This window comes from Streptomyces sp. NBC_00988 (assembly GCF_045162645.1).
GTDB lineage: Bacteria > Actinomycetota > Actinomycetes > Streptomycetales > Streptomycetaceae > Streptomyces.
Genome location: NZ_CP108730.1, coordinates 9,717,805 through 9,948,490 on the forward strand (window position 1 = coordinate 9,717,805; position 230,686 = coordinate 9,948,490).

The window sequence follows — 230,686 nt, forward strand, 5'->3', positions numbered from 1 at the left end:
TCGGCCCCCGGGCAGGGTGCGGACACCCGCGTGTCGTCGTTCCGGACACTCGGGGTCGTCCAGGATGCCCCGTACCTACGACCTGTGGAGTTCCCATTGCCCCGAACCCCGAAGAAGCCGGTCCTCGCTCGTGCGCGCAGCCCGAAGAGCGCAGTGGAGGCCGTTCTTGACGCCGCAGCAGCGTTGGGCCCCGCACCTGGGTACGTGAATGGCACGGACTACGCGGAATGGTCCGTCGAGGCGACACCGGATCTGCTGCGTGCGCTGGCAGACCTGGCTCATCACCACAAGGAGAACGAACTCGCCGACAACCTGCGCCGGTTCAGCGGTCCGATGTGCCTGGAGCCGCTGTACGAAGACCTGTCTGAGAACCGTTCTCCCCGTAGGTTCTGCGCGGAGATCGTCGAGCGTGAGGGGGAACCTTGTTCGGAACACAGCCCGGAGAACGCGGATGCTCTGGGCCGCTGCGTCTACCCCGACAGGACCAGGTTGTGCCGGGAGCCCCGTGTGGCTGGCAGGGACCGGTGCGCCGATCACTTGGAGGTGTGCCTCGTGGTCAAGCGCGACGGCGCGGTATGCGGGATGCGGCACTGCGGGGTGCCGAAGCACAAGCAGGTCACCGCGGCAGCGGCTGAGGGCCCGGCGGTGCTGTCGTCGTAGCGCTATGCAGGTGGAATCGCCGTCAAGCCGGGTTACGGGGCGCCCGCAGAAGGCGCCCCGTCAAGGCGTCGGTCTTGTACACACGTCCGGGTAGTTCACGACGCTGTCGCGTCGGGGTGACCACTCAGAGTGCACACGAACTGTAACCATCGGCTACTGCTTGTGATCGCCTCTCCGCTCTGGTGAGGTCCTGTGCTCTTGTGAAGGTTCGTCATGGCGACTCTCCCCTCCGCTCAGTCGGCCCGGGTGCCGCGCCCCTCGTCCGTCGCTCGGGTAGACCTCAGCTCCCTTGAGCCTTCGGTGGTCTCCCGGCTTCTTGAGAAGGCGCACGAGGCTCGGCACCTCCCTCCTGAACTGGCCGCCGAGGCGGCCGTCCGGGCCGGAAACGGCCGGCTGGGCGTGAAGGAGTTGCGTCTGCTCCTTCTGCGGTTCAAGGGATCTCGCCTCGCCGAGCAGGCGACGGCGTCGGCCTGGGCGGTGGTGAGGGCGAGGCCCGAGCTTGCGACGTCGGTGCTGCACTCCCATGCCCAGGACTGTGGTGTCCCGACCGCGCTGGTGGTCCGGGATCTGGGTACGGGTGGTCCTGGGCTGTTCGTCGTGCAGGCCGGTTGGCGTGGTCAGGTCCGGCAGTTCCACGGCGCCGCCGTCACCCGTGGGACGAAGAAGGCTGCGTTGCAAGGCGCAGTGGTGAGCCTTCTCGGCCACATGTCCGGCTGTGAACTGGTGGATCAGATCGGCTTCGCTGAGAAGGGCTGGCTGCCGGCGGCCCGGTTTTCGGGCGGTTCGGTCGTTACTGCCGCTGACCCGACTTTCGCGTCGCGATTGCTGCGCGCTCTCGCGCAGCCGGTCGTGGCCCCGGCCGTGGTGGCTGAGGTGGCCACCCGGATCGCTGCGGGTGCGCTGATCCCGCGCGATCTTCATGCCGTGCTCTTCGATGCCGCGTCGTCCTCCTGGAAGCCGGCCCGCAAGGCGGCGCTGTGCGCGGCTGCCGAGACGCCTGGGGCCGCGGTCGCTGTGCTGACGCTGTACCACTCCGTTCGGAATCAGCCTGTCCCGGAGTTCGAAGAGGAACAGAAGCCCGGAGGCGTGATTCTTTTCCGGTCTCGTGTCACGTACGTGACCGACGGTGAGAGGGCTACCGTGACCGGTCCGTGGCGCACCAACAAGCGCGACGCACGGGGCGTGGTCGCCCTGCGCGTGCTGGCCGATCTCGCCGACCTACCCGTCGAGGTACCTCCGCTGCGGCAGGCGCAGCCCCCCGCTGCGGCGACGAAGACGGCCTCTCCCGGCCCGCAGGACCGTCTCCTTGTGATGCAGGAGGGAGGTGTGATCAGCGAGCTGACCTTCAAGGAGCAACCGAGCATCACGGGGCTGGATCCTCTGTTCGTGTGCGTGGCCGCCTGTGTCAGCAATGGTCAGGTGCTCTCGGGTACCGGCCGTAGCGTGGGAAGGTCCGGCGCCCGCCTCGAAGCGGCGAAGCATCTGCTGAGCGAGTGGAAGCGGTCGATGGCGCCCGCGCTCCCTGTCTGGCGAGGGAAGGAAAACGTACCGGCCCTCAACGAGATGACCGCCCTCCAGGTGCTGAACCAGCTTAAGCAGAAGGGCCGGATTGCCAAGCTGGTCCTCGGCGAGCCCAGGCTCGAACCGGGGGCCGGGTATCTCGCGGCAATCACCTGCCAGGTCGCCGGGCAACAGCTGAGGGCGGAGGCGGCCGGGGCGGCGAAGCGGCCGGCTCAGCGCAACGCGGCGAAAGCCATGCTGGAGCTACTGGCCGCACCGCCTGGCACGGCACCCCAGGCCGCTCCGGCGGAGCCGGCGCCGGACATCCACGACGACCGTGTGCGGCACGGACCCGCCGGACCGGTCGCCACAACCGACGACATCACCGTGGCGGAAGCCTCTCTGGCAGCGCTGCTACGACAAGGCGCTGAACTCACCATCGACATCCACGGCGGGACCGCCCGGTTCCTGCTCTACAGCCCCGACGGGCTGCCGGTGCAGGGGACGCCCCATCGCCCGATCCGAGCCTGCACGGCCGCGCTGATCCTGCCGAGTATGGGAAGTGCGATCCAGCTGCAGCTTGTGGAGTGCTGGCACGTCCCGCTGCGGCTGCTGGCCAACGTGCTCGCTGCTGCGGACGAACAGGGGAAGGAGGCCCATTCGGTCCGCGTGTGGCGTCAGGCAATCCGTCTCGGGCTGGCTGTCGTGGCCGCCGGCCGCGTCTTCCCGCAGCTGGCAGACGACGGGACGGACGTGTGGCGGGCCGGTCCGCTGAGCGGCGAAGAGGAGGAATGGGTCGGGCGACTCGCCGATGCCCTGGTGCCGCCGGGGAACTGCGGCATGGTCGCGGACACGAAACCGCACCGGCTGTGGGCCCCACGGGTCGCGATTCTCGCCGGACTCGACGCAGTGGCCGAGGCGATGCTCCGCGGCCCGGGCACGCCGACCGTGCTCGGGCACGGGCCGTTCACCGGGGCGGTGCCCAGACAGCAACACACGCCCGCCCTCGTGCAGTGGGGCGACGACCTGCGGGATGCCACGACCGCCGAAGCGTTGGACCTGGTCCTGTCGGTCCGCGCTCCACAGAAGGGCAGCCCGGACGACACCGAACTGCTCTGGGCAGACCTCCGGCTGCGCATGCCGGATGCCACGACAGTCCATGAACGGAACTGGCGCCCTGCTGCGGACATCGCGTCCGACCCCAAGCTCGTGGCCCTCCTGCGCCGTCGGCTGCGTCACATCGCGGCCGAGTGGACACCCGCCGAACGGCTCCTGGAGCGCCCCGTCCCCGACACCTTCACTCTGCGGGCTGCCGAGGCCGTCCTGCTGAGAGGACGGACGGCTCAGCAGCTGGAGCGGGCAGGGCTGCGCGTGGAGTGGCACCACGGGTGGACGGACCGGCTGCGGACCCGCGCGATCCTGGAGCGCCGCCCGGCAGGGCCAGCCTCGGCAGCCCGCCCCCGCTTCGCCCTGGACGACGTCCTCGACGGACGCTGGCAGCTGTCGGTGGCCGGCACCGACCTGTCCGACAGCGAGATGGACGACCTCGCGAAGACCCCTGTGCCGCTGGCGAAGATCCGCGACCACTGGGTGCTCGTCGACGGGGAGGCAGCCCAGCGTGCAGGAGGCCGCGTGATGCCGCCCGTAGCCGCCGACCAGGCGCTGCGGGCCTCCCTGACCGGGCAGATCAGCATCGAGGGCAACACCTTCGACTGCGAGCCGGCCGGAGACCTCGCCGAACTCGTGCAGTTCCTGCGCGACGGCTCCCGCAGCACCCCGGTGAACTCACCCCACGCGCTGTCGGCCACCATGCGCGACTACCAGAAGCTCGGCCTCACGTGGCTGGCGAACACCACCGACGCCGGCTTCGGAGCCCTCCTCGCCGACGACATGGGACTCGGCAAGTCCCTGACCGCCCTCGCCCTCCACCTGCACCGCCGCGAGGGCACGCGTCGCCCCGCCGGCCCCTCCCTCATCGTCTGCCCCGCTTCCATGCTGATCAGCTGGGAACGCGAGGTACAGCGGTTCGCCCCCACGGTACCCACCGCCCGCTACCACGGCCCCGACCGCACCCTGGACGGAACGACGGCCCATACCGTGGTGATCACGACCTACGAGACCGTCCGCCGCGACATCGACATCCTGGCCGCGCACCCCTTCGACCTCGTCATCGCCGACGAAGCACAGCTGATCAAGAACCACCGGACAGCCACGGCCACCGCCATGCGCCGCATCCAGTCCCAGATCCGCATCGCCCTGACCGGGACCCCCGTCGAGAACAGCCTCACCGATGCCTGGTCCCTGATGGACTGGCTCAACCCCGGGCTGTTCGGAGCCCTGAGGACCTTCCGGGACCAGTTCGGCAGGCCGATCGAGGAGAACATCACCGACACCGAGCTGACCAACCGACTGTCCAGCCTCCTCAAAGCCTTCATGCTCCGCCGGCGCAAGAGCGACCCTGGAGTCCTGCCCGAGCTCCCGCCCAAGGTCCACAGCCCCAGGATCGTCGCGCTCACGCCCGAGCAGGCCGCCCTCTACCAGCACGTCGCCGACGAAACCCTCCGAGAGATCCGCTCCGCCGAAGGCATTGCGCGCAAGGGCCTCCTGCTCAAGCTCTTCGACCAGTTGCAGAAGATCTGCAACTCGCCCGAGCACTTCCTGAACGAACCACTCGACGACTCCTACGACCCCGAACGGGCCGCCGCCCGCTCAGGCAAGCTGGCCGCCCTCGACGACCTCCTACCCGTGCTCCGCGACCCAGACGAATCGTGCCTGATCTTCACCCGCTACCGGGCGATGGCCCACCGACTCGTCCATCACCTCCAGAGCCACAACATCAGCCCGCTCTACCTCAGCGGTGACATCTCCGCAGGCCGCGACCGGCAGCGCATCATCGACACTTTCCAGAACCACCCCGGACAGACCATGGTCATCACCGTCAAGGCCGGCGGAACCGGCCTCACACTCACCCAGGCCAGCCACGTCATCCTCTTCGACCGCCCCTGGAACCCGGCCAAGGAGAGCCAGGCCATCGACCGCGCACACCGCCTCGGCCAGACCCGAACCGTCACCGTCCGCCAGCTCACCACCGAGAACACCCTGGAAGACCGGGTCGACGAACTCCTCCGCCACAAACGCGCCCTGGCCGACACCATCCTCACCAGCGACAGCTCCGCCCTCAGCGAACTCACCGACGATGAAATCTGCGAGCTGATCGCCCTAGGAGCCCGACGATGAACCACGCCAGCCCGTGGGCCGACAGCTTCGGCGCCGCCGCCCGCTTGGCCATCGCCGACCAGGAAACCCTCGTCGCCGGCCGCGCAGACCTGGACGACCGAATCATCGAACGTCTCTGGATCTCACCAGGACGCATCTCCGGCATCGTGACCGCACGCAACAGCGGCGCGGAACTCCGCACAGCCATCACACTGCCGGTCCTCACCGCCGATCAGGTGGCCGCCGTCCGCACCGCATCGCCCCAGTGCGAGCACCATGAAGCTGACGACAATGCACTGCCCGAGTGCCTTGCCGACCCCGCACACGTCGGCGGCGTGACCGTGCTCCCCGACCCCGGCGAACTCCGTTTCATCTGCACCTGCCCGACGACATCACCCTGCCGGCATGCAGCCGCCCTGGCCTACGCACTCACCGACCGCCTCCATAACCACCCGGAAGACTTCGCTGTTCTGCGCGGTCTGCGCCAGCCCAAGCACCCAGCACAAGACCTCCCCACGGCGGGCGCGCACACTCACACAGGCCCGAAGAACCGGCTCTCGGCACACCACACGTGGGCCTGGTACAGGGAATGCCCCGACCTGCCTCCTATCCCCCACTACTCGCCCTCCCTGTCCGAGGAACCACCCGGCCCCCCGGCCTGGGCCCCGCCGCCCCTTCCCGCACCCACGACCGAGCACCTGCACGCTCTCGTCAACGATGCCGCGGCCCAGGCCAGGGATTTCCTCCGCATCGGAGTTCCGCTCGAATGCGCCTGGGATGAGGACGCCGTCCGTCTCTCCTCCCGCATTCCACACACCTGTATCCCGGACATCGCAGACCGCCTCGGTCTCGACATCGCGGACCTCCGCAACCGAATCGCCGCAGGCCGCACCTCGGCATAGCGGCAGAACATGATCTGAACCGGGGCTCGGGATGGAGGCCAGCACTCGTCCACCTGCTTCAGGATTCTCCATCGACGAGCGCCTGCCAGATCTGAGGCGGAAGTGAGACGGGGGTTCTGCGGACAGGGTCAGATCTTGATCACGGTGGCCCGTTCGCCGCACAGCACCGTCAGGTCCTCGGGATCCGAGGTGAGGATCGTGACAGGTCCGGGTGCAGCGAGGGCGGTGGCGCTGAGCATGGCGTCGATGGCGTACTTGTGGCCGTGCAGGCCAGCGTCGGCGAGAAGGGCGGCGGCGTGGCGGGCGAGAGGCTCGGTCACCGGTTCTACGACGAGGCGGGAGAGGGTCCACTCCAGCGCGGAGCGGTTGATCCGCGGGTGGACGACTTCCACCAGGGTGGCCGCGGAGGTGATCACCCGTAGATCGTCGGCGCGCGCGAGGGCGAGCCAAGCGGTGACGGTGCGGTCGCGGAGAACGGCCTTGGCCAGTCCCTCGCTGTCCAGCACCAGGGTGCCGCCGGGGACGGCGGGGGAGCGGCTCACGCGGCGTTCGCTCCGCCCGCCGCCTGGTTGTCGCGGGCCTGGTGGAGTTGGTCACGCAGGGCCTGGATCTCGTCGTCCGTGACGGGACCGTGCTCGGCCTCGGCGACCTGGATGAGCTCGTTGAGGTTGTCGCGCTCGATCTGGCGGGCCACGGCCGCGGCGACGTAGGCGGACAGGCCGGAGGGGCCGCTGCGGGCCTTGGCGGCCTCGGCGATGTCGCGCGGCATGGTGATCGAGTACTTGCCGGTAGGCTCACTCATGCTACCTATCCTACCGCTCATCCTCCCGGTTGGCGTGTGCGGAACTCGGGCCGCTCAGACGCGGCTGGGCGGGTACTGACCGGTGGTGCCCCGTCCTCGCAGGGGTCCCTGGATGAACCGGTGCAACGGCCGGGCCCAGCCGCATTCGCTGCCGCGCGCAGAGCAGCCGCCGAGGCACGGGGACCCGCGACACATGGACTACGCCGCGTCCAAGGCCGGCAGTCGGCCGCTGGCCCAGGGATAGGAGGCCCACCCCTGGACGAGTACCGGGTTGAGGGAGTGCTCGTGCCCGGTCAGGCATTCGTTGAGTGCCCAGGTGGAGCGTTGAGGGTCGGCCGCCCGCTCCAGGAGCAGCGAGCTGGGTGTGGTGTCGGACAGGGTCACCAGGCGTTCGACTTCGTGGGCTGCGACGACCGCGGTCGGGATATCGGCGGTGGGCAGGTCGAGGTGGGGCAGGTTGGCGTTGGCGACGGGGAACGGTTCAAGGGTGACGATCAGTGCCTGGCGTGGACGGTCGGTCGGAATGCCGGCGAATGCCGGATGGCGCTGGTCGATCTGAGCCGAGGTGGCGTTGACCTGGCGGTAGGCGCGGGCCAGTTTGTTGTCGGTCTCGGCGACTCCGAGTTCCAGACCGAGCCGGGCGTTCTCGGTCGGCATCATGGACTTGACCTCCACGAGCAGCACGAGGTCGTCGAAGACAACGATCCAGTCGACGCTCTGCAGTTCGTTCCGCTTCACCCGGTACGTGATCTCCGAGATGACATCGGCGTCCGGTATCAGGCGGAGTTGTCGGCCGACGTACTCCTCGAAGAGGTAGCCGGTCTCCTGCAGGAAGTCGGGACCGAAGTGCTCGCGTCCTGTGTGGTAGATGCCGGACGGGGTCGCTTTGCGCCAGACCAACTGGGGGGAAGGGCACAGCAGGCCGGGCCCGAAGCCGGTGACCGCGGGCCGGCCGAGCAGCGGACTATATGTGAAGCGCCGCAACTGGGCCGCGTTGCCGCCGACCACCCTCGCCAGGTTCTGCGTGGTCTGCTTCTCGATCGCTTTGACGGAGGCCACGTCGGTGGCGAAGTGCCGTTCGACGACCCGCAGTACCGTGTCCCGGCTGACCGTGCGGCTGAACTTCTCGCCGTCCGGGCTGTCGAAGATTGCGGGATCGAAACGCCCGGCGTTGAACAGCGCACATCCCCACAGCAGCTGAGCGGTGCCCACGTAGTCGGGCAGCGAGCAGCCGAATACCTCGGTGTCCCAGCCGGGGACCATGCAGCGGGGTTGCCGGCGTGCGGGAAACGGTGTGTGCAGATACAGCGCCGCGGTACGGGCGAGAGCGGCGAACTCCGGGGCCTGGAAGGCCATCTGCTCGCCGCCCAGGCGCATCATGAAGTCCCTCAGGCGGACCGGGTCCTCGTCGGTGCCGTGCAGGGTCGGTTCCTTCAGGCTGGAGTACGCGGCCAAGATCTCCAGCAGGTCGCGTTCGGTGGCGTCGGAGCGCAGATGCTCGGTGCCGTAGGCCAGGCTGACGCGGGCCGCGTCAGCCAGCGCCCAGGGTGTGTACTTCAGTGAGGGGCTTTTCAGCCACGGGTGTGGCCGCTCGGGCGTGCTGTAGCGTGCCGCCGACGCAGCGATCAGAGGCAGCAGCGAGCTGGGACGGTGCCGCCGAATGCGCTGGCGGTACTCGGCCTCCGCCACCAGCCGGTCATACAGGTACGCAGCCATCCCGCCATGATCCTCGCCACGAAGACATTGTTCGAGGGGTTTCTCCTGAGCCGGTGCGGAACGTGTTTTGCGGTACTCCGGCCGTGTCTGCGCGGTTGGGCGCGGGCGCGGCCGAAGTAGCCCAGCGCGCGGGCAACAACGTGGAGGTCCACTTGTCCCGGCACGCAAGGTGTCGCTATGCCTGGCGCGGTGTCGTGTTCAGTATTGCTCGGTCTCCACGAAGCCCGCGTCCACGTCGTCGGCGCCGAAACTGTCGGCGGCGGCGGTCGGGTTGAATCCGGGCGGGGCGTCCTTGAGGCCGAGGCCCATGCCGGCCAGCTTCTCCTTGACCTCGTCGATGGACTTCGCACCGAAGTTGCGGATGTCCATCAGGTCGGCCTCGGAACGCGCCAGGAGCTCGCCCACGGAGTGGATGCCCTCGCGCTTGAGGCAGTTGTACGACCGGACGGTGAGCTCGAGCTCCTCGATCGGCAGGGCGAGATCAGCGGCGAGGGCGGCGTCCGTCGGGGACGGGCCCATGTCGATGCCCTCGGCGTCGATGTTCAGCTCCCGGGCGAGACCGAACAGCTCGACCAGGGTCTTGCCCGCGGACGCCATGGCGTCGCGCGGCCGCATGGCCTGCTTCGTCTCGACGTCGACGATGAGCTTGTCGAAGTCGGTCCGCTGCTCGACACGCGTGGCCTCGACCTTGTACGTGACCTTCAGCACCGGGCTGTAGATGGAGTCGACCGGGATACGGCCGATCTCCTGGCCCACCTGCTTGTTCTGCACGGCGGAGACGTAACCGCGGCCACGCTCGACCGTGAGCTCCATCTCCAGCTTGCCCTTGCCGTTGAGCGTGGCGAGGACGAGGTCGGGGTTGTGCACCTCGACACCGGCCGGGGGCGCGATGTCGGCGGCGGTGACCAGACCCGGACCCTGCTTGCGCAGGTACATCACGACCGGCTCGTCCTGCTCACTGCTGACGACGAGCTGCTTGATGTTGAGGATCAGGTCGGTGACGTCCTCCTTGACGCCCGGCACGGTGGTGAACTCGTGCAGCACTCCGTCGATACGGATGGACGTGACGGCCGCACCCGGGATCGAGGAGAGGAGCGTACGGCGCAGGGAGTTGCCAAGGGTGTAGCCGAAGCCCGGCTCCAGCGGCTCGATGACGAACCGGGAACGGAACTCGTCGACGACCTCTTCGGTCAGGGACGGACGCTGAGCGATCAGCACGGGGTGTTGCCTCCAGTGGTTTGGCGCCCGCTATATGGCGCCGTAGACACCACGAAGGGTACGGGCGCATCGGCCTCAGAAGAGGCCCAGCCGCCGACTCCAACCCAGCGAGGAGACTTCGGGCCTCCCATCCGCCCGCCGCCCCCACGCGTTTCTGCTTTGCCCGCGTCCAGCTTTCGGGTACGCAGGACGACCGGGCGGGCACGCATGCCCGGTCATGGCCGCGTCGTGTTGCACGCGGCCAACAGCGTCCCTTCCACACTCGTGCTCTCCGGGCCAGGCCGTTGCCACCCGATACGCCCACCGCATGTCGCAACGTCTTTACCGCCCGGCGCATGCACATCGAACTCGACCGGGACATCGACCGGGAGACGGTTCCGGCCCGCTTCGTCGCCCGGCTGCTCCACGAGTCCTGCACCCCGTCTCAGATCGAAGTACGCCTGCTTCTCTCCTCAACGGACGTCCCCGCAGTGGCCGTATCCGTACGCTGGATGATGGGATCGTCCGAGGCGCGGGGCCGGATACGCTGGCGAGGTGATCGAGAATCTTCCTCCCTGTCCGAAGTGCTTGTGTGAGTACACCTACGAGATGAACGCCTTGGTGGTGTGCCCGGAGTGCGGCCATGAGTGGGTGCCCACCGAGGGCGGCTCGGACTCCGGTGCTCCTGCGGAGCGGGTGGTGAAAGATGCCGTCGGTAATGTGTTGCAGGACGGCGACTCCGTGGTCGTGGTGAAGGCACTCAAGGTCAAGGGGAGTCCCTCGGGAATCAAGGCCGGCACGAAGGTGCGCGGTATCCGGCTGGTCGACGGGGTCGACGGCCATGACATCGACTGCAAGATCGACGGTTTCGGGGCGATGCAGCTCAAGTCGAGTGTGGTCAAGAAGGGCTGACCCGCTCACCCCCCCCAGTTGCCGGGGATGATCCGGTAGTAGTCGAATGCTGAATTGCAAAATTTCGCAATTGGCTAGATGCTGTGTTGGTTGTGTCTGCAGGTAGCCGCTGGCGCAGCCTTCACTTGCCTCCCGGGTGGGGCGCTGTCGGGGAAGCCGAGGAGTCGTGTCCGTTCCGCTGTATCAGGCCAAGGCCGAGTTCTTCCGGATGCTGGGGCATCCCGTACGGATCCGGGTGCTGGAGTTGCTGCAGGACGGGCCACTGCCGGTACGAGACCTGCTGGCCGCGATCGAGGTGGAGCCCTCCAGCCTCTCCCAGCAGCTGGCCGTGCTGCGCCGCTCCGGGATCGTCACCTCGACGCGGGAGGGGGCCACGGTCGTCTACGAGCTGGCCGGCGGCGACGTGGCTGACCTGATGGGAGCCGCGCGCCGGATCCTGACCGAGATGCTCTCCGGCCGGAACGAACTGCTCGCCGAACTGCGGGAAGCCCAGGTCGCCACGCGATGACGTCCGCTCTCACCCGGATCCGAGGCCGGATCGTCGAACTGCTGCCCGGCCGGAGGGACTGGGCCGAGGTGCGCCGTGACCCGCGCCGGGATCTCCTGGCCGGCCTCACGGTGGCGGTCGTCGCGTTGCCGCTCGCGCTCGGTTTCGGTGTTTCCTCCGGGCTGGGCGCGGAGGCGGGGCTGGCGACCGCGGTTATCGCCGGTGCCCTCGCCGCGGTGTTCGGCGGTTCGAATCTTCAGGTCTCCGGGCCGACGGGTGCGATGACGGTGGTGCTGGTGCCGATCGTCGCCGCGCACGGGCCGTCCGGGGTACTCACGGTGGGGCTGATGGCGGGCGTGATGCTCGTCGCGCTCGCCCTGCTAAGGGCCGGGAAGTACATGCAGTACGTGCCCGCGCCCGTCGTCGAGGGGTTCACCCTGGGCATCGCCTGCGTGATCGGTCTGCAGCAGGTCCCCAACGCCCTGGGGGTGCCCAAGCCGGAGGGCGATCGCGTACTTGTCGTGACCTGGCGCGCGCTGGAGGCGTTCGCGGAGGATCCGAACTGGACCGCCGTCGCCTTCGCGGTGGCGGTCGCCGGCATGATGCTGATCGGCGCCCGCCTGCGACCCACCGTCCCGTTCTCCATCCTCGCGGTGATCGCGGCCACTGTCGTGGCGCAGGCCGCGGGCCTGGACGCTGCTACGCCGATCGGCGATCTGCCGTATGGGCTCCCGGCTCCTTCACTGTCCTTCCTCGACCTCGGGTCGCTGGGTTCCCTGCTGGCTCCGGCGGTGGCGGTCGCGGCGCTGGCGGCTTTGGAGTCGCTGCTGTCGGCGTCGGTCGCCGACGGCATGACGGTAGGTCAGAAATACGATCCGGACCGGGAGTTGTTCGGCCAGGGGCTGGCCAACATCGCCGCCCCGCTGTTCGGCGGGGTGCCGGCGACCGGCGCGATCGCGCGCACGGCCGTCAACGTCCGTACCGGCGCCGGGTCCCGGCTGGCGGCCCTCACCCACGCCGCGGTCCTCGCGGTGATCGTGTTCGCGGCTGCGCCCCTGGTCTCGAAGATCCCGCTCGCCGCGCTGGCCGGTGTGCTGCTCGCCACCGCGATCCGCATGGTCGAGGTCGGCTCGCTGCGGGCGATGGCGAAGGCCACCCGCTCCGATGCGCTGATCCTGGTGCTGACCGCTGTCGCGACCCTCGCTCTGGATCTTGTGTACGCCGTGGTGCTCGGCCTGGTGGTCGCGGGCGCGCTCGCCCTGCGCGCGGTGGCCAAGCAGGCCCGACTGGATCAGGTGCCGCTCGATCGGGGCGACCACAGCGCCGAGGAGCATGCGCTGCTGGCCGAGCACATCGTCGCCTACCGCATCGACGGCCCGCTGTTCTTCGCCGGCGCCCACCGCTTCCTGCTGGAGCTGGCCGAGGTCGCCGATGTACGGGTCGTCATCCTGCGCATGTCCCGGGTGACCACCATCGACGCCACCGGTGCCCTGGTCCTCAAGGACGCGGTCGCCAAGCTGAACCGTCGCGGCATCGTCGTCATGACGTCTGGGATACGCCCCGGCCAGCGCCAGGTCCTGGACTCGGTCGGCGCGCTGGAGCTGCTGCGCCTGGAGGGGCGCGAGTACGTCACCACGCCCGAGGCGATCCAGGGCGCGCGCACCTATCTGGAGTGCGCCGGTGTCATGCCGCCGCTGCCCGCCCAGACGTCCCGGCCGATCAGCGAGGGAACAGAGGAAACCGTCGGATGAGCACTGAGCCCGCATCGCTGCGCATGGTCGAGGTCTCCGGCACCGAGGCCCTGTGGCTGCTGGAGGGCAGTGAGCTGGGGCGGTTGGTGTATCCGCAGCGGGAGGTGACCGTCATCCGGCCTGGCCGGCACATCTGGGAGTACGGCCGCCTGGTGGTGCGCGCTCCGGTGCAGGCGGCAGCCATCCCGCTGACGGCGACGTATCACGTGGACGAGGTCCGGGCGGCGAGTGCCACCGGCTGGACGGTGACGGTGGCCGGGCCCGCCGAGGTGATCATCGATCCGAACGAGGCCGGCCACTACCGCCGTACGCTCACCGGCTGGAAGTACGGCCCCCACGACACGATCGTCCGTATCCATCCCCAGAGGGTCTGCGGCTTCCGGCTGGTCCGCGGGACGGCGAGTTGATGTCCACGCGGCTCGAAGCCCTGCCCCACCGGCACGTGCTCACCCTGCCCACCGAGCCGTCCGCCGTCCGGCTGTCGCGGCAGACCGCCGAGCGGGCGCTGACCGAGTGGGGGATCAGCCTGCGCCACCCCGCGGTCGACCCGGCCCTGCTGATACTCGGCGAGCTGGTCACCAACAGTGTCCGGCACGCCGCCAAGCTGTCCCCGCAGGTGACGGTGATCTACGCGGCGGGTACGGACTGTCTGGCCTTCGCCGTGCACGACCGCCACCCCTACCAGCCGCCGCTGTACGCGTCGCTCACCGACGCCGGGACGGGAGGTCTGGCCACCGTCATGGAACTCACCCTCGGCCTGTCCGGCACGGCGGTCGTGCGGGGCGATGCCGACGGCAGGGGCAAGAGCATCTGGATCACCCTCCCCCTCTGATCTCTCCCCTTCTGAGCTCTCCCGCTCTGACTCAACAGGCCGACTGCACAAGGAAGTTGACGACCATGACCATCGAGTGGCGCTACACCGTCGAGCAGGACCTCGGCATCCTGTCCGTGTCCGGATACCTGGGCCCGGACGCCGTTCGCCGCTTCGAGGGTGCCGTCGGCTGGGCGGTGGGACGCGGGAGCGGCCCGGTCGTCGTCGACCTGACGGAGCTGCGTGCCTGGTCGGCCGAGGGGCAACTGGCGATCACCGAGGCCGCGCGCCGTCTCGCCGCAGCGGGCCGCAGCCTGGAACTGGCCGCGATCCCCGCCGACGGCTCCCTTGCCCCCGACGGGGACTGCCCGCCCATCCCCGTGCACGCCGACCTGGCCGACGCGCTCGCCGCGCACAGCGCACGGCACGGCGAGCCGCCCACGGGCCGCCACGAGTGGCGGACGACGGGCTGGGCGAACGGAGACGACGCCGGCGAGTGAACCGCCGGGTTCACCGGGTTCAGCCGGGGGCGAAGGCGCCGTCGCTGTCCCGTACGGGGACGACGGTGCAGGTGTCCTCCTCCGTGGCGATGGCCACGTCCTCGACGAAGCCCGTCGCGGCCAGCTCGCGGCCGGAGGCACAGGATGCGACTGCGCGAGTGAGATCGGCGGTGCCCTCGTAGGCCGCTTTCGCGGCGGCAGCTTCCGTGGACAGCGATCCCGCGCCCTGGGCCTGCAGGTCGCAGATGAGGGCACCGGCACCGAGCAGGTCCTCCAGAGCGGGGCGCATGCTTCCGTCCGGCCATCGCTCGCCGGCGGCGATCACGGCGACCGGATGCCGGGGCGTGCCGTGGCCGTGGGCGGTGAGCCAGCTGCCGACCGCGGTGATGTTGCGCAGGCAGGCCGCGACCACCCGCACCTGCGGCCGTGCCGCCGCGGCGATGGCCGCGCCGTTGGGGGACGGCAGCACCAGGCGCGCGACGAACGGGGCGCGGCGCAGGTGAGCAGGGGAGAGGGACCAGGGACTGTCGGGGGTGTGACGGCATGGCGGGCGACGGCCAGCCGCGCGCCCGACTGTCGGGCATAGACGGTGGCGGCCTCCTCTGCCGCAGCCCGCTCGACCGGGGCGGCATGGCCGTCCGGCAGCCAGAACGGCAGCACCTGGATGCCCGCCTCGACAGCGACGCTCACCGCCGTGGTGAAGGACAGCACGTCGACGATGACCACACAGGCGGCCTCCCCGGCGAGGCGGCCCGCTCCGGCCGGCCCCCACTCGAAGCGGATCCCATTTCCAGACTGGCCGGCCCAGTCACCCATGCCCCACTCCCTTGTGGTCCGCTTGCCGTGCGCGGGTCAGCTCCGGTCGTCGCCGCCCGGCGTGGAGGAGGTGGGCCGACCGCCGAAGGACAGCCGCATCATGTGGGCGTGCCCGCACCGGGGGCAGGCGCCATCTACGCCGACGGCCCTGGGGCGGCACTTCAGGCGGCAGGCCGGGCACTTGTACCAGGAGACCCCGGGGCCGCGCAGCGGAATGATTCTCACGCAAGCCTCCCTCACATGACCTATGGAGTTGCTAATCTTAGCAATTGTTGAGGTCGGCACTGCTGTTTTCGGGTGGCCCGGTTTCTGGTGTGCGGATTCGGTGTGGCCACTGCCGCAGGCGAGGATGGGCCGCATGTGTGTGACGAGTGGGTGGATGCGATGGGCCGAGGACGGTCCGGTCCGGCCGTGCTGCTGCGCGCGGGAGGCGACGGGACGATGAGTACGCCGCTGTACCAACTGAAGGCCGAGTTCTTCAAGACGCTCGGCCATCCGGCCCGCATCCGGGTGCTGGAACTGCTGAGCGAGCGCGAGCACGCGGTGGCCGAGATGCTGCCCGAGGTGGGCATCGAGGCCGCCCACCTGTCCCAGCAGCTCGCGGTGCTACGGCGGGCGAACCTGGTGGTGACCCGCAAGGAGGGCTCCACCGTGTACTACTCACTGACCAGCCCGGACATCGCCGAGCTGCTCAGGGTCGCCCGCACCATCCTGTCCGGCGTGCTCGCCGGGCAGGCCGAACTCCTCGCCGACCTGCAGGCCGCCCAGGCGCAGGCGAAGCCGCCGTCGTAGCGACGGCCCCCCAAACGGCGGCCGCCTCCCGAGAGTTGACAGTGCTCTCTGGTACCGGGAGGCGGTCGCTTCACCTCCGAGCGACGTCACTCCATCCGCGGGCATCCTGTTGGACACCCGCCAACCAGTCCTCACCGTGTCAGGGAGGGTTCATGGGCCTGCTGCGCAAGATCCGCGACACCGGGCGGGTGGCCGAGCCCGCCCCGCCCAGGCCGGAGGGCGAACCGCTCCCCGCGGCCAGGGAGTTCGGCGGCTCGGTGCAGGTGCGGTGCGTGGACGCGGGCTCGTGCAACGGCTGCGAGATCGAGATCGCGGGCGCCTTCAACCCGGTCTACGACGCCGAGCGCTACGGCGCCCGCCTGGTGGCCTCGCCCCGGCACGCCGACGTGGCCCTGGTGACCGGACCGGTGACCCGGAACATGGCCGAGCCGCTGCGCCGCACGGTCGCCGCGATGCCAGAGCCGCGCTTGGTGGTCGCGGTCGGCGACTGCGCGATCAACTGCGGTGAGTTCGCGGGCGGTTACGGCGTCGAGGGCGCGGTCTCCGATGTCGTACCGGTGGATCTTCAGGTTCCCGGCTGCCCTCCGGAGCCGGGTGAGATCGTGGCGGCGCTGCGGAGAGTGACCGGGCGGTGAGTGTGATTCCGGCCGCCCTTGTGACGGCCACCGGACTGGGCGGCGCGGGCGCGCTGGCCGGAGTTGTGCTGCCGTATCGGCTGCGCGTTCCTGTCGTTGGAGCCCTGACGGCTGGTGTGGGGGTGGGCGGTTGTGCGGCGGGTGTGGCTGCACTGGGCGGAAGCAGCTGGGCAGCCACGTTCCCGGAGGTGTTGCCGCTGGCCGGGATGCATCTGGCGGTGGATGCGCTGGCGGGTCTGTTCATGGCGGTGGCCGGGGCGGTCGTAGTGGCGGTCGCGGTGTACAGCATTGGGTACGCGGCGGGGCACGGCGCGTACGGGCTGGGCTCGCGTACCGCGCAGGCGGTGCTGCCGCTGTTCGCGCTCACTCTGGTGCTGGTGCCCGTGGCGGCTTCGGTGTCCACGTTCCTGGTGCTGTGGGAGCTGATGGCGCTCGCGTCGCTGCTGCTGGTGCTGGCCGAGCACCGGGAGCGGGCCTCGGTGCGGCCGGCGGGCGTCTGGTACGCGGTGATGACCCACCTCGGCCTCGTGCTGCTGCTGGCCGGATTCGCCCTCTTCGCCGCGCAGGTGGGCGGTGAGTCCTTCACCGCGCTGCGGGCGGGTGCGGGTGCCGTGTCACCGACGGTGCGTGGGCTGGTGTTCGTGCTGACCGCCCTGGCGTTCACGTCGAAGGCGGGTGCGGTGCCGTTGCACGCCTGGCTGCCGCGCGCGCATCCCGAAGCGCCCAGCCCCGTCTCGGCGTTGATGAGCGCCGCCATGGTCAACCTCGGCGTCTACGGCCTGGTTCGCACCGGCCTCGATCTGCTGGGCGGCGGCCCAGCGTGGTGGTGGCTGGGGCTGATGGCGATGGGCGGCGTCAGCGCGGTGTACGGGATCCTGCAGGCGGCGATGGCCTCCGATCTGAAGCGGCTGCTGGCCTATTCGACGAGTGAGAACATGGGTCTGGTCCTGATCGGGGTCGGGGCGTCCGGGCTGTTCGCCGCCTACGGCGACCGCCCGCTGGCCGCACTGGCGCTCGCTGCCGCCCTTCTGCACATGGTCAACCATGCTGCGTTCAAGGCCCTGTTGTTCTGCGCGGCCGGATCGGTCCTGCGGGCCACCGGCCTGCGGGACCTGGACCGGCTGGGCGGGCTGCGGGCACGCATGCCGGCCACCGCCGGACTGTTCGCGCTCGCCGCGCTCGGCGCCGTGGCGCTGCCGCCGGGCAACGGGTTCATCAGTGAGTGGCTGCTGCTGCAGTCCCTCATCCACGGGCTCCGGGTGCCGGGCGTCGCCGTGGCCGTCGTGCTGCCGCTGTCCGTCGCGCTGATCGCGCTGTCGGCCGGGATCGCCGCGGCTGCCTTCGTCAAGGCGCTGGGCGTGGGCTTCTTCGCCCGCCCCCGGAGCGAAGAAGCCGCGGGGGCGAGGGAGGCGCCGACACTCATGCTCGTCGGGATGGCTCTGCTCGCCATCGCGTGCGCGGCGCTGGCGCTGGTGCCGGGGCTGCTGGGCGACGGCCTGGACCGGGCGGTGGGCGCGGTCGGGCTGCCGGGCGGTGGAGCCGTGTCGGGCGGCGGACTGAAGGTGCGGATCGTCGGCGTGTCCGCGTCGCTGGCGCCGCTGTGGGTGGTCGCCGCCCTGACCGCCGCATTCATGCTGGCCGTCGGGTTGCCTAGGCTGTACGGGCGCCGTCGGCGGCGTACGAACGCCCGGCTGTGGGACTGCGGTGGCGGGGCGCCGACCCCGCGCATGGCCTATACGGCGACCTCGTTCGCCGAACCCTTGCAGCGGGTCTTCGACGACGTCCTCGCACCCGAGCAGGACGTCGACGTCACGCCGGTGCGCGAGTCGGCGTACCTGGTGGAGCGGGTGCGCTTCCAGCGCCGGGTGCCCGACCGGATCGAACACCGGCTGTACGAGCCGCTGTTGCGCTCTCTCGCCGGTACCGGGCAGGCGGCGCGGCGGCTGGCTGGCGGCAGCGTGCACCTCTATCTCGGCTACGGCTTCGTCGGCCTGGTCGTGCTGCTGTTGATTCTGGCGGTGGGCTGGTGAGAGCGAGCAAATGAGCGCTGTCGGATACGTGGCCGTGGCCGGCCAGATTGTCGTGGTCGGCGCGGGGGCTCCGCTGCTGACCGGGTGGATGCGGCAGGTGCGCGCCCGCCTGGAAGGTCGCGCCGGGGCCGGCGTGCTGCAGCCCTGGCGGGACGTGCGCAAGTTGCTGCGCAAGGAACCGATCACCCCCGTCGGGACCGGGCCCGCCTTCCGCGCGGCGCCTGCCCTGCTGGTCGCCACCACGGTGGTGGCTGCCGCGCTCGTTCCGCTGCTGTCCACCGACACCCCGGTGAGCGGGCACGCGGACCTGATCCTGGTGGTGGCGCTGATCGCGCTGGGCACCCTGGCCCTCGCACTGGCCGGGCTGGACACCGGCACCGCGTTCGGCGGGATGGGCGCCTCCCGGGAGATGACGGTGGCCGCGCTGGTGGAGCCGACCATCCTGCTCTCGGTGTTCGCGCTGTCGATACCGGCGGGGACGACCAACATCCCGGCCATCGTCTCCGGCGCCGTCCACGAACCGGCCCGGCTCACCTCCCCGGCGGGCCTGCTGGCCACGGCCGCCCTCGCGGTCGCGGTGCTCGCCGAGACCGGCCGGATCCCGGTCGACAACCCCTCCACCCACCTCGAACTCACCATGATCCACGAGGCGATGGTGCTGGAGTACGCGGGCCCGGACCTGGCGCTGGTCGAACTCGGTGCCCAGATGCGGCTCACCCTGCTGCTCGGCCTGCTGTCCTCCCTGTTCGTGCCCTGGGGCATCGCCACCAGCGCGTCGTGGACGGCCCTCGCGGTGGCGATGGTGGGGTTCGCGGCGAAGGTCTGCCTGCTGGGCGCGGTACTGGCGGCGGCCGAGGTGTTCTGGGCCAAGATCCGGCTGTTCCGGGTGCCCGAACTGCTCGCCGGTTCCTTCCTGCTGGCGCTGCTCGCGGTGACCGCCTCGTACTTCCTGAACGGAGCGTCATGAGCGACGGCCTCTACACCCAGCTCCTCGACCTGGCCTGCGGCGCCTTCCTGCTGGCGGCGGTGTTGGTGCTGTGGCGACGCGAACTCGCCGCGATCGTCCGGGTGTTCGCCCTGCAGGGCGTTGCGCTGGCCGCGATCGCCGTGCTGCTCGGCGCGCACGAGAAACGGTGGGACCTGGTTGCCGTAGGGATCGGTATCGGCGTGCTCAGGGCGGGCGTCCTTCCGCATCTGGTGCGCCGGGTCCTGGCCGCACTCACCGAGGACCAGCGGGGCTACGGCGACGCCGGAGCGGAGAGCCGGGAGACCCAGCCCCTGGTCAACGTCGCCGCCTCACTGATGGCCGCGGCCCTGCTGACCCTGCTCGCCTACGCGGTCGCCCGCCCCCTGACCGAGCTGAACCCGACCCCGGCCACCCGCGCCCTGCCCATGGGCCTGGCCGTCGTGCTGATCGGCTTCTTCGTCCTGGTGACCCGCCGGCGGGCGCTGGCCCAAGTGGTCGGCTTCCTGCTGCTGGACAACGGCATCACCGCCACCGCGTTCCTGACCACCTCCGGGGTGCCACTGATCGTCGAACTCGGCGTCTCCTTCGACGTACTGCTGGTGGTGCTGGTGCTGCAGATCCTCACCACCCGCGTGCGGGAGGCGTTCGGTAGCACCGACATCGACGACCTGCGGGAGCTGCACGACTGATGAGCCCCACTGCTTCCGCGCTGCTCCTCACCGCGCCCGCCGCCGTGCCGCTGGCGGTCGCCGGCGCGTACGCCCTGGCCGGACTGCGTACCCGCCGGCCGACCGCCGCCGTACTGCCCCGAGCCCGCCGGCCGGAGACAGCCGCGAGGGTGCCCGTCCTGGTGACTGAGAGGCCCGAGCCCGACAAAACGCCGACGAGGCATTGGACGGCCTGGGCCGGTCTTGTCTCGCCTGCCGTGATCCTCATGTGCGGAAGCCTGCTCGCGGCGGCCGTCGTCGACGGCGGCCCGCGGACGGCGTACTCCGGCCTCCTGCGCGCGGACGGGCTGACCGCCTGGATGTTGCTGGTGGTCGGCGCCGTCGCGTTGATCGCCTGCGGCTCGGCCTCCTCCTACCTGGCGGGCGAGCGGGCCGCCGGGCGGGCGAACGGCAGGACTGCCTGGCGCTACCACGTCCTCGTCCAGGCGTTCCTCGCCGCCATGTGCCTGGCCGTGGTGACCGCCAACCTCGGCGTGCTCTGGGTGGCGGTCGAAGCCACCACCATCGTCACCGCCTTCCTCGTCGGCCACCGCCGCACCCGCACCTCGGTGGAGGCGGCCTGGAAGTACGTGGTGATCTGCTCGACCGGGATCGCGCTCGCCTTCCTGGGCACCGTGCTGATCTACTACGCGGCCCGCCAGGCCGGCATCCCGGAGGCGTGGGCGCTGGACTGGCCCACCCTCGTCGCCCACGCCCACCGCCTCGACCCGGCCGTCACCCGGCTCGGCATCACACTGATCGTCCTCGGCTTCGGCGCCAAGGCCGGCCTGATCCCCCTGCACTCCTGGCTCCCCGACGCCCACAGCCAGGCCCCGGCGCCGGTCTCCGCGCTCATGTCCGGGGTGCTGCTGTCGGTGGCCTTCGCCGCGATCCTGCGCTACCGGGTCATCGCCGACGCCGCCCTGGGCCCGGACTTCACCCGCGTCCTGCTCGCCTCGATCGCCCTGCTCACCCTCGCTCTCGCGGCCGGCCTGCTGCTCGCACAGCGCGACTACAAACGCATGCTGGCCTACTCCAGCATGGAACACATGAGCCTGATCGCCCTGGCCACGGCGATCGGCAGCCCGCTCGCCCTGTCCGCCGCACTGCTGCACATCGCCGGACACGGGCTCGCCAAGTCCGTCGCCTTCTGCGCCTCCGGCCGCATCCTGCAGCTGACCGGCACCACGCGGATCGGCCGGGTCCGCGGCCTGCTCGCCCAAGTCCCCTCCACAGCAGGGGCGTTCGGGCTCGCTGTGGTGGCGCTGACGGGCTTCCCACCTTTCAGCCTCTTCGCCTCCGAACTGGGCATCGCCAGGGCCGGCTTCGCCGCAGGGGCAGGACTGGGCTGGGCCACGGCCACCGCCCTGCTGCTCGTGCTCCTCGCCTTCGCCGCGCTCGCCCTCCGGACCGCCCGGATGCTGCTGGGGCCGGGAACACCGGCCGAGGAAAGCCCTTCCGCTCTGTGGCCCCTGGCCCTGGGCCTCGGCGCCTGCGCGGCGCTGGGCATCGCCACCGGCCCGCTCACCGACCTGCTGCACACCGCGGCCCAGGCGATCGGAGGCCACTGAGCGATGCGCACCACGCACGAGATCGACGTCGCCCAACTGCCCGGGCGGGCAGAGCAGTTGCTGGACGGCGGCCACCGGCTCGCCCTGGTCGCCGCCCACCACGACGACAGCGGACCGCGCGTGGTGTACCTGTTCGTCGCAGGTCCGCCCGACACCCGCGTCGAACTCCACGTCCGCCTCGACCCCGACCGGCCCGAGGTGCCGACACTGGCCCATCTCTCCTTCCCCGCAGGCCGGTTCGAGCGCGAGATGCACGACCTGTTCGGCATCGTCCCCCTCGACCACCCGCTCCCGCGCCGCCTCGTACGCCACTTCCACTGGCCACGCGGCTGGTACCCGATGCGCCCCGACGCCGGACCGCCCCCGGCCTTCGGCGAGCAGGAGGGCCCCTACCCCTTCCTGGAAGTGGAGGGCGACGGCGTCTACGAGATCCCGGTCGGCCCGGTGCACGCCGGCCTGATCGAGCCCGGCCACTTCCGCTTCTCCGTCGTCGGCGAGACCATCCTCAAGCTCAAGGTCCGCCTCTGGTTCGTCCACAAGGGCATCGAGAAGCTTTTCCAGGGCCGCAGCATCGCCGCCGGGCTGCCGCTGGCCGAACGCATCAGCGGCGATACGGCGGTCGGCCATGCCCTGGCCTACTGCCTGGCAGTAGAGGAGGCCACCGGCACCGAGGTGCCGCCCGAGGCGCAGCGGGCCCGCGCGATGCTCCTGGAGCTGGAGCGCATCCACAACCACGTCGCCGACCTCGGCATGCTCTGCAACGACGTCGGCCACGGCATCCTCAACGCCCACGCCCAGCGCGTCCGCGAGCAACTCCTGCGCCTCAACCACCAGATCACCGGTCACCGGCTGCTGCGCGGCGGCGTCGTACCCGGCGGCTCGGTCTTGCGGTCACTGCCCCATCCCGCCCGCCTGAAGGCCATCGGTGAGGATATCCGGGAGATCGCCGGCCTGGCCCTCGGCCACTCGACCGTCCGCGACCGCTTCACCGGGACCGCCATCCTCCCCAGGGATGCCGCCCGGGAGATCGGCTGCCTCGGCTATGTCGCCCGGGCCAGCGGTCTCTACGACGACGCACGCGTCAGTCATCCCTTCACGGCATACGGCACCGGGCTCGACGTCCCCGTCCAGGACAGCGGCGACGTTCTGGCCCGCTTCCTGGTGCGTGCCGAGGAAATCGAGACGTCTGTCGCCCTGATCGAGCATCTCGCCGAAGGGCTGGACGCCTCCCGAGCGGTACTGGCACCGCAGCACGCGCCAGGCGCGGGTCCGGGCAGCGGCGTCGGCCTGGTCGAGGGGTGGCGCGGCACCATCGCCACCCGTCTCGAACTCGCCCCCGACGGCACCCTGGCCCGCGTCAAGCCGGTCGATCCGTCCTTCTTCAACTGGCCCGCCCTGCCGGTCGCGCTCGCGGACACGATCGTCCCCGACTTCCCGCTGACCAACAAAAGCTTCAACCTCTCCTACGCGGGCAACGACCTGTGACGTCTGGTCAGGCATGTGGCATCGAGGCCGCCCGCAGGGGAGCGCGGCCCACGCAATGACGAGACATTTCGCGCTGCTTGCACTACCTCACGCCGTTGATGCGCAACATGCGCCTATGGAGCAGTTCGCGAATAGTCGGCGTATTTACATGCATTCAGGGAGCGGTGTGTACTGAAGCCTTCTCGCGAACCAGTTGGGGGTCTGGGTGTTCGCATCCCACGCCAGGGCACGTCACGCCAAGCGCCGTCGTGCTCTGCCGCTCCTGTTCCTGATCGCGGCCTGCCTGGCCGTGACATTCGCGTTCTTTCCGTCGGCGAGGCACGCGTCCGCCGACTCCTATCCGAACTGCCCGACGCTCTCGTCCGGCAGCACCGGAGGCTGTGTCACCAGGCTGCAGCAGGACCTCGATCGCCTCAACGGCGCGAATCTCGCGGCCGACGGGAAGTTCGGCCCGAAGACGCGTCAGGCCGTCATCGACTTCCAGCGAAACTACGGACTCACCCGAGATGGCGCAGTCGGTGAGAAGACCGCGCAGACGCTGTCCAACCTGGCCGGTCACGGCCTGCCGTTCGGGCAGCCGAGCCCCGCGAACTACCCGCCGACGTTCGATCCGGCGAAGGCGGGAACCTGGGCTCGCGACAACGCCCAGTCGTACAAGTCGTCCTACACCAAGGACCCGTGCACGGAGTTCGCCTCCCGCGCGCTCGCCGTCGGCGGCATGCCACAGAACGACGCATGGTGGGACCCCGCCGACCCGGTGAACCGCTACATGAACCCGACCGGGACGTCGGGGCCTTGGGTGAATGTAGAGAAGGCCGCCCAGTACTGGGTGGGACGTGGCTGGGCGAGGGAGATTCCCCTTGACGCCGCCAACCCCAACGCCGCGGTCATGGCTCGGCCCGGCGACCTCCTCTTCTTCAAGTGGGGAGGGTCTGACAAGACGCACATGGCCATGGTCACGGGCGTGAACGGCGCAGTCGCGTTGAAGTCGGAGCAGAACGGCGGAGCGACGCCTCCCTTCAGCAGGGACGGTCAGTGGAACCTGTCGTACTCACACGGCCAGAAGCCCGTGGCGCAGGTGTACAAGGGCATTCAGGCCACACTGCTCCACTGGAACGAGCAACCGCAATAGACGCCCCCATGCCGGGCCCGCCCTTCAAGGGGGTCCGTCCGACCCGACCCGGCCCGGTGCAGTACCCCTTCACCTCGACCTGACGTCGAGTCCGAGTTCCGCCACCTTCTCCTTCAGACCTGTGATGATTTTGGTGACGTCCTCGCTCGGCTGAGGGCGAGTCGTGACGAATACCTGTTGGGTTAGCTCATTGCCGTCCCGATCACGCAGCGGCACCCACTTGAAGCGCTCGCTTATCGGTCCGCCGAGCCGGTTGCCCTTGGCGAAGGGGTAGGCGACGTCGGACGGAACGATGACAGTGCCGTGTCCGTCCTCGCCGAGCGTGACCAGGACCTTGGTGCCGTACGCCTCGACAACCGGAACGGGGTGGGGGGTCCCGGTCTCCTTGAGTCCTTCGGCGAGCGCCTTTTCAAGGAGCTCGCGGGAGCGCGCGGCGCTGGGGGGCAGCAGCAGGTCGTGCTGTGCCACCTCATCCAGGGTCAGGTGGTCGGGCGACTCGTCGCCGAGGTCGCGGATCATCGCCTCCAGCCGCGAGGTGTACAGGGGGATTTTCTCCAGCTTCGCCATGGACTTCGGCGGCAGTCCGACCACCAGATCGGACACCCCGTCGGCGACCCGGCCGACCACTGCTTCTTCGAAGCGGCTGCGGTCCCGGTCGTGCTCACTGAGCGGCGCCAGCTTGATCTCCATGCGATCGCGCAGCTGAGCGGCGACCGGGGAGACGAAGTACGCGTGCTGCGGCAGGAACTCGACTACCACGGTGGTGCTGCCGATGCGGGTGATCTGTGCCCACTGGTGCACGGCCCGCTGGGCCGCCGGCAGGACCTTCCTGCCGAACTCGGTGACTTCCCAGCTTCCCCCCTCCGCCTTCTGCAGTAGGGGGCGGCCGTACACGTCGTCGAGAGTCGAGAGGTGCTGGCGGATGGCCGAGGCGGTCATCTTCATGGCATCCGCGGCTTCCTTGGGCGAGCGCTTTTCGGCAGTCAGCACGAAGGCATGCAGCCTTTGGAGCGTCACGCGGGGATCCAGATTGGCGGGGAGGTCCTCCATGCACCCACCGTACCGCCGGGTAGCTGCACTGCCCTAGAGCGGCGAAGAACTTTCCCGCCGATCGCCACGAGTTCTACTTGCGAAGGAGTTAGAACTTTTTCTTTTGATCAAGAAAGCGCATCTTGCTCTGCGTGGGTGAGGGCCACTACCGTTGCTCCACAACTCACAGGAAAGGGCCGCCGTTGCACCGGCAGCCCTGTTCCGTATCGGCACCCACGGTTTGGAGTCCACTGATGCCGATCTACAAGAAGTCTACGTCCGGGAGCAGCGGCCCGCCTAGGGGTCGCTTTCGGCCTCCCACCCTGCAGATGTGGGTCGCGCTCCAGCCTTCCTGGCTGGTCGCGGGCATGCTCACCCCGCACAGCCGACTGGCCGTCTACGCGTGCGTGCCGGTCAGCGGCGGCATCGCCTGGCTGGCGGGCAGGCTGGGCCTTGAGCGGACCCCGACTTGGCTCGGACTGCTCACGGCCTGCCTGGGCTACATCTGCACCGGCCTCCTCGGAATCCACGCGGTGGCGTCGATCGCCCTGGGCCAGGCCGGCGACAAGCTGACCGTGACGGCCACGATCCTGTCGGGCTACATGGTCATGGAGTTCGCGGCCCGCGCGCCACAGTGGTGGAACGCCTTCATCGAGAGCGTCGCAGCGAAGCTCTCGATGGCAATGGGGAGCGACCCACCCACCGGAGGGATCGATCTGGCCGAGTAGGAACGACCCACGCCGGATGGGCCGGAGAGATCATCCTCTCCGGCCCATCCCGCGTTCCCGACGTTGTTTCGGTGCGCACAAAGAACCCCGGGCGGCCTGCGGGCCGACCCCGATATGCACCTCCCGCGCGGAGCCGCGTCCACGCGCACGGTGCGCAGGCACCGTCGCCGATCACATGTCGAGGTTTCCCCGGGGATCAGGAACGCCCGACGCGCGTCAGTCGAACTCCGCTGACGATCTCAGGCTGGATGCGCACCACCTGGCCCATCGCCGCGTCGAACCACGCCACCAGCGGCCTTTGGTACCGAGCCAGTTCACCGGCATCAGCGACCCGCGTCGCCGTGCCGGTGACCACGACACTCCAGCTGGTCCGCGTGATCGGGCCGATCTCGTCGGCTTCGTACGCCACCACCTCGGACGCCGGCGCACGGCCCAGCAGAGCCGACCCGCCGTGTGTGCGGACGATGATCTCGCCCGCGTCCATCAGGCGGTTGACCGGCCGGATCGCGGGCAGCGCCCGGTCGGTGAAGGCCACACGCCCCAACGGCACGGTGCCCACCAGCCTCAGGGCCTCGTTGCAGCGCAACACGGCCATGCGCCCGGCAGGACCGGGCTTGGAGGCGGCCGGCATCATGACACCTCCTCCAGTGCCATGCGGCTTGCACCGTCGGGCCAGAGGACCTCGACACCGATGCCACTGCCGCGGGCGAAAGCGACCAGATGGGCCGTCGCGTCACGACCGCTGGACGGCGAGCCGTCCCACACCGCCAGCAAACGGGCGCACGAGCTCAGCAGGCTCTCGTCCGCGACCACACAGGCACCGCGGTCAGACGGGTCGTACTCCAGCAGCCGCACCTGCTCCGAGAGCAGGAGCAACTCCCCGGCCGCCCGGCGGTCACCAGCGTCCATCACCTCAGGCACACCGTTCTTTGACGGCACCACGGTCACCAGCGTCAGTCCCGCGGCACGAGCAGCCCTGCCGAAGACGACCGGAAGCCCCTGCCCGGCACGCACGAGTCCGGCCCTGCCCACCCGCGCGAACCCTGCCAGACGCCGCCGCAGCTCGTCCTCCACCATCGCCAGCGTGGGCGCGGTGAGGTCCGGGTGTCCCACAACAACGATCACTTCAGACAGTCCCTTCCCCGCGCCGAACCCGTCCCGGCGCGGTGTTGCTGACCTCGGTCGGCCCTTGTCGCCGCAGGCGCCATCACGCCAGGTCACTTGTGCCCGTGCTCGCCCAGATAGAAGAGCAGCCACACGAACCCGGCGAACAGATGGGTGCCGAAGATATAGAAACCCGCCCGGATCGCGACGCCGCGCTCAATCTGCCACTCGCGGTCCTTGCGCTTCTCTTCGCCCTGCGCGATCTCTGGCGCCTTGTCCGCCTCAGGTCCGTCACTCACGATGCCGTCTCCCTGCTTCCCATGGTCTCCATGCTTTTTGTTGGCTACGACGGCATCCGGAACCGGACGAGGACGACCTTGCCGTCATGGTCGACGGCCGGTTCCGCGCTGACGTCGCCGTTGTACTCGGCCACCAGCTGCAGTCCCGATCCCGTGGCGCCCGGTTCGAGGTCGGGCAGGCATGGCTCGGCGTCGGCGACGCTGACCACCAAATGCCCCGCGCCGACCGTCATCCCCACGTCCGCGACCCGGGACCGCGGCGCGTGACGCAGCACGTTCACCACGAGCTCGCTGACCACCAGCAGCACCGCGTCAGCGAACGCCGAGCCCGGCGCGACGCCAACCTCGCCGAAGCGTCCGGCCACCGCCTCACGGGCCCGCCGCACTGCCTCCGGCCCGACCGGAACCGAGACGACGTGACCCCGCACCGGCGACGGCACACACTCCATCGCTGTCGCAGGCCGGTTTCGACGCCACGGCCGGAACCGGCATCCGCCCATCACCGCGCAGGCTCCGCGCCACGCAGCTCGTCCAGCAGCTCCTGACGGCCCGCCAGCAGAACGGACAGGATCCGGCGCGCCGCGCCCAGCAGCTCGGCCACGTCCCCGCCCGCCAGCTCGTACACCACGGTCGAACCGGTACGGGTGGCGTTAACGATCCCGGAGCGGCGCAGCACCGCCAGTTGCTGCGACAGATTCGACGGCTCCACCTCGATCGCAGCCAGCAGATCGCGCACCGGCAGCGGCCCGTCCTGCAGTAACTCCAGCACCCTGATCCGCACCGGATGCCCGAGCATCCGGAAGAACTCCGCCTTCGCCTCGTACAACGGAACTGGCATGCCACTCACTCCTCGTCCGCCCCTGCCACCTCGACGTCGAGTCCGTGCCGACGGGCGAAGCGCACCGCGTCATCCAACTCGTCCCGCGCCACGGCCACGGCGTACGGGTCGTCGGCCGCCACAGCGACCGCCAGCCCGGCCCGGGCCGCCTTCACCCGTGCCAGCAGCGCCTCGACGACCTCGCCCACCCCAACCTCCACACCCTGGATCATCTGTCGACCAACGCAACTAACCAATTGAAGAACTCTTCAATTGTAGGCTGGCAAAAGCTGAAGTCTCGCCCTCACGTGGCAGCGTTCCGGGGTCTTGCGGCTACACGAGTACGTCCAGGACCGCCTGGCCGGAGAGATCCGCGGCCCGGACGGCACGCCGAGCGGAACTGGCAGCACCGCGGCGGAAAGGGCGGAACAGGCCCAGATGTCAAGATCGCCGCTGGGTGACCTCGTCGAGCCCGCAGCAGATCTCCCACCGGTATGAAGCTCGACTTCCCCCATGATGAGTCCACGTGGATCTCGCACGAGGCGATCTACCGAGCCCTCTACGTCCAGGGCCGCGGAGCGCTGACACGCGAGCTCGTCGCCTGTCTGCGCGCCGGCGCCGCACCGCGAGTTCCCCGGTCCCGCACCGCCCGCCGGGCAAGGATTTCATCACCGGCGAGGTCAGGATCAGCCAGAGGCCCGCCGAGGCCCAGGACCGAGCGGTCCCCGGGGCACGGGGAGGGCGACCTCATCATCGGCCTGAACAGTTCCGCGATCGGCATCCTGGTCGAACGCACCAGCAGGTTCACGATGCTGCTGCCCCTGCCCGGCCGCAGTGGTACACGGACGAAGGGCGGCCCCGCCCTGGAGTTCGGCGAGGATCTGGTTCTGTCCGGTGAGGAGTTCGGTGAGGATACGGCGCGCGGCGCGCAGGAGTTCGGCGACGTCGCCGCCGGCGAGCGCGTAGCGGACGGTGGAGCCCTCCCGCATGGACACGACGATGCCGGAGCGTCGCAGGACGGCCAGTTGCTGCGACAGGCTGGAGGGCTCGATCTCGATGTCGGCGAGCAGGTCCCGCACGGACACCGGCCCGTGCTGGAGGAGTTCCAGCACCCTGATGCGCACGGGGTGCCCGAGCATACGGAAGAACTCTGCCTTGACCTGGTAGAGGGGGGCCTGCATGGATGCTCGCTCCTTGCCGGGTGGGTGGGAATGCGGCTGCCGGGATGTGGCGGCATCCAAGGGCGGCGCCACACCACAGGCCGCCCTCGGATGCCGATCCTCCACGCCCCTGGCCCGGCACGACCGCACCTTGTGACCATGCTGATGTGATGAGTTGAAGAAGTCTTCACATCATGGGCAGGGGTAGTTCCTGCCTGCCGGCCGAGCTAAATCTCGATCGCCCCCTCCACGCGTTTGAGTTGGTGGCGGGCCATGGCCAGGTTCGAGCGGGCCTTGTCGAGCACGAGGTACAGGAACAGGCCGTTGCCGTTGCGGCCGGTGATCAGACGGATCAGGTGGTACTGGCTGTCCAGCGTGATCAGGATGTCCTCGATCTGGCCCTTGAGGCCCAGCGCTTCCATGGTGCGCACCTTGGCCCGGATGACGTCCGTGTTGCCGGCGGCGGCGACGGTCAGGTCCAGGCTTTTGCTGCCGCCCAGCGTGCCCAGCGCCATCCCGCTGGTGTAGTCGACGACGGCGGCCCCCAACGCCCCCTCGACCCCGGCCATCATCTCCTTCAGCGACACTTCCACATTCGCCACAGCGCCTCCCCTTGTGTTGCGTTGACTGCGGCGGACCGGTGCTGCCGATCCGCCTCGATGCCCGGACCGTACGCACGCGCCCCTCACCCGCGAAGAATCTCTTCGGGACTGACCCGCGACGATCGAACAACGGCCCGACGGGACCTGTTGATGGGCCATAACTGCCCTGACTGGTACGGAAGGTGACGCCTGGTCCGGCGCGGGCCGCAAACCGGGATCATGCGGCCCGGGAGCGCGGATGGACCTCAACCTGCTGCGAGCCAGCCCTGAAACTCCGGGACGCGGTGGGCGCGTTGCCACGCGGCGGCCGCAATGTCCTACGGTCCGGGGTTGCTTCGACGCTGCTCGTCCCAGGGCCTGGCCGGCGTCGTCCGCAGCGGTCGTCTCCCTCTTCGCCCGGCTGATCGGTGCCCATCGTGTCGCGGCAGCCGACCACATCGGCGCCCCCCCAGCACGGCATGCGTCTCGGGCCTATCGACCGCGCGTTCGCGGAACTGACGCCGGCCGCTCCCGGATGGGTGCGGCTTTCCTCATGCACCTTGCCGGTGACCAGGCCGGGGTCCGAGCGGAGGGCTCCGTTCCCGCCGACAAGGTCAACCCGGCGATGGCCGGGGCCATGGCGGAGGTGGGGATCGATGTCTCCGCCGAGACGCCGAAAATGCTCACCAGCGGCGACGAGCGGCACGAACCCGCCTGCCGGCCTGGGCCGGTCCTCTACCTCCAGCAGCGCGCCCTGGGCTCCACCGGCTGCACCCGCACCGAACTGACCGCGATGATCATCCTGTCGGAGGTCACCGAGGTGTCCTCCCGGCGATCGACCGGACGCTTCCACTCACGGACACCCACAAGGGCTTCCACCTCATGATCGACGGCACCCTCACCGGTGAAGCCCTATCGCAAGGCCCTGCGCCGGCACTGCAAGCCGCTGGAGGCGAGGAGCTTCAGCGAGCGGAAGGCCCCGCGACCAGAATACTGAGCTCCACACGGTCGGACGGCCGGCGGTGCGTGGCCAACCTCTCCGGTACGGCGCCGGAGCTGCCGCCCGGAGAGGTCCTGACCAGCAGCGCGCCGGGGAGGACGGCGGGAGGCTCGGGCCGGACACGACGGCCTGGCCGGCGCAGGCAGGCGGCTGGGCCCGCATCCTCACCCCACAGACGGACTCGGCGAGACCGTACTGTTCGTCGGCGGGATGAGGACGACCTGCGGCTGTGTCGCGACGGGGGGCGGCGGGGTCAGATCCTGGGCCGGGAGCCTGGGCGGGGTGGTTTCCTGGGGGAGGACCTGGCCGAAGTCGACCAGACCGGTCTTCTCCAGGACCGCGAGGTGGTCCAGGACGATGTCGTTGGCCCGGTCGGCCAGGGCACGGACCAGCGAGTTCCTCGTGGTGGTGCGGACGCTCGCGATCGTGGAGAGGAACTGGCCGTCCGTCGCGCGCAGGAGGGTGGCCATGTCGGTGTCGAACTGCTTGCCCCTGTCCGCCTTCAATCCGGCCACGAAGCCCTGCTGTTGTGGCGACGGCTGGTTGGGCAGGGGGATGCCCAACTGGCCGCCGGCCGCGCGGCAGGCGGCGTCCAGGGAGGCGTTCCCGTCGATCAGGTGCTCCCCTGCGGTCTTGACGGCCTTCGTCGTGGCCTTCTTCAACGCCAGCTGACCGACGGGGTACTCCCATAATCCGGCCGAGCGCACCTTGACCACGAAATCCCGGTCGGCCTCCGTCAACGGTCCGGTCGCCGGGGTGGCGATGACCCGCTCGGGCGCACTGCCGACCTTCTGGACTCCGAGCATGACGGGGTACAGGAGCGACCCGAGGGTGACGCTGAGCGCACCACCCACGAAGAGAGTTCCCGCCGTTCTCCGCAAAACGAGCACCGTGTCTCCTGTCCGGTTCGCAACCGCACGTACAGGAGTACGGATGCGGGGTCCCTCGGAACCTTTTGGGCTCGCAACGGGTTCGTAAAGCCGATCGGTGTCCGGCGCCCCGGCCGCGGCGGTCACCCGTCTGCCCGAGGAAGGGCGGAACGGAGCAGCGGGCATACAGGCGGATACGGCAACGACCCACCAGACCGTGTGCGCTTCTGTGTGTCGTCGGCCACGTTTAGGCAGGTCGCGCGCTGTTCTCGGGGCTGAAACCTTGCCAACTGCCAAGTCGGCGCATGAATCGGTATCTTGCCCTGTGTAGGGCCACCGAGATTCGCGCGAGGTTGCCTTGACCTGCGGAAATCTGCCAACAGGCCAGCTTTTCCGCATTGTTGTGGGCGGAAAACAGTAACGGTCAAAAGACCGTGTGCGTTTTGACGTGAACGCAAAAACTCCCGACCTGTATTTATGCAGGTCAGGAGCTTTTTCCGGAGTGCCCCCGGCAGGATTCGAACCTGCGCACACGGCTCCGGAGGTATGTCGCGCCGTGTGAGGGTGTATCAGCGTCCTTTGTGGGCGGGTCAAAAGACCCTCCTAGCCTAACTGAACTCTCCTCAGGAAGCACCTCGCTTTGTTCTGTCGGGAAACCGATGCGTGCCCCGCCCTTCTGGAGGCAGTTCGCTGACGGCAGACCAATTCGAGGTGGAACGGACTGGAAGTATCTGCCAGTGCCATGTCAACCTTGATCATGTCGGGGGTTGTTGTGTCATGGGAGACGGCGATCCGATACCCCCCGCGCGGCCGTCCTTGCAGGCTTGCGGCATGCCGGGCCGACTACGCCTCTCGACGCGCCTGGTGGTGGCTTCGCGACTGGTTCCTGAAGGGTAGACCGGACTTCGCCTCCGGCTTATAACACGCAATCGCCGGTTACCCAAACCGGCGATTGTCCGGAGTATTGCAGGTGTTCGTTGGCCTGATGCCGAGAACGCCTTGCTCTGCAGCAAGTACATCCCCGAGTGTGAGGAGTTGCCCCTGTGGGTGCTGCCGTTGTTGATGAGAAGTCTCTGCTGTCGGATCGGCAGCGTGACGATCTGCTGGACTGGCTCGGACAACGTCCGCTGAACGGACGCCCGTTGCGCGCCTTCCTGTCAACCATCGCCTTTGCTGCGCTGAGGCCGCAGGAGGCACTTGCGCTGCGTGTTCGTGATGCGCGTCTGCCCGACGAAGGCCCGGGCGCTTTGGTGATTCACTCCCGCCGGCTCGCCTATGGCCATGAGGAAGCGGATGGAGCGGGTGAACCGCGGGTCGTTCCGGCGTGCCGGGCACTCGTAGAGGTCTTGAGGGCGGAAGTAGCCCGGCGCGGCCTTCGCCCCGATGACAGGCTGTTCACCCGCGATGACGGCAGGCCCTTGTCCGGCGCGGACTATCGCAGGGCGTGGGACGACGCGCGCAAGGCGGTCCTTGAGGCGCATGAGATCGACTCACCACTCGGAAAGCGTGTCTCCGACCTCCGAGACGCCCGCATCGCAACCTGGCTGAGCGGGCACCGCACCGCTTTGGGGGTCTTCAAGGTCGCCGAACGCATCGGCGTCAGCGCCCCCTCACTCGCCCGACGCTTCCCGCACTGCTTCCAGGCGTCGGGTGAGGGCTCCAACGGCCTCATCGAAGCCTCCTTCGCCATGGCCGATCTGCACTGCGAGGCGAAGCGCGACGCCCTGAATCCCTAGCGCTGCGTCGATCTCGGCGTGACCGCGGATCCCACCGCGCTTCCAACACAGGCCGCGGGTGGAGGAGCCTCGCACTTCGCCCGCCCGCGGCCCCCACCTCTCTCACACAGGACGTTCCATGCCCGCACGCCCGCTACCCGCTCCCTCCACGGCGCCTGGCGCGCCCGGCGCCGTCGGCAAAGCCTTCCTGAACGTCAGGGATGCAGCCGAGTACCTCGGCCTCTCACCCCAGACCCTGTACGTGTGGCGGCACCGGCGCCAAGGACCTCCGAGCTTCCGTATGGGCCAACGCGGACGCGTCATGTACCGGCTGGAAACGCTCGAAGCCTGGATCCGGGAACAGGAACAGGCCGACTCGCGCTGCAACCCCGTCCTGAGTCCTTTGGCTGTCGCACCCCAGCATCGATCCGGCTATACGGCAAGCGCTTGAAACCCGGCACCTCTCCGGCGTAACGGCAGCAGGGGGCGCCAAGCCTCTGGTAGCACCCCCGCGTTCGCGGCATGTAGCGGCGGGAAGCCCTCAACACCCGAATCTGTAACGACGGTGAGGCCACGTCTGCTCCACAACGGCCCGCAATCCGGTGCCTCGTGAGCCGCAGGCCAGGCGTCGCCAAGGCAAGGCCACTGACTCTCGCGGCAGTTGCGTGGCAATGCCTGTGACCTTCTGTATGTCGGCCATGAATCAAGGGAGATGAACGTTTGGCAGGGTATATCGAAGATAGATGGGTCAAGAAGAAGAAGGATCCCATCACTGGGAAACGAGAGCGCACCGATCGCTACGGAAAGGGTAAGAGATACCGGGTATCCGGGATACCCGGAATCCGGGACAGATCCTTCGATACGCTCGAGGATGCGAAGGCGTGGCTCCGGCGGTCAAGTACCGACCAGGAGCGTGGGGAGTTTGTCGATCCACGCGACGGCTCAATGACGCTCGCTGAGTACGTCGAGCAGTACTGGATGCCGGGTGTGCGTGGCGAAGCCAAGACCCGCAAGAGCATCGATGAGCGGATACGTCTACACGTGATGCCGTACCTGGGCGATACTTCGCTGAACCAGGTGTCTGCAGCCGAGCTTCGTGCCTACATTGTCAAACTCGAATCGTCGTGCTCGCCCCAATACGCCCGCAGCATCCTCTCAACGTTGTCGAGCGTCCTGGAGACAGCGGTCGATGACAAGCGCCTCGCACGGAACCCAATGAGGTCCAAGTCGGTGCGGTGGCCGAAGCTGCCTGACGAGCGTCGTGAGGCGTGGCCCGAGACAGTAGCTCGAAAGGTACGCGATGGGATCAGCCAGAGGCACCGTATAGCGGTGGTTCTGGGGGTGGGATGCGGTCTGCGCCAAGGTGAGGTTTTCGGTCTCAGCCTGGAGGACATTGACCATCGGCGCGGGGTGCTTCACGTCCGACGGCAGGTGCAAATACTGAATGGCCGCAAGTACTTCACGCTTCCAAAGGGCGGGAAAACGCGCGTCGTAGACATGCCGCGTTCCGTGGCTGATGAGCTGGTGAGGCACACCAGGGCCTACCCGGGGAACAAGGTTGAGCTTCCGTGGGGCGGTCCTGAACCTGAGCGGGAGCGAAAGAAGTTCGGCCTCGTGCTGACGACGAAGTACGGGAACGCGATCGCGGCCAACACGTGGAACACGGAGATCTGGAAGCCTGCGCTGGCCAAGGCGGGCATCATCCCGCAGCGTGCGAAGGGGGCGAAACCGTGGCAATGGCAAGCGGCCCCGAAGGACGGGTTCCATGTGCTGAGGCACACGTACGCGTCCCTCGTGCTGGAGGCAGGAGAGTCGGTCGTAACCCTCGCCAAATGGCTGGGGCATTCGTCGCCGACCATCACCCTCGACCACTACGCCCACTTCATGCCGGAGGCGGGGAAGAAGGGGCGCAGGGCGATCGATAGCCTGCTCGGGGAACGGACCGAGGAGGACTCTGGCCCGAACTCCCCAGATTCTCCCCAGGACCGATCCTGAGCGCCGACCGATCCGGCTGATGCGCGGAAACACCGAGGTGAGAGCCCGTATGTTCACCACCCGACCCACGCTCCAGGGCACCTTCGGCATGGTGTCCTCCACCCACTGGCTGGCCTCGCAGTCGGCGATGGCCGTCCTGGAGGACGGCGGCAACGCGTACGACGCCGCCGTCGCCGGGGCGTTCGTGCTGCACGTCGTGGAACCGCACCTCAACGGACCCGCCGGTGAGGTGCCCATCCTCCTCGCCCCGGCGGGCGGGGAGGTGCGGGTGCTGTGCGGACAGGGCGTCGCCCTGGCCGGAGCGACGATCGAGCACTACAGGGGACTCGGTCTGGATCTCGTACCCGGTACCGGACCCCTCGCGGCGGCCGTCCCCGGTGCCTTCGACGCCTGGATGCTCCTCCTCCGGGACTACGGCACGAAGTCCCTGGCCGACGTCCTGAAGTACGCCATCGGGTACGCCGAGGACGGCCACGCGTGCGTGGAGAACGTCGGGGCGACCGTCGAGGCCGTACGGGCGCTGTTCGAGACGGAGTGGACCTCGTCGGCGGACGTGTACCTGCCGGGCGGGAAGGCACCCCGGCCCGGCGAGCTGTTCCGCAACCCCGCCCTCGCCGCCACCTGGAAGCGGTTGCTCTCCGAGGTCGCCGGGGCGGGGGACCGGGAGGCCCAGATCGAGGCGGCGCGGGAGGTGTGGCGGTCCGGGTTCATCGCCGAGGCCCTCGTCCGGCAGTCCGCGCGGCCCACCATGGACACCAGCGGCGAGCGCCACACCGGCACCCTCACGGCCGCCGACCTGGCCTCCTGGTCCGCGTCCTACGAGGTCCCGGCGACGTACGACTGGAACGGCTGGACGCTCTGCAAGGTCGGCCCCTGGAGCCAGGGCCCGGCCTTCCTCCAGCAACTTGCGCTGCTCCCGCCCGAGTTGCCCGCCTACGAGTCCGCCGACTACGTCCATCTGCTCATCGAGGGCTGCAAGCTCGCGATGGCCGACCGGGAGGCCTGGTACGGGGACGCGGGCGAGGACGCCGTACCGCTGGGGGAGCTGCTGTCGGCGGACTACAACGCTGCACGGCGGGAGCTGATCGGCGAGAAGGCGTCGTACGAGCTGCGGCCGGGCAGCCCTGGAGGGCGTGCGCCGCGGCTGTGCGGGCACGCGCGCGTGGTGGCGCCCGCGGAGTCCGGCTTCGACCCGTTGGGGGCGGGGGAGCCGACCGTCGCGCGGGTGAGCGCCGACGGCGGTACCCGTGGCGACACCTGCCACCTCGACGTCGTCGACCGCTGGGGCAACATGATCGCGGCCACGCCGAGCGGCGGCTGGCTGCAGTCCAACCCGGTGGTGCCCGAGCTGGGCTTCCCCCTCGGCACCCGGCTCCAGATGGCCTGGCTTGAGCCCGGCCTGCCCAACTCTCTAGCCCCGGGCCGCCGTCCACGCACCACGCTCACCCCGTCGATCGCCCTGCGCGACGGAGTGCCGGTCCTGGCGTTCGGCACGCCCGGCGGGGACCAGCAGGACCAGTGGCAGCTGCACTTCTTCCTGGCGGTCGCCACGCGCGCGAAGGCACGCGGCGGCCTCGACCTCCAGGGCGCGATCGACGCCCCGAACTGGCACAACGACAGCTTCCCCGGCTCCTTCTACCCGCGCGGCATGCGGCCCGGAAGCGTCACCGTCGAGGCCCGCATGGACGCGGCGGTCGTGGAGGACCTGCGGCGACGCGGACATGACGTGACCATCGGTGACGCCTGGTCCGAGGGGCGGCTGTGCGCCGTTGCCCGGGACCCCGAGGCGGGGATCCTGTCGGCGGCGGCGAACCCGCGCGGCATGCAGGGGTACGCCGTGGGGCGCTGAGCCGCCGGGGGAGGGACCGGCTCCCCGTGATCTCCGGAGCCGGGTGTTCATGGTGATTCCACCCGGTGTGCACCGGGCGGGTGGGGATTGTCAGTGACGCGTGCTCTCATGGAGGCATGATCGAAGACACCGAAACCATCGACGAGTTTCTCGTACAGCACACGGCCGACATCGAAGAAGCCATCCGCCAGGCGGCGGCGACCGAGATCATGCCCCGCTTCCGGCAGCTCGCCGCGCACGAGATAGACCAGAAGAGCGGCCCGCACGACCTGGTCACGGACGCCGACCGCAACGCCGAGCGGTATCTGACGAAGGTGCTCGGCTCCCTCCTGCCCGGCTCCGTCGTCGTCGGCGAGGAAGCGGTGCACGCCGACCCGGAGACGTACGAGGCGATACAGGGCGACGCCCCGGTCTGGATCGTCGACCCGGTCGACGGCACACGGCAGTTCGTGCGCGGCGAGACCGGCTTCTGCACCCTGGTCGCGCTCGCCCGGCACGGGGAGCTGCTCGCCTCCTGGACCTACGCGGCCGCCCGCGACCAGATGGCCACGGCCGTCAGGGGCGGCGGTGCCTTCCTCGACGGCGTACGGCTGCGCTCCGGCGCCCCGGACCCCGCCCGGGACCTGCAAGTGGCCACCTCCCACCCGGACTACACGACGGACGCCCAGAAGCGCGCCCTGCTCGGCCTGTGGGCGGACGGTGTGCACACGCGCCCGTGCGGCTCGGCCGGACTGGAGTATCTCGCCATCGCCCGGGGCGAGTTGGACGCCACGGCCTTCTCCTGGGAGGCCGCCTGGGACCACGCGGCGGGCCTGCTCCTCGTCGAGGAGGCGGGCGGCGCCCACCTCACGCTCACGGGGGAACCGTTCCGCATCACCGGTGGCAACGCGCTGCCGTTCACGGCGGCCCGGGACGCGGCGACCGCACAGCGCGTGATGGAGCTGCTGAGGGCGTCGTAGGGTCACGGGTTCCGCACACTGGACGGGCTGGCCCCGGGGTTGTCAGTCCCGCGGCATATCCTGACCCTGAGTTGCCACCGGCTGACGAAGGGGTCCCAAGGTGCCGTCGATGCTCGATGCGGTCGTGGTGGGTGCGGGGCCGAACGGACTGACGGCCGCCGTGGAGCTGGCCCGGCGCGGCTTCTCCGTGGCCGTGTTCGAGGCCCGGGACACCGTGGGCGGGGGCGCCCGCACCGAGGAGCTGACCCTCCCCGGGTTCCGGCACGACCCCTGCTCGGCGGCGCACCCGCTCGGCATCAACTCCCCGGCGTTCCGCGCCCTGCCGCTTGAGCGCTACGGCCTCGAGTGGCTGCATCCCGAGCTGCCCATGGCACATCCCTTCACCGACGGCAGCGCGGCCGTGCTGTCGCGGTCGGTCGCGGAGACGGCGGCGTCGTTCGGGCCGCGCGACGCGGGCGCGTACCGCAGGCTGGTCGAGCCCTTCCTCCCCAAGTGGGACACCCTGGTCCGCGACTTCATGTCCCTGCCGCGCACCGCGCTGCCCCGCGACCCGGTCACCCTCGCCCGCTTCGGCCTGGCAGGCCTGCCCCCGTCGACCTGGCTCACCAGCCGCTTCCAGGACGAGCGCGCCAAGACCCTGTTCGCCGGACTGGTCGGCCATGTGATGGCCCCGCTCAGCGGCTTCGCCACCGGCGCGATCGGCCTGGTCTTCGCCCTGGCGGCACACGCGCGTGGCTGGCCGGTGGCCCGCGGCGGCTCCCAGTCGATCTCGGACGCCCTGGCCGCCTACCTGAGGGACCTCGGCGGAGAGATCCACACCGACTACGAGGTCAAGCGCCTCGACGACCTCCCGCCGGCCCGCGCCTACGTCTTCGACACCTCGCCCACCGCCCTGGCGAAGATCGCGGGCTTCGGCGACTACTACGCCAACTACCGTTACGGCGCAGGCGTGTTCAAGGTCGACTACGCCCTGGACGGCCCGGTGCCCTGGACCGCCAAGGAGGCGCGCACCGCCGGCACGGTCCAGATCGGCGCCGACAGCACGGAGATCGGCGCCGCCCTGCGCGCCGCGTCCCGCGAGAACCGCGCCCCCGACAAGCCGTTCATGATCACCGTTCAGCCCAGCATCGTCGACCCCACCCGCGCCCCGGCCGGCAAACAGGTCTTCTGGGCCTACGGCCACGTCCCCAGCGGCTGGACCGGCGACCTCACGGACGCCCTGGAACGCCAACTGGAGCGCTTCGCCCCGGGGTTCCGCGACCGCGTCCTGGCCCGGGCGACCGCGGGCCCGCCCGAACTCGCCGCCCGCAACGCCAACTACGTAGGCGGCGACATCGGCACCGGCGCGGTCTCCGGACTCCAGATCCTGCTGCGCCCCAAGCTCTCCCTCTCCCCGTACGGCACCCCGCACCCGGCCGTCTTCATCTGCTCCTCGGCGACCCCGCCTGGCCCCGGAGTGCACGGCATGTCGGGACACAACGCGGCGAAGGCCGTCTGGCGGAGGCTGAGGCAGTCATGACCAACGTGACAATCACCCTCGTCCGGGGTGACATCACCCGCCAGAGCGCCGACGCGATCGTCAACGCGGCCAACTCCTCACTCCTGGGCGGCGGAGGAGTCGACGGCGCGATCCACCGCCGCGGCGGCCCCGCGATCCTGGCGGACTGCCGAAGGCTCCGCGCCTCCCACTACGGCAAGGGCCTGGCCACAGGCAAGGCGGTAGCGACGACGGCGGGCGAACTGGACGCGCGGTGGGTGATCCACACGGTGGGCCCGGTGTACTCCCGCGAGGAGGACCGCTCCGAACTGCTGACCTCCTGCTACCGCGAGTCCCTCCGCGTCGCCGACGAACTCGGCGCCCGTACGGTCGCGTTCCCCGCCGTCTCGGCCGGGATTTTCGGCTGGCCGATGGACGACGCGGCGCGGATCGCCGTAGAGACGGTGCGGGCGGCGGAGACGTCGGTCGAGGAGGTCACGTTCGTGCTCTTCGACGAGGCGGCGTACGAGGCGTTCGGCCGGCAGGTGCGCTGACCGACGGTCGTGGCCCGTCGGCCCAACTGGCCTGAGGAACCTGGGTAGTTGTGACGGTCCTCACGCGTCGATCACGACGTCCTCCAGCGGTTTCGAGCAGCACAGCAGGATCTTGTTCTGGGTGATCTCGCGTGGCCGGATGCCCCCGTTGTGCTGCATGTCGACGGAGCCGGAGAGCAGGGTCGCCTTGCACGTGCCGCACATGCCCTGGGCGCACGAGGCCGGCAGGCTGAGGCCGGCCCGGGACGCGGCGGCAAGGAGCGAGGTGTCGGGGTCGCAGTCGAGGGTACGGCCGCTGCGCGTGAACTCGACCTTGAAACCGGCACCGGTGGCGGCGGCCCGTGAGGTGTCGTCCTGCGCGGCCGGTGTCTCGAAGGTGAAGCTCTCCTCGTGGTAGCGGTCCATGTCGAGGCCCGCGTCCGCCAGCATGTGCCGTACGGCGGCCATGTAGGGGGCGGGACCACAGGTGAAGACCTCCCGTTCCCGGAAGTCCGGCGCGACCTGCCGGAGCGTCTCGATCGTGAGGCGGCCGCGGTAGCCCCCCCAAGGGGCGTACGGGCGGTCCTCCTCGCAGATGTGGACCACCCGGATGTTGGGCGCGGTCGCGGCGATGAGGTCGAGTTCGTGGCGGAAGACGATGTCCGCGGGAGTGCGCGCGCTGTGTACGAACACCACGTCGGCGGGGTCGGCCAGGTCGTACAGCGTCCTGGTCATTGACATCGACGGCGTCACCCCGACGCCCCCGGACAGGAACAGGTACTTGGGCGCCGGATGCCGGGCCGTGCTGAACTCGCCGAGCGGTCCGTGCGCCCGCACGGTGTCGCCGGGGCGCAGCTGGTCGTGCAGCCAGTTCGACACGAGTCCGCCCGGGATGCGCTTCACCGTGATCGAGAGCAGGAAGGGGCGGGTGGGTGACGAGGAGATGGTGTAGCAGCGCTGGACCGGCCGTCCGTCGATGTCCAGGGTCAGTGTCAGGAACTGGCCCGGGTCGTGCCGGAACAGCCGGGGTTCGGCGTACTCGAACACGAACGTGGTGACGTCGTGCGTGAGCGGGTGCACCTGACGGCAGACCAGAAGCTCTTCGGTCTCGCTCATGGCTGGAGCTCCAGGTGTGCCTTGAGCCGGGTCACGTACCAGTTGACGAACGCCTCGACCTGTTCCTCCGTCGGGCCGTACGGGCCCGGCAGGTAGGCCGGGCTGCTGATGCCCTGGTGGGCGCGGGCCACGAGCACCGCGTCCTGGTCGTTCGTCGCCTTCCACACCTTGGTCATCGTGTCGAGGTCGTAGTCGACCCCCTCCACGGCGTCGGCGTGCACGAGCCAGGTGGTGCGGACGAGGGTGCGGTCCGGGCCGAGCGGGATCGTGCAGAACGTGATCGCGTGGTCGGCCATGAAGTGGAACCAGGAGTTGGGCTGGATGTGCATCGACAGCCGGCCCAGGCGGGCCGTGGGGAAGTCCGCCAGCAGCCGCTTGCACGCGGCCGTGCCGTCCGGGGTGTAGGACTCCCCGGCCAGGTCGAGGGGTTCGCGCTGGATGCGGAATCCGGTGGGCCGGGTGTCCAGTTCCTCGATCTCGGCGTAGGGCAGGCCCAGCGAGTCGTAGGTTTTCCGGGCCACGGCGTCGGCCCGCTGGAAGCGCTCGTAGGCGGGGCGCAGCGCGGGCGGGATGTCCTGCTCCTGGTAGCCGTAGATGGGGAAGTAGCAGGCCTGGAGTTCGGGGTGGCCCACGCAGTGGTAGCACTCCCGGTTGTTCTCCATGGTCAGCTTCCAGTTGCCGTTCTCGATCAGGTCGATCTGCGTGGCGACCTTCGCTTTGGCCAGGTTGTGGGGTGCGAGGTACGGCTCGATGCGGGCGGCGACCTCGTCGAAGTCGGCGGGCGGTTCGTCGGCCAGGCAGATGAAGACCAGCCCGGCCACCGTGCGCGCGTGCACGGTGCGCAGCCCGAAGCAGGACGGGTCGAAGCCGGGCGCCTGGGACTCGGCGTGCAGCAGTCTGCCGTCCACGCCGTACGTCCAACGGTGGTACCCGCAGACGATGTTGCCCACCGAGCCGCGCTCCTCGTTGAGGATGCGCGCGCCGCGGTGACGGCAGACGTTGTGGAAGGCCCGTACGTCCTCGTCGTCGTCGCGCACGACGATGACCGAGTACGACCCGATGGTGACCGTCACGTAGTCGCCGGGCTCGGGAAGCTCGGCCTCGGCGGCGACGAACAGCCAACTCCGGGCGAAGACGGCCTCGATGTCGAGGTCGAAGAACTCCTGGCCGACGTAGAACGGGGCTTCGAGGCTCTGACCGGCGGGTCGGCGGGCGATGAGGTCGGCGGGGGAGCACACCTCGGCTGCGGCTGTCACTGGGTTCATCTCGTCTCTCCGACAGGGCTCGGAAGTCGGCGTGGGAGCAAGGGAGTTCAGACCGGCAGACACAGCCGCAGCCCGTCGTAGACCGCGGCGTGGACGGTGCGGGCGGCCACGGCGTCGCCGATGCGGAACAGCTGGTAGCGGCCCGCCTCGTTGCGGACCACCGACTGCTCCTCGTACGCCAGCAGCGCGCGGTGGTCGACCTCGCCGAGGTTGGTCGAGCCGGGGAGGAGTTCGACGTACAACTCGTCGTTCGGGAGGGTCCCGTGCTCCACGATCACGTGGTCCACGGTCCGCTTGGTCTCGGTTTCCGTGTACTCGCTGTAGAGGGTCGCGGTGAGCCGCCCGTCCCCGGACCGGCGTACGGAGCGCAGCCGTCGGGCGAGCGTGGTGGTGACGTCGTGTTTCGCGAACGCCCGTAGGTAGGCAGGGGAGTTCATGCTGCCGACGTCGGGGGCGAGGGTGCGCTCCGGGGTGACGTACTCGATCCGGACGCCCGGCAACGAGGTGAGGACCTCCACGGCGTCCATCGCCGGGTAGCCGCCGTGGTCGTCGTAGACCAGGATCTCGCCGCGCGGTCGGCGCAGCGAGCCCGTCATCACGTCCCAGGTGTCGGAGACCAGGTCCTCGCCGGCGGTGAGGAAGCTGCGGTCGGGGAGGCCGCCGGTGGCGACGATCACGAGGTCGGGGCGTTCGGCGAGGACGTCGGCTGCCTCGGCGTACGTGCCCAGGCGCAGGTCGACGCCGAGGTGTTTGCACTCGGCGAGGCGCCAGTCGACGATCTGGATCAGGTCGGCCCGGCGCGGGTTCGACGCGGCGAGCCTGATCTGACCGCCGGGCCGGTCGCCCGCCTCGAACAGGACGACGTCATGGCCGCGTTCGCCGAGCACGCGTGCCGCTTCCAGTCCGGCCGGGCCCCCGCCGACGACAACTGCCCTCCTGCGGCGGCCGATTGTGGCGGAGATGAGGTGCGGTACCTGGAGTTCACGGCCGACGGCGGGGTTGTGGATGCACTTGGTGTCGCCGGAGTCGTAGATCGCGTCGAGGCAGTAACTCGCCCCGACGCAGGGCCGGATGCGGTCCTCCTGGCCGGCCGTCACCTTGGCGACCAGGTGCGGATCGGCGATCTGCGCGCGGGTCATGCCGACCAGGTCGAGCAGTCCTTCGCGCAGGGCGTGCCGCGCGGTGGCGACGTCGGCGATGCGGGCCGCGTGCATCACGGGGATGGAGAGGCGTCGTTTTATCTCGCCGGTGAAGTCCAGGTACGGCCCGAGGGGGGTGCCGATGGACGGGATGGCCTTCGCCAGGGAGGCGTCGCTCTCGATGGAGCCGTGGATGACGCTGAGGAAGTCGATGCCGTCGGCGGCGTACCGCTCGGCGGCGGTGAGTGCCTCGTCGGAAGTGAGGCCGCCGGGGCGTGCCTCGTCGAGCGACATCCGGATGCCGACGACGAAGTCCGGGCCGACGGCCTCGCGGACGGCGCGGATCACCCGGCGCGGGAACGCCATACGGTTCTCCAGGCCGCCGCCCCACTCGTCGTCGCGGTGGTTGGTCGCGGGGGACAGGAAACTGTCCAACAGGTGGCCGTACGCCTCCAGTTCGATGCCGTCGAGGCCGCCCTCCTTGCAACGGACCGCCGCGGCCGCGTAGTCGGCGACGATCCGGTCCAGGTCCCAGGACTCGGCGGCCTTCGGGAAGGCGCGGTGCGCGGGTTCGCGCAGCGGCGAGGCGGACACCACCGGGAGCCAGTCGCCGGTGAAGTTGCTTGTGCGGCGGCCCAGATGGGTGACCTGGCACATCACCGCGGCCCCGGCCTCGTGCACGTCGTCGGCGAGCCGGCGCAGCCACGGCACGATGTCGTCGCGGTACAGGAGCAGGTTGCCGAACGCGGGCGGGCTGTCGGGCGAGACCACCGCCGAGCCGCCGATCATCGTGAGGCCGACCCCGCCCCGCGCCTTCTCCACGTGGTAGGCCCGGTAGCGGTCCTTGGGCAGGCCGTCCTCGCCGAACGCCGGTTCGTGGGAGGTGCTGACCACGCGGTTGCGCAGGGTGAGGTGCTTGAGCCGGAAGGGCTGGAGCAGGGGATCCAGGACGCGTGCGGGCACAGCGGCGGGTGAGGGCACAGCAGCTCCTCAGGAGAGCTCCGAGCGGACGGTTTCGCTATGCGAAACAGCTCCGCGATACGAAACAAATGGTGGAGCTGGGAATCCCCACCCGTCAAGAGCCCGCCGTGTTAACTCGCCGTGCGCGCGGCGCTCATCCGCGTTTCACGTACCCCCGGCGCCAGGAGATCCTCGCGGCGGCCGCCAGCACCTGTTCCGCGAGACCGGGAACGGTGTCCTCGTTGATGCGGTAGGTCGGTCCGGACAGGGTCACGGCCGCGATGACCTCGCCGTCCAGGGCGCGGACCGGGGCGGCGATCACGGCCAGCCCGATCTCGTGCTCCTCGCTGGTGGTGGCGTAGCCCCGCTCGCGGATCGTCTTCAGCGCCGCCGCAAGGGGCGCCGGGTCGACGATGGTGTACGGGGTGTACTTCTCCACCCCGCGCGCGAGGATCTCCGCGACCTGGCCGGGGGACATGTGCGCCATGAACAGCTTGCCCGCCCCGGTGGCGTGCATCGGGGTGCGCCTGCCGACCCAGTCGATGCTCGTGATCGCCGCCGCGCCGATCGCCTGGTCGATGCTGATCACGTCGTGCCCGTCGTGGATCGCCACGTTCACGGTGTCACCGACGGCCGCGGCCAGTTCCTGGCAGACGGCGCGGCTCAGCAGGGACAGGTCGTTCACCTTGCTCGCCCCGGCCGCGAGTTCGACCATCGTGTACCCGATGCGGTAGCGCCCGCGCTCGGTGTCCTGCTCCACCAGACCCCGTGACTCCAGCGTCGCCAGCAGCCGGAACACGGTCGACTTGTGGACCCCCAGCTCCTCGGCGATCTCGGTCACGCCGCTGGGCCCCCGCCTGGCCAGCACCTGCAGGATCGACACCGCCCGGTCGACGGACTGCACCGAGTGATCGCGCGGGCGGCTTCCGTTGCTGGTCATGGCGGAAGGGTAATCGAGCGGGAGGCGCCGCCCGCGAGCCCGGTGAACCGCTGCCCGAAGCGACGGTGGGGCCGTCTTCCGGCTCGACGGTCAGGCCGTCTTCCAGAGTGTCAGCTCGGTGACGTAGTCGCGGGCCTCGATGCCGGACGCGTCATTCTGGACGACGACATCCTTGATCTTGAGCATCGCCAGGTTCTTCTCGTCGGTGACGGTGCACAGCAGCGTGCCCTTGGTCAGCTCCTTGCCCTGGTCGGCATCGGCGAGTTGGGAGGGCAGCGCGTTCGCCGCCGCGCCCTTGGCGCACTGCTCGGGGGTGGGACCCGCGCTCTTTCCCGTGGTCGTCACGAGGTTCAGCGTGTGGGCGGTGCCCCACTCCGCGTACTGCAGCTCGGCCCCGGTCGTCGAGCTGGAGGCGTGGGGGTCGATCCGCGGTGCGTCCAGATCGACGTTGGTGTACGAGCTGCGGCCCGTCGTGAACTGGGCGCGCAGGGTGAGCGGCTTGTCCTTGAAGACCGCGGTGTAGCCGCCGGCCGTCGAACTCGTGGAGGGGGACGCGGTGGTGCCGGTGGGCGCCGACGAGGCTCTCTGCCCGGTGCCGCCCTTCGCGCCTGTGTCCTTGTCGTCGTCACGGGTGAAGACCCAGGCCGCCGCTGCTACGACCACCACGGCCAGCGCGGCGGCGCCGACCGCCAGCGGGGTCCGACTGCGGGCCGGTGCCGTGGACGAGGGCGGCGAGGAAGGCGCCGGGCCGGAGGCAGGCTGCGGCGGCCGAGGTGAGGCGTGCTGCGTCGGCTGGTCGGACCCCGGCGTCTGGGTGGGCGTATATCCGCCGGGCATCGAGGAGTTGGGCGGCACGGCGCCGCGAGACCCGCCGCCGGGAGGCACGGTGGTCGCGCCCGCCGCTCCCGCGGAGTCGCCCGAACCCGCAGCCACGCCGGCCTCCGCGGAGGTACCCGCGAGATCCCCTCCATCCTCCAACGCCACCTGCTCGCCCGCGAGTTGCTCCTGCCGGGCGATGTCCGCCGCGACGGGCGCAGGCAGCCAGCCGGTGAAGTCCCGCAACGGACGCTCGGCCAACTCCTCGCACAGGGCGGCCAGTTCGGAAGGTGAGGGCCGGGCGGCCGGATCGGCTGCCAGGGTGCGTTCCAGAACCGCGCGCAGCGGCTCGGGATACGACGTCAGGTCCGGCGGCCGGAACTCGGTGTTGGCGATCTTCGTGGCCAGCGTGATGGCCCCGGAGTCGCCGTACGGATGGCGGCCGGTCGCGGCCACGGCGGCGATCAGGCCGAGGGAGAAGACGTCGGCGGCCGGGGTCTGCTCCTGGCCGTTGGCGTGCTCCGGCGACATGAACTGCGGGGTGCCGATCAGCCCGCCGCTGCGCGTGAGCTGGGTGGCGTCGGCGGCCCGCGCGATACCGAAGTCGATGATCCAGGGACCGTCGGAACCGATGAGGATATTGCTCGGCTTCATGTCCCGGTGGATCACACCGGCCTTGTGCACGGCGTGCAGTGCCTCCGCCGCGCAGCCGGTCAGCTGGAGCACCGTGGGCAGCGGGAGCGTCCCGTGCAGGGCGAGGACCCGGTCCAGGGCGAGGCCGGGGACGTAGACGGTGGCGAGCCAGGGCTGTGGCCCGCTGGTGTCGTGGTCGACGACCGGGACGATGTGGTAGCCCTGCACCCGGCGGGCGGAGGTCGCCTCCTGCTCGAAGCGGCGGCGGAACTCCTCGTCCTGGGCGTACTCCCGGCGGATCACCTTCAGGGCGACCGGCTGGTTGCCGCGCGTGCGGGAGAGGTAGACGGAACCCATGCCGCCCTCGCCGATGCGGGCGAGCAGCCGGTAACCGGCCACGTCCCGCGGGTCGTCGGGGCCCAGTGGTCTCAAGTGGTCGGCGTTTCCAGCGTTGTTCAAGATGTTCGGCCCCCCTCGCCAGGCGTGTGATCGTACCGGCGCAAGCCGGTCATCGGGAAGTATCCGAGGGGATCAAGGAAAATGGGCGAACATCGAGGAGAATCACGGCAGTTGACAAGTCCCCTCGGACGGCGAGGCGTGCGCATGGAACATCACCTGGCCCCTTCGGCGGAGGGCGCCGACTATCTGCTGGAACTCTCCAACGTCGTACGCCAGACCTCCATCGGCCCCAGGGGACCGCGCTCGCTGCGCCGACTCGGGCTCGTGCTGCGGGCGTTGATGGAACTCACCGGCGACCCCGACGTCTCCGTGTACCTGGTCGCCGACACCAGTCTGTTGGGCGGGCACCGGGAGTTCGGCGATCCGGCCGAGGTGCGCAGGCTGCGCCGTTGGGTCGCCGACGGGCTGGTCGAGGAGGTCGACGACGCCGACGAGCGGATCCTGGACCTGGCCCGGATGACCGGAACCCGGGTCGTCACCGGCGACCAGTACGTCGACCATCGCGTCGAACACCCGTGGATCCAGGGCAACACCTGGCAGTTCCTCAGACCCGAGCCGCGCCCCGACGGGTCGGTCGCCGTCGTGCCCATGGACATGGGCGTGCGCACGGAGGCCGAGATCTCCTACCGCATGGAACTCGCGGCCCTCAAGAAACAGGGCCTGCTCGGCCCGGCCCGCACCCCACTGACCCAGGTCATCATGCGCAACTGGCGCTGCCCGGAACCCCGTTGCACGCTCTACGACGTCCACAGAGGCGACCGCGTCCTGCTGCCCCGCATGCGACGGGGCGTCCCCACCTGCGAGGTGCACGGCACCCCGCTGACCGACGAGGGGCCGAGGCCCGCAGCGGCCCAGCTCAAGGTCGTCATCGACCGTACCTGCGTGGGCCGTTACACCCTCGACGAGGGTTCCGAGGCGTACGTCGGTCGGCTGCCGGGACCCGAGGGCATCGCCCTGCACAGTCTGCTGTCGCCGGAGGTCGTCGCGCAGGTCAGCCGTCGGCACGTGGCGGTCTCCGCGCGCGACGGGACGGTCCTGGTCCGTGACGTCAGCACGTACGGGACACGGATGCGAGGGGCAGGCCGTAAGGGCGTGCCCGGCCCGTGGGAGACCCTGACACCGGGGACCGACCGGTCCTTCCGTCCAGGCGACGAGGTCGAACTCGCCCCAGGCGTCGTCCTCACCCGCAGCGGCCGGCGCTTCCCCGCCGAACTCGCCGACGCCTGGCGCACCGAGGCCGGCGGGATCGCCGTACCGCCGACCGCGGCGGCTCCTACACGACGGGTGTGACCACAAGGGGAGTTGGCGGTGCGATCCCCGACCGCACCGCCAACTCCCCTTCCGTCAGCCGACGATGCGGTGCGTCGTCCAGAACGACGTCAGGTCCGTGGTCGTCGCGGCCTGGGCGGCCGCCTTGAACTCGGCCGTGGTCGAGACGCCGTACCAGTGTGAAGTGGCGTAGTCCTTCAGGAGTTTGGCCATCACGGTGTCACCGAGGGTGCGGCGCAGGTCGTGCAGGGCGCACTTGCCGTAGCCGTAGACGACGGTGGAGTAGCGGGACGAGTGGGCGTCCCAGTAGGCCATCGAGTTGGTGATGTTCTCCGCCGAGGAGGCCCAGGAGACGCTGTTCCAGCAGTTGGTGCCGGTCAGGCCCTGCGCCAGGTCGGTGGCGTAGTCGGTGAACGCCTCGTCCAGCCAGGGGCTGTTGTACTCGTCGTCGCCGACGATGCCGTAGAACCACTGGTGGCCGATCTCATGGGTGAGGGCCGTGGTGCTGACGAGGTCGAGGACGAAGCCGGGATACTCCATGCCGCCGAACCAGAAGTTGTTGTCGATGACGGCGTCCAACTCGCCGTACGGGTAGGCGCCGAAGCGTCCCGCGTGGGCGTCGACTGCGGACTTGGCGGTGGTCAGCATCGACTGGGCGTTGGACGAGCTGATGCCCGAGACCGAGTAGATGTTGATCGGGGTGCCCGCCGTGGACGTACCCGAGATCTTGGTGAACGGGCCCGCCGCCCACGCGAAGTCACGGACCTTGGACGCGGTGGCCGTGGTCACCGTACGGCCGCTGGTGCCGGGGGTGTCCACCGAGGTGCCCGTGGCGGGGACCAGCAGGGTGGTCGGGTGGTCCAGGGTGACCTTGAAGTCGGCGGCCAGGGAGTAGAAGGACTCGCCGTTGTTCGTGTACGGGTCCAGGTGCCAGCCCGAGCCGTCCTTGATCGCGAGGACCGGCAGCGCGTTGCCGATCATGCTGAACGCGCCGTCGTAGCCGAACCGGTCCGCGCCGCTGGGGACGGTGATCCCCAAGTCGAAGCCGATCGTGGTCGATTGACCCTGCGCGAGCGGGGTCGGGAGCGCGATCTGGAGGGCCGTGCAGGCGACCGAGAGGGCGCCCGCCGTGCCGCCGGTGACGTTGGTGACCGTGATCGGTGGCGCGGAGCAGGTGCCGTGGTAGTTGTCCCACAGCCGCAGGTACACCTCGGTGAGCGGGGTGGCCGAGGCGTTGGTGAAGGTCGTGCTCTCGTGGCCGGTCCAGACCGTGCCCGCGGTGTTGCTGCTCAGGCTGACGGTGTACGCCGGGGCGGCCGGCGTGCGCGTCGAGTCGGCCGGCGGGGCCGTGTCGCCCGAGGTGTTCAGCGCGATGTCGTCCAGGACGAAGCTCGTCTGGAGGCTGGAGTCCTCGGTGCCGCTGAAGGCGAGGCTCACGGTCTGGCCCGCGAACGACGACACGTCGAACGACTTCTGGACGTACCCGGTGGCCTTGTTCAGGTTCGAGTACGTCGCCAGGGTCGTGCTGCCGATCTTCGCCGTCAGCTTGTCGTACGCGGTGGACGAGGTCGTCTCGGCGGTGTCGATGTGCAGCCAGAAGGTGAGCGTGGCGCTGCTGCACCCGGACGGGATCGTGACGCTCTGGCTCAGGCTGTCGGTGTGCGTGCCGCCGGTGCCGTCCAGCCAGGCGAAGCTGCTGCCGCCGTGGGCGGTCTGCCCGGTACGGCTGGTGATGACGGTCGTCGAGGACGGGGTCCAGGACGACGTGCCGCTCTCGAAGTCACCGCCCGTGACCACCTGCGCCGGGGTGCAGGCGGCGGCGAGCGGGGCGGACGCCGGCGCGGCGGCGGCAGGGCTGACGGGTAGCGAAAGCGCGGCCACCGCGGCGACGGCGAAGACGCCGGCGGCGAGGGCCTTGTGGGGGGTCGATCTCACACGGAACTCCTTCTACGGCGGCCGGGATTCCGGCCTGCTCGGTGGCCGCCCGGCCGGACTGGGTGTTCCGGTGGGCAGCCGTGGGAACGCGCGTAGTGCTTGCGTGATCGCGGGGGAAGCTTCGCAGATTTGACCGGGCCATGCCATAAGGAGAAGGAAGTGTGTGCGTGCGGTGGAAGAAGGGGTGACTGAGGGGCGGAGAGGGGCGTGTGCACGTCGGCGTTGCGCGGGCCATGCCTCGATTTGGCCTCCGGTTGGCCGAATGTACGCCTTCGATTGCTTCCATCGAACGATGGACCACATCACGTTCCTCGTGGCGGTCGTCATCGTCACGGCCTTGGCCTTCGACTTCACCAACGGATTCCACGACACCGCCAACGCGATGGCGACGTCCATCGCCACCGGGGCACTGAAGCCCAAAACGGCGGTTCTGATCAGTGGAGCTCTCAACCTCGTCGGCGCCTTCCTGTCCACGGAAGTCGCCAAGACGATCTCCGGGGGCATCGTCGACGACACCCTGGTCACACCGGGGATGATCTTCGCGGGGCTCGTCGGGGCGATCCTCTGGAATCTCCTGACCTGGCTGCTGGGACTGCCGTCCAGTTCCTCGCACGCCCTGTTCGGTGGCCTGATCGGCGCCGTCTGGGTCGGCGCGGGCGCCAACGGTGTCCACTTCGACAAGGTCGTGGAGAAGATCCTGATCCCCGCGGTGGCCTCCCCGCTCGTGGCCGGGATCGCCGCTCTCCTCGCCACCTACCTCGCCTACAAGATCACCGCCCGGGCCCGCAAGGACTCGGTCACCAAGGGCTTCCGGCTCGGCCAGATCGCCTCGGCCTCCCTGGTCTCCCTCGCGCACGGCACGAACGACGCCCAGAAGACGATGGGCGTCATCACCCTGACCCTGATCTCCGTGGGCGCGCTCGGTCACGACGCCGGTCCGCCGGTGTGGGTCATCACCTGCGCGGGACTCGCCATCGGCCTGGGCACCTACATCGGCGGCTGGCGCATCATCCGCACGATGGGCAAGGGCCTCACCGACATCCAGTCCCCGCAGGGCTTCGCGGCCGAGGCCGCCTCCACGACCGTCATCCTCACCTCCGCCCACCTGGGCTTCGCGCTGTCCACCACGCAGGTCTGCTCCGGCGGCATCCTCGGCGCCGGTCTGGGCAGGCGCCTGGCCGAGGTGCGCTGGGGCACCGCCGGCCGCATGGTCATCGCCTGGCTGGTCACCCTCCCGGCCGCCGCCGCGGTCGGCGGCCTGTCCGCGACCGTCGTCAAGCACGGCGGCAACCTCGGTACGGCCCTGATCGCCCTGATCGCCGCCGCCGTGGCCGCGTTCATCGTGGTCGCCTCGCGTCGCAACCCCGTGCACGCGGACAACGTGAACGAGACCCACGAGGTCACCATCCGCACCGAGGCGTCCACGGACGTCCGTACGGCCGCCTGAGTCAAGGGAGTTGAGTCATGAGTCTGGACTGGAGCGCCCTCGGCGAGGTCGCCGCGGTGAGCATCGGAGTCACCGTCGGCGTGGTCGCCATCTTCGCGCTGGGCATCCTGGGCCTCGCCCAGGTCGAGGCCGCCCGCGAACAGGACGGCGGCACCCACGCCCTCGGCTTTGCGCAGGCGGGGTTGTGCTTTCTCGCGTGTGCGGCTGTCGTGGCATACGGCATCTATCTGATCGTGCCGCAGTTCCACTGAGCGCGACGGATCACCACCGATCACCTCTGAGTCACTGAACCCCCTTGAGAGGAGGCCGGGATGACCGAACTGCTGACCGGGCTGCGGGTCGACTACACCGACGCCGACGACCCGGTGCTGGTGCGGCCCGACGGCAGCACGGTGGACACCTGGCGGGAGAACTACCCGTACGAACAGCGCATGGAGCGCAAGGAGTACGACTGGCACAAGCGGCTCCAGCAGATAGAACTGCTGAAGCTGCAACGCTGGGTCAAGGAGACCGGCCGTCGTCTCGTCATCGTCTGCGAGGGACGCGACGCGGCCGGCAAGGGCGGCACGATCAAACGGTTCACCGAGCACCTGAACCCGCGTGGCGCCCGCGTCGTGGCGCTGGAGAAGCCGAGCGAGCGCGAGAGCGGTCAGTGGTACTTCCAGCGGTACGTCCAGCATCTGCCGACCGCGGGCGAGATCGTGCTGTTCGACCGGTCCTGGTACAACCGGGCGGGCGTGGAGCGCGTGATGGGGTTCTGCACGGACGACGAGTACCGCCGTTTCATGCGCCAGGCCCCGCTGTTCGAGCGGATGCTGGCGGACGACGGCATCGACCTGATCAAGTTCTGGTTCTCCGTCTCACAAGGTGAACAGCGCACCCGTTTCACGATCCGCCAGGTGGATCCCGTACGGCAGTGGAAGCTCAGTGCGATGGACCTGGAGTCCCTGGACCGCTGGGACGACTACACCGCCGCCAAGGTCGCGATGTTCCGGGAGACCGACACGGAACACGCGCCCTGGACCGTGGTGAAGAGCAACGACAAGAAGCGGGCCCGGGTCGAGGCCATGCGCAGCGTGCTGGCCCGCTTCGACTACGCCGACAAGGACGACGAGGTGGTCGGCAGCCCCGACCCCCGCATCGTCGGCGCGGCGGCGAACCTGCTGGAGGAGGGCGAGGACGACACGGCGGCGGTGTTCTAGGGACCGGGCCCCTTCGGGCTGGGGCTGGTCCTAGTCGCCGTCTCGTGGCACGAGCGTCACCCGGTGGAAGTTGCAGCCGGTCATGGGCGGGCTCCCGGCAGGGGGCCCGCCCGCGTGTGCCTTGAGGGCGACGCTGACCAGGCTCAGCAGCAGGTCGACGTCCGTCTCGCAGTCCAGGTGGACGGTCACCCAGCGGGAGCCCGGGATGATCCGGATCGCGGTGGACTCGCTCAGGTCGTGATGGAACCGGAGGATGGCCCCGACGGTGAGATGCAGGTCCACATCGTGGTCGGAGTGGAAATGCACGATCTCGCTGTGGGCGGACCGCAGCGCCCGCCCCGTGCCACAACTGGCCGGGACCGCGCTGAGGTCGCGCCAGCCTTCCAGTCGCTGCATGGCTCGCTCGGCCAGGGTCATGTGCCCATCGTGGACTGCGCACCGCTTCGCAACCAGAGGTTGAGCGATTTGTAACCGGGGCGTGAGGTACCGCACACCTGAGGAGCGTCAGGTGTGCGGTGCGCGAACCGGGTCAACTCCCCCCGGACACAAGCTTTTCGTTGCCCTTTTCGTAGCCCACCAGCCGTACGCAGGTGGCCACCCCCTCGATGATCTCCTCGATCTCGGAGAGATCGGGGAAGGACGGGGCGATACGGATCGTCCGGTCCCTGGGGTCGTCGCGGTACGGGTGCGTGGCGCCCGCCGGAGTCAGGGCGAGACCGGCGTCCGCCGCGCGGCGCACCACCTCGCGGGCACAGCCGTCGGGCACGTCGAGGGTGATGAAGTAGCCGCCCCGGGGCGTGGACCAGGACGCGAGACCGGTGTCGCCCAGCCGCTCGGCGAGGATGCGCAGCACGGTGTCGAACTTCGGCCGCAGCAGCTCACGGTGCTTGCGCATGTGATCGCGCACCCCGTCGGCATCGCGCAGGAACATCGCGTGCCGCAGCTGGTTGACCTTGTCCGGGCCGATGGACCGCTTGGCGCTGTAGCCGCGCAGCCAGGCCACGTTGGCCGGGGACGAGCCGAAGAACGCGACGCCCGCACCGCCCAGCGTGATCTTCGAGGTGGACCCGAAGACGAAGACCCGGTCGGGATGCCCGCTCGCGGCACAGGCGCCCAGCATGTCGGCGATCTCCACCTCCTCGTCGGTGAGGTGGTGCACGGCGTAGGCGTTGTCCCAGAAGACCCGGAAGTCGGGCGCGGCCGTCGGCATGGCGGCGAGCCGCCGTACGGTCTCGTCGCTGTAGCAAGTCCCGTCCGGATTGCTGTACTTGGGCACGCACCAGATGCCCTTCACGGCGGGGTCCTCGGCGACCAGCCGCTCCACCACGTCCATGTCGGGACCCTCGGCGGTCATCGGCACGGGGATCATCTCGATGCCGAACCGCTCGCACAGCGCGAAGTGCCGGTCGTAGCCGGGGACCGGGCACAGGAACGCGACCCGCTCCTCGTCCGCCCAACGGCGCGCGGCCCCGGGCAGCGTGCCGAGCAGCGCGTGCACCAGGCAGTCGTGCATCAGCTCCAGACTGGAGTTTCCGACGGCGAGCAGCTGCTCGGCCGGGACCTGCAGGAACCCGGAGAAGATCTCCCGGAGCTCCAACAGACCTTCCGCGCCACCGTAGTTGCGGCAGTCCGTGCCGTCGGCGGAGGTGTAGCGGTCGCCGGGCAGCGAGAGCAGTTCGGCGGACAGGTCGAGCTGGCGGGCGGAGGGCTTGCCGCGGGTCAGGTCGAGCTTGAGCCCCTTCGCGAGAAGGGCTTCGTAGTCGCTCCGGGCCGCGTCGAGCAGGGCCGGGAGGGAGTCTGCGGGGTGCGCAGACGGGGGAGGAGGCGTCACGGAAGCCGACGCTACAAAGCCGGAGGTCACACCACAAACGCATAACCCGCCCGCATCCCCGACGCCCGCGCCGAATGTACGGTGATCCGTGCCTGACCAGGCCACACAAGGTTGATGTCGGATTCCCGCCAGCCCCGGTCCGCCCCGTATCGGATGCTGGACGTATGCAGAACGGGATGCACACCGACACGGAGCGCTGTGTGCGCGCGGTCCAGTCCAAGGACGCGCGCTTCGACGGCTGGTTCTTCACGGCTGTCCTGACCACCCGCATCTACTGCCGGCCCAGCTGCCCGGTCGTCCCGCCCAAGCCGGAGAACATGACGTTCTACCCGAGTGCGGCGGCCTGCCAGCAGGCGGGTTTCCGGGCCTGCAAGCGCTGCCGCCCGGACACCAGCCCCGGCTCCCCGGAGTGGAACCAGCGGGCCGACCTGGTGGCCCGCGCCATGCGCCTGATCGCCGACGGAACCGTGGACCGCGAGGGCGTCCCCGGCCTCGCCGCCCGCCTCGGCTACAGCACCCGGCAGATCGAACGCCAGCTCCTCGCCGAACTCGGCGCCGGCCCCCTCGCGCTGGCCCGTGCCCAACGCGCCCAGACGGCAAGGCTGTTGATCGAGACGACCGCCCTCCCGATGGCGGAGATCGCCTTCGCCGCCGGCTTCTCCTCGATCCGTACCTTCAACGACACCGTGCGCGACGTCTTCGCCCTCTCCCCGAGCGAGCTGCGCAACAGGCGCCCGAAGACAACCGTGTTGACCCCCGGCACCCTCACCCTCCGCCTGCCGTTCCGCGCGCCCCTCAACCCCGACAACCTCTTCGGTCACCTCGCGGCGACCGCCGTACCGGGCGTGGAGGAGTGGCGCGCCGGTGCGTACCGCCGGACCCTTCGCCTCCCCTACGGCCACGGCATCGCGTCCCTGACTCCCAAGTCCGACCACATCGCCTGCCGCCTCACCCTCAGTGACCTGCGCGACCTGCCGGTGGCGATCAGCCGCTGCCGCCGCATGCTCGACCTGGACGCCGATCCGGTCGCGGTGGACGACCAGTTGAGGACCGACCCGGTCCTGGCACCGCTGGTGGACAAGGCGCCGGGCCGCCGCGTCCCGCGCACGGTCGACGAGGCGGAGTTCGCCGTACGGGCCGTCCTCGGCCAGCAGGTCTCCACGGCGGCGGCCCGCACCCACGCGGCCCGCCTGGTCACCGCGCACGGCGAACCGGTCGACGACCCCGAGGGCGGCCTGACCCACCTCTTCCCATCGCCCGCGGCACTGGCGGCGCTGGACCCGGAATCACTGGCGATGCCCCGCACCCGCCGCACGACGTTCACCACGCTGGTGGGCCAACTGGCGGACGGCACACTCCACTTGGGGGTCGAGAGCGACTGGGCGGAAACCCGCGCCCAACTCCTCTCCCTGCCCGGCTTCGGCCCCTGGACGGCCGACGTCATCGCGATGCGCGCCCTCGGCGACCCCGACGCCTTCCTCCCCACCGACCTCGGAATCCGGCGCGCAGCCCAGGAGTTGGGCCTCCCGTCGACCCCGGCCGCCCTCACCGCACGCGCGGCGGCCTGGCGACCCTGGCGGGCGTACGCGGTCCAGTACCTGTGGGCGACGGACAGCCACCCGATCAACTTCCTGCCGGTATAAGGGCATTCGGACAAGGAAAGCCAAGGTAATGAAGCACCACACGGTGATCGACAGCCCCTACGGCCCGCTGACCCTCGTCGCGGACGACGACGGCGCCCTCTGCGGCCTCTACATGGTCGACCAGCGCCACCGCCCCCCGGAGGAGAACTTCGGCACCCCCGACGACACCCCCTTCGCCGAGGCGACAGCCGAACTGCAGGCGTACTTCGCGGGCGAGTTGAAGGAGTTCACCCTCCAACTACGCCTGCACGGCACCCCGTTCCAGCAAACGGTCTGGGACCAGCTCCGCCGCATCCCTTACGGCGAGACCCGCTCCTACGGCGACCTCGCCGACGCCCTCGGCAACCCGGGCGCCTCCCGCGCGGTGGGCCTCGCCAACGGCAAGAACCCCATCGGAATCATCGTCCCCTGCCACCGGGTCGTAGGCGCGAACGGCAGTCTCACGGGGTACGGCGGCGGCCTCGACCGCAAGCAGAGGCTGCTGGACTTCGAGAGCGGGGCGGCGCTTTTCTAGTGCCGTTGGCGATTCCGGTGCCGGCGGGGTGTCATGACAGCAGCCGTCGCTCCTTGGCGACGGCCACCGCCCCGGACCGCGTCTCCACCCCCAACTTGCCGTAGATGCGCCCGAGATGGGTCTTCACCGTCGCCTCGCTGATGAAGAGGGCCCGGGCGATCTCCCGGTTGCCCAGGCCGCGGGCCAGCTGGCCGAGGATCTCGCGCTCGCGCTCGGACAGGGTGGGGTGCGGGCTGCGCATCCGCGCCATGAGCCGGTCGGCGACCGGGGCCGAGAGCGCTGTACGGCCGGACGCCGCGCTGTGGATCGCGGTGAACAGTTCCTCGGGGCGTTCGGCCTTCAGGAGGTAGCCGGTGGCGCCCGCCTCTACGGCGCGGGTGATGTCGGCGTCGGTGTCGAACATGGTGAGGACGAGGACACGAGGGCCGTCACCGGCGGTCAGCTTCCTGGTGGCCGTCACTCCGTCCATGCCGTCGCCGAGCTGGAGGTCCATCAGCACCACGTCGGGACGGACCCGGGCGGCCAGGGCGAGGGCCTCCTCACCGCTGCCCGCCTCACCGACCACCTCGATGCCGTCGGCGCTGGACAGCAGCGCACGCAGTCCGGCCCGTACGACGGCGTGGTCGTCGCACAGCAGCAGACGTACGGGTACGGGTGTGCTCACGGGACGAGCTCCTCACGGGGATCACGGACGACAGGGACCGCGACTGAGACGACGGTGCCCTCGCCGAGGGCCGACTCCACGCTCAGCGTGCCACCGGACTGCCGGGCCCGGATCCGCATGGCGGGCAGCCCGTGGCCGCGTACCCGGCCGGGCGCGGACACCGGGGGAGAACTGGCGTCGAAACCACGGCCGTTGTCGGCGACGTCGAGGGAGATCTGGTCGTCGAGGCAGGTCAGGGTCAGCGCGGCCCGGGTCGCGGCCGCGTGTTCGCGTACGTTGGCCAACGCGCCCTGGGCGATGCGCAACAGCGCCGCAGCGGACCGCTCGGGCAGCGGGCCCGGATCGCCGTCGAGCCGGAACTCCACCGTCAGGCCGGGACCGCTCTCCCGCTCGGCCAGCGCGCGCAGCGCCGCGGGCAGGGAGTGCTCGACGAGGTCGGCCGGTGCCAGGTCGTGCACGAACCGGCGCGCCTCGGCGAGGCCGCGGGAGGTGATCTCGGCGGCCTTGAGGACGTGCCCGTGGGCCGCTTCCGGGTCCGTCCGCCACAGCCGTTCGGCGGCCTGCAACAGCATCTGCTGACTGGACAGGCCCTGCGCGACGGTGTCGTGGATCTCCGTGGCCAGCCGCTGCCGTTCCGCCAGGACACCGGCCCGCCGTTCGGTGGCCGCGAGGTCGCGGCGGGTGCGGACCAGGTCGTCGATCAGGACGCGCTGCCGGGCCGCCTGCCGCTGCAACTGCACCAGTACGGCGGTGGCGACCGCCGCGAGGGCCGGCGGGGCGACGACCATGTTCGGGTTGAGCGTGCCGTCGGCCACCCGTATCTCGGAGGCCACGACGAGCGCGGTGAGTACGGCGGCCAGCGGCACCGCGAACCGTGGGGGCAGCGCGTACAGGCCGGCGAACAGCAGGGGCATCGCGCACCAGGTGGCACTCGGCGCGAGGGCGAGCAGCACGGTCCAGACGGCGGACACCGAGCCCAGCCAGGCCAGATGACGTGTGCTGGGCGCGGAACCCGGGCGGGGCGCCGGAGCCAGGAACTGCCCGAGGACGTACAGCAGACAGAAGACCGCGAACAGCGCGAGCACCCAGCCGGTGCGGGCCCCGCCCTGGTCGCGGGTCAGGAAGCGCACGAACGACGAGCCGAGCAGCAGAAAGAACGCGGCGTGCACGACCACGGGCAAAAGGCGCTCCTCCGGACCGATGTGCCCCGTCCTCTGTTGCTCCGCGTGCCCCGTCCTCGCCGGCCTCGTGTGTCCCATCCTTCGTGTCTAACGCGACGGACGGGACGGCGCATCAACCGATCGGCTGACATCCGGATCACCCGAACCGCCCCCGGATCACCTCCCCTTGACCGAGCCGAACACCCCGCCGGCGCACCGAGGCTGGCGTCAACACCCGCCACCCACCTCGGACTTCGGAAAGGCGACGACCCCGTGCCCACCAAGAACCTCACCGTCAACCGCGCCGCCCTCGGCCACCGCATCGCCTACGCCCTGCGCCACCCCGACCGCGTGCCCCGCCACCTGGCCCGTGCCACCCGGGACGCCTGGCTGCGCCGGCGCCACCCGGACCACGTCTCCTACTACCGCGCGGTGATGCGCTCCGACACCCGGGCCGATCCGGACGCGGCGGTCGGCAGCGCGAGCCGTGAACGCTGGCTGGCGTTGGGCGCGTTGCAGTTCGACTACCTCCTCGGCCATGGTCTGCGCCCCGGGCACCGCATGCTGGAGATCGGCTGCGGAAACCTGCGCGGCGGCTGGCGCTTCATCCGTCACCTCGACCCCGGGCACTACTACGGCATCGACATCTCGCCCGACATCCTGGCCGCGGCGCAGGACACGGTCGTGGAAATGGGCCTCCAGAAACAGCTCCCCACCCTCACCCCCGTACACGACCTGACCCTGCGCTTCCTGCCCGACGCGCACTTCGACGTCGTCCACGCGCACAGCGTGTTCTCGCACTCCCCGCTCCCGGTCATCGAGGAGTGCCTGGCCAACGTCGGCCGCGTCCTGGCACCGGGCGGCTGGTTCGACTTCACCTTCGACCGCACGGAGGGCGAGGAACACCACGTCCTGCGCGAGGACTTCTACTACCGCACCGAGACCCTCGTCGCCCTGGCCGCCCAACACGGCCTGAAAGCCCACTTCATGGAGGACTGGGAACAACTCCCGCACGGCCAGTCGAAGCTCCGCGTCACCCGCTGAGGTCGTGCAGCAGTCGCGGCAGCGCCGTCCCGATCGGCTCCCGTACGACCTCGTCGGCGCGATCGTCGTACGGCGTGGCCTCGGCGTTGACGATGACCAACCGTGCCCCGTGATCGGCGGCGACACCGGCGAGCCCGGCGGCGGGCTGTACCTGCAGACTGCTCCCGACGGCGATGAACACCTGGCAGGCCTTGGTGATGGCGACGGCCTCGCCGAGCACGACGGGGTCGAGTCGCTCCCCGAAGTACACGGTGGCGGACTTCAGAATCCCGCCGCACTCCAGGCAGCCGGGATCGTCCTCCCCGGCGTCCAACCGGGCGATCGCGTCCTGCATCGGCCCGCGCACATGGCACTGCGTGCACACGAACTCCCGCGCGGTGCCGTGCAGTTCGATCACCTTGCGGGCGGGCAGCCCGGCGAGCTGATGCAGCCCGTCGACGTTCTGCGTGATGACCCGCACGGGTACGCCGGACTTCTCCAGCTCCACGACGGCCTGGTGCGCGGCGTTGGGCTCGGCCTGCAGCGTGCGGTTCGTGCGCCGCATCTGCCAGGACCGGCGCCGGATCTCGGGGTCGCCCATGTAGTACTCGTAGGTCACGAGCTTCTCGGCCTCGGGGTCGCGCCGCCAGAGGCCGTTGGGGCCGCGGTAGTCGGGGATGCCGGAGTCGGTGGAGATGCCCGCCCCACTGAGAAGGGCGACGAGAGGCTTGCTCATGGTGCCGAGAGTAGGTCGGTGGGGGCGGGGGCGGCGAGTGGATATCCCGGGGTCAACCGCTGCGACGTACCGGATCACCGCGATGACGCCGGACACGACGGCTGGACCGGTCCACCACCACCCCATGACGCGCCGCACGGACGGCAGCAGCCATACGCCCGCCACCGCTCCGGCGGCACCGATGGCGAGCACGCACGCGAGAACGATGCCGGCGTACGCGTCGTCGTCCCAGGGACCGGACGGGCGGATGATCAGCGCCGCCCAGCAGAAGCACACGGCGAGAAGGGTGAGCAGTACGAGGGGAACGGCGAGGACCAGCCGCAGGCAGCCGCGGTCGTCGCCCACGGAGGAAGGGCCAGTCATCGGCGCGGAGTTGTTCCTGATCTCGGTGTCGTCCGGATGTTCGTGGCGCGGTGGCGGATGTTACCGTCCGCGCATGGCCAAGGTGACCGTCTCGCTCGACGCAGCGCTCGTCGTGGAAGTCATGGTGCTCGCGGGCGTGGGCAACCCGCAGGACGCCGTCGAACTCGTCGTCCGCGACTACATCGAGCGCGGCCACCGCACGGAGGCCAGGGTCGAGGCCCGCGACGACGCGCTGCGCGAGGTGGACGTGAAACCCCGGGAGGTCGAGGGCTGAGCCCTGGGGGCGGGGAGGCCGATGCGAGCCAACTTGCCTGCTTGCCACCGGCGTTGGTGACCTCGCCCGGGTTCGTCCCTCTGCTCGGCGCCAGCGCGGTGTCCAGCTGCTCAGCTTTCCGCCCGGCGTGAGCCGACGTGCCCTCGGGCGACCGACGTTGGCCAACTTGCCCAGCCGCCACCGGCGTTGTCGGCCCCGCCCGCTTGAGGCCCAATCGCCCAACGCCATCTACGTGCCGCCCCGGCTTTCCGCCCGGCGTCAGTCGATCTGCCCCCGGCGCTCGCCCCCGTCAGGCGACCCGCTGCCCGTTCTCCAACTCCGCGGTCCCCGCGCCCTCCTCCAGCACATCCAGCGCGACCAGAACCCGCAGTCCCAGGGAACCCGGCAGGTACTCGGTGACTTCCTCGCGCGGGACGAGGCGCCACGACAGCAGTTCCTCCTCCTGGAGCTGGATCGACTTGAGGTCGTTCGCGGTGAGGACTCCGCCGTCGTACAGGTAGGCCACCAACGGCGGGTAGTCCGGGCCGTGGTAGACCCAGTCGACGGCGAGCAGTTGGCCGAGTTCGACGTCGAGGCCGATCTCCTCCAGGGTCTCGCGGCGCGCGCCCTGGCGGGGTGTCTCGCCGTCGTCCGACTCGATCGTGCCGCCCGGAAGGGCCCAGCCCTCACGGTAGTTGGGCTCGACGAGGAGGACCTGGCCCTCGGTGTCACGGAAGAGGGCGGCGGCCCCGGCGAGGATGCGGGGGAGACCCGCGAGGTACGTGGCGAAGTCTTGCGTAGTGGTCATTCAGGAAGGGTAACCAGCCCGCGCAGCCGCCTCTCCGACTCGCTGCCGGGCACCGGGAAGTGACAGACCAGGCTCAACCAGGGCGCCTCCTGCACCGCGAGCCGTATGAAGGACACCTCGATGTCACCCGCATTGGGGTGGCGGTAACGACGTACGGACGAGCGGAACTCCACCACCTCGTGTGCCTCCCACAGGCGTGCGAAGTGCGGGCTGGTGGTGACCAGTTCGTCGATCAGTTCCGTGAACCGCGGGTTGTCCAGTTCGTACGCCGCCTGTTGACGCAGCAGGCCCGCCATCCACTCCGTCTCCGCCTCCCACTCGGGCATCAGCGCACGGATGCCCGGTTCCCTGAACAGCAGCCAGGCGCTGTTGAGTTCGCGGCGCGGCCGGTCGAGGAGGGCCGGGCCGAGGACGGCTTCCTGGGCCCGGTTCCAGGCCAGGACGTCGAAGCAGCGGTCGATGACGAAGGCGGGGTTCGGCATCAGCGTGTCCAGGAACGCCCGTACGGCGTCCGGGACTTGGAGAGACCGCTCGGCCGGCTCAGGGGCCGGTCGGCCCGCCAGCCGGAACAGGTGTGCCCGTTCCACGTCGTCCAACTGCAGTGCGCGGGCCAGGGCCAGCAGGATCTGCGGGGACACGTTGATGTCCCGGCCCTGTTCGAGCCAGGTGTACCAGGTGAGGCTCACACCGGAGAGCAGCGAGACCTCCTCGCGGCGCAGCCCGGGGGTGCGACGCCGGCCACCCGCGGGCAGCCCCGTCTCCGCCGGGTCGGCACGCTCGCGCCGGGACCGCAGAAAGGTGGCGAGGGCCCTGCGTCCGTGATCATTGGCTTCTGGTGATTCCTTGACTTCTGGTGGTGGTGTTGGCGGCACCAGTAAATTCTGCACTCTTCAACCGGGCCGAAGACCGGCGCAGGGTGGGAGGGACACCGGACCCGCAGGTCCGAGGTGATCCCAACTCCCTGCCGAAAGGCGGCCCTTGTGGCTGAGCTGTCCCCGTCCACTCCCCGTACCGTCCTGGTCACCGGCGCGACCGGCGGCGTCGGCTCCGCGGTGGTACGCGCCCTGCACGCCGACGGCTGGACCGTGTACGCCGCCCACCGCGAACCGGCGGACGCGGAAGCGCTCCGGGACGCCGGTTACACCCCCGTCCGGCTCGAACTGACCGACGAGGACTCCGTCGCCGTAGCTGCCGAGCAGGTCGGCCCGCGGCTGGACGGGCTGGTGAACAGCGCCGCGATCATGGGCCAGGGGCCCGTCGAGCTGACGCCCGCCGAGGCATGGCGCCGCCAGTTCGAGATCAACGTGATCGGTCAGGCGACCGTCATCCGCGCCTTCCTGCCCGCGCTACGGGCGTCCGGCGGCCGGATCGTGAACATCGGCGCCGTCTCGGCCCGCGTCCCGCCGCCGTTCTTCGGCCCGATCGCCGCCTCCAAGGCCGCCCTCGCCGCCCTCACCCACTCCGTGCGCGCGGAACTGCGCCACCAGGGCGTCAAGGTCACCCTCGTCGAACCCGGCGCCATGGACACCCCCATCTTCGCCACCGCGGACAAGGCGAGCGCCCACCTGGGCTGGGCGGGTTCCCCGGAGACCCAGCGCCACTACGCCCGCGCCCTGGACGCCGTACGCGCGACAGCCGCTCGCCAGCCCCTCGGCCCGGTCACGCCGGCCGTCGACGCCGTCGTACGCGCCCTGACCGCCCGCCGCCCCGCGACCCTCACCACCACGGGCAAGGACGGCCGCGCTCTCGCCCTGCTGCGTTTCCTGCCGGACGGCCTGCGCGACCGGCTGGTGCTACGGGCGTTCGGCGTGACGGCGCAGGCGTTCGAGGACCCGGAACTCACGGCGACGGCGTCCGCAGCCCGTCCACGATGAGGTCCAGAATCCGCCCGGCCCGCGCCTCCCCACCCCGCGCCGGATCGAGCCGCCACAGCACGCTCAACTGAAGCAGCACGTCCTCCGGATCGAGCCCGGACTTGAGCGACCCGTCGGCGGCACCCGCCTTCAGGAGTACGGCGATCGCGGCCACGAAGGGTGCGAAGTACTCGTCGTCGGCACCCCCGTCGATCGCCGCGTGGATGACCTCGGCGACGCCGTACTTGAGCCTCCCGTAGTGGGCGACCTCGTCAAACCAGAGGCGTAGGGCAATGAGCGGGGGATGGTCCGCGAGGAGCACCGGCGCGCGGTCGATCAGGTGCTGTATGTCGTGGCGGTACAGCTCCAGGATCAGCGCCTCCCGGGTGGGGAAGTGGCGGTACAGCGTCCCGATGCCGACGCCCGCCTCCTTGGCGATCGCGGTGAGGGACGCGCTGCTCGACGCGGCGATCGCCTCGCGGGCGACGGTCAGGATGCGTTCCCGGTTGTCGAGGGCGTCGCGGCGGGTCGGTCTCGGGTTCACGGGTGGGTCGTCCGTCCGGTGTCGGATTGCTAAGCGGAGGGTCCTCCGGTACGTTGGGAGATGTACCGGAGGGGCCTCCGTTTCGCTCTCCATTCTGGCACACCCCCACCCGACACCGCAGGGAGCACCGTCATGCCCGAACTCGTCCTCGTCACCGGAGGCAGCGGCTACATCGCAGGCTGGTGCATCGCCGAACTGCTCCGCCGCGGCTACGACGTCCGTACGACCGTCCGCGCCCCGGGCAAGGAACGCGCGGTCACGGACGCCGTCGAGACCGTCGTCGACCCCGCCGGCCGGCTGAGCTTCGCCGTCGCCGACCTCACCGCCGACGAGGGCTGGGACGCCGCGCTCAAGGGCGTCGACCTCGTCCTGCACGTCGCCTCCCCGCTCGGCGCCGCCTCGGACGACCCCGACGCGCTGATCGCGGCGGCCCGTGGTGGCGCCCTGCGCGTTCTGCGCGCGGCCACCGAGGCGGGCGTACGACGTGTCGTGATGACCTCGGCCGCGAACGCCGCGAGCCCCTCGTCGTACGCCTCCGAAGGCGTCACCGACGAGGAGCTTTGGACCGATCCAGACGACCCCACCCTGATCCCGTACCGCCGTTCCAAGACCCTCGCAGAGCGCGCCGCCTGGGACTTCATGCGCGACTACGACGGTCCGACCGAGCTGACCACCGTGCTCCCCGGCGCCGTCTTTGGACCGGTCCTCACCACCGCGAACATGGGCTCCGTCGGCATCATCGCGCGCATGGTGAGCGGGAAGATGCCCGGCGTGCCCCGCATCGGCCTCGAAGTCGTGGACGTCCGCGACCTGGTCGACGTCCACATCCGGGCGATGGAATCACCGCGAGCCGCCGGTCAACGCTTCCTGGCCACCGGGGAGTTCGTGTGGATGGAGGACATCGCCCGCACCCTGCGCGACGGCCTCGGCGAGCACGGCCGTACCGTCTCCACGCGCCGCCTCCCGGACTTCGCCGTCCGCCTCGCGGCCCGCTTCCGGGACCCGTCCCTGCGCGAGATCACCCCCGCGCTCGGCCGTCGCAACCGTCACAGCACGGAGAAGGCGCGCCGCGTCCTCGGCTGGGAACCGCGCCCCGCGCGTGAAGCTGTCCTCGACTGCGCCCGGAGCCTCATCGCGCAGGGTGCCGTCTAGGCGTCGGTCCCCACCAACTGCACGGTCCGCGCGGCCAGTTCACTGATCCGCACCCCGTCGAAGCCGAACACCGCACTGCGCACGGTGTCCTCCAGCGGGTCCTTCCACTGCCCCGGGATCGCCTCCGCGCCGGTGAGGACCCCGGCGACCGAACCGGCCGTCGCGCCGTTCGAGTCGGTGTCCAGGCCGCCGCGGACGGTCAGCGTGATGGTGCGGGTGAAGTCACCGTCGCCGTACAGGAGCCCGGCGGTGAGGACGGCCGCGTTCGGGATCGTGTGGATCCAGCCGAGCCCGGCGGTCTCCTCGGACAGTGTGGTGAGCGTGTCCTCCCAGGTCATCCGGGTCTCGTGCAGCGTGAGCACCCTGCGCACGGTCCGCGCGAGGCGGCAGCCCGGCGGGATCACCGTCAGCGCCGTGTCCAGCGCGTGCCGCACGGTCGGCGCGGTGAACGCCGCCGAGACGAGAGCGGCGGCCCACATGGCGCCGTAGACACCGTTCCCGGAGTGGGACAACACCGCGTCCTTGCGCGCCAGTTGGGCCGCGCGGCGCGGGGCGCCTGGACCGGTCCAACCGTAGATGTCGGCGCGGATCAGGGCGCCGATCCACTCCTGGTACGGGTTGTCGTGCGTCGCCGTCAGCGGCGGCTTGAGGCCGTTGGCGAGGTTGCGGTAGGCGGCCCGCTCGGCGGTGAAGGTCTGGAGGTACGGCAGTCTCCGCAGCCACAGTTCGCCGACCTGTTCGGTGCTGAAGCCGAAGCCGTGGGTCTCCAGGAGGTCGAGGCCGAGGATCGCGTAGTCGACGTCGTCGTCACGGCAGCTGCCGTGGATCCGGCCGCGCACGCACCGCTGCCACTCGGGGCGCAGTTCGAAGCCGTCGGACTCACTGGGCGGCTCGGGGAGGTAGTCGGTCAGCGGCAGGGCGGCGGCCCGCCGGAGATAGCGGTCGATGCGGTCGCGCGTCCACAGGTCGCCCTGCTCGACCGGCTTGCCGAGCATGTTGCCCGCGATCCGGCCCAGCCAGCCCCCGAGGATGCGGTCCGCGAGCGCCGGTTCAGTGCCTACAGGGGTCATACCTCCGGTGTACCCGATTCCGGGCCGGGCAGCGGCACAGGGTCTGCTCAGCCCGGTCCCAGCGTTCGGTCGGGGCATGACGGCGGGGGCGTCCGCCGGTTAAGGTCGCAGCGGCGCGACTGGCCCCTGAACGCGCGGGGGCCCGTAGAGCAAGGGGATCGCAAGGTGGCGAACGCTGCACAGAGGGGCACCCACAGGGTGCTCATCGCCGCGGACAAGTTCAAGGGGTCGCTGACGGCCGTGCAGGTCGCCGAGCGGGTGACGGCCGGGCTGCGCCGGGTCGTACCCGAGCTGGACGTGACGGCGATGCCGGTCGCCGACGGCGGCGACGGCACGGTGGACGCGGCCGTCGCGGCGGGCTTCGAGCGACGGGAGACACGGGTCGCCGGGCCCCTCGGCGACGAGGTCACCGCGGCCTTCGCGGTACGCGGCGACACGGCCGTCGTGGAGATGGCCGAGGCGAGCGGGCTGCAACGCCTGCCCAAGGGCGTCTTCGCCCCGCTGACCTCCTCGACGTACGGCTCCGGCGAACTGCTGCGGGCCGCGCTCGACGCGGGCGCCCGCACGATCGTGTTCGGCGTCGGCGGCAGCGCCACGACGGACGGCGGCGCGGGCATGCTCTCCGCGCTCGGCGCCCGCTTCCTGGACGCGGAGGGCGAACCGGTGTCCCCGGGCGGCGGCGGCCTGACCGACCTCGCCTCGGCCGACCTCACCGGCCTCGACCCACGCCTCACCACCATCGACCTGATCCTCGCGAGCGACGTCGACAACCCGCTCACCGGCCCCAAGGGCGCCCCCGCGGTCTACGGCCCCCAGAAGGGCGCCGCCCCCGACGACGTGGACGCCCTCGACGCCGCCCTCGGGCACTTCGCCAAGGTCCTGGAGGAGGCGATCGGCGCCAAGGCCGCCGAGTACGCCGCCGCACCCGGAGCGGGCGCCGCCGGCGGCATCGGCTACGGCGCCCTCCTTCTCGGCGCCCGCTTCCGCCCCGGCATCGAGGTCATGCTCGACGTCCTCGGCTTCCCCGCCGCCCTGGAGGGCGCCACCCTCGTCATCACCGGCGAAGGCTCCCTCGACGAACAGACCCTGCACGGCAAGGCCCCGGCAGGCGTCGCCGCGGCGGCCCGCGCCGAGGGCAAGGAGGTCGTCGCCGTCTGCGGCCGCCTCGCCCTGCCCCCGCAGTCCCTCGGCCACGCCGGCATCCGCCGCGCCTACCCCCTCACGGCGATCGAACCGGACGTCGTGAAGTGCATCGCCGAAGCCGGACCGATCCTGGAGCGGGTGGCGGAGAACATCGCCCGGGACTTCCTGGTCTGAGCCCCACCCCGAGGAACGTCGAAGGGCCCCGAGCCAAGCGGCTCGGGGCCCTTCGTTCTGTCTGCTACGACCGTTACGGCAGCTGTGCGGCTCGTGCCTCACGCCGGTTGCCGCGGAAGTTGTTCACCCGGCGGGCCGTCGCGAACAGCGGGATCACCGCGCCCATGACCAGCTGGAGCGCGCAGCCCGTCTGCAGGAGCAGCTGACCGCCCGGGGCGTCGAACGCCCAGGATGCCAACAGGCCCATCGACAGGACGATCCAGGCGAGCATCGCGACCGCGAGGCGACCGCGCGGCTTCGGGTACTCGACCCGGCTCACCATCAGCCAGGCGGTGCCCAGGATCGCGAGCAGCGTTGCCACGAAGGGCAGTTCGAGCAGCACGATCGAGACCACCGTCAGCGCACCGAACGGGGAGGGCATGCCCTGGAACATGCCGTTCGGCGGCGTCACGCACGAGAAGCGGGCCAGTCTCAGCACCACCGCCAGCAGCACCACGATCGCCCCGACCGCGGCCACTCTCTGGTGCGCGTCGTCGGCGACCATGCCGTAGACGAGGACGAAGTACGCCGGCGCGAGGCCGAAGCTGATCAGGTCCGACAGGTTGTCCAGCTCCGCGCCCATGGGGGAGGAGCGCAGCTTGCGGGCGACGAGGCCGTCGAAGAGGTCGAAGACCGCCGCGCACAGCATCAGGATGACCGCGGTGGCCGCGCTGTGGCGGGCCATGCCGGTCGACTCGTCGTTGCCCGTCAGGTGCGGGATCAGGATGCCGGTGGTGGTGAAGTACACCGCCATGAAGCCGCAGGTGGCGTTGCCGAGGGTGAGGGTGTCCGCTATTGAGAGGCGGAGAGAAAGAGGCATCTCCTCCTCGTCGTCCACCTCATCGGCCTCGGGCACCCAGCCCGCCTGTGTCTCCGGATCAACCACGGTCAATGCGAGTCACCCCAGCCACCGTCTTCTGTCCGACCTCCACGTCCACCTCGACACCCTCGGGGAGGTAGATGTCGACACGCGAACCGAAGCGGATCAGTCCGATGCGCTCGCCCTGCTCGACCTTCGTGCCCTGCGGGACGTAGGGGACGATGCGGCGGGCGACGGCGCCGGCGATCTGGATCATCTCGATGTCACCGAGCTCGGTGTCGAAGTGCCAGACGACCCGCTCGTTGTTCTCACTCTCCTTGTTGAACGCGGGAACGAAACCGCCCGGGATGTGCTCGACCGACGTCACCGTGCCGGAGAGCGGCGCGCGGTTGACGTGGACGTTCAGCGGGCTCATGAAGATGGCGACGCGGGTGCGACCGTCCTTCCACGGCATGATGCTCTGCACCACACCGTCGGCGGGCGAGATGACCCGGCCCTGGGTGATCTCGCGCTCGGGGTCGCGGAAGAACCACAGCATGCCCGCCGCGAGCGCGGTGGCGGGTACGGCCACGACCTTGGCGGCGCCGGACTTGCGCGCACGTACCAGGCTGAGGGCTGCGGTGGCGACGGTCGGCAGGAGCCACGGCGATGCTCCGCGCGCGAGGCGTACGCCTGCCAGGCTGTCGCGTGGTGCAGAGGTTTGGCTGTGGGGCATGGATGACCTTCGTAGCGGATGATGCCGCGCAGTAAACGGGGGACGGCGGCTTTCCCGGGATCGTACCGGTCGCGGGCCACAACTGGGCAAGCCAGGAAGCCGAGTCGGCGGCTGAGGAGCGTTGACGGGGTGTGATCTTCTTCTCGAAGAAAACACCCCGAAACGGACAATCAGCCCTGGAATCGATACTCTTCGAGCAGCCTGCGCCCGATGATCATTTTCTGGATTTCGGCGGTACCTTCGCCGATCAACAGCATCGGCGCCTCGCGGTAAAGGCGTTCGATCTCGTACTCCTTGGAGAAGCCGTACCCGCCGTGGATCCGGAAGGCGTCCTCGACGACCTCCTTGCAGTACTCGGAGGCGAGGTACTTCGCCATCCCTGCCTCAAGGTCGTTTCGTTCCCCGGAGTCCTTTTTGCGCGCCGCATTGACCATCATCGCATGGGCGGCCTCGACCTTGGTAGCCATCTCCGCGAGCTTGAACTGGATCGCCTGGTGCTGGGCGATGGGCTTCCCGAAGGTGTGACGCTGCTGCGCGTACGAGACGCCCAGTTCGAAGGCACGCTGAGCGACGCCGCAGCCACGCGCCGCCACGTTGACGCGGCCCACCTCGACTCCGTCCATCATTTGGTAAAAACCTCGGCCGGTCCCGCCGCCGAGCACGCGGTCGGCCGGAATCCGCAGGCCGTCCATGATCAACTCGGTGGTGTCGACACCCTTGTAGCCCATCTTGTCGATCTTCCCGGGGATGGTGAGACCGGGCCGGACCTCACCGAAACCGGGCTCCTTCTCGACCAGGAAGGTCGTCATCGACTTGTGGGGCGCGGTGCCCTCCGGGTGTCCTTCGTCACTTCGCACGAGGACGGCGACGAGTGACGAAGTACCGCCGTTCGTCAGCCACATCTTCTGACCGGTCAGGACGTACTCGTCGCCGTCCTTGACCGCCTTCGACGTGATCGCCGAGACGTCCGAACCGAGCGCCGGCTCCGACATCGAGAACGCGCCCCGGATGTCACCGGCCGCCATGCGCGGCAGGAAGTGGTCCTTCTGCTCCTGCGTGCCGTGCTGCTTGAGCATGTACGCCACGATGAAGTGGGTGTTGATGATCCCGGACACCGACATCCACCCGCGCGCGATCTCCTCCACGCACAGGGCGTACGTCAACAGGGACTCGCCCAGGCCGCCGTACTCCTCCGGGATCATCAGGCCGAAGAGGCCCAACTCCTTGAGCCCGTCGACGATCGCTTGCGGATACTCGTCGCGGTGCTCCAGCTCGGTGGCGACCGGGAGGATCTCCTTGTCCACGAAGTCGCGGACGGTGGACAGGATTTCCCGCTGGATGTCGGTGAGACCGGCGGTCTGGGCGAGTCGCGCCATGGCTACTTCTCCTGCTCCTTGAGCTGGGGGCGGCCGGGCTGCTCGCCGCCGCGCTCCTTGATGTACGTCTCGGTCGGCACCATCACCTTGCGGCGGAACACGCAGACCAACGTGCCGTCCTGCTTGTAGCCCTTGGTCTCGACGTACACGATCCCGCGGTCGTTCTTCGACTTCGAGGGCGTCTTGTCGAGAACCGTCGTCTCGCCGTAGATCGTGTCCCCGTGGAACGTCGGCGCCACGTGCTTCAGCGACTCGACCTCCAGGTTGGCGATCGCCTTGCCCGACACGTCCGGCACCGACATGCCCAGCAGGAGTGAGTAGATGTAGTTCCCGACCACCACGTTCTTGCCGAAGTCCGTCGTGTTCTCGGCGTAGTTGGCGTCCATGTGGAGCGGGTGGTGGTTCATCGTCAGGAGACAGAAGAGGTGGTCGTCGTACTCCGTGACCGTCTTCCCGGGCCAGTGCTTGTAGACCGCGCCGACCTCGAACTCCTCGTAGGTGCGTCCGAACTGCATGGGCTCAGGCCTCCGGGGCTTCGAACTTGGACGTGCGCTCCATACCGGCGGCCCGGCCCTTGCCCGAGATGACGAGCGCCATCTTGCGGCTGGCCTCGTCGATCATCTCGTCGCCGAGCATCGCGGAGCCCTTCTTGCCGCCCGCCTCGGACGTGTAGTAGTCGTACGCGTCCAGGATCAACTCGGCGTGGTCGAAGTCCTCTTGAGAGGGCGAGAAGATCTCGTTGGACGCCTCGACCTGACCCGGGTGCAGCACCCACTTGCCGTCGAAGCCGAGCGCGGCGGCACGCTGGGCGACCGCGCGGTAGCCGTCGAGGTTGCGGATCTGGAGGTAAGGGCCGTCGATCGCCTGGAGGTTGTTGGCGCGGGCGGCCATCAGGATCTTCATCAGGATGTAGTGGTAGGCGTCCGCCGGGTACCCAGGCGGCTGTTCGCCCACGACCAACGACTTCATGTTGATCGACGCCATGAAGTCGGCCGGGCCGAAGATGATCGTCTCGACGCGCTGGGAGGCCGTCGCGATCTCGTTGACGTTGTTGAGGCCCTGCGCGTTCTCGATCTGCGCCTCGATGCCGATCTTGCCGACCTCGAAGCCCATCGTCTTCTCGATCTGCGTGAGCAACAGGTCCAGCGCTACGACCTGTTGGGCGTCCTGCACCTTCGGCAGCATGATGCAGTCGAGGTTCTGCCCGGCGCCCTCGACGACCGTGACGACATCGCGGTACGTCCACTCGGTCGTCCAGTCGTTGACGCGCACGACCCGCGTCTTGCCCGTCCAGTCGCCCTCGTTGAGGAACTTGACGATGGTGTGCCGCGCCTCGGGCTTGGCGAGCGGCGCGCACGCGTCCTCCAGGTCCAGGAAGACCTGGTCGGCCGGGAGTCCCTGCGCCTTCTCCAGGAAGCGCGGATTACTCCCGGGGACCGCGAGACAGGAGCGCCGCGGGCGAAGCCGGTTGACGGGGGCGGGCGTGGTCATGCGGGGACCTCCAAGGGGTCGAGCAGAGGGTCGAGCTTGTTCGCTTTCCGGATCTCGTCGACGATGCGGCCGATGATTCCGGTGATGTCGAAGTCCTTCGGTGTGAAGACCGCCGCGACTCCGGCGGCCCGCAGCTGTTCGGCGTCACCATTGGGGATGATCCCACCGGCGATGACAGGTATGTCTGTGGCACCGGCCACACGGAGCCGTTCGAGCACGTCCGGCACCAGCTGGGCGTGCGAGCCGGACAGGATCGACAGCCCCACCGCGTGCACGTCCTCGGCGATGGCCGCGTCCACGATCTGCTCCGGGGTCAGCCGGATGCCCTGGTAGACCACCTCGAAGCCGGCGTCACGCGCGCGTACGGCGATCTGCTCGGCGCCGTTGGAGTGCCCGTCCAGGCCCGGCTTGCCGACCAGGAACCGCAGCTTCCCGGCGCCCATCTCGCGCGCCGTCACATCCACCTTGCGGCGTACCTCGGCCATCGCCGAGCCCTCCTCGGCGGGCACCGCCACCGGCGCCGACGAGACACCCGTGGGCGCCCGGAACTCGCCGAACACCTCGCGCAGGGCCCCGGCCCACTCGCCGGTCGTGACACCGGCGCGGGCGCACTCCAGGGTGGCCTCCATGAGGTTGTCGGTGCCCTTGGCGGCCTCCTTCAGCCGCTCCAGCGCCTTGCACGGGCGCGGGTGGTTGAAGGGCGGCTGGTAGCGCGTGTCCCGCCAGCGCTGCAACGACTCGATGACCCGCGCCTCGACGGCCGGGTCGACCGTCTGGATCGCCGTGTCGAGGTCGGCGGTGAGCGGATTGGGCTCGGTCGTGTTGAAGATGTTGACGCCGACGATCTTCTCTCGACCGGACTCGATACGGGCCCGCCGCTCGGCGTGCGAGGACACGAGCTGCGACTTCAGATAGCCCGACTCGACGGCGGCCATCGCGCCGCCCATCTCCTCGATGCGGTCCATCTCGGCGAGGGACTCCTCGACCAGGGAGGCCACCTTCGCCTCGATGACGTGCGAGCCGTCGAAGATGTCCGCGTACTCCAGCAGGTCGCTCTCGTGCGCCAGCACCTGCTGGATGCGCAGCGACCACTGCTGGTCCCAGGGGCGGGGGAGCCCCAACGCCTCGTTCCACGCCGGGAGTTGCACGGCACGCGCGCGTGCGTCCTTCGACAGCGTCACGGCCAGCATCTCCAGCACGATCCGCTGGACGTTGTTCTCCGGCTGCGCCTCGGTCAGACCGAGGGAGTTGACCTGGACGCCGTAGCGGAACCGGCGCTGCTTCGGGTTCTCGATGCCGTAGCGCTCACGGGTGACCTCGTCCCAGATGCGGCCGAAGGCGCGCATCTTGCACATCTCCTCGATGAAGCGGACGCCCGCGTTCACGAAGAAGGAGATGCGGGCGACGACATCGCCCCTGCGGTCCTCGGGGATCTGGCCGGACGCGAACACCGCGTCCAGGACGGCGATCGCGGTGGACATCGCGTACGCGATCTCCTGGACCGGGGTGGCCCCGGCCTCCTGGAGGTGGTAGCTGCAGATGTTGATCGGGTTCCACTTGGGGATGTGGTTGACCGTGTAGCAGATCATGTCGGTCGTCAGCCGGAGCGAGGGAACCGGCGGGAACACGTGCGTGCCCCGCGACAGGTACTCCTTGACGATGTCGTTCTGGGTCGTCCCCTGGAGCTGGGTGATGTCCACACCCTGCTCCTCGGCGACGACCTGATAGAGCGCCAGCAGCCACATGGCGGTGGCGTTGATCGTCATCGAGGTGTTCATCTGGTCCAGGGGGATGTCCTGGAACAGCCGGCGCATGTCACCGACGTGGGCCACCGGCACACCGACCCGGCCGACCTCGCCGCGGGCGAGGATGTGGTCGGAGTCGTAGCCGGTCTGCGTCGGCAGGTCGAACGCGACCGACAGACCGGTCTGGCCCTTGGCGAGGTTGCGCCGGTACAACTCGTTGGACGCCTCTGCCGTGGAGTGACCGGCGTACGTGCGCATCAGCCACGGCCGGTCTTTCTGGCGCTCAGTCATCAATGACCTCAGGTCCTCAGATGTTCCGGAAGCGGTTGATCGCGTCGATGTGCTTGGCGCGCAGTTCCTGGTCGCGCACGCCGAGGCCTTCCTCGGGGGCGAGGCACAGGACGCCGACCTTGCCCTGGTGGAGGTTGCGGTGGACGTCGTAGGCGGCCTGTCCGGTCTCCTCCAGGGAGTAGACCCGGGAGAGCGTGGGGTGGATCTTGCCCTTGGCGACCAGCCGGTTGGCCTCCCAGGCCTCGCGGTAGTTGGCGAAGTGCGAGCCCACGATCTTCTTCAGGGACATCCACAGGTAGCGGTTGTCGTACTCGTGGTTGTACCCGGAGGTCGACGCGCAGGTGACGATCGTGCCGCCCTTGCGGGTGACGTAAACGCTTGCGCCGAAGGTCTCGCGGCCCGGGTGCTCGAAGACGATGTCGACGTCCTCGCCGCCGGTGAGTTCACGGATGCGCTTGCCGAAGCGCTTCCACTCGCGCGGGTCCTGGTTGTGCTCGTCGGCCCAGAACTTGTAGTCCTCGGCGGTGCGGTCGATGATCGCCTCGGCGCCCATCGCCCGGCAGATGTCGGCCTTTTGAGGGCTGCTCACGACACAGATGGGGTTGGCGCCGCCCGCGAGCGCGAACTGCGTGGCGTACGAGCCGAGTCCGCCGCTCGCGCCCCAGATCAGGACGTTGTCGCCCTGCTTCATGCCGGCGCCGTTGCGGGAGACCAACTGCCGGTAGGCGGTGGAGTTCACGAGCCCCGGGGCCGCGGCCTCCTCCCATGACAAGTGCCCCGGCTTGGGCATCAGCTGGTTGGACTTGACGAGCGCGATCTCGGCGAGCCCGCCGAAGTTGGTCTCGAAGCCCCAGATGCGCTGCTCGGGGTCGAGCATCGTGTCGTTGTGCCCGTCGCTCGACTCCAGCTCCACGCTCAGGCAGTGCGCGACGACCTCGTCACCGGGCTTCCAGGCGTTCACGCCAGGGCCGGTGCGCAGGACGACGCCCGCGAGGTCGGAGCCGATGATGTGGTACGGCAGGTCGTGCCGCTTGGTCAGCTCGCTGAGCTTGCCGTAGCGCTCCAGGAAACCGAAGGTCGACAGCGGCTCGAAGATCGAGGTCCACACGGAGTTGTAGTTGACGCTCGACGCCATCACGGCCACTAGGGCCTCGCCCGGGCCGAGTTCGGGCACCGGGACGTCGTCCAGGTGGATCGACTTGCGGGGGTCCTTGTCGCGGGTGGTGAGGCCCGCGAACATGTCCGTCTCGTCCTTGTGCACGGTGATCGCGCGGTACGACTCGGGGAGCGGCAGGGCTGCGAAATCGGCCGGAGTCGAGTCCGGCGACTGGATCGCGTCCAGGATTTCCTTCACGGTCACGGTGTTGCCTCCGGCGAAGTGCGCCCTGAGGGAGGGGCGCCGATGGTTACGTCGGTGCTGCTGCTGAGGGTGGGTGCTGAGGTGCCGTCGGTTCGGCGGGTGGTGCTTCGGCAGCGCTTTGTGGCGCGGGAGGTTGCCTGTGACGCAGGCGTCCGGGCGCGCAGCCCAGTGGTGGGTTGCGGGGACAGCCGACGTACGAAAGGTCTCTGCACGCCGGCCGCCCGGACACCTTCAACGTATGACACTGCGTGTCACCCCGCAAGGCACCGAGTGCCATGAATCGCTCTCAGGTGAAATCTTTACGTAACAAATGAGCGATGATCGATCGAACGGGGTCTGAAAGGTGCCTGAAAACCTGCTCTGACATGCCAAAACGGCCACCCCGTGGGGTGGCCGTCATCACAGAGTCCGTAGGGACCCAAGGGCCCTCAGCGGTCCCTCAGTGCCTCTTCGATGGTCCGCATGACCTCGTCCAGCGGGGCGTCGGTGCGGGCGACCGTCACCAGGACCTCGCCCTGCTGGTGCACCATCGCGGTGGCCGGCTTGGGGGTCGTGGTGCGGCCGGCGCCGATGCCGCTGCCGAACGTCTTCCGTACGATCCCGAAGGCGTGGTCGAGCTGTGCCTCGACGTCGCCCTGGCCGCCGGCCCGCAGCCAGCGCCGCAGCACGTGGTTGTGGGCGGTGACCACGGCCGAGGCGGCGACCTCGGCGAGCAGCGGGTCGTCGTTGGCGTCGTCGTCGTGCGCGTGCTCGTCGAAGTGGCCCAGGAGATAGCGCGTGAACAGCCGCTCGTAGCGGGCCACCGACGCGATCTCGGCCTCGCGCAGGGTGGGCACCTCGCGCGTCAGCTTGTAGCGGGCGACCGAGATCTCCGGCTGGGCCGCGTACATGCGCATGACTTCCTTGATGCCCCGGCAGACCGTGTCGAGCGGGTGCTCGTGCGCGGGGGCGGCATTGAGTACCGCCTCGGCCCGGATCAAGGTGTCGTCATGGTCGGGGAAGATCGCCTCTTCCTTGGAGCGGAAGTGGCGGAAGAAGGTCCGGCGCGCGACCCCGGCCGCGGCCGCGATCTCGTCGACGGTGGTCGCCTCGTACCCCTTGGTCGCGAACAGCTCCATCGCGGCCGCCGCCAACTCGCGCCGCATCTTGAGGCGCTGGGCGGCGGCACGACTGCCCGCGGCACTCTCCGGTGCGTCGGGCGTGGCTGGTGTACGAGAGGGCTTGGCGGGCTGGGGCATGACCCGAACGTACTGCATGTGCGCAGCTTGGCGCGCACGTCCGGGGTTTCCCCCGCCCGCTGTGGGCAGGGGTTCTCCGGTCGGATCGAGCAGCCCGCCCCAGTCCCCGTCGACGGCCGACCCGTCGCCGGAACCCTCAGCGACGGGCATATTCGCGGAAGCCGCGGCCCGTCTTGCGGCCGAGGCAGCCCGCGGCCACCAGGTGCTCCAGGAGCGGCGCCGGAGCGAGGCCCGGGTCGCGGAACTCGCGGTGCAGGACCTTCTCGATCGCCAGGGAGACGTCCAGCCCCACGACGTCCAACAGCTCGAAGGGGCCCATCGGGTAGCCGCCGCCCAGCTTCATCGCCGCGTCAATGTCGTCAAGAGACGCATAGTGCTCCTGCACCATCTTGATCGCGTTGTTGAGGTACGGGAAAAGCAGTGCATTGACGATGAATCCGGCTCGGTCACCACAGTCGACCGCATGCTTCTTGATCTTGACGCAGACCTCGTGCACTGTTGATTGGACGTCACCGTCCGTCAACACCGTACGGACGACCTCGACCAGCTTCATGGCCGGTGCGGGGTTGAAGAAGTGCATGCCGATCACGTCCTGCGGACGCGAGGTGGCGCGGGCGCACGCGACGACCGGGAGCGACGAGGTCGTGGTGGCCAGGACCGCGCCCGGCTTGCAGACCTTGTCCAGCGTCGCGAACAGCTGCTGCTTGATCTCCAGGTCCTCGGCGACCGCCTCGACGGCCAGGTCGACGTCCGCGAACGCGTCGTAGGAGCCCGCCGGAGTGATCCGCTCCAGGGTCTGCGCGGCGGCCCCGGCGGTCATGCGGCCCTTGTCGACGGAGCGCGAAAGCGACTTGCCGATACGGGACTTGGCGACCTGCGCCTTCTCCTCGCTGCGCGCGGCGAGCACGACCTCGTACCCGGCCTTGGCGAAGACCTCGGCGATACCGGACGCCATGGTCCCGGAACCGGCGACCCCCACCGAGCGGACCGTGCGGCCCGGGGTGAGCTGCGCGCCCTCCGGCGGGGTCAGCGCGTCCCGCACGACGGTCGCGCTGCCGGGAGCCTCGTACGAGTAGAAGCCGCGACCCGTCTTACGGCCGGTCAGGCCCGCCTCGCTGAGCTGTTTCAGGATCGGCGCGGGGGCGTGCAGACGGTCGTGGGACTCGGCGTACATGGCCTCCAGGACCGTGCGCGCGGTGTCGACGCCGATCAGGTCGAGGAGCGCGAGCGGGCCCATCGGCAGTCCGCAGCCGAGCCGCATCGCCGCGTCGATGTCCTCGCGGGAGGCGTACTTCGCCTCGTACATCGCGGCCGCCTGGTTGAGATAGCCGAACAGCAGCCCGTCCGCGACGAACCCGGGCCGGTCGCCGACCGCGACGGGCTCCTTGCCCAGCTCGATCGCCAGCTCGGTGACCGCGGCGACGGCGGCGGGCGCGGTCAGCACCGACGACACGACCTCGACCAGCTTCATCGCGGGCGCCGGGTTGAAGAAGTGCAGCCCCAACACCCGCTCCGGCCGCGCGGAGTCGGCGGCCAGCCGGGTCACGGAGAGGGCGTTCGTGCCGGTCGCGAGGATGGTGTCGGGGCGCACGATCCCGTCCAGCTCACGGAAGATCTGGTGCTTGATCTCGTACGACTCCGGGGCCACCTCGATGACCAGGTCGGCGTCGGCCGCGGCGCTCAGATTGGTGGAGGTACGGACACGGGCCAGGGCGTCGGTGCGCTCCTGCCCGGTCAGCCGGCCGCGCCGCACGGCGTGGGCGGTCGCGGTCTCCAGGGCGGCGACGGCGTGGGCGGTCGCGGCCTCGCTGACGTCGATGCCGACGACCTCGCGGCCGGCCCGGGCGAGGACCTCGGCGATACCGGTGCCCATCGTGCCGAGACCGACGACGGCAATGGTCTTGAACGGGGACAGGGGAGCGTCGGACAGGGGAGCTGCCATCGCGGGACTCCTGGAATGAGGGTGACGACTGGGAGCGCGCTCCGTACGCCGAGGGGCGCACGGAGTGCGAGAAGGAGTGCGGGTGGTACCGGGCAACGAGCGCACACGCCCGGCGAGAAGAGAGAGTTCCGACCGGCCCTGTCCCAGGCCTGGTCGTACCGCGGTACACGAGGCACCGAACCGACTGCACTCACGGCGGCTGCGTCACCAGGCCGCCGTAAGGAGATACACGAGTGGGTAACTCGCTCACCTGAGCTTAACCGGTGAGTAACGAGCGCGCCAGCCCCCGAGTTTGTGATGTAGGTCCCGGGCTCCTGACGACACCCATAGGCTCGGTTTCATGGACGAAGAGTTGCGATCACTCACGGAGCGCTTACGGCGGGAGTCGGGAGGGGCGGTGCCGTACGAGCGACTCGTGGCGACCGGCGGCCTCGACGAACTGGCGGAGGTCCTCACCGCCCCCGGCCATCCGCTGTGGGCAAGGGAGTTGGCCGCGTTCCGCCTCGGCCTCGTCGGCGACCGACGTGCCTTCGAGTCCTTGGTCCTCCTCCTCAACCACCGCGACCCGCAGCGCTGCGCCTCCGCCGCGTACGCGCTGGCCCGCCTCGACGACCCCCGCACCGCCCGCGCGGCCGCCGCCCTCGCCACCAACGAACTCCGCGTCGCCTACGCCCTGCACCCCGTCCGCCTCCTGACCGACCTCCACGCCCCCGAGTCGGTGCCGGCGCTCATCACCACCCTCCAACGACGCCTGCGCCCGCACGACCCGTACCGCCGCGTGGCCCTCGCCTGCGTGGAGGGCCTGGGCGAACTGGCCGACCCGCGCGCCAGACCGGTGCTGAACGACGCGCTGGCCCACCCGGCACTGGCGGAGGCGGCGGTGCATGCGCTGGGGCGGATTCCGCGGCAGCGGTGAGCCGTTGGCCCGGTGCGGTGCTCAGTCCCTCAGTTCCTTGACGTACCGCACCTCGGGCACCGCGACCCCCGCCACCTCGTACGGCTCCTCCGCTCCGTCCGCCCGGAAGCCCGCGCGCTCGTAGAAGCGGCGGGCGCGGGCGTTGCCCCGGACGACCCAGAGGAGGACGCGGTCGTGGCCGCGGGCCGCGCACTGCCGTACGGACTCCTGCAGGAGGGCCCGGCCGACGCCGGTGCTCACGTACCGGGGGTCGAGATAGATGGCGTACAACTCGGCCTCTCCGGTGCGGAGTTCACCGTCGCGGTACGGTCCGATCGCGGCCCAGCCGATGAGTTCGGTGCCCCGCGTCGCGACCAGGTTCAGGACGCTGCCGTCCCCTTGCCCGAATCGGGCCCGGCGGCGCTCGGCGTCGGCCTTCGCGCTGAGGGCGTCGAGGAAGGGCTGCGGCATGAGGCCCCGGTACGCGAACTGCCAGCCCAGGACGCGGATTTCGGAGACGCGGTCGCAGTCGGCGAGGGTCATGGGGCGGATGTGGAGGGGTTCGGCGTCGTCCATGGCGGCACCCTAGGGAGGTGGCGACCGGGCCCGCCTCCGAATTAGCCGTGCCTGCCTCCGAACTACTCGGCTTGTTCGGCGACCACCGCGAACGCCTCGATCTCCATCAGGAACTCCGGTCGCACCAGCGCGGCGACCTGTACGGCCGACGCGGCGGGGAGCCGGTCGTCGGGTATGTGGGCGGCGCGGGCCGTGCGGATGGCCGGCATGTGGGCCATGTCCGTGACGTAGAAGGTCAGTTTGACCACGTCGTCGAAGGTGGCGCCCGCCGAGTCGAGGCAGCGGCGGAGGTTCTCGAAGACCTGACGGGCCTGTGCCGCCGCGTCGCCCTCGCCGACGAGCTTGCCGTCCTCGTCCAGGGCGAGCTGGCCGGAGATCGCGACGAAGCGGCCGGTGCCCGTCACGACGTGCGTGTAGGCCGTCGCGGGGGCGACGCCGTCGGGGGCGGGAATCCTCGTCAGTTCACTCATGCGTCCATGGTGGACCATGGGTCTGACAGTGAGGATTCCCGCCCCCGACGGGCGGTTGATCTTCAGTACGTGCTCAGCCTCGGAAGCCCAGCAGCCCGTGCAGCGTCGAGCCGTGCGCCGTGCTCGTCGCCGCCTTCGCCGTGGTCAACGGCTCCGGGTCCGGCGTCTTCTGGCACACCGCGTCGACCTCGCCGCCGCTGCGCGGCACCTTCCCGTTGGTCAGATACGTCGCCAGGTACTTGTCCAGGCAGGCGTTCCCGCTCAGCGTGATGCCGTGGTTCCCGCCGCCCTGCTCGACCACGAAGCTCGAACCGGCCAGCATCTGGTGGACCGTGGCGCCGCCCTCGTACGGAGTGGCCGCGTCGTTCGTCGCCTGGAACAGCAGCACCGGCGGCAGCTTGCCGTTGGCGATGTTGATCGGCTCCTTCGACCGCGTCGGCCAGAACGCGCACGGCGCGTTGTACCAGGCGTTGTTCCACACCATGAACGGCGCCTTGTCGTAGGCCGCCCAGTTGTCCTTGCGCCACTGGTTCCAGTCGCGCGGCCAGGACGCGTCACGGCACTGCACCGAGGCGTAGACGCTGTACCCGTTGTCCCCGGAGGCGTCGATCGCGGCGAAGTTCTCGTACGTCTCGACCAGCGGATCGGCGTTCTTGTCGTTCACGTAGGCCGCGAACGCCTCGGCCAGATAAGGCCAGTAGCCGTTGTAGTACCCGCCGGGGATGAAGGTGTCCTCCAGTTCGGAGGCCCCCACCTTCCCGCCGGCCGGCTTCTTGGCGAGCGCCTTCCGCATCGCGTACCACTTGGCCTCGATCTTGGCCGGGTCGGTGCCGAGCTTGTACGTCGTGTTGTACTTCGCGATCCACGCCATGAGCGCCTGCTGGCGGTCGTTGAAGGCGTAGTCCTGCCCGAGGTTGTCGTCGTACCAGACACCGGTGGGATCCACGATGGAGTCGAGGACCAGGCGGCGCACGCGCTCCGGGTAGAGCTTGGCGTACACGGCGCCCAGGTAGGTGCCGTACGAGTAGCCGAAGTAGTTGATCTTCTTCGTGCCGAGGGCCGCCCGGATCGAGTCCATGTCCCGTACGGCACTGATCGTGTCGATGTACGGCAGCACGCTCGCGTACTTCTTGCCGCAGGCGGCTGCGAACGCCTTCACGCGCGTGAGGTTGGCCTTCTCCAACGCCGGGGTGCTCGGCACCGAGTCGGGGCGGACCGGGTTGAAGTAGCCGGGCTTGCAGTCGAGGGCGGGGGTGCTCTTGCCGACACCGCGCGGGTCGAAGCCGATGACGTCGTACTGGGACGCCACCGCCTTGGGCAGCGAGGACGCGACGAAGCCCGCGAGGGTCAGCCCGCTGCCGCCGGGGCCGCCGGGGTTGACCAGCAGCGGGCCCTGGTACGTCTTCGCGGTGTGCGGGACGCGGGACAGGGCGAGCGAGATCTGCTTGCCGTGCGGGTTCGCGTGGTCCAGGGGCACCTTGACGCTTGAGCACTGGAGCGTCGGATAGTTCGTGGTGGCACAGCTCTTCCAGCTGAGCTTCGCCGCCCGGACGGTGGTCGTGGGGTGCGCGGTGCTCGCGTCGGCGGGGAGAGCGGTGACCGTCCCGGCCACGACGACGGCGGCACCGCACAGTACGGCTGCGCGTTTTCTCATACGTCCTCCCAGGACGGAGAGGCGGCGGACAGCGGGTTTCGCGGTCCGTCCTCGCCGCATAGTCCCGAAAACCGGGGGCGAAAGAACCTGTTCAGCCGATACTTGACCCAATTGGGCCGCCGGATGCGCTCGAACGCCCTCAGATCAGCGAGAGCTGCGTCGGCTCGGACACCGGCTCGTCCGCGGGGTCCGGCGGCTCGGGGATCCGGCGCGGCATCCCCGCGCGCGCGGGACCGATGCCGTACTCCTGCGCCAGGTCGTGGACCTGACGGGTGATCCGGCGCTGGTACCACTTCGGGGCGTACGCGCCCTCCGCGTACAGCCGCTCGTAACGGCGCACCAGGTGCGGGTGGTGCTGCCCGAGCCAGGCCATGAACCACTCGCGGGCACCGGGCCGCAGATGCAGCACCAGGGGAGTCACCGAGCTGGCCCCGGAGGCCGCTATCGCCCTTACGGTGGCGCGCAGTTGGGCCGGGTGGTCGCTCAGGAAGGGGATCACCGGGGCCATCAGGACCCCGACGTCGATGCCGTGCTCGGTCAGTGTCCGTACGGCGTCCAGGCGCCGCTCCGGGGACGGCGTGCCGGGCTCCACCGTGCGCCACAGCGCCGGGTCAGTGAAGCCGACGGAGACGGAGATGCCGACGTCGGTGACCTCGGAGGCCTGCACCAGGAGGTCCAGGTCGCGCAGGATCAGCGTGCCCTTCGTCAGGATCGAGAAGGGGTTCGCGTGGTCGCGCAGGGCGCCGAGGATTCCCGGCATCAGCCGGTAGCGGCCCTCCGCGCGCTGGTAGCAGTCGACGTTCGTGCCCATCGCTATGTGCTCGCCCAGCCAGCGCCGGGAGCCGAGCTGGCGGCGCAGCAGGTCCGGCGCGTTCACCTTGACCACGATCTGCGAGTCGAAGCCGAGGCCGGTGTCGAGGTCCAGGTAGCTGTGCGACTTGCGGGCGAAGCAGTACACGCACGCGTGCGAGCAGCCCCGGTACGGGTTGACCGTCCACTCGAAGGGCATCCGGGAGGCCCCCGGCACCCGGTTGATGATCGAGCGGGCCCGCACCTCGTGGAAGGTGATCCCGCGGAACTCGGGTGTGTCGAAGGTACGGCTGACCACGGCGTCCGCGCCGAACAGCGCGGCGTCGGTCGCCCGGCTGTGGCCGCCGGACTCCACGGTGAGGTTCTCCCAGCGCATGACGCCTCCTAAGTAGGCCTGCCCTCCGAGTGAAACACTTGTTCGAATTACTGTGCAAGTGTCATTCCCGATCGCTTCCGACGCCTTGAGGTACCCCGATTTGGGTGGCCGTGGGCGGGGGTGGTTGGCTTGCCCCGACCCCGAGAACCCATGTCCTGACTCATGTCCTGGAGGAAACCGATGGCGCAGGTCGAGGCGACTACCGAGCGGGTCGTCGCAGCCGACGCGGAGGCTGTCTTCGACGCCCTCGCCGACTACAGCGGCACGCGCGCGAAGGTGCTGCCCGAGCAGTTCAGCGAGTACGAGGTGCGCGAGGGCGGCGACGGCGAGGGCACCCTCGTCCACTGGAAGCTCCAGGCCACCAGCAAGCGCGTCCGCGACTGCCTCCTGGAGGTCAGCGAGCCGACCGAGGGCGAACTGGTCGAGAAGGACCGCAACTCCACCATGGTGACCACCTGGCGGGTCACCCCGGCCGGCGAGGGTAAGTCCCGCGTCGTCGTGACCAGCACGTGGGACGGTGCCACCGGCATCGGCGGCTTCTTCGAGCGCACCTTCGCCCCCAAGGGCCTCGGCCGGATCTACGACCTGGTGCTCGACAGGCTCGCCGCCGAGGTCGAGAAGTAGGCCCCAAGGGCCAAGCCGCCAGGGCGCGTTGGAGCCCTGGCCGCGTCCCTCACCGGTTCGAGTGGATCTCCGTTCGAGCCGGGCGTACGCCGTAACTCGTCACGCTTGCTCGCAGTTGTCGCCTAAAGCGGGAATTGTGCGGCAGGCGCGACGAGGGGAGCGGTACGTGGGCGGGACGACTCTGGTGCAGGACGAACAGGCCCCGGCACCCCCGGAGACGCCGGTCCCCGTACCCGTCGAGAAGCTCGAACTGAGCCCGCGCCGCGTGCGGTTGGTGTTCCTCGGCCTGATGCTCGCGCTGCTGCTGGCGGCCCTCGACCAGATGATCGTCGCCACCGCGCTCCCGAAGATCGTCGGCGAACTGCACGGCCTGGACAAGATGTCCTGGGCGATCACCGCCTACCTCCTCACCTCCACGGTCGGCCTCCCGGTCTACGGCAAACTCGGCGACCTCCTCGGCCGCAAGAGCGTGTTCCAGTTCGCGATCGGCGTCTTCGTCATCGGCTCCGCGCTCTCGGGCCGCGCCCAGTCCATGGACCAACTCATCGCCTTCCGCGCGGTGCAGGGCATCGGCGCCGGCGGCCTCATGATCGGCGTCCAGGCGATCATCGCGGACATCGTGCCGCCCAGGGAGCGAGGCCGCTTCATGGGCCTGATCGGCGCCACCTTCGGACTCGCCTCCGTGGCGGGGCCGTTGCTCGGCGGCTACTTCACCGACCACCTCTCCTGGCGCTGGTGCTTCTACATCAACGTGCCCTTCGGCGTGGTGACGTTCGCCGTCGTGACGGTCGTACTGAAGCTGCCGAAGCCGACCGTCAAGGCGCGCCTCGACATCCTCGGCGCGCTCCTGCTCGCCGCCGCCTCAACATGCCTGGTCCTGCTGACCAGTTGGGGCGGGACCGAGTACGCCTGGGGCTCGCACGTCATCCTCGGGCTCGGTGCGGGTGCCGTGGCCGCCGCGGTCCTCTTCCTCGTCGCCGAGCGCTTCGCGCCCGAACCCCTCATCCCGCTAAGGCTGTTCAGGGACGCCGTCTTCAACGTCACCGCCCTCGTGGGCCTGGTGATCGGGGTCGCGCTGTTCGGGGCCGCCAGCTATCTGCCGACCTTCCTGCAGATGGTCGACGGGGCCAGCGCCACCGAGTCCGGGCTGCTGATGCTGCCCATGATGGGCGGCATCGTCGGCGCGTCCATCGTCTCCGGGCAGCTCATCAGCCACACCGGCCGCTACAAGATCTACCCCCTCCTCGGCGGCGCGCTGGCCACCCTCGGCATGTGGCTGCTGTCCCGGCTCGAAGTCGACACCTCCCGGCTGCAGTACAGCCTTTGGATGGCCGTCCTCGGCGCCGGCATCGGCATGGTGATGCCCGTCCTCGTCCTCGCCGTGCAGAACTCCGTACGGCCCGCCGACCTCGGCACCGCCACCAGCGCCAACAACTACTTCCGGCAGATCGGCGGCAGCGTCGGCGCCGCCATCTTCGGCACCCTGTTCGCCGACCGGCTCGCCGACGCCCTGCGCGACCGCATCCCCGCGCGCGCGGGCGTCGGCCTTCCCGACCCCGAGTCCATCACCCCGCAGCTCGTCCACACGCTGCCCCCGGCCCTGCGCGACGGCTACATCCAGGCGTACGCCGACGCCATGCCGCGGATCTTCCTCTACCTGGTGCCGGTGCTGGCCCTCGGCCTGCTCATCGCCTTCTTCCTCAAGGAGAAACCGCTGGTGTCCCACAACGCCCCCGCCGAGACGTCCGAGGCCGCGTCCTTCAACTCCCCGATCCCGCAGGCCCGTTCGGCGTACGCGGCCGGAATCCCCGTCTGCGGCACGGTGCAGCACCCGGACGGGACCGTCGTGCCCCGGGCCGCGCTGACCCTCATCGACGTCTCCGGCCAGCAGATCGGGCGCGGCGCCAGCGGCGCGGACGGGCGGTACGCGCTGTCGACGCCCGGCTCCGGGTCGTACGTCCTGATCGCGGCGGCCGGCGGGCACCAGCCGCAGGCGGTGTCCGTGACCGTAGGCGAGCGGCCGGTCGAGCTGGACGTCGTCCTCGGCGGCGCCGGACGCCTCGCCGGGAGCGTGCTGACCGCGGACGGCACCCCGGTGCGGGAGGCCGCCGTGACGCTCACGAATGTGCACGGCGAGGTCGTGGCCAGTACCCGCAGCGGGCGCGAAGGCACCTATGTCATCAGCGAGTTGGTGGCCGGCGAGTACACCCTCGCCGCCAGCGCGCCCGCGTTCCGCCCGGCCGCGCTCCCCGTCAGCGTCCAGGCGTCCCGCGAGACCCGCCAGGACGTCGAACTCGCCGGCGGCGCCGTCCTGCGCGGCACCGTCAGGGCGAGCGGCGGGCGGCCCGTCGAGGACGCGCGCGTGACGCTCCTCGACGCGGCGGGCAACGTCGTGGACACCCTCACCACGGGACCCGACGGAACGTTCCGGTTCGTCGACCTGTCCTCCGGCGAGTACACGGTGATCGCCGCCGGGTACCCTCCCGTGGCCACCGTGCTCCAAGTGGCGGGCGGGGGACGCACCGAGCGCGATCTCCAGCTCGGCCACGAGGACTGACTCCTGCCCCACGGAGCGCGGAGGCGTGCGCCGGTGCGATGGAGTGGAACCAATTCCAGGAATGCCACACATCGCCACCGGCCGCACCCGTAGCGTGGTGAGTGGCGGCACAGATCTTGCGGAGCCGTGGGGAGAGAGGGCCTGGGCCATGGACCGTGGCATCGAGCGGGGGACACCTCCCAGTCGCGGGGCCGGGGACGACGTGGTGCTCGAACACACCGCGACGGGCCGGGTCCCCCTCGCTGTGATCCTGATCGACCGTGACGGCCTCGTCTCCCACTGGAGCCGTGGCGCCCGACGCCTGTTCGGCGCCACCAAGGAAGAGGCGATCGGCCAGACGGCCCTCGACCTGCTCCCGGTCTCCGGCGCCCTGCCCGACGAGGAAGAGGCCAGTCCCTACGGCGGGTTCACGGCCTACGACGGACTCGGCCCCGACCTGGAGTCCTCCCTCGACGGCCGCCTGTCCTACCCGGCCGCGGGCCGCGCCCGCCTCAGCGTCCCCGAGCAGGACCGCGTGGACGTCCTGTGGTGGGCGTACCCCCTGGTCGGCCCCGGAAAGGAACGGCTGTTGGTGCTCGCCGCCGACGCGGGCGGCCTGCGCCAGGACCTCCCCGAGGCGGACCGCGCCTTCGAGCGCATAGCGCCGGGCTTCGCCCTGCACACCGACTTCCCCGGCGCCGACGAACTCGCCCGCAGGCTCCCCGAGATCCTGCCCAGCATGAGCGTCGAGGAGAGCGCCCGCATCGTCGCGCAGGTCCTCGAACTCGGCTATCCCGTCCTGGAGTTCAGCCAGAACGAGCGGGTGCCGGTGACCCCCGACTGGGGCGTCGCCCGCCGCACCGAGCGCAAGGCGCGCCGTGAACGGGCCGCCATCGCGGTCGCCGAAGGCCTGCCCGTCCCGCAGGAGGCCGCGGACGAGGGCGAGGACCTCGAATACGTCGCCGTACGCGAGCGGTTGGAGTTCCTCAACGAGGTCAGCGGCCGCATCGGCACCTCGCTCGACCTCGCGCAGACCATCATCGAGGTCAGCAAGGCCGTCGTACCCAAGTTCACGGACGTCGCCGGCACCTATCTCCGCGAACAGGTCGTCGCCGGTGAGGGGTTCCCGGACGGCGTGCCGGACACCACCACCATGTGGCACCGGGTCGCCCTGGAGCACACCGACGAACCCGGCCGCTGGGACGACGTCGTACCGGTCGGCGAGGCCATGCCGTTCCCGGCGCACACCCCGTTCTTCCAGTGCATGACCACCGGCGATCCCGTCCTCGTGCCGCGCATCAGCGAGCAGATGGGGCACATGATCGCCTCGCAGTTCGAGAAGCGCGACATCCGGCCGCTGATCACCGGCCGCTCCATGCTCGTCGTCCCGCTCAAGGCCCGCAACGTCGTCCTCGGCTTCATGATCCTGCTGCGCCACCCGGAGCGCGTCGAGTTCAACGACATGGACCGCGTCACCGGCGCCGAACTCGCCGCCCGCGCGGGCCTCGTGCTCGACAACGCGCGCATGTACACCTACCAGGAGAGTGTCGCGGAGACCCTCCAGGACAGCATGCTGCCGCACATCCCGGCGCGCATGGCGGGCTGCGACATCGCCACCCGCTATCTGCCGGGCACGCTGCTCGGACGGGTCGGCGGCGACTGGTTCGACTCGGTGAAACTGCCCGGCGCCCGCACCGCGCTCGTCGTCGGCGACGTCATGGGCCACGGCCTCAACTCGGCCGCGATGATGGGCCAGTTGCGCACCGCCGTGCAGACCATGGCCGCCATGGACCTCCCGCCCGCCCAACTCCTGCGCAACCTCGACGACTTGGCGCAGCGCCTCGGCGACTCGTACCTCGCGACCTGCCTGTACGTCGTCTACGACCCGATCGCGAGCGAGCTCCACCTCGCCAACGCGGGCCACATCCCGCCGGTGATCGTGCGGGCCGTGGACGGCCGCAGCGAGCTGCTCGACCTGCCCACGGGCGCGCCCATCGGCGTCGGCGGGGTGCCCTTCGAGGCGGTACGCGTGCGCGTGGAGCCCGGCGACCGGCTCGTGATGTGCACCGACGGTCTCGTCGAGGTGCGCGGCGAGGACATCGGCGTAGGACTCGCGGCCCTGAGCGAGTCGGCCGCGCATCCGGCCGCGTCCATGGACGACGCCTGCGACACCATCATCCGCACCCTCAACACCCGCGGCGGCCGCAAGGACGACGTCGCCCTCCTGATGGCCCGCCTCAACGGCATCGAGCCGGACGACGTCGCCGAATGGCGGCTCACCCTCGACCCGATGGAGGCCGGCCGGGCCCGCGCGGTGGTCCGCGAACAGCTCCACGAGTGGGGCCTGGCCAAACTCGCCGACAACGCCGCCCTGTTGGCCGGCGAGCTGGTCACCAACGCCGTACGGCACTCCCACGGCCGCCGGATCGCACTGCGCCTGGTGCGCGGCGACACGCTGCTGTGCGAGGTGGACGACGACGACCCCACCCTGCCGTCCCTGCTGAGTGCGGGCCCCGACGCCGAGTTCGGCCGCGGCCTGCACCTGGTCGGCGCGCTCGCCCGCGAATGGGGCGCCAGCCGTACGACCACGGGCAAGACCGTCTGGTTCGAACTCACCCTGCCGCGCCGCTGACGCGCAGGTGACCGTGGGGGCGCACGAGGCGCACATCGGCGTACACCGGTCGAATGAGCGGTGAAGGAATGCGCCGTGTGCTTGTGAGCGGGACCGGGGCGCGATAGACCGTACTGGCCCGTCACTTATGGCGGAACGGCCTCGCATCCTGGGGAGTTGGGCATGAGCGTGACCAGTCGGTACCGGGAGGCCTGGGAAGGTTTCTGGCGCGAGGCGCCCGACGGACAAGGAGCCGTCTTCTGGGACGCGGCGGCGGCACAGACGGTGGGGCTCCATCTCGCCCTGTTCGAGCCGAAGTTGCGCGACCCCGGTCTGCAGATGGTGGACCTCGGCTGCGGCAACGGCACTCAGACCCGTTTCCTCGCCGACCGGTTCAGCCACGTCGTCGGCGCAGACCTGTCCGCCGCGGCCCTCGACCACGCCCGGCACGACGACCCGGCGGGGCAGGCGACCTACCGGCTGCTGGACGTCGCCGACAAGACCGAGGTCGAGACCCTGCACGCCGAACTCGGCGACGCCAACGTCTACATGAGGGGCGTACTGCACCAGGCCGAGCCCGACGACCGGCAGCCGCTGGTGGAGGGAATCGCCACGCTCATCGGCGAGCGCGGCCACGCCTTCCTCGTCGAACTCGCCGAGGCCGCCCGCCCGATCCTCGGCGAGCTGGCCCAGGACCCGGCAGGGCCGCCGCCGAAGCTCGCCCCGGTCTTCCGCCACGGCATCGCCCCCGGCGAGGTCTCCGACGAGGAGGTGCCGGAACTCCTGCGCGCGGCCGGTCTCACCGTCATCGCGAGCGGTGAACTGCCGCTGATCACCACCGAGTTCACCGCGGACGGCGCGCGCATCGAACTGCCGTCGAAGTGGGTGATCGCGAGCCGTACGACCTGAGACGGCAGGGGGAGGCGGGGCGGCTCACCGCCTCCCCCCACCCGCACTACCCGAACTGGTGCTTGAGGAACGAGCCGGACCACGCCATCAGGTCCGCGGGCACGTAGTACCCCTTCTCGTCGTTGATCGCGTCCCAGTTCTTCGCCACGTCCTCGACCGAGGCGTCGCCGCCCTCGTGCGCGTACCCCTCCGTCGAGGCCAGGAACACCCGCGCGAACCGGCCCGCGCCGGCGGTGTAGATCTCCCCGCTGACCGGGCAGTTCTCGTGCGCGAGATAGGCCACCATCGGCGCGACGGCCGCCGACGGCATGTACGGCATGCCCTCCGCGGTCTCCGTCGGTTCCTCCTCGGGGCCGCCGCCCATCCGGGTCATCGCGGCCGGCGCGATCAGGTTGACCTTGATGTTGTGCGGCTCTCCGGCCAGCTTCGCGCTGCGTGCCATGCCGACCGTGCCCGCCTTCGCGGCGGCGTAGGACAGGTTGTTGTCCATGCCGAACATGCCGCTGGAGGTGGTCAGGACGACCCGGCCGTAGCCCTGCTCGACGAAGTGCGGCCAGGCGGCCCGCATCGTGTTGAACGAACCGAGCAGGTGGACGGCCAAGTGCCGTTCCAGGTTGTCGAGTTCGATCTCCGGCAGGCCCGCGTACCGGATGATCCCGGCGTTGTTGACGAGGACGTCGATCCGGCCGAAGGCCTGGATCGCGGTGTCGATGATGGCCTCGCCGCCGGCCTGCGTGGACACGTCGTGGGTGTCGGCCACGGCCTCCCCGCCGGCGGCGACGATCGAGTCGACGACCTTCTGCGCGGGTCCGGCGTCGGAGCCCTCGCCCTCCATCGACCCGCCCAGGTCGTTGACGACGACCTTCGCCCCGCGCTCCGCCAGCAGACGGGCGTAGGCGCGGCCGAGGCCACGGCCCGCGCCGGTGACGACGGCGACGCGTCCTTCGAAGCCGAACTCGCTCATGGGTGACTCCAGTTGTGTGCGGGTGAAAGCGCCGGTGGCTACCAGGCGACCGGCAGCGCGTGCAGGCCGTAGGCGAGCGCGTCGTCCCGGCGGAACTTCAACTCGTCGAAACCGACGGCCAGTCGGAGGGTCGGGATGCGGCGGTACAACGTGCCGTAGACGACCTGGAGTTCGATGCGGGCGAGTTGCTGGCCCAGGCACTGGTGGATGCCCCACGCGAAGGCGTGATGGTGCCGCGCCTCGCGGGAGATGTCGAACCTCTCCGGCTCGGGGAAGGCCGCCGGGTCCCAGTTGCCCGCGGGCAGCGCGACGACGATGCCCTCGCCGGCCTTGATGGTCACACCCTCGATCTCGATGTCCTCGGCGGCGATCCGCCGCTGCCCGAGCGCCGGGATCGTCAGATAGCGCAGGATCTCCTCGACCGCGTTCGCGACGACCTTCGGGTCGTCCGTCTCGCGCAGCAGGGCGAGTTGCTCGGGGTTCTGGAGGAGCAGGGCGGTGCCCAGGGTGATCATGCTGGCGCTGGTCTCGTGCCCGGCGATCAGCAGGATCATGCACAGCATGACGGCCTCGGGCAGGGTGACCTCACCCGCCTTGATCCGCCCGGCGAAGTCCGAGATGACGTCGTCGCTCGGCTCCTCCATCCGCTTCTGGAGCAGCCCGGCCAGATAGCCGCCCAGCGCCTGGTTGGCCGCCCGGTCCTGCTCGGCGGTCTTGTCGCTCCGGGTCGCCAGCGAGGCGTGCTCCTGGAAGAACTCGTGATCCTCGTACGGCACTCCGAGCAGCGCGCAGATCATCAGCGAGGGCAGCGGCAGCGACAGCGCGGTGTTCAGGTCCGCCGGGTTCGGGCCCGCGAGCATCTTGTCGATCAGCTCGTCGGTGAACCGCTGGATCTCCGGCCGCAGCTTCTCCATCCGGTTGCGCGTGAACGGAGCCGTCATCATGCGGCGGATCCGCGTGTGGTCGGCGCCGTCGGCGTTGAAGATGGTCAGCGGGTGATGGGGGGCGTTCTCCGCCATCGCCTCGTTCGGATACGGGAACCCGGGCTGCTTGTCGTCGGAGCTCATCCGCGGGTCGGACAGGATCACGCGCTGCGCGGCGTGCCCGGTCACCAGCCACGGGGTGCTGCCGTCCCAGATCCGGCCCCGGGACACGGGCGCCTCGTCGTTCAGGGCACGCAGCCCGGCGGGCGGAGCGAACGGGCAGGTGCGGTCCCGCACGCCCGGGTAGTCGAAGAGATCCGCGTCAGGGGCGGCGAGTTCCGTCTCGGCCTCGGACATGGTCGTTCCTCCAGATGAGGGTGGGGGTGGGGGGAGAATGCAGCTGGGGGCTATTCCTCGATACGGATCGCCAGCGCGGGGCACACCGCCGCGGCGTTCCGTACGTCGTCGGCCAGTTCGGCGGGCGGGTTCTCGTTCAGCAGGACGACGATGCCGTCCTCGTCGCGCTGGTCGAACACGTCCATGGCGGCGGCGACGCACTGCCCGGCGGCGACGCATTTGTCCTCGTCGACGACAACCTTCATGGCAACTCTCCTGATCGTTCCGGGTCGTTCAGTGGGCGGGAGCGGGGGAGGGGACCGCGTCGACGATCTCCTGACGGCGCTGTCTGGCCTGCTTGGGCATGTTCCAGCCGAGGATCCCGGTGACCCGGCCGCCGCTGCGGTAGCGCGCGACGAACCGGCGGGTCGCCAACTCCCCCTCGACGACGTCCACTTCGGCGTCGGCCGGCAGGAAGCCGTGCACCTGGAGCTTGGCGTCGAACTGATCGGTCCAGAAGTACGGCACCGGCTCGTAGGCCCGGTCCTCGCCGAGGATCGCCCCGGCGACCGCCATGGCCTGCTCGGTGGCGTTCGTGCGGTTCTCCAGCCGGATCAGCCGGCCGAGCCCCTCGTGCTGCCAGCGGGCCACGTCACCGACGGCGTAGATCCCCGGCGCGGCCCGGCAACGGGAGTCGCACACCACGCCGTTGTCGAGTTCGAGCCCGCTGTCGGCCAGCCACCCCGTCGCCGGGGTCGCCCCGATGGCGACCACCACCACGTCGGCGGGCAGCACCTCGCCCGTGCTCAACTCGACGCCGGTGACACGGCCTTGGTCACCGGTCAGCCCTACGACGCCGTTGCCCAGCCGGAGTTGCACGCCCCGTTCGGTGTGCAGCTCCGCCAGCAGTCCCGACACCAGGGGGCCCACCTGAAGGGCCAGCGGCCCTGTGAGCGGGCCCGCGAGGGTGACGTCCAGGCCCAACGACCGTGCCGTAGCGGCGATTTCGGAGCCGAGAACGCCCTCGCCGACGACCACCAGCCGCGACCCGGCCAGCAGATCCGTCCGCAGGGCGAGCGCGTCGTCGAGGGTGCGCAGTACATGGACACCGGTCAACTCGCCCTGTCCCGGCAGCACTCGGGGCCGTACGCCGGTGGCGATCACGATCGCGTCGGCGCTCAGCTCGCGCCCGGACTCCGTGCGCACGGTCCGGGCCGCCGGGTCCAGGGCGACCGCGGGGTCGCCGAGCACGAACTCGGTGTCGAGACCGGACAGCATCTCCTCGGTGCGCAGTGCGGCGCGGCCCGGTTCCCAGGCGCCGGAGAGGATCTGCTTGGACAGCGGCGGACGGTCGTACGGGGCGTGCGGTTCGGCGCCGAGCACCGTGATCCGGCCCGTGTACCCCTTGCGCCGGAGAGCCTCCACGGTGGTCAGCCCGGACGCGGAGGCGCCCACCACCAGCACGTGGGCCACGGCCCCGGTGTCGTCCTCGATGCTCATGTGCGGCTCCGTTGCAGCGTTGGTGCGATGGTCTGTGCGGGCGCTCAGGCCAGGTAGCGTCCGCCGTTGACGCTGAGGGTCTGGCCGGTGACGTAGGCGGCCTCCTCGGAGGCGAGGTACGCCACCGCGTAGGCGATGTCCTCCGGTTGGCCGGCCCGTTTCATCGGCATGGTGGCGGCGGCCGCCTCCACGTCCACCGGGCCCTCGCGGACCAGAGGCGTGTCGATGAAGCCGGGCGGCACGTGGTTCACGGTGATGCCCTGGCCGATGTACTCGACCGCCAGTGCCCGGGTCAGGGCGATGACGCCGCCCTTGGAGGACGCGTAGTGGGCCATGGCGGGCGCGCCGGTCTGCGCTGAGGACGAGGAGATGTTGACGATCCGGCCCCAGCCCGCCTCGACCATGTCGGGCACCAGTTCCTTGGTGACGAGGAACGGACCCTTGAGGTTGATCCCGATCATGCGGTCCCAGGACGCCTCGGAGATGCTCGTGAACGGCTCGTAGGCGGTGATGCCCGCGTTGTTGACGAGGATCGTGACCGGGCCGAGCTCCTCGCGGGTGCGGGCGGCCGCCCGTGCCACGGCGCCGGCCTCGGCCGCGTCACCGGCGACCGCGATCGCCGTACCGCCGGCTTCCTGGATGGCCGCCGCTGTCTTCTCGGCGCCCTCGCTGTTCAGGTCCCAGACCGCGACCGCGGCTCCCCTGGCCGCGAGCACCGTCGCGATCGCCTGGCCGATGCCGCGACCGCCGCCGGTGACGACGGCGACCTTTCCCTGCAGTGACATGTGCGCTCCCTTGCGCTCGTGCGCGGTGCCGGAGAACCGGACACCGGTGGTCCGGCTATTCGCCCAGGGCCTCGCGGGCCGCGGTGCGGGCCGCCACGGCCCGGGGGAAGCCGGTGTACCCGGCGGAGTGGTAGAGGATCTCGGCCAGCTCGTCCCTGGTCACGCCGTTGGTGAGGGCCACCCGGACGTGGGTCTTCAGCTCGGTCTCGGCGCCGAGCGCGATCAGGATGCCGAGGGTGACCAGGCTGCGGTCGCGCGGGGCGAGGCCCTCGCGGCCCCACAGCGCGCCCCACACGGTGGACAGGCCGATCTCGACGAGATCCTCGCCGAGCTTGCCGTCCCGCATGTCGAGATCGCCCTCGGCGGGAACCACCCCGGGCAGCGCGGCCCGCAGGGCTTTCAGGCCCGCGACGCGCAGATCGGGGGTTTCCTTGACGTCTTCGGCGCTCATGCCCGACTCCCGGTTCATGCGATTGCATTCGTCCCAAGCGAAAGTTAGATCAAACGGTCGGTACAATCAATCCCTGTTACGGATATGGCTGGTCCAGGCTCTCTCCGTCATCGCCATTGATCGGACCCAGCCCCTCATCTACTCTCGGTCTGAATATTCGACCGACTGGTCGAACTATCAAACCAGGGTCATGTGCGAGCCGCAGCCCCAGTCGCCTTGGAGGGCAAATGAGCGAATCTGCGAACCCGGCGGTCCGCGACCGGGTCGACGTGCTGGTCGTCGGCGCGGGCGTCACGGGCATCTACCAGCTGTACAAGGCCCGCGAGGCCGGGTTCTCGGTGCGCCTCCTCGAAGCGGGCACCGGTGTGGGCGGCACCTGGTACTGGAACCGCTACCCCCAGGCGCGCTTCGACTCGGAGAGCTACACCTACGGCTACCTGTTCTCCAAGGAGCTGTGGGAGGAGTGGGAGTGGTCGGAGCGGTTCGCCGGCCAGCCCGAGATCGAGCGGTACTTCAACCACGTCGTCGACCGCTTCGACCTGCGGCGCGACATCCGCACCGGGGTCAAGGTGACCTCGGCCGTCTTCGACGAGCCCTCCGGCACCTGGGCCGTCCGGGGCAGCGACGGCACCGAGGTCCGGGCCCGCTACGTCGTCGCCGCGACCGGCAACCTCTCGGTGCCGTTCATCCCGGGCATCCCGGGACGCGACGACTTCCGCGGCGCGCAGCACCACACCTCGCGCTGGCCGAAGGACCCCATCGACTTCACCGGCAAGCGGGTGGCCCAGATCGGCACCGGCTCCAGCGGGGTGCAGATCATCTCCGCGATCGCGGACGACGTGGCACAGCTGACGGTGTATCAGAAGGACGCCGACTGGCTCACGCCGCTCAACAACGGGCCCATCGCGCCTGAGGAACAGGCGGAGTTGAAGGCGAGCTTCGAGTCCATCCGCGACACGCTGAACACCTCGCCGAGCGGCTTCCTGCACCAGATCGTCATGCGCTCCGGCCTCGACGACAGCCCGGAGGACCGCCAGGCGTTCTACGAGGAGCGGTGGAACGGCCCGGGGTTCACCAAGCTCACCGAGCACTACATGGACATGCTGTCGAACGAGACCGTCAACGCGGAGTGGTGCGCGTTCATGGCCGACAAGATCCGCAGCATCGTCAAGGACCCTGAGACCGCGGACAAGTTGATCCCGAAGGGCCATGGCTACGGCGGCCGCCGGCCCCCCTTCGGCACCGGCTACTACGAGACGTACAACAAGCCGAACGTCAAGCTCGTCGACATCAACACCACGCCGATCACCCGCATCACCGAGGACGGCATCGAAACCGCCGACGGTGTCGAGGAGTTCGACATCATCATCTGGGCGACCGGCTACGACTTCGGCACCGGCGCCCTCAACCGCCTTGGTGTGCAAGGCCGTCAGGGCCTCCCGCTCAAGGAGTACTGGGCGGACGGCCCGCGCACCTACCTCGGCATCGCCACGGCCGGCTTCCCCAACTTCTTCTTCCCCGGCGGCCCGCACGGCGCCACCGGCAACAACCCGCGCTACGCCGGCGACCAGGTGGAGATCGTCACCGACGCCCTCGTCCACGCGCGCGACCACGGCTACGACGTCATCGAGGTGACCGAGGCCGCCGAGGAGGAGTGGACGGACAGCATGAACAACAGCACGATGTCCTCCTTCCTGGAGAGCAGCTACTTCTACGGCGGCAACATCCCCGGCAAGCCGGTCAAGCAGCTCCTCAACCCGACGGGCCGGTGGGCGCTCCAGGAGGCGATCAACGCCGTGAAGGAGAACGAGTTCCCGACGTTCGTGCTCTCCAAGGCCGAGACCCCGGACGCCTGAACGCCCGGACGCCCGTGCCGCCCTGGACGTGGGCGGCACGGGCGTCCGGGTTCTCGCCGGGGCCTACTCCGCGAAGGTCGTGACCCGCCGCTGGAAGCGCCAGGTGCCGTCCTCGCGGCGCAGCACGTCGTCGTAGCGTCCGACCATCTGCACGGTCCAGCCCGTCTCGCCGCGCGCGAAGAACGCCAGGTCGCTGGTGGCCGTCGCCTCGTCCTCGGTCGCGGAGGTGACGACGGTGTTGGCGATCAGGTGCAACTGCGGTGCCTGGGGCGCGAAGCCGCCGAAGCCCTGCCGGATCGCCTCCCGGCCCTCGAACTTGGCCATGCCGACTATCTCGGCGACGCCGTCCGCCGTGTACAGGTCGGCGATGTCGTCGGCCCGTCCGGCGTCCAGGGCCTGGGCATAGGCGGCGATGGCGGTCTGTACGGCCGCCGTGACGGACGCGTCGATCGTGGTGGTCATCTCACTCCAGGGTCGGGAAGGAAGGTCAAGGGGCCTGTGGGGCAGGGCGGTTACGCCTGGTACGTCGTCTTCCTGTGCTGCAGCAGCCAGGTGCCGTTGTGCCGGCGCAGCGTGTCGTCGTAGTGCCCGACCACGCCCACCGCCCAGCCGGCCTCGCCGCGCTGGAGGAAGACCACGTCGCTCAGGGCGCGGGCCTCGTCCTCGCCCGTGGACGTCACGACGGTGTTGGTGACCAGGTGCAGCTGCGGCTGGACCGGCTCCCATCCCTTGAAGGCCGCGTGGATCGCGTCGCGCCCCTCGACCGGGTCCATGCCCGGGATCTCCAGGACGCCGTCGGGGGCGTACTGCGCGACGACGTCGTCGGTGCGGCCGGCGTCCTGGGCCTGGGTGTGCGCGCCGAGTGCGGCCCGTACGCCCGCCACGACCCACGCCTGTGTGGATTCGCTCATTCTTCGCTCCAAGGTCGGGTGTTTCGACCACTCAGTCTATTGATGAGTCGAAGATAAAGGGAGGGGTGCGCGTCGGATTCGTTGACCGATCGGTACAATCACAAATAACATGCGGGCGGCTGGTCAACGGGGACTGTCGCCGAAGGAGGCGTGATCATGACGAAGCGTTGGAAGCAGCGTCCGCCGGGCTCTACGTGGGGCGATTGGGGCGAGGACGACGAACTGGGCCGTATCAACCTGCTCACCCCCGAGAAGGTGCTGCAGGGGGTCCGCGAGGTCGAGCACGGGATCAGCTTCAGCCTGAGCCTGCCGCTCGACTATCCGGGCGGGAGCGAGCTGAACCAGCGGCGCTACCCTCCGATCCTGCGGCCCACCGAGGACCTCGAACACAAGCAGGACGTCTTCTACAACATCAAGGCGCGGGAGCACTTCTCGCCGCACCTCAGGGACGTCTGGTCCGACGACGTGGTGACCCTCTGGCTGCAGTACTCGACGCAGTGGGACGCGCTCGCCCACCAGGGCCAGGAGTTCGACGCCGACGGTGACGGCGTCGAGGAGGCGGTCTACTACAACGGCTACCGCGCCGACACCGACATCGTCGGACCGCAGGAGGACGCCAAGGGCGACGGCAGCGGCACCCTCGGCTTCGCCCGCCACCTCGGCCTGGAGCACATGGCGGAACACGGGGTCCAGGGCCGGGGCGTCCTGATCGACCTGGCCCACCACCTGGGCAACACCTGGCAGCCGGTCAACCTGAAGACCCTTCAGGAGATCATGGCCGCCGACAACATCGTCGTCGAACCCGGCGACATGCTCCTCCTGCACACCGGCTTCGACACCGCGGTGATGGCCTGGGGCAAGAACCCGGACCCCGTGGGTATCCACACCACGGCCTCCTACCTCGACGCGTTCGACCCGGCGCTCCTGGAGTGGATCGCCGAGTCGCAGATCTCCGCGCTGGTCTCGGACAACTACGCCGTCGAGGGCGTGGGCGTCGGCCCCGAGGACAACACCCCGCACTCGCTGCTCCCGATCCACAACCTCTGCCTCTTCAAACTGGGCGTCCCGCTGGGCGAGTTGTGGTATCTGGAGAAGCTGGCGGCCTGGCTGCGCGAGCACAATCGCAGCCGCTTCCTCCTCACCGCGCCCCCGCTCAACCTGCCGGGGACACAGGGCAGTCCGCTGACACCGGTCGCGACCGTCTGACAGCCGCTACGACGGGAAGGGCCCCCAGAGATTCTGGGGGCCCTTCCCGTCGTAGCACGAACCGCTCGGATCAGACCGCGGCGATCCGCCGGACCGTGTCCGCGATCGTGTCCCGCGACGGCAGCCACACCCGCTCCAGCGAGGGTGCGTACGGCGCCGGGACCGACGGCGGTGCCACCCGGGTGACCGGGGCGTCCAGGTGCCAGAAGCCCTCGTCGACGGCCATGGCGGCGAGTTCGGCGCCGACGCCGAAGTCGCGTACCGCCTCGTGCGCGATGACCAGGCGGTTGGTCTTGGCGAGGGACGCGAGGACGGTCTCCCGGTCCAGCGGGGAGATGGTGCGCAGGTCGATCACCTCGACGCCGATACCCTCGCCGGCGAGCAACTCGGCGGCGGCCAGGGCGTCCTGGACCATCCGGGACCAGGAGACCAGGGTGATGTCGGTGCCCTCGCGGACGACCTTGGCCTTGCCGAGCGGGATCAGGTGGTCGGCCGGGGGCTTGGGACCCTTGAGGCCGTACTGGAGCCGGTTCTCCACGAAGACCACCGGGTTGGGGTCCTGGATCGCGGCGCGCAGCAGGCCGTAGGTGTCCGCCGGGTTGGACGGCATCACCACCGTCAGGCCGGGGATGTGGGCCAGCAGGGCCTCCAGGCTCTGCGAGTGCTGGCTGCCCGAGGAGCGGCCCGCGCCGAACTGGGTGCGGACGACGAGGGGCATCGAGGCCCGGCCGCCAGTCATGAAGCGGAGTTTGGCGGCCTGGTTGAGGAGCATGTCGAAGGCGACGCCGATGAAGTCCATGTACATGATCTCGACCACCGGCTTCATGCCGGCCATGGCCGCCCCCACCGCCGTACCGACGACGGCGCTCTCGCTGATCGGGGTGTCCCGCACCCGGCCGGGGAAGGCCTGGGCGAGTCCGCGGGTCAGTCCGAAGACGTTGCCGCCCGCGCCGACGTCGATCCCGGCGACGAACACACTTGGATCGGCGGCGAGTTCGTGCTCCAGGGCCAGTCGTACGGCGTCCATGGACCGGAAGATCTCGGCGTCGGCCGGGAGCGGCGCGGGCTCGGGGACGAGGAGGCGGGGGGCCGACACGTAGTCGTGCAGGGTCTCCGGGGCGGGCTCCGGCAGGCCCCTGGCCCACTCGACCGACGCCTCGATCTCCTTGTCGATCTCCTCGTCCACGGCGTCGGCCAGTGCGGCCGGCACCCCGGCCGCCGTCAGGTGCCGGCGGGCCACCAGCAGCGGGTCGCGTTCCTTGGCGGCGGCGACCTCCTCTGCGGGGCGGTAGCGCTCGGGATCGCCCTCGTAGTGGCCGTGCCAGCGGTACGTCTCGGCCTCGACGAGGACCGGGCCGCCGCCCGCGCGCAGCCGCGCGACCACTCCGGTCATCGTCTGCGCCACCGCCACCACGTCGTTGCCGTCGACGTGTTCGTATCCGATGCCGTACCCGGCGGCGCGGGCGGAGAGCGGTGCGCGGTGCTGTTCGGCCTCGGGCGAGAACTCGGAGTAGTGGTTGTTCTCACAGAGGAAGACGACCGGCAGGTCCCATACGGCGGCCAGGTTCACGGCCTCGTGGAACATGCCCTGGGCCACCGCCCCGTCGCCGAAGAACGCCACCACCACGTCACCGGCCGCCCGCAGTTTCGCGGCGGTGGCGACCCCGGCGGCGATCGGGAGGCCCGCGCCGACGATGCCGTTCGCGCCGTAGATCCCGAGACCGGGGTCCGCGATGTGCATCGAGCCGCCGCGGCCGTGGCAGGTGCCCGCGTCCTTGCCCATCAGCTCGGCCATCATCGACGCCGAGTCCAGGCCCTTGGCCAGGACGTGGCCGTGGCCGCGGTGGGTGGAGGTGATGCCGTCCCGTGCGCCCAGCGGCCAGCAGGCGCCGACGGCGCTCGCCTCCTGGCCGATCGACAGATGGAGGAAGCCCGGGATCTCCGTCGCCTTGTACAGATCGGACGCCCGCTCCTCGAAGCGCCGGATGCGCCGCATCCGGCGGTACATCTCCAGGAGCTGGTCCGTCTGTGCGGAGCCCGTGCCGGTGTGATGCGATGCCTGAGTCATACGGTCCTCGCTTTAATGTACCGTTTGGTCTAGCAAACTAGAGCGACGTCCCCGGGGCCGCTTCCCCCAGGCGTGCCACGATCCGGCGCCTGTGCGGACCCGGGACAGCACGCACGTCGTCACGGCAAGGGGAGAGAAGAGATGCCACGACCGCCGGGTCATGGGCCGGGCTTCGAAGTCAGACGCCAGAAGATCATCGACACCGCGGCGTCCCTGTTCGCACAACAGGGCTACGCGGCGACCTCCATCAACGACCTGGGCCGCGCGGTCGGGCTCGCCAAGGGCGCCCTGTACTACTACATCGGCTCCAAGGAGAACCTGCTGATCGAGATCCAGTCGCGGGTGCTCGGCCCGCTGCTGGCCCGCGCCAAGGAGATCGCGGCCCTCGACGAGGCCCCGCTGCTGCGGCTGCGCCTGCTGTCCGAGTCGCTGCTGACGATCATCTTCCGCAGGCTCGACCACATCTGGGTCTACGAGCACGACTACCGCAGCCTCAGCGGCAAGGAGCTGGAGATCGTGCTGCGGCAGCGCTCCGACTTCGAACTGCTGATCACCGGCCTGCTCACGGAGGCCGTCGAGGAGGGGTCCTTCCGTGCGGTCGAACCGCACCTGGCCACCCTCCAGTTCCTCAACCTCCACAACCACACCTACCAGTGGGTGCGGCCGGACGGCAGCTGGGACGCCGCGTTCCTGTCGGGCGAGTACTGCTCGACGCTGTTCCGCGGTTTCGCCGCGTCCGTCGGCGACCTCCCGGACGTCGAGGCCCTGGCCGCCGAGTTCAAGCGGGCCCGGCCCGAACTGCCCCTCGATCCCGAGGCGTTGTGGGAAGCGGTCTCCGTGGCGAGCTGACCGGACCCGCGGTGCGCGACGGCGCACCGCGGATCCCGCCCGCTCACGCGCCCTGGACCAGGGCCCTGGCGATGACATTGCGCTGGATCTCGTTGGTGCCCTCGCCGATCTCCAGGATCTTGGCGTCGGCGTAGAAACGGGAGATCTCCGACTCCCGCACATACCCGTAGCCGCCGTGGATCTGCAGCGACTGGGAGGCCGCCCGGTTGGCGACCTCGGAGGCGTACAGCTTCGCCATGGCGGCCTCCGTGCTGTGCGGACGGCCCTGGTCGGCGAGCCACGCGGCGCGGTAGACCATCCACCGGGCGGCCTGGTACTCCGTACCGATGTCGGCGATCTTGTGCGCGACCGCCTGGAAGTCCGCCAGCGGACGCCCGAACTGGTGCCGTTCCTTGGCGTGTTTGACGGCCAGCGTCAGCGCCGCCTTGGCCAGCGAGAGCCCCAGCGCCGCCACGCTGATCCGGCCGCCGTCGAGCACGGACAGGAACTGCCGCAGCCCGTTGCCCTCCTCGCCGATCAGATGGTCGTCGGAGACCCAGCAGTCGGTGAACACCAACTCCCGTGTGTCCATGGCGTGCCAGCCGAGCTTCTTCAACTTGGCGCCGACCGTGTAACCGGGCGTACCCGTCGGCACGTAGAAGGTCGCGTACCCCTTGCGTCCGTCCGCGCCCTTGCCCGTCGTGGCGAGCAGGGTGACGCCCTGACTGATGTCGGTGCCCGCGTTGGTGATGAACATCTTGGTGCCGTTGATCACCCAACCCCCGTCCGCGCGGCGGGCGGTGGTCGCGATGCCGGCCGCGTCGGAGCCGGCGTCCGGCTCCGTCAGCCCGAACGCGCCGAGCGCTTCGCCCTTGGCCAGCGGGGTCAGCCAGCGCCGCTTCTGCTCCTCGGTGCCGTACGCGAGCAACGGCAGGGTGCCGATGGTCGAGTGCGCGTTCCACGAGGAGGCCACCGACTGGTCGGCGGCGCCGAGTTCCTCCATCACCGCGACATAGGTGACGGTGTCCGAGCCCGCCCCGCCGTACTCCTCCGGCACGAGCATGCCCATCAGGCCGAGTTCGCCGAGCTTGGTGAAGACCTTGGTGGGGAAGATCTCGTTCTCGGACCACTCGGCCGCGTGGGGCGTGATCTCGTTGGCCGCGAACTCGCGGACCATGTCCTGGAGAGCGAGGGTCTCCTCGGGCAGGTCGAAGTCCATGTCACAGTCCCTTCGGGGTCAGCAGCACCTTCAGGTGCTTGGCCCGGTCGGCGGCCAGGTCCTCGAAGACACCGGCTCCTCCCGAGAGCGGAAAACGGCCGGTGATCAGGGCGGAGGCGTCCAGGCGCCCGGTGCTCATCAGATCGATCACGCGCGGGATGTCGAAGTTGTAGCCGAGCGTGCCGACCACCGACCGCTCGTAGAACACGAGTTGGCCCATGTCGAACTCGACACTGCCGTGCCCGACCCCGGCCAGCACGACCCGTCCGCCGCGCCGCACGATCGACACGGCCTGCCCCGCGAGCGCGGGCACGCCGGTCGCGTCGATGACGACGTCCGGGCCGATCCGGCCGGTCCGCACGAACACCTCACGCCGTACGTCCGTCGCGCGCGGGTCGAAGGCCTCGGTGACGCCGATGCCGAGCAGCATCTCGCGGCGGCCTGCGAGGGGTTCGCTGACGAACAGCCCTGCGGCGCCCGCGATCCGGGCCGCGAGGACCACGGCGACGCCGATCGGGCCGCCGCCGACCACGAGAACGTTGTCGCCCGGCTTGACCCCGGCCCGGGTCACGGCGTGCAGCCCGACCGCCAACGGCTCGGCCACGGCGGCCAGTTCGTCACTGACGTTGTCCGGGAGGCGGGTCAGGCCGGCCAGCGGCACGGTGACGCGTTCCGCGAAGCCGCCGGGTGAAGCGAGGCCCACGGAACCGCTCTTGGGGCAGATGTGGTACTCCCCGCGCGTGCACCAGAAGCACACGCCGCAGCGCCACACCGGGTCCGCGGTGACGCGGTCTCCGACGGTGATGCCGGGTGCGTCCGCGCCCAACGCGACTACTGTGCCGCTGAGTTCATGGCCGAGGGCGAGGGGCGGTTCGGCTCCCGTGAGGGGGTGCGGGGCCTCGCGGATCATATGGGGGCCTTCGAGGAACTCGTGCAGGTCCGTGCCGCAGACTCCGCACCAGGAGACTTCTATGACGGCCTCGTGCGGGGCGGGGTCAGGGGGTTCGGCCACCTCTTCGAAACGGAGATCCTGTGCACCGTGCCAGACGAGTGCCTCCATGTTTGTCCACCCCTTTCAGGTCGTGCGTCGGGTGCGGGTCTGTGAGGGCTGGTCGCGCCCCGCGGCGGAGCCGCCCGGCGATTCGGCCCCGCGTACCTCAGGTGTCCTGCGGTTCAGGAACTCGTGGAGGCCCGCCGTTGCGTCCTCCGTGCCGAACACCCCTGTGAACAGGGCGCGTTCGAGGGCCAGGCCGGCCGCCATGCTCGCGTCCGTGCCGTGGTCCACGGCCTCTTTGATGGCCTCCAGGGCTGCCGGTGGGCCCTCGGACAGTCGGCGGGCGTAGGTCAGGGCGGCCTCCAGGGTGGAGCCCGTGGGGACCACCTCGTCCACCAGGCCCAGGCGTAGCGCCTCCTCTGCCTTCACTCTGCGGCCGGTCATCAACAGGTTCTTCGCGCGGGACGGGCCGATCAGCCGGGCGAGCCGCTGGGTGCCGCCCGAGCCCGGCATGATGCCGAGCTGCACCTCCGGCTGGCCGAGGACCGCGTCCTCTGCGGCCACCCGGTAGTCCGCGGCGAGGGCCAGTTCCATGCCGCCGCCCAGGGCGTAGCCGGTGACCGCCGCGATCACCGGCATGGGCAGGCGGGCGACCTCGTCGAAGGTGCGTTGCAGCGCGCGGTTCCAGCCGCGGATCTCCTCCGGGCCCATCGCGGCGAGGGCCTTGATGTCGGCGCCGGCGGCGAAGAGCCGTTCGCCGCCGTAGAGCACCACGGCCCGTACGGCGGGGGAGTCGGCCAGCCCGCGTACGCAGGTGGCCAGCTCCTCGCGTTGCAGGGAGTCGAAGGCGTTCATCGGCGGGTTGTCGAGGCGGACCGTGACGACCGGTCCGTCGGTGTCGAGCCGGATGCGTGGCACGAAGACCCTCCTCGTCGGCGGAAGCGGCGTCGCGTGCGCTCGGACGGTTGTCGATGCGCACGTGCCGTCGTAAAGTGCGGCTCATTGGTTTTATAGACCAAGGGGTACACTAAATCATGTGAGTGGGCAACCGACCGGTCGGGATCCGGTATGCCCCATGAGCCGTGGTCGAGCCGTGTTCAGTGCCGAACACCACAGAGCGAGAGTGAGCCGTGCACAATTTCGCGAGCATCCTCGATTACCACCTGGCGCAGCGGCCGGACGCCGTCGCCGTCGTCCAGGACGAGCGTTGTCTGACGGTCCGTCACCTGCACGAGCGGGTGAACCAGTTGGCGGCCGGTCTGGCCGAGCTGGGCGTCGGACGCGGTGATGTCGTCGGTCTGCTGCTCTACAACCAGCCGGAGTTCCTGGAGCTGGTCCACGCGGCCAACCGGCTCGGCGCGGTCTTCCTGCCGCTCAACTACCGCCTCTCGGAAGAGGAGTGGCAGTACATCCTCGGGCACGCCCAGGCCAAGGTGATCGTCACCGAGCCGGAGTTCGTGCGGGCGGTGGAACGCAGCGCCGGCTGTCTGACGGACCTGGAGCACCGGATCCTGATCGGCGGGGGCGAGCCGCCCGAGGAGCCGTGGACCGACTACGAGGAGTTGCTGGCCCGGCACAAGGGGGAGCGGGTGGAGCCCGTGGACGTCGAGCTCGACGACCTCCAGCGGCTCATGTACACCTCCGGCACCACCTCACGCCCCAAGGGCGTCCGCATCACCTACGGAAACCTCCAGGCCAAGAACCTCGCCCACATCGTCCACTTCGGTCTGACGGCGGCGGACACCACGCTGGTCTGCGGCCCGCTCTACCACGTCGGCGGCCTGGACATGCCGGCCCTCGGGGTCCTCCACGCGGGCGGCAGTGTCGTACTCCAGCGGAAGTTCGACCCGCAGGGCGTCCTGCACGCGATCGAGAAGCACCGGGTCACCAATGTGTGGCTGGCGCCCGCCATGGTCAACGCGGTCCTGGAGGTCCCCGACCGCGAGGAGTACGACACCAGCTCGGTGCGCTTCATCCTCGGCGGCGGCGAGAAGACCCCCGAACCGGTGCTGCGGCGCGTCATGACCGCGTTCCCCAACGCCTGGTTCGCCGACGCCTACGGCCTGACCGAGACCGTCTCCGGCGACACCTTCCTCGACCGCGAGCACGCGCTGACCAAGCTGGGCTCGGTGGGCCGCCCCGTCCCGCACACGCGCGTGCGGATCGTCGACGACACGGGCGTCGAGGTTCCGGCCGGTGAGCTGGGCGAGATCACGCTGCGCGGACCGAAGGTCTTCGCCGGGTACTGGCGGGACGAGAAGGCCACGGCGGCGGCTCTCCGGGACGGCTGGTTCCACACCGGCGACATCGGGCACGTCGACGAGGACGGCTTCCTCTTCATAGACGACCGCAAGAAGGACATGATCGTCTCCGGCGGCGAGAACATCGCCACGCCCGAGGTGGAGCGGGTGCTGTACGAGCACCCGGCCGTCCTGGAGGCCGCCGTGGTCGGGCTGAGCCACCCCCGCTGGGGCGAAGTCCCGCGTGCGTTCGTGGTGTTCAGGCCCGGCGAGGACGCCGGCGCGGAGGAGCTGCGGGAGTTCTGCCGGACCCGCCTCGCCAAGTTCAAGGTGCCGGCCCGCTTCGACATCGTCGACGAGCTGCCCCGCACCCCGTCCGGCAAGGTCCTCAAGCGCACCCTGCGCGACATCCCCGCGGAGGGCTGAGCCATGACCGACGTGACTGACGTGACCGCCGTGAACGACGTGAATGCCCAACTTCGGCTCGACGGGCGGACGGTGTGGGTCACGGGTGCGGGGAAGGGACTGGGCCGGGCGGTGGCCGTCGCCCTGTCCCAGGCGGGCGCCACCGTGGCGGCAACGGCCCGTACCGCAGCGGATCTTGAGAGTCTGGAGGCCGAACTCGCCCCCCACGGCGGCAAGGTGCTGGTCCTGCCCGGCTCGGTCGCCGACTCTGCCGCCGTACGGACCATCGTCGAGCGCATCACCGACGACACCGGCCGCCTCGACGCGATGGTCAACTGCGCCGGTACGAGCCCTCACTTCACCCGCAGCGAGCGCGTCACCGACGAGGACTGGCGACAGGTCCTCGACGTCAACCTCCAAGGCACCTTCTACTGCTGCCGCGAGGCGGGCAAGGTGATGCTGGAGCAGCGTTCCGGCTCGATCGTCAACGTCTCCTCGGTGCACGCCCGCACCGGCTTCGAGCGGATCGCCGCCTACGCCGCCAGCAAGGGCGGGGTCGAGGCCCTCACCAAGTCCCTCGCCGTGGAATGGGCCGACCGCGGGGTGCGCGTCAACGCCCTCGCGCCCGGCTACTTCCACACCGACCTCAGCTCCGGCCTGCTGGCCAGCCGCTGGGGCGAACGCATCGTCGACAGCACGCCGTTGGGCCGCGTCGGCGATGTCTCGGAACTCGGGGGAGCCGCGGTGTTCCTCGCCTCCGACGCGTCCCGTTTCGTCACCGGCACCACGCTCACGGTGGACGGCGGCTGGACCGCGCGATAGCCGTATTGATCACGAGCGCGGTCAACGCTCCGGCGCGGGCCGCACGGTGAGCATCTGCAGCGCGTGTCCGACCGGGCCGTCGACGTCGTGCAGAACAGTGCTCGTCAGACCCTGTCCGGTGGGCCCGAAGGTGACCGTCGTGTCCAACCCGGTCCAGTCGCCCACGGGTTGGCGGTGCAGGTGGACGGTCAGGTCGACGTTCGGGTAGATCCAGGCGGTCGGCGGCTGTCGTACGGCGATGCCGTTCGCGGTGTCGACGAGCGCGAGATAGGACGCGAGAGGGCTGCTGGGCTCACCGGCGACGAGGGCGTGCCGGGTGGAGATCCAGGCGGTCGTGCGGCCCGGCCGGGGTGGCGCGAGCGGCCGTACGTCCACGGAGGCGATGTATCCGCCGGGCCACAGCGCGCTCATCTCCCAGGGGGCCAACTCCTCGGGAGGGGTGAGCCGTTCGTCGGGGCCGCCCGCGACGGCGGTGGTGTCAATCGCGGCGAGGAACCAGGCCCGGGCCCGCACCACCGGCCGGTCGGCGACCAGCACCACGGCCTCGACCAGCTCGATCGTGCGGCCGGGGCGGACGACCTCCACCCGGATCTCGCACTCGTCGAGGGCGAGCCGGCCCAGGATGTCGTAACTGATCCGCGCCATGACGAGCCCGTCGCCGCCCGGCCGCCGCGCCAACCGGCGCTCGATGGCGTGGACGACGAGCCCGCCGAGCGGGCTGAAGTGCAGCTCGTCCGGGTCCCAGGCGCCGCCCGCGTGGGCGGTGGGCTTGTAGCGGTGCTCGTCGATGCGCTCGTAGTAGCTGTCGGGGACCGTGGTGCCGGAGTTCAACGGACTTCTCTCCCAAGGCTGTTCTCGCCGTGCGTGCGATCTTCCGGTGACCACTCTGCCACCTGCGGAAAGGTCCGTACCGGACGCGTCAAGTGATGGAGGGAAGGGGCGGGTTGGAGCGAGTCCTGCGGTTGGGTTCTGAACGGATGCTCCGCCATGAGCGGCCTCAGCGACGAACTGCCGTTGATTCGGCTTCAGTTGTTGACGACGGGCAAGGGCGGGACTACAACCCGGGGAGAGCGCTCCCAACCCCGCTGAGGAGACCCCCCATGCAGACACCCGCCGGCATATCCGCCAGACCTCCGACCGGAGCCCTGCGCTCCCGTACGGCTCTCGGTCTGGCCGTCGTCCTGATCGTCGCCTTCTTCGCCGCCCTGAGCCCCTCACCCGCCCGCGCCGCCGACCAGTTGCTGTCCCAGGGACGGCCCGCCACCGCGTCCTCGACCGAGAGCGCGTCCTTCCCCGCGAGCGCGGCCGTCGACGGGAACACCGGCACCCGCTGGTCCTCCGCCTTCGCCGACCCGCAGTGGCTTCAGGTGGACCTTGGAACGGTCCAGCAGATCACCCGCGTCTCGCTCAACTGGGAGGCCGCGTACGCCACCGGCTACCAGATCCAGACCTCGACCGACGCGACCACCTGGACCACGGTCTACTCCACCACGACGGCCACCGGCGGCACCCAGAACCTGACCGTCACCGGCAGCGGCCGTTACGTCCGCCTGTACGGCACCGCCCGGGCCACCCAATGGGGCTACTCCCTCTGGGAGTTCCAGGTCTACGGCCCCGGAAGCACCACCCCGCCCGACGACTTCTGGGGCAGCACCAGTGACATCCCCGCGGCCAACAACGCCGTGGAGGTGAAGATCCTCAACCGCACCAACGGCAAGTACCCGGACAGCCAGGTGTATTGGAGCTTCAACGGTCAGACGCACTCCATCGCCGAGCAGCCCTACCTCGACATGCCCGCCAACTCCGCGGGCCGCATGTACTTCTACCTGGGCTCACCCACCAGCTCCTACTACGACTTCATCGAGTTCACGGTCGGCGGCAACGTCTTCAACGGCAACACCACCCGCGTCGACGCCTTCGGGCTCAAGCTCGCCATGCGCCTGCACAGCAAGGACGGTTACGACACCGAGGTCGGCGAGAACCGGGCGACCTTCGCCGAGGACCGCGCCACCACCTTCCAGCGGTTCACCGACGCGGTGCCGACCCAGTTCAAGGTGCTGGCGCAGACGCAGGCGCCGTACCGGATCATCGCGCCCGGCAGCGACCCGAGCTTCCGCGCGGGCGGCGCCAACGCCGGCTACTTCACGTCGTACGCCCAGTCGGTCGGCGTGAACGCGGCCACCTCCGACATCTTCGGCTGTGCCGGCTCGCTGGCCGCCGATCCCAACATGTGCGCCGCCCTCAACCGCCATGTGGCGACCCTGCCGGCGTCGCAGCAGTCCGACCCGGCGCAGTTCTACAAGGCGGCGCCCGCGAACTACTACGCCAAGTTCTGGCACGACAACGCCATCAACCAGCTTGCCTACGGCTTCCCCTACGACGATGTCGCAGGCCAGTCCTCGTTCATCTCGCACGCCAACCCGCAGTGGCTCCTGGTCGCCGTCGGCTGGTAGGTGCTACGGACACATCGCGAAACGGGGCCGCCCTCGTCAGGAAGGGCGGCCCCGCTTCAGCTTCTCCTGGCGGGAGTTACTGCACGTTGATCGTGAAGGTGGACGTGGTGTTGCGGATGTCCTGCGCGTTGCCGCTCATCCGCAGGTTGACGAAGGTCGCCGAACCCACGGCGGGTCCCTGACCGGGTTCGGGCAGCTCGTTGGCCCAGATGCCCCACCCGGACTTGGCGTCGAACGCGTCTCCGCTCTTCTTGGAGTTGGTGATGGAGATGTCGGTGAAGATCGTGTCCTTCACCGGGAACTGGGCTTGTCCGCCTACGTAGTTGGTCTGGAACATCACTCCGCCGTAGGTGGAGTTGTCGATGTCCACGTCGTTGACCCGGATGCCCTGGAAGACCTTCGAGGCCGAGAACGCCCAGATGGCCGGGAAGACCTGGGAGCCCCAGAAGTGGCCGCCCGTTCTGTCCAGGGAGACGTTCTCGATCGTCGTCGGATCGGTCCCGAAGCCGTTCATCGGGTAGCCGAAGTCCAGCGAGGAGATCGTGATGCCGGAGTAGACCAAGGTGTCGGCGACCCTGATGTTGCGGAAGGTGTTGTCGAAGCCGCCGTAGACCGCGATACCGGCCGCACGCCAGGTGAGCGTCGACGTCAGGTTCTCGTAGAGGTTGTTCTTCTCGTCGGAACCGCCCGCGTCGATCGCCGAGAAGAGCGCGAAGCTGTCGTCGCCCGTGGCCCGGGCGTCGTTGTTGACGACGTGGTTGTCCGTGGAGCCGTTCGTCATGTTGATGCCGTCGGCGAACGTGTCACGGATGCGGGAGTTCTTGATGGTCATGCTGTCGGTGTTGGCGCCCCAGTACATGCACACCATGTGCTCGACCCAGATGTCGTCGATGGTGATGTTGGAGACGTTGGAGAAGTCGAATACCTTGCCGGGACCGTCGATTCGGGACGTGTAGTTCCCGAAGTAGGCGAAGCCGGTGAACGACGAACCGTTCGCGGTGGCCTCGGCCCGGATGCCGACGTCGGTGTTCTCCTGCGAGGCGGGGGCGTGGAAGCGGGTGAACCACGACCCGGCTCCTACGACCTTGACCGCCTTGCCGTAGACCTGCAGCTTGCTGGAGGTCTCGTAGTCACCGGCGGGCAGATAGACGCCGACGAGCTTGCCCGTGGTGTCCATACGGACCGTGTCGAGCGCGTTCTGCACGTCCTGCTGCGCGAAGCCGGCCGGGACCACGTAGGCGGCCGGGTCCGGGTTCGGAGTCGCCGTCGCCTGCTCGGTGTTGATGAAGTCGATGGCGTACGTGGGCGACGTGTTGGCCGCGTCCTTCTGGAGTCGGATCTTGGAACCGGCCGGAACTGTCCTGCCCAGCAGGAGATTCGCCTCGTCGTAGATGTGGCGCTGGGCACCGGCACTCGGCGAGTTGCCGGGCGCGGTCTCGGCGCCGTACAGCCAGGCGTACTTGGAGGTGAGGTCGATGGCCTTGAGGAACTGGCCGTCGACGTAGACGTCGAGCGTGGTGTCGGTGCCGTCGGGGATGGAGAAGCGGGTCACCAGGGTGTTGGTCGACGCGCGGGTGGTCCATTCGACGTACTGGCCGGTCGAGTTGAGGGTCACCGCCTTGCGGCCGCTCGCCTCCCCGGCGATGTCGCCGATGGTGCGGTTCGGTCCGACGACCTGGGCGCCGCCGCCCACTGTGCCGTCCTCGGCCTCGTACATGTCGTAGGGCATGTCGGCGCCGCGGCCGACGAACAGGGGTTGTGTGGTGGTGTTGTTGGTCCGCTTGACCGGGAGTTCGTTCGTGTCGTCGGCGATGACCGTCTTGACGGTGAACTTGCCGTTGACGGCCGTCCAGGAGCCGAGGCTGACGGGTGCGGTCGTCTGGCCGGCGGCGATGGTGCCGCTGTAGGAGCCGGTGAGTGTCTTCACGGTGGCGCCATTGGCGTCCAGGAGCGTCAGCGTGACGCCGTGGGAGCCGGCGGCCGAGTCGACCGTCCCCTGGTTCTTGATCGCCACGGTGAACGTGACGTTGTCGCCCGCCGAGGCGCTCGACGGGGTCCATGCGACCGGCGCGGCGACCAGGTCGGAGCTGGAGACCGGCTTGACGACGAGGGCGTCGGGAGCGGTGTAGACGTTGTTGCCCTCGTTCTGCTCGATGACCTTGTTGGACGGGTCCACCTCGGCGCCGAGCGGGTAACTCCCCGCGTCCCGCGTGCCGATGCTCGCCGTGACCGTCGTCGACGCGCCCGCCGCGAGCACCGGGACGTCCGCCGTGGCCGCCTTCGTGCCGCCGAGCGTGAAGTTCAGGTCGGTGGCCTTGGACGCCTTGCTGCCGCTGTTGGTGACCGTCGCCGTCAGGCTGATGGCGTCCGACTCGACCGGGGCCGCGGGCGTGTGGGTGATGCCGGTGACCTTGAGGTCGGGGTTGGCGGCCGGGGTGCCGATCACCTGGAACTCGGCGACCTGCCCGCCCGGGGCACCGGTGTTGGAGGCGAACTTGAGCTGGATGTCGGCGGCGGCACCGGAGACCGGGATGGTCACCGTGTTGCCGCTCGACGGGTTGAAGACGTAGTCCTTCGCTGCGACGAGACTCGTGAACGCGGTTGCGTCCTGGTCGCGTCCGAGCACCTGGATGTTCTGCGTGCGCGTGGACCATGCGGGGTCGGGGTTCAGCTTCACGACGACCTGACTGAGGTCGGCGTTGGCGCCCAGCTTGGTGGTGAGGGTGGCCGGGTAGGCACCGCCGCCGCTCTCCCAATAGGTGGCTATCTGACCGTCGTTGGCGTTCGCGGCGACATAGGTGAAGGTGTACGAGGAGGCCTCGATGGGCTTGCCCTGCGCGAGGTCGGAGCCCGCACCGTTACCGGCTCGGGTGACGCTGTTGCTCGCCACCGACACGTTCCCGGCGGCGTCCTTGGCCTTCACGTAGTAGGTGACCGTGGCCGTCGCCGACGGGGTGTCGGTGTACGAAGTCACGTCCCCTGCAACGGACTTGACCACCTGGTCGTTCGCGTAGATGTCGTAACCGGTGACCTGGACGTTGTCGCTCGACGCCTGCCAGGTCAGCTTCACGTCGCTGCCCGACTGCGTGTAGGCGAGGTTGCCCGGCGCGGTGGGTGCCTGGGTGTCGCCGGTCGAGCCCTTGCGGGTGACGCTGTTGCTGTTGGCGGAGACGTTGCCCGCCGCGTCCTTGGCCCGCACGAAGTACGTGATGTCGCTGCCGGCCGGCTGGGTGTCCGTGTACGTCAGGACGTTCCCGGCGACGCTCGACCTCAACTGCCCGTTGGCGTAGATGTCGTAGCCGGTCACGGCCGTGTCGTCGGTGGCCGCGGCCCAGTTCAACTCGATCTGCCCGGTGGCCGGTTCGGTGTAGCTCAGGTTCGTCGGCGCGGTGGGCGCCTGAGTGTCACCGGTCGCCGGTCCGTAGACCTCCAGCTCGGACACCTGCCCGGCGGGCCAGCCGGTGTTCGCCGTGATCAGCACCCGGACGTACCGCGTGGTCGTCGCGTCGAAGGAGATGGTCGTCGACTGGTCGGTGGAGCTGTCGAAGGTGTACGCCTTCGAGGCCGTCAGGTCGGTGAAGTTCTGGTTGTCGGTCGAACCCTGGATCTTGAGCGTCTGGTTACGGCTCGGCCAGCTGCTCGGCAGCCGCAACGTCACCTGGTTGACCTTGACCGACGAGCCGAGGTCGACCTGGAGCCACTGCGGGAACGCGTTGTTCGTGCTCTCCCAGTAGGTGTCCCGGTTGCCGTCACCGGCGTTGGCCGCGGGGTAGACATCGGTGTGCCCGCTCTCGCTGAAGGGCTTGCCCTGGGCGAGGTTGGCGGTCTCGGCGGTGGCCGTGAGGACCTGCATCTCGGCCAACTGGGCCGTACCCGCGACCGAGTTGGCGCTGAAGTCGGCCCGCACGTACCGGGCGAGGGTCGAAGGCACCGAGATCTTCACGGTGTTGTCGTCACCCGGGCTGAAGACGTACTGCCCCGACGACTTGAGTGTCGCGAAGCTCGTGCCGTCGTCGCTGCCCTGGAGCGCCAGCGTCTGCTTGCGGGTCTGCCAGCCCTCGGGCAGCCGCAGCACGACCTGCCGGACGCGCTCGCTCTTTCCGAGGTCGGTCTGCACCCACTGGGCCGACTTCTTCCCGGCCTGCCAGTAGGTGTCGGTGTCGCCGTCGGTGATGTTGGTGGCCTTGTGCGCGCCGCGGGTGCTGCCCGCGGTGGTCTTCGCGTCCGCGGCGACGTTGGGACCTCCGGCCGCGTGCGCGCCGACGGCGGGCAGGCCCAGCACCATCACGGCGGAGGCGAGCACGGCGACGGCTGCGCGCCGTCTGGGGGATCTCTGCTTGTGTCGGGTCGGTCGAGTCATACGGGTCACTTCCTGCGGAGGCTCGCGCGCCGGTGGGGGCGGCGAGGGCGGCTCGTTCCTGGCGGAGGGAGTGGTGCAGGAGCAGAAAGGTGCGAGGTGACGAGGTACGTGCTGCCCCTGAGAGGCGGCTTTTTGCGTTGTTTCATCGAAATATTACAGAGCGAGGTGAGCGGGTCTACAGCTGGAACAGCGCAATATTCACCAGAAGCACTCATCGCCCTGGAGTTATACGGGAGTTGGCTTGCGTGCGCTTGCGTCTACTGGACGAAAGTGAACGCAAGTCGCGCAAACTCTTGCGCGATCCAATGTCGTTGAATTCCGCGCCGCTTCTTCCTGGCGGATTCCTCGTCGACGCGTAACGTGAGGCCCCATGAAGATCCTCATCAGCGCCGACATGGAGGGTGCGACCGGCGTCACCTGGCCGGCCGACGTGTTGCCGGGGACACCGCAGTGGGAGCGGTGCCGTTCGATGTTCACCTCGGACGTGAACGCGGCCGTCCTCGGTTTCTACGACGGCGGCGCCGACGAGGTGCTCGTCAACGAGGCCCACTGGACGATGCGCAACCTGCTGCTCGAACGGCTCGACGAGCGGACCGAGATGCTCACCGGACGCCACAAGTCCCTCTCCATGGTGGAGGGCGTGCAGCACGGCGACGTCGACGGCATCGCCTTCGTCGGCTATCACGCGGGCGCCGGCATGGAGGGCGTCCTCGCCCACACCTACCTCGCGAACTCGATCACCGGCGTGTGGCTGAACGACGTCCGCGCGAGCGAGGGACTCCTCAACGCGCATGTCGTCGCCGAGTACGGGGTACCGGTCGTCCTGGTCACGGGTGACGACGTGGCCTGCGAGGACGCCCTCGGGTACGCGCCCGAGGCGCTGAAGGTGGCCGTCAAGGACCACGTGTCGCGGTACGCGGCCGTGTGCCGCACGCCGGCCAGGACGGCCGCCGACATCCGCGAGGCGGCGAAGGAGGCGGCGAAACTGGCGGTCCGTCAGGAACCGGTGCGGGGCGGCCCGTTCACCGTCGCCCTCGAATTCGACGCCGAACACCTCGCGATGGCCGCCACCGTGGTCCCCGGAGTCGCACGGGTCGGGGAGCGGAAGGTGGCGTACACCCACGACACCATGTACGAGGGCATCCGGACCTTCAAGGCGGTCACTACGATCGTCTCGGCCGCGGTGGAGGAGCAGTATGGCTGACATCGACGAGCGGGCCCTGGACGAGGTCGTGACGTTCACCTCGGACCTGATCCGCATCGACACGACCAACCGGGGCGGCGGCGACTGCCAGGAGAGACCCGCGGCCGAGTACGCGGCCGGGCAACTGGCCGGTGCGGGGCTCGAACCCACCCTCTTGGAACGCTCCAAGGGCCGCACCAACGTCGTCGCCCGCATCGAGGGCACCGACCCCTCGGCGGACGCCCTGCTCGTCCACGGTCACCTGGACGTCGTGCCCGCGCAGGCGGACGAGTGGAGCGTGCACCCCTTCTCCGGGGAGATCCGCGACGGCGTCGTCTGGGGGCGCGGCGCGGTCGACATGAAGAACATGGACGCGATGATCCTCGCCGTCGTCCGCGCCTGGGCCAGGCTGGGCGTACGGCCGCGACGTGACCTCGTCATCGCGTTCACCGCCGACGAGGAGGCGAGCGCCGAGGACGGCTCCGGATTCCTCGCCGACCAGCACCCCGGGCTCTTCGAGGGCTGCACCGAAGGCATCAGCGAATCAGGCGCGTTCACCTTCCACGATGGCACCGGCCGGGAGATCTACCCCATCGCCGCCGGCGAACGCGGCACCGGCTGGCTGAAGTTGACCGCGCACGGCCGCGCGGGCCACGGCTCCAAGGTCAACCACGAGAACGCCGTCACGCGCCTCGCCGCCGCGATCACCCGCATCGGCGAGCATGAGTGGCCGCTACGGCTCACCCCGACCGTCCGCGCGGCCCTCACCGAACTCGGCGCCCTGTACGGCATCGACGCCGACCTCGACGACGTCGACGGACTTCTCACCAAGCTCGGCCCGGCGGCGAAGCTCGTCGAGCCCACCGTCCGCAACAGCGCCAACCCGACCATGCTGAACGCCGGTTACAAGGTCAACGTGATCCCGGGCGAGGCCGTGGCCTACGTCGACGGACGCTATCTCCCGGGCTGCGAGGACGAGTTCCGCACCACCTTGGACCGGCTCACCGGACCGGACGTCGACTGGGAGTTCCACCATCGCGAAGTGGCCCTCCAGGCACCGGTCGACTCCCTGACATACGCTCAGATGCGGGCAGCCGTCGAGGAGTTCGCCCCCGAGGGACACGTGGTCCCGTACTGCATGTCGGGCGGCACGGACGCCAAACAGTTCTCGCGCCTCGGCATCACCGGCTACGGCTTCGCACCGCTGAAGCTCCCCGAGGGCTTCGACTACCAGGCGCTGTTCCACGGAGTCGACGAACGGGTCCCTGTCGAGGCACTGCACTTCGGCGTCCGTGTCCTGGACCGCTTCCTGAGGACGGCCTAGCAAGTGGGGGAGAACATGCGGACGTCGGCGTACGGCTCGTGGCCCTCGCCCATCGACGCGGCCCTCGCCGCCGCGCACGACGGACACCCCGAGTACGTCGGTTTCGTCGGCGACGAGGCCTGGTGGACCGAACCCCGGCCCACCGAGGGCGGCCGCCGCACCCTGGTCCGCCGTCACGTGGACGGTTCCGAGGAGTCGGTGCTGCCCGCCCCGTGGAACGTCCGCAGCAGGGTCATCGAGTACGGCGGCCTGCCCTGGGCTGGAACGGTCCAGGACGGTCAACCCCTCGTGGTCTTCGTGAACTTCACCGACCAGCGCCTCTATCGCTACGACCCCGGGAGCGAGCCGAGCCCGCTCACCCCCGTGTCGCAGGTGGGCGGCGGACTGCGCTGGGTGGAACCGCAGTTGCGCCTGGATCTGGGGGAAGTGTGGTGCGTGCTGGAGGAGTTCACCGGCGAGGCCCCCGGTGACGTGCGGCGCGTGCTCGCGGCCGTACCGCTGGACGGATCCGCCGCCGAGGACCGGGACGCCGTACGCGAACTCACCGACGACCGGCACCGGTTCGTGTCCGGGCCGCGCGTCTCGCCCGACGGGCGGCGGGCGGCCTGGCTCGCCTGGGACCACCCCCGGATGCCGTGGGACGGCACGGAGCTGCTGCTCGCCGAGGTCGCGGACGACGGCACGTTCGGGGAGCCGCGGACCGTCGCCGGCGGTCCCGAGGAGTCGATCGCGCAGGTCGACTGGGGCTTCGACGGATCCCTGCTCTACGCCAGCGACCGCACCGGCTGGTGGAACCTCTACCGTGACCACCGGCCGCTGTGCGCCCGCGAGGAGGAGTTCGGCGGGCCGCTGTGGAAGCTCGGCCAGCGCTGGTTCGCCCCCCTGGAGAGCGGGCCGATCGCCGTCGTGCACGGCCGGGGCGCCACCCTGCTCGGCGTGTTGGACCCGGAGACCGGCGAGGTCGTCGACGCGGCCGGACCCTGGACCGAGTTCGCCTCCACCCTCGCGGTGAACGGCGAGCGGATCGTCGGCGTCGGGGCCAGCCCGCGCAGCGCCTACGAGGTCGTCGAACTCGACACCCGCACCGGCAGAGCGCGGGTGATCGGTGCCGCCCACGACGACCCCGTGGACCCCGCCCACTACCCCGAACCGCAGATCCGCACCTTCACCGGCCCCGCCGGACGCGAGATCCACGCCCACATCTACCCGCCGCACAGCCCGAGTTGGGCCGCGCCGGGCGACCAACTGCCGCCGTACGTCATCTGGGCGCACGGCGGACCCACCAGCCGGGCACCGCTCGTCCTCGACCTGGAGATCGCCTACTTCACCTCGCGCGGCATCGGTGTCGCCGAGGTCAACTACGGCGGTTCGACCGGGCACGGCAGGGAGTACCGCAACCGGCTGCGCGAGCAGTGGGGTGTCGTCGACGTCGAGGACTGCGCGGCCGTCGCCCTGGCCCTCGCCGACGAGGGCACCGCCGACCGCGCCCGGCTCGCCGTCCGAGGCGGCAGCGCGGGCGGCTGGACCAGCGCCGCGTCCCTCGTGACGACCGACGTCTACGCCTGCGGCACCATCATCTATCCGGTCCTCGACCTGGCCAACTGGGCCTCGGGGGAGACCCACGACTTCGAGTCCCGGTACCTGGAGACCCTGGTCGGCCCGCTCGCCGAGGTACCCGCCCGCTACGCCGAACGCTCGCCCGTCGAGCACGCGGACCGCGTCACAGCGCCCTTCCTGCTGCTGCAGGGCCTCGCCGACGTGATCTGCCCGCCCGTCCAGTGCGAACGCTTCCTGGAGCGGATGCGCGGACGCCAAGTACCGCACGCCTACCTCGCGTTCGAGGGCGAGGGCCACGGCTTCCGCCGCGCCGACACCATGATCCGCGCCCTGGAGGCCGAACTCTCCCTGTACGCGCAGGTCTTCGGCATCGACCCTCCCGGCGTCCCTACCCTGGAGTTCGCCAAGTGACCCCGCTCGTCCGCCCGTTCCGACTCGCCCCCGGCGCCCGCGTGGCCGTCGTCGCACCCAGCGGACCGGTGTCCGAGGAACGGCTGGAGGCGGGCCTCGACATCCTGCGCGGCTGGGACCTCGACCCGGTCGTGGCACCCCATGTCCGGGACCGGCACGGCGAGTTGGGTTATCTGGCGGGCGCGGACACCGACCGCGCGGCCGATCTGCAGAACGCCTGGTGCGACCCGTCCGTGGCCGCCGTGCTGTGCGCCCGCGGCGGCTACGGCGTGCAACGCATCGTCGATCTCCTCGACTGGGAGGCGATGCGCGCCGCCGGGCCGAAGGTGTTCGTCGGCTTCAGCGACCCCACCGTGCTGCACCAGGCGTTCGCCGCCCGGCTGGGCCTCGTCACCCTGTACGGGCCCGCCGCGGCCGGCGCCGACTTCATCAAGAACGCCCGCACACAGGAGCAGTTGAGGGCGACCCTCTTCGACCCGGAGTCCGTACGGACCATCCACGCCGTCCCGGCCGGTGGTGGCGCACTGGTCCCGGGGCGGGCCCGGGGTGTCACCCTCGGCGGCTGTCTGAGCCTGCTCACCTCCGACCTCGGCACCCCGCACGCGCCCGCCGGTGCGCGCGGCGGGCTGCTGATGATCGAGGACGTCGGCGAACTGGCGTACCGCATCGACCGGATGCTGACCCAACTCCTGCGCAGCGGCTGGCTGGACGGCGTCGCAGGGATCGCGCTCGGCTCGTGGGCCGGCTGCGGACCGTACGAGAAACTGCGCCCCGTGCTCGCGGACCGGTTGGGCGGGCTGGGCGTACCCGTCGTCGAGGAGTTCGGGTTCGGGCACGGCGACGGGGCGCTGACGATACCGCTCGGTGTGAGCGCCGAACTGGACGCGGACGCGGGCACGTTGACGCTGGACGAGCCCGCGCTGCGCTAGCCGCCCTTGCGCCGGATCGCTTGTTGAATTCCTGTCAAGAAACACCCTTCACGGTGATTGACCTGGCCTGACACGTGTCACACCATGGGCGTGGACCGGTACCTACCGGTCGGTAAGTCGCTGTTCCCTCAGCCGGGTTGTCCTCAGTGTGGAGGTCTCTGTGTCCCGTCGTGTGCCTGGAATCCGCGCCGCGCTGGCTCTCACTCTCACCGCCCCGCTCACCCTCACCGCACCTCTTGTCCTGGGCCGACCCGCGGCGGCCGCCGGCCAATACACCGTCACCGCACTGAAGTTCACCGTCCCCGCGGGCGGCCACGACTGCACGGTCGACGCCGATCTGTACCGGCCCGCGGGTGTCGACCGCGCCCACCCGGCGCCCGCCGTACTGGCGACCAACGGCTTCGGCGGCAGCAAGTCGGACGGCTCGACCGACGCCATCGGCAAGGCCTTCGCACAGCGCGGCTATGTCGGACTGGTCTACTCCGGGCTCGGCTTCGGCAGGTCCGGGTGTCTCGTCTCGCTCGACGACCCCGACATCGACGGGAGGGCCGCGTCCGGGCTGATCGACTTCCTGGCCGGCACACGGGCCGCCGACGACGGGACCAGGGCCGACTTCGTGACCCTCGACGCGAAGGGCGACCCGCGCGTCGGGATGATCGGCGGATCGTACGGCGGCGCCATCCAGCTGGCGACGGCGGCCGTGGACCACCGGGTCGACGCGCTCGTCCCCCTGATCACCTGGAACGACCTGGCGTACTCCCTCGACCCCAACAACGCGGTGGGCCAAGGGAGTCGGACCGTTCCAGGCGCCTTCAAATGGCAGTGGACCAACGGCTTCTACCTCACCGGCGAGACCCAGCCCCTGACCGTCCCGAGCCTCGACCCGACCCGGATCAACTCCCTCAGCTGCCTGCACTTCGTCACCCGGGCCTGCGCCATAATCCGCACCCTGAACTCCGGAAGCTATCCGGCCAGGGCGACGGCCGACCTGCTCGCGTACGCGCACAGCGTCTCGCCCACGTCGTATCTGAACCGGGTGAAGGCACCGACGCTCCTCGTCCAGGGACAGGCCGACACCCTCTTCAACCTCAACGAGGCGACGGCGACGTACAAGACGCTGAAGGCGCAGGGGACGACCGCCAAGATGATCTGGCAGTCGTGGGGGCACAGCGGCGGGATGACCGACCCCGCCGCCGGTGAACTCGACCTGAGCCAGGGCGACTTGGAGGCGAGCTATGTCGGCAGGCGCATCCTGGCCTGGTTCGACCGGTACCTGCTCCAGCGGAAGAGCACGAACACGGGACCGGCCTTCGCGTACTACCGCGACTGGATCACGGACCCGGCCGACACCTACGCCACGGCTGGCCAACTCCCCGCCCTCGACGAGAAGTTCTACCTCTCCGGCGACGGCAAGCTCGTGGACAACCGGGCGAAGGTGGCGCGCGGCAGCCGCGATTACACCAACTGGCTTGTCCCCACCAGCCATTCGGAGAGCTCGCTGAGCGGGACGATCGGTCTGCCGGACCCGGCGCCGTACGACACGGCGGGCACGTACCTGGGGTGGACCAGCGAACCCCTGACCCGCACCACGGACGTCGTCGGCGCCCCGAAGGCCACGCTGAAGGTCGTCTCGCCGAAGGCGCAGCGCACCCAGAACTCCGCCGACGCCGCCGACAACCTGGTCCTCTTCGCCAAGCTCTACGATCTCGCCCCCGACGGCAGCAAGACACTTGTCCACAGGTTGGTCGCCCCTGTCCGCGTGCCGGACGTCACGAAGAGCTTCACGGTCAGCCTGCCGGGGATCGTGCACCGGTACGCGAAGGGGCACCGGCTCCAGTTCGTGATCGCGGCGAGCGACGACGCGTACACCGGGAACCGGGGGATCAAGCCGGTCACCGTGGTCAGCTCGCCGGACGACACCGGGGTGCTGGAGCTGCCCGTCGTCGGGCAGTGAGTCACCCGGGGGCACTCCTTCACCGTGCGTAATGGTGGATTCGGGCTCACCCTGGAGACATGAGCCCGAAGACCACCGAGAGCGGCGGCAGGACCGGCCAGCGGGAACGCGTGCTGACGCCCGCCCGGATCACGGTTCTGCTGCTCGCCGTCCTGGCCCTGATCTTCATCTTCGAGAACACCCGCGCCACGAAGATCCGCCTGCTGATCCCCGAGGTCACCATGCCTCTGTGGATGGCCCTGCTGGGTACGGCGATCATCGGCGCCCTGTGCGGGTGGTATTTCATGCGACGGCGCCGCTGACCCGGAACTAAGGTGACGGGATGCCGCACACCGCATCCCGTTATCTCGCCGAGAGCCCGCGCGTGGGCATCCGTCACTTCACGTACGAGGACGCTGCCGAATTCACCACGCGTGCCCGGGAGAGCAAGGACCTGCATCAGCCGTGGCTGTTCCCGCCGGCCAGCGGGGAGGCGTACACCGCCTACGCGCGGCGGCTGATCCAGGATCCGTCCAAGGCCGGGTTCCTCGTGTGCGAGGTGGACGGCGGGGACATCGCCGGGTTCATCAACATCAACAACATCGTCGAGGGCGGCTTCCAGTGCGGAGCGCTCGGCTACGGCGCCTTCGCGCACGCGGCCGGGCGCGGGTTGATGCGCGAGGGGATGAACCTCGTGGTGGGACACGCCTTCGGGCCGATGCGGCTGCACCGGCTCGAAATCAACGTGCAGCCCACCAACCTGCCCTCGATCGCGCTGGCCCGCAGCTGCGGTTTCCGGCTCGAAGGCTTCTCGCCGGACATGATCTACATCGACGGCGCGTGGCGGGACCACGAGCGCTGGGCGATCACCGCCGAGATGCGGACTTCCGGTTGACCTTCATCGTGTCGAGGTCCGTGACCGTCGACTTCAGGTCACGGAAGCCGTAGCCGAGGCCCTTCAGCGCGGTCTCGGCGCGGTCCTCCGCGAGCGCGGCCGCCATCTCGGCACCGTCGGCCGCGTCCGACACCACCACATACCGCCACGAGAAGTGCTTGAGCGGTGCCGGTTCGTAACTGAGCGAGCCCTCCTCGGTGAACCGCATGCTCAGCATCCCGTGCTCCGCCGCCTCGGCCAGCAGCCGCTCCCGCGCCTCGTCCGTCAGCGCGTCCCAAGTGCCCCGGACGATCACCCGGTACGTGTGCTGCTCGCCCATCAGCCGTTCCACTCCTCGGTCCATGTCGTCGAACGGCCCGACTGTATGTCGGGGAGTGGCAACCGCACGCGGATTTTTCCGCCCGCCCCCCCGCGGGCCCCCGTCTTTGCGGAATCCTGACTGGCAATGCCCCTGGCCACCGCACCCGTTGCCGGGTTCCATGGTGATCGTGACGACGATCCGACGTGAGGTACTGACGCTGCCCGCCGTGGAGTTGGGCCCCGACAACCCACTGCCCCCACTGCGTCCGCTCGACGAGGCACACCGCATAGACGACCGGGACCGCGAGGACCTCCCGCGCGACATGGCCCGCCAGGTCGGCTACGAACCCCTCCGCAGCCTGCTGCCGACCCGCGTCCGGGACGGCTACGACAGAGACCGCACACCCCGCCGCATCGACGCCCTCGTGATCGAGAACGACCGGCTCCGCGCCACCGTGCTCCCCGCCCTCGGCGGCCGCATCGCCTCCCTCGTCCACAAGCCCACCGACCGTGAACTCCTGTACCGCAACCCGGTGTTGCAGCCCGCCAACTTCGCCCTCAACGGCGCCTGGTTCTCCGGCGGCATCGAGTGGAACATCGGCGCCACCGGCCACACCACCCTCTCCTGCGCAGCCCTCCACGCCGCCCGCGTCCCCGCCCCCGACGGCGGCGAGATGCTCCGCCTGTGGGAGTGGGAACGCCTCCGCGACCTCCCCTTCCAGGTCGACCTCTGGCTCCCCGACGGCTCCGACTTCCTCTACGTCGGCGTCCGCATCCGCAACCCGCACGAGTGGCCCGCGCCCACCTACTGGTGGTCCAACATCGCCGTACCGGAAGAACGCCGGGTCCTCGCACCGGCAGAGGAGGCCTGGCACTTCGGGTACGAGCGGCGGCTGCGCCGGGTGCCCGTGCCGACGTACGACGACGTGGACCGGACGTATCCCCTCAACAGCCCTTACGCCGCCGACTACTTCTACGAGATGCCGGACGGGCGGCGCCGCTGGATCGCCGCGCTCGACGCCGACGGGCACGGGCTGGTGCAGACGTCCACCGACGTGCTGCGGGGGCGCAAGCTGTTCGTGTGGGGCGCCGGCAGTGGTGGCCGGCGCTGGCAGGAGTGGCTCACCGAGCCGGGCACCGGTGGCTACTGCGAGATCCAAGCGGGCCTGGCCCGTACGCAGTTGGAGCATGTACGGCTGGACCCGGAGAGCGAGGTGTCCTGGCTGGAGGCGTACGGACCGCTCGACGCGCAGGCCGACGGGGAGTGGTCCACCGTCGTGGACGGCGTCGAGGCGCGGCTCGAAACCGCCCTGCCCCGCGCCGAGTTCGACGACGCCTACGCCGCCTGGAAGCCGTATGCCGACACTGAACCCGGCGAGATCCTCGCCACCGGCTCCGGATGGGGCGCGCTCGAAGTCCTGCGCACGGACTGGAAGTTGCCGGGCACGCCGTTCGAGGAGTCCACGCTCGGCGAGGCGCAGGCGCCCTGGGCGGAGCTGCTGCGGAGCGGTGTTCTGCCCGAGCCGCGCCGGGTCCGGCCGCCCGGCGAGACGCTGGTCGCCTCGCACTGGCGGGACATGCTGGAGACCGCGCCCGCGACCCCGCTCACCGAGTACCACCTCGGTGTCGCGCAGTGGCACGCCGGTGATCGGGCGCAGGCGGTGCGCAGTTGGGAACGGGCCCTCGAACTCGCCCCGTCCCTCTGGCCGTTGCTGCGCTGTCTGGCCGTAGCGGATCAGGAGGCGGGGAACCATGAGCGGGCCGCGGACCGGTACAACGAGGCCTTCGCGGACCTGTGTCATGAGCGGCGGGACGCGGGGGAGCGGTGGACCGCCGCGACGGCCGCGCTCGGGCGTGAGGCCGTCGAGGCCCTGCTGCGGGTGCGGCGGACCGCCGATGCCCGGGCCGTGTGGGAGATGCTGCATCCCATGACCCGGGAACGCGGCCGATTCCTGTTGCTCCAGGCCGAGTTGCTGCTCGCGGAAGGGCGGCGCGACGACGCGTGGGCCGTCTTCGACGAGGGGTTCGAGGTCGCCGATCTGCGCGAGGGCGCCGAGTCGATCGGCCGGCTCTGGTCCCGGCTCACCGACGAACCACTGCCGACGCGCTACGACTTCAGGATGCGGCCGGACACGCCCTGAGACGACGGACGGAACGTGGACCGGCGGGCGCGGATCAGGCCCGCCGGTCCACGTACTCGTAGACCGTCCCGTCCGGATGCATCGCGATGAGGTTGCGGCCCGCCGGTGACGCGATGGGGCCCGCGACGATGTGGGCGCCCAGCCCGGTCAGGATCGCGTGGGTCTCGTCGACGTCCTTGACGGCGATGGTGGCGGCGATCTTGCGCAACACCTCCAGCTCCGCCGGAGGCCCACTCATCAGCAGGAAACAGCCGACCGCGGCCACCGACACCCCACCCCGCTCGAAGCGGAGCGCGGTGCCACCCGCGAGCCGTTCATAGAAGGGGACGGCGGTCTCCAGGTCGTCGACGCAGATACGCAGCGTGGCTCCCAGAATCTCCATACGGACGAGCCTAGTTGGGGCGGCCTGCTCAGGGGGGCGGTCCTGGACGCCTTTCTCGACGGCCGGCTGCTGGTGGAGACGGCGATCGTGCGCTGAGCGCCAGGAGCCCGCGTCACCCCGATTCCTCGGCGTGACGCGGGCTCGACGTCTGTGTGGTTCTGCGGACGGCCCGCTACCAGCGGTACCAGCGTCCCCTGCCGCCGCCCGCCGAGGTGCCGCGCGCCAGGAAGCCGAGCAGCCATACGGCGAGCACGATCAGCGCCACCCACCAGAGGATCTTCACAGCGAATCCCGCACCGAACAGGACCAGCGCCAGCAGTAGGACGATCAGGATCGGAACCATAGTGTGTTACCTCCTGACCGCCGAGTGCCCCCGATCGCGCGGATCAGACGTCCTTGCGGGCCAGGATCTCCCCGTGCAGCACGGCGAACCAGCCGTCCTCCTGCTCCCCCCACTCCCGCCACGCCTCCGCTACGGCGGCCAGCTCCTCGGTGGTCGCGTGGCCACCCTCGGTGGCGACCCCGGCGTACGAGGACGCGACGGTACGGTCCGCCCACAGGCCGCTCCACCAGGCCCGCTCGTCCGGAGTGTGGAACGTCCAGGTGCTGGATGTGGCCGTGACGTCCGTCAGCCCCGCCCGCAGTGCCCACGACTTGAGACGGCGTCCGGCATCCGGTTCGCCGCCGTTGGCGCGGGCCACCCGCCGGTACAGGTCCAGCCAGTCGTCCAGGCCCGGTACCAGGGGGTACCAGGTCATCACCGCGTAGTCCCCGTCGCGGGCCGCGATGAAGCCGCCGGGCTTGGTCACCCGGATCATCTCCCGCAGCGCCTGCACCGGGTCGCCCACGTGCTGGAGCACCTGATGGGCGTGGACCACGCAGAACGTGTCGTCCGGATAGTCCAGCGCGTGGACGTCGGCGACCGCGAAGTCGACGTTGTCCAGGCCGCGTTGGGCGGCGGTGGCCCTCGCCTGCTCCAGGATGCCCGGCTCGCGGTCGACACCGGTGACATGGCCGTCCGGGACCAGCGCCGCCAGGTCCGCGGTGATGGTGCCCGGACCGCAGCCGATGTCCAGGATCCTCATGTGCGGCTTGAGTGAACCGAGCAGGTAGGCCGCGGAGTTGGCGGCGGTCCGCTGGGTGTGCGAACGCAGCACGGACTCGTGGTGCCCGTGCGTGTAGACGGCGGTCTCCTGCGGCTTCGGCATGGCTCTACCTACCCCTTCGCGGCGGCTTCTTCGTCGTATCCATGAAGGTACGCGCGCATGCCGAATAATGAGACCCACGTTTTACGATGTGGACTGACGGGTGATCAGGGACTCCGTCAGCGGCCGGTACACGGTCAGCGCCTCGGGTTGCTCCTCCAGCGTCAACTCGCCCTCCACGTCCGTGACTTCACCGTCGTACGCGAGCAGCGTGCCGGGGGCCAGGCCGCTCAGGCGCAGACGGTGCACCTGGACCGCCGCGTGGGCGGGGGAGCGGGTGAACGGGCCCGCGAGCGCCGCCGCGAGCAGGCGCAGCGCGGGCCTGCGGCCGCCGTGCACGATCCGGATGTCGAGACGCCCGTCCGCCAGGTCGACGCGGCGGCCGGACGCGACCCCCATGCGGTGATAGGTGCCGTTGCCCGCGAACAGCAGCCACAACGGGCGGGTGCGGCCGCCGACTTCGGCCTCCAGCGGATGCCGGTCCGCGCGCAGCACCCGCAGCGCCGCGAGCACACCTGCGGGCCAGCCGCCGATCCGTGGCGCCCAGTGCTCCCGCTCCCGCACCAGCTCCGGATAGACGCCCAGGCTCAGGGTGTTGAGGAAGATGCCCCGGGTGACGCCGGACGTGAACCGGCCCACGTCCACACGTACGGCGTCACCCTGCTTGATCGCCTTGCTCAGGTCGCGCGGGCCCTCCACGCCGAGGTCGTAGGCGAAGTGGTTGAGGGTGCCGCCCGGGAGGACCGCGAGGGGCAGGCCGTGGCGCAGGGCGACCGCGGCCGCCGCGTTCACCGTGCCGTCGCCGCCGCACACCCCGAGGACCCGGGCGCGGGCCGCCGCCTTCTCCAACTCGGCCTGTATGCCCGCGGGTTGGCAGGCAATGACCTCCGCGCCTGGCAGGAAGTCCGTCAGCGCGTCCGCCCGGTCCGCGCTGCCCGAGGCCGAGTTGACCACCATGACCAGGCACTCGCCGTCCTCCAGCGCCGGGACCTCGGCGCGGGTGCGGGCCGGCGGCACGATCTGCCCGCGGGTCGGCACCATGCCGCGCACCGCGAACGCCGCGCACGCGCCCAGCGCGGCGCCCGCCAGCACGTCGCTCGGGAAGTGGACACCGGTGTAGACGCGGGACATGGCGACCGAGAACGCGATCGGCGCCACCACCGCACCCCAGGCCGGGGACTCCAGGGCCACGCCGGTCGCGAAGGCCACCGCCGACGCCGCGTGACCGGACGGGAACGAGGTGGTGATCGGCTGCCGCTTCAGCTGCCGGCCCGGCGGAACGGGGTCCAGGACGGGCCGGGGGCGGCGCACGGTCCGCTTGCCGATCGTGTTGATCGCGAAGGAGGCCAGGGACAGGGAGGCGATGCCCCGGGCGGCGGCCCGGCGGGCGCGCGGAGTACGGCTCGCGGCCACCGCGGCGGCCGTCGCGAACCACAGCACGCCGTGATTGGCGCTCCGGCTCAGCCGCGGCAGCACGGGCTCACCAGCGGGCCAGTTCCGTTCGGCGGCCACCTCGAAGAGACGGCCGTCCAGGGAGAGCAGCCACGCGCGCAGGGCATGGCGGCCGGGGAGGGGGACCGTGAGGTCGACGTCAGGGCTCATGCGGTGCCGGGTACCCTGAAATGGCCGTTTGCTGCCCGGCGGACCGTCGGCGGACCGATTCCACCGCCTTCCACCGTCAGCGGACCGCTTCGTTCCGACCGTCGGCGGACCGTTTCATCGGAGGACCCCCGCATGCGCCTGATCCTCATCCGCCACGGCCAGACCACGGCCAACGTGGACTTCCGCCTCGACACGGCCATACCCGGCGCGGACCTGACCGACCTGGGCCGCCGCCAGGCCGCAGCCCTCCCCGAAGCCCTCGCCGACGAGGACATCGAGGCCCTCTACGCCTCCACCCTGATCCGCACCCAGCACACCGCGGCCCCGCTGGCCGCCGCCCGCGGCCTCGACGTACGCGTCCGCGACGGCATCCGGGAGCTCACCGCCGGCGACCTGGAGATGCTGCCCGGCGACACGGAACCCGGCCACGAGTACATGCGGATCGTGTTCGCGTGGGCCGCCGGTGACACGGAGCTGCGGATGCCGGGCGGTGAGAGCGGCACCGAGGCCCTCGCCCGCTACGACGACGTGATCGCGGAGGCCGCCGACAGCGGCGCCCGCACCGTCGCCATGATCAGCCACGGCGCCGCGATCCGGATGTGGACGTCCGCCCGCGCCGACAACATCGACGTGGCCTTCGCCGCCGCCCGCCCCCTCGACAACACCGGCATCGTGATCCTGGACGGCTCCCCGGCCGACGGCTGGAAGGCCCTGTCCTGGGAAGGCGCCCTGGTCGAGACGCCCGGACCGGACACCGACGGCGGTCCGGCCGGACAGCCGCTCGACGAGGACCAGAAGCCCTAGGCCGTGTCCCGGCGAAGCTCCGGGCCAGGTCATGGCGAGGCCCTGACGGGCACAATAAGGGTTTGCCCGGCCGTGAGGCCGCCCCACAGAATGCGTGGTCATGGGACATCTGGAAGCCGCACACCTTGAGTACTACCTCCCCGACGGGAGGCCGCTGCTCGGCGATGTGTCCTTCCGGGTCGGCGAAGGCGCCGTGGTCGCGCTGGTCGGGCCCAACGGCGCCGGCAAGACGACCCTGCTGCGGCTGATCTCCGGCGAGCTGAAACCGCACGGCGGCACCGTCACCGTGAGCGGCGGCCTGGGCGTGATGCGCCAGTTCGTGGGCTCCGTACGCGACGAGACGACCGTACGGGACCTGCTCGTGTCGGTCGCACCGCCGCGCATCCGCGAGGTCGCCGCCGAGGTCGACAAGGCCGAGCACGGCATCATGACCGTCGACGACGAGACGGCCCAACTCGCCTACGCGCAGGCCCTGTCCGACTGGGCTGAGGTGCACGGCTACGAGTTCGAGACCCTGTGGGACATGTGCACGATGGCCGCGCTCGGAGTGCCGTACGACAAGGCGCAGTTCCGGCAGGTCAGCACGCTCTCCGGCGGTGAGCAGAAGCGGCTCGTGCTGGAGGCGCTGCTGCGCGGCAGCGAAGAGGTGCTGCTGCTCGACGAGCCCGACAACTACCTTGACGTGCCCGGAAAGCGCTGGCTTGAGGAGCGGCTCAAGGAGACCCGGAAGACGGTTCTCTTCGTCTCCCACGACCGTGAACTCCTCGCCCGCGCCGCCGAGAAGATCGTCTCCGTGGAGCCCTCGCCCACCGGCGCCGACGCCTGGGTGCACGGCGCGGGTTTCGCCACCTACCACGAGGCCCGGCGCGAACGCTTCGCCCGCTTCGAGGAGTTGCGCCGCCGCTGGGACGAGAAGCACGCCCAGCTGAAGAAACTCGTCCTGAACCTCCGTCAGGCGGCCTCCATCAGCCATGAGTTGGCGTCCCGCTACGCCGCCGCCCAGACCCGCCTGCGCAAGTTCGAGGAGGCGGGACCGCCCCCGGAGCCCCCGCGCGAGCAGGACATCACCATGCGCATCAAGGGCGGGCGCACGGGCGTAAGGGCTGTCACCTGCAAGGGACTTGAACTGACGGGGCTGATGAAGCCCTTCGACCTTGAGGTCTTCTACGGCGAACGCGTCGCCGTCCTCGGCTCCAACGGCTCGGGCAAGTCGCACTTCCTGCGGCTTCTCGCCGGCGAGGAGGTGAAGCACACGGGGGAGTGGAAGCTCGGCGCGCGTGTCGTTCCTGGGCACTTCGCGCAGACCCACGCCCACCCCGAACTCCAGGGCCGCACCCTCCTCGACATCCTGTGGAAGGAACACGCGCAGGCCAAGGGGCCCGCAATGTCCCGGCTGCGGCGCTACGAGCTCACCGGCCAGGCCGAGCAGAGCTTCGACCGGCTGTCCGGCGGGCAGCAGGCGCGTTTCCAGATCCTGCTGCTGGAACTCCAGGGCGTGACGGCTCTTCTCCTCGACGAGCCGACCGACAACCTCGACCTGGAGTCCGCCGAAGCTCTGCAGGAAGGTCTGGAGGCGTTCGACGGGACGGTGCTCTCCGTCACGCACGACCGGTGGTTCGCCCGGTCCTTCGACCGGTATCTGGTCTTCGGCAGTGACGGCAAGGTCCGGGAGACGACCGAGCCGGTGTGGGACGAGCGGCGGGTGGAGCGCGCGAGGTAGCCGTTTGTGCGGTTGCGGGGCCGGAATGCCGGAATGTTCGTAGAGTGGACCCAGGACCGTGAGACTCGACGAGCGGGGCACACCATGACCGGAGTCGACCCTGCGCGCCTGGACGATGCTCAGCTCATGAAGGAGCTGGAGACCATCCACCGCACGCGCCACGACACCCTGCTGTACGGCTCGAACGACGCGCTGCGCGCCCACAACGACCGTATGGCCGGACTGGAGGGCGAGTATCTGCGCCGCCATCCGCGTCGCCTCGTGGCCCCCGGCCGCACCCGGCAGGGGGCACGCGAGCGGGACTGAGCGGTGGGTGTTTGTGCCTTGAGGTCGGGGGCAGGTGAACGTTCAGCGCTGGATCGCAAACGCGTTCCCACCGACGGTGACCGTCCAACCCGGAGCATGCTCAAGGGAGTTGTGACGCACCATGCCTACTCGGACCAATCTGCCTGCCCGCACGAGCACACGCACGCAACGCCATTCCCACCATGACGCCCCCGACACCGCCGAGGCGTTCCGCACGCTGGCCGCGCTGCCTCCCGGCCCGCGGCACGACACCGTCCGCGAACACATCGTCGAGGCCTGGCTGCCCATGGCCGACCGGCTCGCGGGACGGTTCCGCAACCGGGGTGAGAGCACCGAGGACTTACGCCAGGTCGCCGCCCTCGGGCTGGTGAAGGCCGTCGACCGGTACGACCCCGAGCGGGGCAACGCGTTCGAGAGCTATGCCGTGCCGACGATCACCGGCGAGATCAAACGGCACTTCCGGGACCACATGTGGACGTTGCATGTGCCTCGGCGGGTGCAGGACCTGCGGAACCGGGTGCGGGTCGCCGGGCAGGAGCTGGCCCAGACCGTGCCGGGGCGGCGGCCCACCGTGGCGGAGATCGCCGTCCACGCGTGTCTCTCCGAGGAGGAGGTGCGGGTGGGGCTTGAGGCGCTGGACAGTTTCAGCGCGTTGTCGTTGGACGCGGTTGCCCCCGGCGGTGGGGACGGGTGGGCGTTGGGTGACGTACTCGGCTCCGCCGACCCGGCGTTGGACGTCGTGGTGGACCGGGAGGCTGTGAAGCCGGGGCTTGCCGCGTTGCCCGAGCGGGACCGGGAGATCCTGTACCTGCGGTTCTTCGGGGACATGACGCAGAGCCGGATCGCCGAGCGGTTCGGGATTTCGCAGATGCATGTGTCCCGGTTGATCAGCCGGTGTTGCCGGCGGATCCGGGAGCAGGTTCTGGAGGGTGCGGCTTAGACGTAGGGTGCCGGCTCGTCGTGGCTGGTCGCGCTGACGCGGCGGAGCCGCACATCGAAACAGCTCCGTGCCCCTGAAAGCTTCGGCCGGGCTGTGTTCACTCGCTCGGCTCTCTCCTTACCGCCAATGGGGGCCGGCCGCGCGCGGCGCTCTCCTGACCGGGCTTCGATGGTGTTGCCGTCGTCCTCGGTCTAAGGAGACCCGCTCATGCGTCGCACCGCCCTTGCTCTGTCCGTCGTCGCCCTTGTCGGCGCCGCCGGGCCCGCTCTGGCCGCTGATCCGGGCGCCGAGGTCAGTCCGAGCAGTGTGCGGGCGGGTGGGAGTGTCACCGTTTCCGTCACCTGCGAGGCCATGGGGGAGACCGTGGCCGACACCATCGACGCCACGTCCCAGGGGTTCGACGACGGGACCGTCCAGCTGCAGCGCGTGCCCGGCAACGACGACCGGGCTGCCGGAGCCGCTTACCGGGGGACCGCGCGGATCTCCACGGACGGGGTCGAGCGGGACGCCGCGTGGACCGTCGACGGGACCTGTCCCGCGCCGCCCGGCGGACAGGGGCGGCCCTGGAGCGCGACCTTCAGCATCGAGCGCGGGGGTGGGCAGCCGCCGTGTCAGGAGCCCCGGGGGGATGCCTGTGGTGATGTGCCCGCCGCGATCCAGCGTGGGGTGCGGGCGGGCGAGGGCGGTACCTTCACCGACTCCGTTCCGGCCCTGGTCGCCGGTGGTGTACTGATCGCGGGCGCCTTCGGTGGTGCCGTGTACCGGCTGCGCAGGCGGACGCCGGGGCACTGAGCGCGCGAGCGGGACACGGCACGGCACTGCACGAGGGACTGCGCGGAGGCACGATGCGGCAGGCGGACGCGGTAGGCCAGGGGCCTGTGCGTTACGGTCCGGTGTTTCCCGACGACGGGCTGCCCGTGCTGCCGGAACTGGCCGCCGTGCTCGCCGCCGCCGCATCCCGTACCGAGGAACAGCCGGTGGGCGGCGCCCCCGCACTGCTGGACGCCGCGAGCGGTTACTTCGAACGCCGGGGTCTGCCCGCCGGACCCGCCCGCGTGGCCGCCGCCCCGGGTGCCCCCGCGCTGCTGGTCGCGCTGACCGCCGCGCTCGGCGGTGACGTCCTGGTGCCCAGACCCTGCGCCGCCTGGTGGGCGCCGTACGCGCGCCTGCTGGGCAGATCCGTGTTCCATGTGGGCACCCCGGCCGAGTGCGGCGGGGTGCCCGATCCGTACGTCCTGCTGGAGACCGTGCGCCGGGTCCGGGACGAGGGCGGTGACCCGCGGCTGCTCGTCCTTTCGGTGGCCGACGACCCGACCGCGACCGTGGCGCCGCCCGAGGTCATGCACGAGACAGTCGAGGCCGCCGCTGCCGAGGGCCTGCACCTGGTCAGCGACGAGACCTGGCGCGACACCCTGCACGCGCCCCGGCGCACCATGCTGCTCAGCCCCGCCGAGATGCTCCCCGACAAGGTCACCGTCGTCACCGACCTGGCCGGCGCGCTCCTCCCGTCCGGCTGGCCGGCCGCCGTCGCCCGCTTCCCCGCAGGCCGCGCCGGGCAGGCGCTACGCGCGCGCGTGCTCGACGTCCTCACCGCACTCGGCGCCCGCGTCGCCGCACCGGTCGCCGCCGCGGCCGGCCACGCCCTCGGCGAACCCCCGCCCGTCCTCGCCCGCCGCGACACCGCCGTACGCCTGCACGCGCGCGTGGCCGCCGCCGCGCACGCCGCCGTCACCGGGGCGGGCGCCTTCTCCCGGCAGCCGCAGGCGGGACGCCATCTGTACGTCGATCTCGGGCCGCTGCGCCACGCGCTCACCCCGCAGGGGGTGGGCGACGCGCAGGACCTGGAGGAGTTCCTCACCGGCCGGCTCGGCATGCCCGCGCCGGGCGGCCACCGGTTCGGCGACGACCTGGGCGCGCTGCGGGTCCGGCTGTCCACCGGGCCGCTGCTGGGCCGAACCGATGCGGAACGCGCGGAATGTCTCACGTCACCCTTGCCGTTGGAACTGCCACACGTGCAACGCGCGTTGATGTCCTTGAGGTCGATCTTCGACGATCTCCGCGACGACGCTCAGCGATGGGAGCCTCCTCGATGACGCAGCAGTCCGAGTCGACCACCGACAGCAGTACGGCCATGCGGGAAGCGGCCGTCCCGACGTCCCCGTTCGCCCCCTCGTCCCCGCCGCTCGCCGAACCCCGCCCCCTCGGCGAGCGGCGCGTGTGGCCCCGCGCCTTCCACGACCGGCTCACCGCCCCGCTACCCGGCCTCAACGCCTACGCCCGCTTCGCCCGCGAGGGTTCCGTGCGACCCCGCCCGGAGGGCCTCGCCGACATCCCCCAACTCCCGTTCGCCCCCGAGCCGTTGCCCCAGGTGGACGCCCTGACCGTCGCCGTCACCTGGGCGGGCCACGCCAGTTGGGTGATCCGCATCGGCGGCCTGACCATCCTCACCGACCCGGTCTGGTCCCGCCGCATCCTCGGCACCCCGGCCCGGATCACCCCCGTCGGCGTGGCCTGGGAAGCACTCCCGGCGATCGACGCCGTCGTCATCAGCCACAACCACTACGACCACCTCGACGCCCCCACCCTGCGCCGACTCCCGCGCCACACCCCGGTGTTCGCGCCCGCCGGCCTCGGCAGCTGGTTCCGGCGCCGCAGATTCACCCACGTCACCGAGCTCGACTGGTGGGAGGCGGCCCAACTCGACGGCGTCCGGCTCGACTTCGTCCCCGCCCACCACTGGTCCAAGCGCAGCCTCATCGACACCTGCCGCTCCCTGTGGGGCGGTTGGGTGATGACAGCACCGGACGGCCGGCGCGTCTACTTCGCGGGCGATACGGGCTACGGCCACTGGTTCTCCCGCATCGGCCGCCGCTACCCGGGAATTGACCTGGCCCTCCTCCCCATCGGCGCGTACGACCCCCGCTGGTGGCTCAGCGACGTCCACTGCGATCCGGAGGAGGCGGTCCAGGCCGTACAGGACCTGGGCGCGAGACGAATGGCTCCCATGCACTGGGGCACGTTCGTCCTGTCGGCGGAGCCGGTCATGGAACCCCTGACGCGGGTGCGGGCGGCTTGGGAGAAGGCCGAGTTGGCGCGCGAGAACCTGTGGGATCTACCTGTAGGGGGCTCAAGAGTGCTAGGTGAGACCCCTTAAGGGGCGCGGCCAGCCGCAACGAGCCCGCACTCCGCAACGAGCCCTCAACCGGCAGCCCGAACCCGCTTCCACAAACTTGGCGCCACACTGATCACCACGGTCAGCACAACCGCCGCCACCACACCCTCCCACGGCTCCGGAAACAGCGAACCCCCGAGAATGCCGATCAGTTGGTACGTCAGCGCCCAGGCCAGACAGGCCGGCGCATTGCCCCGGGCGAACCGACGGATCGGCCACTCGGCCAGCAAGCAAGCCAGCATCACGGGGATACGGCCCGCCGGCACCATCCGGGACAGCACCAGCACGGTCACCCCGTGGTGGGCCAGCTTGTCCTGGGCCTGTGCGAGCCGCTCCTCCGGCGCCCGCGACCGGATCGCCTCCAGCCACCGCGACCCGTTCTTCGACCCCATCCCCCGCCGCCCCAGCCAGTACAGCGCGACGTCCCCGAGGAACGCGGCCAGCGAAGCCGTGACGAAGACCAGCGCCATCGCGAACGGCGCCGTCTGGTGAAAGGCGACCACGGCCGCCGAACTCACCAGCGCGCCGGTCGGAATCACCGGCACCAGCGCCCCGAACAGCACCAGCAGGAACAACGACGGGTAACCGATGGCCTGTTGAGCGGATTCGGGCGATGTCGTGGCCGTAGCGGCCGCGATCCAGCTCACCGGGCGACCTCCGGGCGCACGCTCTCCCCGTGCCCGAGCCGGTGCACCGAGACGGAAGGCGCGAGTTGGGCGGCGATCCGCACGAACTCGTCGCCCGGCGTGTGGAACTCGTGCGGGCGCACCGCGTCCATCCCGATCGGCCAGTACGTGCCGTAGTGCACCGGCACCGCGCTGCGCGGCGAGAGCCGGGCGAGGGCCTGGGCCGCGCGGCCCGCGTCGAGATGCCCCTCGCCGAGATACGGGCCCCAGCCGCCCACCGGTAGCAGCGCCACGTCGACCGGCCCGACCTCCTTGGCCATGTCGTCGAACAGCCCGGTGTCCCCGGCGAAGTAGGTGCGTGCCTCGCCCTCGACGACGTAGCCCAGCGCGGGGGACCGGTGCGGTCCGACCGGCAGCCGGCGTCCGTCGTGCCGTGCGGGGACGGCCCGTACGACCAGGTCACCGACCATCGTCTGGTCGCCGGGGGACACCTCGTCGATCCGCAGCCGCCGGAGCCGGCGCAGTCCGGGCACCGCGCGGAGTGCGCCCCGGGGCACGAGCAGGCGCGTGCCCGGGGCGAGGGCGGCGAGCGAGGGAAGGTGCAGGTGGTCGGCGTGGAGGTGGGAGACGAGCGCCAGGTCCGCGCGCCGGGCCTCGGGCGGCGGCACCGCGCCCCGACGGCGCCGTAGATGTGCGAGGCGGCGCGCGAACAGGGGGTCGGTGAGGACGCGCATGTCCGAGTCCTCGATCGTGCAGGTGGCGTGACCCCACCAGGTGATCTCCACCGGCACCTTCTTTGCCTCCTTCGCGCGACTCCCCCGAAGCCTACGGGCAGGAGTAGGGTCGGCGGCGAAACCCGGAGGTGAGGGGGACGCCATGGGACAGGTACGGGGTGCCTCGGGTATGCCCTCGCGGCTGCGGGTCACGGCGATCGCCAGCCTGACGCCGCTGGAGGAGCTGGACGACGACCCGTTCCTGGTCGACTCCCGCAGTCAGCACGCGATGTGCGCCCGCTGGGCCGCCGACCACGGCTATGTGATCGCCCGCGAGCTTCTGGTGCGCGGGCTGCGCCCCGACCACTGCGCCCTGTGGGACGGCGTCCGCCCCGGCCTCGACCTGTTCGTCGCCCCCAGCCGCCGGGTCCTGGAGAGCGCGCTGTCCTCCGTCGAGGAGTTCACCGACGAGTGCGCGCGACGCGGGGTGCGCATCGAGACGGTCGGCCGCGCGGAACCCTGCTACGACGCCCAGATGAAGGCCAGCGTGCACCGACGGCTGTCGATGCCGACGGCCGGTTACGACGGCCGCTAGTTCCGCGGCCCCGCTTCTCGCTCCGGGGTCCTCGTGTCCCGTATGACAGGCTGGGGACAGGCCCGCCAGGTCGTCGGGCCAGGGACGTGAGGTGTACGGGGCGTGGGTGGAGCGCGTTGGCGGCGGCTCGCCAGTCAGGTCGGGCGCAGTGTCGCGGTGTGGGCGGTCTCCACGGTCACCATGCTGGTGCTCGCCGGGATCCTGCCGGACTTCAAGCTCCAGTCGGCGGACGGCGACAGCGCCACCCGGATCGGTGTCACGGCCGCGTTCGGCGCCGGCGCCTTCGGTCTGCTGTCGGCCCTCGTGTGGCCGCTGCTGGTACGGCTGTTGCTGCTGGTGCCCGCGCTCGTCCTCGGCCTCCTCGTCTTCGTGCTCAACGGGTCGCTGCTGCTGATCGCCCTGCGCATCAATCCCGACGGCGGGCTGCGCGGCCAGGTCGCCCCCGAGACCGCCGTCGTCGTGGCCGCCGTGATGTCCGCCGTCGCCTCCGCCACCGGCGGTGCCCTCGCCGTGCGCGACGACGACGCCTACCGCCGCCGCCTCTACCGCCTCGCCGACCGCCGCCGCAGAGCCCTGCCGCCCGGCCCGTCCTCGCCCGGCACCGTCTTCCTGCAGCTCGACGGCGTCGGCCACGACGTGCTGCTCGGCGCGGTCGCCAGGGGCCTGATGCCGACCGTCGCGAAGCTCATCGGCGGCGACCGCCCCACCCACCGCCTCACCCCCTGGCGCACCGACTGGTCCAGCCAGACCGGCGCCAGCCAGCTCGGCATCCTGCACGGCTCCAACCACGACATCCCCGCGTTCCGCTGGTACGAGAAGGACACCGGCGAGGTGATGGTCTGCAACCGCCCGACCAGCGCCGCCGAACTCCAGCGCCGCGCCGTCGAGTTCACCGGCGACGGTGGTCTCCTCACGCTCGACGGCGCCAGCCGCGGCAACCTGTTCAGCGGCGGCGCCGACGAACAGGCCCTCGTGCTGTCCATCGCCATTCGCCGCCGGGGCCGCGAGAACCGTTCCCGCGCCGGCTACTTCGCCTACTTCTCGGACCCGGCCAACGCCGTCCGCACCGCGATGTCCTTCGTCGCCGAGGTCGGCCGCGAGATCGGCCAGTCGACCCGCAGCCGCCTCACCAAGCAGCGCCCCCGGATCAAGCGCGGCGGCCTCTACCCCCTCGTCCGCGCCTTCGCGACCGTCGTCGAACGGGACGTCGTCGTCGCCGCCGTCATGGGCGACATGCTGGCCGGCCGCACCGCCGTCTACGCCGACCTCGTGGCCTACGACGAGGTCGCCCACCACTCCGGACCGCGCAGCCGCGACGCCGCCAAGGTGCTCCAACGTTTGGACCGTTCCATCGCGTTGATCGAGAACGTCGCCGAGCACGCCCCGCGCCCGTACCGCATCGTCGTCCTCTCCGACCACGGCCAGAGCCCCGGCGAAACCTTCCAGGGCCGCTACGGCCTCACCCTCGGCGACTTGGTGCGCGCGGGCTGCGGGCTGCCCGTGCCGCGCCGGGCCCGGCGCACCCACAGCGGCGCCGAGGCCCGCGCCGCCGTCCGCGCCGCGCTGCGCCGGCCGGTCGAGGAGAAGGACGGGCAGCACCGCCACCCCGGCCGCCACTCCGAGCCGGTCGTGCTCGCCTCCGGCAACCTCGGCCTGGTCTCCTTCCCGGACGTGCCGCACCGCATGACCAAGGAGGAGATCGACGCCCGGCACCCGGCGCTGCTGACGACCCTCGCCAACCACCCCGGCGTCGGCTTCGTCCTCGTCCGCAGCGAGGAGCACGGAGGAGTCGTTCTGGGGGCGCACGGTGCCGAGCTCCCGGTGGCCGAACTCGACGACAAACAGGGCCCGTTGGCGGACTTCGGCCCCGGCGTCGCGGACGCCGTCCGGCGCACCCACTCCTTCCCGCACACCGCCGACATCATGGTCAACTCCTGGTACGACCCCGCCGAGGGCGAAGTCCTCGCCTTCGAGGAACAGATCGGCTCCCACGGCGGCCTCGGCGGCGCCCAGGCAAAGCCGTTCCTGCTCTCGCCGCACACCTTCTCCGCGCCGGTCGACGACGGCGATGACCTCGTCGGCGCGGAGCATGTGCACAAGGTCCTGCGGCGGTGGCTGCGTGAGTGCAACGGACCCCAAGTGCCGCTGACGGACGAGCAGTCGGAACGGGCCGCCTGAAAATCGGCTGCGCCGGGTGGGTCGTAGGCACACACTGGGGGCATTGGAGCGCGTTTGCGCCCTTGTCGAACCCCCTTGAGGAGCGCCTCTTTTGCAGGCTGCGGTCACTGTCACGCCCGCTCGTATACCGGAGCTGCTGCTCGGTCTCGCGACCGTGCGGCCCGTGTTCATCTGGGGTGCGCCCGGCATCGGAAAGTCGTCCCTGGTAAGGGAGTTCGCCGAGTCGCTGGGGCTGGAGTGCGTGAGCCTGCTCGGTACGCAGCTCGCGCCCGAGGACCTGATCGGCGTGCCGCAGATCCGGGACGGGCGGTCGGTGTTCTGTCCGCCGGAGGCGATCGCGCGGGACGAGCCGTACTGCCTGTTCCTCGACGAACTCAACGCGGCCACACCGGATGTGCAGAAGGCGTTCTACTCGCTGATCCTGGACCGCCGTATCGGTAGCTACGAACTGCCCAAGGGTTCCATCGTGATCGGTGCCGGGAACCGGGCGACCGACAACGCGCTGGCGCGGCCGATCGCGTCCGCGCTGATCAACCGGCTCACCCACGTCCACCTTGAGGCGTCGCCGAAGGACTGGCTCAACTGGGCTGCCGCCAACGGGATTCACCCGTGGATCCTGGACCACCTCACCGACCGGCCCGACCACCTGTGGTCCAAGCCGCCGAAGACCGAGGAGGCCTTCTCCACGCCCCGGTCCTGGCACATGCTCTCCGACGCGCTGGGCTCCTTCGGGCCCGACCTCGACGAGGACACCCTGAAGGTGATCGCGCACGGCACGCTGACCCCGGCGCACGCGGTCGCGTTCTGCGGGTACGTCAAGATCGTGCGCAGCCGGTTCGGCATCGAGGCGATCATCAAGGGCGACGCCGGCTGGCCGCACCGCCCCGAGGACCGTGACCTGCTGTACTACCTCGCCGAGTCCTTCAGGGGCCGGCTGGTCAAGGAACTCCCGGTCAGCAAGGAGCACTTGTCGGCGAACGGGCTGCAGACCGCGTACCGCGCCAAGTCGCTGCTCGTGCAGCTCGCCGAGATCTCCGTGGAGGTCGCGCAGAGCGTCATCGCCCCGGACACCGACGGCAACCCGCTGCTGCCCGCCTGGTTCCTGGTCGAGGCGGCCCGGGACATGCCCCGGCTGGTCGAGGCCCGGCAGTGAGCCGTACGCGGGGGAACAAGGGGAAGCCGAAGAAGGATCTCGCGGCCGAGGCCTTCGAGGAGGGGCTGCGCCTCGTGCGGGCCAACCGCGCGCTCGCCGCCATCGGCTTCAGCACCTGCCGCCGGGACGACTGCCACCACACGCCCAACTCCGGTCTGGTGCGCGTCGATTCAAACGGTGTGCTGCACGTCCACCCCACCCGCCGGGCCGAACCCGCCGAATGGGCCTGGGCGATCGCGCACTGCATCATCCACCTGGGCTTCGGTCATGTCCCGGCCGCGCCGAAGCTGCGCGACCAGCCCGACGGCCCCGCCCTCGCGGCGCGTTGCGCCGTCGTCAACCGCTTCCTGCTCGGCTTCCCCATCGGGGTCACCCCCGAGGACCTGCCCGCCTCCTACCCGGGCGGCGACGAGGACCAACTCGCCGCCCGCTGGCGCCGCGACGGCGTCCCGCCCCTCTACGAGCGCTGCGGTACGGCGGGCGGCGAGCCGGACCAGCTGCTCGTGCCGTGGGATACCTGGCAGGGCGGCAGCGCCCCCGACTGGCAGCTCAACTTCGCGCACGCCCTCACCCGCACGGTGGCCATGGCGATGGACGTGGCGGGCGGCCGGCGTGCCTCGATGCGCGGCGGACCCACCCGACTCCAGCCCTGGGAACGGGCGTTGAGCTGGTTCGTCTCCTCCTACCCGCTCCTCGGCGGCATCGCGGCCGGCATCACCCTCGTCGCCGACGCCGAACTCGCCCGCGCCCACGGCATCTCCGTCGCCGCCGTCGACACCGGCGCGGCCGAGATCTACGTCAACCCGCTGCGCCGACTCGACGACGAGGAATGGCGGTTCGTCCTCGCCCACGAGATGCTGCACGCCGCCCTGCGCCACGGCGACCGCTGCGGCGTCCGCGACCCGTTCCTCTTCAACATCGCCGCCGACTACGTCATCAACGGCTGGCTGTGCGAGATGGAGGTCGGCCGGATGCCCGAAGGCCTGCTGTACGACCCGGAGTTGAAGGACCTCTCCGCCGAGGAGGTCTACGACCGGATCGCCGGCGACCTGCGCCGGATGCGCCGCCTGGCCACCCTGCGCGGCAAGGGCGTCGGCGACATCCTCGGCGGCCCCCTCGGCAGCCCGCGCGACTACGTCGACCTCGACGAGTTCTACCGGCGCGGCCTCGCCCACGGCCTCGACCTGCACCAGCAGTACGAACGCGGCTTCCTGCCCGGCGGGTTGGTCGAGGAGATCCGCGCACTCAGCCATCCGCCCCTGCCCTGGGACGCCCAACTCGCCCGCTGGTTCGACGAGTTCGTACCCCGTCCGGAGCCCGTGCGGTCGTACGCCCGCCCCTCGCGCCGCCAGTCCTCCACCCCCGACATCCCGCGCGCGGGCCACTACTTCCCGCCCGAGGAGATCGCCCGCTGCACCTTCGGCGTCGTCCTCGACACCTCCGGCTCCATGGACCGAGGCCTCCTCGGCAAGGCACTGGGCGCGATCGCCTCGTACGCCGAGGCCCGTGACGTGCCGGCCGCCCGGGTCGTGTTCTGCGACGCGGCCCCGCACGACGCGGGCTACGTGTCGGTCACCGACATCGCCGGCCGGGTCCGGGTGCACGGGCGCGGCGGTACGGTCCTGCAGCCCGGGATCGATCTGCTGCACCGCGCGGACGACTTCCCGCGGGGCGCACCGATCCTGATCATCACGGACGGCTGGTGCGACGTGCTGCGGGTGCGGCGCGAACACGCCTATCTCATACCGCAGAATGCTCGCCTGCCGTTCACCGCGCGTGGGCCGGTCTTCCGGGTGAGCTGAAGCGGAATGTGATCGGATGGGCCCGAAAGACATCCGCGTCGAAAGGAAACACCGTGGCAACCACGCGCACCGCACACACCGTCTGGGAAGGCGAACTCATCAAGGGCAGCGGCGAGGTCACCTTCGACTCGTCAGGCATCGGTGTGCAGCCGGTGACGTGGGCGTCGCGCGCCGAGCAGGCCAACGGCAAGACCAGCCCCGAAGAGCTGATCGCCGCCGCCCACTCCAGCTGCTTCTCCATGGCGCTGTCGCACGGCCTCACCGGCGCGGGCACCCCGCCCACCCGCCTGGAGACCAAGGCCGACGTCACCTTCCAGCCCGGCGAGGGCATCACCGGCATCCACCTCACCGTCCGCGGCGAGGTCCCCGGCCTGGACGAGGCCGGCTTCGCCGCCGCCGCCGAGGACGCCAAGAAGAACTGCCCGGTCAGCCAGGCCCTCGCGGGTACGACGATCACGCTGACGGTGGAATCCGCCTGACCCCCGCTTTCTCTCCCGCCTCGATGCCGCGCCCGGAAAAACGGGTGCGGCATTGACATTCCCGCACTCAAGTTCTCAGCTGGAGATCGGGCAGCGCCTGGCGGAAGGGGACGGCGATGGGACGTGCGGTCGGGATCGATCTGGGGACCACGAACTCGGTGGTCGCGGTGCTGGAGGGCGGCGAGGCCACGGTGGTGGCCAACGCCGAGGGGGCGAGGACCACACCCTCGGTCGTGGCCTTCGCCAAGAACGGCGAGGTGCTCGTCGGCGAGGTCGCCAAACGGCAGGCCGTGACGAACATCGAGCGCACCGCGCGCTCGGTGAAACGGCATATGGGCGACACGAGTTGGCGTTTCCCGGACACGGGCGCCATCGACGGAACGCGGTACCGCGCCCAGGAGTTGTCCGCGCGCGTGCTGCAGAAACTGAAACGGGACGCTGAGGCCTATCTCGGCGAGGACGTCACCGACGCCGTGATCACCGTCCCCGCCTACTTCGACGACTCCCAGCGCCAGGCCACCAAGGAGGCCGGCGAGATCGCGGGCCTCAAGGTGCTGCGGATCATCAACGAACCGACCGCCGCCGCGCTCGCCTACGGCCTGGACCGGGGCGAGGAGCAGACCGTCCTGGTCTTCGACCTAGGCGGTGGCACCTTCGACGTGTCGTTGCTGGAGATCGGCGACGGCGTCATCGAGGTGAAGGCGACCAACGGCGACACCCATCTCGGCGGCGACGACTGGGACCAGCGGGTCGTCGACCACCTCGTCAAGAAGTTCCAGGGGCAGTACGGCATCGACCTCGGCAAGGACAAGATGGCGCTCCAACGCCTGCGCGAGGGCGCGGAGAAGGCGAAGATCGAGCTGTCCTCGTCCTCCGAGACGACGATCAACCTGCCCTACATCACGGCCTCCGCCGAAGGCCCGCTGCACCTCGACGAGAAGCTGACCCGCGCCGGGTTCCAGGAACTCACCGCCGACCTCTTGGACCGCTGCAAGAACCCCTTCCACCAGGCGGTCAAGGACGCGGGCATCAAGCTCTCCGCGGTCGACCACGTGATCCTCGTCGGCGGCTCGACCCGGATGCCCGCCGTCACCGACCTCGTCAAGGAACTCACCGGCAAGGACCCGCACAAGGGCGTCAATCCCGACGAGGTCGTGGCGCTCGGCGCAGCCCTCCAGGCCGGGGTCATCCGCGGCGACGTGAAGGACGTCCTCCTCCTCGATGTCACCCCGCTGTCCCTGGGCATCGAGACCAAGGGCGGCATCATGACGACGCTCATCGAACGCAACACGACCATCCCGACCCGGCGTTCGGAGATCTTCACCACCGCCACCGACAACCAGCCCTCGGTCGGTATCCAGGTCTACCAAGGTGAGCGTGAAATAGCCGCGTACAACAAGAAGTTGGGCGTCTTCGACCTCACCGGGCTGCCGCCCTCCCCACGCGGGGTACCGCAGATCGAGGTCGCCTTCGACATCGACGCCAACGGCATCATGCACGTCTCGGCGAAGGACCTCGCGACCGGCCGCGAACAGAAGATGACCGTCACCGGCGGCTCCGCCCTGGCCAAGGACGACATCGACCGCATGATGCGGGAGGCCGAGCAGTACGCGGACGAGGACCGCAAGCGCCGCGAGGCCGCCGAGACCCGCAACCAGGCCGAGCAACTCGTCTACCAGACCGAGAAGTTCATCCACGAGAACGAGGAACGCGTCCCGGCCGACATCAGGTCCGAGGTCGAGGCGGCGGCCGCGGAGGTCAAGTCCCTCCTGGAACACAACGCCGACACCGCCGAGTTGCGCACCGGCGTGGAGAAACTCGCCACCGTCAGCCAGCGGATGGGGCAGGCGATGTACGCGCAGGCGGCGCAGCAGGCACCCACGGAGCAGGCGGAGAACACCGACGAACCCGACTCCGCGCGGCAGCACGAGGAGGAGGAAGGCGTCGTCGACGCGGAGATCGTCGACGACGAACGGGACATGAAGGGCGGCGCCGTCTAACTCCCGGTCGGCAGGGTGGCGCAGACCGCGTCCAGGACGGAGGCGTACGGAGTGCCGAAGTCGGCCAGGCGGGAACGGAGTCGGTCCAGGGCGGCGCGGTGCTCGGCGAGCAGGTCGAGGATGCCGGTGCGGGACGTGAACTCCAGGACCGCGGGCAGGAAATCGGGCAGCTCCTCGCCGGTGAACTCCAACCCGTGGGCGCGGTACAGGTCCTTGAAGCGGACCAGGGACATACCGCGCCGCCGGGTGTCGCCGTCGTGCCACCGGCTCAGGTACAGGCTGTGCCGGTTCGTGGAGTCGAAGACCTGGACGTAGTGCGCGGCCAGTTCCTCCGCCGGGGTGAGGGCCGCGTGGTCGACGAACTCCCGTAGCTGCGGAGCGGCTTCGCGCAGCAGGGGGAGCCGGGCGCGGAAGTCGTCGTCGGGGTAGGTCAGGCAGAGCGCGGCCGCCTGGTACAGCACGGTGTCCGAGGGCATCAGGCATCCCTCGCGTCGTGGGGCGCCGGAACACCCCGGCTCAGTACCTCTCCCGGTGTTCTCGTCTCCGTCACCTGCGCTCCCTTGCTCGCCCGTGGTGTCGAACCTAGGGCGGGGCAGGGGAGCGCACCCGTTCACCGCAGCCGTACGGGTCAGAGCCCGCGGCAGTACGCGTCGGAGACCACGCCCGTACGGGTCAGTGCTTGAGCGCGACCCCGCCGTAGACCGGGACGACGCCCTCCGCCTGGGCGGCCACGTCCTCCGGCTCCGGCCGCCAGCCGTAGACGGAGATGACACCCGGGCCGAGCAGCTCCAGGCCCTCGAAGAAGCGCGAGAACTCGGCCAGCGAGCGCGGGTAGAACGGGGTGCCGCTGCGCCGGAAGTGCTCGGCGGCCTTCGCGATGGCCTCAGGGATGAGGTCGGGGGTGACCTGCGACAGCACCAGGTAACTGCCCGGGGCGAGCACATCGACGTACCGCTTGATCAGGCCGTACACGTCGTCGCCCGCGGGGTCGTCGCCCAGATAGTGGGTGAGCGCGACCAGCGACAGCGCGACCGGCTGGGTGAAGTCCAGCGTCTCGCCGGCCAGCCGCAGGATCGTGTCCGGGTCGCGGACGTCGGCGTGCACGTACTCGGTGCTGCCCTCGGCCGAGCCGTGCAGCAGGGCCTCCGCGTGCCGCAGCACGATCGGGTCGTTGTCCGCGTACACCACCTTGGCGTCCGGGGCGACACTCTGCGCCACCTGGTGGAGGTTCGGCTCGGTCGGGATGCCGGTGCCGATGTCCAGGAACTGGCGTATCCCGGCCTCGGCGGCGGTCCGCGTCGCCCGGTGCATGAACCGGCGGTTGGCCCGCGCCCCGCGCACCGCGGTGCCGTCCGAGGCGAGGATCCTGCGCGCCAGCTCCTCGTCCACCGGGTAGTTGTCCTTGCCGCCGAGCCACCAGTCGTACACCCGCGCCGGATGCGGCCGGCTGGTGTCGATACGGGTGGGCGCGGCGTCGGATCCGGTCATACGGTGTCGTCTCCTCGGGAGTTCGGGTCTGTGCCGGGAACCGTGCTGTGTGCTGGACCGTGCTCAGAAGGTCTCGCGGTAGTCCCGCAGGATCTTCTTGGTGCGCTGTGCGGACGCGGCGTGCGCCGTCATGTGGTCGAGGACCTCCAGATGCGCGGAGACCTCCGTACGGGAGTCCAGGTACAGGGCGCCGGTCAGGTACTCCGTGAACACCATGTCGGGCAGCTCCGGTTCCGTGAAACGGAACAGCGAGAAGGGGGCGTACGTCCCCGGGTGCGGGCCGTTGTCGAACTCGGCGACCTGGAGCGTGACCCGGTCGCGCTCGCCGAACTCCAGGAGTTTGTCGAGCTGTTCGCGCATCACCTCGCCGTGGATGCTCACCGGACGCCGCAGCACGGTCTCGTCCATGATCACCCATAGGTGTGGCGGATTGTCCCGTTCCAAGAGCCCCTGCCGCGCCATCCGTAGCGACACATGCCGCTCGATGGTCTCCGGACCGGTCTGCCCGATCGTCCCGGCGTCCAGCACGGCACGCGCGTAGGCCTCGGTCTGCAACAGGCCCGGCACGAAGTGCGGTTCGTACGAACGGATCAGCCCGGCCGCGCCCTCCAGGCTCACGTACAGGCTGAACCACTCCGGCAGCACATCGTGGAACCGCTGCCACCAACCCGGCTGGTTCGCCTCCTCGGTGAGCGCGACGAACGCGTCCGTCTCGTCCTCGGGCACCCCGTACGTCGTCAACAGCACCTGGACGTACGGCACTTTGAGCGCGACCTCGGCCATCTCCATCCGCCGTACGGTCGCCGGAGCCACCCGCAGGACCTGCGCGGCCTCCTCGCGCTTGATGCCGGCCGCCTCACGCAGCTCCTGCAGCCTTCTGCCCAGCACCACTTGACCCACCGTGGGCGCGGGCCGTCGTTCACTCACAGCCACGCCTCCCCATACGCGCCGAAGTCTGGGGGCAGTGTGCCATGTTCCGGCCATTGTCTCAGCGGTTCGGAGGTGATCACTCGTCAGTCCCCCAGCGCGTGCAGGTACTTGGCCGTCGCCGGATCGGCCGGGAGGAAGGTCTCGATCGCCAGCTCCGAGACCGTCACGTCCATGGGTGTGTTGAACGTGGAGATCGAGGAGACGAAGGACAGCACCCGGCCGTCGTGCTCGATCCGCATCGGGAGCGCGAAGTGCGGAACGGGCGCCGGTTGTTCGTCTTCCCTGTCGGCCGTCCCGGGCGCCGGGTACGCCGCGACCTCCTCGTACAGCGCGCGCAGCGGCTCGGAGCGGTGCAGGGCGATCTGCCGTTCCATCTGCGCGAGGAGATGCCCGCGCCACTCACCCAGATTGCGGATGCGCGGTGCCAACCCCTGCGGGTGGAGCGTCAACCGCATGGCGTTGAGCGGGGGTTGGAGCAGGGACTCCGGTACGCCGTCCAGGAGCATGGTGATGCCCCGGTTCGCCGCGACGACGGTGTAGCCGGCGTCGACCACCAGCGCCGGGTACGGCTCGTAGCCCTGAATCAGCCGCTCAAGACCCTCGCGCAACGCGTCCAACGCCGGGTCGTCCAGCGGGGTCTCCGGGTAGTGCGGGGCGTAACCGGCCGCCAGGAGAAGGGAGTTGCGGTCCCGCACCGGCACGTCCAGGTGCTCGGCGAGGCGCAGCACCATCTCCTCGCTCGGCCGGGACCGCCCCGTCTCGACGAAGCTGATGTGCCGCGCCGAGGAGTCGGCGCGCAACGCCAGCTCCAGCTGACTGACCCGCCGCCGCTCCCGCCAGGCACGCAGCAACGGGCCGACACCCTTGCCGGCCGGGGCGGCGGCAGCGATGTCGGTGCGGGTCGGGACAATGGTCATACACACGACCGTAGTCGAAGGAGAGCGCACGTGAACGAGTCGAGGATCCCGTCCGGGCAGGACGCCGGGAACTCCATGGGGGAGGCCACGGCGATGTACCGGGCCAGAGTCCGCGGCTGCCTCCTCGGCGGCGCGGTCGGCGACGCCCTCGGCTACCCGATCGAGTTCACCTCCCTCGACCGCATCCGCGCGAGCCACGGGCAGCGCGGCGTGACCGGGTACGCGCCCGGCGCGCACGGCGCCGTAGGCCTGATCAGCGACGACACCCAGATGACCCTGTTCACCGTCGAGGCGCTCATCACGGCTCACGCGCGGGAGCGGAAGAAGGGGATCGGCGGCGCCTGGTCCATGCTGCTGCGCGAGGCGTACGAACGCTGGCTGGAGACCCAGTCTAAGCCGGCCCCGGGCGACAGCGTCACGTCCGGTCTCCTCTCCGAGTCCTGGCTGTACTCCCGCCGCGCCCCCGGCAACGCCTGCCTGTCCGGAGTCGCCCAGATGTACGCGCCCGACCCGTGGCTCCCGCTCGACGGCACGCCCGGCCGCGTCAACCCCGACTCCAAGGGCTGCGGCACGGTGATGCGCTCGGCCCCCTTCGGCCTGGCCAACACCGCCGACGGAGCCTTCGCGATGGCGGCCCGCGGCGCTCAGATCACCCACGGCCACCCCACCGGCTACTACGCGGCGGGCGCCCTCGCCGCGATCGTCGCGCACCTGGTCAGCGGGGAGTCCCTGGAGGGTTCGGTCCTGCGCGCGCTACGACTCCTGGAGCGCCACCCGGCCCACGAGGAGACCTCGACCGCCCTGCGCGCGGCCCTCGACCTCGCCGCCGAGGGCTCGCCCACCGCTGAGAAGGTCGAGTCGCTCGGCGCGGGCTGGGTCGCGGAGGAGGCCCTGGCCATCGGCGTCTACAGCGCGCTGGTGGCGAGCGACGTGCAGGCCGCGCTGCTCCTCGCCGTCAACCACTCCGGCGACAGCGACTCCACCGGCTCCATCTGCGGCAACCTCCTCGGCGCGCGGTACGGCGACCACGGCCTGCCGCACAGCTGGGTCCAGCAGGTCGAGGGCCGCGCCGCGATCGCCGCCCTCGCCGACGACCTCGCGGCGGAATGCGTACCGGGCTGACCTCCGGGCACCCGTCTGACCAGGGACGCGACCACCTGCCTGGGACCCGCGGCCTGTGGCACGCTGAAGAGAAACCCGACCTTGAGGAAGGAGTGCGGCCATGCCCGTCGTCCCGCTGTCGCAGAAGGAGATCGAGGACCGCCTCGCGGAACTCCCCGGCTGGTCCGTGGACACCGACCGCCTCACTCGCGCGTACCGCCTCGCCTCCCACTTCGCGGCCACCGCGATGGTCGTCCACATCGCCCAGGTCCAGGAGGAACTCGACCACCACTCCGATCTGACCCTCGGCTACAACACCGTCACCCTCGCCGTGAACACCCACAGCGTCGGCGGCGCGATCACCGACCTGGACTTCCAACTCGCCCGCAGGGTCGAGGACTTGGCCCCGGGACACGGCGCGGGCTGACCGGAGGCGAAGAGGAGAGACAGGGAGCGACGGGGAGAGGCAGGGCAGAAGCGCGTGCTCGACTACGACAAGGAAGCCGACGCGTACGACGCGACCCGCGGCGGTGAGCCCCGCGCCGCCGCAGCCGCCGAAGCGGTTCTGGGCCTCGTCCCGGAGAAAGCGCGAAACCTCCTGGACGTGGCCTGCGGCACCGGCATCGTCACCCGCCGCCTAGCGGGGGCCCGCCCCGGCCTACGGGTGACGGGCCTCGACGCCGCACCCGCCATGGCCCGTACGGCGGCAGCGCGGCTCCCCGGCGCGGTCCTCCTCGCGGACAGCCGCCAACTCCCCTTCCCGGACGGGGTGTTCGACGCGGTCACGACGGTATGGCTGCTGCACCTGGTGGACGGCCCGGAGGACGCCAGGGCGATCATCGCGGAGTGCGCGCGGGTACTGCGACCCGGCGGCGTGTACATCACGACGGCCGACAAGGCCGCCGCGCACGACGTCGGCAGCGACATCGACGCCGTCCTTGCACCCCGTCCCCGGCGCCCCGCCCAGGACCGCCCCGACCACGTCCGGACCTACGCCGCCGAGCACGGCCTCCACCCGGCGGGCACCGCCCGCTTCCAGGGCCACGGCCAGGGCCGCAGCCCCCGCAGCACCACCGCCGACCTGCGACGCGGCTGGTTCACCATGCTGCCACCCGGCGAACCGCTCACCGAACGGTTCGCCGCCGAGCTGAAGTCGCTCCCGGACCAGGAACGGCCGCGCGCGGACCCCGAGTTCACGATCCTGGCTTTCAGGAAGCCTTCGGCCGGGTGAAGTCCATCGTCCAGTTGGTCACCCAGCTCGCCCCGTCGTCCACCGAGAACGCCTGCTCCCAACGGGCGCCGCTCGCGGAGATCCCCGACCACACGAACCGCACCCGCACGTCCTTCCCGTCGTGCGTGTCGTCGCCGTAGAACTCGCCCCGGCCGTCCTCGAACCGCCCGATCACCGGCGGGAACAGCCTCCCGGTGCCGCTCGACGACCAGTTCAGCGACCACTGTCCGGTCTCCCGATTGAAGAGGCGCAGGGTCAGTCCCTTCGAGTCCACGTACGGCATGTCGATCTCGTCGACGTTCGCGGCGCCGTCGAAGAGCGGCCAGCAACGGCTGGCGCCCTCGAACTCCTCCCAGCCGCTGCCGGGTTGGAGGAAATCGGTGAGCCGACGGTTCGCGACCTCCCACTCGCCGTGGAAGAAGTCGAAGTCGTGCGGGCTGCTCATGTGCGGTCTCCAGTGGTTCCGGCGGGCAGGGAGTCGGCCAAGTAGGCGTCGAGGTCCGGGACTTCGGGCGCGAGCACGTGCCGTACCCAGGCGTCCCGTTCGTGCAGGATCGGCGGCAGCTCCCAGACACAGCCGATCCACGGCAGGTCGGGAGTGACGAAGTGGGTCGGGTCGAGGTCCGGGCAGCCGAGCACCGGCTGGCCCGCCGACGCGCCCCGGAAGTGCAGGACGTTGTCCCACACCCAGCTGTACGCGTTCAGATAGGCACCGTCGTCACCGCCCCGGTGCAGCACGACGAACGTCGCAGAGGGAGTGCCGTCCGGCTCGGGCAGCAGCTCCGGCAGGATCGCGTACGCCGCCTTCTCCACCTCGGGTGCGATCCCCGCGGGGTCGGCGGTGACGTGGTAGCGCTTGATGTGCCGCCCGGCCACCTCGATCGGCGGTGGCACGGTCAGCAGTTTCTCCGTGAAGGGCATGGCAGGACGCTAGGACGACTTCACTGACATCCTGTGTCAGTGAAGTCCAGCCGACTCGTCTCGATCCTCCTGCTGCTCCAGACCCGCGGCCGGATGACCGCCGCCCAGCTCGCCGAGGCCCTGGAGGTCTCGGTCCGCACGGTCTACCGGGACGTCGAGGCACTGAGCGCGGCGGGCGTCCCGCTGTACGGCGACGCGGGCCACGCCGGCGGCTACCGCCTCCTCGACGGCTACCGCACCCGCCTGACCGGCCTCACCACGGACGAGGCCGAGGCCCTGTTCCTCGCCGGAGCGCCGGGACCGGCCGCCGAACTGGGCCTTGGACCGGTCCTGGCCGCCGCCCAGCTGAAGGTGCGCGCGGCCCTGCCGGCCGCATTGCGCGAGCACGCCGACCGGATCAGCGGCCGGTTCCACCTGGACGCGCCGGGCTGGTACGCGGACGCCGACGAGACACCGTTCTTGCATACAGTCGCCGACGCCGTATGGAACAACCGAGTTCTGCATGCGATCTACCGTCGCTGGCGTGAGCCGACCGACGTGGAGCGCAGGCTGGAGCCGTACGGGCTCGTGCTGAAGGCGGGCCGCTGGTACGTCGTCGCCGGTCCCGGCCCGCGCACCTTCCGCGTCGACCAGATCCTCGAACTCACCCCCTCCGCCTCCGACGAGGAGTTCACCCGCCCGGAGGACTTCGACCTGGCCGCCTACTGGACGGCCCACCAACGGGACTTCCACGACCGCCTGTACCGGGGCGAGGCGGTGGTCCGACTGGCGCCGGGGGTGACACTCGCCCGTGCGGTGCCCGTCAACGGCCGTACGGAGCCGGACGGTTGGACCCTGATGTCGGTCCCGATCGAGTCCGTCGAGCACGCGCACGGCGAGTTCCTGGGGCTGGGCACCGACATCGAGGTCCTGGCACCGCCGGAACTGCGCGACCGGATCGCGCGCACCGTGGCTCAACTGGCCGAAAGATACGGCAACTTGCTCACGGGCAGCGACGACTGAGGGACGGAACCCGTCCGTCCTCTCAGGAGGTACGCCACGTGAGCTACCCGCACCCGCACGTGCACCCGACGCACCAACACCGCAGACGAAGGGCCGTGTTCGCCGCACTGACCGCCGCCGCGGCCCTGATCCTCGCCGGACTCACCACCGGCGGGACCGCCCAGGCCGCCACCGCCCGCCAGGTCGAGGCCCTCGACCGGGGCGTCGTCAGCGTCCACACGGACAGCGGCAACCTGGTCAGTTGGCGCTGGCTCGGCACCGACCCCGACGACGTGTCCTTCGACGTCTACCGGCCGGTACGAAGGTCAACTCGGCCCCGATCAGCGGCTCCACGAACTATTTCCACGCCGGCGCGCCCGCCCAGGCCGACTACACGGTCCGCGCGATCGTCGGCGGTGTGGAACAGGCCGACTCGGTCCACGCGGTCCAGTTCCGCACCGGCTACAAGGACGTCCCGATCACCCCGCCCGCCGGCGGCACGACCCCCGACGGCGTCGCGTACACCTACGAGGCGAACGACGCCTCCGTGGGCGACCTCGACGGCGACGGCCGGCTCGACTTCGTCCTCAAGTGGCAGCCCACGAACGCCAAGGACAACTCCCAGTCCGGCTACACCGGCGACACGATCCTCGACGGGATCACCCTCGACGGCACCCGCCTGTGGCGCATCGACCTGGGCCGCAACATCCGCTCGGGCGCGCACTACACACAGTTCCAGGTCTACGACTACGACGGCGACGGCAAGGCCGAGGTCGCCATGAAGACGGCGGACGGCACGGTCGACGGAGCGGGCACGGTCATCGGCAACTCGGCTGCGGACTACCGCAATTCGAGCGGTTACGTGCTGTCGGGCCCCGAGTACCTGACCATGTTCAACGGCTCGACCGGCAAGGCGATGGGCACCGTCGACTACGTCCCGGCGCGCGGCACGGTCTCCTCCTGGGGCGACTCCTACGGCAACCGCGTCGACCGATTCCTCGCCGGCACCGCCTACTTGGACGGCTCCCGCCCCTCCCTGATCATGGCGCGCGGCTACTACACGCGCACGGTGATCGCCGCCTGGGACTGGCGGAACGGCGCCTTCACCCGCCGCTGGACCTTCGACACCAACTCCTCGACCAACACCGGCAAGGGCTACGACGCCCAGGGCAACCACCAGTTGGCGATCGCGGACGTCGACGGGGACGGCAAGGACGAGATCGTGTACGGCTCGATGGCCGTCGACGACAACGGCTCCGGCCTGTGGACCACGAAGAACGGCCACGGAGACGCCCTGCACGTAGGCGACTTGGACCCGTCCCGCCCGGGCCTGGAGGAGTTCAAGGTCGACGAGGACGCGTCGAAACCGTCCTCGTGGATGGCGGACGCGAAGACCGGCGCGGTCATCTGGTCCACACCGGCCAACGGCGACAACGGCCGCGGTGTCTCCGGGGACATCTGGGCGGGCAGCGCGGGCGCCGAGTCCTGGTCGGCGGCGGAGAGCGGCGTCCGCAACCCGAAGGGCACGGTGGTGGCGAGCCGTAAGCCCTCCAGCACCAACTTCCTTTCCTGGTGGGACGGCGACCCGGTACGCGAACTCCTCGACGCCACCCACATCGACAAGTACGGCACGACCGCCGACACCCGCCTCCTGACCGCCTCCGGCGTCCACTCCAACAACAGCACCAAGGCGACCCCGTCCCTGTCCGGAGACATCCTCGGCGACTGGCGCGAGGAGGCCGTCTGGCCCACCACGGACAACACGGCGCTACGGATCTACTCGACCCCGTACGAGACGACCACCAGGATCACGACCCTGCTCCACGACACCCAGTACCGCACGGCCCTGGCCTGGCAGAACACCGCCTACAACCAACCGCCGCACCCGAGCTTCTACATCGGCGACAGGATGACGACGGCGCCCCGCCCGACGGTATACACACCGTGACACAGGCGGCTGCGCGCGCCGAGGTGCGCGCAGCCGCCCTCCGCGCTCAGGCCACCGCGCAGCTCTGATCACCCACCTTGAACGCGCCCGGCTTCGAGTTCACCCCCGACCAGCTCCCCGTGAACCCGAAGCCCACCGAAGACCCCGCTGCCACCGTCCCGTTCCAGCTCACGTTCTTCGCCGTCACCGCCGCACCCGACTGGGTCCAGTCGGCGTTCCACAGCTGGCCGATCTGCTGCCCGTCGGCGAAGGACCAGCCAAGTGCCCAGCCGTTCCAGGCGGTTGAGCCGGTGTTCGTCAGCTGGACGTCCGCCTGGAAGCCACCCGCCCACTGGTTGGTGATTTTGTACGTCACCGTGCAGGCGCCCGTCGGTGTCGGATCGGTACCGCCGCCGCCCCCGCTCCCTCCGTCGCCGGCGTCCGAGGAGTCGCTGTAGATGACCCCGCGCCCGTTCGTCGACACGTACACGCGGCCGTACACCCTCGGGTCACCGGTGATCGCCGCACCCGTCCAACCCCATTGATGCGCATCGTCGTTGATCCGCGTCCAGGTCGCGCCCTTGTCCGTCGAGCGGAAGATGCCGCGTACGCCGCCGATCCTCGCGCTGGTGTAGAGCGTCTGGTACGAGGCGCCGGTCGCCGCCTTGCCGAAGCCGATGGTGTCGGCCTGGTCGACGTTCGCGAGCTTGGTGAAGGTGGCGCCGCCGTCCGTGGAGTGCCACAGCCCGTACGCCCCGTCGCTCGCCCCGCCCGCCAGCCAGACGTCCCCCTTCGCGCCGGGCAGCGCCTTGAAGCGCACGCTGTCACCGCTGGGGAGGCCGGCTGCCGCCGACGTGGTGAAGGTCGCCCCGCCGTCCGAACTGACGTAGAAATGGCCGGACTTGAAGCCGTAGAAGGTCTTCGCATCCACCCGGTCCGACTCGACGATCGCGCCCGCCGGGATACCGTCGGACACGGCCCAGGACGAGCCGAAGCCCGTCGTGTACTGCACACCCGCACCCGCCGGACTCCACACGAACCGACTGCCGTCAGCTGCCGCCGCGGCGGTCCCGCCCCCGCTGACACCCGAAGGGTCGGTCCCCGCGAACCAGTTGGCGCCGTTGTCCGTCGAGAACGCGATGTGCGCCCCCGAGTCCACATTGCCCACCCGCACAACGGTGTTGGGGCTGGTCTCCGCGAAGTCGAGGCTCGTGGTCGTCGTGAAGGTCGGCGAAGTGAACATCATCGAGGGGACCTTGGTCAGATCCGTGTGCCGGAACCCGCCGATGTCGCCCAGCGCGCTGAGGAGTTGGGCCCCGCCGGACGGGGGAGCGGCGAGGTCGTTCACGGCCGTCTCCTCCAGCCCCCGTACCATCGGCTGCACGGTGAACTGGCCGCCGCTCTCCCAGTTCGTCAGGTTCTCCGTGCCGTAGAGCGTCGCCCCCGTCCCGTACATCATGCGGTTCGAATTGAACGGGTCGATCTCCAGCGACTCGGTCATCCAGCCGAGTTTCGGGGCCTGTTCGGGCGGCGACGGGTTTGCGCCGAAGGTAAGCCAGGGCGAGGACGACACGTCCATGGTGTAGCGGTTCGCACGGCTGGGATACGACGTGTAGTCCCAGGCCTTCGTCCAGGTGCCGCCGCTGTCCGTGGAGCGGAAGATCTGCGTGTCCGGCCACCAGGAGCTGTACGCCGTCGCCATCACGGTCCCGGGATGCTGCCGGTCCACGGTCAGACCGCTGAACCCGTAGTAGGTGTCGGCCTCCGCGACCGGGCTGATGTCCGTCCACGTGCCGGTCGCGGTCGCGTACCGCCACAACTGCCCCTTGCCGCCGTCGTACGGCCCGCCCTTGTCGCTGTATGCGATGTACAGATAACCGTTGACCGCATCCAGTACACCCTTGTGGGCCAGATACCCGGTGGGCTGCCCGGCCACCCGGCTCCAGGTCGCGCCCGCGTCCGTCGACCGGTACACGGCGTTGGCCTGGTCGGCGACACCGACATAGATTGTCTTGGTCGCGTTGCCGGCCGTGCCCGTCGACTCGTCGAAGGTGACCCACACGATGCCCTGGTTGTCGTTGGCGTAGCCGCTCGTGTCGGTCGGATCCTGTACGTAGTTCCCGACGTTGGGGAAGTTCGTCACCTGCGACCAGGTGACCCCGGAGTCGGTGGACCGCCACAACCCCTTCCCGCTCGGCGCACCCAGATACAGCACGCTGTCCTTGTTGGGATCGACGGCCAGCCGCTCACCCATGCCGCGTCCCGGCATGTTCCCGCCGAGCTTGAACGGCAGATCGGTCTTCTGCCAACTCCCGCCCCGGTCACTCGACCTGAGCACGGCCCCGTTCGTCGGATCCCAACTGTTCGTGTACGTACCGACAGCCGCGTACACCTTGTTCGGGTCGACGGAGTCCGACGCCAGACTCACCACCCCGGTGTGCCCCCAGTCGTCCCATCCGACCGAGTCCAGCAACGGCGTCCAGGTCTTCGTCGACTCCTGCGAGCGGTAGGCGCCGCCGATGTCGGTACGGGCGTAGGCGAGGTTCTTCTCGCTCCGGTTGAAGACGATGCCGGGTACGAAACCCCCGCCGTCGATCCGGGCGTTGTGCCATGTGTACGTGTCGGCCGCGACCGCCACTTTCGGTGCGTCCACGTTCGCGGCAAGGGCGGACGGACTGCCCACCAACAGACCGGCGGCGAGGGCCAGTACAGCGGTGAGGATGCGGGTTCTTCGCACGAGGGAGTCCTCTCGTGAAGGGGGATCAAGGCACGAGCGCCGGGCGACCCCCAGTGCGGGTGGGGGCCGCCCGAACCTCGGGCACTCTGCGAGAGACGTTTGGTCGGTCCAACGCCCTGTCTTTCAGGGGCGCGGGGAACTGCGCGACCAGCCACAGCGGACCGGCACTGTTCCAAACCGCCCAACCCGCGGAGCGCCTCGCGGGGGACTATTCAAGGAGCTCCGCATACGACCCCATGGCCAAGGCGACATCCGCCTGAGCCCAGAACCGGTGATACGTGAAGACAGGCGCAGCCCCACCCGCCAGATAACTCTGGATCTTCGACCACGCCGGGTCGTTCTTGTAGAAGGACCTCAACGAGGCGAACGTAGAAGCGGAGTTGACCGCGTCCCCGTTCGGCATCGTCCCGCTCCACCCACTCGGCACATACACACTGTCGTCGAACCGGTTGTAGTCCGCGCGGGTCTCCGGAACGGCGACACCCAGACTGTCCTGGTAGTTGCCCCACATCCCGTCGAGCAGCGCCTTCGCGGTCGTCTTCGCCGCCGCGGAACCGGACTTCGCGGCGTAGTACGTCAGCGTCTTGGCATACGCGGCAGCCACACCCACGTCATTGGTGTAGTCGGCCACGGTGACATGAAGTCCCGCATTGGACCCGGGACTTGACGCGTTCCACGTGTCCGGCTGCCCCGACCACTGCAACGTCGAGGGAATCAGATACGTACCGTCCGGATTGATCGTGGTCTTGGACAGCGCCCAGGCCACCCACTTGTCGAGAACCGCCTTCGCGCTCGCGTTCCCCGTCTGCTGGTAGTACTCGGCGACCCGCTCCATCGACCACGCCTGGAACCCGAACCACTGGTTGGACGGCGGGTCGTGATAGACGGGCTGCTGGTCGTAGTACATGCCGTAGAACGTCGACGTCCCGGCCGGCGGACTCGCGTACCGCCCCTGCCAACTGTTCGTCGCCCCACCGGCGATGGCACCCTCGCTCGACTGCAGCCAGCGGTAGAACTCCAGCTGCCGCGACAGCGAGGTACCCCAATCCGCCGCGCCCGTAGTGGACTTGGGCTTGAGATCGGCGTACGAACTCAACGCGTAGGCAGCCAACGGGTTTTGGTAACCCCCGTGCACATGGCTCGACCCGATGCGCCACGCCCAACCCGCGCTGGTGTCGTTCGCACCGCCCCACGCGTAGTACCAGGACAGCAGATAGTCCGAGGCGTCCTTGCCGGTCCCGGCCGGGCACGTGGACGGTCCGACGCAGTTGCCGATTTTCTTGAAGTACTTGTCGTACATGGCGTAGCGCAGATAGTCGCCCATCTTGGCCGCCTTGCCGACGGTCGTGGAGACGTCGGAGCCCTTGCCCTGCTCCTTCGCCCACACGTCGGCCCAGTACGCGGCCTGCACGGCCCGCGCGTCGGCGTCCGGCGCGTCGGTGTACTTCCACTGCTTGGCGTACGAGGAGTCACCGGTGAAGAGGTCCAAGTATCCGTTCGTACCCCCGTACTTGAAGGCGTCGCAGGTCGGCTGCGGCACCGTCTCCCACACCGACTCCTGCGCTCCGCGCTGGAAGGTGTTGATGTACGACGGCCCGCTCGCCGTCGGCCCCGCCTCGCACCCGCCGCCCGGCGTGTCGCCGTAGCCGTAGGTGTTGTCGACGTCCTCCAGCCAGTGCATACCGTAGACATCGTCCGTACCGTATGCAGTTTTCAGTTCACCGGCGATCGGATCCGACCCCACCGGCACCGAGGTGTCGAGCTTCGCCGGATACTCGTTCGGGGTGTCCAGCTCGGGCGCGTAGGTCGCCGGTTTCGAGGCGTTGTAGAAGGAGTTGGTCGGCTGGTCGGCGTGGGTCGGGATCATGTACTTCTCCATGAGATCCCAGGCGCCGTTGAACTTCGACCAGTCGCCCGTCACCTTGCCGTACATCGCCTGCAGCCACAGCAGATAGCTGTACGCCTCCGACGTGGTCTCGTGCCCCTGGTCCGGCGCCTCGACGATCAGGGTCTCCACCGAGTGGTAGGGGATGCCCTGGGGCGAGAAGTAGCCGTTCGCCGGGTTGGTGATCTTGCCGTAGAGGTCCAGGAAGCGGGCGTCGTACGCGTTCGCCGCCGCCAGCTCCGTCACCGTGACCGTCGCCTTGGTGAACCCCGTCGCCGTCGACTCGAAGGACGCCGAACCGGTGCCCGACGCGTCGGCCGTGAGGGTCACCGTCTGCGCGGTGTTCCAGTTCGACGGCGTGAAGGTGAGCGACGCACCGCCCGTGACCGACAGACCCGTGTTGCCGCTCGCGCGAGCTGTCGTGACCGTCACGTTCGACGACGGCTGCGTGGACAGCGACACCGCGTACGTGCCCGACTTGCCCTGCTGGACGCCGAGTTGGGCCGGCGAGGCCACCACCGCGGGTCCCGAGGTGACCGTGATGCCGACCGGCGTCGACTCTCCGGACGCACCCAGGCTGTCGTAGGCCTTCGCCACCAGCGAATGACTGCCCACGGTCAATCCAGAGGCCGAAAGAGAGTACGGCGAGCTCGTGTCCGTGCCGAGCAGCGTGGTGTTGTCGTAGAACTCGACCTTGCTGATCGTCGCGTTGTCGGCCGCCGCTGCGGTCGCCGCGAGCGGGATCGCCGCCCCCTGCGTGTAGATCGCGCCCGCGCTCGGGCTGGTCAGCACGGTGATCGGCGGCTGGTGCGCGCCGGCGCAGGTGGTGCCGTTGACCGCGAACGAGGTGGGCGCGGTGTTGGTGCCGCTGTAGCTGAACTGCGCGCCGGTCGAGACGGCCGCGCCCGCGGCGATCGTCCCGTTGTACGACGCGTTCGTCACCGAGACCGCGGTGCCGGACTGGGACCAGGTGCCGTTCCAGCCGTTGCTGAGCTTCTGGTTGCCGGCGTAGCTGTACGTCAGGGTCCAGCCGTTGATCGCGTCGGTACCCCGGTTGGTGAGGGTCAGATCCGCGGTGAAGCCGGAGCCCCAGTCGTTGGTCTTGTAGTCCACGCTGCACTGAACTGTCGCCGCCTGAGCGGGAGTTGTGCCGGTCGCCAGCATCGAGACCGGAAGAGCGAGGGCCGCCACGACAGCGGTCCAGAGTCTCCGCGTCACGCGGCGTCTCCTTCTGGGGTGCATGTGCTGGTTCCTCCTTGCGGCTCGGAGAAGGTGGGGGCGGAGCAGCAACAAGCCTTGAACCAGTGGGAGCGCTCCCATCGTGGGGACGGGGGTGTGAGCCGTCAAGGTGCTTACGGAGTCGAAAAAATTCGACGAACGCGGGTTGGGGGAAAGTCAGCGAAAGTCTGTGACTCCCCTGTCCTTTACCGTCACTTGGCGCTACCTTCCTGGACACCAGTGGGAGCGAATCCGTCAGTCGACGCGTCCGTACGACGCGTCCGAGCTGCAAGGACTCGCTCATGCGACACCCCCCGCGTTCAATGCTTTTAGCCGTGGCAGGCGCGACCGCCCTTGTCGGGGCCATGATCGTTCCGGCGGTCACGGCGTCCGGCGCCACTCCCGCGTGCACGGTGGAGTACTCGGTCACCAGCCAGTGGGACACCGGCTTCCAAGGCGCAGTGCAGATCACCAACAACATGGCACGGGTGAGCAGTTGGAGCCTGAGCTTCGACTTCGCCGGCGGCCAGAAGGTCACCCAGGGCTGGAACGCCAAGTGGTCCCAGTCCGGCACGACGGTCACCGCCGCCAACGAGAGCTGGAACGGCTCGCTCGGCACCGGCGCGAGCATCAGCGCCGGGTTCCTCGCCAACTGGTCGGGGAGCAACGCCGTACCGTCCGCGTTCAAGCTCAACGGCACGACCTGCAACGTGGATTCGGAGCCGACGCCACCCACGTCGCCGCCTCCGACCTCACCACCGACCAACGGCACCGCACCCGCACTGCACGTCTCCGGGAACAAGCTCGTGGACGCCGACGGCACCAACCGCCGTCTGCTCGGCGTCAACCGGTCCGGCGGCGAGTTCATGTGCGTGCAGGGCTACGGCATTTGGGACGGCCCGGTGGACGACGCGGCCGTCGCGGCGATCGCCGACTGGAAGGCGAACGTGGTCCGCATTCCCCTCAACGAGGAGTGCTGGCTGGGCCTTTCGAACATCAAGCCCGAGTACGCGGGCGCCAACTACATCGCCGCCGTCAAGGACCTGGTGGCGAAGGTCGAGGCGCACGGCATGACACCGATCGTCGAACTGCACTGGACCTACGGCCAGTACACCGGCAACTCGGCGGGCTGCTCCGACGTGCACGCCACCTGCCAGAAGCCGATGCCGGACGCGCAGTACAGCCCGTCGTTCTGGTCCTCGGTCGCCAGCACCTTCAAGGACGACCAGGCCGTCGCGTTCGACCTGTTCAACGAGCCGTATCCGGACCGTGCCACCTCCACGACCACCCAGGCGTGGCAGTGCTGGCGCGACGGCGGCACCTGCCCCGGCATCGGGTATGAAGTCGCCGGTATGCAGGATCTCGTCGACGCCGTACGGTCCACCGGCGCCACGAACGTGATCATGGCCGGCGGGCTCGCGTACTCGAACGACCTGAGCCAGTGGCTGACCTACAAGCCCACCGATCCGACGGGCAATCTCGTCGCCGCGTACCACGTGTACAACTTCAACACCTGCGCGAGCGAGAGCTGCTGGAACTCCACACTCGCCCCCGTCGCGGCCCAAGTGCCGCTCGTGGCAGGGGAGATGGGCGAGAACACCTGCTCGCACGCCTTCGTCGACCAGGTCATGAAGTGGTTCGACGACCGCGGGCTCTCGTATCTCGGCTGGACCTGGAACACCTGGGACTGTTCCGCGGGTCCGTCCCTGATCTCCGACTACGCCGGTACGCCCACCGCGTACGGCATCGGGCTGCGCGACCATCTGCGCGCCCTCAACGGATAGGCGCCCCCGACCAAACCGACAGCACCCGCAACCAACTTCCTTCACAGACAAGGAAACCCGCACTCATGAGCCGTACCAGAACAGCGTTGCTCGCTGCCTTGGTGCTCGTCGCCGGGGCCTCGGGGACGGCGGTCGCCGCCGCTCCCTCGGCGGACGCCGGCATCGCCGCCATCCCCTGCAGCGTCGACTACAAGGTGCAGAACCAGTGGGACACCGGCTTCACCGCGGCCGTCACGATCACCAACAACGGGGCCGCGAAGTCCAGTTGGGCCGCGAAGTGGTCGTACGCCGGTAACCAGCAGATCACCAGCGGCTGGAACGCGAAGATCAGCCAGAGCGGGACCGCCGTCACGGCGGCCAACGAGACCTACAACGGGAGCCTGGGGACCGGGAGTTCGGTCAGCTTCGGCTTCAACGCCTCCTACAGCGGCAGCAACGCGGTCCCGACGACCTTCACCCTCGACGGCGTGACCTGCAACGTCGACGACGGCAGTGGCGGGGGAGGGGGCGGCGGCACCGATCCCAGCGGGCGGGTCGACAACCCGTACGCGGGCGCCAAGGTGTACGTGAACCCGGAGTGGTCCGCGAAGGCCGCGGCCGAGACCGGCGGCAGCCGCGTCTCCAGTCAGCCCACCGGCGTCTGGCTCGACCGCATCGCCGCCATCAACGGCGTCAACGGCGGGATGGGCCTGCGCGCCCACCTCGACGCGGCGCTCGCCCAGAAGGGCACCGGCGAAGAGGTCGTCCAGCTCGTCGTCTACGACCTCCCCGGGCGCGACTGCGCGGCCCTGGCCTCGAACGGTGAGCTCGGCCCGACCGAAATCGGCCGCTACGAGAGCGAGTTCATCGACCCGATCGCCGCGATCCTCGCCGACAGCAAGTACGCCTCGCTGCGGATCGTCACCACGATCGAGATCGACTCGCTGCCCAACCTCGTGACCAACACCGGCAGCAAGGCCACCGCGACCCCGCAGTGCGACACGATGCTCGCCAACGGCAACTACGTGAAGGGCGTCGGCTACGCGCTGAACAAGCTCGGCGCGATCCCCAACGTCTACAACTACATCGACGCCGGACACCACGGCTGGCTCGGCTGGGACGACAACTTCGCCCCCTCCGCGAACCTCTTCTACCAGGCCGCGAACGCCGAGGGCGCGACCGTGAACGACGTGGCCGGCTTCATCACCAACACGGCCAACTACAGCGCCCTGAAGGAGAACAACTTCACCATCAACGACAGCGTCAACGGCGTCTCCGTGCGCCAGTCCAAGTGGGTCGACTGGAACCGCTACGTGGACGAGCAGTCGTACGCCCAGGCGTTCCGCAACCAGTTGGTGTCCGTGGGCTTCAACTCCGGTATCGGCATGCTGATCGACACGTCACGGAACGGCTGGGGCGGTTCGGCCAGGCCCACCGGGCCGGGCGCAACCACCAGTGTGGACACCTACGTTGACGGCGGACGCTACGACCGGCGGATCCAGGTCGGGAACTGGTGCAACCAGTCCGGTGCGGGTCTGGGCGAGCGACCGCAGGCCGCTCCCGCCACCGGGATCGACGCGTATGTGTGGATGAAGCCGCCGGGTGAGTCGGACGGGTCCAGCACGGCCATCGCGAACGACGAGGGCAAGGGCTTCGACCGGATGTGCGACCCGACGTACACGGGGAACGCGCGCAACGGGAACAACATGTCGGGTGCGCTGCCGAACGCTCCGCTGTCGGGACACTGGTTCTCGGCGCAGTTCCAGCAGCTGATGGCGAACGCGTACCCGCCCCTGTAGATCGCATACCGGATTCGGATACGGAAATCGCCTACCGCATCGCCTATGGCATACAGCCACACCGCCCCCACCGATGCGGGCCCCGCCGGGGTCAGCCCTCCCGGGCCAGACCCCGGCGGATCGCGAACTCCACCGCCGAATAGTCGCCGTCCGACCGCTCCAGCTCGTAGGGCACCGCCGGCATCAGCGGCGGCTGGCCCATGAAGCGGGGGCGGTCGCCGTGGTGGGGCTGGGCCGCGTGGACCAGGAAGGGGTGACAGAGGTAGACATCGCCGGGCCGGCCGGTGGCGTACGCGAGGGGGCGTCCGGCGGATGCCTCGGCCACCTTCGGGCCGAGGGTCAGTGAGGAGGCGCCCTTCTCGCCGTACGGTTCGAGGACGCGCGGGACGTCGAGGTGGGAGCCGACCCGGATGCGCGTCGGCGCGTTCTGCTCGGTGACCTCGGTGTAGAGCATCAGCATCAGCAGGGCGCGGCCGCGCGAGGCCAGATTCGCGTACGGCCACTCGTTCTCCGCGCTCTCCGCCGCGTAGCTGCCCTCGATGTGCCAGCCGGCGTCGTCCGGCTCCGTCGGGTGCGGGAAGCGCAGCGGAAAACTGCCCACCGAGTACCGGGACTGCCACCGGCCGGCGCCCACCAGGAGGTCGAACGCCTCATGCAGGACAGGGGAGTTGACCGAGGCGGCGAACGGTCCCTGGGCCATGTCGCTCACCCACACCACGGGGTCCTTCCAGGTGCCGGGGTCCTCCGCGTCGTAGCTCGTCTCCCGCCAGAGCAGCCGAGCGCAGTGCTCGGCGACCCGCGCTGGGAAGGCGCCCTCGATCTTCACGAACCCGTCTTCGAGGAAGCGTTCCACCATCACGTCGGCCGTGTCGTCCATACGGGCATGCTCGGCGACGGACGACCTGTTCCGCACCTCATTTTTTGCCGCTTCGGCAACGGAACTGGCCGCCGGACGGTGCGTCGGCGCAGGCTGGCGGCACGCGGACGAGAGGGTGACCACCATGGCGCACGAACACGATCACGAGCACGACCACACGCCGGGGCAGGAACACGGCCACACGCCCGGCAAGGACCGCCACCACCACGACCACACCGCCCTCGACTGGGCCGTCATGGGCCCCCTGCTGGAGTCCCAGGCGGAGCTGTTCGCGCCGCTGTACGAGCGGGCCATGGCGTGGCTCGCGAAGGAGCGGACCGATCCGGGGCTGATCGTCGACGTGGGCAGCGGGCCCGGTGTGGTCGCGTGTCTGTTCGCGGAGACGTTCCCGGGTGCCCGGGTCGTCGCGGTGGACGGTTCCGAACCGCTCCTGGAGCGGGCCCGCGCCCGCGCCGACCGGCAGGGCTTCGGCGATCGTTTCAGCACGCTGACCGGCGAACTGCCCGAGGTTCTGGGGCAGTTGGAGTACCCGGCCGACCTCCTGTGGGCCAGCCGCAGTCTGCATCACCTCGGTGACCAGCGGGCCGGTCTCGCCGCGTTCGCGGAGCGGCTCGCGCCCGGTGGCACCCTCGCGATCATGGAGGGCGGCCTGCCCTCCCGGTTCCTGCCCCGTGACTTCGGCATCGGCCGCCCGGGACTGGAGGCGCGGATCGACGCGATCGAGGCCGAGTGGTTCGCGCAGATGCGTGCCGACCTCCCCGGCGCCGTCACCGAGACCGAGGACTGGCCCGCCCTCCTGACCGCGGTCGGTCTGAAGCACACCGGCAGCCGCAGCTTCCTCCTCGACCTGCCCGCCCCGGCCCCGGACCGCGTCCGCGCCTACGTCGCGACCTGGCTGACCCGGGTGCGTGACACCTACGGCGAGGCGATGGACGCCGACGACCGGGCCGCCCTCGACCGGCTCGTCGACCCGCAGTACCCGGCGAGTGTGCATCAGCGCGCCGACGTGTTCGTGCTCGCCGCGCACACCGTGCACACGGCGGTGCGGGCCGGCTGAGACAGCCCGTGATCTCGACGGCTTGACTTCGAGAGTGCTCAAGGTGATGAACTGCCCCTCAGACTGCGCGGAGTTCACCGACCCACGGGGGGACCATCACCATGAACGACAACTCTCACGTCGCGCTCATAACCGGCGGCGGCAGCGGGATCGGCGCCGCCGTCGCCCGTCAACTCCTCAGCGCCGGAGGCCGGGTGACCGTCACCGGTCGCAGCGAGCAGCGCCTGTACGACTTCGCCGCCCAACTGGGCAACCCCGAGGGCCTGTTGACGATCCCCGGTAGTGCCGCCGAGTACGACGAGGTGCAGGCCGCCGTCGAGACGACGCTCAAACAGTTCGGGCGGCTCGACGCGGTCGTCGCCAACGCCGGGATCGCCACGCACGACTCGGTCGCCGAGGGCGACCCCGCCGGGTGGACCGAGATGGTGCTGACCAACGTCCTCGGTCCCGCCCTGCTGATCCGGGCGTCCGTCGACGCGCTGAAGCAGACGCACGGCCGGATCGTGCTGATCGGCAGTGTCGCCGGGTTCGTGCACACCCCCGGCAACATCTACGGCGCGACCAAGTGGGCGATGACCGGTCTCGCCGAGAACACCCGGCGCGAGGTCACGGAGTTCGGCATCGGGGTGACGCTGGTCGCCCCGGGCCGGGTGGAGACCCCGTTCTGGGACGGCAACGGCAGCCTGCCGCCCGGTCATCTCCTCACCGCCGACCAGATCGCCGACACGATCCTCTGGGCGATCCGCCAGCCCGCCGGCGTCGACATCAACACCGTCGTCGTACGGCCGATCGGGCAGCCCAACTGACAGACGTATGGGGCCCGTTGCCGCTGGGGAAAGCGGCAACGGGCCCCATACGTACGTCAGTTGCTCGCCAGGAACTGCTTCGCCAGCTGGTCGCCCAGGGAGACCGCCGCGCTGTGGCTCTCGATGGGGGAGACCGTCGAGTTCTTGAACAGGATGTACGTCACGCCGGAGTCGGCGCCGCCGGTCGCCGGGTCGGGGTCGATGCCGAGGGCCTTGGCCGTGGCGTACGAGGCCTCACCGATGATGTTGGTGGGGCCGGTGTCGCCGACGACCGCGTACTCGACCTTGTTGTTGTAGACGACGGCGACCACGCCGCCGCCCTTGATGCCGTAGCTGGAGTACTTCCAGATGCTGCTGGAGCTGGGCACCACGATGTACGGCAGTGAATCCGCCTTCAGGGGCTGGCCGTTGGACTGGTGGAACGCTGTGTCGTCCTGGTACCAGGGGTCGGCGTTCTCGTTGCAGTTGGAGGTGCGTTGGCCGTCACAGTCGATGTCCATGTCGGCCTTCCAGAACACGGCGCCGTTCTTGCCGCAGACCGGGATGGTGGCCGAAGTCTCGTCGTCCGTGCGGTACTTGCCGTTCGATATCTGCGAGCAGGACGTCACCTTGGAGAGCAGGTCGGCCGCGCTGACCGAGCCCTCCTGAGCCGACTTGGGAGTGGCGCCGGAGGCACTCGCGGGGAGCACTCCGGCGGCGAGCAGGGCGGCACCTGAGGCCGCGGCGAGGGTCAGTGTTCGCATGCGCACTGTGGGGGACCCTTCTGTTAGGAAAGTTTCCTTACCAGGTGCGCAACAAGGTGGACCCATCAGCATGCTCGCGTCAAGACCCTGGTACGAACCAAGTGGGCCGCGGGCGCGAAAGCCGTCGTCACGGAAACGGAAAGACGAAGCGCCCCGGAGCCACAAGGCTCCGGGGCGCTCGCACTGCCTGGGGTTCAGGCCATGTGCCTTGGTTTCAGGCCGCGTTGAACGTCGACGGGTCGGGACCCAGTCGCCGGTCCTCGTTCAGCGCGCTGATGGCCGCGAGGTCCTCGGTGTCCAGGCTGAAGTCGAAGACCTCGATGTTCTCCTTGATCCGCGACGGCGTCACGGACTTGGGGATCACCACGTTGCCCAGCTGGATGTGCCAGCGCAGGACGACCTGGGCCGGGGTGCGGCCGTGCTTCTGGGCGATGGCGACGATCGCCGGGACCTCCAGGAGGCCCTTGCCCGAACCGAGCGGCGACCAGGCCTCGGTCGCGATGCCCTGCTCCGCCTGGTACTCGCGCCCCGCGCGCTGCTGGAACTGCGGGTGCAGCTCGATCTGGTCGACCACCGGGATGACCGAGGTCTGCTCGATCAGCCGGGCCAGGTGGTCGGGTTCGAAGTTGGAGACGCCGATGGCGCGCACGCGGCCGTCCGCGTACAGCTTCTCGAACGCCTTGTAGCTGTCGATGTACTTGTCGCGGGCCGGCGTCGGCCAGTGGATCAGATACAGATCCAGGTACTCCAGGCCGAGCTTCTCCAACGAGACGTCGAAGGCACGCAGCGTGGCGTCGTATCCCTGGTCGCTGTTCCAGAGCTTGGTGGTGACGAAGAGGTCCTCGCGCGGGACGCCGGACGCGGCGATGGCCTTTCCGGTGCCCTCTTCGTTGCCGTAGATCGCGGCTGTGTCGATGCTGCGGTACCCGGCCTCCAGCGCCGTGGCCACCGCCCGCTCCGCCTCGTCGTCCGGCACCTGCCAGACGCCGAAGCCCAGCTGGGGCATCTCGACACCGTTGTTGAGGATGATCGGGGGGACCTTGCTGCTCACGAGCTCTCGATCCTTCAGTCGTCGGGTGGTACTCATATCGTCAACGATCACGGGCCGTGCCGCATTCCTGACCGCGAAATCCGTCCGGACTCACCAGCGAGTCGGCGCCGTCCACTGAAGATTGGCGGGAAATGCATCCGACCTTTTTCGGTCCGGACCATTGACCGCGGACCTTCGTGCCGCAACGCTGAAGCACGCCGTCGGACGCGTCCGTGAACGCGGTACCCCCATGTGAACTTCGGCACCTGTTTGGACTCCGAGACCCCCCAATCCTCAGGAGAGCAGGTATGCATACACGAGCAGACGCTGCCCCGGATCCTGTAGGCAGCGCATCGTATGCAGGAAACATCGGATGAAAAGGTGTGGTGAAGGCCTCGTCGACCACGGGCCCGCACACCGAACGGACCGGCGACGGCGAGCGGGTGCTTCTTCACTCGGACCGACTGATCGGTCGGTCAATAGTGATGACGGCCGGCGCGGTGATCCCGGGCACCGGGCCCGCGCCGGCGAACCCGCACGCTCCACTCGAACCGACCCGACGCCAAAGGGAGGAACATGAGACGCCGACGCCTGCGAACGGCCCTGACCGCGGCAGCCCTCGCCACCGCCACCCTGACCGGAGCGGCCCCGCCGCTCGAAACGGTGGCGGCGGCGAGCCGCCCGGCCGCCGCGCCCGACTGGTCCGTGGCCGTGGTCGACTCCACCACGGCCCGCTACACACCGAGCACCATCGGCGGCTGGTCGTACCCGGTCGGCCTCTACCTCTACGGCCAGTACCTCACCTACAAGCGGACCCACGACGCCCGCTACCTGACCTACATCAAGAGCTACGTCGACCGTTTCGTGAAGAGCGACGGCTCGATCGGCCAGTCCTTCGACAGCCTCGACAGCATGCAGGCCGGCCGCCTCCTGGTGATCCTGTACCACGAGACCGGCCAGGACCGCTACCGCAAGGCCGCCAAGAAGATCCGCGACCGCCTCGACACCTACCCGCGCATGAGCGACGGCGGCTTCTGGCACGCCGACAGCAGCAGCCGCGCCCATCAACTCTGGGCGGACGGCGTCTACATGGTGAACCCGTTCCTCGTCGAGTACGGCAAGGAGTTCGGCGACAGTGCCTACACGAACGACGAGGCGTCCAAGCAGTTGTACGTCTACGGCACTCATCTCCAGGTCGCGAACGGCCTGTTGAAGCACGCCTACGACGAGTCGCGCACCGCGACCTGGGCCGACCCCGGGACCGGACTCGCGCCGGAACACTGGTGCCGCGCGGTCGGCTGGTACGCGATGGCCATCACGAACGTCCTCGACGCACTCCCCGCCGACCATCCGCGACGGCCCCAACTCCTCGGCATCTTCCGCCGGTTGGCGGCCGGACTGGAGAAGTACCAGGACCCGGCGACCGGCCGCTGGTTCCAGGTCATGGACAAGGGTGCCCGCAGCGACGACTGGACCGAGACGTCCTGCTCCAGCATGTTCACCTACGCCCTCTCACGGGGCGCCCAACAGGGCTACCTGGACCGGCACTTCGCCGACGTCGCCCGGCGCGGCTACGCGGGCGTCCTCGCGCAACTCTCGGTCGGCACCGACGGCCGCACCGACCTCACCGACATCTCCATCGGCACGAACGTCGGCGACTACGCGTACTACGTCGCCCGCACCCGGGCCGTGAACGACTTCCACGGACTGGGCGCCTTCCTGATCATGAACGAACAACTGCGAGGTGATTAGTGTCATGAGCACGTCCAGAAGGGTCCTTCTCGGGGCCGCCGTGAGCGGAGCGGCCGGTGCCGCGGTGGGCCTCTCGGCCGCCGCCCCCGCGCACGCCGCCTCCTGGCAGCAGAAGTGGGCGCCGACCGCGACCGGCGACGGCCTCGGCGCCTTCGAGACCGTCGAGGACGACCGCGCCGACTCGCACCCGGCCGGGCACCCGCACATCTACGCCACCGGAGACAACTGGCGCTTCACCATGCATACCGTCGACCGCGACACGTCGACCGACCGGCAGCGCCAGGAGGTCACCGGTCTGCGCACCGGCAGCAGCGGATACCTCAAGTGGACCCAGGGGCAGACCTGGCGGATCACGTACTCGATGTACATCCCCAGCTCCCTGAAGGCGACCACCACCTTCACCCACATCATGCAGATGAAGCAGCCCGGCAACGGCACCTCGCCGATCGTCGTGCAGTCGCTGCGACGCGTGAACGGCGTGCAGACCATCGAGTTGAACCTGCCGATCGCCGGTGTCCTGGTCGGCCGTACCGACCTCGATCCGCTCCACGACCGGTGGACCGACGTCGACTTCCAGATCAAGGTCGGCGACGGCACGGCCGGTTCGGTCCGCTGGATCCTCAAGTCCGGTTCCACGACCGTGATCGACAGGACGAAGACCGGCGTCGACACCTTCCTGGCCGACCGGATGCGCCCCAAGTGGGGCATCTACCGCTCCCTCGGCGACACCTCCGGGTCCCTGCAGGACACCTACCTCCTGCTCACCGATCTCCGCGGCTACCAGCTCGTGTGAGGAGACCGATCCATGAAACCCCCCATGAAATCGCCCCTGTACCACCGCAGTTGGGCGGCGAGCGTGTTCTTCGCGTTCGCCGTCGTTCTCGGCCTCGCCCACCCCTCGGCCCTAGCGGCGGCGCATCCCGCGACGTCCTCGCCTTCCGCACCGCACGCCAGCGTCTACGACGTCCGCGACTACGGCGCCAAGGGCGACGGCTCCGCCAACGACACCCCGGCCGTTAACAAGGCCATCACAGCGGCCAATTCGGCCGGCGGCGGCACGGTCCGCTTCCCCGCCGGCACCTACAAGTCCAAGAACACCATCCACATGAAGAGCAACGTGACGCTCCAAGTGGACTCCGGCGCAACGATCCAGGGCTCGTCGGCGGACACCTACGACGCGGCCGAGACCAACCCGTACGACCAGTACCAGGACTACGGCCACAGCCACTTCCACGACGCGATGATCTACGGCGACCGGCTCACCAACATCGGCTTCGTCGGCGGCGGAGTCATCGACGGACTCGGCAACCTGATCACCGGCAACCCCAAGTCGGGGGAGGCCGACAAGATCCTGTCGCTGACGCGCTGCGACGGGCTCCGCATCGGTGACGGGCTCACCCTGCGCCGGGGCGGCCACTTCGCCGCCCTCGTCAACGGCTGCACGAACGTCATCTCGGACCGTCTGACCATCGACACCGCGAGCGACCGCGACGGCTGGAACATCATCTCCACGACGAACGTCACCGTGACCAACGCCAGCATCAAGGCGAACGACGACGCACTCGTCTTCAAGAGCGACTACGCGCTCGGCGCCAAACTCCCCAACGGCCATGTGCGGGTGAGTGATTCATATCTGTCGGCCAAGTGCTGCAACGCGCTGATGTTCGGCTCCGAGACCTGCGGCGACTTCTCGGACTACCGGTTCGAGAAGATCCGGATCGAGGGCGCCGACAAATCAGGCCTCGGCATGGTCTCCATGGACGGCGCGAAGATCTCCGACGTCCACTACCGCGACATCACCATGACCGGCGTCCACTCACCGATCATGGAGAAGATCGGCACCCGCAAACGCTGCGGCAACAGTCCGGGCGTCGGCTCGATCAGCGACGTCACCTACGACAACATCACGGCCACCGGCAACAGCCCCTCGTTCAGCCCGACTCTGTGGGGCGAGACCGGCCACCGGATCAACGGGATCACGTTCACGAACGTCGACATCACCGTCCCCGGCGGCAACGGCACGATGGCCACCGGCGTGCCGAGCAACGACCCCAAGGACTACAACCCGAAGGCCATCGGCACCCGGCCGGCCTACGGCTGGTACCTCCACAACGCCGACAACGTCCAATTCACCGACAGCTCCGTGAAGTTCGCGGCGAACGACGGACGGCCGGCGGTCGTCGCCAACGCGGCGAGCGGCATCCGATTCACCGGCTTCACCGCCCAGCGCGGCTCCAACTCGCCGTACGACATGGGCTTCCAGGGCGTCGACGGCTACTGCGTGAGCGGCGGCGGCGCGCCACGGGTGTCGGGCACGGGGTCGACGGAGAACTGCGGTACCACTGCCGCCCGGCCCCTCGACCTGGAGAACCCCCGCCAGGACTTCCTCCGTCACTCCGTCGGCGGCCTCTTCCTGCACTGGGGTCTGCGCACCGCGCCCGCCCACACCAGTTGCACCGGCTGGGAGAGCGATGTCACGAACGGCGGCTGGACGCCGGACTACTGGGTGAACGAGGCTCAGAAACTGCATACGCAATACCTCGTACTGGCTACATTCCACAGTCGCCTCGGCTACGCCCGCCCCTGGCCCTCCAAGATCCCCGGCTCCTGCTCCACCAAGCGGGACTTCCTCGGTGAACTGATCACGGCGGCCAAGGCCAAGGGCATGAAGGTCGTCCTCTACATGACCGACGACCCGCAGTGGCACGACGAGGGCGGTCACGAGTGGCTCGACTCGGCGGCTTACTCGGCCTACAAGGGGAAGAACGTCGACCTGACCACCCGGGACGGCTTCGGGCAGTTCAGCTACGACAACTTCTTCGAGGTCATGGACCGTTATCCCGACCTCGGCGGCTTCTGGATCGACAACGACAACGCGTACTGGGAGAGCCACGACCTCTACCAGCAGATCTACCAGAGGCGCCCGAACTACACGCTCAGCAACAACAACGAAGACACGCCGATCATGGACATGATCAGCAATGAGCAGAAGACGGGAATGTCGCCTGCATACGATTACCCGCAGGCTGTATACACCGCACAACCCCGCCTGACGGAAGCCGACTTCAAACTCCCGTCGACCGGCGCCTGGTGGTACGACGGCTCCGACCCGACCGTCGACCGCGCCCTCACCCTCGGCCGTCTCGTCACCAACGCCGGCTCCTCGGTCAAGGCGCTGATGGCCGAGACCGCCCAGGTCAACGGCAGATTCCCGGCGAACCAGGCCGCCTTCAACACCTTCACCGACTCCTACCTCGACCCCATCTGGGAATCCCTGCACGGCACCGAGGGCGGCGGCTACATGTACGGCGGGCTCAAACCCGGCTTCTGGAACGACGGCGCCCACGGCGTGACGACGATCAGCCGGACCGACCCGAACCTCCAGTACGTCCACGTGCTGACCCCGCCCAGCACCAGCACCCTGCGCATCCGCGACAACGGCTACCGCATCGCCTCCGTCACCAACCTCCGTACCGGAGCGGCGATTTCGTGGTCCCAGTCCGGCGGCGTGCTCACGCTCAGCGGTCTCGGCGGCTGGGACCCGTACGACACCGTCTTCAAGGTCACGACCGCCGGCCGCCAGGGCGTCCTGTCCGGCGTCACCGTGAGCGCAAGCGCCTCGGCGAGCGGGCACGCGGGTTCGGCGGCCGGAGACGGGAGTTACCTCACCTACTGGGACAACGACAAGACCCTGCCGGTCAACCTCACCTTCGACCTGGGCAGTTCGAAGAGGGCGCAGTACATCGGCCTCAACCAGCGCGAGGACTCCGTAGCTTACGCCCGCTCCGACACCGAACAGTCGGCGCGCATCAAGGACTACAAGGTGTTCCTGAGCAACGACGGCACGAACTGGGGGAGCGCCGTCAAGACCGGGCAGCTCCCAAGTCGCCGCGGAATCCAGGGGATTGATCTCACCGCGGCCAACGCCCGCTACGTCCGCCTCGAAGTCGACTCCACCTGGGCCGCGTCCACCGACACCACCCGCTACAAGAGGCTGCGGATCGACGAGGCGTGGATCGGCACCTCCTACGCGACCCCCGGGGGATCGTCATGACACACATCGGACCCAGACCGTTCGTGGCCGCGCTCGCCGGGCTGCTGGCCGCCTCCGCGCTTCCCCTTCTGAGCGGCCCGACCTCGGCTGCGGCCTCCGACAACGGCCAGTCCACCCGCCCCGCCATGGGCTGGAGCAGCTGGAGCTACGTCCGCCGTACCCCCACCGAGGCCAAGATCAAGGCCCAGGCCGACGCCCTGGTGTCGAGCGGCCTCAAGAACCATGGCTTCGTGTACGTCAACCTCGACGACTTCTGGCAGAAGTGCGACGCCAACGGCTTCACCGTCGACTCCTACGGCCGCTGGGCCGTCGACACGGCCAAGTTCCCGTCCGGAATCAAGGAGTTGGCCGACTACATCCACTCCAAGGGGCTGAAGTTCGGCTTCTACGTCACCCCGGGCATCGCCAAGAACGCGGTCACCGCGAACACCCCGATCGAGGGCACCTCGTACCACGCGAAGGACATCGCGGACACGACCAGGACCGAGAAGAACTACAACTGCAAGAACATGTACTACATCGACTACGGGAAGCCGGGCGCCCAGGAGTTCGTGAACTCGTGGGCCAAGCAGTTCGCTTCCTGGGGCGTCGACTACCTGAAGATCGACGGCGTGGGCAGCGCCGACATCCCGGACGTCCAGGCCTGGGACAAGGCGCTGCGCGCGAGCGGACGGACCGTCAACTTCGCCCTCTCCAACAACCTTCCGATCGCCGACGCCGCCACCTGGCGTTCGCTGGCGAACAGTTGGCGCACCCAGGGCGACGTCGAGTGCTACTGCGGACCCGGCGCCAACGGCAGCGGCTACCCCCTCACCGACTGGTCCCACGTCTCCGCACGCTTCAACACCGCGGCGTCCTGGCAGCCGTATGCCGGGCCGGGTGGCTGGAACGACCTGGACTCCCTTGAGGTCGGCAACGGCGACCAGGTGGGCCTCACGGCCGACCAGCGGCGCTCGCACTTCACCCTGTGGGCGATGGCCGGCTCCCCGCTGCTGCTCGGCACCGACGTCACCCACCTCGACCCCGTCGACAAGGCGATGCTCACCAACGACCGCCTCATCGGCGTCGATCAGGACGGCGTCGCCGCGAAACGCGTGGTGAACAGCGGCGTGAAGCAGGTCTGGAGCAAACGCGAGAGCGACGGCGCCTACGTGGTCGCCCTGTTCAACACCGGTACGTCCGGCAGCGCGACCGTCTCCGTGAACTGGTCACAGGTCGGCTTCACCGGCTCCGGCGACGTCTCCGACCTCTGGTCCGGCTCCCACAAGGGCACCATCGCGGACTCGTACAGCGCGACGCTACGGCCGGGCGAGACCCGCCTGATCCGTGTGAACCCTGTCGACGGCACCCTGAGGGGGCACTCATGAAACGCGACAGCACACCGGCGCGGGGCACGCGAGGCCTCTCGCCGATCCTCTCCCTCGCCCTCACGCTGGTCCTCGCCGTGCCGCTCGCCGGACTCACCGGCAGCACCGCGCACGCGGCGAGCACCGACTACCAGGCCGAGGACGCCACCGTCGTCCAGGGCACCGTGGCCACCAACCACACCGGGTACACGGGCACCGGCTTCGTCGACTACACCAACGTCACTGGTTCGTATGTGGAGTTCACAGTGAGCGCCACCGCCGCCGCCACCGCGTCGGTCGCCCTGCGTTACGCCAACGGCACCGCCACCGACCGCCCGTTGGACATCTCCGTCAACGGCACGGTCGTCGCGTCCGCCGTCTCCTTCCCGGCCACCGCCGACTGGAACACCTGGGCGACGAAGACCGTGAACGTCCCGCTGACCGCCGGCACCGACAAGATCCGGGCCACCGCGACCACCGCGAACGGCGGCCCCAACCTCGACCGGATCAGCGTCGGGACCGCGTCCGACGGCCAGGCCCCGACCCGTCCCGGCCAGCCGAGTTGCTCGGACATCGGCGAGGACGGCCTCACGCTGACGTGGGGTGCCTCGACCGACAACGTGGGCGTCACGGCGTACGACCTCTACGAGCACGGCAACAAGATCGGTGAGGCGCCCGGGAGTTCGACCAGCAAGGCGCTCACCGGGCTCGCCCCGAACACCACCTACGACCTGACCGTCATCGCCCGGGACGCGGCCGGGAACACCTCGGCGGCGAGCCCGGTCGTCGACTGCACGACGAAACCCAGCTCCGACACCACCCCGCCCACCAAGCCCGGTACTTTGTCCGCGGTCGACAGCACATCGAATACGGTCGACCTCGCCTGGGGCGCGTCCACCGACGACCGATCGGTTGTCGCATACGACATCCGCAGCGGGGACACCGTCTACAAGACGGTCACCACCGGCACCTCGGCCACCCTCACCGGCCTCGCCTGCGACAGCCCGTACTCGCTGAACGTCGTAGCGCGTGACGCGGCAGGCAACCTCTCCGAGCCGAGCAACACAGTCACCTTCACCACGAAGGCCTGCGCCACCGAAGGCGGCGTCCCGTCCTCCATCGCCACGCTCTCCACCGGCTGGACGATCCCGTGGGGCACCTACTGGATGCCCGACGGCCAGAGCGCCCTCGTCACCGAGCGGGACGACTTCCGGGTCTGGAAGACGACCAAGGACGGCACCCGCACCCAGGTGGGCACCGTGCCCAACGCGGTCACCACCAACGGCGAGGGCGGCCTCCTCGGCGTCGCCGTCGACCCGAAGTGGGCCACCAACCACTACGTCTACTTCATGCACACCGCGTCCGAGGGCAACCGCGTCGTCCGCATGACGTACAACGGCACCACCCTCACCGGCTACACGGTCCTCCTCCAGGGCATCAAGAAGAACCGCTACCACAACGGCGGACGCCTCGCCTTCGGACCCGACGGCTACCTCTACGTCTCCACCGGTGAGGCCCAGACACCCGACCTCGCCCAGGACAAGACCTCCCTCAACGGCAAGATCCTGCGCATGACGACGGACGGCAAGCCGGCCCCCGGCAACCCGTTCGGCAACTACGTGTACTCGTACGGCCATCGCAACCCGCAGGGTCTCGCCTTCGACCGCAACGGCCGTCTGTGGGAAGCGGAGTTCGGCAACAGTTCGAAGGACGAACTCAACCTCATCAAGCCGGGCGCCAATTACGGCTGGCCCACCTGTGAAGGGAGTTGCAGCGTCGCCGGGATGACCAACCCCAAGGCCACCTGGAACGTCGACGAAGCCTCGCCCAGCGGTATCGCGATCGTCCGGAACGTCGTCTACATGGCATCCCTGCGCGGCGAACGCCTGTGGCGCGTCCCCATCAACGGTGACAACGAGAGCGTCGGCACCCCGACGGCGTACTACGTCGGAACGTACGGACGCCTGCGCACGGTCACCAAGGTCCCCGGCGCCGACCAGCTGTGGCTGTCGACCACCAACTGCGACAACAACGGCAACCAGCCCGACGGCTCCGACAAGCTCTTGCGTGTGAACATCGGCTAGGGCAGCGGGAGTTCAGGCCCGGTACAGCGCCTCGACCTCGTTGGAGTACGTGTTCTCGATGGCCTTGCGCTTCAGCTTCAGGGACGGGGTCAGCAGACCGTGTTCCTCGGTGAACGGCTGGGCCAGTATCCGGAAGGTGCGGATCGACTCGGCCTGCGAGACCAGGGTGTTGGCGGCTACGACCGCGCGCCGCACCTCGGTCTCCAGGTCGGCGTCCCGCACCAACTGGGCCGGGGACATCTGCGGCTTGCCGCGCATGGTGAGCCAGTGCTCGACGGCCTCGTGGTCGAGGGTGACGAGCGCGGCGATGTAGGGGCGGTCGTTGCCGACGACGATGCACTGCGAGACCAGCGGATGGTCCCGCACCCGCTCCTCAAGAAGCCCGGGCGCGACGCTCTTGCCGCCGGAGGTCACCAGGATCTCCTTCTTGCGCCCGGTGATCGTGAGATAGCCGTCCTCGTCGAGGGAACCCAGGTCACCGGTGGCGAGCCAGCCGTCGTGCAGGGTCTCGTCGGTGGCCTTCTGGTTGTTGAGGTAGCCCTGGAAGACGTTGGGGCCGTTCAGCCAGATCTCGCCGTCGTCCGCGATGTGCACGGTGACACCGGGGATGGCCTGGCCGACCGTGCCGTAGCGGGTGCGGTCGGGCGGGTTGGCGGTCGCGGCGGCCGTCGACTCGGTGAGGCCGTAGCCCTCGTAGATCTGGACGCCCGCGCCCGCGAAGAACAGTCCGAGGCGGCGGTCCATGGCCGACCCGCCGGACATGGCGTTGCGGATCCGGCCGCCCATGGCGGCCCGCACCTTGGAGTAGACGAGTTTGTCGAAGAGCTGGTGCTGCATGCGCAGGCCCGCGGACGGGCCGGGGCCGGTGCCCCAGGCCTTGGCCTCGATCGCGTCCGCGTACTTCACCGCGATCTCGACGGCCTTCTCGAACGGCCCGGCCTTGCCGTCCTTCTCGGCCTTGCGGCGGGCCGCGTTGAAGACCTTCTCGAAGATGTACGGCACGGCGAGGATGAACGTCGGCTTGAACGCGACCAGGTCGGGCAGCAGGGCGGCCGCGTTCAGCTGCGGTTGGTGGCCGAAGCGGACGCCGCCGCGGATCGCCGCGACCTCCACCATCCGCCCGAAGACGTGCGCGAGCGGCAGGAACAGCAGGGTCGCCACCTCCTCGCCCTTCTTCGAGTGGAAGACGGACTCCCAGGTGTCGATGACGGTGTCCGCCTCGTACATGAAGTTGCCGTGCGAGATGACACAGCCCTTGGGCCTGCCCGTGGTCCCCGAGGTGTAGATGATCGTCGCGGTCGAGTCCGGGGTGACGGCCTGGCGGTGCCTGTGCACCACCTCGTCCTCGATGTGCGCGCCGGCGTCGTACAACGCCTGCACGGCGCCCGTGTCGAGCTGCCACAGCTGGTGCAGCGCGGGGAGCCGGTCGATGACGGTGGCGATGGTCATCGCGTGGTCCTCGTGCTCGACCATCGCCGCCGAGACCTGCGCGTCGTGCAGCATCCAGAAGCACTGCTCGGCCGACGACGTCGGGTAGATCGGCACCACCTGGGCGCCGATCGTCCACAGCGCGAAGTCGAACAGCGTCCACTCGTAGCGGGTACGGGACATGATCGCGACCCGGTCGCCGAAGCGGATGCCCTGCGCGAGCAGGCCCTTGGCGAGGGCGAGGACCTCGTCGCGGAACTCGGCGGCGGTCACGTCCCGCCACTCGTCCTGCTCGTCCTTGCGGCCGAGGGAGACGTGGAGGGGGTCTTCCTGGGCACGCTCGAAGACGACGTCGGCCAGACCGCCCACCGGCGGTGCCAACGCCAACGGAGGGTTGTTGTACTCGCGCAAACCCCGCTCCCCGCTCCTGTTGGCACTCCCCTACAGCGCCGTGAAAGCTACCCCACCGGGCGGAAGGGCGGGAGGGGGTGGGAAATCGAGCGGTGTTCACGTCCGCACTGGTCAGCGACGGAAAATGCCCTCACAAGGGGAAGGGTCGGACAGAAATCCTTACGGTTCCGTAGGTTTCGGGCCCGTAATCTCCACTGAATCTGTACGACCCGATTACCCCTGGCGTCCGGTCACACGACGTCACCGGGGCGACGCCTTCTCCTCCCCGGCCGGCGTCCGTGCGACGGATTCCGTCCCTTCCGCCGTCCCACCGGACCGCTCCGCGTGACCGGCCCTGACCAGGGCGAGCACCAGCGCGCCCGCCGCCGTCCCGACGAAGCCGGCCGTCACGAGCGCCGAGTCGAGCCCCGACGCGAACGCGGCCCGCAGCGCGTGTTCCGGGAACGTCCCGCGCAGCGCCCCGGCCCCGCCGCCGGCCAGCGTGTGCGCCGCGTCATCCGGGAGCGTGTCCCGCATCCGCGAGGTGAGTACGGTCCCCGACACGGCGACGCCGAGTGCATACCCCAACTGGCGTACGGTATTCACGGCGCCGCCCGCCATGCCGGCGCGCTCGGCCGGCACCGCCGCGAGGGCCGCCCCCGCGATCCCGGGCGCCACCAGACCCGTGCCGACGCCCACCAGGACGAGCCCCGGCACCAGTGTCGTCCAGTCCGAACCGGCGCCGAGGACGGCCTGGCAGAAGCAGCCCGTGCCGATCAGCAGCAGCCCGCCGCCGATGGTCAGCCGGGCCGGCACCCCGTGCAACAGCTTCCCGGCGAGGACCGACACCACGACCGCCGCCCCCGTCAACGGCAGCAGCGTAAGACCGCCGCGCACCGGGCTCATCCCCAGCAGCGTCTGCAGCCAGATCGACAGATACGGCATCCCGCCGAACGCCACCCCGTTGAAGGCGAGCGCCCCCGCCATCACCCCCACGAAGGCGGGCTTGCGCAGCAGCGCCAGGTCGAGCAGCGGATGCGCCACCCGCCGCTCCACCAGCACGAAGCAGACCAGCGCGAGGGCCGCGACCGCGAACGACCCGAGCGTCACCGACGCACCCCAGCCGTCCTCGCCGGCCCGCACCACCGCATACGTCACCCCGCCCGCGAACCCCGCGAACGCGACCGTCCCCAGCCAGTCGATCCGCATCCCGCGCGGCCCCCTTGACTCCGGCACCACCTGCAGCGTCAGCCACACCGCGACCACGCTCACCGGCAGGTTCACGAAGAAGATCCACCGCCAGCCCGGCCCCTCGGTGAGCACCCCGCCCAGCACCGGCCCGACCGCCGCGGCCCCACCGCTGACCGCACCCCACACCCCGAGCGCCACCGACCGCTGCCGCCCCTGATAGACGGAACCGAGCAACGGCAACGTCGTGGCGAGCATCGCCGCCGCCCCCACCCCCTGCACGGCCCGAGCGGCCACGAGCGCACCCGGCCCGCCCGCCAGCCCGCACAACAACGACGCCGCCGCGAACAGCACGACACCCACCACATGCACCCGCCGCCGCCCCAGAATGTCGGCGGCGGCACCGACTCCCAACAACAGCGCGGCCAATGCCAGCGCGTACCCGTCGACCACCCACTGCAGATCACTCAACGACGCGTGCAACGACCGCGCCATGTCCGGCAGCGCGACGACCACGATCGTCACGTCCAGCAACAACATGAACGTGCCCAGGCACACCGCCGTGAGCGGCCCCCATGTACGCATGTCCTCAACTCCCCTGTCCGGGTTGTGCAGTTCTCCGTACGATGGGCTCCGTCCGGACGATCAACGCGGAGTCGGACACCTCACCGCAGGAATCCGACAGGAGCAGCCATGCTGGAGATGGAATCCGACATCCTCGACCAGCTCGACCTGCAACTGCTGACCGCGCTGGAGCTCAACGGCCGGGCCTCCTTCAGCCGCCTCGGCGCCGTCCTCGGTGTCTCCGACCAGACGATCGCCCGCCGCTTCCGCCGGCTCACCGCCGAGGCCGGTCTGAGGGTCGTCGCGATCAGGGACCCCGAACTCCTGGGCCAGGACCAGTGGATGCTCCGCCTGCGCAGCGCCCCCGACAACGCCCTCAACATCGCCGACGCGCTCGCCAAACGCCCCGACACCGCCTGGATCGGCCTCGCGTCCGGCGGCACCGAGATCGTCTGCCTGACCCGCCCCCGCAGCCCCGGCGACTACGACGACCTCCTGCTCGGCAAACTCCCGCGCACCCCCAGCGTCCTCGACATCCGCGCCCACCAACTGCTCCACCGCTTCTACGGCGGCCCGACGGGTTGGCTGCGCCGCTTCAAGGTGCTCGCCGACGACCAGATCGCCGCCCTCCTCCCCGAACCGGCGTCCGCGCCCGGCCCCGCCCGCATCGAGCCGGAGGACGAGGCCCTGATCGCCGTCCTCGAACGCGACGGCCGCGCCACCTACCCCGAACTCCAGCGCGCCACCGGGCGCTCCGAGTCCGCCGTCAAACGCCGACTCGCCGCACTGATCGGGTCCGGGGCGGTGTACATCGACGTCGAGTACGACTCGGAGGTGTTCGGGTACGCGCGTGCGGCGGTTCTGTGGATCACGGCGACCCCGGCCGCGCTGCACTCGGTCGGCGAGGCGCTGGCCGCGCACGACGAGGTCGCGTACGCCTCCGCGACGGCCGGCCCGTCCAACATCGTCGTGACCGCGGTCGTGAAGGACACGGCGGGACTGTACGACTACCTCAGTGGGCCTTTGGGGCGCCTTGACGGGATCCGGCATGTGGAGGCGAGCCCGTTCCTGCGCCGGGTCAAACAGCTGACGTATCGGACGCTCCCGCTCAACTCGCCCTCCCTCAAAGTAAGTTCAAGATAAATCATGCGCAAAACCAAGCACCCGGAGATGGGAATCACAGTGTTCGGCGATCGAATGTGGCTCGTCCAAACCGATGCCGCAGGGATTTCCCGAAAGATCCTTTGGAAATAGTCTTCGGAAGTCCTTCCGGTGAACCCCGTGAAGGGAATATCGAATTGAAGACCCAAAACGCTCACCGCAGGTCGCTGGGTCGCCGCAGGAAGGTGGTCATGGCCTTAGCCGCGGCGACGACCCTCCTCGGCGGCGCGATGTACGCCAACGCGAACGCCGCGTCCGTCACACCCGACCCGTCCACCAGCGCGTCCCCGACCACCCCCGGATCCGCGTCCCCGACCACTCCCGGATCGACGTCCCCGACGAACCCTGGATCCACCTCCCCGTCCACGCCGATATCCGCGTCCGCCCCCGAGCCCACGGGCACGGCCGGCACGGGCTCGTCCGTCTCGGACGTGGTCGACGCCGCCAACGCGTTCCTGAAGACCCTGGACGACGACCAACAGGCCGACGTACTCCTCGACTTCACGCAGGCCAACGCCGTCGCCTGGTCGAACGAGGCGTGCGGTGCGGACTGCCGGGTCGGCATCGAACTCAGCACGCTCAGCGACACCCAGCTCACCGCCGCCAAGGCGGTGGTCGAGGCGGCCACGGGCACCGGGACCGACACCGGCTACGACCAGATCAGCCAGATCCTGGCGGCCGACGACGTCCTCGGCGAGACCGACAGCAGCTACGGCAGCGGCAACTACTACCTCGCCTTCCTGGGCACCCCGAGCACCTCCGGCACCTGGCAACTGCACTTCGGCGGCGACCAGTTGGCCGTCAACCTCACCTACAAGGACGGGGAGGTCGTGGGCACCACCCCGTACTTCGCCGGAGTGGAACCCGCGACCTGGACCGACGACGGCACCACCTACGCACCCCTCTCCGGGATGCACGACGGGATGGAGTCGATGCTCGAAGGCCTGAGCGACGACGAACTGTCGGAGGCGAAGCTCTCCGACTCCACCACCGACGTGGTGCTCGGCCCGGACGAGGACGGCGACTTCCCCGACACCAAGGAGGGCCTCGCGGTCAGCGAACTGACCGACGACCAGCAGCAGTTGGTGCTCGACGCCATCACGCCGTGGGTCGAGGCCGCGGACGACACGACCGCCGCGTCCACCCTGAGCACCTACAAGTCCGAGCTCGACGACACCTACATCTCGTACTCCGGCACCACCGCACTGGACACCGCGGACGACTACGTCCGCATCGACGGACCCGGCGTCTGGATCGAGTTCTCGGTCAAGGACGGCGCGATCGACACCAGCCAGCTCAACTACAGCTCCGTGTACCGCGATCACGACACCGATTACGGAGGAGAGTTCTCGTTCTCCTGAACCGCCCGCCGATGACATGACGGGTGGCGCTGCTTCCGGCAGCGCCGCCCGCTGTCGCGCATTTCTACGCGGCCGGTCGAGGAATTCATCGCGGGCGGTATTCGTGAAAGTGCTGTCCACCTGATTCACCCGCTTTTCGCGGAGTGCGAAGAAGCCGCGGCTGACGTTTTCCGTAATGACAAACCGGGACTACGGTCCGTGCCGGTGCAACCGATCCCCGCCCGCCAGAATCGCCGCCGCCAACGCATCCGCGGCCTCCTGCGCCGAAACCCGCCGCCGTCCGTGCACCAGCACGAAGTCGACCTCGCCCAGCTCCGGCAACCCCGCCCGCTCGGGCATCCGCACCAGCCCTGGCGGCACCAGCCCTCGCGAATGGGCCATCACCCCCAGTCCCGCCCGGGCCGCGGCGATCAGCCCGTTCAGGCTCCCGCTCGTGCACGCGATGCGCCACGCCCGCCCCTGCCGCTCCAGCGCCTCCAGCGCGAGCGCCCGTGTGATGCCGGGCGGCGGATAGACGATCAGCGGCACCGGACGGTCCGCGTCCAGGCGGAGCCGTTCCGCGCCGATCCACACGAGCTTGTCGTGCCAGACCAGTTCGCCCCGCGGGTCCTCGGCGCGACGCTTCGCCAGCACCAGGTCCAGCTTCCCGGCGGCCAGTTGCTCGTGCAGCGTGCCGGACAGCTCGACCGTCAGCTCCAGGTCCACCTCGGGATGGTCGGAGCGGAAGCCCTCCAGGATCTCGGGCAGCCGGGTGAGGACGAAGTCCTCGGACGCGCCGAAGCGCAGGCGGCCGCGCAACCGGGTGCCGGTGAAGAACGCCGACGCCTGTTCCTGGACCTCCAGGATGCGGCGCGCGAAGCCGAGCATCGCCTCGCCGTCCTCCGTCAGCTCCACGGAGTGGGTGTCCCGGGTGAACAGCTGCCGTCCCGTCGCGTCCTCCAGCCGCCGCACGTGCTGGCTCACCGTGGACTGGCGCAGCCCGAGCCGGCGGGCGGCCTGCGTGAAGCTCAGGGTCTGGGACACCGCGAGGAAGGTTCGCAGGTGGGAGAGGTCGTACATGGCATACACGGTAGCCGGTTATCGCGAAACGTGATGGCAGTCAGAGCGGTATGACGGATTCCCGATCAAGAGTCCGGAGAGGAGGATGGGGAGGGCACGAGTCCGCGCCGCACGACGGACCGGACGTACAGCGAGACGCGCGAGACAGTGGAGCACAGTGAAACGCCTGCGATGGCCGAGTCGGATGCCGGTCGACCCCTACATCCTGCTGATCCTCGGGACGGTGGGCCTCGCCGCACTCCTCCCCGCGAGGGGCACCGGCGCCGACGTCGCCTCGGGCGCCTCCACGGCCGCGATCGCCTTCCTCTTCTTCCTCTACGGCGCCCGCCTGTCGACACGTGAGGCACTGGACGGGCTCAAGCACTGGCGGCTGCACACCACCGTCCTGGCCTGCACCTTCGTCGTCTTCCCGCTGCTGGGCCTGGCCGCCCGGGGACTCGTCCCGGTGATCCTGGCCCACCCCCTCTACCAAGGGCTGCTGTTCCTCACCCTCGTCCCGTCGACCGTCCAGTCGTCGATCGCGTTCACCTCGATCGCGCGCGGCAACGTGCCCGCCGCGATCTGCGCGGGCTCCTTCTCCTCGCTCGCCGGCATCGTCATCACCCCGCTGCTCGCGGCGGCGCTGCTCGGCAGCAACGCCGGTGGTTTCTCCGCCGATTCACTCCTCAAGATCGTGCTGCAACTCCTGGTGCCGTTCCTGGCGGGGCAGTTGCTGCGGCGCTGGATCGGCGGGTTCATCACCCGGCACAAGAAGATCCTCGGCTACGTCGACCGCGGCTCGATCCTGCTCGTCGTCTACACCGCGTTCAGCGAGGGCATGGTCCAGGGCATCTGGCACCAGGTCAGCGCGATCCGCCTCGCCGGACTGCTCGCCGTCGAGGCCGTCGTGCTCGCCGTGATGCTCGCCCTGACCTGGTACGGCGGCAAGGCGCTGCGCTTCGACCGGGAGGACCGGATCGCCATCCAGTTCGCCGGCTCGAAGAAGTCCCTCGCGTCCGGACTGCCCATGGCCAGCGTCCTGTTCGGCGCCCACGCCTCGCTGGCCGTGCTGCCGCTGATGCTCTTCCACCAGATGCAGTTGATGGTGTGCGCGGTCATCGCCAAGCGCCGCGCCCGCGATCCACTGCCCGAGGTCACCGAGCCGGCGGCCCCAACCGCAGGGTCACGAACCGCGGTCGGTACAGCGACACGTTCCGGCTGAGGTTCAGCGCGGCCGAAGTGGCCGTCGCGTCCAGCCAGTTGACGTCGTAACTGAGGACGAGCCGGTCGTCGTCGCCCAACTCCGTGTGCACCTGCGGGTTGTACGCGGCGACCTGTCCCGGCGGCAGCGGCGGGCTGAAACTCCTCGTCGGGCCGTGCCACGGGCCGGTGGGCGAACAGGCCCAGTACGAGGTGACGGTGGTGAGCCCCCGGCTGCCCGCGGCCATCGTGAACAGGACGTAGGTCCCGCCGTCCCGCACCACCGAGAACGCGCTGCCCACGCCCGTGTGTTGGCCGTCCCCGAGCACCGGCCGCGGCCCGGCGACGGCCGTCCACGCCGAGCCGTCCCAGTACTCCCAGGCACCCGGTTCCCCGAGCCGCCCCTCCGGCACCCGCGCCACATACGCCGAGGAGGTCGGCCGGGCCGCGGCCTGCGCGTCGTTCCCGCCGAAGACGTACGTCCACCCGCCCACCGCGACCATCGTCGTCCCGAACTGCACACGCCGGGACGGGTCCTGGACCAACTCCTGGCCGAAGACCTTCACGATCGACTCCACCCGCAGATCCGGCAGCGACAGCGTGGCGACCTCGGTCGCGACCGGAACGCCGTAGATCCACGGGTACGACCCCGCTGTCCGCGTCCACAGCAGCACCCGTACGACCGACTCGGGCGAGCCGGGGGAGCGGGGCTCGACGCGGGCCGCGACCGGCCAACGCCACTCGTTCGGGGCCGGGTCGGGGAACAGCGGGGCGGGGAGCGTGAGTTGGGGCCGGCCGTCGCGCATCACCACCGCCGAGTTGCGCACCAGCGGCGCGCTGGTGTCCCGCCAGGCGTACGACTCGCCGACCGGGTTGGGCGGGGCGTACACCTGGCCGAGGTAGGTGTCGGAGAACAGCCACAGCACCCGGCCGTCCGGCAGCCGCACCGAGTGGGTGCCGTCGCCGCCGGTCCAGTCGTCGGCGCGGGACTCGTCGTCGCCGTACGCGGCGAAGGAGTCGGTGAGCTTCGCGTCCGGCGACCAGGAGCTCACCGTACGGGCCGTGCACGCGGCGCCGCCCTCCCGGTCGTGGTGCCTGGGGAGGGCGGTGAGCAGCACGGCGGCGAGAACCAGGGTCAGCAGCAGGCCGACCCCGGCTCCCCTCCGCTGTCGTGCTCGTCGGTCCTCGGGCACGCCCGGGACGTTAGTGGCTGCCGCTCACATGGTCCATGGGCAGCCACAGCACGGTCCCGGCGGGGGACGGGTGCTGCGCGGCCAGTTCGTCGTCCGTCAACAGCCGGTCCCAGACGTGGACTTCGTCGATCGACCCGGTGAGGTACTGCATGCTGTCCATGCGTTGGCCGACGTGCACACCGAACGGCGAGTTGCGGCTCACCGAGCCCACGATGTCCGCGGTGCTCACCGTCGTGCCGTCGACGGACAGCGTCAACTGCCCACCGCCGCGCCGCAGTACGGCCTGGTGCCACTGGCCGTCGTTGTAGGCGCCGGCGGTCACCACGGAGGTGGTGTGGACGGTCGTCGCGCCGACCCGGGTGGTGATCAGCGCCCGGACGTGGTTGCCCGCGGGCTCGCCACGCAGCCAGACCTGCGGTTCGGTGGTGCCGACCCCGCCCATCCACAGGAACGGCTGATCACCGGTCGTGGCGGTGTAGCGGAACCAGAGCGACACCGTGAAGTCCTTTGTCCCCAGCGGGAGTCGGTCGCTGTACGGCAGGCGCACGGCGTCGTCCACACCGTCGAAGGACAGGGCTCCGCCGGACACGCCGTCGGTCTCCTGAGCGCCGCCGAGCACCAACGCGCGCTTGGCGTAAGGGGCGAGGTCGGCGGTCGTGGGGTCCGGGCCCCGACGTGGTTGCAGCCAGGCCTCGTTGAAGCGGGCGAAGCGGATCTCGTCGGTCGCGGTCACGGCGCCGCCCTCGTAGAGCAGACCCACCGTGTCGCCGTCGATGCGCGCCATGTCCGAGTAGCCCGACCAGTCCTTCGTCACGACCGTGCCGCGGTCCACGCTGTCCCAGGTGCGGCCGCCGTCGTAGGAGGAGCGGATCATCATCGTGCGGCGGCGGTCGGGGTCGGCGTCGCAGGCCAGCAGGATGCGGGAGCCGACGCCGAGCGTCGAGCACTGGACCTGCGGCGCGTACAGGTCGGGCAGGGCGCGGAAGGGCGCGGTGAAGCTGTCGCCGCCGTCCCGGCTGACCGCCTGGGTGCGCTGCCCGAGGTCGGTGCCGTCCTGCTCGCGGCCGCTCACCAGGATCGAACCGTCGGTGCGCTCGGTCAGCGTCACCTCGGACGGCTTCTGCCGCCAGGTCCCGTCGGTCGCGATCGGATACGAGTCGGTCGCACCGATCTTCCAGTGGTCGCCGCCGTCGTCGCTCACGATCAGCGCCGCGTTGTTCGCGGTGACCCGACTCCCGTCCCAGGTCTCGGTGTTGACACCGAACACGAGCCGGCCCTTGTGCCGGCCGCGGGTGAGCTGGATGCCGTGCACGGGCCCTGTGGCGTACCAGGAGTTCCAGTTCGGAGGCAGGATCTCGTCGCTCAGGTCACGCGGCTGCGACCAGGTGAGACCGTCGTCGTCGCTGTACTGCAGGTGCGGGGTGCGGTCGCAGGGGACCGAGCAACTGGCGCTGTCCGTACGGCCCGTGTTGTACGTCTCGGCGAGCAGGATGCGGCCCGTCCTGCGGTCCACGATCGGTGCCGGGTTGCCGTGCGTGTCGCCGCCGCTGTGGTTGACGACCTGCAACGGGCTCCAGGTGAGGCCGTCGTCCGTGGAACGCTTGACGACGATGTCGATGTCGGCGGCGTCACCGCAGTTGAGGACCCGGCCCTCGGCGAACGCGAGCAGGGTGCCGTCCTTGGTCTTCACCATGGCCGGGATCCGGAAGCAGGCGTAGCCCGCGTCCTGAGGAGCCTTGAAGAGGACCTGCTGGTCGAACTCGGGTGTGGGGGAGGTGGTTTGGGCGGTGGCGTGCGCATGGCTCGGGAGCATGAGCAGCGCGGCCAGGGTGAGTGCGGCGGTGAGGGTGGATCTCAGACGTGCGCGAAGACTCGACGGCATGGTGGTGCTACCTGCCCTTCATTCGTCTGGACATCCGGACATCCCACGTCCAACGGGCGCGTCACAGACGTTAGTTGGGGCCTCCGGTGCCTCACAAGAAGCGTGCAGTGCCCGTCGCCCCATAACTTCGCAACGCCGGGCGGGCCGTGAGCGATCGTCAGGTTCGGCGGGGTGTCTCAGGGGCGCAGCACGACCTTGCCCAGGTTGCTCCGCGACTCGATCACCTCGTGCGCCTTCGCCGCCTCCGCCAGCGCGAACTCCCCGTACAGGGACGGTTTCAGGGCGCCTTCCGCGAACAGCCGCCACAGCTCCTGCCGCCACCGCTCGTACAGCTCCGGCTTCCCGCGCGCGATCCGCGCCATCTGGAACCCGATCACGGACTTGGCGCCCACGAGAAGGTCGTACGCCTGGATCGTCCCGCCACCCGAGCTGTACGCCACGAGCCGCCCGTCCGGGGCGAGTGCCGCCAGGGCCGGGGTGAGCAACTCGCCGCCCGCCGCGTCGAGTACGTAGTCGACGGGGTCGCCCCAGCCCGGCCGGTCCAGGTGGTCGTAGGTGATCACCTCGTCGGCGCCCAGCGCGCGCACGAAGTCGCCCTTCGCCGGATCGGACACCGCGCCCACGACCCGCCCGGCACCCCGCGCCCTCGCCAACTGCACGGCCAGATGGCCGACTCCGCTCGCAGCGGCCGTGATCAGCACGGCCTCGCCGGGTTCGGGTCGGGCCGCGTCCAGCGCGCCCAGGGCCACCAGTCCGCTGCGGACGAGCGCGACCGCGTCGACGGCGGAGGCGGTGTCGGGGATGGCGGAGGCCATGCCCTCGTGGAGGACGGCGAAGTCGGCGTACCCGTGCCCGAAGCAGAGCCCGGTCACCCGCTCGCCCGCCCGGAAACGGGTCACGTCCTGTCCTACGGCGACCACCTCACCCGCGATCTCGCCGCCGAGCGGGATCGGCTCGGCCGCCTCGGTGACCTTGCGGACGACGGGCAGGGTGACCCCGATCGCCTCGGTGTGGACGAGGAGTTCGCCGGGGCCCGGTACGGGGACAGGGACCTCCTCCAGGAACAGCGGGCCGCCGGTGGACTCGTACCGGACGCGACGCATCGCACCTCCAGGGATTGTCAGGGAGCGTCAGAGATCAGCGGGGAGCAGTGAGATCGGCGAGGATCGTTGGGAGTCCCCATGATATTCACGATTTCATTGGGAAGTCCAACGACTTTTCGCTAGGCTGGCCGCATGGCCGAAGCACCCCTCCCCGCGATCCGCTCCCTCCCCAGCTGGCTCCTCGGCCGGGCAGCCGCCCGGGGCCGGGCCCTTGTCGCCGACGCCCTGGCGGCAGAGGGGCTGAAGATGTGGCACCACGTGGTGCTCTCCGCCGTCCGCGACCTCGCGCCGGTCGCCCAGGCCGACCTCGGCCGCGGTGTCGGACTCGACCCCAAGGATCTGGTCGGCGTGCTGAACGACCTCCAGTCCGCCCGCATGGTCGTACGGGAGCCGGACGCGAAGGACCGCCGTAAGAACGCGGTGTCGCTCACGACCGAGGGCGCGCGGCTGCTGAAGCGGTGCGAGAAGGCGGCCCGCGCGGCCAACGAGCAGCTCCTCGCCCCGCTGTCGGAGGCCGAACGGGACCAGTTCATGGGCCTGTTGATCCGGATTTCCGGTACGGACGGCTGACGGGGGCTAACGTTCCGTCATGACCCCACCGCAGACTCCCGAACCCCGGCTCGCCCTCGACCGCGAGCGCACCGCCCTGGTCCTCGTCGACCTGATGGACCGCATCGTCGCGCTGCCGCTCGAACCGTACAAGGGAACCGAAGTCCTCGCCGTGGCCGAGGAGTTGGCTGCCGCCTTCCGCTCCGCCGGTGCGCTCGTCGTGCTGATCCGGGTCGAACGTCCCGGCATCACCGAGCAGCCCGCCGGCAGTGGACTCGCCGACGGGCTGCTGCGGGAAGGGGACCTGGAGGTCGTGAAGCGGACGATCGGGGGCTTCCAGGGCACGGGACTTGAGGAGCGGCTGCGTGAACGGGGCGTCGACACCCTGGTGTTCGGCGGGATCGCCACCAACCTCGGCGTGGAGTCCACCGCGCGTGCCGCCGGCGACCTCGGCCACCAACTCGTCTTCGTCGAGGACGCGATGAGTGCGCTCACCGCGGCCGAGCACCACGCGTCGGTCAAGCTGGACTTTCCGCGACTGGGGTCGGTGGTGACGGCGGCGGAGGTGCGTTTTGGGGCGGGCGACTGAGGCGGGCTTCGCGCCGGGCTGCTGACGCGGGCTTCAAGTCGGTTGGCCGACCGGGTGGTTGACGCCGGGGCGGAGCGGTCAGACGAGGACCGTGCCGCCGTCCACGACCACCGTCGAGCCGGTCGTATAGCCGCCGCGCATCAGATACAGATACGCCTCGGCGATGTCCTCCGGCTCGCCGATCCGGCCGACCGGCAGCGACCCGGCGGCGGACTCGAACAGTCCGTCCCGGAGTTGGGTGTCCAACTCCCGCCACAGCTCGGTGCGGACCACACCGGGTGCGACCACATTGACCCGCAGCGGGGCCAGTTCCAGGGCCAGCGCCCGGGTCAGCGACTCCATCGCCCCGCACAGCGCGGCGGCGACGGTCGTGCCCGGCAGCGGCCTGCGTCCGGCGGTGCCCGTGGTCAGGACCACGGAACCGCCCTCCCGGATCGACGGGGCGCCGTACTTCACCGCCGTGTAGGCGCCCCACAGCCGGGTGTCCAGGAAGGCGCGGGCCCGCCCGAGGTCGGACTCGGCGAGGCTCTCCATCAGCAGCGCCTCACCTGCCGTGTAGACCAGATGGTCGTAGCCACCGAGCCCCGCGAAGAAGGCCCGCACCGCGTCCTCGTCGCTCGCGTCGAGCACCTGCCCCTCGGCGTCCTCCGGGAGCCGTTTCAGCGCCGCGTCCACGCTCTCCTGCCGGCGCGAGGCGACGACCACCCGGGCGCCCTCCCGTGCGGCCGCCTCCGCGACCGCGAACCCGATTCCCGCCGTACCGCCGATGACGATGATCCGCTGTCCTCGCAGTCCCATGTCCTGCCCCTCTCGGGTTGTGCGCGTTGCTGTGACGCCACCCAGCCTGCGGCCGTCGCCGCCCCGCCGTCCAAGACCTCTTTCGACGGTGGCGATACCCTGAAGGCATCGCCGACGGCGCACGGAAGGGCGGCACCCATGGACCTCGACCTGCGCAAGGTCCGCTACTTCGTGGCGGTGGCCGAGCTGCTGCACTTCGGGCGCGCGGCCGAGCAGTTGCACATCGCGCAGCCCGTGTTGAGCCGTCAGATCCGGGCCCTGGAAAAGGACTTGGACACCACGCTCTTCGAACGTGACAGCCATGGAGTGACGTTGACGGCGGCCGGGCGCCAACTCCTGGACGACGGGCGTGCGTTGCTCGCCTCGGCGAACGCGACGCGTCGTAGGGTGCAGCGGTCCGCGCGGGGCCCGCACCGGCTCGTCGTCGGCTTCCGCGCGGGCGTCGTGATCACCCACACGCTGCGTGCCTACGGCGCCGCCCACCCCGGCATCGAGGTCAAGGCCCGCCGGGTCGAATGGGACGACCAGGAGCAGCTGATCCTCGACGGCACCGTCGACCTCGCCTATCTGCGTCGCCCGATCCGCGAGCAGGGCCTCATGCTGCTGCCGCTGTTCACCGAGGCCCGGGTGGCGATGCTGCCCGCCGACCACCGCCTCGCCGGCAAGCCGGACCTCGTGCGGGCCGACCTCGACGGCGAGACCTGGCTGCGGTACGCCGACCCCGGCCCGGACGACGTGCCGATCCGCAGCATCGAGGAGAAGTTCGAGGCCGTGGCCTCCGGCGCGGGCATCACCCTCGTCCCCGTCTCGGTCGCCGAGCAGTACTCCCGCCCCGACATCACCTACGTCCCGGTGACCGACGCCGAACCCGACGAGGTGATCCTGGCCTGGGAGGCGGCCCGCCGGTCATCCTTGATCGCGGCGTTCGTGGAGACCGCGCAGGCCGCGCGGGGCTGAGGGCGCGGTCCTTGCGGGGGCCGTGAGCGAGGGCGAGGCTGAGGCTGAGGCGGGGCCCCTGCGGCGCAGGGGGCGCTCCCCGCCGGTCGGGGCCCCGCCGCCGTGACGCGGGGCGCGGATCTCAGCCCTGGGCGGCCGCGGCCCGCAGGGCGATGCGGTCCTCGCCCGCGTACACGTTCATGTTGCTGCCCCGCAGGAAGCCCACCAGGGTCAGACCCGTCTCCGCCGCCAGGTCCACGGCGAGCGACGAGGGCGCGGACACCGCCGCCAGCATCGGGATCCCGGCCATCACGGCCTTCTGCGCCAGCTCGAAGGAGGCCCGGCCCGACACCAGCAGGATCACCCGGGACAGCGGGAGGTCCCCGTTCTGCAGGGCACGGCCCACCAGCTTGTCGACCGCGTTGTGCCGGCCCACGTCCTCCCGTACGTCCAGCAGCTCGCCCTCCTCGCTGAACAGGGCCGCCGCGTGCAGACCCCCGGTCCGGTCGAAGACCCGCTGGGCCGCGCGCAGCCGGTCGGGGAGGCCCGCGAGCAGCGAGGGCTCGACACGGACCGGGGGAGTGTCGGCGATGGGCCAGCGCGCCGTCGTACGGACCGCGTCCAGGCTCGCCTTGCCGCACAGACCGCAGGACGACGTCGTATACACGTTCCGCTCCAGCGTGATGTCCGGAATCACCACGTCCGGAGCGGTCCGTACGTCCACCACGTTGTACGAGTTCGAACCGTCTACGGTCGCCCCCGCGCAGTACACGATGTTCTGCAGATCGTATGCGTTAGCCAGTACACCTTCGCTGACCAGGAACCCGGCGGCGAGCGCGAAGTCGTCGCCGGGGGTGCGCATGGTGATCGCGAGCGGCTTGCCGTTGAGCCTGATCTCCAGGGGTTCCTCGGCGACGAGCGTGTCCGGGCGGCTGGTGACCACGCCGTCCCGGATCCGGGTCACCTTGCGTCGTTCCGTGACTCGTCCCATGTCCTGATCAGCCCCGGTTCTGTACGTGCTGGTGGCCGAAAGGCCCTTGCTGCGGAGGGTGCCGCGGGTCACCGGGCCGTCGTGCGGCGAGGTGACCTTCTCGCTCTCATTGTCCTGCATGTGCGGAGTGAGCTCACGGCCCACTCGGGTCTCCTCATGCGGCACTCCTCAGCGCGAGCAGGTCCGAGATGGCGTGCACGGTGCGGAGGGTGGGCACCTCGACGCCGGTGATCTCCGCCAACTCGACCACCGCGGCGAGGAGTACGTCGAGTTCGAGTGGCTTGCCGCGCTCCAGGTCCTGGAGCGTCGAGGTGCGGTGATCGCCGACGCGTTCCGCGCCCGCGAGCCGCCGTTCGATGGAGACACCGACCTCGCAGCCCAGTGCCTCGGCGACGGAGAGCGTCTCGGTCATCATGATCTCGATGACCTTGCGGGTACCGCCGTGCAGACACATCTGCCGCATGGTGGCGCGGGCCAGCGCGCTGATCGGGTTGAAGGAGATGTTGCCGAGCAGCTTGAGCCAGATGTCGTTGCGCAGATCCGGCTCCACCGGGCACTTCAGACCGCCCGCCTGCATGGCCTCACTCAGCGCCAGACAGCGCGCCGAGATGCTGCGATCGGGCTCGCCGACGGAGAAGCGGGTGCCTTCGAGATGACGCACAACTCCCGGTCCCGCCAGCTCCGTTGCCGCGTAGACCACACAGCCGACGGCCCGTTCGGGCGCGAGCACCGCACTGACCGCGCCGTCCGGGTCCACACTCTCGATGCGCTGCCCGTCGTAGGGGCCGCCGTGCGCGTGGAAGTACCACCAGGGGATGCCGTTCTGGGCGGCCACGACCGCCGTGGTCTCGTGCAGCAGAGGCTCGATCAGCGGCCCGCACGCCGCGTACGAGTTGGCCTTGAGGCCGAGGAGGACGAAGTCGACCGGGCCGATCTCGGCCGAGTCGTCCGTGGCATGGGCGTGGGCGGTGAAGTCGCCGCGCGGGCTGAGGACCTGGACGCCGTGCTGCCTCATGGCCGCGAGGTGCGGTCCACGGGCGACGAGATGCACATCGGCGCCCGCACGGTGCAGCGCGGCGCCGACATAGGCACCGATCGCACCGGCGCCGAGGACTGCGACTCTCACTGGAGACTCTCCGTTCGGTCGAGGGAGTACCGCGGAGGTGGGTGCCGCCCGGACATCGCCGGGCGGATCCCTGGTCGAACAGTGTCGACGAAATATTGTCTACAGTATGGAAGATGGGTCGGCAAGGGTTCGGACAGGGACTGTGCGGTTCGGACGGGGACTGTGCGCTGTGCCCCTGATCGTGCTGTATCCCTGAGCCCGCGGCCCGGGCCGCGCTAGCGTCGGGTCCATGATCGTATGGCTCAACGGCACCCACGGCGCGGGCAAGACGACGACCAGTCCGCTCGTGCAGGAACTGCTCCCGGATTCACGGGTGTTCGACGCCGAGAAGGTCGGCGAGACGCTCATGGACATCACGCCGGGACTGCCCGCGACGGACAACTTCCAGCACTGGCCGCCATGGCGGCCGCTCGTCGTCGAGACCGCCCGCCACGTGCTCGACTACACCGGCGGCACGCTGGTGATCCCCATGACGGTCCTCGTGGAGCAGTACTGGCGCGAGATCAGCGCGGGCCTCGCCCAACACGCCATCCCCGTACGGCACTTCGTCCTTCACGCCGACCAGGACACCCTCCGCGGGCGCATCGCGGGTGACACTGTCCTCGGCCCCGACTCCCCGTTCCGTCTGCGATACCTGGAGCCCTACGCCGAAGCGGCCCGCACCTGGCTGCACCGCGAGGCCGAGGTCGTCGACACCACACATCTCACACCCGCCGAGGCCGCCCGGCGGATCGCGGAGTCCGTCCAGGGCTGAGGCCGGCCCGCCACACGAGAACAGGCCCGGGAGAGGGGCGAGTTCAGGCGCGCGGACCGGTGCGGGAACGGGAGTCGGAACTCCGCGGCGACCGTTCGGCGCACTCTGCATACCGCTCATCGCATACGGTCGACGCGCCGCCTTCTCAACTCCCCTGCCACTCCCTACCGTCCGGGATCATGAGTCCCCCAGTCGCACCCCCGGCGTGGAGCCGCTGGCTGGTTCCGCCCGCCGCCCTCTCGGTACACCTCTCCATCGGCCAGGCCTACGCCTGGAGCGTCTTCAAGCCGCCGCTCGAATCCTCACTGAACCTCAGCGGCACACAGAGCGCCCTGCCCTTCCAGCTCGCGATCGTCATGCTCGGCCTGTCGGCCGCGTTCGGCGGCACCCTCGTCGAACGCAACGGGCCGCGCTGGGCGATGACCGTCGCCCTCGTCTGCTTCTCCTCCGGCTTCCTGATATCCGCGCTCGGCGCGGAGACGAAACAGTTCTGGCTGATCGTCCTCGGCTACGGCTTCGTCGGCGGGATCGGCCTCGGCATCGGCTACATCTCACCGGTCTCGACCCTGATCAAGTGGTTCCCGGACCGCCCCGGCATGGCCACCGGCATCGCCATCATGGGCTTCGGCGGCGGCGCGCTCATCGCCTCCCCGTGGTCGGCCCAGATGCTCAAGTCGTTCGGCTCCGACAACACCGGCATCGCCCAGTCGTTCCTCGTACTCGGTCTTTCGTATGCGGTATTCATGACACTCGGCGTGTTCCTTGTGCGGGTTCCGCGCACCGATGACCACAAGGACACAGCGAACGCGCCCAGCGTCCTCTCCGGCGTGCAGGTCTCGGCCAACAGCGCCGTACGCACCCCGCAGTTCTGGTGCCTGTGGGTCGTCCTGTGCATGAACGTGACCGCGGGCATCGGCATCCTGGAGAAGGCCGCCCCGATGATCACGGACTTCTTCGCGGACACCTCCACACCCGTCACGGTGTCGGCCGCCGCCGGCTTCGTCGCGCTGCTCTCCGCGGCCAACATGGCGGGCCGTATCGGCTGGTCCTCGACCTCCGACCTGATCGGCCGCAAGAACATCTACCGCGTCTACCTCGGCGTCGGAGCGGTCATGTACGCGCTCATCGCACTGTTCGGCGACTCCTCGAAGCCGCTGTTCATCCTGTGCGCGCTGGTGATCCTCTCCTTCTACGGCGGCGGTTTCGCGACCGTGCCCGCCTACCTGAAGGACCTCTTCGGGACCTACCAGGTCGGCGCGATCCACGGCCGGCTGCTCACCGCCTGGTCCCTGGCCGGTGTCCTCGGACCGCTGATCGTGAACTGGATCGCCGACCACCAGAAGGCCGCCGGCAAGCACGGCGCGTCCCTCTACGACACGTCCTTCATCATCATGATCGGGCTGCTCGTCATCGGCTTCGTCGCCAACGAACTCGTCCGCCCCGTCGACGCCCGTCACCACATTCCCGCCCAGAGGGAGGCCGCCGATGTCGAACGACAGCAGTCAGAGTCCGCCTGACCGACGGCCGCTCATCGCCTTCGCCTGGCTCTGGGTGGGCGCGCCCCTTGTGTACGGCCTGTACGAACTCGTCCTCAAGGCGAAGCAGCTGTTCACCGGCTGAATGTTCGGGCGACACCGTCAATCACAGGATGGATGACAGAAGCCGACAACCTGGACGGTTGTTTCCTGTGGCATCACCTGCCGTCGTACCCGCGAGTCACTGGCAAGACTGGTGGATCCCGCTACCCAAGGCAACGAGGGGGACCACCCATGAACGGCACGCGGATCGCCGCCGTCGGCCACTACCAGCCCGCCAAGGTACTCACCAACGAGGACCTGGCGGGCATGGTCGACACGAGTCACGAGTGGATCACCTCCCGGGTGGGCATCCAGACGCGACACATCGCAGGGCCCGACGAACCCGTGGACGAGCTGGCCGCGCACGCCGCCGCCAAGGCCCTCGCCGCCGCGGGCCTGACGCCCGGGGACATCGACCTGGTCCTCGTCGCCACCTCCACGGCCATCGACCGCTCCCCGAACATGGCCGCGCGCGTCGCCGCCCGCCTCGGCATCCCGTCGCCCGCCGCCATGGACGTCAACGTCGTGTGCGCCGGCTTCACGCACGCCCTGGCCACCGCCGACCACGCCGTCCGCGCGGGAGCGGCCACCCGGGCCCTGGTCATCGGCGCCGACAAGATGTCCGAGGTCACCGACTGGAGCGACCGTACGACCTGTGTCCTCGTCGGCGACGGAGCGGGCGCCGCCGTGGTCGAGGCCGCCGACGAACCCGGCATTGGACCGGTCCTGTGGGGCTCTGTGCCCGAGATGGGGCACGCGGTACGGATCGAGGGCACGCCCCCGCGGTTCGCGCAGGAGGGCCAGAGCGTCTACCGCTGGGCCACCACCCAGCTCCCGCCGATCGCCCGCAAGGCCTGCGAGAAGGCGGGCCTGACCCCCGCCGACCTCGCCGGCGTCGTCCTCCACCAGGCGAACCTGCGCATCATCGAGCCCCTCGCGGAGAAGATCGGCGCCGTCAACGCGGTCGTCGCCCGCGACGTCGTCCAATCGGGCAACACCTCGGCCGCCAGCATCCCGCTCGCGTTCTCGAAACTCGTCGAACAAGGTGCCGTCCGCACCGGCGACCCCGTCCTGCTGTTCGGCTTCGGCGGGAACCTGTCGTACGCCGGCCAGGTCGTCCGGTGCCCGTGACCTGCGCACCCGCCACGATGCGCCCCCGGATGTGACGAGGCCGACTCCCGCACCCTCTGGCTACCGTGCGCCGTAGACTGTAGACGATAGACAATCAATACTTGGTCGTACGGCCACGCACGGCGACTGTCCGCTGGCTACTGTCCACTGTCTGCAAAGTGCCGATGTTGCCCAGGAGGGGGACCGCGATGTTGTCGCAAGGACTGCCGCAGGGGGCGGTGCCCAAACTCGAACGCCCGGGCCCGCTGCGCGACCGCGTCTACGAGGCGCTCCTCGAACTCATCACCACGCGCGCCCTGCGGCCCGGCCAGCATCTCGTCGAGAGCGAACTCGCCGGGCACCTGGGCGTGTCCCGGCAGCCGGTGCGCGAGGCGCTGCAACGGCTCAACACCGAGGGCTGGGTCGATCTGCGGCCCGCCCAGGGCGCGTTCGTGCACGAGCCGACGGAGGAGGAGGCCGACCAACTCCTCACCGTACGGACGCTGTTGGAGGCCGAGGCCGCCCGGCTCGCCGCCGTCAACGCGGGCAGCACCGGGATCGCCGTCCTGGAGGAGCTGTGCGCGGAGGGCGAGCGCGCCGTCGACGCCGACGACGTGGACGCCGCCGTCGCCATGAACGCCCGCTTCCACGCGAAGGTCATGGAGCTGGCCGGCAACGCCGTCCTCGCCGAACTCGCCGCGCAGGTCGACCGCAGGGTCCGCTGGTACTACACGCCGGTGGCTCGTCAGCGCGGCCTGACGTCCTGGATCGAGCACCGCACCCTGATCGACGCGATCACCGCCCGCGACGAGCTGCGCGCCGGCTTGCTGATGCGCGAACACACCGAGCACACCCGGCGTTCGTATCACGAGCGCGCCAAGTCCTGAGCCCCACAAGCCTCCTGACGCACCGACAGACATGAAGGCGATGGCCCTCCCGCCGGGGAGGGCCACCAGGTAGGTCCACGTCTGCGACCGTGCCGTACGAACTGTCAGGTCGCCGGCTGTGGTTGAGGAACGTGGGCCGACTCCCTGTCCCCGCGCCCCGGTTGACGTAGCAGCAACGCGATCGCCGCCGCCACCATCGAGACTCCGCCCGCCAGCGCGTACGCGCCGTTGTAGCCCCAGGCCGCGACCACCATGGAGCCGAGGCCGCCGCCGAACAGGCCGCTGACGAGCTTGCCGCTGTACACCAGGCCGTAGTTGGTGGCGTTGAAGTTCTCGCCGAAGTAGTCCGGGGTCAGGGCGGCGAACATCGGGTAGAACGCGCCGCCGCCGAAACCGGAGAGGAAGGCGAAGAACAGGAACAGCCATTCACTGCGCAGATGGCCGGCCCAGATCACGCCGAACTGGGCGAGGCCCAGGACCAAGATGACGAAGACCAGGGTGAGTTTGCGGCCCCACAGGTCGGACAGCCAGCCGACGACCGCGCGGCCGATGCCGTTGATGACGGCCATGATGCCCATCGAGGAAGCCGCCACCAGCGGGCCGAAACCGACGTCCTTGGCGAAGTCGACCTGGAAGGAGATCCCGAAGATCGACACCCCGGCGGTGAGCACGATGGACAGCCACATCAGGGGCAGCATGCCGGTGCGGATGGCCTCCTTGGGGGTGAACTGCTTTACGGCGGGCGGGTTCTTGGCGAGGCTCGTCGAGCTCTTGTCGTTGCCGCCGTAGGTCAGCGGGTCGATGTCGGCGGGCCACCAGTTCTTCGGCGGGTCCTTGAAGAAGAACGCGCACCCGAACACCACGATCAGGATGTAGCAGCCGATCAGATCCAGGACCCGGTGGTAATTCCCGGTGTCGAAGGCGTAGTTGAAGATGAAGATGAACGGCAGCGAACCGTAGGCGAAGCCGCCGTTGACGAACCCGGTGCGGGCGCCCCGCCGTTCGGGGAACCACTTGCCGACCATGTTGATGCAGGTCGCGTAGACCAGCCCGGCGCCGATGCCGCCGATCACGCCGAAGCCGATGATCGCCAGCCACACGTTGTCCAGGTGCGACAGGGCGAGGAAACCGATGACGCACAGCACCGAGCCGATGTACATCGCCCTGCGGGCCGACAGGATGCCCTTCTCCCGCATCCAGCCCGCCGGGAAGGCGATGCCGGCCTGGAAGAAGACCCAAATGCTCAGGATCCAGAAGGTGTTGCTCTGCGTCCAGCCGTGCGCGCTGGACAGGGTGTCCTCCGCGGAGCCGTACGCGTACTCGAAGACACTGATCGCCATCATGGCGATCCACGGCAGATAGATCATGATCTTGCGCGAGTGGCCGAGGATGTCCCGGTCGGTCTCGCCGACGCGGTAGACGCGGCCGTGGGCGTCGGTCACTTCACGGTAGGGACGGTTCGCGGCGCCGGATTCGTTCGTGGTGATGGGATCTGCGGTCATGTCACGCCATCTCCTCGCCGAGCGGGTGCGGATTGGGCACGATGCGCCGGGCGTCGGGCCTGCCCGGAGCCTTGAGGAAGAGCGCCAGCACCGCGGAGGCCAGGCCCACGGAACCGGCCAGGACGAACGCGCCGTGGTAGTCCCACTCACCCACGACGACCGCGCCCAGACCGGAGCCGACGAGCCCCGAGATCAGCTTCGAGCTGTAGACCATCCCGTAGTTGCTGGCGTTGTTGTTCTCACCGAAGTAGTCGGCCGTCATGGCCGCGAACAGCGGGAAGATCGCCCCGCCGCCGAAACCCGAGACCATGGAGCAGAACAGGAAGAACGGCATGCTGCCCATCTGGCCCGAGACCAGCACCCCGAACTGCGCGGTGCCGAGCACGAGACACACGATGATCAGCGTGTGGCGGCGGCCGAAACGGTCGGAGATCCAGCCGATGACACCGCGCCCGGTGCCGTTCACGATCGCCTTCAGGGACATCGCCGTGGCCACGATCCCGCCCGCGAAGCCCATGTCCTTGCCGAACGGCACCTGGAAGGCGATGCCGAAGATGTTGATGCCGGCCGTGCACAGCAGACAGAACCACATCATCCAGAGCACGGGGGTACGGGCGGCCTCCTTGGGTGTGTACTGCTTGACCGCCGGCGGGTTCTTCTCCAACGCCCGCCGGATCCTGGGGTCTTGGGCCGCTGTGAGCGGATCGACGTGCGCGGGCCACCAGTTCTTCGGCGGATCGCGGAAGAACCAGCCCGCCGAGGCCACCACCAGACACAGTCCTACGCCGACCAGGCTCAGCAGCACCTTGTAGTTGCCGAGGTCGAGCACGGAGGTGAAGAGGAACACGAACGGCACGGACCCGTAGGCGAATCCGCCGTTGACGAAGCCCGTCTTGCCGCCCTTGCGCTCCGGATACCACTTGCCGACCATGTTCACGCAGGTCGCATACACAAGACCGGCGCCGATACCGCTGCACATGCCGAAGCCGAAGTAGGCGACGAGCACGTTCGGTGCGAAGGCCAGTGCCAGATAGCCCAGCAGGGTGCCGAGCGCGCCGATCAACATGGCTGTACGCGCCGGGAGTTTGCCGCTCTCGCGCAACTGCCCGGCCGGGAAGGCCACGGCCGCCTGGAAGAACACCCAGACGCCCATCAGCCAGAATATGTGTCCGCTGTTCCACAGATGCGCGTCGTGGAGTGTTTCCTCCGCAGACGTGAACGCGTACTCGGCGGAGCTGATGCCCATCATGCCCACCCAGGGCAGGACGACCATCCACTTGCGCGCCCGGCCCATGATGTCGACATCGGATTCACCGATGCGGTACACGCGGCCGTGACGGTCCGTCACCTCCCTGTAGGAGACGGACGTCGGGAAGTCCGTTGTTGCCATCGCTCAGTGCCCCTTGCGTCGAAAGTTCTGGCCAGCGCCCCCTGTCCATTGCCTTTCGCGTGCGCACGGGTCCCCGGGGCCGGCCGACCGCACTGTCGGCCGGCCCCGCGTGGACTCACGTCATGAACCACCGCCCAACAGCCCTGCCGCACGCGCCCATCGGTACTTCGCGCCGAGCACGGCCACCGGCTTCTCCGTCGTGTACGGGTACGCCACGACCCCGCGCTCGTACAGGTACTGGCAGGCCTCCTCGACCTCGACGTCACCCGCGAGCGACGCCACCACCGGCTTCTCGATGCCGCGTTCCTTGAACTCGGCGACCACGCGCGCGGTCAGCTCCGCGAAGACCATCGGGGGAGTGACGATGGTGTGCCAGTAACCGAGGACGAGTGCGTGGATGCGCGGGTCCTCCAGACCCAGCCGGATCGTCGCCTCGTACGTCGACGGCGGCTCGCCCCCGGTGATGTCGACCGGGTTGCCCGCGGCCCCGAACGGCGGGATGAACTTCCGGAAGGACGCGTCCAGATCCGGCGGAATCTCCATCAGGGAAAGGCTGTTGTCGGTCACCGCGTCCGAGAGGAGCACGCCACTGCCGCCGGCGCCGGTGATGATAACGACGTTGTCTCCCTTGGGAGTTGGCAATACCGGCAGCCCGCGCGCGTACTCCAGCATGTCGTTGAGCCCGGGGGCGCGGATGACCCCGGCCTGCTTGAGGATGTCCTCGTACACGGCGTCGTCGCCCGCGAGCGCGCCCGTGTGCGAGCCGGCGGCCTTCGCCCCGGCCGCCGTACGACCTGCCTTCAGTACGACAACTGGCTTACGGGGAACGGTCTTTCGGGCCGCCTCGACGAACGCGCGGCCGTCCTTGAGGTCCTCCAGGTGCATCGCGATGCACTCGGTGTGCGGGTCCTCGCCGAACCAGGTCAGCAGGTCGTCCTCGTCCAGGTCCGACTTGTTGCCGAGCCCGACGATCGCCGACACCCCCGTCTTCGTGGTCCGCGCGAACCCCAGGATCGCCATCCCGATGCCACCGGACTGCGAGGTCAGCGCCACCCCGCCCTTCACGTCGTACGGCGTGCAGAACGTGGCGCACAGGTCGTGCCAGGTCGAGTAGTAGCCGTAGATGTTCGGCCCGAGGAGGCGGACGCCGTAACGTTCGGCGATCTCGACTATCTCTTCCTGGAGTTGGACCTCACCGGTCTCCGCGAAACCGGAGGGGATGAGGACGGCGTTGGGGATGTTCTTGCGACCCACCTCCTCCAGTGCCGCTGCCACGAACTTGGCGGGAATGGCGAAGACGGCCACATCCACCTCACCGGGAACGTCCGTGACACTCTTGTACGCCTTGCGGCCCAGAATGTCATCGGCCTTGGGGTTCACCGGATGGATCTCCCCGGCGAAGCCGCCGTCGACGAGGTTGCGCATCACCGAATTGCCGATCTTGCCCTGCTCGTTGGAGGCGCCGATCACGGCGACCGAAGTCGGCTCCATCAACCGGCGCATGGTCGTCAGGATTTCGTCGCGTGTATACCGTCGACGAGGTACCGGCTGCGACTCGGCGAGGATGACGCGGATGTCCGCCGCGACGGCACCTTCCGGTGTCGCGATCACCGGATTGAGGTCCACCTCGGCGATCTCCGGGAAGTCCGCGACCAGTTGGGACACCCGGCGGATCTGCTCCGCGATCGCCCACCGGTCGACGGCCGGTGCGCCGCGCACCCCGCGCAGGATCTCCGCCGCCCGGATCGAGTCCAGCATCGACAGCGCCTCGTCGGGGGTCACGGGTGCGAGCCGGAACGTCACGTCCTTGAGCACCTCGACGAGCACTCCGCCGAGCCCGAACGCGACCACCTTCCCGAACGTCGGGTCGGTCACCGCGCCGACGATCACCTCCTGCCCCTGCGGCAGCAACTCCTGTACCTGGATGCCCTCGATGCGGGCGTCGGCGTCGTACGTCCGCGCGTTGTCGACGATCCTGTGGAACGCGGCCCGTACGTCCGCCGCGCCCTCCACCCCGACGATCACTCCGCCGGCGTCGGTCTTGTGCAGGATGTCGGGGGAGACGATCTTCATCACCACGGGCCCGCCGAACCGCGCCGCGAACGCCACGGCCTCGTCGACGTCCGTCGCCAACTCCTCACCCGGTACGGCGATCCCGTACGCGTCGGCGATCACTTTGCCCTCCGGCGCGGTCAGCGCGAACCGCCCCTCGGCCCGCACGGAGTCGAGGAGGGCACGCACCCTCAGGGTCCGGTCCTCTGCCATCACGTCAGATCACCCCGTTCGACTTGAGGAGGCGCAACTCTTCGTCGCCGAGACCGAGTTCGCCGATGTAGACCTCTTCGTTGTGCTCGCCGAGCAGCGGTGAACTGGTCACGTCCACGGGGGAGTCGGAGAGCTTCAGCGGGCTGCCGACGGTGACGAACTCGCCTCGCTCGGGGTGCGGGACCGTCACGACCATCTCGTTGGCGACCAGCGACTCGTCCTCGATGATCTCCCTGGTCGACAGGATCGGCCCGCACGGGATGTTGTGGGCGTTGAGCCGTTCCAGCACCTCCCACTTGGGCAGCGTGGACGACCACTCCTCGATCAGCTGGAACATCTTGGAGAGCTGCGGCAACCGGGCCTCGGGCGTGGCCCATTCGGGGTCCTCGGACAGCTCGGGCCGGCCGATCAGCTCGGTGAGCGGCTTCCAGCCGACCGGCTGCACGATGACGTACACGTAGTCGTTCGGGCCGCCCGGCGCGCACTTGACCGCCCAGCCGGGCTGTCCGCCGCCGGACGCGTTGCCCGAGCGGGGCACCTCGTCGCCGAAGTCGTCGTTCGGGTACTCGGCGAGCGGCCCGTGCGCCAGCCGCTGCTGGTCGCGCAGCTTCACCCGGCACAGGTTCAACACGGCGTGCTGCATGGCCACGTTGACCCGCTGGCCACGGCCGGTGCTCTCACGCTGGAACAGTGCCGCCAGTATCCCGGCTACTGTATGCACCCCTGTGCCGGAGTCACCGATCTGAGCGCCCGTGGCCAGCGGCGGCCCGCCCTCGAAGCCGGTGGTCGACATCGACCCGCCCATCGCCTGCGCGACGACCTCGTACGCCTTGAAGTTGGTGTACGGACCGTCTCCGAAGCCCTTGATGGACGCATACACAATACGGGGATTGATCTCCTGTATGCGATCCCAGGTGAACCCCATACGGTCGACCGCGCCCGGCCCGAAGTTCTCGACCATGACGTCGGAGCGCCGGATCAGCTCGGTGAGGATCTCCTTGCCGCGCTCGGTCTTGGTGTTGAGGGTGATGCTCCGCTTGTTGCAGTTGAGCATCGTGAAGTAGAGCGAGTCGACGTCCGGGAGGTCGCGCAGCTGCTTGCGCGTGATGTCACCGGTCGGTGCCTCCAGCTTGACGACGTCGGCGCCGAGCCAGGCGAGGAGCTGGGTCGCGGAGGGGCCGGACTGGACGTGCGTCATGTCGAGGACGCGGATGCCCTCAAGTGCCCTTGCGGTCATGGCCGTTCACCTCACTTGTACATCGTCTGGTTCATGGTTCCGGGGGCGTACGCGTCCGGGTCGACCCAGACGTTGATCAGCGACGGCTTGCCCGACTCGCGGGCGCGCTGGAGCGCGGGGCCGATGTCGGCGGGGTCGCGGACCTCCTCGCCGTAACCGCCCAGCATCTGGGCGAACTTGTCGTAGTGGACGTCACCGAGGGTGTTGCCGACCCGCTCGCGTTCCAGGCCGTACTTGGCGGCCTGGCCGTAACGGATCTGGTTCATCGAGGAGTTGTTGCCGACGATGCCGACGAAGGGGAGGTCGTAGCGCACGAGGGTCTCGAAGTCCCAGCCGGTGAGGGAGAACGCGCCGTCGCCGAACAGCGCGACGACCTCCTTGTCGGGGCGTGCCTGCTTGGCCGCGAGGACGAAGGGGATGCCGACGCCGAGGGTGCCGAGGGGGCCCGGATCCATCCAGTGGCCGGGCGACTTGGGCTGCACGACCTGCCCGGAGAAGGTGACGATGTCGCCGCCGTCGCCGATGTAGATGGAGTCCTCGGTGAGGAAGTCGTTGATCTCGCTGACCAGGCGGTAGGGGTGGATCGGTGACGCGTCCGACTTCAGGCTGGGCAACCGCTTCTCGATCGCGGCCTGTTCGGCGGCGCGCAGCTCGTCGAGCCACTCCTTGCGCCTGGACGCACCGCCGTTGAGGCGTCCCGAGGCGGCTTCCGCGACCGACTTCAGCACGAGCCCCGCGTCGCCGACGATGCCGAGGTCGATGTCGCGGTTCTTGCCGACGGTGCGGTAGTCGAGGTCGATCTGCACGACGGTCGCGTCGGGGGAGAGGCGCTTGCCGTAGCCCATGCGGAAGTCGAAGGGCGTGCCGACGATGACGATGACGTCGGCGTTGGAGAAGGCGTACCGGCGCGAGAGCTGGAAGTGGTGCGGGTCGCCGGGCGGGAGGGTGCCGCGCCCCGCGCCGTTCATGTACGCGGGGATGTTGAGGGTGCGGACGAGGTCAATGGCCGCCTCGGTGCCGCGAGTTGTCCACACCTGACTGCCCAACAGGATCGCCGGCTTCTCGGCGTGGACCAGCAGGTCGGCGAGCTTCTCGATCGCCTCGGGGTCGCCGGCCGACCGGGTCGAGGCGCGATAGGCGCCCGGCTTCGGCACCCGTGCCTTGCCCACCGGCACCTTCGCGTCGAGGACATCGCGCGGGATCTCCAGGAAGGAGGGGCCGGGCGCGCCGTGGTAGCACTCGCGGAACGCCATCGACACCATGTCGGCGGCGCGCGCCGTGTCCGGCACGGTCGCCGCGAACTTGGTGATCGGCGTCATCATGTCGACGTGCGGCAGGTCCTGCAGGGACCCCATCTTGTGCTGGGTGAGGGCCCCTTGGCCGCCGATGAGCAGCATCGGGGACTCGGCGCGGAAGGCGTTGGCGACACCGGTGACGGCGTCGGTCGTACCGGGACCCGCGGTGACCACCGCGCACCCCGGCCTGCCGGTGATCCGCGCGTAGCCGTCCGCCGCGTGGGCTGCCACCTGTTCGTGGCGTACGTCGACGACTTCTATGCCCTCGTCGACGCAGCCGTCGTAGATGTCGATGATGTGGCCGCCGCACAGGGTGTAGATGCGGTCGACCCCCTCGGCCTTCAGGGCTTTGGCGACGAGATGACCACCGGAAATCACGTCCTGGGTGTCGTCGGGCATGGCGAAGTCCTGTCCCTTCGTAGGGGGTTGGAACGCTCTCGCGGTACATTGCATACAGTCGACGAATACTGTATGAAACTTGTTATCCCGCATCCGGTGGGTGGTGTCCAGGGGGCGTGCGGCACTTTTCGGGGGTACGGGGTCGCTCTCCGGACAGACACAGCAGCGAGGAGCTCGGATGGATCTGTACGAGCACCAGGCAAGGGAACTCTTCGAGGAGCACGGCATCGTGGTGCCCCGGGCCGAGGTCACGGCCTCGTCCAAGGAGGCACGGGAGATCGCCCGCAGGCTGGGCGGACGCGTCGTGGTGAAGGCGCAGGTCAAGACCGGCGGGCGAGGTCGGGCGGGTGGAGTGAAGTTCGCCGCCGACCCTGCCGCCGCCGAGCTGACGGCCCGGCAGATCCTCGGCATGGACATCAAGGGCCACAGGGTCGGCAAGGTGATGCTGGCCCAACCCGTCGACATCGAGAGCGAGTTCTACGTCTCGTACGTCCTCGACCGCGCGGCGGGCCGCTTCCTCGCGATCGCGTCCGCGGAGGGCGGTATGGAGATCGAGGAGATCGCCGTCAGTCGACCGGAGGCAGTAGCCCGTATACACATCGACCCGGCCGAGGGCGTCACCTCGGCGAAGGCGGGCGAGATCGCCGAGGCGGCCGGCCTGCCGCCGCAGACCGTCGACGCCCTCGTACGGCTGTGGGAGGTGCTGGTCCGCGAGGACGCCGTCCTCGTCGAGGTGAACCCGCTCGTCGGGACGAAACAGGGTCAGATCCTCGCCCTCGACGGCAAGGTCACTCTCGACGACAACGCCCGCTTCCGGCAGGCGCGTTGGGGTGCCGAGGGCGCGGCGCACGACGATCCGCTGGAGGCGGCGGCCGCCGCGAAGGGGCTCAACTACGTCAAGCTCGACGGCGAGGTCGGCATCATCGGCAACGGCGCGGGCCTGGTCATGTCGACGCTCGATGTGGTCGCCGGCTGTGGCGCCCGTCCCGCCAACTTCCTCGACATCGGCGGTGGGGCGTCCGCCCAGATCATGGCCGACGGGCTGTCCGTCATCCTCTCCGACCCGGCCGTGAAGTCGGTGTTCGTCAACGTCTTCGGCGGCATCACCGCATGCGACGCGGTGGCCGACGGCATCGTGCAGGCCCTGGACACCGTCCAGTTGACCAAGCCGTTGGTCGTCCGGCTCGACGGCAACAACGCGGCCCAGGGGCGAGCCATCCTCGACGGGCACGCGCATCCGCTGGTCCAACAGGCCACCACCATGGACGGCGCCGCCCGCCGCGCCGCCGACCTCGCCAACGCACGCTAAGGAGCCGGGACATGGCGATCTACCTCACCAAGGAGAGCAAGGTCCTCGTCCAGGGCATGACCGGCGGCGAGGGCATGAAGCACACCCGCCGGATGCTCGCCGCCGGCACGAACGTCGTCGGCGGCGTCAACCCGCGCAAGGCCGGCCGTACCGTCGACTTCGACGACCGGGCCGTGCCGGTCTTCGGGTCGGTCGCCGACGGTATGCGGTCGACCGGAGCCGATGTCAGCGTCGTGTTCGTGCCGCCGGCCTTCGCGAAGGCGGCCGTGACCGAGGCCGCCGACGCGGGCATCGGCCTGGCCGTCGTCATCACCGAGGGCATCCCCGTCCACGACTCGGTCGCCTTCACGGCGTACGCCACGTCGAAGGGCACCCGGGTCATCGGCCCCAACTGCCCCGGCCTGATCACCCCCGGCCAGGCCAACGCGGGCATCATCCCCGCCGACATCACCAAGCCGGGCCGTATCGGCCTGGTCTCCAAGTCGGGCACCCTCACCTACCAACTCATGTACGAACTACGGGACATCGGATTCTCGACGTGCGTCGGCATCGGCGGAGACCCCGTCGTCGGCACGACCCACATCGACTGCCTCGCCGCGTTTCAGGACGACCCCGACACCGAACTTATCGTCCTCATCGGGGAGATCGGCGGCGACGCGGAGGAACGCGCCGCCGTGTACATCCGCGACCACGTCTCCAAGCCCGTCGTCGGCTACATCGCCGGCTTCACCGCGCCCGAGGGCAAGACGATGGGCCACGCGGGCGCCATCGTGTCGGGCTCCTCCGGCACGGCGGCGGCGAAGAAGGAGGCCCTGGAGGCCGTAGGAGTGAGGGTCGGAAGCACGCCGACGGAGACCGCGCGCCTGGTGTTGGACCGGTTGAATTTCCGGTAGGCGGCACTGGGCCTCCCGTAAGGGGCACGTGACGTCACTCATAGTTGTTGTGCCGTGACTGTTGCGCTCCTTCGAGCGCAACTAGCTTCATCTGTACGACAGTTCGTACGTAGGACCGTTCCTGCCTCACCCCGCCCCGACGGTGCACCGAGAGCGGAGCAGAAGCATGGCATCAACCCTCAGCCCCAGCCTCACTGTTCATCCCCCGACCCTCAAAGCGGGCACGTCCTGGAGTGACGCCTGGCGGCGTTGCCTCGCCGTCGCGCCCGAGGCGTTCCAGGACGACCGTGTCCTCAACCTCTGGAACGCGGCCTGGCAGCGGGACGGCCGGGCTCTGCCCGCCACCAGCCCCGTCGACGGCTGCCCGATCGCCGGCCCGCCCCGCTTGGACCGGTCCACCGCCCACCAGGCCGTACGCGCCTCCCTCGACCAGCACCGCGCCTGGCGCCACGTCCCGCTCGATGAGCGGCGTGCCCGTGTCGCGGCCACGCTGGACGCCCTGACCGAGCACCGCGAACTCCTCGCGCTGCTGCTGGTCTGGGAGATCGGCAAGCCGTGGCGGCTCGCGCAGGCGGACGTGGACCGGTCCATCGACGGCGTGCGCTGGTACGTCGACGGCATCGAGCCGATGCTCGCCGGCCGCACCCCGCTCGACGGCCCGGTGTCCAACATCGCGAGCTGGAACTACCCGATGAGCGTCCTCGTCCACGCGATGCTCGTGCAGGCGTTGGCGGGGAACGCGGTCATCGCCAAGACCCCGACCGACGGCGGCGTCGCCTGCCTCACCCTGGCCGCGGCGCTCGCCGCGCGCGAGGGGATTCCCGTCACCCTCGTCAGCGGCAGCGGAGGCGAACTGTCGGAGGCGCTGGTCCGCGCGCCCGAGATCGGCTGCGTCTCCTTCGTCGGCGGCCGCGACACCGGAGCCGCGGTGGCCACGGCCGTCGCCGACCTCGGCAAGCGGCACATCCTGGAACAGGAAGGACTCAACACCTGGGGCATCTGGAACCACACGGACTGGGACACCCTCACCGCGGTCATCCCCAAGCTCTTCGACTACGGAAAACAGCGCTGCACGGCCTATCCGCGCTTCGTCGTCCAGCGTGAGCTGTTCGACGAGTTCCTCACGGCCTATCTCCCCGCGGTCCGAACTCTCCGTGTCGGCCACCCGCTTGCGGTCCGGCACGCCCAAGACCCGTATCCGGAACTGGACTTCGGGCCGGTGATCAACGCGGCCAAGGCCAAGGAACTCCACGACCAGGTGGCCGAGGCGATCGACCGCGGCGCCGTACCGCTCCACCGCGGCAAGCTGTCCGAGGCCAACTTCCTTCCCGGGCAGGACACTTCGGCGTACGTCCGCCCCGTCACCCTCCTCAACCCGCCCCCGTCGTCCCCGCTGCACCACGCGGAACCGTTCGGCCCGGTCGACACCATCGTCCTGGTCGACACGGAGGCGGAACTGCTCGCCGCGATGAACGCGTCCAACGGCGCGCTGGTCGCCACCCTCTCCACCGACGACCGGGCCACCTACGACCGACTGGCCCCGCAGATCCGCGCGTTCAAGGTCGGCCACGGCAAGCCACGCTCCCGCGGCGACCGCGACGAGTTGTTCGGCGGGTTCGGTGCCTCCTGGCGCGGCGCCTTCGTCGGCGGCGAACTCCTCATCCGCGCGGTGACACACGGGCCGGTGGGGGAGCGGTTGCCGGGCAACTTCCCGGAGTACCAGCTCATGCCGTGACCGGTGGGTACCGGCTCACGCCGTGATCGGCGCGTACGGCTCATGTCGTGACCGGCGGCCGGGTGGCACTCGCGTCCGTCGGCTGCCACCCGGCGATGATCTCGTCGGCCAACCAGCGCGCCACGCCCCGCGGATAGGGGCGCGGCAGGCTCAGCACGATGTGGTTCATCCCGGCGTCGATGAGCCGCCCGACCGTCTCCCGCGTCGCGGCCGGATCGTCGTACGACACCAGGACCTGCACGGAACGTGTGATTTCGCCCGGGTCGCGGCCCAGTTCGGCGCAGTGCGCGTCGAGGACGCGGGCGCGTTCGGCGACGTACTCGACGGTGTTGTGCGGCGGCCCGGGAACGTTCCAAATGTCGGCGTGTTCGGCGACCAGCCGCAGCAGCCGGGTGCCCCAGCCGCCGATGAGCAGCGGGGGACCCGGCCGCTGCACGGGCTTGGGCTCGTTCCGGGTTCCCCTGAGCCGGTAGTGAGAGCCCTCGAAGTCGAAGACGTCCCGGGTCCACATCCCCTTCAGGATCTCGACGGTCTCCGCGAGCCGCGCGAGGCCCTCGGCGGGCGGGACGAGCGAGAGGCCGTACGCCTCGTACTCCGCGATCGCCGGATTGGTGCCGGAGATCCCGCCCGCGCCCGGCGGCTGATGCGTGCCGCCGACTCCCAGCCCGAGCACCAGCCGCCCGCCCGAGATCACGTCCACGGTGGACGCCATCTTGCCGAGCACGGCCGGCGGACGGACGCGGTTGCTGGTCACGAGGAGCCCGAGCCGCAGCCGCCGCGTCTGCGCCGCGAGCGCGCTGAGCAGCGTCCAGCCCTCGTGTATCTGCCCGTCCTTGGGCCCGGCGACCGGCAGCAGGTGGTCCCACAGCCAGGCGTCCGCGATCTCCGGCACGGAGTCCGCCTCCAGCCAGACCCGTCGGATGTCCTCGTATGACACATGCATGGGGGTGGTCTTGATCCCGAAACGCACGGTGGTCATGTCAGCCTCGTCCGTCATGGCCGTCAGCGTAGCCAATCATCAGAGATACTGACGGTCAGGTGAGGGATTCAGTCGGGATACAGTCGACGAATGGCCAACGATCAGCACCCCACCTCCTTGGAGTCCCGGCTCGGCTACCTCCTCAAGCACGCCCAGGCGAGACTGGCCAGGACGTCGGCCGAGGCGCTGGCGCCGCACGGAGTGGACGGTCATGAGCTGGCCGTACTGGTGGTGCTCTCGGCGGGGGAGCCGTTGTCGCAGGTCGAGGCCGCCGGGCGGCTCGGGGTCGACCGGACCACGATGGTGTCGCTGATCGACGGGCTGGAGGACCACGGTCTGGTGGAGCGGAGGCGCAGCCCGCAGGACCGCCGTAAGAACATCGTCGAACTGACCCCGGAGGGCCGGGACTGCCTGCGTCAGGCCGAGAAGGCCCGCCGTGCGGCGGAGCGTCGTTTCCTCGCTCCGCTGGACGAGGAGACGGCGGCGTCACTCGTCCGGGCACTGCGGACGTTGGTGCTCGTGGAGCGGGAGTGATGGGAGTGATGGGAGTGAGCGGCCGGAACGGGTGGGTGGCGGAGTGGCGAAATTCGGCCGGCGCCGGTAGTCGCTCGTTTACCTGCGGTGGCGAATTCCCGCAGGTCGCGGGCCCTCCGTGACCTGCTCTCCCAGGGGTGGATATGCAGGTGAAAGGCGCTCCGAAAGCTTGGTATTGTTGTCCATGTCGCCGCGGGGAACACCCCCGGCCAGGCGGCAGACACCTAGTCCGGGTGGCGGAATGGCAGACGCGCTAGCTTGAGGTGCTAGTGCCCTTTAACGGGCGTGGGGGTTCAAGTCCCCCCTCGGACACAACCTTTGCGCACACGGATGATGCCGGCCGGGTTTCGGTCGGCATCATCTCTTTTTGATGGTCATACGTGAGGCGTAGCCCAACTGTCGGTAGAGTCCCGCCTCTTCGCCGGGCTCGGACTGTCGCAGGAGTGGCAGCAAGCCGCCGAGACTGTTCACGACGTTTGTGATCTCTGCCTGCGCGGCTGCGCGCCGCGTCTCCACATCGCGAGTCCACGCCGCGATGGTTTCGGGCTCTGCTCCTGCTTCCAGGGCAGCCGCGAAGATGCGTCGAACGACCCACAGGCCGACGACCACGATGGCGCCGCGTGCGTGATCCGGCCGTTCGCGGCAGGGATGTACCCGATGTGGACCGTGCCCCGGAAGGGCAGGGGATGGTACTCGCACAGGCTGACGATCTCGCGGGGGTGTCGCGCAGTTGTGGGGAGGGGCGCTGGGGAAATGCGGGCGTGGCACCGGGCGGGAGCCGCCTGCCTGGTGCCCCGCCGGGTGTGGGGAGTTGTCGTAGCCGGGCGTTGTCAGCGTTTGTGGCCGGCGAAGGGCCTGCGGGTGACGGTGGCGCGGATGGTGGTCTGGGCGTGGCGTTCGACGGTGGGGTTGGCGGAGCCGCCGTCGGGCTCGCCCCAGACCAGTTCGACCTGCTGTCCGTACTGCACGTCGTCGTCGATCATGACGACGGAGATCCAGCCGCGGACGTTGGAGGTGTAGCTGCACAGCGTGGAGATGCCGACGAGCCGGCCGTTGCTCTCGACGCGGTCGAACTGGGAGGCGGCGTAGAAGGCGGCGGGCATCTCGATGTGCTTGAAGCGCCGGTCGCCCTGTTCGTACTGGGAGGCGAAGACCCGGGCGACGTCGTCGCGGTGCCAGGCCAGCCAGGCCTTGCGGCGGTGCTTCTCGTTCTTCCGGCGCTCCAGGGCCTCGCGGCCGATGAAGTCGTGGTCGAACTTGAGGATGTGTCCGTAGCCGAGGTCCCAGGGGGTGACGTAGTAGTCCTCGACGCGGTCGGAGGCGAAGCTGCCGCCGAGGGAGAGGTTGGCCTCGAAGGTCCTGACGCCGAGCCATTCGCGGTAGGTCTTCATGCTCTCGCCCGAGTACACGGCGGGGACGGTGTTGGCGATCCAGCCGGACTCGGTGGCCACGGAGGCGTAGGCGCGGGCGCCGATCCGACGGACTCCGAAGGGTTCGCCGGCTTCCAGGACGGCGTCGCGGACGTCGTCGATGTGTTCGTAGGGGCCGAAGAACTCCAGCCCGGGGAAGCCCGACATACGGTGGTTGAGAGCGGTGACCTCGTGCTTGCCGATGGTGAACTTGCCCATGCTGAAGAAGGGGATGTCGGGCATGGGACCGCCGTTGACCTTCTCGAAGATCGCCGAGGCGTGCGGGCCCTGGAGCTGGAGCCGGAAGAACTCGCGGCCGTTCGGATTCTGCGCGGTGCGTTCGTCGCGGCGCAGGGTGACGTCGTAGCCGCCGGTCTCGGCGTGGAACTGGGCCCAGTTGAGGGCCGGCGGGCGGCCGACGAGGCGGACGTGGTTGTCGGCGAGGCAGAAGAGGATGCAGTCGCCGATCATGTCGCCGTCGTGGTTGACCGCGATGAACTGCTTGGCCTTCATCGGGCCGAAGCCCTGGAAGGTGTTGGCGCCGACGTCGGCCAACAGCCGGTAGCAGTCGGGTCCTTGGACGGTGAGGTCGGTCATGTGGTGCGAAAGGTCCATCAGGGCCGCCGAGTTGCGCCAACTCTCCTGCTCGTCACGCCAGTTGGTGAACTCGGCCTTGATGGGGAAGGGGTAGGCGCCGGAACGGCCGCTGCGCAGCAGGCCCAACGGGCCTCCGGCCGCCTGGAGTTGGTCTTCGAGGTGTGCCATCGGGTTCTCCATGTGGTCGCGATGCGTAAGTGGGACGGCGGCAAGGGTGTGGGGCCGGCCGTTGTGGCGGCGGGGCGAACCCGTTTGCGGCGCCCGGCGTCGTGAGTGACCCGGCTCGGGGATGTCGCGGCTGGTGGGTACAGCACGCACGGGCGGGCAGGCCGAAGGAGGGGAAGCCTTCGTCGGCGGTGTGAACTGTACGGTACGGTACACATTGGATGCGCTCAAGAGACCGGGTACGGAATTTCTGGAGCGTATGGCCGACGGCGGCGGGCCGCAGGTCGCGTTCCGGATCGTACGAGCTTCGGACCTGCGCTTTTCCAGGTCGACTCCCGTTGGCCCGGTCGGGAAGTTCCTGCGGCGCACGACCGGCCCAGCCATCACTTCGGGTGGGGCGTACTCCAGCCGCAGGAACCGAAGCTGCCGGAACTCATGGTCGTGAGGGGCTACGACTGATCGCGCCTGGGGAAGTGGCACCGGCAGCGATCACGGCGGACGCTCTCGGTGGTGGACACGTGCACGTGAAGCCGAGCCTGGCCGCAGGTCCGGAGGCAGTGCTCGCCTGCGCCGGCGAGAGCGTCGGTCCTCCGGCCGGTGTGGTCCACGTCGGCGTTTCCATGATCACCGCAGGTGAAGCGCGTACCTCCTGGGCGACGGCGTGCGGCGCACGGTCATGATGCGGAGCTCCGCCCTGCGACGGAGACCGCGGTCACCACGACGGGACGGCGAAGCCGCAACCGTGGAGTGGCCCGCCCCGTCAGACCGACTCGCGGACGACGACCCGGGCGGGCGGGGGCTCCAGACCACTGGTGTCGAGCCCCAGGGCGAGCCGGGCGCTGAGCCGGCCGTGGGCCTCGCCGTCGACATTGATCGTGGTCAGCGTGGGGACGACATGTTCGCCGTAGCCGTTGTCGTCGAAGCCGATCACGGCCGTGTCGTCCGGTACGCGCCGGCCCAGGTCGCGCAGGGCGGTGAGGACGCGCAGGGCCACGTCGTCGTTGAAGCCGGCGATCGCGGTCACCTCGGGGGCGCCGGAGAGGAAGGTGCTGACGGCGTCGGCGCAGTTGGACCGGTCCTGGGGGGCGACGAAGGACACCGGAGTGGGGATGTCGAGGTTCTGCGCGGCATGCCCGGTGAAGCGGAGGCGGGCCGCGGCGAGCGGTGACTCGGTGTCCGGCAGCGCCACGGCGATGCGGGTGTGGCCGTGGTCGACGAGGTGGCGGAGCTGGAGGGCGGTGTGGGCGGCGAGACCGTTGCGCCAGCCGCCTCCCAGGTCGTCGAGTGCGTGACCGGTGAGGTACGTCTCGCCGAAGCGGATCACCGCGCGGGGAACGATGGCGTCGAGGACCTGCTGGGTGGACTGTTCGGTGTGGTGGCCGTGCCGGACCAGGAGGACATGGTTGTGGGCGGCCAACTCCGCGTCGAGCCCGTGGATGTAGCTGCGGGAGTACGCGCCTTCCATGCCCGCGTCGATGTTCAGGACGACCACCCGGGAGGACCCCTCGCGCAGTGCTCGCGCCACGCCGTGCGGAACGTAGCCGAGAGTCCGGGCCGCTTCCTTCACCCGGTCGCGGGTGGCTGCCGAGATCGTCTGGTGAGGGTCGTCGTTGAGAACGAAACTGACGGTGGCGCGAGAGACACCGCTCGCCGCGGCCACGTCGTTCAGCGTGACTCTTCTGGACGTCCCCATCACCCCTGCTCCGACGTTGTCGTGCGCACCCGAGTCCCGGCGACACGGCGTTCACTCATTGTATGGAGGCCGACGGAAACCGAAGCACGGGCGGCTACGGGACGCCGAGCGCACCCGGTTCCGTCGGATCGAATTGCCTTGCTTCCTACGGCGCTGAACCGTACGGTACGGCGCGGCGGGGGTCAGGAGCCCGAAGCGGGCCCGTACCGGGAGTTCCGCGTCCCTCTGTACTCTCGCGTCGCCGCGCCGAGCCGTCTTGAAGAGTTCGCGATGTTGAGCACGGTCGTCTTCACCGCTTTCTTCACCGCCTTCTGCTCCGCCTGCTTCACCGCGGGAGTGGTCGAGCGGATGCTCGGTCCGCGTCTCATCGGGCTGATCGGTCTGCGCACCCTGCCCACGCGGGCACGTCATCGTGGTGGGCATGGACCAGGTCGGCATCCGGCTCTGCGCCGAGCTGCGCGGACTGGGCATCCCCGTCGTGGGCGTCGAACGTGACCCGCAGGCCGCCACCGCGCGGCCGGCGCGCACCCTCGGCATTCCTGTCATGGACGGTCACGGTGGCGACCTCCATGTGCTGGAACGGCTGCGTCCCGGTCACGCCCGGGCGCCGGCCGCCGTCGGCTCCGACGGCCTGGGCAACGTGGCCGTGGCCCTCGCCGCCCACGGCGTCGCGCCGCACATCCGGGTGGTGCTGCGCGCGCGGGGGAGGACGACACCATCGTCGAGACGCGCTCGCTGCCGCCCATGGGTGTGGCCCGTGACATCACCGGTCTGGCCGCCGGTCATGTGGTCGCCCGGCTGCGCGCCGAGCCGGTCGGCGACGTGGTCGCCCATCGCGACGAGATCCGGTTGCGGGACACGTCCGGCGTCCGGCGCCGCAGCGCTCTGGTCGGTCACGACCGCTGCGCCCACATCGAGGGGCGGCGTCGGACGCCGGGCGACGAAATCGGACCGCCGAGGACTAGAACGATTTAGTCATCCGTTGTAACGTGTCCGCTATATCGATTTAGCTTTTCCAGCTCGCAGGGCGGACTGCCCGCAGGCGGAGGAGGTCGTTCGACCGGTGACCGACATGCGATGCGCGTTCGCGCAACCACCCCCGAGAGGCCCGGCGGGGCTCCCGCGGCCCGATCGATGTCTGGTGATGGGCATCCTGAACGTGACTCCCGACTCGTTCTCCGACGGTGGCCGGTACGCCGAGACCGGACGGGCCGTGGAACGAGGCCTGCGGCTCGCCGAGGAGGGCGCGGACCTGGTCGACGTGGGCGGCGAGTCCACCCGGCCGGGAGCCGAACCCGTCCCCGTGGAGGCGGAGTTGGCCCGTGTGGTGCCGGTGGTGCGGGAGCTGGTGCGTGCGGAGGTGGCCGTCAGTGTGGACACCATGCACGCGGCGGTCGCCCGCGCCGCGATCGAGGCCGGCGCGTGCATGGTCAACGACGTCAGCGGAGGGCTGGCGGATCCCGCCATGGCCGCCGCCGTCGCGGCGGCCGGGGTGCCGTACGTGGCGATGCACTGGCGTGCGCCCAGTCGTGAGATGGACAGCCACGCGGTCTACGGCGACGTCGTCGGCGACGTCACCTCCGAACTGCTGCGCCGCGTGGAGGTACTCACCGCGGCCGGAATCGATCCGGGGCGCATCATCCTCGATCCCGGACTCGGGTTCGCCAAGCGTGCCGCCCACGACTGGGAACTCCTCACGCATCTGCCCGACCTGCGGGCGACCGGTTTCCCCGTGCTGGTGGGGGCGTCCAGGAAGCGTTTCATCGGTGCCGCCTTGAGCGGCCGGGCGGGGATCGACTCCGTGCCGGCCGACCGTGACGCGGCCACCGCGGCGGTGTCCGCGCTGGCCGCCGTGGCCGGTGCGTTCTGCGTGCGCGTGCACGACGTCCGCTCCAGCCTGCACGCGGTGTGCGTGGCCGCCACCTGGGCGGGCGACCGTCAGGTCCCGGCGTCGGAGACCGTCGTGCGGAGCCGGTGCGGAAAGGCGCCGCACGAGTCTCGCCAAGCTCCAAACGCGTCTGCTAGCTTGCGCTAGATCGTTCTAGCGATCCCCTTTTTCCTTCCCGAAGTGAGCCGATCACGATGTGACGAGCTGCGTCACTAGATCGATCTAGTACTTCAGGGAGATGGCTTTGAGAGGAGCCGCAATGGCAATCCCCAGTCTTCAGGACGGCATCGACAAGGCCGGTTCGCCGATCGGTCTGCTGTGGCAGCCGAACGCCGAGCCGTGGACACCCGAGGTGGTCGAGCGGGAGTACGTCGGCTGGCGCCAGGAGCAGGCGGCCTGGCACGGGGGCGTCGCACTGCTCAACCTCTCGCACCACATGTACGACCTGTGGATCGAGGGCCCCGACGCCACCCGTGTGCTGGCCGAGTACGGCGCCAACAACTTCGAGAAGTTCGCGATCGGCCAGGCCAAGCAGTACGTACCCGTCACCCGGGACGGCAAGATCGTCACCGACGGCATCCTCGCCCGGCGCGCCGAGAACAAGTACCTCCTCAGCGGTGTCCCCGCCGCCCAGCACTGGGTGCAATTCCACGCGGATAAGGGCGGCTACGACGTCGCCTTCGAGACCGACACGTCGTCCGCCTTCCGTCCCGGCGGCGGTGACCCCAAGCTGTTCCGCTACCAGATCCAGGGTCCGCTGGCACTGGAGGTGATCGGGAAGGTCTTCGGCGGCCCGCTGCCGGAGACCAAGTTCTTCCACTCCACGCCGGTCACCCTGGCCGGCCGCTCCTTCGAGGCGCTGCGCCACGGCATGGCCGGGCAGGCCGGCTACGAGTTCATCGGTCCGTGGGAGCACGCGGCGTATGTGCACGAGGCGTTCCTCAAGGCCGGTGAGCCGTTGGGCCTGGTCCAGGTCGGCGCGCTGGCGTACACCACCCCGAGCGTGGAGAGCGGCTGGATCCCCTCGCCGGTCCCGGGCATCTACGTCGACCCCGAACTCGCGGAATACCGCGCCTGGTTGCCCCTGTTCGGCATCGAGGGAAAGCGTCCCCTCAACGGCAGCTACTTCTCGGAGGACATCGCCGACTACTACGTCTCCCCGTACGAGCTGGGCTACGGCAAGCTGATCCACTTCGGGCACGACTTCCACGGCCGCGACGCCCTGCTCAAGGCCAAGGACGAACCCCGCCGCACCAAGGTCACCCTGGTGTTCGACGCCGACGACGTGCGCCGGGTCGTCGGCGGGGGAGAGGACCCCGGCTTCGTCCTCACCTACGCCCGCCACCGGGTGGAGACCTCGGCCGGTCTGGTCGGTACGACCATGCAGACCGCGTCGATCGACCCGGTCGGCACCGTCCTGGCGCAGACGCTGATCGACTCCGCCCACGCCGAGCCCGGCACCGAGGTGAGCGTGGTGTGGGGCGAGCACCCGGGCCCGGGTACCGACTCCGGGGCCGACCTCGGGTTCCCGCGCATCCGCGCCACGGTTCAGCCGAGCCCGTTCGACCGGCACGCCCGCACCGAGTACCGGCGCGGGTAGCTCCGCTGGATGCCGGTGCGTCGTCTGCGGGGCTACGGGGACTGGACGCGCAGTTCCCCGCGCCGCTACGGGGCGCACCTGGCATCGCCGGAGTTGCTCGCCATCGCGGCGCGGCGGCCAGGGGCACACGTCGGGCCGTTCACCGTCCTGCCCGTTTCCCCCTTCTCCGGGCCGAGAGCCCCACCCCACCGACGGGTCGGCCCACGCGCCCCGCGGCCCGCCCTCCCTTATCGACAAGGAGCACGATGAACCCCCTCAGCACGGCCTCGGCGGCGGTGAGCACATCGCTGCTGGAGGACTTCTCCCTGGAGATGACAGGCAAGGACGTTCCGAAGCTGGAGGAGGCCCGGGACTCCATCCCGCAGGGCACCCGGATCAACGTCACCTTCCTCGGCAACGAGAACCTCGCCATGCGCCTGGAGGCCTCCCGGGCGGTGAAGCGCCTCGGCTTCGTGCCGGTGCCGCACATCTCCGCCCGCCGTCTCGGCTCGCGGGCCGAGTTCGAGGAGTTCCTCGCCGCCCTGCGGGCCGACGGCACCGGCGCCGACGTCTTCACCGTCGGTGGCGACCCCGCCCACCCCGAGGGCCCCTACGAGGACTCGCTCGCGCTCATCGAGACGGGACTGCTACGGGAGTACGGCGTCCGGCACGTCAGCATCAGCGGCTACCCCGAGGGCCACCCGGACATCGCCGGGGACGCGCTGTGGTCCGCGCTGCGCGACAAGAGCGCGTCCATCGCAGAGCAGGAACTCGACGGCAGCGTCATCACCCAGTTCGGCTTCGACGTGGATCCCGTCCTGGCCTGGCTGGAGAAGGTCCGTGCGGAGGGCATCACGCTTCCCGTCCGGATCGGCGTCCCCGGCCCGGCCGGTGTGCGGCGCCTGATGTCGTACGCCACCCGGTTCGGCGTCGGCACCAGCGCCTCCATCGCCAAGAAGTACGGCCTGTCCATCACCAACCTGATGGGCACCGCGGGCCCCGACAAGTTCCTGCGCGCGCTCGCCGACGGCCACGACGCGGCCCGCCACGGAGACATAAAGATCCACTTCTACACCTTCGGCGGCCTGCGGGCCACGTCCGAGTGGATCGCACAGTTCAGGAAGGACAACCTCGTATGACCGTCACGCAGGCCGCGCCCACCGGCACCGCCAAGAAGACCGGGGGAGCGGGGCACCAGGCGTCGCTGATCGTCCAGGGCGCCGACGCCACCGGCATCGTCGCGGCCGTGACCTCGGTCCTCGGCCGGCACGGCGCCAACATCGTCTCCCTCGACCAGTACTCCGACAACCCGCAGGGCGGCGCCTTCTTCCAGCGCACCGTCTTCGGACTGGACGGCCTGCGGGCCGAACTGCCCGGTCTGCGCGCCGACTTCGACAAGGAGCTGGTGAAGCCGTACGGCCTCTCCTACACGCTGCGCGACCTGTCCGTGCCGAAGCGGGTGGCGGTCTTCGCCTCCAAGTCCGACCACTGCCTGCTCGACCTGCTCTGGCGCCACCGCCAGGGCCAACTCCCCGTCAGCATCGCCATGGTGATCTCCAATCACCCCGACACGGCGGAGGAGGTACGGTCGTTCGCCATCCCCTTCTTCCACGTCCCGTCCATGGGAGCTGACAAGTCGGCCGCCGAGGCCGAACACCTGCGGCTGCTCAAGGACAACGTCGACTTCGTCGTCCTCGCCCGCTACATGCAGATCCTCTCCGGCGACTTCATCGAGCGGGTCGGCGTGCCGATCATCAACATCCACCACTCCTTCCTGCCCGCCTTCATCGGCGCCGGCCCGTACGCCAAGGCCAGGGAGCGCGGTGTGAAGCTGGTCGGTGCCACCGCCCACTACGTCACCGAGGACCTCGACGAGGGCCCGATCATCGAGCAGGACGTGGTGCGCGTCAGCCACGCCCACACCGCCGGTGACCTCACCCGACGCGGCGCCGACGTGGAACGCGCGGTCCTCTCCCGCGCGGTGCTGTGGCACGCCGAGGACCGCGTCATCCGCAACGGCAAGCACACCATCGTCTTCGCCTGAACCACGTGTCGGCCCAACGCCCGTGCGGGGAACGGTGGTTGTGTCGCGCCCCAGGGTGCCGGGCCGGTGGACACGGCAGGCCCCCGCGTCCGACGCGCGGTCCCGGTGCCGTACATCCGCGGTCGGCCCGCCGCGACCTCGGCAGGCAGCCCTCTTCACCGGGTGAAGTGTTCACCAGCAGAAAGCGGTTCGCCATCATGACAACCACCATCGACGGGGCCCGGATCGCCCGCGACATCCGGGCCCGGGTCGCCGAACGGGTCGCCGAGGCCGCGGCCCGCGGACGGGTGCCCGGACTGGCGACCGTCCTGGTCGGCGACGACCCGGCCAGCGCCGTCTACGTCGCGGCCAAACGGCGCGCCATCCGCGAGGCCGGTATGCGCGACTTCCACCGGCACCTCTCCCGGCACGCTTCCGGGGACGAAGTCGCCGCGGTCATCGACGAGTTGGCGGCCGACCCGGACGTCTCCGGTATCCTCCTCCAACTGCCCCTGCCCGCCCGGCTCGACGCCGCGGCCCTGATCGACCGGATCCCCGCCGCCAAGGACGTCGACGGTCTGACCACGGCCAGCGTCGGCCGACTGGCGCGCGGGGAACGGGGGTTGCGCCCCTGCACTCCGAGCGGGGTCGTCGAACTCCTCGACGCGGAGGGCATCGAGATCAAGGGTGCGTGCGTCGCCGTCGTCGGCTGGGGCGAACTCGTCGGCCGCCCCCTGGCCCAGTTGCTGCTGCGGCGCGGCGCCACCGTCACGGTCGCCCACGAGTTCACCGCCGACCTCGCCGCCGTCACCCGCCCCGCCGACATCGTCGTCGTCGCCACCGGCGTACGGGGGCTCATCGGCCCCGAACACGTCAGGCCCGGCGCCACCGTCATCGACGTCGGCATCCACCGCACCCCCGACGGCCTGACCGGCGACGTCCGCGCCGCCGAACTCGACGGCATCGCCAGCCGCATCACGCCCGTACCGGGTGGGGTCGGCCCGATGACCATCGCCATGCTGATGGTCAACACCCTCCGGGCGGCCGAGTGGAACGCCGTGCCCAAGACCGTGCCCGCATAGGCGAGTTGGGCATCTCATGCCCGGCGCCGTGCCGGGCGACGAGGGCTCGCGCGGTCCGTCTCCGCGCTCGGGAAAGGTGCCGGACATGATGGAACTCCCCTCGCTGGTCCGGCTCGGCGGCCGGGTGGCGACCGGACTGGCCGACGTCACGCATGACCCCGCCGCGCTCGACTCCGCGGGCTTCTGGGCCGTCGTCGCCGACTTCGAAGGACGCCTGACCTGTGCCCGCTTCCGCGACGTACGGCCCGCCGCGCAGCGCCCCGTCCGAGCTGCCCGTTGGAACGGTCCCGCGCCCGGGCTGTGGACGACTTCGCTGGACCGCGCTGCGTACACGGCGGGCGTACGGCGGATCCGCGAGCACATCGCACGCGGCGAGGTGTACCAGGCCAACCTCTGCCGCGTGCTGTCGGCGCCCGTCGCGGCCGACGCCGACATCGAAGCCCTGGCCGACCGGTTGGCCGCGCGCCACCGGGCGCCGTACGCCGGTCTGATCAGGCTGCCTGGCCTCGGAGTTGAGGTGGCCACAGCCTCCCCGGAGCTCTTCCTGCGTCGCGACGGGCGGGAGATCGAGTCCGGCCCCATCAAGGGCACCGGGCGCACCGAGGTGGATCTCCTGGAGAAGGACCACGCCGAGAACGTGATGATCGTCGACCTGGTCCGCAACGACCTCGGCCGGGTGTGCGCCACCGGCAGCGTCACCGTGCCGGAACTGTGCGCGGTGGAACACCATCCCGGACTCGTCCACCTGGTCTCCAAGGTGAGGGGCGAGCTGCGGGACGGAACGGGGTGGCCCGAACTGCTGGCCGCGACCTTCCCGCCGGGATCCGTCACGGGCGCCCCGAAGGAGAGCGCCCTCGGCATCATCGCCGCCCTGGAGACCGCACCACGCGGGCCGTACTGCGGCGGCATCGGCTGGGTCGACGCCGATCGCGGCACCGGCGAACTGGCCGTGGGCATCCGCACGTTCTGGATCGACCGGGCCCGGCAGCGCCTCAACTTCGGCGCCGGAGCCGGCATCACCTGGGGCTCGGACCCCGAACGGGAGTGGCAGGAAACCGAGTTGAAGGCGGAGCGGCTGCTGACCATCGCGTCCAACGGTGTGCCGGCCGACGCGGAGCCGCGCCGGAGGCTCGCCGTCCTCGACGGCGGGTGAGGACCCGGCCGGTGTGGCGCCGTGTCAACGGCCCACCGGGTGGCGGTAGTTGAGTGGTCAGCCTCGCGCTGGACATGTCGTTCCGCCGTCAGCCCCAGACCAGACGTGCCGTCTCGGCGACGAGTTCCAGCTTGCGGCGCTGGTCGTCGACGGTCAGCAGGTTGCCCTGGCTCGTCGAGGCGAACCCGCACTGCGGACTGAGGGCGAGCTGCTCCAGCGGCAGATACTGCGAGGCCTCGTCGATGCGCCGGCGCAGCGTGTCGACCGACTCCAGCTCCGCCACCTTCGACGACACCAGCCCCAGGACCGCAGTCTTGCCGGGCGGCACGAACCGCAGCGGCTCGAAGCCGCCGGAACGCTCCGTGTCGTACTCCAGCAGGAAGCGGTCGACCTCGACCTCGCCGAACACCCGCTCCGCGATGGGCTCGTAGCCGCCCCGGGCGGACCAGGCGCTGCGCATGTTGCCCCGGCAGAAGTGCATGGCCACGGTCATACCGGGGCGCCGCGAACGGGCGGACCGGATCAGGCCGTTGTCCGTGTCGACGATATGGGAGAGATGCCCCTCCAGGTCCGTCACCCGGCGCATCCGGGCGGCCTCGGGATCGATGTTGGCCCAGTAGGCCAGCGAGTCGAGCTGCAACCAGGAGACGCCGGTGTCGATCAGGTCGGCGATGTCCTGCCGGTGGATGTCGGCCAGCGCCGCCACCGCCTCCTGCCGGGTCGGGTAGACGCCGTCCGAGATCCCCGGCCGCCAGAAACCCGCCACCATCGTCGGACTGGCCATGGTGATCTTGTACGGCCCCGGCGCGTTCCCGGACAGCCACCGGGCCTCGGCGAGGGACAGCGGCGTCCGCCGGTACAGGGGTTCCGTGATGGCCACCGACGCGACGTCGCCTTCGAGTTCGGCGCCGTCGCTGTCGCGGATCCAGCGTGGACGGGCCGAGGACTCCTCGGCGGGTGCCAGCCCGCCGACCGTCTCCACCACCGAGGCCATGAAGTCGTCCCGGCGCACCTCGCCGTCGGTGAAGACCTGTATCCCGGCGTCCTGCTGCAGCTTCACCGCGGCTGCCGCCGCCTGGTCCTCCAGCTCCGCGAGCCGCTCGTCCGCGAGCGCGCCGCGCCGGTGTGCGGCGCGCGCCGCCAGCAGCTCCTCGGGGCGCAGCAGGCTTCCCACATGTTCGGCTCGGATCGTCGTCGTCGGCATCGGCCGTCCCTTCACGCCTGACACTCGGGCGACTGTACGGTACGGTCCAGTACTCTTCGAGGGCAAGGCGCGTGCCGGGTACGGCGGGCTCCGCCGGGAAAGGTCAGGCCGGGTCGACGGAGACGCCGTGCAGGAAGACCCGTACCGCCTCCTTGATGGACGTATGGATCTCGGCGTCGGTCAGCTTGACCGGCGCATCCGTCAGCAGCCGCATCTGGGCGTGGCCGAGCATGGCCTGGTAGAGCTGTTCCGCCGCCCGCACCGGATCCTCGACCTTGATCAAGCCGTCGTCGTGGGCCTGTTGGAGACAGCGCCCGAGCACCGCGTGACCCGCGTTCGGCCCGTGCTCCGCGAAGACCTCCCCGAGCCCGGGAATGCGCACGGCCTCGGAGGTGACCAGGCGGTGCAGGGCGATCGCCTCGGGAGTGAGGACCACACCGGCGAAGTGCTCACCGAGCGCGACCAGGGTTTCGGTGAGGTTCGCGCTGCCCGGCGTGAACGTGTGCAGCGGCTGGGACCACTCGTCGCACAGCGCCTCCACGGATGCGCGGAACAGGGCGCTCTTGTCGGTGAAATAGCGGTAGAGGGTCGCCTTGGAGCCGCCCACCGCCGTCAGGACGTCCTCCATGGAGACACCGGCGTAGCCGCGCGCGATGAACAGCTCACCCGCAGCCCGCGTGATGAGTTGTCGCCGGTCAGTCGCTGTCATCCTCACACCGGCCATGTTAGGTGCCCGCCCGCTGCGGACCTCGGTCGGTTCCACGAAGGTACCGATCGGGTTGACACCTCTACTAGATCGATATAGTGACGGTAGGTGTGCGCGACGGCTCCGCCCAACCGCATCGCCCCATGTTCGACGTGGCCCGGAGGGACACCGGTGCCGTGGACGACCGGAGGACCGCAATGGACCGTCTGCTTCTCATGCGTTGTTTCGTCATCGTCGCCGACCTCGGCAGTTTCAGCGGCGCCGCCAAGGCGCTGGGGTCGTCGGGATCACTGGTGTCGCGGCATGTCGCCGAGTTGGAGCGGCAGGTCGGCGTCCGGCTGGTCAACCGCACGGCCCGCTCGGTGAGCCTGACCGAACCGGGCCTGCGGTACGCCGAGTTCGCCTCCCGCATCGTGAAGGAGATCGACGCCGAGGACTCCAGCATCGCGGATCTGCACGACCGGGCGGAGGGCGTGCTCAGCATCATCTGCCCGAAGTGGATCGGGAGCCTGGACCTCGGGGACGCCATCGCCGCGTTCTCCGCCGCGCACCCGAAGATCCAGATCCGGTTCGAGCTGGGAGGCGTGTCCGACCGGACGTACGACTTCCTCGACGGCGGTTTCGACCTGGCGTTCCACACCCGGGACCTCAGGGACTCCAACGTCCGGCTGAAGAAGATCGCCTCGCTGCCCTTCGTCCTGTGCGCGTCGAAGACGTACATCGACGAACACGGACCCCTGACACACCCCAACGACCTGGCCGCCCACGACTGCCTGGTGCACGTCAACGACCCGGTCTGGCGCATCGGGCACGGCCCCACCTCCACGCTGCACAAGATTCGCAACGTGGCCTTCTCGTCCAACTCCTACATCGCCCTGCAGAAGGCGGCCGTCCACGGGCGCGGCATCGCCCTGCTGCCCCAGCGGTCCGCCTACGACGATCTCGTGTCCGGTGCCCTCCAGGTCCAGCTGCCCCACCTGGCGGCACCCGACCGGCCGCTGTACGCGATCCACGGGCCCGGGCCGGGTACCCAGCGCAAGATCACGGTCTTCCTGGACTTCCTCGCCCAGTGGTTCGCGGAGAACCCGATTCCCACGATCGGCCGTTGACATCCGCCGACACATGCGCCGTGCGAAATCTTACAGTTCGTCATGGGACCTCATATTTCGTACCGACTGATGGACAGCCGTGCTCGGTGTGGCCACTGTGGCAACGCGAATCGAGCCGCGAAGGAGCTGTCTCTTCATGTGCGAACCCCTGGGTGAACCGACGTCCCGCCGGACGATGCTGGGCGCGATGGCGGCTTCCGCCGCTGCCGCCGTCGCCGTACCACTGCTCGGCGCAGAGCCCGCCGCCGCGGCGACGAACACCGGATCCGCGCCCTCCGGAACGGGCCTGTCCGTGACGCTGCTCGGCACCAACGGCGGGCCGCCGCCCCTGGCCACCCGATACGGCATCTCGTCGGCGCTGACGGTGAACGGCAGAACGTATGTCGTCGACTGCGGACGAGGAGCGGTGACCCAGTATCTGCGCGCCGGTCTGTCGATGCCGTCGCTGGCCGGGATCTTCCTGACCCACCTGCACGCGGACCACATCGTCGACTACTACTCCTTCCCGCTGCTGTCGGCGGGCGCCTCGGGCGCGCAGGGCTTCCAGAACCCGATCGAGGTCTACGGCCCCGGCTCCGCCGGTATCGCGTCGACCGTCGCCGGGGCTGCCGGGATCGTGCCGGGCACCGTCGAGATGACCAAGCTGGCGGGTCAGGCGTACGCGGCGTCGCCGACCTTCTTCATGACCGAGCACGCCGGCATCGACCCGGCGACCCTGCTGTACGTCCACGACGTACTGCCGCCGTCCGGTGCCGGCGCCTCGGCGACGGACTCCGCGCCGGTCATGGCGCCGTTCACCGTCATGGAGAACGACGACGTGAAGGTCACCGCCGTCCTGGTCCCGCACGGCGCGGTGTTCCCCGCCTACGCGTACCGCTTCGACACCGACCACGGCAGCGTCGTCTTCTCCGGCGACACCGCACCGACCCCGAACATCATCAGGCTCGCGGCGCACGCGGACGTCCTGGTCCATGAGGCCCTGTACCCGGCGGGCCTCGCGAGTCTCGGCCTGCCCCAGGCGCTGATCGACCACATCACCTCGACCCACACGGACGTGGCCCAACTCGGCCGGATCGCGGCCGAGTCGGACGCGGGAACGCTGGTCGCGACCCACCTCGGCCCGGGCCAGCAGACCGCGGTCTCCGACGCGACCTGGCGCCGCCTGCTCCGCGACAGCGCACGGCGGGCCGACTTCGGCGGATCGATGGTGCTGGGCGCGGACCTGCTGCGTCTGCCGGTACGACGGCGCGGGCCCCGCCGGTCCTGACCGGTCCGGCACCGCGCGTCCGGCCGCGCGCAGAAGTTCCGCATTGCTTGCATCGTGCGACCGATCACCGGTGCGTCACGGCTCTCGCCTCGCCCCGGAGCGCCTGTTACCGTCCGACTTAATCGATCTAGCACCGGGGTGTCGCTCCGGACGGCACCCTGGACGACGGCCACTCGACGGAGAGTGAAATGGACCTTCTCTCACAACAGCGCAGTACTTACGAAGCGGTCCTCCGGCTGAACGACGCACCGTTCGTCACCGAGCGGCCGGCGATGTTCAGCCCGGCCGCCGCGGCCCAGGACGAGGGCAACTCCCGGGGCACCTACGGCCGCTTCGCGCAGATCCTGCTCCCCGAGGAGTATGCGGACTGGGTCGAGGAGAGCGCCGCCCATGTCGGCTCGTGCTACCTCGGTGACTGGACCTCGCTGCACAAGATCAAGGTGCACGGCCCGCAGGCGCTCGCGTTTCTCAGCAGGCTGGGGATGCGGGACCTGTCCCGCTTCGAGACCGGGCAGATCAAGCACCATGTGCAGCTCGACGACAACGGCTGGATCGCCTCCGAGGGCGTGCTGTGCCGGCTCGGCCCCGAGGAGTTCGTCTACACCGCGGGCAGTTGCGACTGGCTGCTGTGGCAGCTGGGCCAGGGCGGTTGGGACGCGGCGGCGACCGACATCAGCCCCGACCGGTTCATCTTCGGGGTGCAGGGACCGGCGTCCCTGGCCACGCTGGAGAAGCTGACGGGGGACGGTCTCCGCGACATCGGCTTCAGCCGCAGCCGGATGTCACAGGTCGACGGGGTCCCGGTACGGGTCCTGCGCACCGGGATCTCGGGTGAG

The 230,686-nt window shown here is 69.9% G+C and carries 202 protein-coding genes, 2 tRNA genes and 3 pseudogenes (1 of these 207 cut by a window edge); 111 read left to right on the forward strand and 96 right to left on the reverse strand.

Translation table 11 applies throughout. From position 1 onward, the window contains the following. Positions 1-204: 204 nt before the first annotated feature. The 3 genes from OG496_RS44050 (at position 205) to OG496_RS44060 (ending at position 6,278) form a co-directional block, all read left to right on the forward strand. Positions 205-660 (forward strand): hypothetical protein, encoded by a 456-nt coding sequence (locus tag OG496_RS44050; RefSeq protein WP_405974829.1) that lies wholly within the window; start codon positions 205-207, stop codon positions 658-660. A 213-nt stretch (positions 661-873) separates the two neighbouring features. Next, entirely contained in the window at positions 874-5,397 is a 4,524-nt protein-coding gene (locus tag OG496_RS44055) for an SNF2-related protein (protein WP_405974830.1), read from the forward strand. Then, positions 5,394-6,278, forward strand: coding sequence for a hypothetical protein (locus tag OG496_RS44060; RefSeq protein ID WP_405974831.1), 885 nt, complete (start codon positions 5,394-5,396; stop codon positions 6,276-6,278). The genes OG496_RS44055 and OG496_RS44060 overlap by 4 nt, the downstream gene beginning before the upstream one ends. 128 nt (positions 6,279-6,406) lie before the next feature. Here OG496_RS44060 and OG496_RS44065 read toward each other — a convergent pair whose 3' ends face one another. The 4 genes from OG496_RS44065 to OG496_RS44080 form a co-directional block, all read right to left on the reverse strand. Further along, positions 6,407-6,820, reverse strand: a complete 414-nt coding sequence (locus OG496_RS44065; RefSeq protein WP_405974832.1) for a PIN domain-containing protein — start codon at positions 6,818-6,820, stop codon at positions 6,407-6,409. Beyond that, on the reverse strand, positions 6,817-7,080 hold the full coding sequence (locus OG496_RS44070) for a CopG family transcriptional regulator (RefSeq protein WP_405974833.1): 264 nt from the start codon (positions 7,078-7,080) through the stop codon (positions 6,817-6,819). The genes OG496_RS44065 and OG496_RS44070 overlap by 4 nt, the downstream gene beginning before the upstream one ends. 198 nt (positions 7,081-7,278) lie before the next feature. After that, complete coding sequence (locus tag OG496_RS44075; RefSeq protein WP_405974834.1) at positions 7,279-8,796, reverse strand: hypothetical protein; 1,518 nt, start codon at positions 8,794-8,796, stop codon at positions 7,279-7,281. A 198-nt stretch (positions 8,797-8,994) separates the two neighbouring features. Further along, positions 8,995-10,014: a DNA-directed RNA polymerase subunit alpha gene (locus OG496_RS44080; RefSeq protein WP_405974835.1), complete on the reverse strand. Its 1,020-nt coding sequence runs from the start codon at positions 10,012-10,014 to the stop codon at positions 8,995-8,997. 335 nt (positions 10,015-10,349) lie between these two features. On the opposite strand from OG496_RS44080, the gene OG496_RS44085 reads away from it, so the two are divergent. The 7 genes from OG496_RS44085 to OG496_RS44115 all read left to right on the forward strand — a co-directional run bounded on the left by OG496_RS44085 (position 10,350) and on the right by OG496_RS44115 (position 14,454). After that, positions 10,350-10,589 (forward strand): hypothetical protein, encoded by a 240-nt coding sequence (locus OG496_RS44085; RefSeq protein ID WP_405976896.1) that lies wholly within the window; start codon positions 10,350-10,352, stop codon positions 10,587-10,589. After that, entirely contained in the window at positions 10,549-10,905 is a 357-nt protein-coding gene (locus OG496_RS44090) for a zinc ribbon domain-containing protein YjdM (RefSeq protein WP_405974836.1), read from the forward strand. Before OG496_RS44085 ends, OG496_RS44090 begins: the two co-directional genes overlap by 41 nt. Positions 10,906-11,071: 166 nt before the next feature. After that, the gene (locus OG496_RS44095) at positions 11,072-11,413 is read left to right on the forward strand and encodes an ArsR/SmtB family transcription factor (RefSeq protein WP_405974837.1); all 342 of its coding nucleotides are present in this window, start codon (positions 11,072-11,074) and stop codon (positions 11,411-11,413) included. Next, positions 11,410-13,143, forward strand: a complete 1,734-nt coding sequence (locus OG496_RS44100) for a SulP family inorganic anion transporter (RefSeq protein ID WP_405974838.1) — start codon at positions 11,410-11,412, stop codon at positions 13,141-13,143. The genes OG496_RS44095 and OG496_RS44100 overlap by 4 nt, the downstream gene beginning before the upstream one ends. Continuing rightward, entirely contained in the window at positions 13,140-13,550 is a 411-nt protein-coding gene (locus OG496_RS44105) for a pyridoxamine 5'-phosphate oxidase family protein (RefSeq protein ID WP_405974839.1), read from the forward strand. The genes OG496_RS44100 and OG496_RS44105 overlap by 4 nt, the downstream gene beginning before the upstream one ends. Continuing rightward, positions 13,550-13,975 (forward strand): ATP-binding protein, encoded by a 426-nt coding sequence (locus OG496_RS44110; protein WP_405974840.1) that lies wholly within the window; start codon positions 13,550-13,552, stop codon positions 13,973-13,975. Before OG496_RS44105 ends, OG496_RS44110 begins: the two co-directional genes overlap by 1 nt. 65 nt (positions 13,976-14,040) lie before the next feature. Continuing rightward, entirely contained in the window at positions 14,041-14,454 is a 414-nt protein-coding gene (locus OG496_RS44115; RefSeq protein ID WP_405974841.1) for an anti-sigma factor antagonist, read from the forward strand. Between the two features lie 19 nt (positions 14,455-14,473). On the opposite strand, the gene OG496_RS44120 is transcribed toward OG496_RS44115, so the two are convergent. Continuing rightward, the gene (locus OG496_RS44120) at positions 14,474-15,226 is read right to left on the reverse strand and encodes a 2-phosphosulfolactate phosphatase (protein ID WP_405974842.1); all 753 of its coding nucleotides are present in this window, start codon (positions 15,224-15,226) and stop codon (positions 14,474-14,476) included. 80 nt (positions 15,227-15,306) lie between these two features. Next, positions 15,307-15,495 (reverse strand): hypothetical protein, encoded by a 189-nt coding sequence (locus tag OG496_RS44125; RefSeq protein ID WP_405974843.1) that lies wholly within the window; start codon positions 15,493-15,495, stop codon positions 15,307-15,309. Between the two features lie 216 nt (positions 15,496-15,711). Here OG496_RS44125 and OG496_RS44130 point away from each other — a divergent pair, with 216 nt between their 5' ends. The 8 genes from OG496_RS44130 (at position 15,712) to OG496_RS44165 (ending at position 24,589) form a co-directional block, all read left to right on the forward strand. Continuing rightward, on the forward strand, positions 15,712-16,062 hold the full coding sequence (locus OG496_RS44130) for a helix-turn-helix transcriptional regulator (protein ID WP_093631627.1): 351 nt from the start codon (positions 15,712-15,714) through the stop codon (positions 16,060-16,062). Positions 16,063-16,214: 152 nt separating this feature from the next. Beyond that, the gene (locus tag OG496_RS44135; RefSeq protein WP_405974844.1) at positions 16,215-16,697 is read left to right on the forward strand and encodes an NADH-quinone oxidoreductase subunit B family protein; all 483 of its coding nucleotides are present in this window, start codon (positions 16,215-16,217) and stop codon (positions 16,695-16,697) included. Beyond that, a complete protein-coding gene (locus OG496_RS44140) occupies positions 16,694-18,727 on the forward strand; it encodes a proton-conducting transporter membrane subunit (RefSeq protein ID WP_405974845.1) in 2,034 nt (677 codons plus the stop codon). Before OG496_RS44135 ends, OG496_RS44140 begins: the two co-directional genes overlap by 4 nt. Before the next feature lie 10 nt (positions 18,728-18,737). Continuing rightward, a complete protein-coding gene (locus tag OG496_RS44145) occupies positions 18,738-19,694 on the forward strand; it encodes a respiratory chain complex I subunit 1 family protein (RefSeq protein ID WP_405974846.1) in 957 nt (318 codons plus the stop codon). Further along, entirely contained in the window at positions 19,691-20,383 is a 693-nt protein-coding gene (locus OG496_RS44150) for a hypothetical protein (protein WP_405974847.1), read from the forward strand. Before OG496_RS44145 ends, OG496_RS44150 begins: the two co-directional genes overlap by 4 nt. Further along, on the forward strand, positions 20,383-21,972 hold the full coding sequence (locus OG496_RS44155; protein WP_405974848.1) for a proton-conducting transporter membrane subunit: 1,590 nt from the start codon (positions 20,383-20,385) through the stop codon (positions 21,970-21,972). The genes OG496_RS44150 and OG496_RS44155 overlap by 1 nt, the downstream gene beginning before the upstream one ends. 3 nt (positions 21,973-21,975) lie before the next feature. After that, a complete protein-coding gene (locus OG496_RS44160) occupies positions 21,976-23,457 on the forward strand; it encodes an NADH-quinone oxidoreductase subunit C (protein ID WP_405974849.1) in 1,482 nt (493 codons plus the stop codon). A gap of 205 nt (positions 23,458-23,662) precedes the next feature. Further along, positions 23,663-24,589 carry a peptidoglycan-binding protein gene (locus tag OG496_RS44165; protein WP_405974850.1) on the forward strand — a complete coding sequence of 309 codons (927 nt, stop codon included), beginning with the start codon at positions 23,663-23,665 and terminating at the stop codon, positions 24,587-24,589. A 69-nt stretch (positions 24,590-24,658) separates the two neighbouring features. Here OG496_RS44165 and OG496_RS44170 read toward each other — a convergent pair whose 3' ends face one another. Beyond that, positions 24,659-25,639, reverse strand: a complete 981-nt coding sequence (locus tag OG496_RS44170) for a LysR family transcriptional regulator (protein WP_405974851.1) — start codon at positions 25,637-25,639, stop codon at positions 24,659-24,661. Between the two features lie 308 nt (positions 25,640-25,947). Between OG496_RS44170 and OG496_RS44175 the strand changes: the two genes are divergently transcribed. After that, entirely contained in the window at positions 25,948-26,346 is a 399-nt protein-coding gene (locus OG496_RS44175) for a hypothetical protein (protein ID WP_405974852.1), read from the forward strand. A 196-nt stretch (positions 26,347-26,542) separates the two neighbouring features. Here OG496_RS44175 and OG496_RS44180 read toward each other — a convergent pair whose 3' ends face one another. From OG496_RS44180 to OG496_RS44205, 6 genes are all read right to left on the reverse strand, one after another. Next, entirely contained in the window at positions 26,543-26,980 is a 438-nt protein-coding gene (locus tag OG496_RS44180; protein WP_405974853.1) for a pyridoxamine 5'-phosphate oxidase family protein, read from the reverse strand. After that, complete coding sequence (locus OG496_RS44185; protein ID WP_405974854.1) at positions 26,977-27,471, reverse strand: hypothetical protein; 495 nt, start codon at positions 27,469-27,471, stop codon at positions 26,977-26,979. The genes OG496_RS44180 and OG496_RS44185 overlap by 4 nt, the downstream gene beginning before the upstream one ends. Before the next feature lie 92 nt (positions 27,472-27,563). After that, positions 27,564-27,749 carry a DUF6126 family protein gene (locus OG496_RS44190; protein ID WP_405974855.1) on the reverse strand — a complete coding sequence of 62 codons (186 nt, stop codon included), beginning with the start codon at positions 27,747-27,749 and terminating at the stop codon, positions 27,564-27,566. 44 nt (positions 27,750-27,793) lie between these two features. Then, positions 27,794-28,189 (reverse strand): ATP-binding protein, encoded by a 396-nt coding sequence (locus OG496_RS44195; RefSeq protein WP_405974856.1) that lies wholly within the window; start codon positions 28,187-28,189, stop codon positions 27,794-27,796. Positions 28,190-28,248: 59 nt separating this feature from the next. Then, positions 28,249-28,587, reverse strand: coding sequence for an ArsR/SmtB family transcription factor (locus OG496_RS44200; protein WP_405974857.1), 339 nt, complete (start codon positions 28,585-28,587; stop codon positions 28,249-28,251). Between the two features lie 5 nt (positions 28,588-28,592). Next, positions 28,593-28,787 (reverse strand): hypothetical protein, encoded by a 195-nt coding sequence (locus tag OG496_RS44205; protein ID WP_405974858.1) that lies wholly within the window; start codon positions 28,785-28,787, stop codon positions 28,593-28,595. Positions 28,788-28,896: 109 nt separating this feature from the next. Between OG496_RS44205 and OG496_RS44210 the strand changes: the two are divergent. Further along, a pseudogene (locus tag OG496_RS44210) lies at positions 28,897-29,432 on the forward strand (IS30 family transposase); the annotation flags it as partial. Here OG496_RS44210 and OG496_RS44215 read toward each other — a convergent pair. Together OG496_RS44215 and OG496_RS44220 are read right to left on the reverse strand one after the other, a co-directional pair. Next, a pseudogene (locus OG496_RS44215) lies at positions 29,430-29,747 on the reverse strand (ArsR/SmtB family transcription factor); the annotation flags it as partial. The pseudogenes OG496_RS44210 and OG496_RS44215 sit on opposite strands and share 3 nt — an antisense overlap. Positions 29,748-29,953: 206 nt before the next feature. After that, the gene (locus tag OG496_RS44220) at positions 29,954-30,328 is read right to left on the reverse strand and encodes a hypothetical protein (RefSeq protein ID WP_405974859.1); all 375 of its coding nucleotides are present in this window, start codon (positions 30,326-30,328) and stop codon (positions 29,954-29,956) included. A 532-nt stretch (positions 30,329-30,860) separates the two neighbouring features. Between OG496_RS44220 and OG496_RS44225 the strand changes: the two genes are divergently transcribed. After that, positions 30,861-31,193, forward strand: a complete 333-nt coding sequence (locus tag OG496_RS44225) for a hypothetical protein (protein ID WP_405974860.1) — start codon at positions 30,861-30,863, stop codon at positions 31,191-31,193. Positions 31,194-31,471: 278 nt separating this feature from the next. Here the strand turns inward: OG496_RS44225 and OG496_RS44230 are convergent, their stop codons facing one another. Further along, complete coding sequence (locus tag OG496_RS44230) at positions 31,472-32,161, reverse strand: DUF4142 domain-containing protein (protein WP_405974861.1); 690 nt, start codon at positions 32,159-32,161, stop codon at positions 31,472-31,474. A gap of 521 nt (positions 32,162-32,682) precedes the next feature. Beyond that, a tRNA-OTHER gene (locus tag OG496_RS44235) sits at positions 32,683-32,795 on the reverse strand. A gap of 424 nt (positions 32,796-33,219) precedes the next feature. Between OG496_RS44235 and OG496_RS44240 the strand changes: the two genes are divergently transcribed. The 7 genes from OG496_RS44240 (at position 33,220) to OG496_RS44270 (ending at position 40,725) form a co-directional block, all read left to right on the forward strand. Continuing rightward, the gene (locus OG496_RS44240) at positions 33,220-33,912 is read left to right on the forward strand and encodes a hypothetical protein (RefSeq protein ID WP_405974862.1); all 693 of its coding nucleotides are present in this window, start codon (positions 33,220-33,222) and stop codon (positions 33,910-33,912) included. Positions 33,913-34,030: 118 nt separating this feature from the next. Further along, entirely contained in the window at positions 34,031-34,342 is a 312-nt protein-coding gene (locus OG496_RS44245) for a helix-turn-helix transcriptional regulator (protein ID WP_405974863.1), read from the forward strand. Positions 34,343-34,611: 269 nt separating this feature from the next. Further along, entirely contained in the window at positions 34,612-35,886 is a 1,275-nt protein-coding gene (locus OG496_RS44250) for a tyrosine-type recombinase/integrase (RefSeq protein WP_405974864.1), read from the forward strand. Between the two features lie 49 nt (positions 35,887-35,935). Further along, positions 35,936-37,735 (forward strand): gamma-glutamyltransferase family protein, encoded by a 1,800-nt coding sequence (locus OG496_RS44255; protein ID WP_405974865.1) that lies wholly within the window; start codon positions 35,936-35,938, stop codon positions 37,733-37,735. 116 nt (positions 37,736-37,851) lie between these two features. Then, positions 37,852-38,694, forward strand: a complete 843-nt coding sequence (locus OG496_RS44260; protein ID WP_405974866.1) for an inositol monophosphatase family protein — start codon at positions 37,852-37,854, stop codon at positions 38,692-38,694. Between the two features lie 109 nt (positions 38,695-38,803). Then, on the forward strand, positions 38,804-40,213 hold the full coding sequence (locus tag OG496_RS44265) for an NAD(P)/FAD-dependent oxidoreductase (protein WP_366493768.1): 1,410 nt from the start codon (positions 38,804-38,806) through the stop codon (positions 40,211-40,213). Next, on the forward strand, positions 40,210-40,725 hold the full coding sequence (locus OG496_RS44270; protein WP_405974867.1) for an O-acetyl-ADP-ribose deacetylase: 516 nt from the start codon (positions 40,210-40,212) through the stop codon (positions 40,723-40,725). Before OG496_RS44265 ends, OG496_RS44270 begins: the two co-directional genes overlap by 4 nt. A 60-nt stretch (positions 40,726-40,785) precedes the next feature. Here the strand turns inward: OG496_RS44270 and OG496_RS44275 are convergent, their stop codons facing one another. The 5 genes from OG496_RS44275 to OG496_RS44295 form a co-directional block, all read right to left on the reverse strand. After that, the gene (locus OG496_RS44275) at positions 40,786-41,820 is read right to left on the reverse strand and encodes a 2Fe-2S iron-sulfur cluster-binding protein (protein WP_405974868.1); all 1,035 of its coding nucleotides are present in this window, start codon (positions 41,818-41,820) and stop codon (positions 40,786-40,788) included. Further along, positions 41,817-43,085 carry an aromatic ring-hydroxylating dioxygenase subunit alpha gene (locus tag OG496_RS44280; RefSeq protein ID WP_405974869.1) on the reverse strand — a complete coding sequence of 423 codons (1,269 nt, stop codon included), beginning with the start codon at positions 43,083-43,085 and terminating at the stop codon, positions 41,817-41,819. The genes OG496_RS44275 and OG496_RS44280 overlap by 4 nt, the downstream gene beginning before the upstream one ends. 47 nt (positions 43,086-43,132) lie before the next feature. After that, the gene (locus OG496_RS44285) at positions 43,133-45,205 is read right to left on the reverse strand and encodes an FAD-dependent oxidoreductase (RefSeq protein ID WP_405974870.1); all 2,073 of its coding nucleotides are present in this window, start codon (positions 45,203-45,205) and stop codon (positions 43,133-43,135) included. A 133-nt stretch (positions 45,206-45,338) separates the two neighbouring features. Continuing rightward, positions 45,339-46,124 (reverse strand): IclR family transcriptional regulator, encoded by a 786-nt coding sequence (locus OG496_RS44290; protein WP_399389534.1) that lies wholly within the window; start codon positions 46,122-46,124, stop codon positions 45,339-45,341. Positions 46,125-46,214: 90 nt separating this feature from the next. After that, positions 46,215-48,032 (reverse strand): protein kinase domain-containing protein, encoded by a 1,818-nt coding sequence (locus OG496_RS44295; protein WP_405974871.1) that lies wholly within the window; start codon positions 48,030-48,032, stop codon positions 46,215-46,217. A 144-nt stretch (positions 48,033-48,176) separates the two neighbouring features. On the opposite strand from OG496_RS44295, the gene OG496_RS44300 reads away from it, so the two are divergent. After that, the gene (locus tag OG496_RS44300; RefSeq protein WP_405974872.1) at positions 48,177-49,322 is read left to right on the forward strand and encodes an FHA domain-containing protein; all 1,146 of its coding nucleotides are present in this window, start codon (positions 48,177-48,179) and stop codon (positions 49,320-49,322) included. Between the two features lie 54 nt (positions 49,323-49,376). Here the strand turns inward: OG496_RS44300 and OG496_RS44305 are convergent, their stop codons facing one another. Next, on the reverse strand, positions 49,377-51,236 hold the full coding sequence (locus OG496_RS44305) for a M1 family aminopeptidase (RefSeq protein ID WP_399389529.1): 1,860 nt from the start codon (positions 51,234-51,236) through the stop codon (positions 49,377-49,379). A 292-nt stretch (positions 51,237-51,528) separates the two neighbouring features. Between OG496_RS44305 and OG496_RS44310 the strand changes: the two genes are divergently transcribed. Genes OG496_RS44310 through ppk2 form a run of 3 tightly spaced genes read left to right on the forward strand, consistent with a single transcriptional unit; the run spans position 51,529 to position 53,885 of the window. Continuing rightward, a complete protein-coding gene (locus tag OG496_RS44310) occupies positions 51,529-52,683 on the forward strand; it encodes an inorganic phosphate transporter (RefSeq protein WP_366493759.1) in 1,155 nt (384 codons plus the stop codon). Positions 52,684-52,700: 17 nt separating this feature from the next. After that, positions 52,701-52,934, forward strand: a complete 234-nt coding sequence (locus OG496_RS44315; RefSeq protein WP_366493757.1) for a hypothetical protein — start codon at positions 52,701-52,703, stop codon at positions 52,932-52,934. A gap of 60 nt (positions 52,935-52,994) precedes the next feature. Next, the gene (ppk2, locus tag OG496_RS44320) at positions 52,995-53,885 is read left to right on the forward strand and encodes a polyphosphate kinase 2 (protein ID WP_366493756.1); all 891 of its coding nucleotides are present in this window, start codon (positions 52,995-52,997) and stop codon (positions 53,883-53,885) included. Between the two features lie 30 nt (positions 53,886-53,915). On the opposite strand, the gene OG496_RS44325 is transcribed toward ppk2, so the two are convergent. Then, positions 53,916-54,302 carry a luciferase family protein gene (locus OG496_RS44325; protein ID WP_366493755.1) on the reverse strand — a complete coding sequence of 129 codons (387 nt, stop codon included), beginning with the start codon at positions 54,300-54,302 and terminating at the stop codon, positions 53,916-53,918. Positions 54,303-54,414: 112 nt separating this feature from the next. Next, the gene (locus OG496_RS44330) at positions 54,415-55,716 is read right to left on the reverse strand and encodes an aminotransferase class I/II-fold pyridoxal phosphate-dependent enzyme (RefSeq protein ID WP_405974873.1); all 1,302 of its coding nucleotides are present in this window, start codon (positions 55,714-55,716) and stop codon (positions 54,415-54,417) included. Between the two features lie 164 nt (positions 55,717-55,880). Here OG496_RS44330 and OG496_RS44335 point away from each other — a divergent pair, with 164 nt between their 5' ends. After that, a complete protein-coding gene (locus OG496_RS44335; RefSeq protein WP_366493753.1) occupies positions 55,881-57,359 on the forward strand; it encodes an AlkA N-terminal domain-containing protein in 1,479 nt (492 codons plus the stop codon). 28 nt (positions 57,360-57,387) lie between these two features. After that, positions 57,388-57,873, forward strand: coding sequence for a methylated-DNA--[protein]-cysteine S-methyltransferase (locus OG496_RS44340; RefSeq protein WP_366493752.1), 486 nt, complete (start codon positions 57,388-57,390; stop codon positions 57,871-57,873). Positions 57,874-57,904: 31 nt separating this feature from the next. On the opposite strand, the gene OG496_RS44345 is transcribed toward OG496_RS44340, so the two are convergent. Both OG496_RS44345 and OG496_RS44350 read right to left on the reverse strand, forming a co-directional pair. Beyond that, positions 57,905-58,537 (reverse strand): response regulator transcription factor, encoded by a 633-nt coding sequence (locus OG496_RS44345; RefSeq protein WP_266863529.1) that lies wholly within the window; start codon positions 58,535-58,537, stop codon positions 57,905-57,907. Then, the gene (locus tag OG496_RS44350) at positions 58,534-59,796 is read right to left on the reverse strand and encodes a sensor histidine kinase (RefSeq protein WP_405974874.1); all 1,263 of its coding nucleotides are present in this window, start codon (positions 59,794-59,796) and stop codon (positions 58,534-58,536) included. Before OG496_RS44350 ends, OG496_RS44345 begins: the two co-directional genes overlap by 4 nt. 174 nt (positions 59,797-59,970) lie before the next feature. Here OG496_RS44350 and OG496_RS44355 point away from each other — a divergent pair, with 174 nt between their 5' ends. After that, on the forward strand, positions 59,971-60,741 hold the full coding sequence (locus OG496_RS44355; protein ID WP_405974875.1) for a class I SAM-dependent DNA methyltransferase: 771 nt from the start codon (positions 59,971-59,973) through the stop codon (positions 60,739-60,741). On the opposite strand, the gene OG496_RS44360 is transcribed toward OG496_RS44355, so the two are convergent. Next, the gene (locus tag OG496_RS44360; RefSeq protein WP_405976828.1) at positions 60,731-61,456 is read right to left on the reverse strand and encodes an SIR2 family NAD-dependent protein deacylase; all 726 of its coding nucleotides are present in this window, start codon (positions 61,454-61,456) and stop codon (positions 60,731-60,733) included. The genes OG496_RS44355 and OG496_RS44360 overlap by 11 nt on opposite strands. Positions 61,457-61,892: 436 nt before the next feature. Here OG496_RS44360 and OG496_RS44365 point away from each other — a divergent pair, with 436 nt between their 5' ends. Beyond that, positions 61,893-62,093 (forward strand): DUF2191 domain-containing protein, encoded by a 201-nt coding sequence (locus OG496_RS44365; RefSeq protein WP_390161036.1) that lies wholly within the window; start codon positions 61,893-61,895, stop codon positions 62,091-62,093. Between the two features lie 289 nt (positions 62,094-62,382). On the opposite strand, the gene OG496_RS44370 is transcribed toward OG496_RS44365, so the two are convergent. Both OG496_RS44370 and OG496_RS44375 read right to left on the reverse strand, forming a co-directional pair. Then, positions 62,383-62,880, reverse strand: a complete 498-nt coding sequence (locus tag OG496_RS44370) for an NUDIX domain-containing protein (RefSeq protein WP_405974876.1) — start codon at positions 62,878-62,880, stop codon at positions 62,383-62,385. After that, entirely contained in the window at positions 62,877-63,752 is an 876-nt protein-coding gene (locus OG496_RS44375; protein WP_405974877.1) for a helix-turn-helix transcriptional regulator, read from the reverse strand. Before OG496_RS44375 ends, OG496_RS44370 begins: the two co-directional genes overlap by 4 nt. Before the next feature lie 108 nt (positions 63,753-63,860). Between OG496_RS44375 and OG496_RS44380 the strand changes: the two genes are divergently transcribed. Next, positions 63,861-64,754: an SDR family NAD(P)-dependent oxidoreductase gene (locus tag OG496_RS44380; protein WP_405974878.1), complete on the forward strand. Its 894-nt coding sequence runs from the start codon at positions 63,861-63,863 to the stop codon at positions 64,752-64,754. On the opposite strand, the gene OG496_RS44385 is transcribed toward OG496_RS44380, so the two are convergent. Beyond that, positions 64,720-65,277, reverse strand: coding sequence for a TetR/AcrR family transcriptional regulator (locus OG496_RS44385; RefSeq protein ID WP_405974879.1), 558 nt, complete (start codon positions 65,275-65,277; stop codon positions 64,720-64,722). The two genes, OG496_RS44380 and OG496_RS44385, sit on opposite strands and share 35 nt — an antisense overlap. Before the next feature lie 132 nt (positions 65,278-65,409). Between OG496_RS44385 and OG496_RS44390 the strand changes: the two genes are divergently transcribed. Then, the gene (locus OG496_RS44390; protein ID WP_405974880.1) at positions 65,410-66,429 is read left to right on the forward strand and encodes an NAD-dependent epimerase/dehydratase family protein; all 1,020 of its coding nucleotides are present in this window, start codon (positions 65,410-65,412) and stop codon (positions 66,427-66,429) included. Here OG496_RS44390 and OG496_RS44395 read toward each other — a convergent pair. Continuing rightward, complete coding sequence (locus OG496_RS44395) at positions 66,426-67,499, reverse strand: ADP-ribosylglycohydrolase family protein (RefSeq protein WP_405974881.1); 1,074 nt, start codon at positions 67,497-67,499, stop codon at positions 66,426-66,428. The two genes, OG496_RS44390 and OG496_RS44395, sit on opposite strands and share 4 nt — an antisense overlap. Positions 67,500-67,697: 198 nt before the next feature. On the opposite strand from OG496_RS44395, the gene OG496_RS44400 reads away from it, so the two are divergent. Further along, positions 67,698-68,816 (forward strand): glycerate kinase, encoded by a 1,119-nt coding sequence (locus tag OG496_RS44400; protein ID WP_405976829.1) that lies wholly within the window; start codon positions 67,698-67,700, stop codon positions 68,814-68,816. A gap of 73 nt (positions 68,817-68,889) precedes the next feature. Here OG496_RS44400 and pssA read toward each other — a convergent pair whose 3' ends face one another. The 9 genes from pssA to OG496_RS44445 all read right to left on the reverse strand — a co-directional run bounded on the left by pssA (position 68,890) and on the right by OG496_RS44445 (position 79,833). Continuing rightward, entirely contained in the window at positions 68,890-69,711 is an 822-nt protein-coding gene (pssA, locus tag OG496_RS44405; protein ID WP_019062931.1) for a CDP-diacylglycerol--serine O-phosphatidyltransferase, read from the reverse strand. 22 nt (positions 69,712-69,733) lie between these two features. Next, complete coding sequence (locus OG496_RS44410; protein ID WP_200688558.1) at positions 69,734-70,390, reverse strand: phosphatidylserine decarboxylase; 657 nt, start codon at positions 70,388-70,390, stop codon at positions 69,734-69,736. A gap of 170 nt (positions 70,391-70,560) precedes the next feature. After that, the gene (locus OG496_RS44415; protein WP_366493740.1) at positions 70,561-71,766 is read right to left on the reverse strand and encodes an acyl-CoA dehydrogenase family protein; all 1,206 of its coding nucleotides are present in this window, start codon (positions 71,764-71,766) and stop codon (positions 70,561-70,563) included. Positions 71,767-71,768: 2 nt separating this feature from the next. Next, a complete protein-coding gene (locus tag OG496_RS44420; protein WP_043687845.1) occupies positions 71,769-72,281 on the reverse strand; it encodes a MaoC family dehydratase in 513 nt (170 codons plus the stop codon). A 4-nt stretch (positions 72,282-72,285) separates the two neighbouring features. Further along, the gene (locus tag OG496_RS44425) at positions 72,286-73,257 is read right to left on the reverse strand and encodes a CoA ester lyase (protein ID WP_033279385.1); all 972 of its coding nucleotides are present in this window, start codon (positions 73,255-73,257) and stop codon (positions 72,286-72,288) included. Next, the gene (locus tag OG496_RS44430; protein ID WP_366493739.1) at positions 73,254-75,293 is read right to left on the reverse strand and encodes a protein meaA; all 2,040 of its coding nucleotides are present in this window, start codon (positions 75,291-75,293) and stop codon (positions 73,254-73,256) included. Before OG496_RS44430 ends, OG496_RS44425 begins: the two co-directional genes overlap by 4 nt. 16 nt (positions 75,294-75,309) lie before the next feature. Then, positions 75,310-76,653, reverse strand: coding sequence for a crotonyl-CoA carboxylase/reductase (gene ccrA, locus OG496_RS44435; protein WP_405974882.1), 1,344 nt, complete (start codon positions 76,651-76,653; stop codon positions 75,310-75,312). 428 nt (positions 76,654-77,081) lie between these two features. Continuing rightward, the gene (locus OG496_RS44440) at positions 77,082-77,909 is read right to left on the reverse strand and encodes a TetR family transcriptional regulator (protein WP_033279584.1); all 828 of its coding nucleotides are present in this window, start codon (positions 77,907-77,909) and stop codon (positions 77,082-77,084) included. Positions 77,910-78,027: 118 nt separating this feature from the next. Beyond that, positions 78,028-79,833, reverse strand: a complete 1,806-nt coding sequence (locus tag OG496_RS44445; RefSeq protein ID WP_405974883.1) for a 3-hydroxyacyl-CoA dehydrogenase family protein — start codon at positions 79,831-79,833, stop codon at positions 78,028-78,030. Positions 79,834-80,173: 340 nt separating this feature from the next. Between OG496_RS44445 and OG496_RS44450 the strand changes: the two genes are divergently transcribed. Next, positions 80,174-80,749 carry an adenylosuccinate lyase gene (locus OG496_RS44450; RefSeq protein WP_405974884.1) on the forward strand — a complete coding sequence of 192 codons (576 nt, stop codon included), beginning with the start codon at positions 80,174-80,176 and terminating at the stop codon, positions 80,747-80,749. A 21-nt stretch (positions 80,750-80,770) separates the two neighbouring features. Here OG496_RS44450 and OG496_RS44455 read toward each other — a convergent pair whose 3' ends face one another. The 4 genes from OG496_RS44455 to OG496_RS44470 form a co-directional block, all read right to left on the reverse strand. Next, the gene (locus OG496_RS44455; protein WP_405974885.1) at positions 80,771-81,304 is read right to left on the reverse strand and encodes a GNAT family N-acetyltransferase; all 534 of its coding nucleotides are present in this window, start codon (positions 81,302-81,304) and stop codon (positions 80,771-80,773) included. A 62-nt stretch (positions 81,305-81,366) separates the two neighbouring features. Continuing rightward, complete coding sequence (locus OG496_RS44460) at positions 81,367-81,774, reverse strand: RidA family protein (RefSeq protein ID WP_405974886.1); 408 nt, start codon at positions 81,772-81,774, stop codon at positions 81,367-81,369. 73 nt (positions 81,775-81,847) lie between these two features. Then, the gene (locus tag OG496_RS44465; protein ID WP_405974887.1) at positions 81,848-83,428 is read right to left on the reverse strand and encodes an alpha/beta hydrolase; all 1,581 of its coding nucleotides are present in this window, start codon (positions 83,426-83,428) and stop codon (positions 81,848-81,850) included. Between the two features lie 139 nt (positions 83,429-83,567). Further along, positions 83,568-84,614: an Rv2578c family radical SAM protein gene (locus tag OG496_RS44470; protein WP_405974888.1), complete on the reverse strand. Its 1,047-nt coding sequence runs from the start codon at positions 84,612-84,614 to the stop codon at positions 83,568-83,570. Between the two features lie 180 nt (positions 84,615-84,794). Here OG496_RS44470 and OG496_RS44475 point away from each other — a divergent pair, with 180 nt between their 5' ends. From OG496_RS44475 to OG496_RS44490, 4 genes are all read left to right on the forward strand, one after another. After that, the gene (locus OG496_RS44475; protein ID WP_399389462.1) at positions 84,795-85,238 is read left to right on the forward strand and encodes an SRPBCC family protein; all 444 of its coding nucleotides are present in this window, start codon (positions 84,795-84,797) and stop codon (positions 85,236-85,238) included. Positions 85,239-85,404: 166 nt separating this feature from the next. Continuing rightward, complete coding sequence (locus OG496_RS44480) at positions 85,405-87,795, forward strand: MFS transporter (RefSeq protein WP_405974889.1); 2,391 nt, start codon at positions 85,405-85,407, stop codon at positions 87,793-87,795. A 148-nt stretch (positions 87,796-87,943) separates the two neighbouring features. Beyond that, positions 87,944-90,406 carry a SpoIIE family protein phosphatase gene (locus OG496_RS44485; protein WP_405974890.1) on the forward strand — a complete coding sequence of 821 codons (2,463 nt, stop codon included), beginning with the start codon at positions 87,944-87,946 and terminating at the stop codon, positions 90,404-90,406. A gap of 162 nt (positions 90,407-90,568) precedes the next feature. Then, positions 90,569-91,294, forward strand: coding sequence for a class I SAM-dependent methyltransferase (locus OG496_RS44490; RefSeq protein WP_405974891.1), 726 nt, complete (start codon positions 90,569-90,571; stop codon positions 91,292-91,294). Between the two features lie 46 nt (positions 91,295-91,340). On the opposite strand, the gene OG496_RS44495 is transcribed toward OG496_RS44490, so the two are convergent. Genes OG496_RS44495 through OG496_RS44520 form a run of 6 tightly spaced genes read right to left on the reverse strand, consistent with a single transcriptional unit; the run spans position 91,341 to position 96,253 of the window. Then, positions 91,341-92,258, reverse strand: a complete 918-nt coding sequence (locus OG496_RS44495; RefSeq protein ID WP_405974892.1) for an SDR family NAD(P)-dependent oxidoreductase — start codon at positions 92,256-92,258, stop codon at positions 91,341-91,343. Between the two features lie 38 nt (positions 92,259-92,296). Further along, complete coding sequence (locus OG496_RS44500; RefSeq protein WP_405974893.1) at positions 92,297-93,538, reverse strand: cytochrome P450; 1,242 nt, start codon at positions 93,536-93,538, stop codon at positions 92,297-92,299. Between the two features lie 50 nt (positions 93,539-93,588). After that, positions 93,589-93,783 carry a ferredoxin gene (locus OG496_RS44505; RefSeq protein ID WP_033279370.1) on the reverse strand — a complete coding sequence of 65 codons (195 nt, stop codon included), beginning with the start codon at positions 93,781-93,783 and terminating at the stop codon, positions 93,589-93,591. 28 nt (positions 93,784-93,811) lie between these two features. Further along, on the reverse strand, positions 93,812-95,017 hold the full coding sequence (locus tag OG496_RS44510; protein ID WP_405974894.1) for an NAD(P)/FAD-dependent oxidoreductase: 1,206 nt from the start codon (positions 95,015-95,017) through the stop codon (positions 93,812-93,814). A 44-nt stretch (positions 95,018-95,061) separates the two neighbouring features. Beyond that, entirely contained in the window at positions 95,062-95,802 is a 741-nt protein-coding gene (locus OG496_RS44515; RefSeq protein WP_366493724.1) for an SDR family NAD(P)-dependent oxidoreductase, read from the reverse strand. Positions 95,803-95,857: 55 nt separating this feature from the next. After that, on the reverse strand, positions 95,858-96,253 hold the full coding sequence (locus OG496_RS44520) for a carboxymuconolactone decarboxylase family protein (RefSeq protein WP_366429749.1): 396 nt from the start codon (positions 96,251-96,253) through the stop codon (positions 95,858-95,860). 227 nt (positions 96,254-96,480) lie between these two features. Between OG496_RS44520 and OG496_RS44525 the strand changes: the two genes are divergently transcribed. Further along, on the forward strand, positions 96,481-98,109 hold the full coding sequence (locus OG496_RS44525; protein WP_405974895.1) for a flavin-containing monooxygenase: 1,629 nt from the start codon (positions 96,481-96,483) through the stop codon (positions 98,107-98,109). A gap of 63 nt (positions 98,110-98,172) precedes the next feature. On the opposite strand, the gene OG496_RS44530 is transcribed toward OG496_RS44525, so the two are convergent. Both OG496_RS44530 and OG496_RS44535 read right to left on the reverse strand, forming a co-directional pair. Continuing rightward, a complete protein-coding gene (locus OG496_RS44530; protein ID WP_405974896.1) occupies positions 98,173-98,571 on the reverse strand; it encodes a nuclear transport factor 2 family protein in 399 nt (132 codons plus the stop codon). A 50-nt stretch (positions 98,572-98,621) separates the two neighbouring features. Beyond that, positions 98,622-99,020 (reverse strand): YybH family protein, encoded by a 399-nt coding sequence (locus tag OG496_RS44535; RefSeq protein WP_405974897.1) that lies wholly within the window; start codon positions 99,018-99,020, stop codon positions 98,622-98,624. A gap of 156 nt (positions 99,021-99,176) precedes the next feature. Between OG496_RS44535 and OG496_RS44540 the strand changes: the two genes are divergently transcribed. Next, entirely contained in the window at positions 99,177-100,226 is a 1,050-nt protein-coding gene (locus OG496_RS44540; RefSeq protein WP_405974898.1) for a cyclase family protein, read from the forward strand. A gap of 70 nt (positions 100,227-100,296) precedes the next feature. Here OG496_RS44540 and OG496_RS44545 read toward each other — a convergent pair whose 3' ends face one another. Next, positions 100,297-102,294, reverse strand: coding sequence for a dehydrogenase E1 component subunit alpha/beta (locus tag OG496_RS44545; protein ID WP_366493719.1), 1,998 nt, complete (start codon positions 102,292-102,294; stop codon positions 100,297-100,299). Positions 102,295-102,435: 141 nt separating this feature from the next. On the opposite strand from OG496_RS44545, the gene OG496_RS44550 reads away from it, so the two are divergent. Further along, positions 102,436-103,143 carry a TetR/AcrR family transcriptional regulator gene (locus OG496_RS44550; protein WP_366493718.1) on the forward strand — a complete coding sequence of 236 codons (708 nt, stop codon included), beginning with the start codon at positions 102,436-102,438 and terminating at the stop codon, positions 103,141-103,143. A 43-nt stretch (positions 103,144-103,186) separates the two neighbouring features. Here OG496_RS44550 and OG496_RS44555 read toward each other — a convergent pair whose 3' ends face one another. From OG496_RS44555 to OG496_RS44565, 3 genes are read right to left on the reverse strand one after another with little or no spacing between them, the layout of a single operon-like run. Next, complete coding sequence (locus OG496_RS44555) at positions 103,187-104,341, reverse strand: acyl-CoA dehydrogenase family protein (protein WP_393758037.1); 1,155 nt, start codon at positions 104,339-104,341, stop codon at positions 103,187-103,189. A gap of 1 nt (position 104,342) precedes the next feature. Beyond that, complete coding sequence (locus tag OG496_RS44560) at positions 104,343-105,401, reverse strand: 2,3-butanediol dehydrogenase (RefSeq protein WP_366493716.1); 1,059 nt, start codon at positions 105,399-105,401, stop codon at positions 104,343-104,345. Between the two features lie 15 nt (positions 105,402-105,416). Next, the gene (locus tag OG496_RS44565; protein ID WP_405974899.1) at positions 105,417-106,253 is read right to left on the reverse strand and encodes an enoyl-CoA hydratase/isomerase family protein; all 837 of its coding nucleotides are present in this window, start codon (positions 106,251-106,253) and stop codon (positions 105,417-105,419) included. Positions 106,254-106,465: 212 nt separating this feature from the next. Here OG496_RS44565 and OG496_RS44570 point away from each other — a divergent pair, with 212 nt between their 5' ends. Next, entirely contained in the window at positions 106,466-108,001 is a 1,536-nt protein-coding gene (locus OG496_RS44570) for an acyl-CoA synthetase (protein WP_405974900.1), read from the forward strand. A 3-nt stretch (positions 108,002-108,004) separates the two neighbouring features. After that, a complete protein-coding gene (locus tag OG496_RS44575) occupies positions 108,005-108,802 on the forward strand; it encodes an SDR family NAD(P)-dependent oxidoreductase (RefSeq protein ID WP_405974901.1) in 798 nt (265 codons plus the stop codon). 21 nt (positions 108,803-108,823) lie between these two features. Here OG496_RS44575 and OG496_RS44580 read toward each other — a convergent pair whose 3' ends face one another. Further along, positions 108,824-109,633 carry a thioesterase family protein gene (locus OG496_RS44580; RefSeq protein ID WP_405974902.1) on the reverse strand — a complete coding sequence of 270 codons (810 nt, stop codon included), beginning with the start codon at positions 109,631-109,633 and terminating at the stop codon, positions 108,824-108,826. Positions 109,634-109,902: 269 nt separating this feature from the next. Between OG496_RS44580 and OG496_RS44585 the strand changes: the two genes are divergently transcribed. Beyond that, positions 109,903-111,255 carry a beta-1,3-glucanase family protein gene (locus OG496_RS44585; RefSeq protein WP_366493710.1) on the forward strand — a complete coding sequence of 451 codons (1,353 nt, stop codon included), beginning with the start codon at positions 109,903-109,905 and terminating at the stop codon, positions 111,253-111,255. 76 nt (positions 111,256-111,331) lie between these two features. On the opposite strand, the gene OG496_RS44590 is transcribed toward OG496_RS44585, so the two are convergent. Beyond that, complete coding sequence (locus OG496_RS44590; protein WP_405974903.1) at positions 111,332-115,615, reverse strand: discoidin domain-containing protein; 4,284 nt, start codon at positions 115,613-115,615, stop codon at positions 111,332-111,334. A gap of 370 nt (positions 115,616-115,985) precedes the next feature. Between OG496_RS44590 and OG496_RS44595 the strand changes: the two genes are divergently transcribed. From OG496_RS44595 to OG496_RS44625, 7 genes are all read left to right on the forward strand, one after another. Beyond that, the gene (locus OG496_RS44595) at positions 115,986-116,819 is read left to right on the forward strand and encodes a M55 family metallopeptidase (protein ID WP_366493707.1); all 834 of its coding nucleotides are present in this window, start codon (positions 115,986-115,988) and stop codon (positions 116,817-116,819) included. Further along, a complete protein-coding gene (locus OG496_RS44600) occupies positions 116,812-118,122 on the forward strand; it encodes a M20/M25/M40 family metallo-hydrolase (RefSeq protein WP_405974904.1) in 1,311 nt (436 codons plus the stop codon). The genes OG496_RS44595 and OG496_RS44600 overlap by 8 nt, the downstream gene beginning before the upstream one ends. Positions 118,123-118,137: 15 nt before the next feature. Next, on the forward strand, positions 118,138-120,090 hold the full coding sequence (locus OG496_RS44605; RefSeq protein ID WP_405974905.1) for a prolyl oligopeptidase family serine peptidase: 1,953 nt from the start codon (positions 118,138-118,140) through the stop codon (positions 120,088-120,090). Then, on the forward strand, positions 120,087-121,019 hold the full coding sequence (locus tag OG496_RS44610; protein WP_405974906.1) for an LD-carboxypeptidase: 933 nt from the start codon (positions 120,087-120,089) through the stop codon (positions 121,017-121,019). The genes OG496_RS44605 and OG496_RS44610 overlap by 4 nt, the downstream gene beginning before the upstream one ends. 160 nt (positions 121,020-121,179) lie before the next feature. After that, positions 121,180-122,973: a CocE/NonD family hydrolase gene (locus OG496_RS44615; RefSeq protein ID WP_405974907.1), complete on the forward strand. Its 1,794-nt coding sequence runs from the start codon at positions 121,180-121,182 to the stop codon at positions 122,971-122,973. 59 nt (positions 122,974-123,032) lie between these two features. Next, complete coding sequence (locus OG496_RS44620; protein WP_266864038.1) at positions 123,033-123,275, forward strand: LapA family protein; 243 nt, start codon at positions 123,033-123,035, stop codon at positions 123,273-123,275. A 20-nt stretch (positions 123,276-123,295) separates the two neighbouring features. Beyond that, positions 123,296-123,847 (forward strand): GNAT family N-acetyltransferase, encoded by a 552-nt coding sequence (locus OG496_RS44625; protein ID WP_405974908.1) that lies wholly within the window; start codon positions 123,296-123,298, stop codon positions 123,845-123,847. Here the strand turns inward: OG496_RS44625 and OG496_RS44630 are convergent. Then, a complete protein-coding gene (locus OG496_RS44630; RefSeq protein WP_405974909.1) occupies positions 123,819-124,166 on the reverse strand; it encodes a DUF6204 family protein in 348 nt (115 codons plus the stop codon). The genes OG496_RS44625 and OG496_RS44630 overlap by 29 nt on opposite strands. Before the next feature lie 160 nt (positions 124,167-124,326). Between OG496_RS44630 and OG496_RS44635 the strand changes: the two genes are divergently transcribed. Then, positions 124,327-126,288 carry a DUF5107 domain-containing protein gene (locus OG496_RS44635; protein ID WP_405974910.1) on the forward strand — a complete coding sequence of 654 codons (1,962 nt, stop codon included), beginning with the start codon at positions 124,327-124,329 and terminating at the stop codon, positions 126,286-126,288. A 34-nt stretch (positions 126,289-126,322) separates the two neighbouring features. On the opposite strand, the gene OG496_RS44640 is transcribed toward OG496_RS44635, so the two are convergent. The 4 genes from OG496_RS44640 to OG496_RS44655 form a co-directional block, all read right to left on the reverse strand. Continuing rightward, positions 126,323-126,670, reverse strand: coding sequence for a VOC family protein (locus OG496_RS44640; protein WP_405865088.1), 348 nt, complete (start codon positions 126,668-126,670; stop codon positions 126,323-126,325). A 172-nt stretch (positions 126,671-126,842) separates the two neighbouring features. After that, the gene (locus OG496_RS44645) at positions 126,843-127,013 is read right to left on the reverse strand and encodes a hydrophobic protein (protein ID WP_366493698.1); all 171 of its coding nucleotides are present in this window, start codon (positions 127,011-127,013) and stop codon (positions 126,843-126,845) included. A gap of 43 nt (positions 127,014-127,056) precedes the next feature. Then, entirely contained in the window at positions 127,057-127,878 is an 822-nt protein-coding gene (locus OG496_RS44650) for a class I SAM-dependent methyltransferase (RefSeq protein ID WP_405974911.1), read from the reverse strand. Positions 127,879-127,959: 81 nt separating this feature from the next. Then, the gene (locus tag OG496_RS44655; protein WP_405974912.1) at positions 127,960-129,477 is read right to left on the reverse strand and encodes a bifunctional phosphatase PAP2/diacylglycerol kinase family protein; all 1,518 of its coding nucleotides are present in this window, start codon (positions 129,475-129,477) and stop codon (positions 127,960-127,962) included. Between the two features lie 132 nt (positions 129,478-129,609). Here OG496_RS44655 and OG496_RS44660 point away from each other — a divergent pair, with 132 nt between their 5' ends. The 7 genes from OG496_RS44660 (at position 129,610) to OG496_RS44690 (ending at position 136,401) form a co-directional block, all read left to right on the forward strand. Next, positions 129,610-130,281 (forward strand): histidine phosphatase family protein, encoded by a 672-nt coding sequence (locus OG496_RS44660; protein WP_405974913.1) that lies wholly within the window; start codon positions 129,610-129,612, stop codon positions 130,279-130,281. 100 nt (positions 130,282-130,381) lie between these two features. Continuing rightward, entirely contained in the window at positions 130,382-132,001 is a 1,620-nt protein-coding gene (locus tag OG496_RS44665; RefSeq protein ID WP_405974914.1) for an ABC-F family ATP-binding cassette domain-containing protein, read from the forward strand. A gap of 84 nt (positions 132,002-132,085) precedes the next feature. Continuing rightward, entirely contained in the window at positions 132,086-132,307 is a 222-nt protein-coding gene (locus tag OG496_RS44670) for a DUF6158 family protein (protein WP_019062892.1), read from the forward strand. 121 nt (positions 132,308-132,428) lie between these two features. Further along, entirely contained in the window at positions 132,429-133,247 is an 819-nt protein-coding gene (locus OG496_RS44675; protein WP_405974915.1) for an RNA polymerase sigma factor SigF, read from the forward strand. A 207-nt stretch (positions 133,248-133,454) separates the two neighbouring features. Next, entirely contained in the window at positions 133,455-134,039 is a 585-nt protein-coding gene (locus OG496_RS44680) for a hypothetical protein (RefSeq protein ID WP_405974916.1), read from the forward strand. 53 nt (positions 134,040-134,092) lie between these two features. Then, positions 134,093-135,340 (forward strand): aminotransferase class I/II-fold pyridoxal phosphate-dependent enzyme, encoded by a 1,248-nt coding sequence (locus OG496_RS44685; protein ID WP_405974917.1) that lies wholly within the window; start codon positions 134,093-134,095, stop codon positions 135,338-135,340. After that, positions 135,337-136,401, forward strand: a complete 1,065-nt coding sequence (locus tag OG496_RS44690) for an MBL fold metallo-hydrolase (protein ID WP_405974918.1) — start codon at positions 135,337-135,339, stop codon at positions 136,399-136,401. The genes OG496_RS44685 and OG496_RS44690 overlap by 4 nt, the downstream gene beginning before the upstream one ends. Positions 136,402-136,445: 44 nt before the next feature. On the opposite strand, the gene OG496_RS44695 is transcribed toward OG496_RS44690, so the two are convergent. Both OG496_RS44695 and OG496_RS44700 read right to left on the reverse strand, forming a co-directional pair. Next, the gene (locus OG496_RS44695) at positions 136,446-137,066 is read right to left on the reverse strand and encodes a DedA family protein (RefSeq protein ID WP_405974919.1); all 621 of its coding nucleotides are present in this window, start codon (positions 137,064-137,066) and stop codon (positions 136,446-136,448) included. Next, positions 137,063-137,836, reverse strand: coding sequence for an MBL fold metallo-hydrolase (locus tag OG496_RS44700; protein WP_366493688.1), 774 nt, complete (start codon positions 137,834-137,836; stop codon positions 137,063-137,065). Before OG496_RS44700 ends, OG496_RS44695 begins: the two co-directional genes overlap by 4 nt. Before the next feature lie 85 nt (positions 137,837-137,921). Between OG496_RS44700 and OG496_RS44705 the strand changes: the two genes are divergently transcribed. The 6 genes from OG496_RS44705 to dnaK all read left to right on the forward strand — a co-directional run bounded on the left by OG496_RS44705 (position 137,922) and on the right by dnaK (position 145,965). After that, positions 137,922-138,353: a hypothetical protein gene (locus tag OG496_RS44705; protein ID WP_051800794.1), complete on the forward strand. Its 432-nt coding sequence runs from the start codon at positions 137,922-137,924 to the stop codon at positions 138,351-138,353. 102 nt (positions 138,354-138,455) lie between these two features. Continuing rightward, positions 138,456-140,531 carry a phage holin family protein gene (locus tag OG496_RS44710; protein ID WP_405974920.1) on the forward strand — a complete coding sequence of 692 codons (2,076 nt, stop codon included), beginning with the start codon at positions 138,456-138,458 and terminating at the stop codon, positions 140,529-140,531. Between the two features lie 91 nt (positions 140,532-140,622). Next, entirely contained in the window at positions 140,623-141,684 is a 1,062-nt protein-coding gene (locus tag OG496_RS44715; RefSeq protein WP_405974921.1) for an ATP-binding protein, read from the forward strand. Further along, positions 141,681-143,486, forward strand: coding sequence for a DUF2201 family putative metallopeptidase (locus OG496_RS44720; RefSeq protein ID WP_405974922.1), 1,806 nt, complete (start codon positions 141,681-141,683; stop codon positions 143,484-143,486). The genes OG496_RS44715 and OG496_RS44720 overlap by 4 nt, the downstream gene beginning before the upstream one ends. Positions 143,487-143,539: 53 nt before the next feature. Then, a complete protein-coding gene (locus tag OG496_RS44725) occupies positions 143,540-143,965 on the forward strand; it encodes an OsmC family peroxiredoxin (RefSeq protein ID WP_318019803.1) in 426 nt (141 codons plus the stop codon). Positions 143,966-144,081: 116 nt separating this feature from the next. Continuing rightward, positions 144,082-145,965: a molecular chaperone DnaK gene (gene dnaK / locus OG496_RS44730; protein WP_366493682.1), complete on the forward strand. Its 1,884-nt coding sequence runs from the start codon at positions 144,082-144,084 to the stop codon at positions 145,963-145,965. Here dnaK and narJ read toward each other — a convergent pair. The 4 genes from narJ to OG496_RS44750 all read right to left on the reverse strand — a co-directional run bounded on the left by narJ (position 145,962) and on the right by OG496_RS44750 (position 149,300). Next, entirely contained in the window at positions 145,962-146,441 is a 480-nt protein-coding gene (narJ, locus tag OG496_RS44735) for a nitrate reductase molybdenum cofactor assembly chaperone (RefSeq protein ID WP_405974923.1), read from the reverse strand. The two genes, dnaK and narJ, sit on opposite strands and share 4 nt — an antisense overlap. Before the next feature lie 196 nt (positions 146,442-146,637). Then, entirely contained in the window at positions 146,638-147,453 is an 816-nt protein-coding gene (locus OG496_RS44740; RefSeq protein WP_405974924.1) for an SAM-dependent methyltransferase, read from the reverse strand. Positions 147,454-147,516: 63 nt separating this feature from the next. Then, the gene (locus tag OG496_RS44745; RefSeq protein ID WP_405974925.1) at positions 147,517-148,380 is read right to left on the reverse strand and encodes a helix-turn-helix domain-containing protein; all 864 of its coding nucleotides are present in this window, start codon (positions 148,378-148,380) and stop codon (positions 147,517-147,519) included. 86 nt (positions 148,381-148,466) lie between these two features. Then, the gene (locus OG496_RS44750; RefSeq protein ID WP_405974926.1) at positions 148,467-149,300 is read right to left on the reverse strand and encodes a helix-turn-helix domain-containing protein; all 834 of its coding nucleotides are present in this window, start codon (positions 149,298-149,300) and stop codon (positions 148,467-148,469) included. A gap of 75 nt (positions 149,301-149,375) precedes the next feature. Here OG496_RS44750 and OG496_RS44755 point away from each other — a divergent pair, with 75 nt between their 5' ends. From OG496_RS44755 to OG496_RS44765, 3 genes are all read left to right on the forward strand, one after another. After that, on the forward strand, positions 149,376-150,422 hold the full coding sequence (locus tag OG496_RS44755) for an ADP-ribosylglycohydrolase family protein (RefSeq protein WP_405976830.1): 1,047 nt from the start codon (positions 149,376-149,378) through the stop codon (positions 150,420-150,422). Between the two features lie 100 nt (positions 150,423-150,522). Next, positions 150,523-150,828, forward strand: a complete 306-nt coding sequence (locus OG496_RS44760; RefSeq protein ID WP_366493676.1) for a 4a-hydroxytetrahydrobiopterin dehydratase — start codon at positions 150,523-150,525, stop codon at positions 150,826-150,828. A gap of 54 nt (positions 150,829-150,882) precedes the next feature. Continuing rightward, complete coding sequence (locus OG496_RS44765) at positions 150,883-151,632, forward strand: class I SAM-dependent methyltransferase (RefSeq protein ID WP_405974927.1); 750 nt, start codon at positions 150,883-150,885, stop codon at positions 151,630-151,632. On the opposite strand, the gene OG496_RS44770 is transcribed toward OG496_RS44765, so the two are convergent. Continuing rightward, positions 151,610-152,077 (reverse strand): hypothetical protein, encoded by a 468-nt coding sequence (locus tag OG496_RS44770; RefSeq protein ID WP_405974928.1) that lies wholly within the window; start codon positions 152,075-152,077, stop codon positions 151,610-151,612. The genes OG496_RS44765 and OG496_RS44770 overlap by 23 nt on opposite strands. Further along, positions 152,074-152,553, reverse strand: coding sequence for a hypothetical protein (locus OG496_RS44775; protein WP_399389407.1), 480 nt, complete (start codon positions 152,551-152,553; stop codon positions 152,074-152,076). The genes OG496_RS44770 and OG496_RS44775 overlap by 4 nt, the downstream gene beginning before the upstream one ends. A gap of 39 nt (positions 152,554-152,592) precedes the next feature. Here OG496_RS44775 and OG496_RS44780 point away from each other — a divergent pair, with 39 nt between their 5' ends. Together OG496_RS44780 and OG496_RS44785 are read left to right on the forward strand one after the other, a co-directional pair. Then, entirely contained in the window at positions 152,593-153,555 is a 963-nt protein-coding gene (locus OG496_RS44780) for a helix-turn-helix transcriptional regulator (protein WP_405974929.1), read from the forward strand. Between the two features lie 95 nt (positions 153,556-153,650). Further along, a pseudogene (locus tag OG496_RS44785) lies at positions 153,651-155,482 on the forward strand (rhamnogalacturonan lyase). A gap of 46 nt (positions 155,483-155,528) precedes the next feature. Here OG496_RS44785 and OG496_RS44790 read toward each other — a convergent pair. Both OG496_RS44790 and OG496_RS44795 read right to left on the reverse strand, forming a co-directional pair. Further along, complete coding sequence (locus OG496_RS44790; RefSeq protein ID WP_405974930.1) at positions 155,529-158,198, reverse strand: cellulose binding domain-containing protein; 2,670 nt, start codon at positions 158,196-158,198, stop codon at positions 155,529-155,531. Between the two features lie 208 nt (positions 158,199-158,406). Beyond that, a complete protein-coding gene (locus OG496_RS44795) occupies positions 158,407-161,325 on the reverse strand; it encodes a glycoside hydrolase family 48 protein (RefSeq protein WP_405974931.1) in 2,919 nt (972 codons plus the stop codon). Between the two features lie 278 nt (positions 161,326-161,603). On the opposite strand from OG496_RS44795, the gene OG496_RS44800 reads away from it, so the two are divergent. Together OG496_RS44800 and OG496_RS44805 are read left to right on the forward strand one after the other, a co-directional pair. After that, positions 161,604-163,085: a cellulase family glycosylhydrolase gene (locus OG496_RS44800; protein WP_405974932.1), complete on the forward strand. Its 1,482-nt coding sequence runs from the start codon at positions 161,604-161,606 to the stop codon at positions 163,083-163,085. A 65-nt stretch (positions 163,086-163,150) separates the two neighbouring features. Further along, positions 163,151-164,863: a glycoside hydrolase family 6 protein gene (locus tag OG496_RS44805; RefSeq protein WP_366493668.1), complete on the forward strand. Its 1,713-nt coding sequence runs from the start codon at positions 163,151-163,153 to the stop codon at positions 164,861-164,863. A gap of 91 nt (positions 164,864-164,954) precedes the next feature. On the opposite strand, the gene OG496_RS44810 is transcribed toward OG496_RS44805, so the two are convergent. Next, entirely contained in the window at positions 164,955-165,740 is a 786-nt protein-coding gene (locus OG496_RS44810) for a phytanoyl-CoA dioxygenase family protein (protein WP_405974933.1), read from the reverse strand. Between the two features lie 124 nt (positions 165,741-165,864). Between OG496_RS44810 and OG496_RS44815 the strand changes: the two genes are divergently transcribed. Next, entirely contained in the window at positions 165,865-166,797 is a 933-nt protein-coding gene (locus OG496_RS44815) for a class I SAM-dependent methyltransferase (RefSeq protein WP_405974934.1), read from the forward strand. A 101-nt stretch (positions 166,798-166,898) separates the two neighbouring features. Next, positions 166,899-167,603 (forward strand): SDR family oxidoreductase, encoded by a 705-nt coding sequence (locus OG496_RS44820; RefSeq protein ID WP_405974935.1) that lies wholly within the window; start codon positions 166,899-166,901, stop codon positions 167,601-167,603. Between the two features lie 56 nt (positions 167,604-167,659). On the opposite strand, the gene OG496_RS44825 is transcribed toward OG496_RS44820, so the two are convergent. Beyond that, on the reverse strand, positions 167,660-168,352 hold the full coding sequence (locus OG496_RS44825) for a glycoside hydrolase family 75 protein (protein ID WP_366493664.1): 693 nt from the start codon (positions 168,350-168,352) through the stop codon (positions 167,660-167,662). Between the two features lie 208 nt (positions 168,353-168,560). After that, complete coding sequence (locus OG496_RS44830) at positions 168,561-169,397, reverse strand: aldo/keto reductase (protein WP_405974936.1); 837 nt, start codon at positions 169,395-169,397, stop codon at positions 168,561-168,563. A 555-nt stretch (positions 169,398-169,952) separates the two neighbouring features. On the opposite strand from OG496_RS44830, the gene OG496_RS44835 reads away from it, so the two are divergent. The 5 genes from OG496_RS44835 to OG496_RS44855 are packed head-to-tail and all read left to right on the forward strand — an operon-like array spanning position 169,953 to position 178,612. Further along, entirely contained in the window at positions 169,953-171,128 is a 1,176-nt protein-coding gene (locus OG496_RS44835; protein WP_405974937.1) for a glycoside hydrolase family 105 protein, read from the forward strand. Positions 171,129-171,132: 4 nt separating this feature from the next. Continuing rightward, positions 171,133-171,921, forward strand: coding sequence for a Tat pathway signal sequence domain protein (locus tag OG496_RS44840; RefSeq protein WP_405974938.1), 789 nt, complete (start codon positions 171,133-171,135; stop codon positions 171,919-171,921). Between the two features lie 12 nt (positions 171,922-171,933). After that, entirely contained in the window at positions 171,934-175,182 is a 3,249-nt protein-coding gene (locus tag OG496_RS44845) for a glycosyl hydrolase family 28 protein (protein ID WP_405974939.1), read from the forward strand. Then, positions 175,179-176,549 (forward strand): glycoside hydrolase family 27 protein, encoded by a 1,371-nt coding sequence (locus OG496_RS44850; protein WP_405974940.1) that lies wholly within the window; start codon positions 175,179-175,181, stop codon positions 176,547-176,549. The genes OG496_RS44845 and OG496_RS44850 overlap by 4 nt, the downstream gene beginning before the upstream one ends. Continuing rightward, the gene (locus OG496_RS44855) at positions 176,546-178,612 is read left to right on the forward strand and encodes a PQQ-dependent sugar dehydrogenase (RefSeq protein ID WP_405974941.1); all 2,067 of its coding nucleotides are present in this window, start codon (positions 176,546-176,548) and stop codon (positions 178,610-178,612) included. The genes OG496_RS44850 and OG496_RS44855 overlap by 4 nt, the downstream gene beginning before the upstream one ends. 12 nt (positions 178,613-178,624) lie before the next feature. Here the strand turns inward: OG496_RS44855 and OG496_RS44860 are convergent, their stop codons facing one another. Together OG496_RS44860 and OG496_RS44865 are read right to left on the reverse strand one after the other, a co-directional pair. Beyond that, the gene (locus OG496_RS44860) at positions 178,625-180,451 is read right to left on the reverse strand and encodes an AMP-dependent synthetase/ligase (RefSeq protein ID WP_366493656.1); all 1,827 of its coding nucleotides are present in this window, start codon (positions 180,449-180,451) and stop codon (positions 178,625-178,627) included. Positions 180,452-180,691: 240 nt separating this feature from the next. Beyond that, positions 180,692-182,203: an MFS transporter gene (locus OG496_RS44865; RefSeq protein WP_405974942.1), complete on the reverse strand. Its 1,512-nt coding sequence runs from the start codon at positions 182,201-182,203 to the stop codon at positions 180,692-180,694. A 108-nt stretch (positions 182,204-182,311) separates the two neighbouring features. On the opposite strand from OG496_RS44865, the gene OG496_RS44870 reads away from it, so the two are divergent. Beyond that, positions 182,312-183,325, forward strand: coding sequence for an Lrp/AsnC family transcriptional regulator (locus OG496_RS44870; protein WP_405974943.1), 1,014 nt, complete (start codon positions 182,312-182,314; stop codon positions 183,323-183,325). Positions 183,326-183,534: 209 nt separating this feature from the next. Further along, entirely contained in the window at positions 183,535-184,704 is a 1,170-nt protein-coding gene (locus OG496_RS44875) for a DUF3500 domain-containing protein (RefSeq protein WP_405974944.1), read from the forward strand. 189 nt (positions 184,705-184,893) lie between these two features. On the opposite strand, the gene OG496_RS44880 is transcribed toward OG496_RS44875, so the two are convergent. Further along, the gene (locus tag OG496_RS44880) at positions 184,894-185,763 is read right to left on the reverse strand and encodes a LysR substrate-binding domain-containing protein (RefSeq protein ID WP_405974945.1); all 870 of its coding nucleotides are present in this window, start codon (positions 185,761-185,763) and stop codon (positions 184,894-184,896) included. Between the two features lie 184 nt (positions 185,764-185,947). Between OG496_RS44880 and OG496_RS44885 the strand changes: the two genes are divergently transcribed. Beyond that, positions 185,948-186,964 carry a bile acid:sodium symporter family protein gene (locus tag OG496_RS44885; RefSeq protein WP_405974946.1) on the forward strand — a complete coding sequence of 339 codons (1,017 nt, stop codon included), beginning with the start codon at positions 185,948-185,950 and terminating at the stop codon, positions 186,962-186,964. Here OG496_RS44885 and OG496_RS44890 read toward each other — a convergent pair. The 3 genes from OG496_RS44890 to OG496_RS44900 all read right to left on the reverse strand — a co-directional run bounded on the left by OG496_RS44890 (position 186,897) and on the right by OG496_RS44900 (position 191,120). Further along, positions 186,897-188,135: a DUF4185 domain-containing protein gene (locus tag OG496_RS44890; RefSeq protein WP_405974947.1), complete on the reverse strand. Its 1,239-nt coding sequence runs from the start codon at positions 188,133-188,135 to the stop codon at positions 186,897-186,899. The two genes, OG496_RS44885 and OG496_RS44890, sit on opposite strands and share 68 nt — an antisense overlap. 10 nt (positions 188,136-188,145) lie before the next feature. Further along, on the reverse strand, positions 188,146-190,017 hold the full coding sequence (locus OG496_RS44895; protein ID WP_405974948.1) for an exo-alpha-sialidase: 1,872 nt from the start codon (positions 190,015-190,017) through the stop codon (positions 188,146-188,148). A gap of 176 nt (positions 190,018-190,193) precedes the next feature. Continuing rightward, entirely contained in the window at positions 190,194-191,120 is a 927-nt protein-coding gene (locus tag OG496_RS44900) for a zinc-binding alcohol dehydrogenase family protein (RefSeq protein ID WP_405974949.1), read from the reverse strand. A 132-nt stretch (positions 191,121-191,252) separates the two neighbouring features. On the opposite strand from OG496_RS44900, the gene OG496_RS44905 reads away from it, so the two are divergent. Both OG496_RS44905 and OG496_RS44910 read left to right on the forward strand, forming a co-directional pair. Next, positions 191,253-191,690 carry a MarR family winged helix-turn-helix transcriptional regulator gene (locus OG496_RS44905; protein WP_405974950.1) on the forward strand — a complete coding sequence of 146 codons (438 nt, stop codon included), beginning with the start codon at positions 191,253-191,255 and terminating at the stop codon, positions 191,688-191,690. A gap of 19 nt (positions 191,691-191,709) precedes the next feature. Further along, a complete protein-coding gene (locus OG496_RS44910) occupies positions 191,710-192,258 on the forward strand; it encodes an isochorismatase family protein (RefSeq protein ID WP_405974951.1) in 549 nt (182 codons plus the stop codon). A gap of 78 nt (positions 192,259-192,336) precedes the next feature. On the opposite strand, the gene OG496_RS44915 is transcribed toward OG496_RS44910, so the two are convergent. Continuing rightward, positions 192,337-193,056: an SDR family oxidoreductase gene (locus OG496_RS44915; RefSeq protein WP_405974952.1), complete on the reverse strand. Its 720-nt coding sequence runs from the start codon at positions 193,054-193,056 to the stop codon at positions 192,337-192,339. Between the two features lie 138 nt (positions 193,057-193,194). Between OG496_RS44915 and OG496_RS44920 the strand changes: the two genes are divergently transcribed. Further along, positions 193,195-194,013, forward strand: a complete 819-nt coding sequence (locus OG496_RS44920) for a LysR family transcriptional regulator (protein WP_405974953.1) — start codon at positions 193,195-193,197, stop codon at positions 194,011-194,013. A gap of 121 nt (positions 194,014-194,134) precedes the next feature. On the opposite strand, the gene fdhD is transcribed toward OG496_RS44920, so the two are convergent. Both fdhD and OG496_RS44930 read right to left on the reverse strand, forming a co-directional pair. Next, complete coding sequence (fdhD, locus tag OG496_RS44925) at positions 194,135-194,983, reverse strand: formate dehydrogenase accessory sulfurtransferase FdhD (RefSeq protein ID WP_366493920.1); 849 nt, start codon at positions 194,981-194,983, stop codon at positions 194,135-194,137. A 154-nt stretch (positions 194,984-195,137) separates the two neighbouring features. After that, positions 195,138-196,109 carry a 2-dehydropantoate 2-reductase gene (locus OG496_RS44930; RefSeq protein WP_405974954.1) on the reverse strand — a complete coding sequence of 324 codons (972 nt, stop codon included), beginning with the start codon at positions 196,107-196,109 and terminating at the stop codon, positions 195,138-195,140. A gap of 229 nt (positions 196,110-196,338) precedes the next feature. Here OG496_RS44930 and OG496_RS44935 point away from each other — a divergent pair, with 229 nt between their 5' ends. The 5 genes from OG496_RS44935 to OG496_RS44955 all read left to right on the forward strand — a co-directional run bounded on the left by OG496_RS44935 (position 196,339) and on the right by OG496_RS44955 (position 200,437). After that, positions 196,339-196,863, forward strand: a complete 525-nt coding sequence (locus OG496_RS44935; RefSeq protein ID WP_405974955.1) for an ATP-binding protein — start codon at positions 196,339-196,341, stop codon at positions 196,861-196,863. A 179-nt stretch (positions 196,864-197,042) separates the two neighbouring features. Then, positions 197,043-198,380 (forward strand): OFA family MFS transporter, encoded by a 1,338-nt coding sequence (locus OG496_RS44940; protein WP_399389372.1) that lies wholly within the window; start codon positions 197,043-197,045, stop codon positions 198,378-198,380. Beyond that, positions 198,349-198,483 carry a hypothetical protein gene (locus tag OG496_RS44945; RefSeq protein WP_019065011.1) on the forward strand — a complete coding sequence of 45 codons (135 nt, stop codon included), beginning with the start codon at positions 198,349-198,351 and terminating at the stop codon, positions 198,481-198,483. Before OG496_RS44940 ends, OG496_RS44945 begins: the two co-directional genes overlap by 32 nt. A gap of 149 nt (positions 198,484-198,632) precedes the next feature. Beyond that, complete coding sequence (locus tag OG496_RS44950; RefSeq protein WP_366493641.1) at positions 198,633-199,571, forward strand: beta-ketoacyl-ACP synthase III; 939 nt, start codon at positions 198,633-198,635, stop codon at positions 199,569-199,571. 188 nt (positions 199,572-199,759) lie between these two features. Continuing rightward, the gene (locus OG496_RS44955; protein ID WP_327400113.1) at positions 199,760-200,437 is read left to right on the forward strand and encodes a GntR family transcriptional regulator; all 678 of its coding nucleotides are present in this window, start codon (positions 199,760-199,762) and stop codon (positions 200,435-200,437) included. Positions 200,438-200,541: 104 nt separating this feature from the next. On the opposite strand, the gene OG496_RS44960 is transcribed toward OG496_RS44955, so the two are convergent. From OG496_RS44960 to OG496_RS44980, 5 genes are all read right to left on the reverse strand, one after another. Continuing rightward, entirely contained in the window at positions 200,542-201,939 is a 1,398-nt protein-coding gene (locus OG496_RS44960) for an OFA family MFS transporter (protein ID WP_405974956.1), read from the reverse strand. Between the two features lies 1 nt (position 201,940). After that, complete coding sequence (locus OG496_RS44965) at positions 201,941-203,329, reverse strand: OFA family MFS transporter (RefSeq protein WP_405974957.1); 1,389 nt, start codon at positions 203,327-203,329, stop codon at positions 201,941-201,943. 120 nt (positions 203,330-203,449) lie between these two features. After that, positions 203,450-205,594, reverse strand: a complete 2,145-nt coding sequence (locus tag OG496_RS44970) for an acetate--CoA ligase family protein (protein ID WP_405974958.1) — start codon at positions 205,592-205,594, stop codon at positions 203,450-203,452. A gap of 4 nt (positions 205,595-205,598) precedes the next feature. After that, positions 205,599-206,831, reverse strand: coding sequence for a formyl-CoA transferase (gene frc, locus OG496_RS44975; RefSeq protein WP_405974959.1), 1,233 nt, complete (start codon positions 206,829-206,831; stop codon positions 205,599-205,601). An 11-nt stretch (positions 206,832-206,842) separates the two neighbouring features. Then, positions 206,843-208,525: a thiamine pyrophosphate-binding protein gene (locus OG496_RS44980; RefSeq protein WP_405974960.1), complete on the reverse strand. Its 1,683-nt coding sequence runs from the start codon at positions 208,523-208,525 to the stop codon at positions 206,843-206,845. Between the two features lie 178 nt (positions 208,526-208,703). Between OG496_RS44980 and sucC the strand changes: the two genes are divergently transcribed. The 3 genes from sucC (at position 208,704) to OG496_RS44995 (ending at position 212,462) form a co-directional block, all read left to right on the forward strand. Further along, complete coding sequence (gene sucC, locus OG496_RS44985; RefSeq protein ID WP_405974961.1) at positions 208,704-209,834, forward strand: ADP-forming succinate--CoA ligase subunit beta; 1,131 nt, start codon at positions 208,704-208,706, stop codon at positions 209,832-209,834. 11 nt (positions 209,835-209,845) lie between these two features. Then, on the forward strand, positions 209,846-210,727 hold the full coding sequence (gene sucD, locus OG496_RS44990; protein WP_405974962.1) for a succinate--CoA ligase subunit alpha: 882 nt from the start codon (positions 209,846-209,848) through the stop codon (positions 210,725-210,727). Between the two features lie 166 nt (positions 210,728-210,893). Beyond that, positions 210,894-212,462 (forward strand): aldehyde dehydrogenase family protein, encoded by a 1,569-nt coding sequence (locus OG496_RS44995; protein WP_405974963.1) that lies wholly within the window; start codon positions 210,894-210,896, stop codon positions 212,460-212,462. A gap of 40 nt (positions 212,463-212,502) precedes the next feature. Here OG496_RS44995 and OG496_RS45000 read toward each other — a convergent pair whose 3' ends face one another. Beyond that, positions 212,503-213,459, reverse strand: coding sequence for an LLM class flavin-dependent oxidoreductase (locus OG496_RS45000; protein ID WP_405974964.1), 957 nt, complete (start codon positions 213,457-213,459; stop codon positions 212,503-212,505). A gap of 72 nt (positions 213,460-213,531) precedes the next feature. Here OG496_RS45000 and OG496_RS45005 point away from each other — a divergent pair, with 72 nt between their 5' ends. Together OG496_RS45005 and OG496_RS45010 are read left to right on the forward strand one after the other, a co-directional pair. Continuing rightward, positions 213,532-213,975, forward strand: a complete 444-nt coding sequence (locus OG496_RS45005; RefSeq protein WP_405974965.1) for a MarR family winged helix-turn-helix transcriptional regulator — start codon at positions 213,532-213,534, stop codon at positions 213,973-213,975. 227 nt (positions 213,976-214,202) lie between these two features. Next, positions 214,203-214,287, forward strand: a tRNA-Leu gene (locus OG496_RS45010). A 518-nt stretch (positions 214,288-214,805) separates the two neighbouring features. Here OG496_RS45010 and OG496_RS45015 read toward each other — a convergent pair. Beyond that, a complete protein-coding gene (locus tag OG496_RS45015) occupies positions 214,806-216,149 on the reverse strand; it encodes an aminomethyl transferase family protein (RefSeq protein ID WP_405974966.1) in 1,344 nt (447 codons plus the stop codon). 757 nt (positions 216,150-216,906) lie between these two features. Further along, on the reverse strand, positions 216,907-217,839 hold the full coding sequence (locus OG496_RS45020) for a LacI family DNA-binding transcriptional regulator (RefSeq protein ID WP_405974967.1): 933 nt from the start codon (positions 217,837-217,839) through the stop codon (positions 216,907-216,909). A gap of 421 nt (positions 217,840-218,260) precedes the next feature. Between OG496_RS45020 and OG496_RS45025 the strand changes: the two genes are divergently transcribed. From OG496_RS45025 to OG496_RS45055, 7 genes are all read left to right on the forward strand, one after another. Then, positions 218,261-218,827, forward strand: a complete 567-nt coding sequence (locus OG496_RS45025) for an NAD-binding protein (protein ID WP_405974968.1) — start codon at positions 218,261-218,263, stop codon at positions 218,825-218,827. 156 nt (positions 218,828-218,983) lie between these two features. Continuing rightward, entirely contained in the window at positions 218,984-219,874 is an 891-nt protein-coding gene (folP, locus tag OG496_RS45030) for a dihydropteroate synthase (RefSeq protein WP_405974969.1), read from the forward strand. 112 nt (positions 219,875-219,986) lie between these two features. Further along, entirely contained in the window at positions 219,987-221,327 is a 1,341-nt protein-coding gene (locus OG496_RS45035) for an aminomethyl transferase family protein (RefSeq protein ID WP_405974970.1), read from the forward strand. A 245-nt stretch (positions 221,328-221,572) separates the two neighbouring features. Beyond that, positions 221,573-222,445, forward strand: a complete 873-nt coding sequence (locus tag OG496_RS45040; protein ID WP_405974971.1) for a methylenetetrahydrofolate reductase — start codon at positions 221,573-221,575, stop codon at positions 222,443-222,445. Then, positions 222,442-223,350, forward strand: coding sequence for a formyltetrahydrofolate deformylase (gene purU, locus OG496_RS45045; protein WP_405974972.1), 909 nt, complete (start codon positions 222,442-222,444; stop codon positions 223,348-223,350). Before OG496_RS45040 ends, purU begins: the two co-directional genes overlap by 4 nt. A gap of 197 nt (positions 223,351-223,547) precedes the next feature. Further along, complete coding sequence (locus tag OG496_RS45050; protein WP_405974973.1) at positions 223,548-224,411, forward strand: bifunctional 5,10-methylenetetrahydrofolate dehydrogenase/5,10-methenyltetrahydrofolate cyclohydrolase; 864 nt, start codon at positions 223,548-223,550, stop codon at positions 224,409-224,411. Positions 224,412-224,496: 85 nt separating this feature from the next. Continuing rightward, the gene (locus OG496_RS45055; protein ID WP_405974974.1) at positions 224,497-225,564 is read left to right on the forward strand and encodes a chorismate-binding protein; all 1,068 of its coding nucleotides are present in this window, start codon (positions 224,497-224,499) and stop codon (positions 225,562-225,564) included. 88 nt (positions 225,565-225,652) lie between these two features. On the opposite strand, the gene OG496_RS45060 is transcribed toward OG496_RS45055, so the two are convergent. Further along, entirely contained in the window at positions 225,653-226,768 is a 1,116-nt protein-coding gene (locus OG496_RS45060; protein WP_405974975.1) for a cobalamin-independent methionine synthase II family protein, read from the reverse strand. A gap of 103 nt (positions 226,769-226,871) precedes the next feature. Then, positions 226,872-227,477: a TetR/AcrR family transcriptional regulator gene (locus OG496_RS45065; RefSeq protein WP_366493621.1), complete on the reverse strand. Its 606-nt coding sequence runs from the start codon at positions 227,475-227,477 to the stop codon at positions 226,872-226,874. Between the two features lie 194 nt (positions 227,478-227,671). On the opposite strand from OG496_RS45065, the gene OG496_RS45070 reads away from it, so the two are divergent. The 3 genes from OG496_RS45070 to OG496_RS45080 form a co-directional block, all read left to right on the forward strand. Then, positions 227,672-228,583: a LysR family transcriptional regulator gene (locus OG496_RS45070; protein WP_405974976.1), complete on the forward strand. Its 912-nt coding sequence runs from the start codon at positions 227,672-227,674 to the stop codon at positions 228,581-228,583. 136 nt (positions 228,584-228,719) lie between these two features. Further along, positions 228,720-229,850: an MBL fold metallo-hydrolase gene (locus tag OG496_RS45075; protein WP_405974977.1), complete on the forward strand. Its 1,131-nt coding sequence runs from the start codon at positions 228,720-228,722 to the stop codon at positions 229,848-229,850. A 188-nt stretch (positions 229,851-230,038) separates the two neighbouring features. Continuing rightward, a protein-coding gene (locus OG496_RS45080; protein ID WP_405974978.1) for an aminomethyl transferase family protein crosses the window boundary here: on the forward strand, positions 230,039-230,686 show its start. It continues 714 nt past the right edge of the window; the window shows 648 of its 1,362 coding nt (coding positions 1-648); its start codon is at positions 230,039-230,041; its stop codon lies beyond the right edge, outside the window.

Bases quoted from the DNA above. Each gene is read 5' to 3' on its own strand.
- OG496_RS44055 (WP_405974830.1), top strand. From the start codon at position 874: ATGGCGACTCTCCCCTCCGCTCAGTCGGCCCGGGTGCCGCGCCCCTCG.
- OG496_RS44060 (WP_405974831.1), top strand. From the start codon at position 5,394: ATGAACCACGCCAGCCCGTGGGCCGACAGCTTCGGCGCCGCCGCCCGC.
- OG496_RS44070 (WP_405974833.1), bottom strand. From the start codon at position 7,080: ATGAGTGAGCCTACCGGCAAGTACTCGATCACCATGCCGCGCGACATC.
- OG496_RS44075 (WP_405974834.1), bottom strand. From the start codon at position 8,796: ATGGCTGCGTACCTGTATGACCGGCTGGTGGCGGAGGCCGAGTACCGC.
- OG496_RS44085 (WP_405976896.1), top strand. From the start codon at position 10,350: ATGCACATCGAACTCGACCGGGACATCGACCGGGAGACGGTTCCGGCC.
- OG496_RS44100 (WP_405974838.1), top strand. From the start codon at position 11,410: ATGACGTCCGCTCTCACCCGGATCCGAGGCCGGATCGTCGAACTGCTG.
- OG496_RS44105 (WP_405974839.1), top strand. From the start codon at position 13,140: ATGAGCACTGAGCCCGCATCGCTGCGCATGGTCGAGGTCTCCGGCACC.
- OG496_RS44110 (WP_405974840.1), top strand. From the start codon at position 13,550: ATGTCCACGCGGCTCGAAGCCCTGCCCCACCGGCACGTGCTCACCCTG.
- OG496_RS44115 (WP_405974841.1), top strand. From the start codon at position 14,041: ATGACCATCGAGTGGCGCTACACCGTCGAGCAGGACCTCGGCATCCTG.
- OG496_RS44130 (WP_093631627.1), top strand. From the start codon at position 15,712: ATGAGTACGCCGCTGTACCAACTGAAGGCCGAGTTCTTCAAGACGCTC.
- OG496_RS44135 (WP_405974844.1), top strand. From the start codon at position 16,215: ATGGGCCTGCTGCGCAAGATCCGCGACACCGGGCGGGTGGCCGAGCCC.
- OG496_RS44145 (WP_405974846.1), top strand. From the start codon at position 18,738: ATGAGCGCTGTCGGATACGTGGCCGTGGCCGGCCAGATTGTCGTGGTC.
- OG496_RS44150 (WP_405974847.1), top strand. From the start codon at position 19,691: ATGAGCGACGGCCTCTACACCCAGCTCCTCGACCTGGCCTGCGGCGCC.
- OG496_RS44155 (WP_405974848.1), top strand. From the start codon at position 20,383: ATGAGCCCCACTGCTTCCGCGCTGCTCCTCACCGCGCCCGCCGCCGTG.
- OG496_RS44160 (WP_405974849.1), top strand. From the start codon at position 21,976: ATGCGCACCACGCACGAGATCGACGTCGCCCAACTGCCCGGGCGGGCA.
- OG496_RS44170 (WP_405974851.1), bottom strand. From the start codon at position 25,639: ATGGAGGACCTCCCCGCCAATCTGGATCCCCGCGTGACGCTCCAAAGG.
- OG496_RS44175 (WP_405974852.1), top strand. From the start codon at position 25,948: ATGTGGGTCGCGCTCCAGCCTTCCTGGCTGGTCGCGGGCATGCTCACC.
- OG496_RS44180 (WP_405974853.1), bottom strand. From the start codon at position 26,980: ATGATGCCGGCCGCCTCCAAGCCCGGTCCTGCCGGGCGCATGGCCGTG.
- OG496_RS44200 (WP_405974857.1), bottom strand. From the start codon at position 28,587: ATGCCAGTTCCGTTGTACGAGGCGAAGGCGGAGTTCTTCCGGATGCTC.
- OG496_RS44225 (WP_405974860.1), top strand. From the start codon at position 30,861: ATGCACCTTGCCGGTGACCAGGCCGGGGTCCGAGCGGAGGGCTCCGTT.
- OG496_RS44245 (WP_405974863.1), top strand. From the start codon at position 34,031: ATGCCCGCACGCCCGCTACCCGCTCCCTCCACGGCGCCTGGCGCGCCC.
- OG496_RS44255 (WP_405974865.1), top strand. From the start codon at position 35,936: ATGTTCACCACCCGACCCACGCTCCAGGGCACCTTCGGCATGGTGTCC.
- OG496_RS44260 (WP_405974866.1), top strand. From the start codon at position 37,852: ATGATCGAAGACACCGAAACCATCGACGAGTTTCTCGTACAGCACACG.
- OG496_RS44265 (WP_366493768.1), top strand. From the start codon at position 38,804: ATGCTCGATGCGGTCGTGGTGGGTGCGGGGCCGAACGGACTGACGGCC.
- OG496_RS44270 (WP_405974867.1), top strand. From the start codon at position 40,210: ATGACCAACGTGACAATCACCCTCGTCCGGGGTGACATCACCCGCCAG.
- OG496_RS44275 (WP_405974868.1), bottom strand. From the start codon at position 41,820: ATGAGCGAGACCGAAGAGCTTCTGGTCTGCCGTCAGGTGCACCCGCTC.
- OG496_RS44280 (WP_405974869.1), bottom strand. From the start codon at position 43,085: ATGAACCCAGTGACAGCCGCAGCCGAGGTGTGCTCCCCCGCCGACCTC.
- OG496_RS44290 (WP_399389534.1), bottom strand. From the start codon at position 46,124: ATGACCAGCAACGGAAGCCGCCCGCGCGATCACTCGGTGCAGTCCGTC.
- OG496_RS44300 (WP_405974872.1), top strand. From the start codon at position 48,177: ATGGAACATCACCTGGCCCCTTCGGCGGAGGGCGCCGACTATCTGCTG.
- OG496_RS44310 (WP_366493759.1), top strand. From the start codon at position 51,529: ATGGACCACATCACGTTCCTCGTGGCGGTCGTCATCGTCACGGCCTTG.
- OG496_RS44315 (WP_366493757.1), top strand. From the start codon at position 52,701: ATGAGTCTGGACTGGAGCGCCCTCGGCGAGGTCGCCGCGGTGAGCATC.
- ppk2 (WP_366493756.1), top strand. From the start codon at position 52,995: ATGACCGAACTGCTGACCGGGCTGCGGGTCGACTACACCGACGCCGAC.
- OG496_RS44325 (WP_366493755.1), bottom strand. From the start codon at position 54,302: ATGACCCTGGCCGAGCGAGCCATGCAGCGACTGGAAGGCTGGCGCGAC.
- OG496_RS44335 (WP_366493753.1), top strand. From the start codon at position 55,881: ATGCAGAACGGGATGCACACCGACACGGAGCGCTGTGTGCGCGCGGTC.
- OG496_RS44340 (WP_366493752.1), top strand. From the start codon at position 57,388: ATGAAGCACCACACGGTGATCGACAGCCCCTACGGCCCGCTGACCCTC.
- OG496_RS44350 (WP_405974874.1), bottom strand. From the start codon at position 59,796: ATGGGACACACGAGGCCGGCGAGGACGGGGCACGCGGAGCAACAGAGG.
- OG496_RS44360 (WP_405976828.1), bottom strand. From the start codon at position 61,456: ATGAGCAAGCCTCTCGTCGCCCTTCTCAGTGGGGCGGGCATCTCCACC.
- OG496_RS44365 (WP_390161036.1), top strand. From the start codon at position 61,893: ATGGCCAAGGTGACCGTCTCGCTCGACGCAGCGCTCGTCGTGGAAGTC.
- OG496_RS44370 (WP_405974876.1), bottom strand. From the start codon at position 62,880: ATGACCACTACGCAAGACTTCGCCACGTACCTCGCGGGTCTCCCCCGC.
- OG496_RS44390 (WP_405974880.1), top strand. From the start codon at position 65,410: ATGCCCGAACTCGTCCTCGTCACCGGAGGCAGCGGCTACATCGCAGGC.
- OG496_RS44395 (WP_405974881.1), bottom strand. From the start codon at position 67,499: ATGACCCCTGTAGGCACTGAACCGGCGCTCGCGGACCGCATCCTCGGG.
- OG496_RS44410 (WP_200688558.1), bottom strand. From the start codon at position 70,390: ATGCCCCACAGCCAAACCTCTGCACCACGCGACAGCCTGGCAGGCGTA.
- OG496_RS44415 (WP_366493740.1), bottom strand. From the start codon at position 71,766: ATGGCGCGACTCGCCCAGACCGCCGGTCTCACCGACATCCAGCGGGAA.
- OG496_RS44420 (WP_043687845.1), bottom strand. From the start codon at position 72,281: ATGCAGTTCGGACGCACCTACGAGGAGTTCGAGGTCGGCGCGGTCTAC.
- OG496_RS44425 (WP_033279385.1), bottom strand. From the start codon at position 73,257: ATGACCACGCCCGCCCCCGTCAACCGGCTTCGCCCGCGGCGCTCCTGT.
- OG496_RS44430 (WP_366493739.1), bottom strand. From the start codon at position 75,293: ATGACTGAGCGCCAGAAAGACCGGCCGTGGCTGATGCGCACGTACGCC.
- OG496_RS44440 (WP_033279584.1), bottom strand. From the start codon at position 77,909: ATGCAGTACGTTCGGGTCATGCCCCAGCCCGCCAAGCCCTCTCGTACA.
- OG496_RS44445 (WP_405974883.1), bottom strand. From the start codon at position 79,833: ATGGCAGCTCCCCTGTCCGACGCTCCCCTGTCCCCGTTCAAGACCATT.
- OG496_RS44450 (WP_405974884.1), top strand. From the start codon at position 80,174: ATGGACGAAGAGTTGCGATCACTCACGGAGCGCTTACGGCGGGAGTCG.
- OG496_RS44455 (WP_405974885.1), bottom strand. From the start codon at position 81,304: ATGGACGACGCCGAACCCCTCCACATCCGCCCCATGACCCTCGCCGAC.
- OG496_RS44460 (WP_405974886.1), bottom strand. From the start codon at position 81,774: ATGAGTGAACTGACGAGGATTCCCGCCCCCGACGGCGTCGCCCCCGCG.
- OG496_RS44465 (WP_405974887.1), bottom strand. From the start codon at position 83,428: ATGAGAAAACGCGCAGCCGTACTGTGCGGTGCCGCCGTCGTCGTGGCC.
- OG496_RS44470 (WP_405974888.1), bottom strand. From the start codon at position 84,614: ATGCGCTGGGAGAACCTCACCGTGGAGTCCGGCGGCCACAGCCGGGCG.
- OG496_RS44475 (WP_399389462.1), top strand. From the start codon at position 84,795: ATGGCGCAGGTCGAGGCGACTACCGAGCGGGTCGTCGCAGCCGACGCG.
- OG496_RS44485 (WP_405974890.1), top strand. From the start codon at position 87,944: ATGGACCGTGGCATCGAGCGGGGGACACCTCCCAGTCGCGGGGCCGGG.
- OG496_RS44490 (WP_405974891.1), top strand. From the start codon at position 90,569: ATGAGCGTGACCAGTCGGTACCGGGAGGCCTGGGAAGGTTTCTGGCGC.
- OG496_RS44495 (WP_405974892.1), bottom strand. From the start codon at position 92,258: ATGAGCGAGTTCGGCTTCGAAGGACGCGTCGCCGTCGTCACCGGCGCG.
- OG496_RS44500 (WP_405974893.1), bottom strand. From the start codon at position 93,538: ATGTCCGAGGCCGAGACGGAACTCGCCGCCCCTGACGCGGATCTCTTC.
- OG496_RS44505 (WP_033279370.1), bottom strand. From the start codon at position 93,783: ATGAAGGTTGTCGTCGACGAGGACAAATGCGTCGCCGCCGGGCAGTGC.
- OG496_RS44510 (WP_405974894.1), bottom strand. From the start codon at position 95,017: ATGAGCATCGAGGACGACACCGGGGCCGTGGCCCACGTGCTGGTGGTG.
- OG496_RS44515 (WP_366493724.1), bottom strand. From the start codon at position 95,802: ATGTCACTGCAGGGAAAGGTCGCCGTCGTCACCGGCGGCGGTCGCGGC.
- OG496_RS44520 (WP_366429749.1), bottom strand. From the start codon at position 96,253: ATGAGCGCCGAAGACGTCAAGGAAACCCCCGATCTGCGCGTCGCGGGC.
- OG496_RS44525 (WP_405974895.1), top strand. From the start codon at position 96,481: ATGAGCGAATCTGCGAACCCGGCGGTCCGCGACCGGGTCGACGTGCTG.
- OG496_RS44530 (WP_405974896.1), bottom strand. From the start codon at position 98,571: ATGACCACCACGATCGACGCGTCCGTCACGGCGGCCGTACAGACCGCC.
- OG496_RS44535 (WP_405974897.1), bottom strand. From the start codon at position 99,020: ATGAGCGAATCCACACAGGCGTGGGTCGTGGCGGGCGTACGGGCCGCA.
- OG496_RS44540 (WP_405974898.1), top strand. From the start codon at position 99,177: ATGACGAAGCGTTGGAAGCAGCGTCCGCCGGGCTCTACGTGGGGCGAT.
- OG496_RS44545 (WP_366493719.1), bottom strand. From the start codon at position 102,294: ATGACTCAGGCATCGCATCACACCGGCACGGGCTCCGCACAGACGGAC.
- OG496_RS44550 (WP_366493718.1), top strand. From the start codon at position 102,436: ATGCCACGACCGCCGGGTCATGGGCCGGGCTTCGAAGTCAGACGCCAG.
- OG496_RS44555 (WP_393758037.1), bottom strand. From the start codon at position 104,341: ATGGACTTCGACCTGCCCGAGGAGACCCTCGCTCTCCAGGACATGGTC.
- OG496_RS44560 (WP_366493716.1), bottom strand. From the start codon at position 105,401: ATGGAGGCACTCGTCTGGCACGGTGCACAGGATCTCCGTTTCGAAGAG.
- OG496_RS44575 (WP_405974901.1), top strand. From the start codon at position 108,005: ATGACCGACGTGACTGACGTGACCGCCGTGAACGACGTGAATGCCCAA.
- OG496_RS44585 (WP_366493710.1), top strand. From the start codon at position 109,903: ATGCAGACACCCGCCGGCATATCCGCCAGACCTCCGACCGGAGCCCTG.
- OG496_RS44590 (WP_405974903.1), bottom strand. From the start codon at position 115,615: ATGACTCGACCGACCCGACACAAGCAGAGATCCCCCAGACGGCGCGCA.
- OG496_RS44595 (WP_366493707.1), top strand. From the start codon at position 115,986: ATGAAGATCCTCATCAGCGCCGACATGGAGGGTGCGACCGGCGTCACC.
- OG496_RS44600 (WP_405974904.1), top strand. From the start codon at position 116,812: ATGGCTGACATCGACGAGCGGGCCCTGGACGAGGTCGTGACGTTCACC.
- OG496_RS44605 (WP_405974905.1), top strand. From the start codon at position 118,138: ATGCGGACGTCGGCGTACGGCTCGTGGCCCTCGCCCATCGACGCGGCC.
- OG496_RS44620 (WP_266864038.1), top strand. From the start codon at position 123,033: ATGAGCCCGAAGACCACCGAGAGCGGCGGCAGGACCGGCCAGCGGGAA.
- OG496_RS44625 (WP_405974908.1), top strand. From the start codon at position 123,296: ATGCCGCACACCGCATCCCGTTATCTCGCCGAGAGCCCGCGCGTGGGC.
- OG496_RS44630 (WP_405974909.1), bottom strand. From the start codon at position 124,166: ATGGGCGAGCAGCACACGTACCGGGTGATCGTCCGGGGCACTTGGGAC.
- OG496_RS44635 (WP_405974910.1), top strand. From the start codon at position 124,327: ATGGTGATCGTGACGACGATCCGACGTGAGGTACTGACGCTGCCCGCC.
- OG496_RS44640 (WP_405865088.1), bottom strand. From the start codon at position 126,670: ATGGAGATTCTGGGAGCCACGCTGCGTATCTGCGTCGACGACCTGGAG.
- OG496_RS44645 (WP_366493698.1), bottom strand. From the start codon at position 127,013: ATGGTTCCGATCCTGATCGTCCTACTGCTGGCGCTGGTCCTGTTCGGT.
- OG496_RS44650 (WP_405974911.1), bottom strand. From the start codon at position 127,878: ATGCCGAAGCCGCAGGAGACCGCCGTCTACACGCACGGGCACCACGAG.
- OG496_RS44655 (WP_405974912.1), bottom strand. From the start codon at position 129,477: ATGAGCCCTGACGTCGACCTCACGGTCCCCCTCCCCGGCCGCCATGCC.
- OG496_RS44660 (WP_405974913.1), top strand. From the start codon at position 129,610: ATGCGCCTGATCCTCATCCGCCACGGCCAGACCACGGCCAACGTGGAC.
- OG496_RS44665 (WP_405974914.1), top strand. From the start codon at position 130,382: ATGGGACATCTGGAAGCCGCACACCTTGAGTACTACCTCCCCGACGGG.
- OG496_RS44670 (WP_019062892.1), top strand. From the start codon at position 132,086: ATGACCGGAGTCGACCCTGCGCGCCTGGACGATGCTCAGCTCATGAAG.
- OG496_RS44675 (WP_405974915.1), top strand. From the start codon at position 132,429: ATGCCTACTCGGACCAATCTGCCTGCCCGCACGAGCACACGCACGCAA.
- OG496_RS44680 (WP_405974916.1), top strand. From the start codon at position 133,455: ATGCGTCGCACCGCCCTTGCTCTGTCCGTCGTCGCCCTTGTCGGCGCC.
- OG496_RS44685 (WP_405974917.1), top strand. From the start codon at position 134,093: ATGCGGCAGGCGGACGCGGTAGGCCAGGGGCCTGTGCGTTACGGTCCG.
- OG496_RS44690 (WP_405974918.1), top strand. From the start codon at position 135,337: ATGACGCAGCAGTCCGAGTCGACCACCGACAGCAGTACGGCCATGCGG.
- OG496_RS44705 (WP_051800794.1), top strand. From the start codon at position 137,922: ATGGGACAGGTACGGGGTGCCTCGGGTATGCCCTCGCGGCTGCGGGTC.
- dnaK (WP_366493682.1), top strand. From the start codon at position 144,082: ATGGGACGTGCGGTCGGGATCGATCTGGGGACCACGAACTCGGTGGTC.
- narJ (WP_405974923.1), bottom strand. From the start codon at position 146,441: ATGCCCTCGGACACCGTGCTGTACCAGGCGGCCGCGCTCTGCCTGACC.
- OG496_RS44740 (WP_405974924.1), bottom strand. From the start codon at position 147,453: ATGACCGGATCCGACGCCGCGCCCACCCGTATCGACACCAGCCGGCCG.
- OG496_RS44750 (WP_405974926.1), bottom strand. From the start codon at position 149,300: ATGACCATTGTCCCGACCCGCACCGACATCGCTGCCGCCGCCCCGGCC.
- OG496_RS44755 (WP_405976830.1), top strand. From the start codon at position 149,376: ATGGGGGAGGCCACGGCGATGTACCGGGCCAGAGTCCGCGGCTGCCTC.
- OG496_RS44760 (WP_366493676.1), top strand. From the start codon at position 150,523: ATGCCCGTCGTCCCGCTGTCGCAGAAGGAGATCGAGGACCGCCTCGCG.
- OG496_RS44770 (WP_405974928.1), bottom strand. From the start codon at position 152,077: ATGAGCAGCCCGCACGACTTCGACTTCTTCCACGGCGAGTGGGAGGTC.
- OG496_RS44775 (WP_399389407.1), bottom strand. From the start codon at position 152,553: ATGCCCTTCACGGAGAAACTGCTGACCGTGCCACCGCCGATCGAGGTG.
- OG496_RS44795 (WP_405974931.1), bottom strand. From the start codon at position 161,325: ATGCACCCCAGAAGGAGACGCCGCGTGACGCGGAGACTCTGGACCGCT.
- OG496_RS44800 (WP_405974932.1), top strand. From the start codon at position 161,604: ATGCGACACCCCCCGCGTTCAATGCTTTTAGCCGTGGCAGGCGCGACC.
- OG496_RS44805 (WP_366493668.1), top strand. From the start codon at position 163,151: ATGAGCCGTACCAGAACAGCGTTGCTCGCTGCCTTGGTGCTCGTCGCC.
- OG496_RS44810 (WP_405974933.1), bottom strand. From the start codon at position 165,740: ATGGACGACACGGCCGACGTGATGGTGGAACGCTTCCTCGAAGACGGG.
- OG496_RS44815 (WP_405974934.1), top strand. From the start codon at position 165,865: ATGGCGCACGAACACGATCACGAGCACGACCACACGCCGGGGCAGGAA.
- OG496_RS44820 (WP_405974935.1), top strand. From the start codon at position 166,899: ATGAACGACAACTCTCACGTCGCGCTCATAACCGGCGGCGGCAGCGGG.
- OG496_RS44835 (WP_405974937.1), top strand. From the start codon at position 169,953: ATGAGACGCCGACGCCTGCGAACGGCCCTGACCGCGGCAGCCCTCGCC.
- OG496_RS44840 (WP_405974938.1), top strand. From the start codon at position 171,133: ATGAGCACGTCCAGAAGGGTCCTTCTCGGGGCCGCCGTGAGCGGAGCG.
- OG496_RS44845 (WP_405974939.1), top strand. From the start codon at position 171,934: ATGAAACCCCCCATGAAATCGCCCCTGTACCACCGCAGTTGGGCGGCG.
- OG496_RS44850 (WP_405974940.1), top strand. From the start codon at position 175,179: ATGACACACATCGGACCCAGACCGTTCGTGGCCGCGCTCGCCGGGCTG.
- OG496_RS44855 (WP_405974941.1), top strand. From the start codon at position 176,546: ATGAAACGCGACAGCACACCGGCGCGGGGCACGCGAGGCCTCTCGCCG.
- OG496_RS44865 (WP_405974942.1), bottom strand. From the start codon at position 182,203: ATGCGTACATGGGGGCCGCTCACGGCGGTGTGCCTGGGCACGTTCATG.
- OG496_RS44870 (WP_405974943.1), top strand. From the start codon at position 182,312: ATGCTGGAGATGGAATCCGACATCCTCGACCAGCTCGACCTGCAACTG.
- OG496_RS44875 (WP_405974944.1), top strand. From the start codon at position 183,535: ATGGCCTTAGCCGCGGCGACGACCCTCCTCGGCGGCGCGATGTACGCC.
- OG496_RS44880 (WP_405974945.1), bottom strand. From the start codon at position 185,763: ATGTACGACCTCTCCCACCTGCGAACCTTCCTCGCGGTGTCCCAGACC.
- OG496_RS44885 (WP_405974946.1), top strand. From the start codon at position 185,948: ATGCCGGTCGACCCCTACATCCTGCTGATCCTCGGGACGGTGGGCCTC.
- OG496_RS44895 (WP_405974948.1), bottom strand. From the start codon at position 190,017: ATGCCGTCGAGTCTTCGCGCACGTCTGAGATCCACCCTCACCGCCGCA.
- OG496_RS44900 (WP_405974949.1), bottom strand. From the start codon at position 191,120: ATGCGTCGCGTCCGGTACGAGTCCACCGGCGGCCCGCTGTTCCTGGAG.
- OG496_RS44905 (WP_405974950.1), top strand. From the start codon at position 191,253: ATGGCCGAAGCACCCCTCCCCGCGATCCGCTCCCTCCCCAGCTGGCTC.
- OG496_RS44910 (WP_405974951.1), top strand. From the start codon at position 191,710: ATGACCCCACCGCAGACTCCCGAACCCCGGCTCGCCCTCGACCGCGAG.
- OG496_RS44915 (WP_405974952.1), bottom strand. From the start codon at position 193,056: ATGGGACTGCGAGGACAGCGGATCATCGTCATCGGCGGTACGGCGGGA.
- OG496_RS44920 (WP_405974953.1), top strand. From the start codon at position 193,195: ATGGACCTCGACCTGCGCAAGGTCCGCTACTTCGTGGCGGTGGCCGAG.
- fdhD (WP_366493920.1), bottom strand. From the start codon at position 194,983: ATGGGACGAGTCACGGAACGACGCAAGGTGACCCGGATCCGGGACGGC.
- OG496_RS44935 (WP_405974955.1), top strand. From the start codon at position 196,339: ATGATCGTATGGCTCAACGGCACCCACGGCGCGGGCAAGACGACGACC.
- OG496_RS44940 (WP_399389372.1), top strand. From the start codon at position 197,043: ATGAGTCCCCCAGTCGCACCCCCGGCGTGGAGCCGCTGGCTGGTTCCG.
- OG496_RS44945 (WP_019065011.1), top strand. From the start codon at position 198,349: ATGTCGAACGACAGCAGTCAGAGTCCGCCTGACCGACGGCCGCTCATC.
- OG496_RS44950 (WP_366493641.1), top strand. From the start codon at position 198,633: ATGAACGGCACGCGGATCGCCGCCGTCGGCCACTACCAGCCCGCCAAG.
- OG496_RS44955 (WP_327400113.1), top strand. From the start codon at position 199,760: ATGTTGTCGCAAGGACTGCCGCAGGGGGCGGTGCCCAAACTCGAACGC.
- OG496_RS44960 (WP_405974956.1), bottom strand. From the start codon at position 201,939: ATGACCGCAGATCCCATCACCACGAACGAATCCGGCGCCGCGAACCGT.
- OG496_RS44965 (WP_405974957.1), bottom strand. From the start codon at position 203,329: ATGGCAACAACGGACTTCCCGACGTCCGTCTCCTACAGGGAGGTGACG.
- OG496_RS44970 (WP_405974958.1), bottom strand. From the start codon at position 205,594: ATGGCAGAGGACCGGACCCTGAGGGTGCGTGCCCTCCTCGACTCCGTG.
- frc (WP_405974959.1), bottom strand. From the start codon at position 206,831: ATGACCGCAAGGGCACTTGAGGGCATCCGCGTCCTCGACATGACGCAC.
- OG496_RS44980 (WP_405974960.1), bottom strand. From the start codon at position 208,525: ATGCCCGACGACACCCAGGACGTGATTTCCGGTGGTCATCTCGTCGCC.
- sucC (WP_405974961.1), top strand. From the start codon at position 208,704: ATGGATCTGTACGAGCACCAGGCAAGGGAACTCTTCGAGGAGCACGGC.
- sucD (WP_405974962.1), top strand. From the start codon at position 209,846: ATGGCGATCTACCTCACCAAGGAGAGCAAGGTCCTCGTCCAGGGCATG.
- OG496_RS44995 (WP_405974963.1), top strand. From the start codon at position 210,894: ATGGCATCAACCCTCAGCCCCAGCCTCACTGTTCATCCCCCGACCCTC.
- OG496_RS45000 (WP_405974964.1), bottom strand. From the start codon at position 213,459: ATGACGGACGAGGCTGACATGACCACCGTGCGTTTCGGGATCAAGACC.
- OG496_RS45005 (WP_405974965.1), top strand. From the start codon at position 213,532: ATGGCCAACGATCAGCACCCCACCTCCTTGGAGTCCCGGCTCGGCTAC.
- OG496_RS45015 (WP_405974966.1), bottom strand. From the start codon at position 216,149: ATGGCACACCTCGAAGACCAACTCCAGGCGGCCGGAGGCCCGTTGGGC.
- OG496_RS45020 (WP_405974967.1), bottom strand. From the start codon at position 217,839: ATGGGGACGTCCAGAAGAGTCACGCTGAACGACGTGGCCGCGGCGAGC.
- OG496_RS45025 (WP_405974968.1), top strand. From the start codon at position 218,261: ATGGACCAGGTCGGCATCCGGCTCTGCGCCGAGCTGCGCGGACTGGGC.
- folP (WP_405974969.1), top strand. From the start codon at position 218,984: ATGGGCATCCTGAACGTGACTCCCGACTCGTTCTCCGACGGTGGCCGG.
- OG496_RS45035 (WP_405974970.1), top strand. From the start codon at position 219,987: ATGGCAATCCCCAGTCTTCAGGACGGCATCGACAAGGCCGGTTCGCCG.
- OG496_RS45040 (WP_405974971.1), top strand. From the start codon at position 221,573: ATGAACCCCCTCAGCACGGCCTCGGCGGCGGTGAGCACATCGCTGCTG.
- purU (WP_405974972.1), top strand. From the start codon at position 222,442: ATGACCGTCACGCAGGCCGCGCCCACCGGCACCGCCAAGAAGACCGGG.
- OG496_RS45050 (WP_405974973.1), top strand. From the start codon at position 223,548: ATGACAACCACCATCGACGGGGCCCGGATCGCCCGCGACATCCGGGCC.
- OG496_RS45055 (WP_405974974.1), top strand. From the start codon at position 224,497: ATGATGGAACTCCCCTCGCTGGTCCGGCTCGGCGGCCGGGTGGCGACC.
- OG496_RS45060 (WP_405974975.1), bottom strand. From the start codon at position 226,768: ATGCCGACGACGACGATCCGAGCCGAACATGTGGGAAGCCTGCTGCGC.
- OG496_RS45065 (WP_366493621.1), bottom strand. From the start codon at position 227,477: ATGACAGCGACTGACCGGCGACAACTCATCACGCGGGCTGCGGGTGAG.
- OG496_RS45070 (WP_405974976.1), top strand. From the start codon at position 227,672: ATGGACCGTCTGCTTCTCATGCGTTGTTTCGTCATCGTCGCCGACCTC.
- OG496_RS45075 (WP_405974977.1), top strand. From the start codon at position 228,720: ATGTGCGAACCCCTGGGTGAACCGACGTCCCGCCGGACGATGCTGGGC.